The sequence below is a fragment of the Nocardiopsis sp. iso_40 genome, from assembly GCF_056173285.1.
Genome location: NZ_CM149666.1, coordinates 5,837,038 through 6,007,045 on the forward strand (window position 1 = coordinate 5,837,038; position 170,008 = coordinate 6,007,045).

Sequence of the window (170,008 nt, forward strand, 5' to 3'; positions counted from 1 at the left end):
CCCGAGTACTGACCAGTACCCCCGCACATCCCCGTCACCCCGTGGCCATGACCCGTGCGGCCCCCCGCCCGGAAAGGTCTCCCGTGGAAATGCTCACCAACGACGCCGCGCTCATCGTGCTCGGCGCCGCCATCAGCCTCGTCACCAGCGTGGTCGTGACCGCTCTGCACGCCCGGCAGATCCGCCGCTCCGAGCTGCGCACCGCCACCCGCACCTCCGCGCGCAACCTCACCAGCGCCTTCATCGCGGAGCGCGACGGCACCGCCGAGGGCGCCGACTTCCTGAGTGAAGCGGAGCTCACGGTCATGTCGATGACCGACCGCAAGGCCCGCGAGCGGCTCAGCCGCGTCGTCCGCCTGCTGCGCGAACACGAACTGCCCGAGGTCGAGCAGTTGAGCGGCGTCAGCTCCGCCGCCGCCAAGCGGGTCCTGTGCGACCACGCCCTGGACGTCCTCGGCGCCCACCTGCGCGCGGACCGCCTGCCCGAGGTACCCGACGTGATGCGCAGGATGCTGAAGGTGGAGGAGGAGGCCCTGAGCATCCACTCCGGCGAGGCGCCCAAGCCCAGCGCACCGATCGAGAAGAGCCCGGTCACCCCCCGGCCGCGACACACCGGCACCGCCAAGGCCGCTGGCGGCACCGGCAGTACCGGCGGCACCGCGCGCAAGACCGCCAAGACCACCAAGACCGCCGCCAAACCGAGCGGGAAGAGCGGCGGGCGCACCACCGCGACCGCCACCGAGGAGGAGCCCAAGAAGGAGAGCGCCTTCTGGGACGACTGATCCGGACAGAGGACGACAACGCATGATCTTTGCGTCGAACACCGCTTCACCGGAGGGAAACCGTGTTTCACCGGCGGGTCAGAGGTGATTCGCGCGGGTGCGGATGAGACAGTCGGACCGGAAGGCCTCAGACGACTGCCCTCGGCGAAGGAATTGTGCGGCGCAATTGTGGTCAGGAACCGCGCGCGTGGACAACCCGAGCGCGCACTCATCGGGAACTTCACCTAGGATCACTGCCACGCGCGGGTTCCGGTATTCTCAGCGCCCTCTGGCCGCTGCCGCTCCAGCTTTCCTCACGGATTCGCCATCCCCCCTCGGTGACTTTTCGGCCAGGATTCCGGTCTGCCCGCGCGCATCCCCCGCGCGACCTCCGCCCCTCTCGGACACGGACACGTGACCCGCCAGGGTCGGTGTCCGGCCGTTGGCGCACCCAGCCGTCCGAACTCACCGAGATTGTCACTATGCCCGCTGACGAGAACCCCGCCGGTCCCGGCGCGGACCACACACCAGACCAGCCCCCCGAGCACCCTCCCCGGACCGAGAGCGCCGGGGAGGAGGCCGCCGAGCCCGGCACCGGACGGGCCGCCGACGAGCGGGAGGGCTCCGAGGCCGAGACCACCGAAGAGGATGCGGCTCGGTCCTCCGACGAGGGTCCCGACCGGGACGCACCCACCGCGGACGGGGAGGACTCCCCGGAGCCCGTGGTCATCGACACCGGGGTGGCGGTCGAGACCACCGCGGACGCCGCGGGCACCGAGAGCCCCGCGGACACCGGGACCGGGGCGGAGCCCGACGGGGACGCGGAGCCCGCCGCCGAACCCGCTGCGGACACCGCGGTCGGAACGGGTGCCGCTGCCGGGACGGGCCCGGCCGGGGCGGGCGCCGGGACCGGCACGGTCGAGGACGGCACCGCGGGAGACGGCGCCGGAGCCGCCGGGAAGAAGCGCAGACGGGGCCGTCTGCGCAGGATCGCCCTGTGGACCTCCGCGACCCTGGCCCTGGTCATGTGCGCCGGCGTGGCCACCGCCTACGGTTACTACCACTACCTGCGCTCCGACATGGTGCAGCACGACATCGGTGCGCTGCTCAACGAGGAGGAGCGTCCGGACAAGCTCAACGACGCGGTCAACATCCTCTTCATCGGCTCGGACGGGTACGAGGAGGACAGCCCCGCCTACTCCACGGAGTTCGAGGGCGAGCGGTCCGACTCCCTGATGCTGGCGCACATCTCCCCGGACAACCGGGCCTCGGTGATCAGCTTCCCGCGCGACTCCCTCGTCCAGCTCCCGGAGTGCGACGCCTACGGCGAGGCCCAGGGGACCTACGGTTACTTCGGCATGATCAACGCCGCGATGTACCACGGCGGCCCTCCCTGCGTCGTGCGGACCATCGAAACCCTCACGGACATCCGGGTCGACCACTTCGTCCACCTGAGCTTCGCGAGCTTCCGGGACGTGGTGAACGCCATCGGCGGTGTGGACATGTGCATCCCCGAACCGATGCAGGACCGCCGCGCCAAGCTGGACCTCGAAGCCGGCGAGCAGACCCTGGACGGGAACGAGGCGCTGTCCTTCGTCCGTGCCCGGTACGACATCGGTGACGGCGGCGACATGGGGCGCATCGACCGGCAGCAGATGTTCCTCGCCGCGCTCGCGGACCAGGTGACCAGCAGTGACGTACTCACGAGCCCGAGCAAGCTCAACGGCATCCTCCAGGCGGTGGTGCGGCACAGCGCCACCGACCGGGAACTGACCCTGGACCGGATGCTGTCCGTGGCGGTCACGATGGCCGACGTGGACCTGGCCGACATCGAGTTCCACACCGTGCCCTGGTACCAGGCGCCCTACGACCCCAACCGGGTCATGTGGAACGAGGCGGAGGCCGCCGAGCTGTTCTCCGCGGTGCGCGAGGACCGCAGCCTGCCCGAACTGCTCGCCGCCGACGACGCGTCCGCCCCGCAGGAGCCGCCGACGGCCGAGCCGACCCCGGCGGACGCGGAGGCTGCCGCCGGAGAGGGCGATACCGTGCCGGACACGCCCGCCCGACCGGGCGTGGGCCGGGACGCCACGTCCGATCCCTGCCAGGACGGTCTCGGTTTCGGCACCGGCGAGAACGACTGGTAGCCGGACGCGACCGACGGCACGGGGCCCCCACCGCATTCGCGCGGCGGGGGCCCCGTGCTGTCCGCTGGGACGCGGGGCCCGCGCTCCCGGGACCGGGGGTGTCGTCACGGTCCCGGGAGGGGGCGGATGCCTCGGGCGGCGGGGTCTGCGCCCTCCCGTCGGTACGCGCCGGGAACCCCCACAGTCCCCTGGCGCCCCAGTCGACGGGGGTGGTCCCGCGCACCGCCCGAGGCGGTGTGCGCCCGCCATGACCGGCGAGCGCACGTTCTGGGAGCTAGGACAGCTCCGGCAGGTCCTCGCCCAGCAGGTCACCGGTGGGCAGCTCCTCGGCGAGGGGCAGCAGGTCACCGGTGGGCAGGCCGTCGGTGGGCAGTTCCCCGGCCAGGGGCAGCTGCTCGGTACCGACCTCGGGGGCGCCCAGCTCCGGCAGGCCCTGGACGTCGACCAGGTCGCCGCCGGGGGTCTGCGGCAGCAGGCCGCCCTCCAGCCCCGTCTCGGCCCCGCTCATCGGCAGGGTGTCGTTGACGTCGCTGGGCAGCAGGGTGGTGAGCCCGCCGGTCAGGTCGGCGTTCTCGCCCGCGTCGAGCCCGACCGGGTCGCTCATCGGAACGGTCTCGCCGACCTGGGCGAGGTCGATGTCGTCCAGACCCACCAGCTCGGGGTCGGCCTCGTGGAGGCCGCTGCCGACACGGTCGCCCAGCTCGGTGGCGGTGTCGTTGACGACGTCCGTGCTCTGCTCCAGGGGGAGCGGCGATTCGGGGTGGCTCAACGGCAGGGTCTGGCCGCCACCGTTCAGGCCCAGGCCGTCGAGCAGGCCCGTCCCGCCCAGCAGGGTGGAGACCGGGTCGACCGACCCGCTGCTGAGCGGCAGGGTCTCGGTGGCGCTGTCCAGCTCCAGCGGGCCGACGCCGGTGGAGTTGTCCTCACCGGTCTGGAGCGGGGCGTCCGCGGAGACGCTGTCGCTGGAGACGGTGTCGCCGACCACGTGGCCGAGGGGGCCGCCGTCCTGGCCGGACTGGTGCTGCAGGTCGGGCTGGGCGGAGAGCTCGCCGGGCTGGACCTTGACCAGGTCGCCGACGGGCGAGGTGACGCCATCGGTCAGGGTGGACGGAACCTGGCTGCCCAGGTCGCCCAGGGGGAGGCCCTCCGTGGCACCGCCGAGCGCGTCGGCCCCTGCGACACCGGCGCCGAGGGCGACGAATCCGGCGGCGCCGGCGGCCACCAGCAGGGTCCGGGCGGAGGTACGGGCGGTGTGGAACATGGAATGTCCTTCCGGAGTGTGTGTTCGGTTCGGGGGCGCGACGGAGCGGGTGTCGTGCCCCGGTGGTCCGGTTCCCTGGCCAGGGGTTCCGGGCCTGATGGTCGTACGGGTGAGCTCTCCGGCCGGTGAACCCCGCCGCCCCTGGCGGGAGCGGGTCGGGTTCGGGCCGGATCCAGTCGGTCGGTCTGGCGGACCACCGGCTGACGTGAACCTCGCGAACGAGGTGCGGGGCTCACGTCAACCCCCAGGTGTCACTGGGTACGGGTGTCGCTGGGAGGGCGCCGCTCGAAGGGGCGCGCGGGAGGCGGACGCGTGCGGCGCACGGGGCTCGGGGCCTGCGGTGCGGGACGCGTGTCCGGTGGTGCGCTAGTCCGGGGAGAAGGTCGGCTCGTCCGCGGAGTCGGCGGGGGCCGAGCGCAGGACGTGCCGGGCGGCCTCGAACAGGCCGGGGGCGGGAGCCGGGGATCCGGCGGTCTGCAGATAGCCGGCGACCGCGGGGGCGGGGGCGGTGCCGCCGCCGACCGCAGAGGTGCCGTTGGCCACGGTGGTGACCGCCTCGGCCCCGCGGGGTCCGGAGTCAACGGTCCCGCCGTGTTCGCGGGTACCGGTCTCCTCGGCGGAGGGGCCGGTCTGCGGACGCGCAGTGACGGGGGCTCCGTCCTCGAGCCGCTCGCCCGCCGCCGGCTTCTCGGCCTGCGCGGCGGACCGCTGCTCCCGGCGGGGCTCGGCGGGGGCGTCCTCGCCGTCGCCGACCGGAGCGGGTGCGGTGACCTGCTCGGGGTCGGGGATGACGGCCTCGGGCAGGTGCTCGGGACGCGGCAGGGAGGTCTCCCGGACCGTTTCACGGACCTGCTGGACGGGTTCGGCCGCTTCGGTCTCGACCGCCCGGGCGGTCTCGGCTGCTCCGTCCAGCGCCCTGTCGGCCTGCCTCGCTGCCCGGTCCCCCACCGCGGTGACCGCTCCGCTGATCGAACCGCCGAGGGTCTCGGCGCTTTCAACGACGGTCTCGCCGGGTAGGGCGTTCCCGGTGACGGGTACTTCTTCGGCGTGCGCAGGGATCGCGGCTGCGAACCACACGGTGAACAGGATCCCGGCAACCAGACCGGCGAGCAGCAGGGCCCGGCGGAGTGCTTCCGGCCACACGGCGGGGCGGGCGCCGGTGGCGCCGACCGTACCGTGGTATCCAGACACCGGGAGGTTTCCTTCCGCTGTGGGAGCGAGTCCGCCCCGGCGAAGTGCCGAGGAGCGACAACATCAGGGGTGCGTGCGAATAGCACCGGAAAACAGGGGTTACATGCGCTGGACGCGAGGTCAGAGAGGCCTTCGTGCGCCGACTGACCGTGACGTTAGCATGAATTACCGAGCCGCCGCCCCCGATTCCCGGGGAATTTCCGGGCTCTCGGACAGGCTTCCTAGCAGCCAGATGTGGCAAACCGGGAAAAAACCAACGACAATTCAACTATTAGCCCTCAACCCCTCAACGGCTCTGCGGAGGTTGACCCACACATGACCGAGATCCCCCAGAGCCACCGGTTGTCCCCCAGGCCCCTGGAGGAGCTCCTCTCCGAGGTGCACTCCCAGACGAACCCGGGGCTTTCCGCCCAGGGGAGGGTGCACTCCCTGCTCCAGGCGGTCCTGGCCATCGGTGGTGATCTGGATCTGGCGACCGTACTGCGCCGGCTCACGGAGGCCGCCGCGCACCTGGCGGAGGCCAGGTTCGCCGGTCTGGGTGTGATCGGTGAGGACGGGAGCTTCACCGAGTTCATCCCGGTCGGGCTCTCCCGGGCGCAGGCCGAGCGGATCGGCCGTTTCCCGCACGGCAAGGGGGTGTTGGGCGCGCCCCTGTACGAACGGACCGCGCTGCGCCTGTCCGACCTGCGCGAGCACCCGGACTTCGGCGGGTTCCCCGAGGGGCATCCCGCGATGTCGAGTTTCCTGGGCGTGCCGATCCAGGTGCGCGGCGAGATATTCGGCAACCTCTACCTGACGGAGAAGGAGAACGGCGGGGAGTTCGACGAGGAGGACGAAACCATCGTCACCGCGTTGGCCACCGCCGCGGGCGTGGCGATCGAGAACGCCCGCCTGTACGAGGAGACCCGGCTGCGCGAGCGGTGGCTGGGCGCCTCCACCGAGATCACCACCCGGCTGCTGTCAGGGGCCGACACCGACGAGGTGCTGGCCTTCATGGCGGCCCAGGCCAGGGAGATCGGCGGTGCGGACACGGCGGTGGTGATGCTGCCGGACCCGCACGCGCGGGGGCACCTGTTCGCGGAGTTCGCGGACGGTCCCATCGCCCAGGAGATCCTGGGGACCCCGGTGGAGATCCACGACTCCGTCTGCGGGCTGGTGTACGAGACGGGCGAGGCCACCGCCCTCCCCGACCTGCAGCTGGCCAACTGCCCGATGCTCACCCACCGGGGTTACGGTCCCGGTCTGCTGGTGCCCCTGGGAACGCCCGGGAACACCCGGGGGGTCCTGCTGCTCGGCAAACTCGCCGAGCGGGCCCCGTTCGACGAGAACGTCCGGCGCATGCTGCACGCCTTCTCCGTGCAGGCGGGGGTGGCCCTGGAGCTGGCCGAGGCACGGCGGGACAGCGAGCGGATCGTGGTGCTGGAGGAGCGGGACCGGATCGCCAAGGACCTGCACGACGTGGTGATCCAGCGGTTGTTCGCCTCCGCGATGACCCTGATGAGCACGGTCCGGCTGATCGGCTCCCCGGAGGCCGGGGAGCGGGTCCAGAGCACCATCGACGAGCTGGACGGCACGATCCGGGAGATCCGGTCGACCATCTTCGACCTGCAGAACCCGCCGAGCAGACGGGACACGTCGCTGCGCGGAAGGATCCTGCGGCTGGCGGAGAGCACCGCGCACAGCCTGGGGTGCCACCCGGGGGTGAGCCTGGACGGACCGATCGACGCGTCGGTCCCGGACGAGGTGGGCGAACAGCTGCTGGCGGTCCTGGGCGAGGGCCTGACCAACGTCGCCCGGCACGCCCGGGCCACGGAGGTGCACGTCTCGGTGACGGTGGAGGAGAGGTCCGCGACCGGGCGGCCCACCACCCTGGCGCTCACCGTCACCGACAACGGGGTGGGGCTTCCCGAGGAGGGACGCCGGAGCGGCCTGCGCAACCTGGACCAGCGCGCCAGGGCCCTGGGCGGCGTGTTCAGCGCCGTCAGGGGCTCCGGCGGCGGCACCGTGCTCGTGTGGAAGGTCCCGGTCGAGGACCCCGCGAGCTGAGGAGGGCCCCGGGGGACCGATCAGACCGAAGCCTTCCGAGCCCTTCCGGCCACGAAGGCCGTGGCCAGGGAGAGCACCGCGACACCCCACCAGACCCCCTGGTAGGCCAGGAGGGCGGGTTCGGCGGTCCCGGCCGTCAGGAAGTAGCCGAGGACACCGGCGGAGACCGCACCGCCGACGCTCCCGCCGAGCGTCTTGAGGTTGTTGAACACCGCGGAGGCGCTCCCCGCCCGGTCCGCCGCGCTGGCCTCGACCACCAGGGTCGGCAGCGCGCCCAGCGCCATCCCGCAGCCCAGGCCGACCAGCGTGAACAGGCCCAGGAACAGCGGGAGCAGCTGCCACGCGAAAGCCATTCCGGTGAGTCCTCCGGCGATCAGCGAGAACGCGACGAAGACCGTGCGCCGGTAGCCGATCCGGCCCGCGACGGCCGCGATGGTGCTGGCCCCGGCGAAGGCCGTCGCCGACGGCAGGATCACCGCCAGGGCGAGGGCCATCACCCCGAGGCCGAACCCGTACCCGACCTCCTCCGGCGAGGCCGACAGGTAGAGCACGATGCCGCTCTGGCCGCCGAGCAGCACCACGCCCAGGACCGCCCCGGCGAAGTAGTGGGGTGCGACGGCGGCGGAGACCACGCCCGCCACGTCCACGAGGGGGTGTTCCGTGCGCAGCTCCAGCAGCACCCACACCGCGAACAGCACCGCCGCCGCCACGAGCCCGCCGAGGAACAGCGGCGAGGTCCAGCCCCAGGTGTTGCCCTGGGAGATCGAGCCCAGCAGCGCTACCAGGGCGAGGCCGAGGAGGACCCCGCCGCGCCAGTCCATACCGCCCTCGGCCCTGTTCCGGGACTCGGGGATCCGGAAGTACGACAGGGCCAGGCAGGCGACAGCGAGCGCCGCGAGGAGGGCCAGGGTCGCCCGGACGTCGCCGACCAGACCCTGCACCATCCCCGCGACCAGGGCTCCCAGGAGGGATCCGAGGGTGAGCGAACCCACCAGCATGCCGATGGCCCGGCGGCTCTGTTCGGGTGAGAGGCGGTCCCGTACCAGGCCGATCTCCAGGGGGAGGAGTGCGGCGAGCGGGCCGAGCAGGGCCCGGCCGACCAGCAGCACCGTCAGGTCGGGCGCGAGGGCCACGACCACGCTGCCGACGGTGATGGACAGCAGTGCCACCCGCAGCATCCGCCGGTACCCGTACAGGTCGCCCAACCGCCCGAAGATCGGGACGCTCACGGCCGCCGCCAGGTACTGGACGGCGTGCACCCAGTGGAGTTGGGAACTGGGGACGCCCAGTTCCGACTGGATGGCGGGGAGCAGGGGGTTGGTGGCGCCCTGGAGCAGCCCGCTGGTCAGTTCGAAGAAGACCAGCAGGCCGACCACGGCGACCACTCCCGTCGCCGTGTGCTCGGCGGTCCCGGGACTGCGCTCACTCAATGCTCGCGCCCTTCTGTGCGTGGGGGATCGGGGGTTCAGACGGTGCGGGCCAGGCGGCGTACCGCGAGTTCGGCCAGGAGGGCGGCCTGCCGGGGCAGGACGGCGTCGTCGTAGTGGGCGTCCGGTGAGTGGTTGGCCGGTGCCGTGACCGGATCGACCCACTCCGGGGCGGCGCCGAGCATGAGCATCGCCCCCGGCACCTCGCGCAGCACGAACGAGAAGTCCTCGGAGCCGGAGGCGGGCACCGGCGAGACGAACCCGCTCTGCGCACCGAACAGGTCGTGCACGGTCTCCATGGCGAAGACGGCTTCGGTGTCGTCGTTGACGGTGGGCGGGTACTGGACGTCGTAGTCGACCTCCGCGGTCAGCCCGTGCGCCTGCGCGATGCCCTTGACCAGGGCGGGGAGGCGTTCCTGGAGCACCGCGTGGTTGGTCTCGGAGAAGCTGCGGACCGTCGCGTCGAACTCGGCGCTGGCAGCGAGGATGTTGTTCTGCGAACCCGCGCTGAGCCTGCCGACGGTGACGACGACGGGATCGAAGACGTCGTAGGTGCGGGTGACGTGGTTCTGGAGGGCGGTGACCATCTCGCAGGTGGCGGGGACCGGGTCCTTGCCGTGGTGCGGGGACGAGCCGTGCCCGCCGACCCCGTGCACGGTCACCCCCATGGCGTCCGAGGCGCTCATGACCACGCCCGACTTGGTGGCGAGCACACCGTGCGGGACCAGGTTCGAGGCGACGTGGATGGCGTAGGCGGCGTCCAGGGGCTTGCCCGCCGCGTCCAGGACGCCCTCCTCGATCATCCTGGGGGCGCCGCTGAACCCCTCCTCGCCGGGCTGGAACATGAACACGACGTCGCCGTGCAGTTCCTCGCGCATCTCGCAGAGGATCCTGGCGGCGCCGACCAGGCCGGCGACGTGCATGTCGTGCCCGCAGGCGTGCATGCGGCCGTCGATGGTGGAGGCGTAGTCGACCTCGGCGGTCTCCTGGAGCGGAAGGGCGTCCATGTCGCCTCGGAGCAGGACCGCGCCGCCGGGCCTGCCGCCCCGGAGGACGGCGGTCACCGAGGTGAGTCCCCGTCCGACCGTGAGTTCCAGCGGCAGGCCGTCGAGGGCCGCGAGGATCCGGTCCTGGGTGAGGGGCAGGTCCAGTCCGAGTTCGGGTTCGCGGTGCAGGGCCCGGCGCAGCTCCACCATCTCCTCGCGGAACTTCTCCGCCCGATCGACCATCAGCATCCTGACCTGCCCTTCTCTCGTGTGCTTCGCAGGACAGAATGGGGTGGAGAACCAGGAAGTGGACGAAAAAAGCAGGAAATTCGCAAAACTGGAGCACCAGGTGCAGACAAACCGCATGCTTGACGACGTGGACCAGCAGCTCGTCCACGCCCTGCAGATCTCGCCCCGGGCCGATTGGTCGCTGGTCGGTGACGTGCTCGGCATCGACGCGGTGACCGCCGCCCGGCGCTGGCAGCGGATGTCGGAGTCGGGTTCGGCCTGGGTGAGCGTGGCACCCGGTACGGGGTTGAGCGGGCAGGGGAAGGGCTGTCTGGCGTTCGTCGAGGTGGACTGCGTGAGCGGGGCCCTGCTCGACGTCGCCCGGGCCTTCACCTCGCTCCCCTACGTGGTCACGGTCGAACACGTCACCGGTGACCGGGACCTGCTGCTGACGGTGATGATGGAGGACGTGGGGACGCTGTCCCGATGGGTCGTGGGATACCTGGACACGATGGAGGGCATCCGTTCCAGCCGCACCCACGTGGCAGGGGCGGTGTTCACCGAGGGCAGCCGGTGGCGGCTGCGCGCTCTGGACCCCAAGCAGGTGGACCGGATCGCGCAGGACGTCCCCGCACTCGAGCCGGCAGGCGAACCGGACGCCCTGGACCGGCGGTTGATGGTGGCGCTCTCCGTCGACGGACGCGCGTCCTACACGGAGCTGGCCCGGACCTGTGGCAGTTCACCGGACACCGTGCGCCGCAGGGTCCGCCGCATGTTCGCCTCCCGTGTCGTGCAGGCCCGCTGCGAGGTCTCCCGGCCGCTGTCGGAGTGGCCGGTCGCGGTGATCGTGTGGGCGCAGCTGCCGCCGGACGGGATCACCGCGGCGGCCCAGCGGATCAGCAGTATGCGCGAGGTCCGGTCGTGCGCGGGGGTGACCGGCCGCCACAACCTGATGGTGGCGGCGTGGAGCCGTTCGGTGGAGGACGCCCAGCGGTTCGAGGCCGAGCTCGTGCGCACCGCGCCGCAGCTCGTGGTGGGCGACCGGTCGATCGCGCTGTGGCCGATGAAGCTCAGCGGGCACCTGCTCGACCAGCACGGCTTCCGGACCGGCATGGTTCCCGTCGACCCGTGGGAGGTGGACACCGGACACGGATCACGAGACGCAACGCAGCCGTGACGAAACTACGCAACGAAAGCAGCCCCGCTCGGATCGGCGTTCCCGGCGGTGCGGGGTGAAACGTTTGCCGCCGGACCGGGTTCGCCGCCCACAGGCTGTGGATGCCCCACGGGCCACCGCCGGGCACGGTCAGTCGCGGGGGCCGGACCCCGGCGCGCGCGGGGCGGGCCGCACGGCGTCCTCGGAGGGGACGGTCAGCAGGCGGATCCCGTGCGCCGCGGCGAACGCGCACACCAGGGCGACCACGCCGCCCAGCCAGCCGCCCGCATAGGACTCGCCCATGAACGCAACCCCCACGATCGCCGCCGCGACCGGGTTGGCCAGCGTCGTGACGCCCAGCGGAGCCCCCAGGTCGACCCCCTGGTAGGCGGCTTGGGCGAGGAAGAGCCCGAGGACCGCGATCACCGGGGCGGCCAGCGTCGAGGGATGCGCCATCCCGGCCGGCACCCCGTCCCCGAAGGCCCACACGGCGGTCTTGACCGCCGCCGAGGAGACCCCGAAGGCCACCCCGGCGGACGCCGCCAGCAGGTAGCTGCGCCAGGCCGGTGACGGGACCCGGCCCGCTCCCCAGGCGACGGCGGCGAGCAGGGCGACGGTCCCGGCCCCCACGAGCACCGATTCCTCGGCGGACAGCACCCCGCCACGGCCTCCGGTGACCGTGACCGCGAGCAGGACCCCGAGCGCCACCGCCGTGTAGGCGGTGCCGCGCCACTCCGCCCGGGTCACCCGACGGTGCGCGAGCCTGGCCGACCAGGGAACGCCGAAGATCAGTACCAGGACGCCGAGGGGCTGCACCACGGTCAGCGGCGCGAAGCTCACCGCGGCCACCTGGAAGCCGGCGCGGCCCGCGTTGAACACCAGGGACACCCACCAGAGCGGGTGCCGGAGCAGCGGCCCCAGTTGACCGCGTCCGGTCAGTGGCCCGGTGATACGGACGGCGAGCCTGCGCTGGGTCACGGCTGCGGCCGTGTAGGCGGCGCAGGACAGAACACCGAAGGTGATTCCGAGCCACACCCCGTAGGACGAAGCGGTCATATCGACCATCCTCCCGGCATCTTCCCGCTCGGGACAACGGGGGCCGGGGCTCCGGTGGCGCCCCTGGTCAGGGGCGGCACGAAGGCGGTACGGATCCGGCCGGCGCGCGGCACACCCGGACGGCGCGGGCCCGGCCGGTGCACGTTACGCGAGAGCGGCGCGGGAGAGGGGAGCTCCGCTGTGCCGGAGGTCCCGGGCGGCCACCGCGCCCCGGACCCCGCGGAAGTACCGGTTGGCTCCGGGCAGGAAGGCCGACACCGTCGCCACCACCACGGCCCCGGCGTAGACGAGCGTGTGCGCGACCCGGACGAGGAGGACGGCCCCGTGGCCCTCGTAGCCCAGTCCGACGAACACCCCGAACCCGGACAAAACCCCGAGCCCCATGGAGACCAGCACACTCACGAGCCCCACCCCGGTCATGAGCACCACCAGGGTGATCCGCGCCCACCCGTGTCCCCGGGAGAACCAGGCGGCCAGGAGCGCGGAGAAGGTGTAGAGCAGCCCGCGCGTGACCAGGGCGAGCCACGGCACGGCGCCGCCGTCGGCCAGGCCGGGGGCGACGGCGAGGGAGGTCTCGGTGATCCCGGCCGCGATCGCCACCGACCACAGGATCGTGGCCCAACGCACCGGGTTCGGGAGGGTTCTGTCCATACGACCCAGGTTCGCGCGCGGGGGCGGCCTTTTCCATGGTGGTGATACCACCACCCCCCGGGGTGCGCGCTCCCCCGTCCCGCCCGGCCCGGGACGGGGTCACGGCGCCCGACCCCCTCGGTACAGGGCGGACACCACCCCCTCGATGTCGGGTTCGCGCAGGGTCAGGTCGGCCACCCCGTGTTCCCGGGTGACCGCCGCGATCACCCGGGCCGGGTTGTCCGCCAGCTCCAGCCACTGGCGCGGGCCGTCCACCCGTACCGCGGTGGCGCCCGCCACCTCGATGGCGGGCGCCGGGGCCACCAGGTCGACCACCAGCACCCGCGGGGTCGGGACGGTGGCGCGCAGCTCGGGCAGGCCCCCGTCGAAGGCCAGACGGCCGTGGTCGATCACCATCACCCGGTCGCACAGCCGTTCCACGTCGCCGAGGTCGTGCGTGGTGATGAGGATGGTGGTGCCCCGCTCCCGGTTGACCCTCAGCAGGAACTCGCGGATGGTCGACTTGCTGACCACGTCCAGCCCGATGGTCGGCTCGTCCAGCACCAGCAGGCGCGGGGCGTGCAGCAGTGCGGCGGTGAGGTCCCCGCGCATCCGCTGGCCCAGGCTGAGCTGGCGTACCGGGGTGCCCAGGAACGGCCCGAGTTCCAGGAGTTCGGTGAGTTCGGCCAGACGCTCGGCGTGCACGGCGGCGGGTACCCGGTACAGGTGCCGGGTGAGGGTGAGGCTGTCGCGCAGCGGCAGGTCCCACCACAGGGTGGTGCGCTGACCGAACACGACGCCGATCTCCCGGGCCAGGCGGGTGCGCTGCCGGGACGGTTCCATCCCGGCGACCCGCACGCTGCCCGAGGTCGGGGTGAGGATGCCGGTGAGCATCTTCATGGTGCTGGACTTCCCGGCGCCGTTGGGGCCCAGGTAGCCGACGATCTCCCCGGGCCGGACGGTGAAGGTCACGTCCCGGACGGCGCTGACCGTGTGCCTGGTCCGGCGGAGGAACCGGCCCTCGGAGCGGACGAAGTCGCGGCCGAGCCCGACCGCCTCGATGATCGGTCCGCTGTCCCCGTCTGCGGCGGCCTCGCCCGCTGTGCTCTCGCGGGTGGCGGTCTGGTCCGCTGTGCTCTCGTGGGTGGGCATCGGTCAGCTCCCGGTGGATCGGTAGTGGCGCAGGCCGAGCCGCCAGACCAGGGCGGCCGCCAGGGCGAGGACGACGGCGACGAGGGGGCCGAGGAAACGCAGGGCCCCGGGGAGGCCGGTGGGGTCGGGCCGGTCCAGGAGGTAGAGCGCGGGCTGCCAGCTCACGAAGGCCAGCGGGACCACGAAGGTCACCGCCCGGACCAGGCTCCGGCCGTAGATGGCGACGGGGTACTCGGTGAGCGCCTGCCCGCCGTAGGTGAGCGAGTTCGCGGCCTGGCGGGCGTCGAGCACGAAGAACTGGAGGCAGCCGCCGAGCAGCCACACCGAACAGCAGATGACGACCCCGGACACCACCAGGACGGGGAGCATCAGCACCCGCCCCGCGGTCCAGTCGACATCGCACACGGCCAGCGCGAACACCAGCACGGCCAGCGCGGGGACGGCCTTGCCGAGCCGGCGCGGGGAGAACTGGTCGGTGGCCAGCTGGACGAGCGGCGGGACGGGGCGGACCAGCATCGTGTCGAAGCCGCCCGAGCGGATGTGCTCGCCCAGCCGCTCCACCGACCCCATCAGGAAGTCGGCGGTACCGAAGGCCGTGGCGGCCAGCGCGTAGACGAGCAGGCCCTCATGCACCGAGAACCCGGCCAGGGTCCCGGCGTGGCCGAACACCACCGCGACGGCACCCATCTCCGCCAGCGAGCTGAGCGCCACACCGAAGGTGAACAGGGACAGCGCCATCGGGTACTGGACGACCGCGCGGCACCAGGTCCAGGCGAGCAGGACGTAGGCGCGCAGGGCCGGGCGCACCTGGCGGAGGAGGCCGTCGCGCGGGACGGGACGGGGCCGACGCGGGGGGCAGGGCGCCCCCGGGGCGTTCGCGGGGAGGGGGTCAGCCACCCTGGACCACCACCTTGCGCATGGCCAGGGTTGTGAGCCGGGCGGCGAGGGCGAGCAGCACGGCCGCCCACCCCGCCTGCAACAGCAGCCCGCCGTACACGCTCCCGCCCGGCAGGGTGTCCTTGCCGAGGAGGACCTCCGCGGGGATCTGCACCATCGACGCCCACGGCAGCAGTCGCAGGACCTCGGCGGCGGGGGCGGGGAAGAGGGTGAGCGGGAGCAGCATCCCGGCCGCGACCGGCCCGGCCGGGCCCATGACCGCCCACACGCCCCGGGTGTCCATCAGCCAGAAGCCCACCACCGAGTACAGGTAGCGCAGCGCGAAACCCACCACCGTGGCCAGCGCGAACGACAGCAGGGTGAGCGCCCAGCGCAGGGCGTCGCCGGGCAGGGCGAGCGTGAACAGGAGCGCGCCGACCGCGAAGGTGGGCACGCTGCGGAAGAGGAGGTCGAAGGTGGCGCGGCCCAGGTCCTGCGCCAGCCACCAGCCGAGCAGGGAGACGGGGCGGAGCAGGTCGGTGCCGACGGCGCCGGTGCGGATGCGTTCGCTGAGTTCGAGGGCCGGTCCCATGATGGCGAGGGGTGCGATGAGGGCCTGGGCGACGTACACCTGGGTGACGGCGTCGGCGGCGTCGTAGCCGTTGATCTCCGGGCGGGCCGCGAACAGGGCGAGCAGCACCATGGCGTTGATGACGCCGAAGACCGAGTTGGTGAGGATTCCGGCGACGGCGGCCGCACGGTAGGTCGAGTAGCGGCGCAGCCCGCGGGCGTACACCGCGCAGTGGACACGCACGGGCGTGGCTCCCTGGCAGGTGGAGAACGTGCAGAAGGGTCCGGTCTCCGCCGCGAGGGGCCCGGGAGGGCTTCGGGGGGACACGGGTCCGGCACGTCCCTGGGCCACGGGGCCAGGTCCGGGTCGCCGCGAGGAAGCGACGTTAGCACAGGGCGCGGGCGGGCGGGGTCGGGTTGGGTGCGGGCAGCACGAGGCGGGCGGGACGCGGACTCCCCCGTATCGACGGTAGGCCGCCGGAGGACTCCGGGGCCAGGCCGGTATGTCGACCTGTGGACAACTCGGCCCGGCTGACGCGCCCCGGCAGGATCGACCCGCCCGGGACCGCTCAGCCGCGCCCGGCGAAGGGCATCTCCCGGGCCATCACGGTGACGGTCGGGACGTTCACGTCCGTGGGCAGGGAGACGATGTGCGCGATGGTGTCGGCGACGTGGACGGCGTCGATGGTGGGTTCCGGGCGCACCGAGCCGTCGGCCTGCCGGGCGTTGGCCCCGAACCCGGCGGTCATCGCGGTGGCGGCGTTGCCCACGTCGATCTGGGTGCAGGCGATCCCGTACCCGCGCAGGTCCAGGTTCATGGAGGCGGTGAGCCCGCTGACGGCGTGCTTGCTCACCGTGTACGCCACGCTCGACGGCCGGGGCGCGTGCGCGGAGACGGAGCCGTTGTTGATGATCCGGCCGCCCCGGGGGTCCTGCTCCTTCATCATCCGCGCGGCCTCACGGGCGCAGTTCAGCGAACCGGTGACGTTGGTGTCCAGGACCTCGCGCCAGTCCTGGTCCCCGACCTCGTCCACCGAGGCCGCGGGCCCGAACACCCCGGCGTTGTTGAAGAGCACGTCCACCCGGCCGAAGCGTTCGCGGACCAGCCCGAACAGGGCCCGGACCGACTCGGCGGAGGTCACGTCCGCCTCCGCCACCGTGGCCCCGGGGCTCCCGTCCGCGGTCTCCACCAGGCTCTCCCGGCGGCGCCCGGCCAGGACCACCGAGTGGCCGTCCCCGAGCAGTCGCCGCGCGGTCACCCGCCCGATCCCGGCGCCCGCCCCGGTGATCACGATGACCCTGTGGTCGTTCGCGGTGTTCACGGCAGTGTCCACGGTCGGCTCCCTCGTTCGTCCCAGCCTTCGGCCCGGCAGGGAGGAGACTACCGATGGCGGTTGCCGAGCCGTCCACCGGACCGCGGGCGGCGGGACGGCCCCTCCCGCTCACCGCGGCGGGCCGGAGCCGTCCGGCCGGTCCCTCAGACCCCCTCCGCCGCCTCGAAGAACCACGCCACCGAGACCGCTCCGGGGTCGAGTACCTCCTGTACCCGCTCCCCCAGGTAGCTGGCACGGCCGCGGTGGGCGATCATGCCGCTGGTCGAGTCGGCCCCGGCCCGTGCGGCGCGGGCCGCCCCGCGCACGGCCTCCCGCCAGGAGCGCGTCTCGGCCGAGGTGAGCGCCTCGGTGGCCGGGGCCATCGCGTCCACCATGGTCTTGTGCCCCACCTCGGCCCTGCCGAGCCTGCGCACCGCCCCGGTGGCCGTTTCGAAGGCCTTCCCCAGGTCGGCCACGCTCCACGGCGCCGACGGCCCGGCACCCAGCCGCCCGAACCACAGTCCGAACAGCGGGCCGCTCGTCCCGCCGGAGGCCAGGAAGGCGTCCGAAACGGCCTGGAAGACCTCCGCCGGATCCTGCGCGCCGTTCCCCTCCAGGCCCGTGCGGGCACGTTTGAGCGCCGAGCTGATGTTCCAGCCGAAGTCGCCGTCACCGGCCTGTCTGTCGAGTTCGGTGAGCTCGTCCGCGTCCGCGACCACCCGGTCGGCGAAGGCCAGCAGCCAGGCCCTGGCCTGCGCTCCGGTGAGTTCCGTCCCGTTGCTTGCCGACATCTGCACTCCTTCGCTCACCAGACCAGTGCGGGGGTCCGCACCGGTGCGTCCCAGAACTTCACGAGGTCGTCGGTCAACACGGTGAGCGTGATCGACAGCCCCTTCATGTCCAGCGAGGTGACGTACGGGCCGACCAGTGTCCGGGCGACGCTCACCCCCAGCCCGTCGAGGACCCGGCGGGTCTCTCGGGCCGCCACCCCGAGCTCCAGACCGTGGGTGGCGCCGAGCCCGTTGACGATCGCGAGCACGGAGTCCCCGCGTTTGGCCCCCACCGACTCCACCAGCGGGCCGACCAGGCTCTCCACCAGGTCCGCGGCCTCCGTGACCGGGCGGGTCTCGATACCGCGTTCACCGTGGATGCCCACGCCGAACTCCATCCGGCCGGGCTCCAGCTCGAAGGAGCGCCTCCCCGTCATCGGGTTGGTGCAGGCCTCGAAGGCCACGCTGAGCGTCGCCGACCGCGCCACCACGTCCTGGCCGAGCGCCCGCACCTCGGCGACGGGTGCCCCGGCCTCCGCGGCCGCCCCGCACACCTTCTCCACCGCGACCACAGCGGCGGTCCCCCGGCGTCCGGGACCGCCCTCGTCCTGGCTCTGGGTGGCGAGGTCGTCGTCCACCAGCACCTGTTCGACCCGGTGCGTCTCGGCGAGGAGTTCGGCGGCGATGGAGAAGTTGAGGACGTCGCCGGTGTAGTTCTTGACGATCATGACCGTGCCCTCTCCGGTGTCGGCGGCCCGGATCGCCGCGCGCACCTGGAGGGCGGTGGGGCTGGCGAACACGTCTCCGGGCACCGCGGCGTCGAGCATGCCGGGCCCGACGAAACCGGTGTGCAGCGGTTCGTGCCCCGAGCCGCCGCCGGACAGCAGGGCGGTCTTGCCCGCGGCGGGCACCCGCCGGGTGACGAACAAGGGGTCGGTGTGCACGTCGACCAGGCCGCCGTGGGCTTCGACGAGCCCCTCCAGCGCCTGTTCGACCAGGGTCTCGCGTTCGTTCATGAAGAACCGGCTCATACCGCCTCCTGGGGTCGGATCCCTCGGCCGGGCACCGCGCGACGGACAGGGCGCCGTGTCCCATCCCCCTGCCTACCCAGTTCCGACCGCTCGACCGGCCGGAGCGGCACCTGTGTACGGCGGCCGCGGAGCGCACCGCCCGGTCGCGAGGGGCCGCCCGGTCGCGAGACTGCCCGGGTGAGGGGCAGTGGCGGGGCCGGGGGTGTGTACGGACGGGGGCGGGGGCCTTCCGGGCCCTCCCCGACGGCCCGGGGCCCGCACCGCCCCCGTCGCTCGACCCGAACCCGCGCGGGTGTGCCGCGGGTTCAGGCGAGTCTGCGACCGGACGGCTGCCCGGAGACCGAGATGCGCAGCACCGTCGGCAGCCGGTCCAGGTCCAGGGAGAAGCGCAGCCGGGCGAGCGCGTCGTCCCGGCAGCGCTGCCACACGGCGACGGGGTCGGCGTCCTCGGTGAGGACGAGGTCCACCAGCAGACAGGGCTCGCGCGGGGACTCGGTCAGTTGGGCCCGCCCCCTGTGCACCCCCGGGTATGTGGCGACCTCACTGGTCAGGGCTTTGCAGGCGGCGCGGGCGAGGACGTCGGTGCGGCCCCGGCGCCCCTCGTCGAGGCGGAGCGCGGGCACCCGGGCGGAGCGCCCCTGCACGAGCAGCCAGCGCAGGGCCAGCAGCACCGCCCCCACGGACAGCGCCGCGGCGGCGTACGGGGCCCAGGGCGCGGCCAGCAGCGGGGCGATCCGTTCCCCCGCGGTCCCGGACGCCTGCCCCGTGCTCCCCGCAGCGAGGAGGTGGGAGGGGCCGTGCACCAGCAGGGGCACGGCCGAGCCGACTGCCAGCAGCAGTACGCCGACCAGGGCCAGCCCCTGCCGGTTGCCCCGGGCCGTCCGGCGGGCGGCACGGTGCGGGTAGCGCCTCACCGGAGGCCCCCCTTCACCTGGCGGACCCGCACGCGCACCCGCACCGGGCGGGCGGGACCGAGTTCGAGGAGGCGTTCCCGGACCCTGTCCTCCACTCGCGCCCGCAGCCCGGCGTCGGCGGGCTCGGAGGCGCGGGCCGTGATCCTGACGGTGCGGGTCCGCGCCCGGGCGCGGACCCCGGTGACGCCGTCCACCTCGTGGGCGGCGCTTTCGGCCATCCGGCGCAGCCCTCGCCGGGACAGGCCGACGACCAGGTCCCGGTCGTCGGTGCGCAGCACCATGTGGCTGCCCCTGCCCGGGATGAGCGCGGTGAACAGCAGGTACAGGCCGACGACCGCGGTCGCCGCGGAGGCGATGACCATCTCGGGTCCGCCCCAGCGGGCGCCGATGGAAGGTTCGGATACCCGTTCCAGCGGGAGGCCGCGCAGCGGGGCCCCGACCAGCGCGGCGATCACCCCGGCGGCGGCCACCCCGGCGACCAGCACGGTGACGGTGCTGACCAGGACGGCGGTGGTCGACCGCCGGGGGCGGAAGGTGCGGACCGCGACGCGGTGGGCGGCGCGCGCCTCGGGACCGGAGACGGTCGGCCCCGGCGTTGCCGGGCCGGGCGCCATCGGACTGGGGGCTGCCGTGCTCACCATCGCGCGCCCCCGTCCTGACGGGCGAAGAGGGTGGCCAGGTCCGTCTCCCCGGCGTAGGCGCGGCCCGCCAGGAACCCGGCTGCGCCGAGGACCAGGACGAGGAGGAAGGCGCCGAACCCGCCGAAGTAGGCCACCAGGCCGAGGAGGGACCCGTAGGCCAGGCCGGTGATCGACCACATCGTTCGTACTCCTAACTGCTGTGGGGGAGGGGCGCGTCAGCGGACGCGGGGCTCGGCCGGTGCCTCCTGGGACTCGTCGTCCGGGAGGTGGATGTCGTCGACGGTCACGTTGACCTCGGTGACCTCCAGACCGGTCATCCGCTCCACGCCGGCGGTGACGTTGCGGCGGACCACCGCGGCGAGGTCGGGGATGGAGACGCCGTACTCGACGACCAGGTTGATGTTGACGGCGGTCTGGGTCCGTCCGACCTCCACGGAGACGCCGCGGGCGGCGGCGTTGGTGGAGGTGGAGCCGGGGATGCGCTCGCGGACGGCGTCGAGGGCGCGTCCCGCTCCCCCGCCCATCCGGTGGACGCCGCGGACCTCGCGGGCGGCCATTCCGGAGATCTTGGCGACGACGTGGTCGGCGATGTCGGTGCGGCCGCTGTCCTCGGACCGGGCGGGGCTCCGGTCGGTTCGGGCGAGGTCGGTGCGGTTGGAGGGCGCATCGCCGCGGGCGGACGGGGCCTGGTGGATGTCGGTGTGCGCGCTCTCGGTGTTCCTGGCTGCCATGGGTTGCTCCTGTACTCCGTGCGGACTGGTCTGCGCGGACCCGGATTCGGTCCGTCGTGTGGAGGACACGCGGGAGGGGGGTCGGCTCACGCAGGAATCCATGTGACCTGGAACACGTTTACCGTTCGTGAGTCTGCTACGTAATGTAGTTAACTACTCACGACAGGTAGTTACCCCGGCTTCGGGAAAGCTGAATCCCGCAGATGCACACGGACACCGCACTACCGGAGAGCGTGCTCGTGGAACGAGCGCAGGACGGCGACGACCAGGCGTTCGAGAGCCTCGTCCGTCGCCACCAGGACGTTGTCTACCGCATCGCCCTCCGCACCCTCGGCAACGCCGCCGAGGCCAGGGACACCGCCCAGGAGGCCCTCATCACGGCCTGGCGCAGACTGCCCGGCCTCCGGGACCCGCACACCTTCCCGGCCTGGCTCCACCGCATCGTCAGCCGCCTCGCGCTGAACGCCCTGCGCGCCCGCCGCCCCGAGGACCCCGCCGGGGCGGAGGGCTCCGGGCTCAGGGAACGGAGTGCGGGGCCCGACGACCGGGCCCTGGCCACCGGCCTGCACGAGGCGCTGCACGAGGCCCTGGCCGGGCTGCCGCCCCCGCAGCGGATCTGCTGGGTTCTCCGGGAACTGGAAGGATTGGGCTATGAGGAGATAGCGGAGATCGTCGACACGACCCCGACCGCCGTACGCGGCCGCATCCACCGCGCGCGTACCCATCTCGTGGAGGCGCTCGAACCATGGCGGTAGACCCGTCCGACGACCACGACCAGCTCCCCTGCGGCACCTCCGCCGACACGCTCCTGGACCACCTCCGGACGGGCGCCACCACCGGACACGAGCGGACCTGCCCGCACTGCCGGGCCGCCGCGGAGGAGTTCCGGCCCCTGCTGTCGGCTCTGGGCCGCGAGGACGAGATCACCGCGCCGCCCGGGCTCCTCGACGACGTGATGCGCACCGTGCGCGCCGAGGGGCGCTCCAGGCAGACCCTCCGGCTGCCCGGCGGCGGCCCCGGTGACACCCGCGTCCGCCACTCCGCGGTCTCCGCGATGCTGCGCGCCTGCGTGGACCCTGCCGAAGGGCTGATCGTCGGCCGCTGCCGCATCGAACAGACCACTGACGGCCTGGCCGTCACCGCCACCGCCCGGGTGCTGAGCGGCACCGTCATCCCCGAGGCCACCGCCGCGGCACGGCGGGCCATGGGCGCCTTCGTCCAGAACCGCCTGGGACTGCGGGCCGGGCGGATCGACATCGACGTCACCGACGTCATCGAACGCCCCGGGCGCTCCTGACCCGGGCACGGAGCCGGACGACCGCGGGCGCGGACGCAGGCCCGGGAAGCCCCGCTCACGGCGCCTCCCGCGTCCGGGCCCGGGAGGCGCCGTGAGCGGGGTCACCCTCCGCGTTACCGCGACGACACAGAACGACGAACGGACGCAACCTCGGTCTGACACCGTCGGCGGCATGGACGCTTCGAACGGCAGTCATCGAACCGACGACCGTCACGGATTCTTCGGCCGCGAGGTGCTGGAGCTGGGGACCCTGCTGTTCGCCGCGGGGGCGGCCCACCTCCTGGTGGTCTCCCTGGGACACAGCGACAGCGGGGTGCGAACCCTGATCGGCCTGGGGGTCCTCCTCCTCGCGTGCTCCGCACTGCACCGCTGGCACCGGCACCGCCGCTCCCACGACCGGGCCGCGCCCCCGGCCGGGACGACCGGCCCGGCGACCGGACGGACCCGGTCCGCGGCCCCGGCCGAGGACCGGCTCTGGGGCGTGCGGGTCACCGTCGCCGACGTGCCCGGCGGACTGGCCGCCCTGACCGGGCGGTTCGCGGCCCTGGGGGTCGACATCCGACTGATGCAGGTCCACCCCGACGGCACCGACGCCGTCGACGAGTTCTTCGTGAGCGCGCCCGCATGCGTGGGCGAGTCCGAGCTCCACCGGTCCGTAAGGGACGCGGGCGGTCGTGACGCCGTGGTCCGCACCGCCGACGTCCACGAACTCAGTGACACCACCAGCCGTACCCTCACCATGGTGGACGCCCTGGTCACCGGAACGACCACGCTCGAACGCTGCCTGCTCGCGCTCGCCGCCGCCCAGGACGTCCGGTACACCCGGGCGCCCGACCGGCAGGACCCCGCACGGGAGCTGTCCGGCACAGCGATGACCCTGCCCGCCCCCGGCGGCGGCACCCTGACCGTCCACCGCGCCGACGTCCCGTTCACCCCGGTGGAGTTCGCCCGCTGCCGTGCCCTGGCCCAGGTGGCCTGCTCCCTGCACGAGCGTGCGTACCACCGCTGACCGGGCCGCCGGACGACCGGTCCGCACCCGGCCGCCCCGAATCCGGGACAGCGCCGGGCCTGTGGGTAAATGGGACGTATGGTTTCCCCCCGATCACCCTTCGCAAGGAACCCCCTCCGAACGAGCACCCTCGCCTTCGGCGCGGCCTGCGCCCTGGCGGCGGGACCGGCGCTGACGGCCGCACCGGCCCACGCCTCCCCCTCTTCCGCCTCCGCTCCCGCGGTCTCCTCTCCGGCCGCCGCCCCGAGCGCCCCGGCTGTGACCGCGAACCTGCGCAAGGGCGACTCCGGCGCCCAGGTGAGCGCGCTCCAGGGGCGGCTGGACGAGCTCGGCTACTGGATCGACGGCGTCGACGGCCAGTTCGGGATGCACACCGAGCACGCCGTGCTGGCGCTCCAGAAGGCCGCCGGAATCGCCAGGGACGGCCTGGTCGGACCCGACACCAGGGCCGCGCTCGCCGAGGGCGCGGTCCCGTCCGCCAGCACGGAGTCCGGTTCGGTGGTGGAGATCGACCTCGAACGGCAGCTGCTGCTGGTCGTCGCCGACGGATCGGTGGAGAGCGTCATCCACACCTCCACCGGTTCCGGCCGGCCCTACGAGGGCTCCGACGGCTCCGAGCGGATCGCGACCACGCCCACCGGCGAGTACACGGTCTTCCGCGACGTCGACTCCTGGGACCCCGGGCCGTACGGGGCGCTGTACCGGCCCAAGTACTTCAACGGCGGGATCGCCGTGCACGGCTACCCCAGCGTTCCGGCCCAGCCCGCGTCCAAGGGCTGCGCCCGGGTGAGCCTGGCCGCCATGGACTGGCTGTGGCAGCAGGGCCACCTGGACCTGTACGCCACCGTGGTGGTGCGCTGACCCGGCTACCGACAGGCCCCGCGCGACCCGGATCCCGGGCGTGCGGGGCCTTCGGTGTGCCGGGAGCCACCCGTGTGCCGTGGCCCCTCACGGGTAGGAGGGGTCCGTGCCCTTCCTGCTCGCCACCGAACCCGGACGCCCCGACCACCCGAACGAGGACTTCGCCGCGGTGACCGCCACGGCCGCGGTTCTGCTCGACGGGGCCAGCGCCCCCGCCGACGTCGACAACGGCTGTTCGCACGGGGTCGCCTGGTACACGCGCCGGCTGGGCGCCCTGCTGCTGGCCGGGGCGGACGCGGGGGCGGACCTGCGCGAGGCGCTGGCGGAGGCGATCAGGTCGGCGTCGGCGGCGCACGGCGGGACCTGCGACCTGGGGAACCAGGAGACGCCCTCGGCCACGGTCGTGGCGGTCCGGCTCAGCGGGGACCGGCTGGAGTACCTGGTGCTGTCGGACTCGGTACTGCTGGCCGAGGGGGGCGGGGACCTCCGGACGATCGCGGACACGAGGCTGGACGACCTGCGGCCCGGGGTGGGCCCGGGGACCGCCGTCCGCGCCTGGCGCAACGTCCCGGGCGGGTTCTGGACCGCGGGCGCCGACCCCCGGGCGGCCGAGGAGGCCCTGGTCGGGACGGCGCCCAGGGGGCCGTTCCTGGCGATGACCGACGGCGCGACCAGGGCGGTGGAGGTGTTCGGGGACCTGTCCTGGGAGGGCGCGTTCGCCCTGGTGCGCCGCCGGGGGCCCGGAGCCCTGCTGGAGCGGGTCCGAGAGCTGGAGGCCGCGGATCCCGACAGACGAAGGCATCCGCGGGCGAAGGTGCGGGACGACGCCACGGCCCTGTGGTGGTCTCCGTAGTTACGGACAACCTCAACCCATAATTTAAGACAGGACATTTCCCGTGGGCGAAAGATCGTTTTTCGACCATACAGCAGTGAACAGGGAAAAGAATGTTCCTGTCATTACAGACGTTTCTCCTGGCGCCCGAGATCACCTTTGATCAGGTTTCCCAGAAAAGTCCCCAACGGGACACCCCGTGGCGAAGCGACCGTGTCGGAAAGAGACGCACGCCTCCCGCAAACCCGGACACCAGGCGCTTTCGCACACCGTCTTCATCCGGTAGATTTCCCTGTAACCGATCGGTCGGTGTTCCCGCCACAACGCCCGCAGCCGATGGTCGGTGTTCTGAGAAGCCTCTGCCCACGCCCCCCGCACGGGAGCTGGAGCACCCTTTCGCAACCTTGGCCGTCGTGACGACCGCCGATAAGGAGACCCAGTGAGTGTTCCGGGCGTCCTCGAACCGACCGGTCCCAACCGCTCACTCCCCCGGACCGGTTGGCTGGACCTCGTCCCCTCCGAAGCCATGAACACCCCCGCCGAGACCACACACCCGGAGCCGGAGCAGCGCCCCGACCCCGCGGAGGCGAACACCCCCGCGGAGTTCCTGCTGACCATGCGCCGCTATCTCGCGTGGGCGGGCGACTGGTCGTACCTGGAACTGGAGTACAAGTGCGGCGGCGTGGTCAGCGCCACCAAGTTCCAGCGCGCCCTGGAGGGCACCGAACTCCCCGGCTACGTCTTCCTGATGGCCTTCGTGACCGCGTGCGTCGGCACGGACGAGGACGAACGCCTCCGCTGGGCCACCTCCTGGCACCGCCTGCGCCGCGCCGCGCGCGCCGAGGAGGACGCCCGCCTGCGCCGCGCCGAGGAGGAGTCCCGCCTGCGCGCGCAGCGCCAGGACGGCTGACCCGGCCCGCCCCCGGAACTCGGGGCAGCAGGGCAGCAGGGCGACGAAACAGCGAGACGACGGAGCAGGGTGGCGGCGGAACGGCCGACCTGACACCCCCCCGTTCGGGGGAGAGCCCGGTCCGCGGGTGAACAGCGCGCGGCGACCGGTGCGCGGTGATCGGCCTCACGGCCCCCGGATCCCCCACTGACAGGGGATTCCAGCCTGTGGTTCGGATCACCGGGGATCCCGGGTCAAGCGGGGATTGCCACCCCATGGCCACCCGTTGCACGCGGAGTGTCCCCGCGTGGGACCCGTCCCGCAGGTGCCCCACCCGAAGGTGGCTCACGGCGCCGCAGATCACCCCAGGTCGACCCCGACCTTCCACAGCCCTGCTTTGGAGAGCTCGTGAGCCTTACCCTCGTGCGCCCGGACAAGCGCCGCAGCAGCCTCCCGGAGACGGCGCCCCCGGCACCGCGCCGCCCCGTCACCCCGACGCCCCGCCGTCCCGTCACCCTGCTCGTCCTCGTCCTCGGTGTGCTGTCCGCCATCGGGCCGCTGGCCACCGACCTCTACCTGCCCGCGCTCCCCGAGATCGCCGCCGACCTCGGCGCCAGCGAGTCCCGGGTCAAACTGACCCTGACCGCCGTGATGGCGGGCCTGGCCCTGGGCCAACTGGTCGCCGGGCCGCTGAGCGACCGCTGGGGCCGCCGCGCGCCCCTGCTCGTGGGCACCGCCGTGTTCACCGCGAGCACCTTCGCGATCGTCTTCGCCTCCTCGGCCGAGGCGTTCATGGCGCTCCGCTTCCTCCAGGGGCTGTCCGCCGCGACCGGGCTCGTGGTCTCCCGGGCGGTGGTCCGGGACGTCTTCCACGGCGAGACCGCCGCCACCTTCTTCTCCCGGCTCGTGCTGCTGACCGGGCTGGCGCCGATGCTCGGCCCGCTCCTGGGCGGGCAACTGCTCCTGCTCGGGCCTTGGCAGCTGATCTTCGGAGCGCTGGGGCTGATCGGCGCGGTGACGTTCGCCCTCGTCCTGTTCGCCCTGCCGGAGAGCCTGCCGCGGGAACAGCGGCGCCGACAGGACCCGCGCGTCCTCGCCCGCACCTTCGCCCGGCTGCTGCGCGACCCGGGGTTCATCGCCCCGACGGCGGTCCTGGCGCTGAGCTTCGGGATGAGCTTCACCTACATCTCGGCGTTCTCGTTCGTGTCGCAGTCCCAGTTCGGGGCGAGCGCCCAGCAGTTCAGCCTGGTCTTCGGGGTGACCACGCTCGGCATGATCCTCGGCAACCAGGTCAACGTGGTGCTGATCCGGCGGATGGAACTGCGCCGACGCCTGGGCCTGGGGCTGGTGGGCGCGGTCGCCGCCGTGCTCGCCATGGCGCTGCTGTCCCTGACCGGCGGGGCCGACCTGGTGACGGTCACCGCGGCGCTGTTCGTGATGATGGTCTTCACCGGCCTCATCTCGCCCAACGCGACCGCGATGGCGCTGTCCGGGCAGCCCTCGGAGATCGCCGGAACCAGCTCGGCGCTCCTGGGGACCCTCCAGTTCGGCGCGGGCTCGGCGCTGGCCGCCACCGCCGGGCTGACCGGTTCCACCACGATGGCGAGCATGACCGCGGTGATGCTGGCGACGGCGGTGGGCGCCGCCCTGGTCTTCCTGTTCGCCGCCGTGCGCGGCGGCACCCCCGCCCCGGCGGTCTGAACCACCGGAGCGACCACCCGCAACGAGGGTCCCGACCACTGGAGTCCGTCCGGACCGGCACGGGTCGGGGCCCCGGTTCGCCGCAGCTATACACTAAGCGTATACACCGCATGTATAGTCGTTGGCATGTCACTCGGACCAACCTTCCTGGGGCTGCTGGAAACCCGCCCCCAGCACGGATACGACCTCAAACAGGCCTACGACGAACAGTTCGCGACCAAGCGGCCGCTCGCCTACGGCCAGGTGTACGCCACCCTCTCCCGGCTGCTCAAGAACGGCCTGGTGGAGGTGGAGGCGGTCGAGCCCGGCGCGGGCCCCGAACGCAAGCGCTACACCGTCACCGAGGCCGGGGTCACCGACGTCGAACGGTGGCTCGCCGCCCCCGAGAGCCCCGAGCCCTACCTGCAGAGCACCCTGTACACCAAGGTCGTGCTCGCCCTGCTCACCGGCCGCCCGGCCGACCAGGTCCTGGACGTCCAGCGGGCGGAGCACCTCAAGCAGATGCGCGTGCTCACCCGCCGCAAGGCCGACGGCGACCTCGCCGAACAACTCATCTGCGACCACGCGCTCTTCCACCTCGAAGCCGACCTGCGCTGGCTGGAACTGACCGCCGCACGGATCGACGACCTGGCCGGGGAGGTACGCGGCCGATGACACACACCGCCCCCCAGAACTCCCCCGCCCCGGAGCACGCCACGGAACCCCTGCTCACCGCATCCGGACTGAGCCGCTCCTTCGGTCCCACGACCGCCCTGGTGGACGCCTCCCTCACCCTGTACCCGGGGGAGATCGTGGCCGTCATGGGTCCCTCCGGCTCCGGCAAGTCCACGCTGCTGCACTGCCTGGCCGGGATCGTGCGGCCCGACGGCGGCCGTGTCGACTACGACGACACCAACCTCGCCGAGGCCTCCGACTCCCGGCTCAGCGACCTGCGCCGAACCGACTTCGGCTTCCTCTTCCAGTTCGGCCAGCTCGTCCCCGAACTCTCCTGCGTCGAGAACGTCGCTCTGCCCCTGCGGCTGGGCGGGGAGCCCCGGCGCCGGGCCGAACGCACCGCCCTCGACTGGCTGGAACGGCTGGACGTGGCCGAGGTCGCCGGGAAGACCCCCGGTGAATGCTCGGGCGGCCAGGGCCAGCGGGTAGCGGTGGCCCGAGCCCTGATCACCCGCCCCCGGGTGGTGTTCGCGGACGAACCCACCGGTGCCCTCGACTCCCTCAACGGGGAGCGGGTGATCCGGATGCTCACCGAAGCCGCCCGGGACAGCGGGGCGGCCGTGGTCCTGGTGACGCACGAGCCCCGGGTCGCCGCCTACGCCGACCGCGAGGTCGTGGTCCGGGACGGCCGCACCCGGGACCTCGGAGGTCTCGGATGAGTCTGCGCGAACGCGCCCCCGAGGTCCGACAGGAGCAGGTCCGCCGGTCCTTCCCCAAGGACCTCTGGCTGGGCGCGCAGCTCTCCCTGCGCGGCGGCAGGGAGGTCGTACTGCGGACCGCGCTGACGGCGCTCGGAGTGGGCGTGGCCACCGCCGCCCTGCTTCTGGCCGCCGCCCTGCCGACCGTCATGGCCCACCTGGACGAGCGGCACGCGGACCGCTTCGACTACCAGGTGGCGGAGTACCCGCCGCCCCCCGCGGGCGAGGACACCCTGCTGTTCAGCATCGCCGACACCGACTACGAGGGCAGGAAGATCTTCGGCCGGGTCGTCCGTGCGGAAGGGTCCGGCCCTCCTCTCCCGCCGGGGGTGGCCGAAATCCCCGGCCCCGGGGAGATCGTGCTCTCCCCCGCCCTGGCCGAACTCCTCGAGGACCCGGAGAACGAGGTACTCCAGCGCAGGTTCGACCACACCGTGATCGGGGAGATCGGGCCCGAGGGCCTCATGGGGCCGCACGAGCTGGCCTTCTACCTCGGCGACGAGGACCTGACCCTGGACAGCGCCGGGAACCGGATCACCAGCTACGGCGGGGAGCCGAGTCCCAGCGGGGACGAACCCGTCATCCTGCTGCTCGGCGCGGTGGGCGTCGTCGTCATGCTCACCCCCGTGGTGGTGTTCCTCGGCGCGGCGGTGCGCTTCGGCGGCGAGCAGCGCGACCGGCGCCTGTCGGCGCTGCGGCTGATGGGCGCCGACCGCGGGGCCACCCGGCGCATCGCGGCCGGGGAGACCCTCCCCGGGGTCGCGCTCGGCCTGGCGCTCGGAGTGGGGTTCTTTCTCGCCGGACGCCCGATCGTGGAGTCGGTGCCGATCTCGTCCGGGTTGTACACCGCCGACGTGACACCGCACCCGGTGCTCGGCCCCCTGGTGTTCGTCGCGGTACCGCTGTTGGCCCTGTGGGTGGTGCTCGGCTCCCTGCGCAGTGTGGTGGTCGACCCGTTGGGCACCGTACGCCGCGCCGAGCGGCCCCGCCCCAGGCTGTGGTGGCGACTGCTCCTGTTCGTGCTGGGCATCTCCCTCATCGTTGCGAGCACGCGTCTCAGCCCCTCCGGAGGCCAGTGGGTCCCGATGGTGTCGGTCGGGCTCCTGGCCGCCCTGTTCGGCACGACGGCCGTGCTGCCCTGGTTGGTCGACCGGCTCTTCGGCCGCGCCTCGGGCGGCCCCCTCTCCCTCCAGCTGGCCCTGCGCCGCCTGGGCGCGGCGGGCGGCGGGCCCACCCGAGCGGTCAACGGGATCGTGGTCACCGTCGCGGGCGCCATCGCGTTGCAGAGCCTGTTCGCGAACGCCTGGGACGATTCCACGGTGGAGCTCGCGGAGACCGTCGAGGAGGTGTACGCGGCTCAGGAGTTCGGTGTGTCCGGGTTCCAGCTCCAGACCGAACTGCGGTCGGTCCCGGTAGGGAGCGACCCGGCCGGTGCCGTGGCTCAGGTGCGGGGGGTGGAGGAGGTCCTGGCCTACAGCAGCGTGGGCGGCGTCACCGACGACGGCTCCCAGGTCCGCGTCCTCGTCGCCGACTGCCCTTACCTGCGGGAGATGGCCGACCTGCCCGAGTGCTCCCCCGGGGACGCCTTCAGCGGAGTACCGGGGCTGGAACCCGGTGGGACGCTCATGGTCGGAGGCGGCGACGAGGTGGACGCGGCCCCGTGGACGGTGCCCGAGTTCACCGAGTTCGACGGGCCGCTGGCCGAGCACCCCTGGTACTCGATGGGGTACACGGCGCAGAACGCGATCCTGGCCACTGAGGAGGCGGCCGCACTGCCCGAGGGGATCGCGGTACCGGGCTCGCTCTGGATCCGGGTCGACCCGTCCGCCGCCGGAATGGAGGAGGAGCTCAAGGCCGCCGTCGCGGCCCTGGACCCGACGGCCCGAGTACAGGTCCCGACCGCCAGCGCGACCGTCCCCGCCATGGTCAGGATGCGTGACGCGCTCATGGCCGGAGCGCTCGCCTGCCTGACGGTGATCGCCGCCGGTCTGGTCGTGGGCACGGTCGAGCAGATCCGCGAACGCAGGAGGGTGCACGCGGTACTGACCGCCTTCGGCGCCCGGCGACGCACCCTGGTGGCCTCGGTGCTGTGGCAGACCGTGCTCCCCGTGCTCCTCGGCATCGCCCTGGCAGCGGTGGCCGGGACCGCTTTGGGGGCCCTGATCCAGCGGTTGGCCGGGCTACCGGTGACCTTCGCCCCAGCCGACATCCTGACCATCGTCGGCGCGGGCGCAGGGGTGGCGGTCCTGACCACCCTGCTCGCGATGCCCGCGCTGCTGCGGACCATGCGCCCGGAGGGTCTGCGCTGGGAGTGAACCGCAGACGGCAGACGTGCCGGGGCGTTGGCCCGTAAGCGGAGAGGCCGGGTCGGCGTGTTCCGCCGACCCGGCCGGTACGACAACCAGCGCGGTCGGTCCGAGGCGCCCCCAGGTTCGCGGACAGCTCCGCCCGCTCGGATGAGGGCAGCGGTTCGCCGCCCGACGGGGCTCACCACGCGGTGCGCAGCAGGTGGTTGACGAGCAGGGCGGTCACCGCCTGGAGGGCGAGCCACACGCGGTGGTCGCGACACGGCAGCAGCGCCGCCGCCGGGACCAGCCACAGGACGAAGGGAAGCCAGATGCGCTCGGTCTCGCCCTTGCTCATTCCCGACAGGTCGGCGACGGCGATCGCGCAGAACGCGGCCGCGACGAGCAGGACCACGGGGCCGCCGCCGGGGCCCGCCGATGACAGGGGCCGGGAGCGCACCGCCGCCGGAAGCAGGGCGAGCGCCCGTCGCAGCCCCGCGGCGGAGGCGACCCCGGCCGCGACCACGGCACAGGCCGCGTTCGCCCAGACCCAGTAGCCGTAGGGCCGGACCGCCGCCACACCCTGGTAGTAGCGCTCCACCAGCAGTCGGTACCCCTCCCACCACCAGAATCCCGCCAGCGTGAACGCCGCGGCGACGGCCGCGGCCCCCGCCAGTGCGTAGGGCAGCGGGCGTGCGGTGCGCGCACACACCAGGACAACCACCGCCGGGATCGCGATCAGGAGCAGCCCGTAGGACAGGTACACCGTCCATCCCAGCAGCAGGCCGGCGGCGAGCGCCGTGGAGCGGGGCGCCCTGGCCCCCGGAGCCGCGGCCACCGCGAGCAGAGCCAGTCCCCACGCCGCCACCGCCGCGAAGTAGCCGTCCGCCGACGCGCCGACCCAGACCGCGCCGGGGAACAGCACCAGGAACGGGCCCGAGGCGCGGGCCGCGCGTTCGGCTCCGAGCGCGCGAAGCGCGACGAGGACGGCGGCCGCGGCCGAACTCCCGACCACGACGCACCAGGCACCGGCCCAGGGACCGCCGCCGAGACCGATCCGGTCCAGGGCGACGAACGTCAGGACCGCTCCGGGAGGGTGCCCGGCGACGTGTGTGGGCCAGTTGTCGGGCTGACCGACCAGGATGTGCCCGGTGAACCCGCGCAGGGCCGCGCCCGCGTCCGCGAAGCGGTCGACCGACGCCAGGTACTCGTAGGGGGACTCCAGCGGTTCGGCGAACCCCCGCCATCCGTCGACGAGCGCGAGCGAGAAAGTCCACAGCGCTGACGCCGCCCAGGTGGTCAGCACCAGTGGGCGCCAGGAAAGGGACCGCGCCAGGGAGGGCCCGCAGACGACCGCCACGGCGCTCAGCACGATGGCGGGAACGGTACCGGGCCCGGTGTGCGGGAGCCAGGAGGCGGCCAGCGGTGGCCAGTCCACGTGCAGACTGCCGTCGGCCCGCTCGATGGAGGTTCCGACGACCGCGGCCAGCACCACGAGGAGCACGGCGCCGAGCGCGGTGAGCGCGTCGAGCCGACGTCCGGCGGGCCCGTCACCGACCGCTTCACGAACGTGGTGGTGGATACCGCGCGGCGTCACGCCGCCACCCTAGGTTCGACGTCCAGGCACGGCCACGACACCCGCCGGTGTGTCGGGGAAGCGGTGACAGTGCCTGCTCGGGAGGCGTTTCGATCCTCGGGGTCGCGGCCCGCCCGGCCTAGCATGATCGCGTGCGCGGGCTGGCGCAGCATGTGAGATGACCAGGTGAAAGACCACCCCGGCATGATCGCGTGCGCGGGGCTGGCGCCACGGGCGGTGGAGGAGAGCACGCATGGGCGAGGGCAGGGAAGAAGACGTCGGCCGGACGGGGGCACGAGGGGTCGCGGGCGACACGTCGGCCCGGTGGCGGGCGCTGCTGCGGGACGGGCCCGCACTCGGACCGACGCGCCCCGGCTTCTGGCGCAGCCCCGCCCGCGGGCCGTGGACCACGTCGGTGCTGGGCGCCGTCCTGCTCGTCGGCCTCGCCGTCGTGACCGTCACCGGGCTGCTGTCGTACGCCGCGTACAACCCCGACCTGACCCCGGTCAACGACAAGACGCCGGACAAGGGGCTGCTCGGCCTCTACCTCTTCCCCTGGCCGACCGACCCGCACTGGCTCTACAGGCTGACCCAGGGCCTCCATGTGACCTTGGGGATCGTACTGGTCCCGGTCCTGCTGGCGAAGCTCTGGTCGGTCCTGCCCCTCTTCTTCACCTGGCCGCCGGTCCGCTCCGCGGCACACGCCCTGGAACGCCTGTCCCTGGTCTTCCTCGTGGGCGGAGCGCTGTTCGTCTTCGCAACCGGGTTGCTGAACGTCCAGCTCGAGTACGTCTTCCCGGGTTCCTTCTACGTCCTGCACTTCTACGGTTCGTGGGTGTTCCTCGCAGGTCTGGCCGTCCACCTCGCCACCAAGGTGCCCGTCATGGTCCGGACCCTGCGCGGTCGGCCCGCCCCGCCCGGCCGACCGGGCGGGGCGGGCCGCGCCGGCGGCGCGTCGGCCGACGGGTCCGGGCTCAGTACGCCGGACCCGGCACCCGCGACCATTTCACGCGGCGGGGTCCTGGGCCTGGTCGGCCTGGGATCGCTGACCCTGTTCGCGGTCACGGCGGGACAGAGCCTCGGGGGGCCGTTCCGGGCGACCGCCCTGCTGGCCCCGCGCGGCAGACCGTCGGGAGAGGGGGCCAACGACTTCCCCGTCAACACCACCGCCTCCCGCGCCGGGGTCGGGGAGGCGGAGACCGGGCAGGACTGGCGGCTGACCGTCCGCGGCGGCAGCGGCGAGGCCATCCTCACCAGGCAGGAACTGCTCGCGCTCCCCCAGTCCCGGGCCTCCCTGCCGATCGCCTGCGTGGAGGGGTGGTCGACGCGGGACCAGGAGTGGTCCGGGGTCCGCCTGTCCGACCTGGCCGCCCTGGTCGGGGAGGCGGAACCGACATGGGTGCTCGTGGAGTCGGTGCAGCGCGCAGGGAGCTTCACCAGCGCCGGTCTGCGCGCCAACCAGGTCGCCGACCCCCGTTCGCTGCTGGCCCTGCGCGTCAACGGCGCCGACCTCTCCCTCGACCACGGGTATCCGGCCCGCGTCATCGTTCCGGCCGCACCCGGAGTGCACAACACCAAGTGGGTCGGACGGCTCACCTTCGGGGAGGCCTGATGGGCGCCCTACGGCGGTGGTACGGGGCCTCTGCGGCCCACCTCCTGGTCATGGCCGGGTCGTTCGCCCTGGTCGGATACGCGGGGGTGCGGTTGCTCGCCGGCGACGCCATCGGTGTCGCGGTGTGGTTCGTCGGGGCCGCCCTCCTCCACGACCTGGTGTTCGTACCCGGCTACACCCTGATCGACCGCGGTTGGCAGGCCGCCGCCAAACGCCTGGCGCGGGACGGGCGCGGCGCGGGGGACACCGGCTCCGGGCGGGTCCGGCTCATCAACCACGTACGCGTGCCCGCCGTCGTCTCCGCTCTGCTGTTCCTGGTCTACTTCCCACTGATCCTCGGCCCCTCGGACTCCTACCTGTCCAAGAGCGGGCTGACCGGAAACCCGTTCGCCGGTCGGTGGCTGCTGCTCTGTGCGCTGCTGTTCGCGGCCTCGGCGGCGGTCGGAGCGGTGCGCTACCTGCGCGGTCCGCAGGCCTACCGCCCGGCCTGAGGGGGCTCCGAGCCCCTCGGGCCGCAGATGGTGGCGCGCAGCGCCACGAACAGGCGTTCCTGGACCTGCCAAGTGTCGGCGTGGGCCCAACGCGCCCGCTCCGCCAGCCGCAGCAGAGCGGGAAGCCCGACCCTGGCCCACGGGAAGGGCGTGCCGAGAAGACCCCTTCCGTCGGTGATCCGCACGGTCACGCGCTCGCAGACGTCCTCTGGAACGGCCTCGACGATCAGCAGGCCGCTGGGCCGGACCAGGTCCAGGACACGGGCGAGCAACCTCTCGGGCGCCCCGTCGATGCCGATGTTGCCGTCCAACAGCAGTGCGGTCTGCCAGCCGCCCTCCCCGGGCAGCGGATCGAACACCGACCGGCACAGCGCCCGGGCGCCCGAGGCGTTGGCGCGCTCCACGGCCAGCGGGTTCAGGTCCACGCCGAGGCTCGGCCGGTGGCGTTCGGCCAACGCGGCGACCAGACGGCCGGGACCGCATCCCACGTCCAGGGTGCTGCCCTCGCAGCGGTCCAGGACGGTGGCGTCGACCGCGTCGACCTCTCCGCACCAGCGGCCTACCTCCAGCGGCAGCAGGGAACCGTCGGGCCATCGCAGGTACAGCGGTCCGCTCCCCCGGGCCAATGCCTCGGTGTACGGGTCGCACAGCCAGGCCGTGCCGTCTTCCGGGGCGGCGTCGGCCTCGGCGGCGCTCACAGCACCGTTCCGTCCGCCCGGCTCCTGACGGCCCGCGCGAAGCGGCCTCGCGGGGCCCGGCCCGCGACGCGTTCGACGTCGGCCGCGGTGTCCACGTCCACCAGGAGCGGCAGGTCACCGACCCGCAGGCCGGCGTCGGTCAGGCGTCGGCGCTGGACCCGGCCGGTCCGGTCCGTCGACATCGGCACGCCCAGCAGCAGGGCGGGGTCGGGATCCGCGAGGCCGAGTGCCCAGAAGCCCCCGTCCTCACAGGGGCCGAACCAGGCGTCCGCCCGCGACCAGGCGTCGGCGGCCAGCACGGGGGCCAGGTCCTCCCCCGTGACCTGTGGCGTGTCCATGCCCAGCAGCAGGGTGGGCCCCGAGCATCCGGCGAACGCGTCGGCCAGGCGCTCGTCCAGACCACCGCCCGCCTGGCGGACGACGTCGAACCCGCCCTCCGGCAACCACGGCCCCGCCCGCCCCTCCAGCACCAGCACCCTCCGGCGCGCGGGAAGCGACAGCACCGTGCGCAGTGTGTCCGCCAGCGCGGCCTCCGCCAGGCACGCAGCCTCCTCCGGGGTGTACTCGGGCGTCAGCCGGGTCTTGACCCGGCCGGGCACGGGTTCCTTGGCGATCACCAGGAACGTCGTGGCTCCGCGGGGCCCGGGATCTCGCGCGGCGGCGTTCACCGGCCGCCTCCGGTGGGCCGCGTCCGCGCCCGCGGGGCGGGCTCGCGCAGGACCGCCGCCATGTCCCGAACCGCCGTCCACGACCCCCGCCACGTACCGGTCACCTTGGAGGTACCGGTCCTCGGGTGGTACGGGACGTCCACCTCCTCGATCCGCCATCCCGCGTCCGCCGCGCGCACGACCATCTCCAGGGGGTAGCCGGAGCGCCGGTCGGTCAGGCCGAGTGCGAGCAGATCCGCGCGGCGCGCACCGCGCATCGGTCCGATGTCGCGGATGCGCACTCCGGTGCGTCTGCGCAGCATGCCCGCGACCACGGCGTTGCCCAACCGGGCGTGGGCGGGCCAGGCCCCGCGGCCGGTGGGGCGTCGGCGGCCCACGGCGAGGTCCGTTCGGCCCTCGCGGACCCCGTCCACCACGTACGGGAGCAGTGCCGGGTCCAGGGAGGCGTCGCAGTCGCAGAAGCAGACGACCTCGGCGACGGAGGCGGTGAGCCCGGCGTGGCAGGCGGCACCGAACCCCCGCCTGGGTTCGGTGACGACAAGGGCGCCCGCCTCCTCGGCGATACGCGCGGAACCGTCCGTGGAACCGTTGTCGACCACGATCGGACGCCATCCGGCCGGCACGCGCCCGAGGACCCATGGCAGGGCGGCCGCCTCGTCCAGGCACGGCAGGATCACCTCCACCGGTGGCGGCCGTTGCCCTCGTGGCGGGCCCTGGGGACCGGACTGGTTCGGGTCTGCGGCGGAGTCACCGCTCCCACGTCGCTCATCGATCACGAAGATCACGCTACGAAGCAGAGCGGCTCCGATGGGGGAGGAGTACCCTGCGACACGCGGACGCCTCGTGTCACCGCGTGGGACCCCCGGACCGGGCACGCGGCTCCGCTCGCGCGAACTCCTCGACGCCCTCGGTGAAGCCGACGCGCGGGCGCCAGCCGAACACCTCGGTGAGGCGGGCGGAGGAGGCCGTGATGTGCCGGACGTCGCCCAGGCGGTACTCGCCGGTGACGGTCGGGCGGGGACCGCCGTGCGCCTGTGCCAGGGCCCGTGCCATGTCGCCCACCGTGTGCGGTGTACCGCTGCCGACGTTGAACGCGGACAGGGTGCCCTGCGGCTGTTCGGAGAGGGCCGCAAGCACCGCCGCGTTGGCGTCGGCCACGTCGCGAACGTGCACGAAGTCGCGCCGCTGCCGACCGTCCTCGAACACGCGCGGGGCGAGCCCCCGGGCGAGGGCAGAGCGGAAGAAGGACGCCACGCCCGCGTAGGGCGTGTCGCGCGGCATACCGGGGCCGTACACGTTGTGGTAGCGCAACGAGACCGCGCGTCCGCCGACGGCCCGCGCCCAAGCCGCGCAGAGGTGTTCCTGCGCCAGCTTGGTGGCGGCGTAGACGTTGCGCGGGTCGGTCGGGGCGTCCTCCTCGACCAGTCCGGGTTCCAGCCCTGCGCCGCAGCGGGGGCACCGGGGATCGAAACGGCCGACCGCCAGGTCGGCCTCCCGCCGCGGCCCGGCCCTGACCGGGCCGTGCGCGGCGCAGGTGTAGGCCCCTTCGCCGTAGACCACCATCGATCCGGCCAGCACGATGTCGCGCACCCCCGTGCGGGCCATCGCGGCCAGGAGCGTCGCGGTTCCCAGGTCGTTGCAACCGACGTACTCGGGCGCGTCGTGAAAGTCCGACCCCAGCCCTACCATCGCCGCCTGGTGGCACACGGCGTCCACCCCTCGCAGTGCCCGTTCCACGGCGTCTGCGTCACGGACGTCGCACACCAGGTCGACGCCCGCGTCCCCCGGCGGGCGCCCCGCGTGCGCCTGTGGCAGCAGGGCGTCGAGCGTCACCACCGTGTGCCCGGCGCCGCGGAGGGCCTCCGCCGCGTGTGAACCAATGAACCCGGCCCCACCAGTGACGAGTACGCGCATTGTCTGCCAGGGGCGCGGTACCCGTCTCCGGGCCCGTTTCCCTGTTCCCCCCTCGATCCTTGTGTGGTTTCCCGGACAGGGCTTACCGATGCTCCTCCCGACCGGGCCGCGCGGCACTCGGACGGCGGACGGTGCCGCGAAACCCTTGAACCGCCCCTCGGTCCGGGCCCGGCCCGAACGGCCCCGGGATCTCGCTCCCGTTACGGAAGCAGGCGCCCGGAGCTCGCACGGACGGAACTCGCACGCGCTGGCACGACACGGCCTTCGGGGCGCGCCATGGGTCCACGTTAGGCCGCTGGGGCCGCGTAATCAGCGTGACGCACCGTCGGGTCGGCGCCGCGTCCCTCGGACCGGAACGCGAACACCCGGGGCCACCGCCCCGTGTCTCCCAGACGTCCCGGTCCGAACACTGCACAATGGTGGGAGAGCCCCCTGACCGGGTATGAAGTGACCCTCAAGCCGAGACACGGGTGGTCGACATGGCCGTCAACGACGAGCTGGTCGAGATGTTCGCCGGGCTGCTGGAGGACTCGCACCTGACGACGATCGAGCAGCTCCCCGCGACAGTGCGCGGACGCGCCGAGAGTGCGGGGCTCCGCCACGTGGCGATCTACGTGGTGGACCTCCAGCAGGACGTGCTCCGACTGCTGCTCCACGACAAGGACCGGGGGGACCCCGAGTACGGAGAGACCGAGCTTCCGATCAACGGCACCCTGGCCGGACGGTCCTTCGAGACCCTCACACCGCTGAGCGAGACCCGTCCGGGGCTCGACCGGTGGTGGATCCCCCTCCAGGACGGGGCCGAGCGGCTCGGGGTGCTGCGCGTGGACGCCGAGGAGTCCGGTGACTCCACCGTGCGGGCCATGCGGGCACTGGCGGTCATGGTCGCGATGCTGGTCGTGGTCAAACGCGAGTACAGCGACTCCTTCGCCCGGCTCTGCCGCACCCGGCCGATGAGCGTGGCGGCCGAACTCCAGTGGAACCTGATGCCGCCGAGCGAGTTCGCCAACCACCAGGTGACGATCAGCGCCGTACTGGAGCCCGCCTACGAGGTCGGCGGCGACGCCTTCGACTACGGGATCGACGGCGACGTGGCGCACATGGCGGTGTTCGACGCGATGGGCCACGACGTGACCGCGGGCCTGGCGGCCAACCTCGCGGTCGCCGCCTACCGCAAGGGCAGGCGGGAGGGCGCCACCCTGCTGGAGACGGGAGCGGCGATCGAGGCGACCCTGGTGGAGCACCTGGGCACCGTCCGCTACGTGACCGCCCTGATGGCCGACCTGAACATGAGGACCGGTCAGCTGACCTGGGTCAGCCACGGACACCACCCGCCGGTACGCATCCGGGACGGACGCATGGTCGACCTCCCCGACTGCCTCCCGGGCTCCCCGCTCGGCATCGACCTGGGGTTGGGCGCGGTCCTGTGCGAGGATCAGCTCCGCCCGGGGGACCGCCTGGTGCTGTTCACCGACGGGATCACCGAGACGCACGACCCGGGCGGCGACGAGTTCGGGCTGGACAGGTTCGTGAACTTCATCGTCCGCCACAACGCGGAGGGCCTGCCCGTCCCGGAGACCCTGCGGCGGCTGATCCACAACATCCTCAACCACCACGGCGACACCCTCCAGGACGACGCGACGGTCCTGTTCATGGAGTGGCTCGGCCCCTGAACCGGGAGGGCACCAGAGGCGCCGCGACACCCGGAACGGGAAGGACGCACACCCCGGAAAAAGGTTCACGGCAATCAATCGACAATCCGATTGATTCGACGGAGAACAGGGGCGGAAAATCCCGGTGGGAGTTATCCGATCGTCATTACCCGGTGTCCTCCGCCTTTCTTTCGGACCACTATGGTCGTCGACCGGTGAGTGTCCGTGCTGTTCAGGACGCCCTCACCGACCTCCGACCCGCGCGGGCCCCGTGAGGACACGGTCCGGTGCCGCGGCATCCCCTTCCCCGCCGACGAACCGAACACGGTCGGGGCACACCGAATGAGAGTTCCTTGACTTCCTGTTCCCGCAGCCACACCCGTCGCGCCCTCCAGAGCGGCCTGGCCTTCGTCGCCTTCGGGGCGCTCGGCGTCGCGGCCGCGGTCCCCGCCCACGCCGACACCGCGGAGGTCGGTTACGCGCGCGCGACCGTCGCCGGCGAGGCCGACATCTCCTCGTTCCACCACCGGGGCGCCGACTTCCACGGCACCAACCGGTACCTCGACGCCTTCGACGGCGAGATCTTCGCCGCCTCCCGGACCTTCGCCCTGACGGACGTGGTGGAGGACGAGCTGAAAGCGGAGGTGAGGTTCGAGGAACTGCGCGTCGAGCTCACCGAGGGGGATGTCGAGGCCATGCGCGGGGCCGTCGTGGACGGTGTCTCCCAGCCCGGGTTGGAGAACCCCGAGGACGGCTCCGAGGAACTGGTCCTCCAGGCCTCCTTCACCGACATCCTCGTCAGTACCGCCCAGAACTGGGCCGGTGAGCAGGAGTTCGTGCACGAGGGGGGCGAGCGGTCCGTCGCGGTGGACGAGGTCGGCGCCGAGTTCTCCTTCGTCACCGAGACCTCGCCCTGGGAGGAGACCTATCAGAGGCAGCCGCTGTGGGGCGCCCACCAGGCACTCGACCTGGTCGTGGAGTTCCCCGAGGAGGAGTTCAGCGTCACCTACCGGATCGGTGAGACCTGGGTCGGCGCTGACCTCCCGCCCGCGACCGACGGCGACGGCGACGGCGACGAGGGGGACGGCGGGGACACCGGCGGCGACGGGGATGCCGGGGACGGGGAGGACGACGGAGACGACGGTGACACCGGCACCGGCGATGACGGGGACGCCGGCGAGGGCGACCAGGGTTCCGGGGACACCGGCGGTGAGAGCGGCGATGACGGCTCCGACACCGGCGAGGACGAGGGCGGCGAGGCTCCGGCCGACGAGAAGGGCGGTAGGGGCGATGACGAGGACCTGGCCCGGACCGGCGCGCCGGTCGTCGGTCTGATCGCCGCCGGCGCGGCCGTGGCCGCGGGTGGTGGCGCCGCCGCCTACCTGGCCCGCCGCAGGGGGAACACGGTCACCGAGGAGAACGACGGGAGCTGACCTGCGTTCCCTGTCCCCTGCCGGGGCGGTGTCCGGGCCTGTCCGGACACCGCCCCGAACCGCCACCCGCCGCGCTCCCGGGCGGAGGACGGCTCCGTCCGTCCCTCAGCCCCGGGGGAAGAGCGCGTCGGTGAAGGGGTTGCGGAACTTCCCGTCCGGGTCGAAGCGCTCCAGCAGGCCCGCGAAGTCCGCGGCGCGTTCGTAGCCGCCGACGACCTCCGACGGCGGCAGCGTGGTGAGTTTGCCCCAGTGCGGTCGGGCGCCCAGCGGGGCGAGTCCCGCCTCCACCGCCCGCAGTACGGGCGTCACCCTCTCCGGGTCCCGGACCCAGGTGAAGTGGAAGGTCACCGAGTCCCGCCCGTGGGCGGGGCTGAGCCACAGGTCGTCGGCGCGGACCGTGCGCACCTCGGCGGTGTACAGCACCGGGGCGATCAGGTGCCCGATCCCCCGCAACGCGGCGAAGGCCTCCGGGGCCGCCGCGCGCGGCAGGTAGAGCTCGGACTGCAACTCCTCCCCCGCGCTCGGGGGCAGTTCGGGTCGGAAGTGCGGAAGCCGCTCGAACCAGGGGCCGACGGATCCCAACTGCTCCGTGGCGGCCCCGGTCGGCATCCCCGGCACCGGGTGTTGGGGGTCGGCCGCCGGGCGTCCCCCGCCCCAGGCGCCCTCCGGTGAACCCTCCCGGTGCTTGAGCCAGACCCGGCCGGTGTCCGCGTTCCAGTCGGTGAACAGGCTGACGCTGTGGGCGGAGCCGAACACCTCGTCGAACCCGGCTCCCACCTCGTCCAGGGGTACGTCCAGCCGGACCCGCTGGGACATCTCGAAGGCCGGTTCGATCTCCAGGGTGAGCCGGGTGACGACACCGAGAGCCCCGAGCGCCACCACCGTTCCGGGGAAGGTCCCGGGGTCGTCGTCCCGGCTCAGCCGCACGGTGCCGCCGTCCGGTCCGACCAGTTCCAGGCCGCGCACGGCGGCGGACAGGCAGCGCTGCCGGTCCCCGGAGCCGTGGGTTCCGGTGGCGCAGGACCCGGCCACCGAGATGTGCGGCAGCGAGGCCAGGTTGCCCAGGGCCCAGCCCTTCCGGTGCAGGGCGGCGGAGAGCTCGGCGTACCGGACCCCGGCCGGGACGGTCACGGTGGACGCGGACGGGTCGATCCCGATCTCCTCGGGGAGGGCGTCCAACCGGAGCAGGTCGTGCCCGGAGTCCGCGACCCCGTTGAAGGAGTGCCCGCTGCCGAGCGCACGGATCCGCGGACTGTCGCGGACCAGGGCGGAGAGTTCACCGAGGCTGGTGGGGCGGTGGATCCGGGGGCTGGCGTAGGTGAGGTTCCCGGCCCAGTTACGGACCGGCGCCGACGAGGAGGACATGGCGCGCTCCGGAGGTAGGGGTGGCTGTACCAGACCCTACCTGGGAGCGGTTCCAGCGCTCTGGCAGCACATGCCGCCAAGCCCCTCGCCAAGAGGTGCGGGCGCCCGCGGGGTCTCCACTCCCCGCCGGCGCCCGTGAGGCCCACAGGGGCGCATCTCGCACGGATGAGCGTGTGCCCTGTTCTGGCTGACCGCAATCCACCAATTCGGCACACGAACTTCAAGCCGCAGCAGATTTCTTTCCCCTGCCGCCCTCCCCAAACACCGTTGGACGAATATGGACGAAGAAAGACGGATATCGCGGAACCCCGAACGCCATGGCCGGATCCAACGCCTTTCCGCTTCCACCCACCCAACTCACAAAGCACCACATACCGCCCAACCAGCGCCCCGATCCCGGAACCCCTGCGGTTGGGCACTTTGACGCCGCCGGAGCATCGGGTAGCTTGCTTCCACCGAAAGGTCGGGGTTCTCCACACAAAGCACCATCTCCGCCTTTCGGCATACCCGGAGACGTCATTTCCGATGTTCCGGAATCCGACCATCTCGCACCGATGAAAGGAACCCGACGATGGCCCCCTTAACCGGTGGACCCCCTGCCTGGCGAGTACTCGTACTCGTCCTGATCCTGGTTCTCGCCCTGGCCCTCAGCACGGGCGGGCACGACCTGCTGACCGCCCTGCTGCTGAGCACCTCGGTGATCGGCCTCTGCGTGGACGTGGTGGGTCGGAGGCTCCCCGACCAGAAGGAGGCGGCGTGACCGCAGCGGAGTTCGCCGAACACCCCACCGGCCCCAACCCCTCCTTCCGCCCCTCACGGGACGCCACCCCGCTACGCACTCGCCGGGCCTCCGACGGCCACGTGTACGGGTGGGTGCGTCTGGAACCGGCCGAGGCCGAAACCGGGCACCCGAGCCGCACGGCGGAGACCGAACGCATCCTCTCGACACCACCGCGCCCCCTCTCCCAGCGGCCGCGGCTCGTCCGCGACATGGCGGGGTACGAGCAGCGCCCCAACCCCATGGGCGCGAAGACCCCCGGGGCGTTCATGCGCACCATGCGCCGGTACCACCTGTGGTCCGGGGAGTCGTCCTACCGCCAGCTGGAGAAGTACTGCGGAGGCGCGGTCAAACGGTCGACCTTCCAGGTGACCCTGAACGGTTCCCAACTGCCCAGCTACGTGTTCCTCACCGCGTTCGTCACCGCCTGCGCCGGTGAGGACCCGGAGGAGATGAGCAGGTGGGTCACGGCCTGGCGCCGGATCCGCCTCGCCGCCGAGGAGAGCGCCGAAGGGTGACGCCCGCCCGGGGCGCGGACAGGGAGCGGCCGCGCCCCGGGCCCACCGCGGTCACGGCCCGCTGCCGGGCTCACGGGCCCTCGCCGTGCACGGAGCCGGGGGTGCCGTTCCCGTCGGTCAGCTGCGGCTCAGCCCCGCTGGGGGCGGGCCCCGTCGGACTCGGTCCGCAGGTTCGCCCCCTCGATGTCGACGTCCGGCAGGACACGGCCCAACCACCGGGGAAGCCACCAGGCCGCCTTGCCGAAGAGCGCCATCAAGGCCGGGACGAGCGTCATCCTGACCAGGAACGCGTCCACCAGGACCCCGACGGCCAACGCGAAGGCGACCGGCTGGATGGTGGTGTTGTCGCTGAAGACGAACGACGCGAACACCGCGAACATGATGACGGCCGCACAGACCACCACCCGGGCGCTGGCGCGGAAACCGCTCACGACGGCGTGCCGGGCGTCCCCCTCGTGGACGAAGTCCTCCCGCATCCGGCTGACCAGGAAGACCTCGTAGTCCATGGCCAGACCGAACAGGGTACCGATGAGCACGATCGGCAGGAACGACAGCAGTGTCTCGGTCGGTGTGACCCCCAGCAGGGAGCTGCCGTAACCCCACTGGAACACGGCGACCGTCGCACCGAGCGCCGCACCCATGCTCAGGACGAACCCCAGCGCGGCCTTGACCGGTACCAGGATGGAACGGAAGACGAGCATCAGCAGCACCAGGGCCAGACCCACCACGACCGCGAGGAAGAGCGGCATCGCCTCTGCGATGCGCTCGGAGGTGTCGATGCTGGTCGCGGTCGCGCCGGTGACGGAGATGGTGGCCCCGGTGTCGGACTCCCAGCCCGAGCGCGCGTCCCGGATGTCGTGCAGCAGTTCCTCGGTCCGCACCGAGGAGGGACCGTCCTCCGGTACCGCCACGACCATCGCGGTGTCCCCTGCGTCGTTGCGGACCGGCGACTGCACGCTTTCGACCGCGTCGAAGGACTCCAGTTCCTCGCGGACCCGTTCGGCGTCACCGGTGTCCTCGGACTCCACCGTCACCAGCAGGGAGGCGTTGAAACCCTCGCCGAACTCCTCGGTGATGATGTCGTAGGCCCGGTGCTGGGTGCTGTCGGGGGCGCTGGACTCGTCCGTGGGCAGGCCCAGCCTCATGCTCTGGATCGGCAACAGAGCCGCCCCGAGGACGAGGAGAACCGCGACCACGGCCAGGAGCGGGTGCCGGGTCACGGTGCGGGCCCACCGGGAGCCGAGCGTGGATTCGGCGGTCAGGGCCCTCTCCGCACGCGCGCCCAGTCCGGGCAGCCGCCCCGCGCGTACCCGCCCGCCGAGCAGGCCCAGAACCGCGGGCAGCAGGGTGACGGCGACCAGAACCGAGAAGCTCACGGTGACGGCCGCGGAGACACCCATGACCGTCAGGAACGGGATCCGGACGACGGACAGGCCCAGCAGGGCGATGACCACGGTCACACCGGCGAAGACGACCGCGCTTCCGGCCGTGCCGATGGCCCGGCCCGTGGACTCCTGCGGATCCATGCCCTCCAGGATCTGCTGGCGGTGCCGGGCGAGCACGAAGAGGCTGTAGTCGATGCCCACGGCCAGCCCGAGCATCAGCGCCAGCAGGGGGGCTGTGCTGGTCAGCTCCAGGATCCGGGAGAGCGCGTAGACCAGGGCCATGCCCGCGCCCGCACCTGTCAGGGCCATGAGGATCGGGAGCCCCGCCGCCACGACGGCTCCGAAGTTCAGGACGAGGACGCCCAGCGCGACGAGCAGGCCCACGCCCTCGCCGCCGTGGATACCGGCGACCTGGGCGGCGGTGATCGACTGGCCGCTGAACTCGACGGTCAACCCGGCCCGCTCGGCCTCGTCACCGCTGTCGAGCAGTTCGTCCACGGCCCGGGAGGGAACACTGCCGTCGGGTTCGACGAACTGCACCTGGAGCAGTGCCGTGGTCCCGTCGTCGGAGAAGAGCGGGATCTGTTCCCTCAGTTCCTCGTCGATCCGCTCGGTGGCCTCCTCGGGGAGGTCGTCCTCCTCGATACGGCGGTCGACCTCCTGCTCGACCTGGGACCGGGCCTGCTCCTCGTCGAAGGCGGGCGCCTGGGAGCGGACCTGCTCGCGTGCCTGTTCCTCGGCCTGTTCCAACGCCTGCTCACGGCCCGGCGCGCCCTCGGGGAACTGTTCCTCCACAGAGGAACGCGCCTGTTCGACGGCCTCCTCCTCGGCATCGGCCAACTCGGAGTCGTACTCCGCACGCGCCTGTTCCATGCCCTCCTCCACCATGGAGGAACGCACCTCGTCACTGTTCAGGGCCTGTTCGTAGCCCTCTTCGTACAGCTCGAAGGGGTCGGTGACCGACTCGACGCCGTCGATGTCCCCGACCTCGTCGGCGGTGTCCCGGACGGCCTCCTCGTACTCACCGGAAGCGATGTCCTCGCCCTCGGGGGTTTCGAGGACCACGGTGGCGCGGCCGCCGCTGCGTTCGGGGAACCGCTCCTGAAGCATGTCCACGGTGTCCTGGGACTCGGTCCCGGGGATCGAGAAGGAGTCGTTGACCGGGACCCGGAACACGGCGGCGGCCGTGGCCAACGCGGCCACCAGGGCGATCCACGCGATGATGACCGACCACCGGTGTCGGTAGGTGAACTTTCCCAGCCGGTACAGGAGCGTTGCCATCGTTTCATCTCTGTGGTCGTCGGGTATTCGGCACCGTCAGGCCGGACAGCCCGCTTACCGGGCGCTCCTCCGCCTCTGACGGCTCACAACGAGTCCGCGCGTCGCACGGCGAGGACCCTCGCGTGCGCTTGTGCACTCACTCACCCTGGGTCATCTTCGGTGCCGGACCGGGGTGCGTTCACTCCTCGGCGTGTCCGGGAGGCGGGCGTTCGCCACGGCCCGGACCGGCCTGGCCGGATGTGGTCAAGGAAGTGCCCCGCCGCGGAGAAAAGGCGGTCCGTGTCCGGTGCCGTCGACGTACGCGTCGGTCCGCCCACTCGACCCCGCGGCATCGGGCATTGTGAAAACGGAACGGCTGAACACCGGTTTGCGCAGGTTGACGCACTGACTTTCTCGTGGGACCCCTTCCCGGCGGCCGTAGGCCAGAAGGGCGTCAGGGCGGAGCGGAGGATGATTCCTCCTCGCCGAAGACCAGTTCCGTGAATTCCGACGACCCGCGGGGACAGGCCACAGGCGGAGAGTCGGCATGCGCGGAACACGGGGGCGAGGCTTCGATCTTCCCGTCGATCACGAACCGCTGACCAGGGAACTTGCGGATGGCTTGCATGTTTTCACCGGACGGTCGCTGACCTGGCAGACCCAGGGGATAATTCATTCCCGCTTTGTGTAAACCTTCGCTCACACAAGGCGTCCTTTTGGCCTTTGCGCCGTTTCCGTAGCACCCTGTTCGACAGCGGCATATACACCACATGGATCATGGGTTAACCTCTGGCGTATCTTTTTCCGCCTTGTCCGGATTCAGCGGTCACCCCTGGACGAGGCGTATACCGAACCCCCGACCTCCCGTTCCCCGTTGCCCGTTCTCTCGGGAGCAGTGGTACACACCGTGGTCCCGTCGTGTGCCAGAAGTGTGTGTTCCACCGAGCTTTTGGAGTCACCAGTGGTAGCGCTCAGCGCCATCGTTCCGATCTACAACGTCGAGAGGTACATCGACGAGTGCCTGCGGTCCCTCCAGGTGCAGACCTGGACGGATCTGGAGGTCGTGATGGTGGACGACGGCTCTCCGGACGGAAGCGCGTCGATCGCGGCACGGTACGCCGAGGAGGACCCCCGGTTCAGACTCGTCCAGCAGGAGAACGGCGGTTTGGGCGCGGCCCGCAACACGGGGCTGCGGCACGCCCAGGGCGAGTTCATCACCTTCGTGGACAGTGACGACGTGATCCCGTCCTACGCCTTCGGCTACCACGTGGAGAGTCTGAGGCGCAGCGGGTCGGACTTCTCCTCGGGCAACGTGCACCGCCTCAGCGAGCTGGGCACGCGCCAGTCGCCCATGCACCGCAGGATCTTCCGTACCGCGAGGACCCGCACGCACATCACGCGCGAGGACACGCTCCTGGTGGACCGGCTGGCCACCAACAAGGTCTGGCGGCGGTCCTTCTGGGACAGGCACGGCATGACCTTCCCGGTCGGAGTACTGCACGAGGACATCCCGGTGGCCATCCCCCTGCACTTCCTCGCCGGGGCCGTCGACGTGCTCTCCGCGCCCGTCTACCTCTGGCGCGAACGCCCCAGCGACGACAGGTCCATCACCCAGGACCGGCTGCGCCCCCAGGCCCTGGAGGACAGGGTCAGCGCGGTCACCTCGGTCAGCGAATTCCTGAGGGAGAACCAGCCCCCTCTCCAGAAGCGCCGGTGGGACGCGGTCGCGCTCAGCAGTGACCTGCGCCTCTTCCTCCAGGTGCTGGACCGGGCCGACGCCGACTTCACCGAAAGGCTCGTCACACTCGGCAACGCCTACCTGGACACGGTGGAGGAGAAGGTGCTGCGCGAGCTTCCCGCCATCGAGCGGCTGAAGTGGTACCTGGTCGGGAAGAAGAAGATCGACCAGCTCCGCGAGGTCGTCGTCTTCAACAAGAGCGCCGAGCACAGGAAGGCCAAGATCGTCCGGCACGGGATCCGCTACTACGCGGACTATCCCTTCAAGGACGACCCGAAGCAGGACGTCCCCCGCTCGGTCTACCGGGTGCGGTCCGAGCTCAGGCTCCGTCAGAAGACGGAGGAGCTCGCCTGGGTCGACGGCAAGCTGGTCGTCAGCGGCCGGATCTGCCTGAAGTACCTGCGCCCCAACAAGCGCCTCCAACAGCAGGTGCGGGCCTGGGCGGTCAACGACGGAAACGGCAGGCGCGTGCGTCTGAACACGACCACGCACCAGGCCAACGAGTTCCGTCTCTCCCCGAAGACGACCACGTCCCGTACGGACTGGGGCGGCTACCGGATCGTCATCGACCCCTCCGCGCTGGTGGACGACGGTGACTGGTACGTGGAACTGGGAGTGGTCAACCGGGGTTTCCGCCGAGTGGACCGCCTGAGGAACCCGGCCGCGGCCGACGTGCGGTTGGTCGGCTCCGAGCAGATCCGGCCGGGAGTCTGGGCGCGTCCGCACTGGGTGGACGACCACGAACTGCGCCTGACCGTCGAGCGTCCGGCACTCGTCCTCGACGGGTCCCGTGCCGAGGGGACCTCCCTGGTCCTCCACGGGCGGATGACAGAGGGCCCGGTGAAGGACCTGGACGCCTACGTCCGGCGTCTCCCGGGCGGGAGCGAGGTCCCGGTGCGGACGGAGACGGACGGCTCGACCGTGCGCCTGCTGGCCGACCTCGCCGACCTCACGGACGGCCACCAGGACAGGACCGCGGTCCCCGGAAGCGACCCCCACGAGGAGTGGTCGGTCCACGTCAGGGACGACTCCGGGCACTCCCGGTGGGTCCCGTTCGCCGACGGCGGCCCTGAGGGCCGCCACCCCCACGCCGGCCTGAACGTGCGGGTGGTCCCGGACTTCGCCGGACGGACCAGACTCAGGGTGGAGCGGCCCCAGCCCCTGCTCACCGACGTCGTCTGGGACGGTTACACCCTCAACCTCCACGGCGACTTCCCCGAGGCCCGCTCGAACGACCTCTCCCTGGTGGTCAAGGCCATCGGCCGGATGGAGGAACACCTCTTCCCGCTGGAGACCGGCGACGGGCACTTCTCGGCCTCCGTCCAGCCCACCGCGGTCCCCAACTTCGGCGCGAGCCTCCCCCTCAGCCCCGGCGACTACCGCTTCCTGCTGCGGATCGGCCGCGGTGACGACGAGTGGGACGACCGCGGGGTCGGCTTCTCCCAGGAGCTGCGCACGTCCGCGTTCCCAGCTCCGCAGGAGGGCGGCTTCGATCTGGAGGTCAAACCGGACAGCAGGGGCTGGCCGGTCCTGCGGTTCGGCTCGGTGCTGCGCCCGGAGGAACAGGGGTCCTACGCGCAGCAGATCCTGCGCGAGCAGACCTACCCGAGGCTGCGCGAGAAGCCGGTGCGGCCCGGCATCGTCTTCGACAGTTACACCGGTAAACAGTTCTCCGACAGCCCGCGGGACATGTACGAGGAACTCGGCCGCCGCGGCGTGGACGCGCCGATGTCGTGGATGGTGCGCAACCGGCAACTGTCCCTGCCCCCGGGACTGACGGAGGTCCGGCACACGAGCCGGGAGTACTTCGAGGCTCTGGCGCGTTCGGAGTACATCGTCTCCAACGCCCACCTGCCCATGTGGTTCGAGAAGCAGCCGGGCCAGAAGGTGGTGCAGACCTGGCACGGGTCGATGCTCAAGCGCATCGGCTTCGACATCGAGCACGTCCAGTTCGCCAGCCGCAACTACTACGACAGGCTCCGGCACGAGACCAACCAGTGGGACTACCTGATCTCCCCGAGCCCCTGGGCGACCCCCATCCTGCGCCGCGCCTTCGGCTTCGAGAACGAGATCCTGGAGACCGGATACCCGCGCAACGACATCTTCCACCGCCCCGAGCGCGAAGCGGTGGCGGAGAGGGTCCGCCAGCGGCTGCGGCTGCCGGAGGGCAAGAAGGTCATCCTGTACGCACCGACCTGGCGGGACGACAAGTTCTACTCGGCCGGCAAGTACAAGCTGGACCTGCACCTGGACCTCAAGCGGTTGTACGACGCCCTGGGCGACGACCACGTGCTGCTGTTCCGCAGGCATCCCAACATCGTCGACCGGGTGCCGAACGTGGGCACGGACTTCGTCTTCGACGTGTCCGCCTACCCCGAGATCCAGGAGCTTTTCCTGGTCACGGACGTCCTCGTCACCGACTACTCGTCGCTGATGTTCGACTTCGCCAACACCGGCCGTCCCATGCTGTTCTTCACCTACGACCTGGAGGAGTACCGGGACAGCCTGCGCGGGTTCTACTTCGACTTCGAGCGGACCGCCCCCGGCCCGCTGCTGCGCACCTCGGACGAGGTCATCGAAGCGGTCCGGGACGTCGACCGCGTGCGGAAGGCGCACGAGGACCGGTACGAGGCCTTCGTGGACCAGTTCTGCCCCCTGGACGACGGCAAGGCGGCCTCCCGGGTCGTGGAACAGGTCTTCGGCCCGCTCCTGTGAGGGTGGGGGAGGCAGAGTGGAACGACGGGGCGGGCACCACGGCGGTGCCGCCCCACGGGTGCGGGAAGGACCGGGATCGTGCGGATTCTACTGACCGGAGGGGCCGGGTACATCGGTTCGCACACGGCGGTCGAGCTGTTGGAACGGGGCCATGAGGTGGTCGTGCTCGACAACCTCGTCAACAGCAGCGAGGAGGCCGTCCGCCGGGTCGGGAGGATCACGGGTCGGCAGGTCCCGTTCGTCGTGGGGGACTGCACGGACCACCGCGTCGTCGAGGAGGTCTTCGACGGGTACGCCATCGACGCCGTCGTGCACTTCGCGGGCCTCAAGGCCGTCGGAGAGTCGGTGGCCCAGCCGCTGCGGTACTACCGCAACAACCTGGACGCGCTGCTCACCCTCACCGAGGTGATGCACGGGGCCGGGGTGCGCGACCTGGTGTTCAGCTCCTCCGCGACCGTCTACGGCGACCCGGAGAGCGTGCCGATCGCCGAGCCCAGCGCCTTGCGGGTGACCAATCCCTACGGCGCGACCAAGCTCTTCGGTGAACGCGTCCTGGAGGACCTGGCGGCCGCGTCCCCGGACTGGCGGATCACCCTGCTGCGCTACTTCAACCCGGTCGGGGCCCATCCCAGCGGGCTGATCGGCGAGGACCCCAACGACATCCCCAACAACCTGTTCCCCTACATCTCCAAGGTCGCGGCGGGGCGGCTGGCCGAGCTCACGGTGCACGGGGACGACTACGACACCCCGGACGGCACAGGGGTGCGGGACTACCTGCACGTGGTGGACCTCGCCCGGGGACACGTGGCGGCGATCGACCACCTGGGTACCCGGGAGGGCCTGAAGGTCTACAACCTGGGCACCGGCAGGGGCACCTCCGTGCTGGATGCGGTCCGCGCCTTCGAGCGGGCCTGCGGTACCCCCGTCCCCTTCCGGGTGGGTCCGCGCCGGGACGGGGACATCGCCACCTGCTTCGCGGACCCGAGCAGGGCCAACCACGAGCTGGGCTGGCGTGCCGAGCGCGACGTCTCCCAGGCGTGCGAGGACGCCTGGCGCTGGCAGTCGCGCAACCCCGACGGTTACCACTGACCCGGTCCGCCGCGGCTCAGGGGCGCACGTTGCCGACGGCTGGTTCCGCGTACGCGGGGCCAGCCGTCCTTCTCCCCCGGCCTGCGAGGACGCGTGCGGGGAGAAAGGGGTCCCCGCAGGGGGGCTCACGGGTCACCCGTCGACCTGTCGACAAGCCGACAGGTCCGCCTGTCTCCACGCACCGGCCACCGCCCTCCACGGGCGCGGAGACCCGCGTGGAGTTCGGTCCGCTCCTGCGTGCCCGGTCGCTCAGTGCCTGCCGGGGCGCCATGTCGCGGCTGCCCGGGCCGAGGCCGTCCCCGCCGCCAGCCCGGCGGCGAGCGCCAGGACGACCGCGCCCAGGGTGATGGCGGCCAGGGTGTCGGGCGGAGCGACCGGGACCTGGCGGTTCTGCTGGATGACCGTGCCCAGCGGCAGGCTCAGCGCCGCGGACAGGACCGCCGCGAGCGCCATGGGAGCGGTGAGAAAGCCCAGGGCGATACCGAGATGCCAGCGGCGTCGGCCGACGAGCACGCTCAACGGGGCCGTGGAGCGCACCGCCTCCGCGATGTGACCGCCCGCGCTGATCAGACCGGCGGTGGCCAACAGGGCCAGCCCGTAGCTACCCAGGAGAACTCCCCACTGCGACAGGCGCGCGTTGGCCGGGGTCATCTCCAGTGAGGCCAGCCGGTCGACCCCGGCCGTGGGCCCCAGGACGGGCTGGAGGGTGTCGCGGACCTCGGTGAGGGTGAGGGGGTCCTCCATCGGGGAGAGCACCGCCAGTTGCTCCACGCTTCCCTCCGCGGGCGGAGCTGGTGCCGCCTGGATCCGCATGTCGCTGTTGATCTGCCAGTTGGCGAGTGTGGTGAGGCGGATGTCGCCGGTTCCCGGATCCACCGGGGTGGGCTGTTCGGGGCAGTCCAACCGCAGGGAACGCAGGGTCGGGCAGGGTGCCCGCAGCACGGTGGGCCCTTCTCCCTCCTCGGCGGTGTCGATGGCCATCAGGCGTGCCCGCTCGGGCAGGGCTCGGGCCGCCTCGGTGACGCGCTCGGCGGTGAGGTCGTGTGCCGATACCTGCAGGGCGCTGTCGGCGAGGGTTTCGTTGGCCTGGCGGGCCTGCACCGAGGTCAGGGTCTCCGAGGCGAGGAAGTAGTGCATGTTGACCAGGGTGACCACCCCGATGACCACCGGGGCCACCAGGCGGGCCAGGACCCCGGGGCGGTGCTGGCACCAGCGCCCGGCCACGATCCAGGCGGGGCGGCCGGTGCGCAGGCCCCGGTGGGCCACCGCGGCGCCGCCCCAGGCCAGCAGGGCCGCCAGCGCCGAGGGCGCGAAGGCCAGAGCCCCGATGAGCCCGACGGCGTAGACGGGTATCGTCCAGGGGCTGCCCGGGGGCATGAGCGCAGCCGCCGAAGCAACGGTGGTGAACAGCGCGAACAGGGCGATCTTCCAGGTCGCGATGCGATCGGTGGCCGGGCGCGGCCGGGTGGTGCCGCGTCGGGCCCGGAGGGCGTGCAGGGCGGCGTAGCCCAACGCGGCCGAGGCGGCCGCGACGGCCACGGCGACCAACAGGATCCACCACATGTGCCGGACGTCGGCGGTGCGCACGGTGTAGTCGATGCCGGGCACCGTCATGTCGGCCGCCAGCGCGGGGACGACCGCCAGGGTGCCGAGGGCGGTTCCGGTCAGGATCGCCGGCAGGCAGGAGGAGAGGCCGACGAGGAACTGGTGGCGGGTGCGTGCGCCCAGTGCGGTCAGCAGGGCGGCGCGGCGGTCGCGGCCTGCCGCGGCGAACCGTGCGGACACCACGAACAACCCGGCCGCGGGCAGGACCACGAATGCCAGGTAGACGCCGATCATGAGGTCCTGGGCCGCGGGGGTGAGCGTCATCTTCTCACCGAAGAGGTAGTGGCCCGGCGGGCCGAACCCGGTGATCGGAAACATCCAGTCGTCGGGGACCGCGGCGTCCTCGGCCAGGCCCACATAGGCCAGGCGCTCGGTGGGGGAGATGAGCCCCCGGGGGCCGATGGTCCCGGCGTAGACGCCGTAACGGTCCCGCACACCGGGGCCGGCGTCCGCCAGTGCGGGAGACAGGTAGACCTGTCCCGGTTTGGGCCAGGAGTCCAGACCCGGCGGAGGGGCCGCGGCGGGATCGACGGGGTCGAGGTAGACCACCGAGTGCTGCCACCGTCCGACGGTGTCGGGGCTCTCCCGCCACCAGGCCGTGGCCTGCTCGGGCGAGGCGGTGATGACGGGTTGGCGCACGGCGTCGCGCAGGTCGCGTCCGTCGAAGGTCGCCGCGATCACGGCCAGGCCCAGCAGCACGGCCGTGAGGGCGGCCGTGGCGGTGGCGAGCACGACCTGGCGGGTGCTCTGGGACACCCCGCCGGTGCGGGTCCGCCCCAGTTTCAGCAGCTGTCCGGTCAGACCCGGGGCGCTGCGGGGGCTCATCGGCCCACCTCGCTCAGGCGCCCTTCCCGCAGGTGGAACACGTGGTCGCTGCGCTCGGACAGGTCCCGGTCGTGGGTGACCACCACCAGAGCGCAGCCGCGCTGGGCGGGCAGGGCGAACAGCAGGTCGGCGACCTTGTCGCGGTTGTCGGGGTCCAGCGCTCCGGTGGGCTCGTCCGCCAACAGCAGCGGGGGATCGGTGATCAGGGCCCGGGCCACGGCGGTGCGCTGGTGCTCGCCTCCCGAGAGTTCGCCGGTGGTCTCGGCCGCGGTGGTGACGTCCAGGTCGGCGAGCAGGGCGCGGGCCCGCTGCACGGCCTCCTGGGCGCCGAGTCCGGCGAGCAGTCCGGCCAGGGCGACGTTGTCCACGGGGGTGAGCTCGGGCAGCAGCTCACCGTCCTGGAACACCATGCCGATGTCACGACTGCGCACCGCGGCCAGTTCCCTGCGGCGCATCCGGGTGATCTCGCGTCCGGCGACGCGGATGCTGCCCGAGGTGGGCGCCGACAGGCCCATGACGCAGGCCAGCAGGGTGCTCTTGCCGCTACCGCTGGGTCCGGTGACCACGGTCGAGGTGCCGCGACGGGCACTCAGTTCCGCTTCGTCCAGCAGCAGGCGGCCCGCGACCGTGTAGCTGACCCCGCTGAGTCGGAGCGGTAGCGCCTCCGCAGAGGTGCGGCGCGGGGGCGGGGCGTCGGTGCCGTGCGGCATGTGTTCTTCTCCGGCAGGGTCTTTTCACGAAACGCGGACGGAACGCGGGGACAGCGCGCTCCGAAATGGTTGCAGGCGGCTTCGCGTGCGGCGTTTACTCAATGGCTTGGTCGCACGCGAAGCCGCTGACCGGATCGGTCAGGCCTTCCAGTCGCTGCAGGCGTCGGGCCAGGCGCCGATGCTTTCACAGACCCGGAGCTTGATGATGTCGGAGCCGCTTCCGCTGATCGCGGTCGTTCCGTAGCCGCTCTTGTTGTACAGGCCCCGCTCAGTGCCCGGCGACGCCTGGCGGTAGTACTTCCCGTAGACGACCCGGCCGTCGTCCTCGCCGTCGTAGACGGCGATCTTGGAACCACCGGAGGTGGTGTAGGCCTTGTCGTCGCCCTGGTAGGCCGTGATGGCCATCGCGCTGCCACCGAGCAGCGGCAGCGCGGCCAGAGCCGCGAGCGCCGATCCAGCGATGAACTTCCGAGCGTTCACAACAACCCTCTTATCTGTGATCGAACTACTACTAAGAGCACCCGGCCAGGTCCAGGCAGACCCTTGCACAAGAAACCAGAGATGAACAAATGGTGCACACCTCGAAAGGCGCTTAAAAGATCTGTTAATGCACGTAAAGGAGGTGTGGCCGGATCCGGCCACTGGACCAGTGGTGGCACCAGAGGACCCTCGGTGGCCCTGCTCGAACACGCGGTGGCCTCCATGCGGGAGCGGGCCGAACGCCACGCGGGCAAACAGCGCTCGCGCATCCCCACCAAAACTGAGCCGTTCCCTCGACAAGATCGCCCTTGGGTTGGACGAGGCACCCCAGGTGGACATGGTTCTCGGCGAAGAGGCGCGGAACCGTGGGGCGAACGCTTATCTGATCGACGAAGGGCCTCCCGGGACGGGGTTCGTGCGCGTGGAGGGCTCCCCGGCCCCGGTCCGTATTCAGAGGGCCTACGTCTCGGACGCCGACATCACCGCGATGGTCGAGGCCTACGGGGCGGAACCCTCCTCTTCGGACGGCGGGGCGGGCTGATGCTACTTCTTCTCACGGCGGTGTTCGACCCAGGCGGCACAGATGAACACAACCAGGACGTAGACAACCAGGAACGCCATGGTTCCGACGAAGCCCACGTAGTCACCCATGGTTATCTCGGCGAAGGAAGGCACGGACGCGATGGCGAAGACGAGGAGTCGGCGTTTTCTCTCTGCGGTCCTGGGAGCGCGGGCCGTGCGCCGGAGTCTCAGGGCCTTGCGTCGCAGCTTCTTTGCTTCGGGGTCGTGAAGGGCGCGGTGCCGACCGGCCACGTGGGGGTTCCTTTCCGAGCCCTGCGGGTGCGGTGTTCCTGGGGTACGGAGCGGTTCGGGGCGGTTGGCTGATGCCGACTGCTCCTCTTCCGTGCGCGGTACCTGACTGTTTCCGAAGCAATCCATATAACGGCGACCGTGGAGAAGACCACCGCGTTGAAGACTTGGGCATGCCTGACCAGGCCATCACCCTCGTAGGGCTCAAAGACCGCGATCGGTACCCATACGAAGGCCATCACCAGGTTCGCGATTCCGGCGATTCGTATGGGGGCTCCTTCCGCATCACCATGGGGCGGGCTGCTCCCGACGCCTAACGGTAAGCCCGCCCGGGCCGAACGGCTCACGCGACCGCTGGCCGCGAGGTGGCCGCGGACGGCCGGGACCACGGCCACGGAGGGCCCCGGCCCGTACGTGCGTCATCGGTCCCCGTCCGCGGTTCCTCGCACGCTCCTAGGCTTCGCGGCGGCTCAGGCCGTACAGCGCCAACGCGGTGACCAGGCCGTAGACGACGTGGCCCACCAGACTCATCAGCGCCGTCTGGTTCATCGGGAACAGGGGCATGCCGAGCGCGACTGGCATCAGGACGAGGCCGCCCAGCACCCACCACACGAGTCCGTAGGCCAGACCCGCCGCGAGTAGCAGCCCCGCACGGTCGGCGAAGGCCCCGGTCAGGACCCCGAAGCCGAGCCCGAGGACGGCCGAGATCGCCAGGTGGACCACCGCTCCGGCGACGGCGCTCTCAGCTCCGACCAGCATGGCCACCATGGGAAGCATCCCGGTCATGGTCATGAGGATGCCGAAGACGACACCTCCCACGAGCCCTGCGGCGATGCCCCGCCAGGCATGGGTGAGTGCATGGGATCGGGCGTGTGCGATCGTGGACATGCCGTTCCACCTCCAGCAGCGGGCGTCGGCTCCGCACCGGCATCGGTCCGTCAGGTGTGAGCCGGGCCCCGAGGATGTCCTCGGTCCGACCCAAGCACGGTGGCGGTTGCGACGGCACCCGCGTGTCAGCCACGTGACACTCTTCCCCCGGCTGTCTCGCGGCGCACCGGACCGTCCCGGGACCACCTGTGATCGCCGATCACCGCGGTGGGTTAACGGACAGAGGAAGCCCCGGGCACCGCGCCGGTGTTCTCCGCGGCCGGAGGGACCGCGTGACCGTTCCCGCCGACGAGCGGCCCTCAGGCGCGCGAGGACAGGGCCGAGCGGTCGAGCAGGTCGATCGCGGCATAGCGGACCTTGATGAGTCCGGACCTCTCGAACTCCTTCAGCACCTTGTTCAGCGAGGGGCGGCGCACGCCCAGCATGGCCGCCAGGGTTCGCTGCGGAAGGGCGACGACGCCGGAGTCGGACTCGTCCAGCAACAACTGCGCCGTCTGCTGCGTCAAGGACCTGCCGAGCAGGCCGAGAATACGCATGTGACTGGTGCTGAGCCTTTCCGCCACGCTCGACAGCCAGCGCCGGGCGATGGCCGGATGGGACGCCAGCAGTCGCTCGAACTCCTCCGGTCCCAGTTCCAGCAGCTCGACGTCGTCCAGGGCGTGGCCGGTGTAGGGCATGGGCATACCCAGCAGCAAAGGGATGTCACCATCGACATCTCCGGGTTTGAGGATCTGCACGACCACACGTGACGGGCCGGATCCGGCCGACAGTTCGACCTGTCCGGCCCGAACGATCCACACCCCCGACCCGTCGTTTCCCGCACCGAACACCAGGCCCGACCGGGGCACGGTTCGTCTGCGCAGCGTGGAGGCCAGAGCGGAGACGTCACGGCTGGTGAGCGGTGCCGCGTTGCCGCGCCCCACGCAACGGGCGACCCAGGCGGCCTGTTGGAGTCGCGGATCCTCGTGTGGGCCGCCGAGCAGCCCCAACGCGCGGTCCATCGCCGATGACCGGTCGGAAAACATGAGGATCGTCCCTTGCCGTTCCAGTTCCGACAACCCACCGATCACGGGTACGCAACCGGCGCTACTCCGACGCTACTGCATCCGGCCACGTCACAGCCGCTTCCGGGCTGTGGCCGCCGACCGTCGGAGGACTCCGCTCGATACCGGGCACGCCCCTGAACGGCCGCCGTTCAGGGGCGTGCCCGGCAGGAGCCGGTCACTCCTCCGGGACGTGTACGGCGGAGCGGCCACCCCGGAAGGCGGACCTGCGGCGCAGCAGAACCGTCACCGCCGCTCCCGTGATCAACAGGGCCAGGGCGAGCGCGACCCACCCCGCCCCCGCCTGCTGGAGCAGGCGGGCGAGCTCGGCCTGCCAGCGCACCGCGGTGCCCACCACGGGGTCGGTGTCGGCCGCGCCGGCCAGCACCCGCAGCTCGAACCACCCGTAGTAGGCCACGTAGGCCCCTGCCAGCACGAGCAGCGCGCCACCCGCCCTGGTCACGTAGGGCAGGGCCAGGCGCAGCCGGGCAGCCACCGACTCCCGGGCCAGGGCGACGGCCACGGTCAGGGTGCCCACCACCAGACCCATTCCCGCGGCGTAGGCCGCGAACACCCCGAGCATCCCCAGGGCGCTGGTGGAGCGCAGGGCGCTGGTTGTCAAGGCCAGGAACGGGCCGATGGTGCAGGACAGGGAGGCGATGGCGTAGGTGACGCCGTAGGCCGCGGCCCAGCGCAGGGAGCGTACGGGGCGGCCGGGCGAGCGCTGGGGCAGGAGGAAGCCGATCTTGCGCCCGGCCAGCAGCCATGCGCCCATACCGAGCAGGGCGAGCCCGATCACCACCGTCGCCCAGGGCAGATGGCGCTCCAACGACAGGGCCAGCGGGACGGCCACCAGCCCGAATACGGCGAACACGGCGGTGAACCCGCCCGTCATGGCGAGCGTGGTGGCCAGGGCGCGCCCCAACGGACGCCCCCGCCCACCGCCGCCCGTGTCATCGTCGTCGGCGACCAACAGCGCCAGGTAGCCGGGAAGCATGGCGAACCCGCACGGGTTGAGGGCGGCCAGCATGCCCGCCACCAGCGCGATCGCGTACGGCAGCTGGCTCATGGGGCCAGCAGACCGTCGCGCACGTAGGCGTCGAGGTCCTCGTCGGTCAGGGTGCCGGACACGGTCTCGAAGGTGCCGTCCGCGTTGACGAACGCGAAGGCGGGTTGGCCCACGACGCCGAAGTCGGACCAGATGCCGCCGTCCTCGTCGACGACGTGGGTCATGTGGTCGGTACCGGTGTCGGTGGTGAAGGCGCGCATGTCCTCGACCTCGCCCAGACCGGCCACACCGACGAAGTCCACCCGGCCCTCGTAGCGTTCGGCCGCCTCGGAGACACCTCCCGCCTCACCCCGGCACACCGTGCACCAGGGGGCCCAGAACCAGAGCACCGCGGGTTCGCCGGCCAGCGCCGAGGAGGACAGGCCCTCCCCGTCCAGGGTCTGGGCATCGAACCGGGGCAGCGCCGAATCCACCGCCCCGGTCTCGGGCTGTGCCTGCCCGGCGGTGCTCGCAGCGGGTTCGGGCGACGGTTCGGGCTCGGGGGAGGAACATGCCACCAGGCCCAGGGCCAGGGCGGCCATGACGGCGCCTGCACGGTGTGTGGTTCTCATCATCACTTCAAGCTCTCCGTGTCGGGGGGTGAAGGCCACCCAAACGAACCAGAACGTGTTCACATGCTCGATCGGGGTCAATTCTCTACTCGACGGTCCACCGTCCACGGCCCGCCCTGAAATATCCCAGCGAACCCCTGCTCCGTTGGTCGGTGAAGGAGTCGCCGTCCGGCCCGAAGGCGGGCTCGCGGTCGTCCAGGACCGGGCGGAGGACGCCGGTGGAAGCCGTCCCGCAGCCCCGAGCGATCACCGGTTCGCCCAGCACGGAGGAGGCCCCGGGCCGGGCCCGTGTGGTCCGAGTCTGTGCCGACCGCGGGGGTCGGCGCCGCGATATGTCAGCGGGCCGACACTCTCACCCGGTCACGGGGCCGGACAGGGTGCACTACGGGGCGTGACGGGCATGGACCCCACGGGGACGTGGCGACCGCCGCGTGTCCCCCGGTGCGTCGATGGCCGGGCAGTTCACCCAGAGGAGAGGAACGACCAACGTGACCCATTCCCGGGACCGGGACGAGATCTTCGTCGAGTTCACCAAGAGCATCTGCCCGGTGTGCAAGGTGGTGGTCGACGCACAGGTCAACATCCGCGACAACAAGGTCTACCTGCGCAAACGCTGCAAGGAGCACGGATGGTTCGAGGCCCTGGTCTACGGCGACGCCCAGCTCTACACCGATTCGACCAGGTTCAACAAGCCGGGCACCCTGCCGCTGGCCTTCCAGACCGAGGTCAGGGACGGCTGTCCCTCCGACTGCGGGCTGTGCCCCGAGCACAAGCAGCACGCCTGCCTGGGCATCATCGAGGTCAACACCGGCTGCAACCTGGACTGCCCCATCTGCTTCGCCGACTCCGGGCATCACGGGAACGGGACCGCGCCGGCCGTGTTCCACCGCCTGGACGAGCTCCGGTCGGGGGACCTGGTCCGAGTGGAGCTCGCCGACGAGAGCACGGTGGCGTTCACCGTGTACGCGGTCGAGCAGTACCCCAAGGACGGCTTTCCGACCGAACGGGTCTACGGACCCACCGGGGGCGGCGCCGAACTGCGGCTGATCACGTGCGGTGGCCGGTTCGACGAGGACACGCGCAGCTACCGGAACAACACCGTGGTCTACGCGGAACTGGCCGCGCAGTCCTGAACTCCCAACCCAGGGCGTCCCACCTGTTCTGGGTGCTCCTGCCGGGCGCGGTGGCCCCCACGCATGCCGTGACGAACTTCGGGCCCCGGTGTCATCGTCTGGGCGCCGTGGTGAAACCAGCGATGACGATGCCGCCGACCAGGACGTGCTGCAGGCCCAGGACGACCTGGGCGGCCGTGCCCTGCGCGCCCAGGACCGGGACCAGGGACACCAGCACCACCACGACGGCGATCACCGTCCACACCGTCCGGCCGCGCGGCACGAAGCGCTCCAGCAGGGCCAACAGGCCCCACCCGGCCAGGGCCGAACCGAGCGTGACCACGAGAGTGGGCACGGCGCCGACCTCCATGGGCGGCCGTCCCGGGGCGCCCTCGGCGATCAGGGACAGGCCCAGGAGGGGGTCGGCCATGACCCACAGGGTCAATGCGGCGATGGCGGCCGCGAGTACCGTCAGTGCGCGGTACAGGAACGGGGAGGAGCCGATAGTAGGGGCGGCGGTCATGGTTTCTTCCTCGCTTCGGGGATCAGGCTGCCGTACAGCACGATGGAGACCAACTCTTCCGTCGACAGGTCCGTGGCTGCGGCCGGGCCGAAGGATCGCTCGAACAGCAACCCGATCAGGAGCACGGCGACCTGTTCGGGCGGGTGGGTCATCCGGGCACGTTCGGGCTCCATCAGGCGGGCCAATGCGTCGCGGGCGGCGGAGAAGGCCTCGTCCCGGTCGGTCCCCGGGCCGGTGGGAACGCGTCCCCCCAGGGCGGCGGCGATGGTCCCGGCCCGCGTGATGTGGTCCTGCATGACGTTCGCCGCCCGGATGAGGCGTTCGCTTGGGGTGCCCGAGAGGTCGATCGCCGCCACCCGTGCGGTGGCCTCGCGCATGCGCATGGCCTCCAGCAGGCACTCCCGGAGCAGTTCGTCCTTGTCGGAGAAGACCCGGAAGATCGTCCCCTCTCCGATGCCCGCGGCTTCGGCGATCTCGCGGGTGCTGACCTGGCGGCGGTGGTGAGCGAGCAGGTCCATGGTGTGGGTCACGATCAGCACCCGGCGCGTGTCCCGGTCCATCCGCGGGGAGCGGGATCGAGAGGTTGACGGTTTCATGACCACATCCTATCCGGAGTGAGCACTCACTCCGACTATGGTGGAAGCATGATCGTTCTGACGGGCCCCACGGGAAACGTGGGCGCCGAACTCGTGCGCCTGCTGCAGTCCGACGACGCCCCGCCGCACCGGGTCGCCGCACACGACCCCGACCGGGTGCGGGCACTGCTGGGAGAGCGGGTGCCCGCGGTGGCCTTCGACTACGACGACCCCTCCACCTGGCCGGCCGTCCTCGGTGGGGCCACGGTGCTGTACCTGTTGTTCCCGCTGCCGAGCCCGCGCACCGTGCGGACCCGGATGGTGCCCTTCATCGACACGGCCGTCGCCGCGGGCGTGCGGCACATCGTCTACGTCTCCGTGCCCGGGGCCGAGGCCGGACCGATCGTGCCGCACAACCGGGTCGAGGCCCACATCCGGGCCAGCGGTGTCGACTACACGATCCTGCGCTGCGGGTTCTTCATGCAGAACCTGTGCCGCAGCGTGTCCACGCACGGCGTGGACATCGTCGAGCGCGATGAGCTGTTCATCCCGGCCGGCGGGGGCCGCACCACCTTCCTCGACGCGCGGGACGCGGCGGCCGTGGCCAAGCTCGTGCTGGCCGACCCCGCACCGCACCGGGGGCGCACCTACACCCTCACCGGGCCCGAGACCCTGGACATGGACCAGGTCGCGGCCGTCCTGTCGCGAGCCCTGGACCGGCCGGTGCGCTACACGCGCCCCGGCCTGGCCCGCTTCGCCTCGCGCCTCCTCCGTCGGGGCGTGTCCTGGGACACGGTCGGCTTCATGTGCCTCGTGTACACGCTCAGCCGGATGGGCCGCAACGACACCATGACCGCGACCCTGCCCGAACTGCTCGGCCGTCCGGCCACGACCATGGCGGAATGGGCGCGCGCCTACCGGCCGGTCTTCGACGAGCGCGCCTGGACCTGAACCACCGCGCCGCCGCTCGGCCAGCCAGCCGGCCGAGCGGCGGCGCGCGGGACCACGGCACTCCGTGCACCACACGGCTCCGTCGGTTTCCGGAGACCGTGCAACGGGGCCAGGCCGCCGTGAGTGGACGGCGACCGGGCCCGTGACCGCCCCGCGCGGCGCGTACTGGCGGCCCGCATGAGCGCTACGAGCGGCCGATGTCCATCCGCAGGTCCGTGAACGACACGCCGCCCTCCGCGCCCCGGTAGGCGGCCGTACCCTCGTCGACACCCAGGTCGACGCGCAGGCGCGGCGAGCGCTCGTAGGAGAGGCCGTAGACGTCGTCCTGACCGGAGGTGGCGACGAGGTCACGGGCGAGCCGCAGCATCTGGCCGGATTCCCCGGGACGGGCGTAGGGCGAGGAGAAGACGTCGGTGCCCCGGCGCACCGTGCCGGATGACGGCACCAGTTCCGTCTTGTCCGCCGCCGGAACGGCCGTCCAGGTGTCGGCCCGGTAGGTGTCTCCGTGGGTCAGGGAGGTCCAGCGTGCCCCGGTTGCCGTCCACTGGCCCCGGTCGGAGCCGACGTCGGTACCGCGCAGGTCCAGCACGTGGGCCGCACCGGAGCCGACCACCCGCAGCCCGCCGTCGGGCGAGGCGACCAGGGCCGTGTCCTCGTCGACGCCGAACACCCGGTCCTGGCCGTTGTCCAGGGCGAGCCTGGTCATCCGTCCCTGTCGGCCGCGCTCGGCGAAGTGGGTGTCCACCAGGCCGTGGGTGAAGAACCCGAAGCCGCCCTCGGGCACGTACCCGAGCACGCTCGGGTCCTCGAAGTACCCCGGCGCGGAGCCGTCGACGAGGCCGGGGTGGCTGTCCCCGCCCGTGACCATCGGACCCGCCTGCTGGATGACGGCGCCCGCGCTCGTGCCCGCCACGACGGCGCCCTGTGCGTGCCGGTCGCGGATCGCCGCGAGGACGGCGCTGTCCTCATGGCGATCCGCGCGCAGCAGGGTGGTGACGTAGCGGTACTGGTCGCCGCCGCCGAAGAAGAAGCCGGTCATCTCCGCGGTGCGGGCCGCGACCTGGGACGACTCCGCGTTCTCGGGGTGGTCCAGGTCCACGGGGATCCACTCGGCCTGCCCGGCGCCGTGGGCCTCCAGGAGGTCGGCGTAGTACTGGCCGTTGCACCGGCTGTTGTTGCAGTCGGGGGTCCCGGCGTCGGGGTCCTCGGACTCGGGGATGGACGAGGCGGTGACGACGCCTATGCGGGCGTTCGCACCTCCCGCGAGTCGGACGATCTCCTCGTAGATCCGGTCGTCGGACAGGGAGCCGCCGACCAGGACCACGGGACCCGCGGTGGAGGCGGTGGACCCACTGGTCGGGGGTTGCGCCGAGGCGGCGGCCGCCGGGGCGGCGGACCAGAGCAGGACGGCCCCCAGGGCCGCGAGCAATGCCGCGGCGGCCCGGTGCGGCCGGGTGTGGTGTCTCTTCGGTGACATGAACGTCCTTTCGGACCGGGGGCCGCCGTGATCAGCGGGCGGCCCGGATCGCTGCCCCCGTGGCACCCCGTGCCGGGGCACGGGGAGTACACGGCCCCGGGCACCAGGCCCGGGGCCCGAGTCAGCCCTCGACGGCCGAGGGGATGCGGGCCTCGTCCCCGGTCGGGGACGGTTGCCCGGTGGAGCGCAGCAGCAACTCCGCGAGCAGGGCCGTTCTGGGAGCCACGGACTCCAGGTCGAGCCACTCGTCCGGGCCGTGGTCGCCGCCGCCCACGGGGCCGAGCCCGTCGAGCACGGGGATGCCCCGTTCGGCGATGAGGTTGGCGTCGGCGCTTCCCCCGGTCGACACCGCGCTCAGGGCGATCCCCGCCTGACGGGCCAGCTCCAGATACGTGTCGCGCAGGCGCGCGTCCCGTGGCCCGGCGCTCCAGGGCGGTGCCGGCGCCACGACCTCCGTGCGCACCTCCACCCCCGGGACCAGGTCCGTCGCGGTGATGTCGCCGATCGCCGCCAGCACGGCCTCGAAGGTGGACGGGCGTTCGGAGCGCACGTCCAGCACGAGGGTCGCCTCGTCCGGCACCACGTTGGGACGGTGGCCGGAGCGCATGACGCCGATGTTGACCCCGGCGTCCGGCCAGCGGCCGTTGAGCCGCTCGATCCGCACCGCCGCCCGCGCGCAGGCCAGGGCGGCGTTGGCCCCGGCGGCGCGTTCGATGCCCGCGTGGGCGGCCCGTCCCCGGAAAGCGATCTCCACGTCGGCGACGCCCTTGCGGCCGGTGACGACGCTGCCGTCCTCACGGGCGCACTCCAGGCACAGGGCCAGATCGGCCTCGTCGGCGAGCTCGGCCAGCAGGGACCGGCTGCCGAGCGATCCGATCTCCTCGTCCGGCCCGCAGTAGAGGACGAGTTCCCCGCGCCGCCAGTGGGGCGCGACGAGTTCCAGGGCCGCGACACCGGCGAGGAGGCCCCCCTTGTCGTCGCACACGCCCGGGCCCCTGGCCCATCTGCCGGCCTCGACGGAGAACGGGCGCCGGGCGGCGGTGCCCTTCTCGAACACGGTGTCCATGTGCCCGGCCATCAGCACGAGCGGCCCGGGGGACGAACCGCGCAGACGGCCCACGATGGCGTGCCCGAGCGGACTGCCGTCGGGGTGCCGGACGGGGTGGCGCTCCACCCGCGCGCCGACGGCGGACAGCAGGCCCGCCACCCGGTCGCCGACCCCGTCGACGCCTGCGGCGTCCAGGGAACCGCTGTCCACGCCGACCAGGTCACGCAGGCGCTCGACGTACTCCGGGAGCATCTCCAGCGCTTCCCCGAACCGTGGTGTCACCGGATCCATCAGAGCACCTTGGAAAGGAACGCCTGGGTGCGCTCGTGTCGCGGGGAGTCGAGGAGGGTGTCGGGTGCGCCTTCCTCGACCACCACCCCACCGTCCATGAACACCACGCGGTCGGCGACCTCGCGGGCGAAGCCGATCTCGTGCGTCACCACGATCATCGTCATGCCGTCCCGGGCCAGGTCCCGCATGACATCGAGGACCTCGCCAACCAGTTCCGGGTCCAGGGCCGAGGTGGGTTCGTCGAAGAGCATCAGCTGGGGGCGCATCGCCAGGGAGCGGGCGATCGCGACCCGCTGCTGCTGACCGCCCGAGAGCTCGCCGGGATAGGCGCGGGCCCGGTCGGCCAGGCCCACGCGGTCGAGCAGTTCGAGGCCGTGGCGGCGGGCTGCCTCGGGCGGTTCGCGCTTGACCTGGACGGGTCCCTCGGTGACGTTCTCCAGAGCGGTCATGTGGGGAAAGAGGTTGAACCGCTGGAAGACCATGCCGATCTCGCGCCGCTGGGCCGCGATCTCACGCTCTCGCATCTCGTACAGTCGGCCGCCCCGATGGCGGTAGCCCACCAGGCTCCCGTTCACCCACAGCCGCCCGCCGTTGATCTTCTCCAGGTGGTTGACGCACCGCAGGAAGGTCGACTTGCCCGAGCCGGAGGGCCCAAGCACACAGCAGACCTCGCCCGAGCGGACCCGCAGGTCGATCCCGCTGAGCACCTCGGTCCTGCCGAAGCTCTTGCGGACGCCTTCGGCGGCCACCATCGTGTCCTGGTCCATTCAGATCCCTTCCCTGCGGCCGAGGAGGCGGGAGAGCGTGCCGGTCGAGCGGGTCGAGCCCGAGCCGAACCCGCGCCCGAAGCGCTTCTCCAGGTAGTGCTGGCCGAGCGAGAGCACGCTGGTCAGCATCAGGTACCAGAAGACCGCCACGGTGAGCAGCGGGATGACCTGGAAGTTCTGCGAGTACACGTTCTGGACGGCGGTCAGCAGGTCGCTGCCGCCGATGACCGACACCAGCGCGGTCATCTTGAGCATGTTGATCGTGTCGTTGCCCATCGGCGGGATGATGATCCGCATGGCCTGCGGCAGGACGATGCGGCGCAGGATCTTGACCGGGCCCATACCCAGGGCCTGGGCGGCCTCGGTCTGTCCGCGGTCCACCGAGAGCATGCCGCCCCGGATGATCTCCGCGGCGTAGGCCACCTCGTTCAGGGCCAGCCCGAGGATGGCGGCGACGAAGGGCGTGACGACCGCGCTCGTGGGCTCGTTGACCAGCGCGATGTCGGTGAAGGGGATGCCGAGGAAGAGCCGGGGGTAGAGGGCGCCGAGGAAGCCCCAGAAGATGATCTGCACCAGGAGCGGCGTGCCGCGGAAGAACCACAGGAACACCCAGGCCACGGTGCTCAGCACGGGGTTGTCCGACATGCGCATCGCCGCGACGACGATGCCGCCCGCCACACCGATCACCATGGCGACCACGGTGAGTACGACGGTGATGCCGATCCCCCGGAACACGAAGTCACGCACCAGGTAGCTCAGGACCAGCCGGATGTCCAGGTTGGGGTTGGTCAACAGCGACCAGAGCAGGGCGCCCGCGCACAGGCTGACGACCAGAGCCGCGAACCAGCGCCCGTAGTGGCGCACCGGGACCACGACGAGGTCGGTGGCCGCGGGAGGGGACTCCGTCGCTGGTGTCATCGGTGCGGGTGGGGCGGGCATCGTGGGTCCTTCCGTGGTGTGTGCGGGTGCGCGGACGCGGCGGTCAGTCGATCGCCTGGTTGACGGTGGCCTCGTCCAGGGCGATCGGCTCCTGCCCCCACTTGGCGAGGACGTCGGTGTAGGTCCCGTCGTCCATTAGGGACTGGACCGAGGAGCGGTAGGCCTCGACCAGCTCCTCCTCGCCCTTGAGGAAGCCGAACCCGTTGGGGCTGGCCAGGTAGCCGTTCGGGTTGTCGGGGTCGATGACCAGTTCGGCCTCGCCCTCCAGTGAGTCGGCGATCTCCACGAGGTTGACCTGGGTGGCACCGACGGCGTCGACACTGCTGGCGCTGAGGGCGGTCACCGCCTGGGGGTTCTCGGGGTAGCTGGTGATCTCGATCGGCTCGTCGCAGTCCTGCTCGGCGTACTCCTCCAGAATCTCCTGCTGGCGCGAGGCCTTCTGGACGCCCACGCGCAGGCCGCACAGGTCGGCGATCGACCCGATACCGAGCGGGTTGCCGTCCTCGACGAGGATGCCGGTACCCGAAGCGGTGTAGTCGACGAAGGACGCCACGTCCTGGCGCTCGCGGTTGTCGGTGATCCCGCCGACGATCACGTCGTAGCGGCCCGCCTGCAGTCCGGGGACGAGACCGTCGAAGGGCTGCTGCTGGAAGTCGGCGGCCAGGCCCAGACGGGCCGACGCCGCGACCATGAGGTCGTGGTCGAGGCCGGTGAAGGACTCCTGGTTTCCCTCCTCGACGAAGGCGATGAACGGCTCGTAGGGGGCGTTCGTCGCCACCGAGACCTGCCCGGCGTCACGGATGTGGTCCGGAACCGTTTCGGCGAGCGCGGAGTCGGGCTCGACGGTGCCGACGCCGTCGATGGAGACGGAGACGGCCTCGGAGGCCTCGCCGTTCTCCGCACCGCCGGATCCTGCGCAGGCCGTGGCGGTCAGAACCAGCAGGGCTGCGGCGCCGGCGCCGCTGATGCGTGTCGTCATCATCTGTTCCTCCTAGGGAGAGGGGCGTGGCCCCGGGGGATGGAACAGATGTTACGTAATTAGAATTTGAAGAGCAACATGTAATGAATAAAACGTTACTCGGTCGAGACGGCCCGCCCTGGAACACCGATGCGGCGCCTCAGAGCAGGTCGAAGCCCCGACTGGCCTGCTCAAAGCGGCGCATGCGCTCCTCGGCGCGGCCCCCCAGGGACCGCATCACCCCGGCCACCAGCGCTTCGCAGACCGCCATCGCCGGCACCTGGGAGTCGTAGGCCGAGACCGAGTCGACGTGCACGGGCAGCACGACGTCGGCGACGGCGGAGATCGGCGACAGCCAGCGGTCCGTCATCAGGACCACCCGGGCCTCCCGCCGCGCGGCCTCGCGCGCCGCGTGCAGCGACCACGCCTCGTACCGGCGGAAGTCGAAGACCACGAAGACGTCCCCGCGACCCGCGTCCGCCAGCAGGTCGGCCCGCTCCACGGGCGCGTCCGGCAGGGTGACGGCGTTCCCCCGGACCTGCATCAGGTGCAGGACGAGGTACTGGGAGAGCAGGCGCGAGAAGCGCCCGCCCCAGGAGACGACCCGGTGCTCGGGCTCGCCCAGGAGCCGGACCGCCTCGTTCAACTCGAAGGCGGGCAGGTCCTCCAAGGTCTTGCGCACGGCGGCACCGAGGGTGCGAGCGACCGAGGCCCCGAGGTCGACGCGGTCGGCGTCGGACGGCTCGCCCTCCCGGGAGGAGGCGTAGGCGTCCAGCGGCGACTGTTCGCGTTCCCCCAGCTCACCGAGCAACCGCTGCTGGAGCGCGGGATAGTTGTCGAATCCGAGCCTGGCCACGAACCGCAGCACCGTGGGCGCGCTCACCCCGGCCCGCCCGGCCAGCAGCCGGACGGTCCCCAGACCGGCCGCGGGATAGTCCGCGAGCAGGGCCCGCGCGACCCTGCGCTCACTGGAGCTCAGCCCGCCCTCGTGGGTCCGGATCATGTCCGCGATGCTCACCAATGTCCCACTCCCCTCGCTACGTAACAGACGTTACATGCCTGTTCCACCCCCAGGCACCGTCGCTCGCACGTGGCCGTTCAACACAACCGAACTCCCGCGGCGTGGAACATCCATGTCGTCGCTCGTCATTACTTACGAGTAAGTAACAAAGCATACATCCCTTCTTGTGACGTTGGACACGTCGGCCTACGTTCGCCTGGATGCGGGACCGCCGCCAGCGGCCCAAGCGCGCTCCACCCCCTGTCGCCTCCCCACGCACGCCCGCCGTGCGACGAAAGGCCCCCGCTGATGATCCGACGCTTGTGTTCGTCCGTGTTCCTCTCCCTGCTCCTGGTCGTGTCCTCGTCCGTCGCCGTCAGCGCGGCGGCGTCCGTCGACTACGTCGCCCTCGGCGACTCCTACTCCTCCGGCGTGGGAGCGGGCTCCTACGACCTCTCCTCCTCCTGCCAGCGCTCGTCCAAGGCCTATCCGGCGCTCTGGGCCGCCCAGAAGGGTGCCGCCTCCTTCAGCTTCAAGGCCTGTGGCGGCGCGACCTCAGCGGACGTGCGCCGGGAACAGCTCGGTTCGCTGTCCTCCCACACCGACCTGGTCAGCGTGACCAGCGGGGGCAACGACGCCGGTTTCGTCGACGTGGTCAGCTCCTGCCGCACCGGTTCCGACAGCGACTGCTTCGGCGCGCTGGACAGCGCCGAGTCCTACATCGCGAACACCCTGCCCGGTCAGCTCAACCTCCTCTACTCGGACATCCGGGCGAAGGCGCCGGGGGCCCGCGTCATCGTCCTGGGCTACCCACGCCTCTACGAGACCACGAGCTGCTTCGGCGCCATCCCCGTCGCACGCCGCGAGCGCATCAACGCCGCCGCCGACACGATGAACAACGCCCTGCGCGCCCGTGCGCAAGCCCACGGCTACGCGTTCGCCAACCCGAGCCCCGCCTTCGAGGGCCACCGGCTCTGCGCCTCGTCGAGCTGGATCCACGGGCCCACACTGCCGATCGGCAAGTCCTACCACCCCAACGGGAGCGGACACCGCTACGGCTACCTGCCCGTCATGTCCTCCGCCGCTGGATAGGCGGTAACGACGACCGGCACGGAGTGGTCGCCACCCCACATCGTCGGATGGCGACCCTCCGTGTCCGGTGTCGTGCCCGAGTGACCCGTCGGGTCGCGGCCCGTGGGCGAACCAACGCCGTCAGCGGCAGCGCTGCCCACCTCGATCGCGTGGGGCCAGGGCAAGGCCCCACGGGGCTGACCTGGACACCACCCAGGAAACAACTGATTGTTACTATCTTGCCACCCAAAGCATTCACCCTGGCCATGGCTCGCGCTGCCCCGTCGCCGCCCACCGGGAAGAGGGCGAACACGCCTTGAGTCGGGACGTGCGCCACCACGCAGCAGACGACAGCGAAGAGGACATGTGTTCAACAAGGCATTCATCAGGAAGGCGATCGATCGAAGCGCCGAGAACGGTGTGGACCGCCGCCGCCTCTTCCGGGCGGCGGGCGCGGCGGGCCTGGGGGACGGCGCCGCCGGACTCCTGGACAGCATGCCCGCCTCCGCTGACGAGGCCGGTCCCGGTGACCCCAGCGACGCCGCCATCCTGAACATCGCCCTCAACCCCTTGGATCGACTATGGACCAACACATCGGGTGAGGAGAGTGTGGATACCGGAATCGTCATCCGGCGAAATGCGGCCAATCTTCTGAAATGATTGGCTTCCACGCGACCCTATGGGCAAAACCGCAGTTCAGAGCAGGTCCACTCTGGAGCCCACTTGGCTCCCACGCTGGGGGCATGGGAGCGCCAGGCCCACACACAAATCGGCCCCGAGCTGCGTTTGACGCTGCTCAGAGCCGATCTGTCACTGTCTCAAGGTAGTGCGCTCGGGACCAACCTTCTGATGTACCAGGGGCCTCCCGCCACCAGTTCACCGAGTACAGAACCTGCCGCCGACCTGGCCTGACACTCCGACGTCTTCCCATGGTTCCCGGCCGTTTCCCGACGCGGTGTGCATTGAATGTGCATCGCCCCTGACCTCCGCCACAGCACGTCACCCCAGGTGAGCTGATGCCTCGCGCACACCTGCGCCAAGCTCCCTCAGCCCCAGTCTTCCGCAACCATCGTGTCGGTCCGGGATTCCCGATGGCGCCGGATCGAGCAACCCGAGACAGACGCAGTCCGCTATCGGGTGCCTCGGGATCCGAACACGCCAGCAACCACGGCGGGTTACCCGGGGCTGGAACTGCTCCTGTCGGTCCAGCCTTGGCGCTGCTCCTCCGCCTCGCTCGGTGCCCGTCTCGGGCTGCGGGTTGCCGACCGGTCCCGAGCCGGGCACCGAGCTGCGCGACGGCGCTCGCGCCGGCGCCTTAATGAGGTCGCCTAAGCCATGGACGCCGCCCGGTCTCGGGTGCTCGCCGCGTGAGCCGGGCGCCCACCAACTCCGGCCATGTGCATCGGGATATCAGGACCCTGAACGGGCCTCTCCGAAGGACAGCAAAAAAGAAGCCGCCCGAGCTGTTTTCACAGTTCGGGCGGCTTCTCCACTGTCTCAAGGTGGTGCACTCGGGAGGACTCGAACCCCCAACCTTCTGATCCGTAGTGGTCCTACCATCCCATGTATAAGTCCAGGTCAACGGTGCTATGTCGACCACGCCCGGACCCCTCTTCGCCACGTATTCGCCGCGCCGCCAGAACCCGTCTCCCGGTCGCCCCCTGAGAGCTCTGCGCATCCTCCGCCGCCCATGCCGTGGGAGTCGGGTCGAGTCCCATGACCGACGTCAGACGGCGGGCGAGGGTCGCTCTTGCGCCGCTGTGCAGGCCGTGCCGCACGAAACCCACAGAATCGCTTCGGTGGGGCGAGCCGGTGATTCGTGTGGACGTGCCCGCCATGTTCATCGGCTACCTGAAGATGTCCACCGCCCATCAGTTCTGCTGTCCTCGTTCGAGGCCATTCTTGCAATGTCCTCGAACGAGGACGTCGAACGAGGACGTCGAACATGCGATGCCTGAAGAGGTCGCCCTGATCGTGGAGGAGCCCCGCCGCGGCCAGGACGACGCAGTCTGGCGCAGGACGTCGCATCGATCGGCGACAGTGTTGATGCGGCAGTAGGGCTGCTCGAACAGGACGGCCAAGAACTGTGCGTCCCGCCCGCCCGAAGTGGCAGCGCGAGCTCGCTCGGCAATGTCCTCCTGACACGTGCGGATGGCTTTGATCTTTTGCGTCGTCGACTCTGCAGACTCGCGAACAGCGTCGAGCAAGTAGAGGACCCATTCGATCCAGGCGCCGTCAGCTGTCACGGCTCGCAGGAGTCGGTATCCGCACCACGTGTTAAGAATTTTGGCTAGAACTAACATGTTCCCGGGACGTGTCAGGTGTTTCGACAGGTCCTCATCACGCGTCGACCCGCATCCGGGAGGTGTGTCGGCGGGAATCCGGGCTATCTGAGTCCCGGCATACCTGCAGGCCGCGAGCATGACCCCCATGCCGCGACGCCCGACCTACCCCTCTGACCTGACCGATGACCAGTGGGCCCCGATCGGCCCCCTGCTCCTACCGGCCAAGGCCGGAGGCTGTCCCGAGAAGCACCCCGCCGCGATTGCGTGAGCTGGCCGGATATCGGGGTCCTGGTTCACCCCTGGTGCACGGCGGAACGCTCCTGAGCCAGGATGGTCCGCCTTGGCACCGCGATGGTACGCGGGACTTGTGCTGTCCTCGTTCGAGGACAAACGCGAATTGTCCTCGTTCGAGGACATGCTTACAATGTCCTCGAACGAGGACGGAGAACATGCGATGCCGGAAGAGTTCACGCTGACAGGGTGGTCCAAACTCGGCGCTCTGGTCCGCGACACCCGGCTCTCCCAGGGCCTCAGCCAAACGGCCCTGGCAGCCCGGGCCGGCGTCGCCCGCTCCTGGCTGGCCCGCGTCGAGGCCGGACACCGCGGTGCCGAACTGGAGCCCTTGCTGCGCCTCCTCGCCGCCCTGGACCTCACCCTCACCCTGCGATCAAACGGCGACGCGCCACAGGCGCAGCAGAGCCCCGATCGGACCCGTGCCGCACTCGCGCAGAAGACGGGCACCCAGCAGGACGAACCGGACGGCGTCGGCGCCGATCTCAGGGCGGCCTCGCGAGCGCGCCGGGCCTCCTGGGGCCTGCCGACCGCTGACACCAGGAGCACCGACGATGACTGAGCGTTTGGCCGTCCTGCTGTCAGGTGAGGTCGTGGGACACCTGGAACGCGCAGCCTCCGATGACGACCCCACGTTCTCCTATACGGCCGAGTACGTGCGTGACGGCGATGTGGCGCTCTCCGCGCGTCTGCCCCTCCAACGAGAACCCCACCCGGCGAAGAGAGTCAAGCCGTACCTGTTCGGGCTGCTTCCCGAGAACGAGGACGCGCGCGCCGCGTGGTCCGACCAGCTCGGGGTCTCGGTCGACGATGCCTTCGGCATTCTCGCGGCGATGGGCTGGGACTGCCCGGGGGCCGTCCAGTTCTGTCGGGAGGAGGCTCTGGAGGAGCTTCGGGCCCGTGACGGTGAGCACCACCCGATCAGCGACACCGGGATCGCGGATCGGATCCGCGCACTCGCCGGCGGGGAGCCGTCCTGGACGATGCCGGGCGAGCACTGGTCACTGGGAGGCCAGCAGGAGAAGTTCGCACTCGCGAAACTCGACGGGCATTGGCACACGGCTCATGGCAGCGCGGCCACCACGCACATCGTCAAACCGGGGATCAGACAGCTCCACCATCAGGCCCTGGTCGAGCACATCACCATGGAGGCGGCCTCCGCAGTGGGCGTGGTCGTCGCCAAGAGCACCTTCGCGCGGTTCGAAGACCAGTGGGCCATCGTGATCGACCGCTTCGACCGGTCCCTGTCCGGCGGTCGTGTCCTGCGCACGCACCAGGAGGACTTCGCGCAGGCGTGCGGGCGAATGCCCGCGCACAAGTACGAGTCCCGCAACGGTCCAGGGCTGGCGGACATGACGCGGGTCGTCACCCGAGATTCGACCGGCCTGTTCGACGACCGGCTCGCCCTCGCGGACTTCCTGATCGTCAACCTGGTGGCCGGCGCCCCCGACGGGCACGCGAAGAACATCTCCCTCCTGCGCGCACCGGGGGTGACGCGTGTGGCTCCGCTGTACGACCTCGCGACGGGGCTGGCCTACGACGCCCGGAAGGTCGAACGGTCGGTGGCCCTGTCCATCGGCGGCGAGCGCATCGCTTCACGCATCAGGCGCCACCAGGTGAGCAAAGCCGCCCAGATTCTCGGTCTCGATCCGGAGCTCCTGATCGGACGCCTGGCGACGCTGGCCGAAGCGTTCCCGAAGGCGTTCGAGCAATCCCTGGAAGGGCTGACCGATGTGGCCCCGGGCGCCGATGAAGTGGCCGAGAGGGCCCTTCCCGCATTGCGGTCCCACACCCGGCACGTCCTGGAGCGCCTCGACGATCGCTGAGTAAGAACCACATGGCCCTGCCCACGGCCTGCGGAGAGCCCCCTTGGAAGCTTCGCCCTGTGCGGGAACAGTGGGTAGTGGGCTGGCCGGATCTCAGGGTCCTGGTTCACCCCTGGTACACGGTGGAACGCTCCTGAACCAGGATGGTCCACCTTGGTACAGCGATGGGACGCGGGACCGGGGATGTGGATCCGACAGGGTTTCGACGTCCGCGCCGCTCTTGGCCTGAAGGGGTGGTGGCCGGGCGTGGATGCCGAAATAGCTACCCGGCGAGAAGTGGCCGACCTTCTGAAACGGTTGGCTCCCATGGGGCCCTGCAGGAAAAACAGCAGTTCAGAGCAGGTGCGGCCTGGAGCCCACTCGGCTCCCACACTGGATCCGCGTGTACAGCCAGGCTTTACACAAATCGGCCCCGAGCTGCGCTTGACGCTGCTCAGGGCCGATCTGCCACTGTCTCATGGTGGTGCACTCGGGAGGACTCGAACCCCCAACCTTCTGATCCGTAGTCAGATGCTCTATCCATTGAGCTACGAGTGCAGGTCTTCAGTTGTGTGTCGCCCGGTTGAGCTGCGCTCTCCCTTGCGACGTCTCCGACTCTATCACGGCATGGGAGTGCCTTCGCGCCATATTCCGGTGTGACGCGGGCCATCCGGACGCCGCCGGGACCCCGACGGCGTCCGGGCTGGTCAGGTGGCTTCTTCGACCGAAGCCGCCCACAGTTCCAGAGCGGTGTCGACCTGGTCGGCGTTGACGACGAGCGCCGGGATGAAGCGCACGACGTTTCCGGCGGGTCCGCAGGTCAGGAGCAGGAGCCCGTTCTGGGCGGCGGCCTGCTGGGCGCGCGCGGCGGCGGCGCCGTCGGGGCTGCCGTCGGGTGTCACGAACTCGTTGGCCCGCATCAGTCCGCGGCCCCGGACGTCACCGATGGCGGGGTGGGCCTCGGCGATCTTGGCCAGGCCCTGCTGGAGGCGTTCGCCCTGGCGGGCGGCGTTCTCCACCAGGCCCTCCTCCTGGATCACGTCCAGGGTGGCCAGGGCCGCGGCGCAGGACACGGCGTTGCCGCCGTAGGTGCCGCCCTGGGAACCCGGCCAGGCCTTCTCCATGACCGAGGCGGGCGCGGCGATGGCGGAGAGCGGGAAGCCGCTGGCCAGGCCCTTGGCGGTGATGACGATGTCGGGGCGCACGCCCGAGGGCTCGTGCCCCCAGAAGGTGCCGGTGCGGCCGAAGCCGGTCTGCACCTCGTCCATGACCAGCAGGAACCCGTGCTGGTCGGCCCGCTCGCGCAGACCCTGGAGGAAGGCGTCGGGAACGGGCACGTAACCGCCCTCCCCGAGGACGGGTTCGATGAACACGGCGGCGGTGTCCTTGGGGGAGGTCACCGTGGCGAACTGGTAGTCGAGCTCGCGCAGCGCGTAGTCGACGGCCTCGTCCTCGGTCATGCCGAGCCGGTAGGCGTAGGGGAAGGGCGAGACCACGACCCCGGGGACGAGCGGGCCGATCCCGGCGCGGATCTTGACCCCGGAGGTGGTCAGCGAGGCGGCGCCCATGGTGCGCCCGTGGAAGGAGCCCTGGAAGACCACGGCGTTCTGGCGGCCGGTGGCCTGGCGGGCCAGGCGGAGCGCTGCCTCCACGGCCTCACTGCCGGAGTTCACGTAGAACAGCCGGTCGAGCCCCTCGGGCAGGACCTCGCCGAGCCGCTCGGTGAGTCGGAGCAGGGGGCGGTGCATCACGGTGGTGTACTGGCCGTGGATGAGCGTCGCGACCTGTTCCTGGGCGGCGGCGACCACCTTCGGGTGGCAGTGTCCGGTACTGGTGACACCGATCCCTGCGGTGAAGTCCAGGAAGCGACGGCCGTCCTCGTCGTAGATGTGGACACCCTCGCCTCGTGCTGCGACGACCGGGGTCGCCTGCTTGAGGGCCGGGGAGAGCTCCGCCATGCGATGGCCTCAATTCCGTGTATCAGGTTCCGTAGGATTGTTGACAATCGACGCTGCTATGGAAACATCCGGGGCGTGGCGGTGTCCAGCGGGCGCACGTCGGGCAGTTCTGACCACAGGCCGCCCATACCGGGGCGGCCCGTCGACGGAGGAGACAACATGTCGGATCGCGAAGCACGGGTCGTCGAGCAGGTGGAGAAGAGGCTCTTCCTGGCCGGGAAGTGGCAGGACTCCTCCTCCGGCGCCACCTTCGGGGTCGAGGACCCCTCGAACCGGAAGGTGCTGTGCGAGATCGCGGACGCGGGCAGGGAGGACGGCCTGAACGCCCTGGACGCGGCCGCGCGGGCCCAGCCGGAGTGGGCCAAGGCCGCGCCCCGCGAGCGCAGCGAGATCCTGTACAGGAGCTACCAGCTGCTCATGGAGCGCCAGGAGGACCTGGCGGTCCTGATGACCCTGGAGATGGGCAAGCCCCTCGCCGAGGCGCGCGGCGAGATCGCCTACGCCGCCGAGTTCTTCCGCTGGTTCGCCGAGGAGGCCGTGCGGATCGAGGGCGGGTTCGCCACCTCACCGGACGGCAGGTCGCGCTTCCTCATCATGCGCCAGCCGGTCGGCCCCTGCATGCTGATCACCCCCTGGAACTTCCCCATGGCGATGGGCACCCGCAAGATCGGCCCCGCCATCGCCGCCGGGTGCACGATGATCCTCAAGCCCGCCCAGCAGACCCCCCTGTCCGCGCTGGCCCTGGCCGGCATCCTCAGTGAGGCGGGCCTCCCCGAGGGCGTGCTGAGCGTCCTGCCCACCACCGACCCCGGCGGGATCACCGAGCCCCTCCTCACCGACGGCCGGATCCGCAAGGTCTCCTTCACCGGGTCCACCGCCGTGGGCAGGAAGCTGCTGGAGCAGAGCGCGGGCCAGGTCCTGCGCACCTCGATGGAACTGGGCGGGAACGCGCCGTTCCTGGTGTTCGACGACGCCGACCTGGACGCCGCGGTGGACGGGGCGATGCTCGCCAAGATGCGCAACATCGGTGAGGCCTGCACGGCGGCCAACCGGATCTACGCGCAGTCCGGGATCGCCGAGGAGTTCTCCCGCCGGCTCAGCGAGCGCATGGGCGCGCTGCGCCTGGGCCGGGGCCTGGAGGACGGCACGGACGTGGGCCCGCTCATCGACGAGAAGGCCAGGGACAAGGTCCAGGGCCTGGTGGACGACGCCGTCGAGCGGGGCGCGCGCGTGCTCGTCGGCGGCGGTCCCGGCGAGGGCCCGGGACACTTCTACCAGCCGACGGTGCTGGCCGACGTGCCGTTCGCCGCGGAGCTGTCCACCACCGAGATCTTCGGCCCGGTGGCGCCGGTGCTCTCCTTCGACACCGAGGAGGAGGCGGTCCGGGCCGCCAACGACACCGAGTTCGGCCTGGTCAGCTACCTGTACACCCAGGACCTGAACCGGGCGATGCGGGTCAGCGAGGCCCTGGAGACCGGCATGGTCGGCCTGAACCAGGGGGTGGTGTCCAACCCGGCGGCCCCGTTCGGCGGGGTCAAGCACTCCGGGCTGGGCCGTGAGGGCGGACGCGTGGGCATCGACGAGTTCCTGGACACCAAGTACGTGGGTATCGGCGGGCTCTGATCCACCGCTGCGGTCCGGCCACCGCGGCGGGCCGGTGTCAGGCCCCGGCTTCGGTCTCCGGAGCCGGGGTCCCGTCGTCGGCCGGGAGCTCGTCGTCGGCCGGGGCGTCGGCGTTGATGCGGGCGACGGTGTCGAACATGTGCGACTCGATCAGCGTCAGGAGGCGGCCCTCGGCCCCGTCGACGATCGCGTCCAGGATGCGGCGGTGCTCCTCCAGCAGTTCCTCGGGTTCGGGGTAGACGTCCTGCATCACCGTCAGGCACATGCGGGTCTCCACCAGCAGTGTCTGCGCCATCCGCTCCAGTCGCGAGTTGCCCGCGCAGCTGACCAGGGTCTGGTGGAACTCCTGGTCGGCGTCGCTCATCGCGGTCCGGTCCCCGCTGGCCGCGGCCTCGGCCAGCCGGTCCACCGCGGGGGTGAGGCGGGCCAGGGCCTCGCCCCGGTTGCCCCGCATGATCAGCTCGCAGGCGGTCCGTTCCACCGCGAGGCGGGCCACGTAGACGTCCCGGACGTCGTCGGGGGTGAGCTCGCACACGAACAGGCCCCGGTGCCGTTCGCTGCGGAGCAGCCCCTCCTGGACCAGGCGCTGCATGGCCTCGCGGAGCGGACCCCGGCTGACACCCAGCCGGCCCGCCAGCTCGGCCTCGCCGAGCTGGTCCCCGGGCGCGAGGGAGCCGTACATGATCGCGGATCTCAGCTGGTCGGCGATCAGCTCGGCGGTGGACCGTCTGGGGACGGGTCTGAGCTGGCCAGGGGCTGACATGGGGTTCCCTTCGGATGGGGACGTACACGGACGGATCGGCAGGCCCCGAGGTTAGGGCATGCACGGCGGGCACACGCTCTACCCCCCGTCGAAGGCGTTCCCGACCACGGAGGCGCCGGAGCGGAACAGGGTGCCGGGGCCGGGTCTGGCCGCGCCCCGGCCCGCGAGCCGCAGGCCCTCCCAGACGCTCACCTGGTTGGCGGTGAGGACGGTCTTGCCCAGGAGGGCCTCCATCGGTTCGATCAGGTCCGCACTGTGCAGGGCGGTGTCCGGGACGAGGACGGCCTCGGCCCGGGGGTGGTCGTTGGAGATGGCGAAGTCGAGTGCGTCGTCGGGGTCGAGGTGGCCCACCTCGGCGGCGGTGGCGATGCCGTGGCTGGCCATGGACAGCACGGTGACGCCAGCCGCGGCGAGGAACTCCGCGAAGTGCTGGGCGAGGTCGTCCGGGTAGGTGGCGGCGACCGCGACCCGGGACAGGCGCAGTTGTCGCAGCGCGTGCACGAAGGCGAAGGACGTGCTGGAGGCCGGGGCGCCCGCGGCCTCGCGCACCCCCCGGACCTGCTCGCGGGCGCCCTCCCAGCCGTACACGAAGCTTCCGCTCGTGCAGGCCCAGACCGCGGAGTCGGCCTCCAGCGCGGCGAGCTCCCGGGCGCCCTCGGCGAGCACGCCCGCACTGCCGACGTCCAGCAGGGCGTCCACCCGGTGGGCGTCCTCGCGCATCAGTGTGTGCACCACGGGGAGTTCGACGTCCCCGCCGAGTACCGAGGCGAAGGTCTTGTAGTCGTCTTCGGCGCTGTGGCCTGGGTACAGGATTCCGACACGGGTCATGGTTCTCCTCCGGGCGCGGACGCCCTCCCTGGCGGCGGTCAGGCGGCGCTGGGCGCGGCCACCTCGAGCAGTCGCTGTCCGTGGGCCACGGCCCGACGGTCGGCGGCCCGCAGCAGGTCCCACATGGTGACCTGGTTGGCCGCTATCACCGGTTTACCCAGTTCCCGTTCCAGGGGCGCGATGATGTCGTAGGTGAGGACGTTGGTGCAGCTGATGTACACGGCCTGCGCGTCCGGGCGGTCCACCTCGTGCACCGCCCGGGCGACCTCGGCGTAGGTGACCCGCCAGATGTGGCTGAGCAGGCCGAGTCCGACGCTGGAGGTGACACCCACGCCGTGTTCGGCGAGGTAGCCGAGGAGGCGTTCGGTCACGCTGTCCACGTAGGGGGTGACCACGGCGATCCGGTCCGCCTCCAGGGTTCTCAGGGCCCGGATGAGCGCCCCCGAGGTGGTGACCGCGGCCGGGGCGCCCGCGGCCAGCATGGTCCGGTGGAGTTCCCGTTCGCCCGCCGCGCCGTGCACGAAGCTGCCCGAGGCGCAGGCGTAGCCGACCGCCAGGGGTTCGGGGGCCAGGAGTGCCCTGACCGCCCTGGTCACGCCCTTGCCCCTGCTGAGGGCGGCGGCCTGGTCGACCGTCACCGGGACGTGCACGTACGGCAGGCGGGTGAGGTGCAGCGAGACGTCGTCGGGTGCCCACCGCCACAGTTCGCGGTCGAGCGCGAAGTCGTAGGGCGCGATCACGCCGATCCCCGCCTGCCAGGGGGTCAGCATCGTCCCGGACAGTTCGACGGCTCCGCGCGGGACGGGCTGCTCGGGTACGGGTGCGGTCACCTGCAGGGGCGCTTGTTCGGCGCCGTGCTCCGGTCGGTTTCCCTCGGTCCGCATCGGTCACTCACCTCCCAGGGGGTGCTCTCTCGGGGTGTCGGGTGGGGCTGTCGTCCGGTGGGGCCGGTCAGCGGTCGAGCCGTTCGTACAGGAGCCGTTCGCCGACGCTGCCGGAGCGCCAGACGTCGTTGCACGCCTCGGCCATGGCGGGGAGGTTCTCGACGACGGTGCCGAACACGTTGCCGGGCACCCAGCCCACGTCCCCGTTGAGCAGGAGGTTGTTGCGGCCGTAGAAGAGGGCGAGGTCGATGACCCCGGGCAGGTGGTCGATGCCCTTGTCCTCCTTAAAGCTGCGGTCGAGCATGCCTCCGTCGAAGGAGAAGTAGACGAGGTCGCCGGGGATCGGGGTGACGGTGGGGTTCTCCTGGCCCGGTTCGGGGTCGGCGAACCTCGGCACCATCGTGTAGACCTCGTTGCGCGCGTACTTGGCGTGCTGGACGGCGCCGCCCTGCGGGAGGGCGTTCCACACCGCGTCGCAGGTGCGGGGCGCGTCCTTGTCGAGCAGTTCCGCCACGCAGGAGACCCCGCGTTCGGCGAGTGTGACGGTCATGTACCTGGGCACGTGGAGTCCCTTCGACGGGTGGGTGGGGATCCTGGTCGGCCACTTGAGTCACGAGAACGTTGATTGTCGACAATCTTATGATCAACATGCCGAAGGCGGCAATAGACCCCCGGGTGCACGGGTATCCCCCGGGCGTCGGGCGGGCATGTCGCGCCCTTTGATACGGAAACAGCCCTTTTGTGGATTGTTGACAATCCTATGACGGCTCCCTAGCGTTTCCCGTGCAGGGCGGACCCTCACCTCCCGACGGCAAGGCAGTCAACCGTCGCAACCGGAAAGCGCGCGCCCGTGAACAGTTCCAGCACCACCCCTTCCGCCCCCGAACGCCCGCGCCTCCTCGTCCTCCGGGGGGACGACCTGCCGCCCGGGCACGAACGCATCGACGACCACCCCGGCCTCGGCGAGGTCGTCTACACCACCGCCGACGAACTGTCCGCCAGGCTCCCCGGCGCCGACGCCCTGCTCGTGTGGGACCTGTTCACCGAGGCGCTGTCCGCCGCCTGGCCCAAGGCCGACTCCCTGGGGTGGGTGCACGCCGCCACCACCGGCGTGGACAACCTGATGTTCCCCGGTCTGGTGGAGAGCGGCGTCGTCGTCACCAACTCGCGCGGGGTGTTCGACGAGCACATCGCCGAGTACGTCCTCGGGCAGGTCGTCTCCTTCGCCAAGGACTTCCACCGCAGCTGGGACTACCAGCGGGAACGGCTGTGGAAGCACCGTGAGACCGAGCGGGTGGCGGGTGCGCGCGCCCTGGTGGTCGGCACCGGGCCCATCGGCCGCGCCATCGCCCGCAAGCTCCGTGCCGTCGGCATGGACGTCCGCGGCTCGGGAAGCCACGCCCGGGACGGCGACCCCGACTTCGGCCACGTCGCCGAGTCCAGCCTGGCCGAGCGGGCCGACAACGGCGGGCGCACCCTGCGCGGCGAGCTCCCCGAGGCCGACTACGTGGTGATCGCCGCTCCGCTGACCCAGGCCACCCAGGGCCTGGTCGACCAGGGCTTCCTCGACCTGATGAAGCCGACCGCGCGGCTGGTCAACGTGGCCCGCGGCCCCATCGTCGTCCAGTCCGACCTGGTCAACGCCCTGGACCGGGGCTCGATCGCCGGAGCGGCACTGGACGTCTTCGAACGGGAACCGCTCAAGGCCATCAGCCCGCTGTGGGGCCTGCCCGGATCCGTCGTCTCGCCGCACATGTCCGGTGACGTGGTCGGTTGGCGCGACGACCTGGTGGAGCTGTTCCTGGACAACCTCGCCCGCTACCTGGACGGGCGGGAACTGTGCAACGTCGTGGACAAGAGCCGGGGCTACGTACCCGGCTGACCCCTCGCGTGACTTGGGAGGCTGAAGTGACGATCCGTTCCGACCGGGCCGGGACCGACAACGCTGGTGCGGCCGTCGGTGCGGCCGAAGGATCCGCCGGAGCCGAGACTGGGGCCGCACGCGGCGTCCCGCCGGCGCGCTCCGGAGATCCCGTGACACCGGCCGACCTGTCCGCCGAACAACTCCTGCACGCCTACTCCACCGGGGAGCTGTCCCCGGTGGAGGCGGTGGAGGCGGTGCTCGAACGCATCGAGCAGGACAACCCGGCTCTGAACGCCTTCTGCCTGGTGCGCCCGGAGGAGGCCCGGGAGGCTGCCCGCGCCTCCGCCGAGCGGTGGCGGCGCGGCGAGCCCTCCGGGAGGCTCGACGGGGTGCCCGCCTCCGTCAAGGACATCCACCTGACGAAGGGCTGGCCCACCCTCAAGGGCTCGGTGACCTCCTCGCAGGAGGGCCCCTGGGAGGAGGACTCACCGGTGGTGGCCCGGATGCGCGAGCAGGGGGCGGTCTTCGTCGGCAAGACCACCACCCCGGAGCTGGCATGGAAGGGCGTCACCGACAACCCGCTCACCGGGATCACCCGCAACCCTTGGGACCTGTCCACCACCCCCGGCGGCTCCAGCGGGGGCGCGACGGCCGCGGTGGCGGCCGGGATGGGGCCGCTGGCCACCGGGACCGACGGGGGCGGTTCCATCCGCATACCGGCCAGCTTCAGCGGGGTCTGCGGGATCAAACCCACCTGGGGCCTGGTCCCGCACTACCCGGCGAGCCCGTTCGGGTCGCTGGCGCACACCGGGCCGATCACGCGGACCGTGGGCGACATGGCGCTGATGCTGGACGTGGTCTCGGGCTTCGACTCCCGGGACTGGATGGCGATGCCGGCGCCGGGGCCCGGTCTGGCCGAGGCCGGACGCGGTACCGACCCCGGGGAACTGGTCCGGGGGCTGCGGATCGCCTACAGCCCCACCCTGGGCGGCCTGGACGTGGACCCGGAGGTGGCCCGTGCGGTCGCCGAGGCGGTACGGGTGTTCGAGTCGCTGGGCGCCGACGTGGAGGAGGCGGACCCGGGCCTGCCGGAGTCCGTGGACGAGTTCCACGTGCTCTGGTACTCGGGTGCGGCCAAGGCCACGGAGAAGCTCACCGAGCGGGAGCGCGAACTCCAGGACCCCGGTCTGCGGGAGATCGTCGAGGAGGGCCTCACCTACTCGGCGCAGGACTACCTGACCGCGATGGCCCTGCGCATGGCCATGGGCGCCCGGATGGGCCGCTTCCACGAGACCTACGACCTGCTGCTGACGCCGACCATGCCGATCGTGGCCTTCGAGGCCGGGCTGGAGTCGCCGCCGGAGCTCGCCGGACGGCGGTGGACGTCCTGGGCCGGGTTCAGCTACCCGTTCAACATGACCCAGCAGCCCGCCGCGAGCGTGCCCTGCGGGTTCAGCGGTTCGGGGCTGCCCATCGGCCTCCAGGTGGTGGGACCCCGCCACTCCGACGCACGCGTGCTGCGGGCCTGCCGCGCCTACGAACTCGCCCGTCCCTGGGCCGCACGGCGGCCGTGAGACGCAGTGGACGGTGACGAGATGGTGACGATGAGGCGACGGTAGTCACACCCGCACCGGCCGTGATCAGGCACGTTGCTCCCCGGGCAGGATTTTTGTCCGATTCCAGGACCTTTGCCCGGGGAGTTCGGTGCCCTAAGGCCCCCGCTGGACCCCCCGCAGGCGTTAACGTCTTCCTCGAAGGGGTGTCACGTGCGCGCGAACGCGGGATGAGGAGAGAGATGACTGGCGGTGGGGCCGAGGGTGCTCGGAAGCAGATCAGGGTCTTCCTCGTCGACGACCACGAGGTCGTCCGGCGCGGTGTGGCCGCGCTGCTGGAGACCGAGGACGACATGACCGTGGTGGGTGAGGCCGGGACCGCCGAGCAGGCACTGGCACGGATCCCCGTCGTCCTGCCCGACGTCGCCGTGCTCGACGTGCGGCTGCCCGGGGGCTCCGGCGTCCAGGTGTGCCGGGAGATCCGCTCCGACCACCCCCAGATCGCCTGTCTGATGCTCACGTCCTTCGCCGACGAGGACGCCCTCTACGACGCCGTCATGGCCGGTGCCGCCGGCTACGTGCTCAAGCAGATCCACGGCGCCGACCTGGTCGGCGCGGTGCGCACGGTCGCCGCGGGCGGCTCCCTGCTGGACTCGGGCAGCACCGGGGCGATGCTGGAGCGGCTGCGCGGCGCCCAGGCCGAACCGGACCCGCTGGCTGAGCTGACCCCGCAGGAGCGGCAGATCCTCGACCTGATCGGCGAGGGCATGACCAACCGGCAGATCGGCGAGCGGCTGTACCTGGCCGAGAAGACCGTCAAGAACTACGTGTCCGCGCTGCTGGCCAAGCTGGACCTGAAGCGCCGCACCCAGGCCGCGGTCCTGGTCGCCGAACTCCGCGGCCGCCGCTACTAGGACGTCCCCTACCAGGGCGCCCCTTCCCGGGCCTGCGCCCCGCGCTGGGCCCCGTACCGCCGCGTGCGGTGTGCCCCGGCGACCTGCGACCTGCGACCTGCGACCTGCGAGAATGAGGATTCCCTCATGTCCGCTTCATCCGGGCGCCGTCTTCCTCGGGGATGCTCGACAGGTATGAGACCACCTCTGGTACCGCTGGCCGTCGGGGCGCTGACAGTCGTCGCCGCCGCGACCGCCGCCCTGCTCTGGGTGTTGTTCCTGCGCACCCCCGACCCGGCGCCCGCCGCCGAGGTGGTGGTCGGGGAGTCGCCCGGGGCCTCCGAATCCGAACCCGAGGACGACGGGGTGGTCGCCCCCCTGCCTCCCGTCACCGACTGGGGCGGTGAGGGATCCGCCGAGAGCCCCGGCCCCGAGCCCTCCCCCGCTCCGCCGACGGGCTTCCCGTTCGACTGCCTCGACGAGGGCACGGACCACGAGGCCTGGGGAGAGGACGAGTGGGACGACTGGTGGGAATCCTGCCTGGACGCGCGGTACGAGGACGGGGACGACGATGACGGCTGACCACGGGGGTTCCCCCGACGCCACCGCCTCCCCTCCTCCCCCGGGCTCCTCCAGCCCGGGACCGGACGGCACCGCGGTCCTGCCCACCCTCGTCATGCGCGGACCCCAGCCCGAGGTCCCCCAGCGCCGCCGGGTGCCCGCACGGCTCCGCATCATGGTGTGGGTCGTCCTGCTGATGGCCGCCGTCCTCGTGCTGGTCAACGTCCTCACCTGGAGTGCGCTGACCGCCCGGACCGACGAACGGGTGGACACGGCCCTCAGCCAGGAGATCGCCGAGTTCCAGGAGTTCGCGGCGATCGGGGTCGACCCCGGAACGGGGGAGGCCTTCACCGACGTCGCCTCACTCATCAGGGTCCACCTGGAGCGCCAGTACCCCGAGGACTCCGAGATCCTCTTCGGCTGGGTCGACGTCCCCGAGGGCTCGGGCGGGTCGGCGGAGCCCGGAGGCCGGGGCTCCGACGGCACCGGGACGGGGCGCATCCGGCAGGGGCAGGAACCGCCGCACGACCTGTCCGGGGACCCCGCCGCGGTGGCGGAGATCCTGGACTCCCCCGACGCCCGCGGCGTCCTGGACACCCCCGCGGGCCCGGTCGAGTGGGAGAAGATCCGGGTACTCGCGCCGGAGGGCGGGGACGGCGCGGCGGGGTGGTTCGTGATCGGCTACTTCACCGCCCGGGACCACGGCACCGACGCCGGGGCCATGGGCACTCTCGCCGTGGTGAGCGCGCTCGGCCTGGCCGCCGCGGCCACCGCCTCCTGGTGGGTGGCCGGACGTATCCTCGCCCCGGTCCGGCTGGTCCGGCAGACCGCCGCGGAGATCTCCGAGGAGGACCTCACCCAGCGCATCGAGGTGTCCGGGCGGGACGACATCGCGGCCCTGGCCGAACAGTTCAACAGCATGCTGGACCGGTTGGAGGGGGCGTTCACCGCCCAGCGCCGGTTCGTCGACGACGCCGGCCACGAGCTCCGCACCCCCATCACGATCGTGCGCGGCCACCTGGAGCTCATGGGCGACGGCCCCGAGGAGCGCCGGGAGGTGGTCCGGCTGGTCACCGACGAGCTGGACCGGATGGGCCGCATCGTCGAGGACCTGCTGCTGCTGGCCAAGGCCCAACAGCCCGACTTCGTGCGCCCCCGGCCGGTCTCCCTGGCCGAGCTCACCAGCGACATCGACGCCAAGGTGCGGCAGCTCGGCGACCGGGACTGGCGGCTGGAGTCCCTGGCGGAGGAGGACGTGCGCCTGGACCCCCAGCGCGTCACCCAGGCGATGGTCCAGCTCGCCGCCAACGCCGTGCGGCACACCGGCCAGGGGTCCACCGTGCGGATCGGTTCGGCGGTCGACGGCTCCCGGGTCCGGCTCTGGGTGGCCGACCGGGGGCCGGGCATCCCCGCCGAGGAGCACGGCCGGATCTTCGAACGCTTCTCACGGGGCGGCGGCGCCGCGCGCGGGGACCGCGGCGCCGGCCTGGGCCTGGCCATCGTCCGCGCCATCGCCGAGGCCCACCACGGGCGGGTCGACCTGCGTTCCGCGCCCGGCGCCGGGTCCGTGTTCACCCTCGACCTGCCCCTCGTCCCCCTCGACAGCCGCGTTGGAAGGGAACACCCGTGAGCCGGGTACTCATCGTCGAGGACGAGGAACGGATCGCCTCGTTCGTCCGCAAGGGCCTGACCGCCAGCGGCTTCACCGCGACCGTCGTCGGTACCGGCGGGGAGGCCGTCGACTACGCGGTCACCGGGGGCTTCGACCTCATGCTGCTGGACCTGGGGCTGCCCGACACCGACGGCTTCGACGTCCTGCGGCGCATCCGTGCGATGGGCGTGGACACCCCCGTGGTGATCCTCACCGCACGCGACGGGGTGCGCGACACGGTGACGGGGCTGGAGATCGGCGCGGACGACTACGTGACCAAACCGTTCCGGTTCGAGGAACTGCTGGCGCGGGTACGGCTGCGGATGCGGGCCGAGCGGACCGGCGCCCTGACGGTACTGGTCGCGGGCGGACTGTCCCTGGACCTGCGCACCCGGCGGGTGGCGGTGGAGGGGACCGCGACGGACCTGACGGCGCGCGAGTTCGCCCTGCTGGAGCTGCTCATGCGGCATCCGGGCCAGGTGCTCACCCGACAGCAGATGCTCTCCCACGTGTGGGGTTACGACTACGACCCGGGTTCCAACGTGGTGGACGTGTTCGTGCGCGCGCTGCGCCGCAAGGTGGGTTCGGAACGCATCGTGACGGTGCGGGGCATGGGGTACCGGCTCGACGGCTGAGCGGTCGACGGCCCCCGCCTGCTGGCCCGTGACCGCCCGGGCCGCGCGCCTGCCGACACCGGTGCTCCGGGGTCCGCCCAGAGGAGGGGTCGTTGCCCTAAGCTCCGGTCATGGTCATCCTCGGTCTGGTGTTCGCGCTCGTGGGCGCACTCGTCCACGTGTACGTCTTCGTCCTGGAGTCTCTCCTGTGGACGTCCCCGCGGGGCCGGGCGGTGTTCGGCACGACCGAGGAGGGGGCCCGGGCGACCCGGGAGCTCGCGTTCAACCAGGGGTTCTACAACCTCTTCCTGGCGGTGTCCGTGGTCGTGGGCGCGGTGCTCGTGGGCACCGGGGCCACGGGCGCCGGGGCCACGGGCGCCGGGGCCGCCCTGGTGTACGCGGGCGCGGGTTCGATGGTGCTGGCCGGAACGGTGCTCGCCGTCTCCTCGCCGGGCAAGCTCCGTCCCGCGCTGATCCAGCTGGCACCGCCCCTGGCGGGCGTGGTCCTGCTGACCCTCGGGCTCCTGGGGTGAGGACCGCCGGAGCCGCCGAGGTGTGAGCGGGGCGGCCTCGGGTCCGGCCGCCGTCCGCGTCCCCTCCTGGGAACGAGGTCCCCGCAAAGATGAGGGTTCCCTCATCCGGCGCTCACCGGCACCTCACCGGGGCCGGACACCGTGGTCACATGTTCTGGTTCGCTCTGGCGGTCGATGTGGCCGCGATCACGGTGTTGTCCTACGTCCTCTACTTCCGCAGGCACGGCCGGCGGGACCTGCTGCTCGCCTACGCGGCGCTCAACGTCGGCATTTTCGCCGTGGTGTCGATGCTGACCCAGCAGGAGGTGGGCCTGGCGGTCGGCTTCGGCCTGTTCGGGGTGCTGTCGATCCTGCGGCTGCGTTCGGACCTGATCAGCCAGGGGGAGATCGGCTACTACTTCGTGGCGATCGCCCTCGGTCTGGTGAACGCGGTCGCCGACCCCGCCCCGGGGCTCCTGTTGGGGCTGAACGCGCTCCTGCTGGCCGTCCTCTACGTGGCGGGGCACCCGAGGCTCTTGGCCCGCACCCGGCGGCGGATCATGACCCTGGACGTGGTGCACGAGGACCCGGTCGCGCTCCGGCAGGACCTGGAGGGTCGGCTGCGCGGCCGGGTGAGGCACGTGGACGTGACCGAGGTGGACTACGTGCGCGACCTCATGGTGGTGGACGTGCGCTTCCAGGAGCCGAGGCTGGACGCGGTCCCCGGTCCGGCCGCCGGGCGCCGGGCACCGATGGCCGCCTGGCGGGGTGACCGTTGATCCCGCGCACCACCGGAACGACGGCCCCCGTCCCAGGCCCGCCCGAGCTGGCCGGGCTGCGGCCCGTGTCCCTGGCCGAGCTCAACGAGCGCGCCGCCCTGGTCACCCGTACCTGCCGCAAGTACCTGCTCCCCGCCGAACTGCTGTCCGGACTGTTCACCGGGGCCGAGCGGCGGTTCGGGGTGTTGGAGATCGGCGGCCGGACCTCCTTCCTGTACTCGTCCACCTACCTGGACACCCCGGAGCTGCGGACCTTCCACGACCACCGGCAGGGGCGGCGGCTGCGCTACAAGGTGCGCACCCGTACGTACGTGGACACGCGGACCCGGATGTTCGAGGTGAAGCTGAAGGGCGCGCGCGGGACCACCGAGAAGGTGCGGACCGAACTCCCCGCGGACGCCCCGGTGGACCGGCTGACCTGGCGGACCCGGGAGTTCCTCGACCGCTCCCTGGACCGGTGCCGGCTGGACCCGCCGGACGTGCTGCTGCCCGCCGCGGCGACCGACTACCGGCGGACCACGGTGGCGGCGTTGGACGGCCGGGAGCGGGTGACCGTCGACCGCGACCTGGTCGGGTATCGGAACGGCTGGGCGGTGCGGATGCGACCGGACGTGGTACTGCTGGAGGTCAAGACCCGGGGCGGGTTGACCGACACCGAACGGCGCCTTCACGGGCTCGGGGTGCGCGAGGTGCGGTTCAGCAAGTACGCGGCGTCGCTGGCCGCCCTCGAACCCTCGTTGCGCGGCAACCGCTGGCACCGGGCGATGGGCCACTGCATGGGCCATCCCGAACCGGCCGGGGGCAACGGACCCTCCCCGGGAGGGATTTACGAACACGCAGGTGAGATCGGTGAACGTTTCACGTGAAACGTCCAACCCCACCCGCGCGGGGGCCGGGGGCGGGCGACCGCCGCCTCGTAACCGGTCGAGGCGGCGGTCTGATCCGTGAGCCCTCTCCCGCTACAAGAGGGGGACCACGGCTCCTCAGATGCTGCCAGGCGCGGTGCCGGAAGTCACGCCGGTGTTCCGCGTCCCCGCGCGGCGGGCGGGGACGCGGAACACCGGCACCGGGGCCCGGTCAGTCTCCGGGGCGCAGGTCCAGCCCGCGCAGGAGCTGGGCGTTGAGCGCGACGATGATGGTCGACAGGCTCATCAGCACCGCGCCCACGGCGGGGGCGAGCACGAACCCGACGGGCGCCAGGACACCGGCGGCCAGCGGTACTGCCGCGATGTTGTAGCCCGCCGCCCACACGAGGTTCTGGATCATCTTCCGGTAGCCCGCCCGGGACAGTCGGCGCACCGACACCACCCCGCGCGGGTCGTCCGAGGCCAGCACCACCCCGGCGGACTCGATGGCCACGTCGGTCCCGGCCCCGATCGCGATGCCCACGTCGGCGCGCGCCAGCGCCGGGGCGTCGTTGACCCCGTCACCGACCATGGCGACCCGGCGCCCGCGTTCCTGGAGGTCGCGGACGACCGCGTCCTTCTGGTCCGGGAGGACCTGGGCGAACACCTCGTCCAGCCCCAGCTTCGCGGCGACGGCGTCGGCGACGTTGCGGGCGTCACCGGTCACCATGGCCACGCGCACCCCCTGTTCCTGCAGGCGCAGGACGGCGGCGGCAGATTCGGGGCGGACCTCGTCGGCCAGGGCCAGGGCGCCGGCCACGGCCCCGTCCACGACGACGTGCAGGACGGTCGAACCCTGTTCCCGCCAGGGACGGGTGCGTTCGGCGAGGGTGTCGGGCTCGGTGAGGTCCAGGTGCTCCAGGAGCGCGGGGCCGCCGACGTACACCTCGGTCCCGTCGACGGTGGCCTGGACGCCCCGTCCGGTCAGGGAGCGGAAGTCCGAGGCCGCGGGCACCGGCCCGGCCTCCCCGGCGGCGCGGACGACGGCCCTGGCGAGCGGGTGCTCGGAGTCGGCCTCCACCGCCCCGGCCAGGGCCAGCACGCGCTCGGCGGACTGTTCCCCGGTGGCCGCGGTGTCGCTGACCGCGGGCGCGCCCTTGGTCAGGGTGCCGGTCTTGTCGAAGAGCACCGTGTCCACCAGGCGGGTGCGTTCCAGCGCCAACCGGTCCTTGACCAGGATCCCGTTGCGGGCGGACAGGGCCGTGGAGATCGCGATGACCAGCGGGATGGCCAGCCCCAGGGCGTGCGGGCAGGCGATGACCAGCACGGTGACGGTCCGTTCGACCGCCTGGCCGCCGTCGCCGAGCAGCAGGCCCCAGACCACGGCGGTGATGACCGCGGCGGTGAGGGCGAACCAGAACAGCAGGGCGGCGGCCCGGTCCGCCAGGGCCTGTGAGCGCGACTTCGACTCCTGGGCCTCGGTGACCAGGCGCTGGATCCCGGCGAGCGCGGTGTCCTCGCCGACCGCGTCCACCCTGACCCGGACGGAGGAGTCGGTGGCGACGGTTCCGGCGACCACCCGGTCGCCCTCGGAGCGGGTGACGGTGCGGGACTCCCCGGTGATCATCGACTCGTCCACGGCCGCGCGGCCCCGGACGACGGTGCCGTCGGCGGGGACCCGGCCGCCGGAGCGGACCAGGACGGTGTCCTCGGCGCGCAGGTCCGCGATGGCGACCTCCTCGACCCCACCGTCCGAGCCGACCCGTTCCGCCTTGTCGGGCAGGAGCGCGGCGAGGGCCTCCAGTGCCCCGGAGGCCTGGCCGAGGGCGCGCATCTCCAGCCAGTGCCCGAGGAGCATCACCACGACCAGCAGGACGAGCTCCCACCAGAAGTCGAGTCCCGAGCCCACCACGCCGAGGGTGGCGAGCATGCTCGACCCGAAGGCCACGGTGATCGCCATCGCGACCAGGGTCATCATCCCGGGGCTGCGTTCGCGCAGCTCCCCCGGGACCCCGGCGAGGAAGGGCCATCCGCCGTAGAGGTAGACGACCGTACCCAGGACGGGAGGCACCCAGGTGAGGGCGTCGGGGACGTGGTAGCCGAGCCATCCGGAGATCATGTGGCTGGTGAACACCACGGGGAGGCTCAGGAGCAGGCTCCACCAGAATCTGGTGCGGAACATCGCGGCGTGGTCGCCGTGGCCCCCGTGGCCGTGCCCGCCGTGGCCTCCGTCGTGGTCCCCGCCGTGTTCACCGCGGGCCCCGGGGTCTCCGCGGCCCTGCCGGCTTCCGTGGTCCTGTCGGTGTTCGGTGTGTTCGGAGCCGCGCCGTCCTGTACTCATCTGATTCCCTCCCTGTCCGAAAATACCTCTGAGGGGTATCTGAGCCGGGGACGCCCGCGCGATCCGCGCGCCCCTACCGCAGGTATACCCCCTAGGGGTATTTCAGGCAAGACCCAGTGACCGCGGCCCCGGACGCGGACGGGCCCGGACACACGGGAACGCCCGCCGGACGACGACGGGCGTTCCTGTACGTGTTCCCGGCCGGGAGCTAGGACCCGGTCTCGGCTCCCCTGCCGTACCAGGGCCACCACTGGACGGTGTGCCCGTGCGGGATCATCCGGTCCAGGCGGATCGTGAGCCTCAGCGCGAACCCGCCCGCGATCATCCCGGCCACCAGGTCCGTGAACCAGTGGAAGTGCAGGTAGATCGAGACGGTCGACTGGAGGATCGCGATGCCCACGATGCAGTAGGCCAACCGCTTGATGATGTGCGGCCGGGCCGCCCCGAACCTGATGATGAGGAACAGCACCAGCCCGTAGATGAGGATCGCGTTGGCCCCGTGCCCGGACGGGAAGGCGACGTTGCCCGCCCCGGCGAAGAAGTCGGGGTCGTAGTTCTTGGCATGGCCCCGGCTGAACAGCAGCTTCATCACGGAGACCATCGACATCATGCCGAAGACGCCGCCCGCCCCCAGGATGATCGGTCGCCAACTCCGGTGCCAGTAGGCCAGCTGGAGCGTGGTCACGCCCAGGACCGGCAGGGCGACGTAACGGGAGGCGACGTTGTCGGGCCAGAAGATCAGGGGCTCGCGCAGGGCGTCCCAGTAGGGCCGGTGGAACTCGTTCAGGAAGTTGTCCACCGGGTGGAGCGGTCCCGCGGCCAGCATCGTCATGACGATCAGCGCGACGAAGAGCATGATCGCGATCCGGTCCGAGGCGAGCCCCCACGCGATCTCGCTCACACTCGGCCACTTGACGGCGCGCACGACGGGTGGCCCCGGCGCGTGCTCCTTGGCTCGCACCACGGGAATGGGGCCGCTGTACGGGCCGGGGTCGGGCTTGCGCTGCTCCGGCTCGTGCGGCGTTGACTGTCTGGACCGCGCGTGCCGGGTCCGCGAAGGTTGCGTCATGTGCTCAGTGCTGTCTCACACGTCGTGGGCTTGCCTGTGGCACTGCTGAGGCGTGGGGGACGGGCTAGCCGAGGTTGTTGGGACTGGTCCTGACGTTCCCGGGGCCGACACGGGGTGTTGGTAACGTACCGGGGGGCTCGCCCCCCGCACCCTCGTTCGACGGTCGGACCTTCGGACTGGTTCACGGCGTTCGTGACCGGCCCTGCGCAGGCTCGACTTCCGGGGAACGGAACTGGTCGACAGTGGCGCCCTCGTTGGCGCCCGTCACCGCTTCGGTTCGGTCGGTCAGCGCGGGTCAGTGCGCTCTCGTGAGCCCGTCGCCGTGAGGCGGGTAACGTCCCGCACGGCTTCGGGGTGGATGTTGCCAACATGCGAGCCTACCCGGACACTTCCCCTCATTGGTGGTTCCGCGGGTCAAGTGTGACCCTTCCACCTCGGACTTTGCCCTGAGACCACCCCCGGTACCGGCGCACTTCACTCGGGAGCGACCGGTTCGTGAGGCTTCCGTTAGCTGTTCGAGGCCGACCGTCCGGTCGACCCGCACAGGTGTGGCACTCTTCAAGGAGCCTGTCAGACGCTGGAGTGTGCGGGCCCGTGTACTGGTCGTACGCGGGCCGGAAAACGGAAGGGCCCTGGATGGTCGACCTCCCACAGTTGCCGGACGACCCCTCGAAACTGGCTCGTGAGCCGTTGCGGGAGCAGATCCGGCAGGTACTGGTCGAGGGTCTGCTGTCCGGACGGTGGCAGCCCGGCGAACGCATCGTGGAACGCAGGGTCGCGACGGAGCTCAGGGTCAGCCAGGCACCGGTCCGTGAGGCCCTCCGCGAGCTGGAGACGCTGCGGCTCATCGAAACCGTGCCGAACAAGGGGGCCAGGGTCAGGGCCTTCGGTGTCCAGGACATGGCTGAGATCTACCCGGTCCGCGCCGGTCTAGAGCTCGTGGCGGCACAGTTGGCCGCCCCGCGCCTGGCCGCGGACCCCTCCTGCCTCGAACGCGAGGTGGAGGCCCTGCAGCGGGCGACCGCCCACGGGGACGTCACCGAACAGATCCGGCACAGCGTGGAGTTCCACCGCGAGGTCGTGCGGGCCGCCGACAACAGCGTGCTCCTGCACACCTGGGAGTCCCTGGGCGTGGAGGTGTGGACGGCCCTGTCGGTGCGCTGGCTCAACATGGAGCTGCACGCCAAGGCGGCCGACCACGCGCAGATCACGCGGGCTTTCCGCGAGGGGGATCCGGCCGTGGGCCAGATGCTCAGCGACCACGTCCTGAACTACGTCGAGGCGGCGCTCAAGACCCACGAGGGCAGTCACTGACGCCCGCCTGAGGACCGCCCGGCCGCCCTGGCCCGTCGGCCCGGCCGACCGCTGGCCGGGCCCCTCCTGCGCCCCGCACGCTGGAGTTCCGCCATCACCTGGTGCTTTGCGCCAAACTTCGGGTATCTGCCGTAATGTTGTATTGATCGATCATCGATCAGACCGTAGAGTGTGCGCGACGCACGTCACAGCTCCGCACGCGCGTATCCCTGGTGGTACGGGGTCGTTCATCCGGCCGGTGAACGAACTCGGACGGCCTCCCGGCGGATGCTTACGGCACTCCAGACCGGGAAGCAATGCCGTCAAGGGTTACCTGCGCGACAACTGCACACGCGACCCGCATCGCTTCGCGTCCGGCAACCGGGCCCAGCCACGGCCCGGACCCGGACGCGCCCCGCAACAGCCACAGTGCCGCCGCCGATGAGCCCGGCGGCGGCACACGCCAGGACCACGCCCGACAGCGGGTCCCTGGCGGGTCACGCCACCCGGCCCACAGGCCGGGGCGGCGAGGCCTCACGCGCACGTAGAAAGGCACACCATGGCTGACACGGCCAAGCCGAAGGGCGGCACCGCCCGGGGCTCCGCGTCCCGGCGCCGGGGCCGCAAGGACACCGGTCTCGGCAACGAGAAACCGGAGACCCTCCTCGACTACTACCGCCAGATGCTCTTCGTCCGGCGCTTCGAGGAGCGCACCGGGCAGGCCTACACCCAGGCCCGCATCGGCGGTTACTGCCACCTCAACCTCGGCGAGGAAGCCACCGTCGTCGGCCTGATGACCGCACTCCAGGAGCGCGACTACCTGTTCACGAACTACCGTGACCACGGGTACGCGATCGGCAAGGGCATGGACCCCAAGCGGGTCATGGCCGAGCTCTACGGACGCGCCGACGGCGTCTCCAAGGGCTGGGGCGGCTCCATGCACATGTACGACACCGAGACCCGCATGCTCGGCGGCTACGGCATCGTCGGCGGCCAGCTCCCCCTGGCCACCGGTGCGGCGCTCGCCGTCACCTACCGCGGCGGCGACGAGGTCGTCATGTGCCAGATGGGCGACGGCACCACCAACATCGGCGCCTGGCACGAGTCCCTCAACATCGCCAAGCTGTGGAACCTGCCGATCGTCTTCGTGGTGGTCAACAACTTCACCGGCATGGGCACCACCGTGGACATGTCCTCCGCCGAGCCCGAGCTGTACAAGCGCGGCGCCGCCTTCCGCATCGAGGGCGAGCGCGTCGACGGCCGCGACGTCCTGGCCGTCCGCGACACCGCGACCCGGCTGGTCGAGCGCGCACGCGAGGAGCAGACGCCGTTCCTGCTGGAGGCGTGGAGCTACCGGCAGAAGGGCCACTCCGTGGTGGACCCGGCCAAGTACCGCACCGACGAGCAGCGCGACGAGGCCCGTTCCGAGGAGAACGACCCGGTCGCGATCTTCGACGAGCGGCTGACCAAGGCCGGGATCCTCACCGACGACCTGCGCGAGGAGATCGCCGCCTCGGTCAAGGCCGAGGTCACCGAGGCCGCCGACTTCGCGGAGAACAGCCCGAAGCCGGACGTGTCCACGCTCTTCGACTACACCTACGCCACTCCGGTGCCGAACGAGTCGCGGCGCATGCCCGCCGACCCGGTGTTCGCGGAATAGGGAAGGAACCACTCACATGTCCGTGATCACCTACCGCCAGGCCCTGCGGGACACCCTGCGGGCCGAGATGGTGCGCGACGAGAACGTCCTCGTGATCGGCGAGGAGATCGGCGTCTTCGAGGGCTCCTACAAGATCACCGAGGGGCTCCTCAAGGAGTTCGGCCCCCGGCGGGTCAAGGACACCCCGATCGCCGAGGAGGGCTTCGTCGGTGCCGCCGTCGGCGCCGCCATGCTGGGTCTGCGCCCGGTCGTGGAACTGATGACGATCAACTTCTCCCTGATCGCCATCGACCAGATCATCAACCACGCCGCCAAGATCTACGGGATGTTCGGCGGCCAGACCAGCGTCCCCATGGTCATCCGCACCCCCGGAGGCGGCGGCCAGCAGCTCGGCGCGACGCACTCGCAGAACATCGAGCTGTTCTACTCCTTCATCCCCGGCCTCAAGGTGATGGCTCCCAGCACCCCGGCCGAGGCCTCCTCGATGCTGCGTGCGGCCATCCGCGACGACGACCCGGTCCTGTTCCTGGAGAACCTGGGCCTGTACAACTCCAAGGGCGAGGTCCCCGAGGACTACGCCGAGGCCTCCTGCGACGAGGTCGCGACCATCGGTCGCGCCGGTGTTTCCCGCGAGGGCAGCGACATCACCCTGATCGGCTACTCCCGGATGGCCACGGTCGCGAACCAGGTCGCCGAGAAGCTGGCCGAGGAGGACATCAGCGTCGAGGTCGTGGACCTGCGCAGCCTGCGCCCCCTCGACCGGCAGACCTTCGTGGACTCGGTCAAGAAGACCGGTGCCGCGGTGATCTGCGAGGACGACTGGCTCACCTACGGGATCGGCGCGGAGATCGCCGCGTCGATCCAGGAGGGGGCCTTCGACTACCTGGACGCCCCGGTACGCCGGGTGGCCATGGCCGAGGTGCCCATGCCCTACGCCAAGCCGTTGGAGACCGCCGCTCTGCCGTCGGTCGAGTCGATCAGCACCGCGATCAAGGAGACCCTGAGCGCCGTCGGCAAACGGGTCGGGTAGAGGGAGTAGTCAATGAGCGAGATCCACATGCCGCGCCTCTCCGACACCATGGAGGAAGGCGTCATCTCCACCTGGGTCAAGAAGGTGGGGGACAAGGTCGCCTCCGGTGACGTGCTGGTCGAGATCGAGACCGACAAGGCCGTCATGGAGTACGAGGCCTACGAGGACGGCTACCTCGTCAAGCAGAACGCCTCCGAGGGCGACACCGTCCCGATCGGCGAGGTCATCGGCTTCATCGCCGACTCCCCGGACGCGGTACCCGAGGACTCCGGCACGCCCTCCGCTCCGGCTTCGGAGAAGAAGGAGGACGAGGCCGACAAGGCGGAGCAGGAGACCGCGGAGGTGGCCCCCGAGGGCGAGGAGAAGCCCGCCGAGTCCGCCGCTCCGTCGGCCCCCGCCGACGGCGACGCCCCCGCGGACCGCCCCCGCACCTCCCCGCTGGCCCGCCGGCTGGCCAAGGAGTACGGCCTGGACATCACGAAGATCAAGGGGTCCGGGCCCAAGGGCCGGATCGTGCGCGCCGACATCGAGGCCGCCGCCAAGGAGGGTCCGGCCGCCGAGTCGGCTCCGGCCGCCCAGGAGAAGGAGGACAGGCCCGCCGCCGCCAAGGCGCAGACGGCTCCGTCCTTCGACGACGGGCGCGACTCGGAGCAGGTCAAGACCAGCAACGTGCGCAAGGTGATCGCGCGCCGCCTGACCGAGAGCAAGCAGACGGTCCCGCACTTCTACCTGCGCCGGGCGATCGACGCCGAGCCGCTCAAGGCCTTCCGCGGCCAGATCAACGAGCAGCTCTCCAGCACGGGTGTGAAGGTCAGCTTCAACGACCTGATCGTGAAGGCCTGCGCCACCGCGCTCAAGCTGCACCCCGCGGTCAACACCTCCTGGGTGGACGACAACCTGGTCCAGCACAACCGGATCAACGTCGGTGTGGCGGTCGCCGTGGACGCCGGTCTGGTCGTGCCGGTGCTGCACGACACGGACAAGGCGACCCTGTCGGAGATCTCCACGAACACGCGTGAGCTGGCGGGCAAGGCCCGGGACAACAAGCTCAAGCCGCAGGAGATGAGCGGTGGCACGTTCAGCGTGTCCAACCTGGGCATGTTCGGCGTGGACAGCTTCTCGGCGGTGATCAACCCGCCGGAGGCCGCCATCCTGGCCGTGGGCGCCATGCGCCAGGAGCCGGTGGTGGTGGACGGCGAGGTGCAGGTGCGCAACCGCATCGCGCTGGAGCTCTCGGTGGACCACCGCGCGGTCGACGGTGCCGTGGGCGCCGCCTTCCTGAAGGAACTCGCGGAGATCCTGGAAGAGCCCATGCGGATCATCCTGTAGCGACTCCGTACGCGACGCCCCGGCCGGGTCCCTTCCGGCCGGGGCGTCCTGCGTAGGCGCGGACCGCCGCAGGTTGTCCACAGCCTGTGGACAGAGGAGCGGCTAAAGGATCAGCCTGACGAACTGGCCGATCATCATCCCCGCGACCAGCACCGCCCCGTAGCTCGAAGCGGCCCAGCCGCGCCGGCGGCGCGGGGTGCGGCGATGACGACCGCGCCGGAGCGGAGCGGGTTCGGGCTCGGGTTCGGTCACACCCGCTCCCCCAGCCTCCCGATCCTCCGATCCCCCGTGTTCCTTCGCCACGCGCATCCACCCGGGCAGGACGCCGTGCTCCAACCGGTGGGCGACCTTCGGGTTGCCCGCCATCTGCCGCAGGAGTAGCTGTTCGCGGGTCTGCCTGGTCTCCCGCACCGGTGCGGGGGTCCGGGAGAACCGGCGTCCCCGGGGAGCGTCCAGGACCGATCGCACCCTCGTCTCGACCGTGGTCACCGGTCACCACCGCCCAGCGCGAACTCGGCCCACACGGCCGTGCCCAGGTCCGAGCAGAACGGGAAGGGCACGATCGGGTAGGTGCCCCACCTGGCGGCGAGCACGTCCACCAGCAACAGGCCCCGGCCGCGTTCGGCGCTCAGCCAGTCCCCCACCGAGCGGTCCGGGATCTCCGGCGAGGACTCGCGGGCTCCGTCGTCAACGACCACCAGGCGCAGTACACCCGGCTGCGGAGCGAAGAGCGCCCGCAGCACCCGGCCGTCCGGGGCTCCCGACCGGCTGTGCTCGATCGCGTTGGCCACGATCTCGCTCCCGCACAGGACGGCGGCCTCCGCCAGGTCCTCCCCGAACCCGGCCAGGTCGGCGCGCAGGTCCGCACGGACGGTGCTCATCTGGGAGAGATCACCCGGATAGATCCGCGCCTGCCAGCGGGCAGGGCTCACGTGGGGCACAATGAACATGTCGACAACTCGCTTTCTTGATGGATGGTCTTGTCGGCCTGCTCTGGGGGTGTTGGCTCACCCGCCAGAGCTTTTCTCTTGGTTGCCCCGGTTACGGGGCAGCGGTGGTCCCGGGTGCGGGGGTCAGCGCGTGGCCGTGATGGTGTGCCCGCAGTGGCGGCAGGTGGCGGTGGCCGTGTTGCCGTGTCTGACCGGTGGTTGGTCCGGGACGTAGTCGTGCCCTGCGGTACCGGGGCACGTGGTCTGGTTGTCCACACCGCCTCACGGGGGCTGCGGGCGGAGCGGGCCCCGCGGGCTCACCTCTGTTCTTCCAGGTGGTTCCAGGGGTTGTCGGTGAGGTCGTAGGCCAGGGTGAACCAGACCTTGCGGGTGATGGGGACGCCGTTGTCGCCCCACTCGGAGGCCAGGGCGTCGATCATGGCCAGACCGCGACCGGCCTCGGCGTCGGGGTCCAGCCCGCGCGGGTCGGCGCTCAGGTGCCGGGGGTGGTCGGCGTCGAAGGACCCGACGGTCTGGGTGCCCTGGTCCTGGCAGGTCAGCCGGAGCCCGTGCCGCAGGCGTTCACAGGTCAGGGAGTAGTGGCCGAACCGCTCCCCCGAGCGCGTGTGCCGGATCGCGTTACTCGCGAGTTCGCTGCCCAGCAGGGTGAAGAGGTACTGGTAGTCGGGGTTCTGGCGCTCGGCGCAGGTGTGCAGGAAGGCACGGACCAGCGGCATCTGGAGGGGTCCGGCCCCGAACTCGTAGCGGCGGTGACGGAAGGGGGCCCGGCCGGAGTCCGGGTCGAAGTAGTGCCGGTGCTTGGACTGGACGGTCGCGAGCAGCGGCAGCGTCACCTCTGGGAGTTCCAGCGTCCGCGCGTTCACGCGACCACCCCCATGTCAGCAGAGACAGCCGCACTGGCCCCGCACTGGAGCACGAAGCGACGGACCCGAGAAGCCCGGCGCCCAACCTCTTCCGAAGATCCCAAAGACTGTTTCGTGAACTGTCGCATTTTGCACTGCCCTCCAGAGGAAGTCATCGCTGAAGCATGCTGCTCACGATGAACGCTCTGACTACCCCCTCGCAAGGCAGAACGTGATTATGGGCAGCAAAGAACGACTCCGTGAAATCTCGAATGATTTTGAATACAAGACACGTCCGACCATGTTCTAATGGGAACATGACGACCCCTCAAGCAAAGAAGCGATTCGGGCGTGAGCTGGCAAGGATACGCAAACGTGCAGGAATGACCCAGGCGAGGATGGGTACCCTGGCCGGAGTCAGCACTTCCCATATGTCCAATTTGGAAGGCGGATACCGGAGCCCAGCCCTGTCGTTGCTCCCCTGCCTGGACGAAGTTCTGGGGACCGGGACTCGCCTTCAGGACCTGTGGGACGATCTCACCGGCACCGGTCGTCCAGCATGGCTGGACGAAATCGCCAACGCCATTCAGAACGCTCTGGCCGTGTACGAATACCAGGTACTAGCGTTCCCGGCACACCTCCAAACGGAGACGTACACGCGGGCCCTCGTGCGTTATGGAGCCCCGTGGCTTTCAGCAGACGAAGTGGATGTGCTCGTCGCGGAGCGCATGACGCGGGCAGAGGACATGGCAGATGCCACAACGCCTAAGCTGTGGCTGGTGGTGGACGAGTCGCTTTTGTCCCGTCGATACGGCGGGATTGAGGTGACACGGGCACAACTGGAACACATCGCGGGACTTGCGGAACAGGAGCGCTTGACCCTGCAGGTGGTCCCCGTGGATTCCCCCAAGCATCCCGGGAACTCCGGAGCGTTCAGCGTGATCGTGACGCAGGACAGCCCGGACTCCGTGTACGTGGAGAACGCCCGTGAAGGACAGTCCGTCACGGAGGCCGACGAGGTGGCACATCGCAGGATGCTGTTCGCCGCGCTCCAAGCCGTGGCGCTGACCCCGGACAGCTCCCTGGAACGCGTCCGAGAAGAGATCAAGAGGTTGGACAAGGCATGAATCAGCAGTGGCACAAGTCGTCGTACAGCGGGGCCACCAACAACTGCATCGAGGCCCGTGAGAGTTCCGCCTACGTGGACATGCGGGACACTCAGAACAGGGACCTGGGACACCTCACTTTCCCCACGAGGGAGTGGGCCGCATTGCTCAACGCAGCCCACACCACCCAGGTATAAGCCCTCCCTGCATCGCGCTTACCAGGAACGGAGCACCCCCGTGACACCTGAGTTCCGAAAGAGCAGCTACAGCGGCACCGGGAACAACTGCGTCGAGGTCGCCGACCTGCCCGGTAAGCACCTGGTCCGGGACACCCAGAACAGGGACGCCGGTCACCTCGGCTTCGCCGGATCGGAGTGGACCGCCGCCCTCGGCGCCATCCGCGCCGACCAGGTCTGAGCCACCCCAACCAACTCCGCCCCGGCCGGATCCCTTCCGGCCGGGGCGTCGCCTACGTCTGCCCCGACCGCCGCAGGTTGTCCCCAGGCTGTGAACCGATCAGCCCGGAGCGACGCGCCGGGGAGGGCGCTCCGCGAACCGAGTCGCTACCGTCTCCCCCATGGCCCACATCCTGCACCTGACCGAACTCTCCCGCTGGCGGTCCGGCGGGGACGTCGAAGCCGAATCCCTCCGCACCCAGGGTTTCCTGCACGCCTCACCCGACGACGCCACCCTGCTCGCGGTGGCGAACGCCTTCTACGCCGAACCCGCCGAACCCCTGGTGGTCCTGGTCGTGGACGCCGACCTGGTCGACGCCGAGGTCAGGTGGGAGGCCGCCGACCCCGCTCCCCCGCCCGGGGCTCCCGAAGGGGTGCTCTTCCCCCACGTCTACGGGCCGGTCCCGCGCCGCGCGGTGGTGGGAGTACGCCACCCGCGCCAGGACCCCGGGGGCCGGTACACCGCCTTCGAGGAGCGGCCCGGGACCGCGGAGGAGCTGGATCTGCTGCCCCACCCCGAGGGCGGCTGGTACCGGCGGACCTGGCGCGCCGGAACGGAGGTCCGTGCCGCGGGCTATCCCGGCCCCCGCCCCACCGCCACCGGCATCCATTTCCTGCTCGGGCCCGGCGAGGTGTCGCGCTGGCACCGGTTGCGCTCGGACGAGATGTGGGTCTTCAACCGGGGCCGACCGCTGCGGCTGGAGTTCGGCGGCACGGGCAAGGCCCCCGAACCCGCCGACGGCTTCGTTCTGGGGCCGGGCACCGGGGACGGCGAACACCTCCAGGTCCTGGTCCCGGCAGGCACCTGGCAGAGCGCCCGTCCGCTGGGCGGGGAGTCCCTGGTGAGCTGCTTCGTCTCACCCGGGTTCGACTTCGCCGACTTCGAGACCGCCCCGGACTAACGGCCACCAGCGCAGGCACTCAGCCCGCCCTCGCCCCGACCCGGTTAGCGAGGTCGCCGTCGCGGGCGACCCGGGTCAGGCCCGCGGCGAGTGCGGCCATGTCCTCGCCGTCCACGAGCCTGCCGAGCTTCTCCTCGTCCGCGGGCAGCCCCACCCGCTCGGCCCCGCTACGGGCGAGCTTGTCGGTGTAGGGGCGGAGCCAGGGCCACACCGCCTGGGCCTCGCGGCAGAACATCGCGGCACCGGTGGGGCCGATCCCCGGAAAGGCGCGCAGCCCGGACTCCAGGCGGCTCCGGTCCCGCTCCGCGCTCTCAGCGAGTCGGCGCAGGTCACCCCGGTACTCGTCGCGCACACGGTCGGCGCACTCACCCAGCCGGGTGGCGGTGCTCTCGTCATAGCGGACGTAGTGTCCGCGCCCCAGCGCGTCGACGCGGCCCCGCCACCCCAGCGAGGCCGTCCCGTCCGGGGTCGTGGCGCCCGCCTCGTTGAGCTCGCGCGCGGCCGCGACCGCGATCCGCGCCGAGATCCGGGTGGACAGCAGGTTCACCAGCACCAGCAACTGCCACAAGGGGGCCGGTTGGTCCGCCATCCGGATCCCGGCCTCGGAGGCGAGGGTCCTCCCCGCCTCGTCGACGACGGCGCGGGCGATCTCCGTCTGCTTAGCCATCCCGCTTCTCCTTCCACCACGGTGAGAGGACTCCGGTGGGGGCTACTACCCGGCCCGACCAGGGGCAGCCCGGTTCCGGGTCGAATTGCCAAGACTTGTCCACAGCCTGTGGATAACATTTCCCACCCCCCACACCCCGATCGGAGACGCACCCCGGCCGCACCCGGACACGCGGGAGCCCCGGGCCGCGGAGGAACACCTCCACGCCCCGGGGCCCCGGCGGTCCCGCTCGGGTACGGCCGCCTCAGGCGTGGCCGAGGCCGGTCTGGTCGGGTGCGACGTCGCTGTGCTGCCCGACGCTGCTCGGGACCGCGTGGCGGGCGCGACCCTTGTCGATCCCGAGGAACCGGTTGAGGTGGCCCTTCTTGCCCACCACGAACCAGGCCACCGCCCCGAACACCGGGAACCAGAGGATGAACAGCACCCACAGGAGTTTGCCGCCCCCCGTGGTGTCGCCGTCGGCCAGCGTGGAGACCAGCGCCGCGATCACCAGGACGAGCACGGCGAGGAGCACGATCAGGAGCAGAACGCCGGTGATTCCGCCCATCCAGGCGACGGCGGGGCTGGTGTTGTCCGCCAACTCCGGCAGCCTCGTCCGGTCCGCCAGCTCCGACAGGTTGGTGATCATGTCTCCCCCAAGCAAAACGTAGTTGCCTCGATACACAGAGTAATAATCCTGGATGTTCAGGCACACACATTCCGACGCTTTCGGGCGATTCCTCGCATCAGCCTCCCCGGTTCCGATTCCGCGACCATGCACAGACAGGGCCGACTACTTTCGGGTAGAGCCCCCCACCAGGCTTTTCCGCTGCTTTACTGGAACCATGGGCGAGCTTCGGCGATCTGGCAGGTCCACCCCCTCCCTCCGGCCCGGCACCAGCACCGGAAACGGTGTCGGCGCGGGCACCCGTGACCACCGACCCGCGCACCCGGCCAGAACGCCCCCGCCGACCGGGGGCGCCACCGCAGAGGCCGGGTGAGCGGTGCCCCGCAAACCCCGCTACCTCTGGCTGGCCGAACAACTACGCGAACCGATCCTCAGCGGCGAGATGCCCCCCGGCACCCGGCTGCCCTCCCGCACCAGCCTGGCGCGCACCCACCGGGTCAGCGAACAGATATCCCGCACCGCGCTACGGCTCCTGGTCACCGAAGGGCTCGTCGAGGCACGGCCCGGCTCCGGGTACTTCGTCCGCCCCGTCCCCGAGGTCTTCCGGCTGTCCCGGACCGACGCCACCTCCGGATCCGGGCTGGGACGGCTCAGCCGCGAACGGGTCGGCACCGAGCAGGAACGCTGCACGGCGCCGCTGAGCTCCAGGCTCCGGCTCCGCGCCGGCGAGCCCGTGTACCGCACCACCTCGCGGGGGCTGGCCTGCGACCGGCCGGTCACCCTGCACCGGTCCTGGGAACCCGCGGTCCTCACCGCCGGAACACTGCGCACCCCCTTCGACGCCGCCGGTACCGGCCCCCTGGAACGCCTCGGCGCCGCCGGGTTCCCCGTGGACCGGGTCGTGGAGGAGGTCGGGGTCCGCGCCCTGCGCGACTCCGAGGCGGCGCTTCTGGGATCCGCCCCCGGGATGCCCGTGCTCGTCGTCGAACGCACCCACTACTGCGGCGACCGCCCCGTCGAGACCTCCGACCTCATCGGATCGGCCGAACAGTGCCGTCTCCTCTACAAACTGAGCCTCGCCCGGCCCAGCAGCCACGGGTAGGCACGGCGAAGGGCGGTGGCCCACCCCCTCCGTGGAGGGGACGAACCACCGCCCTCAGTCACCGCCCTAGACAGGGGGCGCTTGCGTTCGGGCGCCGGCAGGGTTTTGGAGGTGCCGGAGGTGGGATTGCGAGGAACGAGCCATCACACCGTAGGTGCCGAAAGTTCCTGCCCTCATTGGCGCCCGAACACGGGCCGAAGCGCAGCGGAGGCCCAAGGCAAACACAACCTAGCCCTGGGTGAACTCCTTGGCGACGACCTCGGCGATCTGCGCGGTGTTCAGCGCGGCGCCCTTGCGCAGGTTGTCCCCGCACAGGAAGAGGTCGAGCGACTTCGGGTCGTCGATGGACTGGCGGATACGGCCGACCCAGGTCGGGTCGGTGCCCACCACGTCGTTCGGGGTCGGGAACTCGCCCTTGGCGGGGTCGTCCAGGACCTGGACGCCCTCGGCGGCACCGAGCAGCTTGCGGGCGTCGTCGGCGGCGACCTCGCTGTCGAAGGTCGCGTGCACGACCAGCGAGTGCGTGGTGATGACCGGGACGCGCACGCACGTCGCGGAGACGCGCAGGTCCGACAGGCCCAGGATCTTGCGGGACTCGTTGCGGACCTTCAGCTCCTCCGAGGACCAGCCGTCGTCCTTGAGCGAACCCGCCCACGGCACGACGTTGTAGGCCAGCGGCGCCGGGAACGGGCCGAGCTCGTCGACGGCCGAGCGCATGTCGCCCTGCTGGTCACCGAGGGTGCGGTCACCGCCCGCCTTGGCCATCTGGTCGCGCAGGACGTCGATGCCCTCCTGGCCGGCGCCGGAGGCCGCCTGGTAGGAGGAGACCACGAGCTCCCTGACGCCGTAGGCCCGGTGCAGGGCACCGATGGCCACGATCATCGACAGGGTCGTGCAGTTCGGGTTCGAGATGATGCCGCGCGGACGGTTGCGCACCTGGTCCGCGTTGACCTCGGGAACCACCAGCGGGACGTCGGGGTCCAGGCGGAACGCGCCGGAGTTGTCGACGGCGACCGCGCCGCGGGCGGCGGCGATCGGCGCCCACTCCTTGGACACCTCGTCCGGTACGTCGAACATGGCGACGTCGACGCCGTCGAAGACCTCGGGGGCCAGCGCCTGCACGACGACGTCCTCACCGCGCACGCTCAGGACCTTGCCCGCGCTGCGCGGGGAGGCGACCAGACGGATCTCGCCCCACACGTTCTCACGCTGGGTGAGGATGTCGAGCATGACGGTACCGACGGCGCCGGTCGCGCCGACGATGGCCAGGGTGGGAAGACGGTTGCTCATCGGCCGGTACCTCCGTAGACGACAGCCTCGACCTGGTCGGCGTCGAGCTGGAACTCACTGTGCGCGGCCTGCACGGCCGCGTCGACCTGGTCCTCCTCGACGATGACCGAGATGCGGATCTCCGAGGTGGAGATCATCTCGACGTTGGTGCCGGAGGAGGCGATCGAGTCGAAGAAACGCGCGGTGACGCCCGGGTACGAGCGCATGCCCGCACCGATCAGCGAGACCTTGCCGATCTTGTCGTCGTAGCGGAGGGAGTCGTAGCCGACCTTCTCCTGGACCTTCTTCAGGGCGGCGACCGCCTCCTTGCCGAAGTCCTTGGGGACGGTGAACGAGATGTCCGTGCGGGAGGTGGAGACCGCCGACACGTTCTGCACGATCATGTCGATGTTGATCTCGGCGTCCGCGAGCGCCTTGAAGATCGTCGCGGCCTCACCGACCTTGTCAGGGACGCCGACGACGGTGATCTTGGCTTCGCTCCGGTCGTGGGATACCCCGGAGATGATCGGCTGTTCCATGCCTTCGCTTTCCTCGACTTCCGAAACGATCCACGTTCCGGGCTTCTGGCTGAACGACGAGCGGACGTGCAGGGGGATGTTGTACTGGCGCGCGTACTCGACGCAGCGCAGGTGCAGGATCTTCGTGCCGCTGGCGGCCATCTCCAGCATCTCCTCGTAGGAGATCTGGGGGATCCGCTGAGCGGTGGGCACGACGCGCGGGTCGGCGGTGAACACGCCGTCGACATCGCTGTAGATCTCGCAGGCGTCCGCGCTGAGCGCGCCGGCGAGAGCGACGGCGGTGGTGTCGGAACCGCCACGACCCAGGGACGTGATGTCCTTCGTGTCCTGGGAGACGCCCTGGAACCCGGCGACGATACAGATCGCGCCCTCGCCCACGGCCTCCTGGATACGTCCGGGCGTCACGTCGATGATCTTGGCGTTGCCGTGCAACGACGTGGTGATGACGCCGGCCTGGGAACCGGTGAAGGAGCGGGCCTCGTAACCGAGGTTCTCGATGGCCATCGCCACGAGGGCCATCGACATGCGCTCACCAGCGGTGACGAGCATGTCGAGCTCGCGCGCCGGCGGCATCGGAGAGACCTGTTCGGCCAGGTCCAGCAGTTCGTCGGTCGTGTCGCCCATGGCCGAGACCACGACCACGACGTCATGTCCCGCCTTTTTCTGAGCCACGATCCTTTGGGCTACTCGCTTGATGGCTTCCGCGTCAGCCACGGAAGACCCACCGTACTTCTGCACGATTAGGGCCACGATCGATGCTCCTGAGGAGTTGGGATCAAGACAATTACCTATGGAGTGTAGCCAGCGACGCTCATCGCACCCCTTCCGACCTGCGGAGGGAGGGCGTGGCGTCTTGACACACCAGCGCTCGGGCCTACCCGTTCGAACGGAGGTTACTCATATTTCGTCCAGATTACGGACAAGTGTGAGCTAGAACTCCAGACTCCGGCGGCCCTCGAAGGCGCGCCCGAGGGTGACCTCGTCGGCGTACTCCAGGTCGCCGCCGACGGGCAGTCCGCTGGCCAGACGGGTGACTTTCAGGCCCATGGGTTTGACCAGCCGCGCCAGATAGGTCGCGGTGGCCTCCCCTTCCAGGTTCGGGTCGGTCGCCAGGATCAGCTCGCTCACCTGGCCGTCGGCCAGGCGGGTCATGAGCTCCTTGACCCGCAGGTCGTCGGGGCCCACACCCTCGATGGGGCTGATGGCGCCCCCGAGCACGTGGTAGCGCCCCCGGAACTCGCGGGTGCGCTCGATGGCGACGACGTCCTTGGACTCCTCGACGACGCAGATGACGGCGACGTCGCGGCGGGCGTCACGGCAGATACGGCACTCGGTCTCTTCGGCGACGTTGCCGCAGATCGAACAGAAGCGAACCCGCTCCTTGACCTCGACGAGTGCGTTGACCAGGCGTTTGACATCCGCGTGTTCCGCGGACAGCAGGTGGAAGGCGATGCGTTGCGCGCTTTTCGGACCGACGCCGGGCAGCCGCCCGAGCTCGTCGATCAGATTCTGTACCGCGCCTTCGTACATGCCTACCCACTCGGTCGGAACCGGGCCTGGACCCGGCGGGGCCACTCCTGCCCCGGACCCCACCGTATCGGGGGGCGGCGACCTCTTGGGACCGCGCCCGGCCGGCCCCCGGCGCCGCTCCGGTGCCACGGGGGCGCCGGAGCGGCCGCAGGGGCCGGGCGGGGCGGGACATCCGGGGCCGGAGTCGGGCCCGGAGAATCCTAGAAGCCGGGGATGCCGGGGATGCCTCCGCCGGGCATCCCACCGCCGAGCCCCTCGGCCAGCGGACCCATCTTCTCCTGCTGCAGGCGCTCGACCTGGGCCTCGGCGTCGCGGATGGCCGCCAGGACCAGGTCGGCGACGGTCTGGGCGGTCTCCCCCGCGTCGGCGGGGTCGACGGCCTTGGGGTCGACGGTGATGTCCTCGACCTGACCGCGCCCGCTCAGCTTGACCTTGACCAGGCCGCCGCCGGAGCTGCCCTCGACCTCGGCCTCCTCCAGGGCCTGCTGGGCGTCGGCCAACTGCTGCTGCATCTGCTGGGCCTGCTGGAGCAGGGCCTGCATGTCCATTCCGCCAGGGTTCACGGCCGTCTCCTCGCCGCACACGTGGTGCTTCTGATCGCTGCGTGTCACTTGTCTGTGAGGGTAACCGGTCCGGCCGGGCAGGCTCGGCCGCGCGCACGGCCCGCTGCGGAGGCGTTCACCGGGTGTTCGCGATGACCTGGTCGGACGGCTGGCGGCCCGGGTGCCCGGGCGGCGATCCGGGAGAAGGACTCCCACCACACGCCCGGGCCGCGCGGCTATGCGGACTATCCGGGCCACAACGGTGCCAAAGGGAACTTTGTTGCACCGTTGACCTGATTTCACCAGCGAAAAGAGCGAGGAGTAGCGCGAATGTCACGTTCGGTTGGAAGAATGTCCCGTGGGCCCGTTGGCCCCTGAGGTGCCCTCGGGCACCGTCCTTGAACAGCGAGAGCAACAGGGGGCTGAGGACGTGTTGACCGCCAGAGAGCGCAACTCGGCTCTGATCGAGGCGATAATCGCGGACGGCCTGCTGAGCGACGCGGCACTCGTCGACGCCTTCCGGTCCGTGCCCCGCCATCTGTTCATCCCGGAGTCCGGCGCCCTGACCGCGAACGGCGGTTTCCTGAGCGCCACGGGCAACCCCGACCGCTGGCTGACCGCCGTCTACACGGACAACGCGATCGTCACCCGGGTGGAGGAGACGGAGGTGCCGCGGCAGCGCGGAGCCGACCGGTCCGCCGCCACCTCGTACAGCTCCGCGCCGACCGTGCTCGCCCGGATGCTGGAACTGGCCGACCTCGCGAACGGGCAGCGGGTTCTGGAGGTCGGCACCGGGACGGGATGGAACACCGCGCTGCTCGCCCACCGCCTCGGCGACGCGGGCGTCACCTCCGTGGAGATCGACGAGAGGCTTCTGGGCGCGGCCCGGCGGGCGCTGCGCGAGGCGGGCCTGTCCCCCGGGACCCACCTGGCCGACGGGTACGAGGGGTTCGAGGAGGCGGGGCCCTTCGACCGGGTCATCAGTGCGTGCGGAGTGAGCAGGGTGCCCGGGGCCTGGCTCGACCAACTCGCCGAGGGCGGACTCGTGGTGTGCCCGTGGGGGCTGCTGGAGAACGCGGGGGTGCTCATGCGGCTCGAACGGCAGGCGGGGGGCGCGGCCCTGGGGACGTTCCACGGCGGTGTGGGGTTCGTCCCGTTGCGTACGACCGGACCGGTCCCGCCGCCCGTCCGGGACTCCGGGCAGCAGCCGGACGAGTACCGGCTCACCCAGACCGACCCCGTCGCACCGATGCTGGCCTTCGCCTCGGCCTTCGCGGTGTCGGTGATGGTCCCGAACTGGCGGATGCGGCGACGGTGGATCGGCACGGGTTCGGGGATGTGGCTGTGCGACCGGGGCGGGAGCTCGTGGGTGCGGATCTATCCCTACGGGACCTCGTGGATGATCGAGCAGGGCGGCCCCAGAAGCATCTGGGACGAGGTCGAGGAGGCCCTAGCCGAATGGTCCCGCCTGGAGGAGCCGGGGCCGGACCGGTTCGGCCTGGCGGTGGGACCCGACGGGGGGCAGCGGGTGTGGCTGGACTCACCGGACGGCTACTCGTGGCCGGTCGGCCCGCCGGACTGAACCGGCCGCCCCCGGAGCCCTCTGCGAGGGTTCCGGGGCGGTTGCGGGAGCTTTGGTCCGCGAGGACTCGGCGACCCCTCGAATCCGACCTGCCGACGGGGCCGCCGGGCGTTCACGACTGCGCTTCGGCTCCCTCGGCCACCTGCGCGGACTGCCTCTCCCGGAGCTTGCTCAGGAGTTCCTGCCTGCGCTCACGGGCCTCTTCGCTGGGACCGCCCCCGGCCCCGCCCTTGCCGCCGCGCAGCGCGGAGCGGGAGACGGTGGCGCGCTGGCCGCCCATCCCGAGAAGGTTGTCGCTGTTCTTGGCCATGTGTTTGGCCTCCTGTCAGAGATCGACGGGACGGGGAGCCCCGTTCCGTCTCGTGTCCCTGATCCTACCGGATGCAAGACGATACGTCTCGTCTTTTCCGTCGGATACGGATACCGTGGGGCCATGGCCGACAACACCGCTGAACAGACGCGACGGTCCCCGGACCCCCGACGTCGCAGCCAACGCGCGCGCAACGCCATCCTCGACGCCGCCGCCGAGCTGCTGGGTGAGGTCGGGTACTCCAAGCTGACCATGGAGGCCATCGCCGCCCGGGCCAGGGTCGGGAAACAGACCATCTACCGCTGGTGGCCCTCCAAGGCCGCCGTGGTCTTCGACGTGTTCACCCGGCTGACCGGCGCCGCCGCCGGGGCTCCCCTGCCCGACACCGGGGACCTGGCCGCCGACCTCAAGGCCGTTTTCCGCGCCACCGCCGACGAGTTCGCCGACCCGGAGACGGACCGGACCACCCGGGCCTTCACCGCGGAGATCCAGCACGACGAGGAACTCGCCAGGGCCGTCACCGAGCGGCTCGTCGAACCCAACAACCGGGCGGTCCGGGACCGGCTGAGCTCCGGCCGGGCGGCCGGTCAGATCGCCCCGGACGCCGATCTCGAACTCGCCGCGGAGATGCTCAACGGCCCGATCAACCACCGGTGGCTGCTGCGCACCGGACCGCTGACCCACGAGTACGTGGACCGGCTCGTGGACACGGTGCTGCGCGGCCTGCGCCCCTGAGGCAGCCTGCCCCCGAGCTAGGCCCCGGGGGCGGCGCCGTGCTCGATCTCCTCCAGCAGCTTCCCACCGAGCTCCGTCTCGATGAGTGACGCGCCACCAGCGGAACCCCCGCCGGAGCCGGCCTTCGAGGCACCGGAGGCCGGACCGTCGGACGCGGGAGCGCCGCCCCGGTCGCCCGCCTCAGGCTCCTTCGGGGCGTGCGTCTGCCGTTCCGGGGCGTTGCGCGCCGGAGCCCCGGGCTGCCCGCGCTGGTCGGGGCGGCCGAAACCGCCCTCGTCCGGCGGCGGGGCCGAGGCGCCGTCCTCGTACGGGTCGGGAGGCGGTTCCTGGAGACCGGTCACGATGCGGTCCGGCGGCGGCCCGGCGGGCTGAGCGGACGCCTGGGCGGTCCCGGGGGCGGCCCCGGGGCCCGCCTGCGGGGCGGAGGCGGGCGCGTCCCAACCCGCGGGCTCGGCCGCGGGCGGGGCGGCGGGGCGCGGAGCGGGTTCCGCGCGACGCGGAGGCGCGGGCGTGCTGCCTCCGGCGGGGGCGACGCGGACCTCGGCACCGAGAACCTGCTGGATCGCCCCGGCGACGACCTGGTCACTGCCGCTGTTGGTGAACCCCTTGGCCTCGTTGGGCTTGTTGAAGCCGAGCAGCACGCTGTTGCCCTCGACCCCGACCGGCCGGACGTCGCTGCCGGACAGCACCATCCAGGTGAACCGGCGGCGGCCCTTGACCGCCTCCAGGATCTGGGACCAGGCCCCCTGGATACGGCCCAGGTCGAGTGCTCCGCCGACAGCGGGCGCGGTCGCGCCCTGGGCCGGTTCGGGCCGGTTCCGCTGCGGGGCGTCCCAGCCGCCGGGTTCGCCGGCGGGCGCCTGCCGGGACTGGCGCGGTGCGGGTTCGGGGGCGCTGGGGCGGGCCGGAGCCGCGGGCTGCGGAGCAGGGGCCGCGGACGCCGCGGGCCCGTCGGCGGGAGCGGCCGGGGCGGCGGCAGGCGTCGGAGGTGCCGGTGGAGCGGAGGCTGGGGCCGCGGGAGCCTGGGCGGCGGGAGCGACGGCACCGGAGGCCAGCTGGCGCTCCATCTGCTCCAGTCGGGCCAGAAGCGCGGTGCCCTGGGCGCCGTCGGTGGCGGGCAGCAGGATCCGCGAGCACACGAGTTCCAGGAGCAGGCGGGGCGCGGTCGCACCGCGCATCTCGGTCAGACCCCGGTTGAGGATGTCCGCGGCACGGGACAGCTCGGCCGGGCCCATCCGGGCGGCCTGGTCCTTCATCTGCTCCACGGACTCCGGGGAGACGTTCACCAGCCCCTTGTCCAGGGCGTCCGGAACGGCGGCGAGCACCACGAGGTCCCGGAAGCGCTCCAGCAGGTCCGTGGTGAAACGGCGCGGGTCGTGCCCTCCCTCGACGATCCGGTCGACCAGGCCGAACGCCGCGGCGCCGTCGCGTGCGCCGAGGGCGTCGACCATCTCGCCGAGCAGGCTGGAGTCGGTGTAGCCGAGCAGGGAGACGGCGCCCTCACGGGTGATACCGCCCTCGTCCGAACCGGCGATGAGCTGGTCCAGGACGGAGAGGGTGTCCCGGGCCGAACCGGCCCCGGCCCGCACGACCAGGGGCAGCGCGGCGGGGTCGTAGGACAGGCCCTCCTCCTTGAGGAGGTCCTCCATGAGCTCCTTGAGGGTGCTCGGCGGGATGAGCCGGAAGGGGTAGTGGTGGGTCCGCGAACGGATCGTGCCGATGACCTTCTCGGGCTCGGTGGTGGCGAACACGAACTTCAGGTGCGGCGGGGGTTCCTCCACCAGCTTGAGGAGCGCGTTGAAACCCTCGCGGGTCACCATGTGCGCCTCGTCGATGATGTAGATCTTGTAGCGCGAGTTGACCGGCGAGAAGAACGCGCGCTCCCGCAGGTCGCGGGCGTCGTCGACACCGCCGTGGGAGGCGGCGTCGATCTCGATCACGTCGATGCTGCCGCCGCCGTCGGGGGCGAGCGACACACAGGAGTCACAGGTCCCGCACGGGTCCGGGGTGGGGCCCTCCGCACAGTTCAGGGAGCGCGCGAGGATGCGCGCGCTGGTCGTCTTGCCGCAGCCGCGCGGCCCGCTGAAGAGGTAGGCGTGGTTGATACGTCCGCTGCGCAGCGCCTGGCGCAGCGGGTCGGTCACGTGTTCCTGACCGCGCACCTCACCGAACGTCGCGGGACGGTACTTGCGGTACAGCGCGATGCTCACGGTGTGATCACTCCCCTGGTCCCTGCCACGGTCCCATTCAACCCGTTGGCGGTGACAACTCGCGCCGGGTTCGGGAAACCGGGAGGGGGCGGCTCCGGGGCGAGGTCCCCCAGAAACAAGAAAGGACCCCCCGCGCACCCGCCAGAGCCCACTTATCCTTGCTGCCTTCCGGCCCTGGGGAGGTTCGTAGGGTGACGCCGCACGAGGGGTCTGCCCCGAGTGTATCCGAACCGGGCACCCCCGCAACCCGGGACGGGCCGCCGTCCGGCCGCCGTCGGGACACGTTCCGAGCACCCCCGGAAAGCCTGTAGAGTTGTCCACGGAGGATTCGCCTAGTGGCCTAGGGCGCACGCTTGGAAAGCGTGTTGGTGGCAACGCCTCAGGGGTTCGAATCCCCTATCCTCCGCGGGTGAAGCCCCGAGCTGCGATTACGTGGCTCGGGGCTTCTTTCATGTCACCGCTCGGCTGGTGTGGGACGTGTCGCGTTACAGGGCGGGAGGACAAGGGCGTGCCGGGTTCCTCGGCCGACCGCCGGTCCGAGCGGATGTGCTCCTGTGGCACCGCGGCCCACAGCAGGGGAGCCGGATCTTCGAAACGTGCGTCAGACCTCCGACGGGACCAGACCCCGGGACCGGCACGGTCCCGGCGCGGCGGTGAAGGAGAAGCATGCGGCGCGAGACGGCCACGACGTTCACGGTGGGCCCCGAGTCCAGGACCTACTGGGCGGAGACGAGGCGCCCCGGCAAGATCGTGCTCCTGGTCCTCGCGCTCACAGGTCTGGCGGTCGAGTTCGCCGCCGGCTGGTACTCCTTCGAGCAGGACACCCCCGGATCCGGTGTCGTGTTCGTGGCGAGCATCGGCGCCGTCACCGTCGTGACCTGTGTCATGGTCCTCGTCTTCAACACCCTGTTCTTCCGCAACAGTCGTCTGGAGCTCACGCCGAGCGAGCTCGTCCACCGGAACTGGCGGGGGCGTACACGGAGGCTGCCTCGGAACAGGATCGCCGAGGTCACCAAAGTGCTCTACCTGGTGGACAGGAGCGGGGTGAAGAACCAGAACGTCCTGACCGTCATCGCCGACACGGACGGTCGCACGATCAGCTTCGGCACCGGATTCTGGCCGGAGGAGGACCTGGCGGAGCTGTGGCGGCGGCTCGACGCACCCTGTGAGCCATGGCTGCACCCGGTCGTTCCGACGATGAAGGAGTTCCGCCGACACCACCCCCGGGTGCGGCTGCCCCTGTATCACGCGCACTTCACGGGATTCACGATGGTGGTGGGTACCGCGATCGCGATCCTGCTGATCGTGGTGATGGTGATCGCGGTCGTCGCAGTCGGCTCGGCGACCGCCTGACACCCCGCCCCGAGGCAGGTCCCGGGGAATCCCACGGTCTCGCGACCCGGCCGCTGCTCCTGAGGGCGGTCGGTCCGCTGACGGCTTTTGAGGTGAGCTCTCGACCAGATCCTCGGAAAGCGTGTCGGTGGCAACGCCTCAGGGGGTTCGAACCCCCTGATCCTCCGCCAGTAGGAGCGAGGGCCCCGACCGCACAGCGCTCGGGGCCTTCGTCGTTGCTGGTCTCAGTTCTGGTCTCAGTCGACCGATTCGGGGCCAGCGGCAAGGCGATCCGGCCCCTCGTCCTCGATCTCGGAGGCACGGGGACGAGCGGACACAGCGACAAGTGGACGTGTCGACCCGAAGACACGGCGACATGTCGACCCGGGGACTACGGCCTGGGGATGTTGCGCAGGTTGGAGCGGGCGAGGTCGATCATCGACCCCACACCGCCCCGGAGCACGGTGCGTCCGGCCGACAGGGCGAACCCGGTGACCTGGTCCGCGGTGATCCGGGAGGGCATCGACAGCGCGTTGGGGTCGGTGACCACGTCCACCAGCACGGGCGCGTCCGCGTGCAGCGCCTGGTGCAGGGCCTCCCGCACGTCCTGCGGTTCCTCCACCCGGATCGCCCGCATCCCCAGGGCCTCCGCGACCGCCGCGTAGTCCACCGGGGCGTGGTCGGTCTCGAAGGCGGGCATGCCGTCCACCATCATCTCCAGCCGGACCATGCCGAGCGAGGAGTTGTTGAACACCACCGTGGTGATGGGCAGGTCGTGCTGCCGGACGGTGATGAGCTCGCCGAGGAGCATGCTCAGGCCGCCGTCACCGGACATGGACACGATCTTGCGGTCCGGCGCGGCGTAGGCCGCCCCGATCGCGTGCGGCAGGGCGTTGGCCATGGTGCCGTGGGTGAAGGAGCCGATCACGCGGCGGCGGCCGTTCGGGGTGAGGTAGCGGGCGGCCCACACGTTGTTCATCCCGGTGTCGACGGTGAACACCGTGTCGTCCGGGGCCAGGGAGTCGAGGACGCTCGCCACGTACTCGGGGTGGATCGGGGCGTGGTGCTGGATGTTCTTCGTGTAGGCGTCGACGACCCTGGTCAGTGCGCGTTCGTGGCGGCGGAGCATGTCGCGGAGGAAGGAGTCGTCGGTCTTCCTGCGCACCAGCGGCCGCAGGGCGCGCAGGGTCGCCGCGACGTCCCCCTGGACGCCGAGCCGGAGCGGGACGCGGCGGCCGAGGCGGCGCGGGTCGCGGTCCACCTGGACGACGTTCCTTCTCGGCAGGAAGTCGTCGTAGGGGAAGTCGCAGCCGAGCAGGACCGTGAGGTCGGCGTCCTGGAGCGCCTCGTAGCAGGCGCCGTAACCGAGCAGCCCGATCATGCCGACGTCGTGGGGGTTGTCGTACTGGATCCACTCCTTGCCGCGCAGGGTGTGCCCGACCGGTGCTTTGACCTGGTCCGCGAGGGTGAGGACCTCCTCGTGCGCTCCGCGGACCCCGGCACCGCAGAACAGGGAGACCGTGTCGGCCTCGTTGATCCGGCGCGCGAGCTCGCGGACGTCGTCCTCGCTCGGCCAGGCGGTGGCCCGGCCCGCCGTCACGGGTGTGGTGTCGGCGGGACCGCTGGCCGCGCGCCCGGCGACGTCCCCGGGTAGGACGAGCACGGCCACGCCGGGGGTGCCGAGGGCGTGCTGGACGGCGATCCGGGCCAGCCGGGGCATCTGGTCGGGGTGGGAGATCAGCTCGCGGAACTCGGTGACGTCACCGAAGAGCCGTTCGGGGTGGGTCTCCTGGAAGAAACCGGTCCCGATCTGGTGCGAGGGGATGTGCGAGGCCAGCGCGAGCACCGGGGCGCCGCTGCGCTGGGCGTCGTAGAGCCCCTGGACGAGGTGGGTGTTGCCGGGGCCGCAGGACCCGGCGCAGACGGCGAGACCCCCGTCGACCTGGGCCTGCGCGGAGGCGGCGAAGGCGGCGGCCTCCTCGTTGCGGACGTGGACCCACTCGATGCCGTCGGTGGAGCGGACGGCGTCCACCACCGGGTTGAGGCTGTCCCCCACGACCCCGTAGACACGGGTGACGCCCGCGGCGAGCAGTGTTCGTACGAGTTGTTCGGCGACGGTGTTCCTGGTCAAGACGGACCCTCCCGGGGCGCGGCGCGGCCGGGGGCCGGGTTCCCGCCCCCGGACAACGCTAGGAGCGTCCCGAGCGGATGTGCCGGACCGCCACGCTCCGGTCTTCCGACGCCGGGACGAGGGTTGGCCCGAACCCGGGCGGCGCACAGGGTCGATAGTCGTCTTTTTGATTATTGTTCGGTGGTAACCAGGAAAGGGGCGGGACATGAGGTTGGACGGGGACCTGCGCTACGTCGCGCTCGGGGACAGCCAGACCGAGGGGATCGGGGACGGCGACGAGGAGTCCGGCTACCGGGGGTGGGCGGACCGGTTCGCGGAGCGGCTGGCCGCCACCGGGGCACGGGTCGACTACGCCAACCTCGCGGTGCGCGGCCGCCTGGCCGGGCAGGTCCGCGCGGAGCAGCTCGAGGACGCCCTGGAGCTGCGCCCGGACGTGGCGACGGTCTTCGCCGGGGTCAACGACCTCATCCGCCCCGGGTACGACGCCGACGCGGTCGTCGGCCACCTGGAGGCGATGTTCGCCGAACTCACCGGGGTCGGCGCGCGGGTGGCCACGCTGACCTTCCCCGACATCGCGCGGATCGCCCCGCTGGCCAGGCCCCTGGTTCCGCGGGTACTGGACTTCAACGCGCGTGTGCGCGGGGCGGCGGAGCGGCACGGGGTGGCGGTGGCCGACACCGCCCTGCACGAGGTCGCCACGGACCGCCGCCTGTGGCGGCGCGACCGGCTGCACTGCTCCCCCGAGGGACACGAACGGATCGCCGGGGCGGTGGCGCACGCGCTCGGCATCCCCGGCAGCGACGACTCCTGGACGAACCCGCTGCCACCGCTGCCCGCGCCCGGGGCCTGGCGGACCGTCGCGGCGGAGGTCCGATGGCTGGGGTCGTTCCTCGGCCCCTGGGTGGTGCGCCGGGTCCGGGGCCGTTCCTCCGGTGACGGCCGGACCGCGAAGCGTCCCGTACCCCTCCCGGTGGCCCCCTGCGGTGGAGCTCCCTGAACCCCTCCTGACCGTTTCCCGCCCCCTCCGGGGCTCCGAGGCGGCCCCGGGGCCCGCCCGCGCGGGGCTTACCGGAACCCCGGTGCGCTTCATTGTGCAACTTGTTGCATAATGAAGGCGGTCGGCAGGACACCGGCCGCGAGGCACCCCGCGAGGAGACGTCATGAGCGAGTACCCCCACCTTCTGGAACCCCTGGACCTGGGCTTCACCACCCTCAGCAACCGCGTGATCATGGGCTCCATGCACGTCGGCCTCGAAGAGGCGCCCAACGGGTTCGAGAGGATGGCCGCCTTCTACGCCGAGCGCGCCCGCGGCGGCGTCGGCCTCATCGTCACCGGCGGCATCGCCCCCAACCCCGAGGGCGCCACCCACGGCGGCAGCGCCAAGCTCACCAGCGAGGAGGAGGCCGCCGAGCACCGGATCGTCACCGACGCCGTGCACCGCGAGGGCGGCAGGATCGCCATGCAGATCCTGCACACCGGCCGCTACGCCTTCAGCGAGGAGTCCGTCTCCGCCAGCGCCCTCCAGGCGCCGATCAGCCCCTTCGTGCCGCACGCGCTCACCGAGGAGGAGATCGAGCGCACCATCGAGGACTTCGCCCGCTGCGCCGAACTCGCCCGTAGCGCCGGGTACGACGGCGTCGAGATCATGGGCTCCGAGGGCTACCTCATCAACCAGTTCATCGCGCCCGCCACCAACCGGCGCGAGGACCGCTGGGGCGGCTCCTTCGACAACCGCGTCCGCCTCCCCCTGGAGATCATCCGCCGTGTCCGCGAGCGCGTCGGCGAGGACTTCATCCTCATCTACCGGCTCTCCATGCTCGACCTGGTGCCCGACGGCTCCACCTACGACGAGGTCGTCGAACTCGGCAAGCGGGTCGAGACGGCCGGAGCCGACATCATCAACACCGGTATCGGCTGGCACGAGGCCCGCGTCCCCACCATCGCCACCTCCGTGCCGCGCGGCGCCTACACCTGGATCACCCAGCGCCTCAAGAAGGAGCTGACGGTCCCCCTGGTCGCGGTCAACCGCATCAACACCCCCGAGATCGCCGAACAGATCATCGCCGAGGGCAGAGCCGACATGGTCTCCCTCGCCCGCCCGATGCTCGCCGACGCCGAGTTCGTCGCCAAGGCCGCGCAGGGGCGGTCGGAGGAGATCAACACCTGCATCGGCTGCAACCAGGCCTGCCTGGACCACACGTTCAGCCTCAAGATCACCTCCTGCCTGGTCAACCCGCGCGCCTGCCACGAGACCGAACTGGTGCTGTCCCCCACCCGGACCCGCCGGAACGTGGCCGTGGTCGGCGCCGGCCCCGCCGGGCTCGCCTTCTCCGTCTCGGCGGCCCAGGTCGGCCACAGCGTCACCCTCTTCGACTCCGCCGACGCGATCGGCGGCCAGCTCAACATGGCCCGCCGGGTGCCCGGCAAGGAGGAGTTCAACGAGACCCTCCGCTACTACCGGGTCCAGCTCGCCAAGCACGGTGTCGACGTCCGCCTGAACACCACGGTCTCCGCGGCCGACCTCGACGGCTACGACGAGGTCGTCATCGCCACCGGTGTCACCCCGCGCACCCCCGACATCCCGGGCGTCGACCACCCCAGTGTGGTCAGCTACGTGGACGTGCTGCGCGGCGGCGCCGAGGTCGGCGAGAAGGTCGCGGTCATCGGCGCGGGCGGCATCGGCTTCGACGTGGCCGAGTTCCTCACCGACGGCGGCGAGGACGCCAGCCAGGACCCCGAAGAGTTCTTCCGGCAGTGGGGCGTGGACACCGACTACAGGGAGCGCGGCGGCCTCGGCGCCCCCGAGCGCTCCGCGCCGCCCCGCTCGGTCCACCTGCTCCAGCGCAAGACCAGCAAGGTCGGCAAGGGCCTGGGCAAGACCACCGGCTGGATCCACCGGCTGGAGCTGCGCCACCGCGGCGTGGAGATGGTCGCGGGCGCCGACTACCGCCGGATCGACGACGAGGGCCTGCACCTGACCGTGGACGGCGAGGAGCGCGTGCTCGACGTCGACACCGTGGTGGTCTGCGCCGGCCAGGACCCGCGCCGCGAGCTGGCCGACGAGCTCACCGCCGCCGGCCGCACCGTGCACCTGATCGGCGGCGCCGACGTGGCCGCGGAGCTGGACGCCAAGCGCGCCATCAAGCAGGGCACCGAACTCGCGGCCGCCCTGTGACCACCCCGCCTAGAATGCGCTCATGTCCCTGCCCCACGCGATCCTGACCGCCCTGCTGGAGAAGCCCTCCTCCGGACTGGAACTGACCAGGCGGTTCGACCGCTCCATCGGTTACTTCTGGTCCGCCACCCACCAGCAGATCTATCGTGAGCTGGGCAAGTTGGAGAAGGCCGGGCTCATCCGGGCCCTGCCCGCCGACTCGCCCACCCGGGGCCAGCGCAAGGAGTACGAGGTGCTGCCCTCGGGGCGGTCGGAGCTGGAGCGCTGGGTCAAGGGGCGGGACGAGCCGCGCGACCCCCGCGACCCCCTGTTGCTGCGCCTGCGCGCGACCGGGGTCGTGGGGGTCGGTGACGGCCTGGTCTGCGAACTGCGCCGCCACCGTGAACTGCACGCCGCCCGCCTGGCGGAGTACCGGGAGTTCCAGCAGCGCGACGCGGCCCGCGGGCACGGGACGGAGCAGGACCGCGTCCACGGCCTGGTGCTCCAGGGCGGTATCGACCTCGAACTCTTCTGGGTGAACTGGCTCGACAAGGCCATCGACGGCCTCGCCCGCCCCGAACCGGCCGAGCAGGCCTGCGGGCCCACCCCCTAGGTCCGGCCCGGCACAGGCCTTCCGGCCCGGTGCGCCGCCCGCGGCAGGGCACCGGCGCACGAAAAAGCCGCCCCCGGCGACTGCCGGGGGCGGCTGATGCGGTGGATGAGGGATTTGAACCCTCGAAGGGTTGCCCCTTACCCGCTTTCGAGGCGGGCGCCATCGGCCACTAGGCGAATCCACCGAGAGAAACTCTACCGGATACGGCGCCGTGCGAAAAACCGGATCAGCAGATCCGAGCACCTCGCGGCGACGTCCTCGCTGATCAGATCGGGTGGAACGACTTCGGGACGGTGGTTCTGCCGGGGGTCCCGGACCAGGTCCCACATCGAACCCACCGCTCCGGCCTTGGCGTCGCGAGCCCCGTACACCAGGCGGTCGACCCGGGAGAGCACCACGGCCCCCGCACACATCACACAGGGCTCCAGGGTGACCACCAGGGTGCAACCGGACAGGCGCCACTGTCCGCGCTCCCCCGCGGCCGCGCGCAGCGCCAGCACCTCGGCGTGTCCGGTCGGGTCCCCGGTCGCCTCGCGTTCGTTGCGGCCGCGGCCCAGGAGCGCCCCGTCGGGGCCCAGCACCACGGCGCCGACCGGCACGTCGCCGGTCCCGGGGGCGAGCTCGGCCTCGGCCAGGGCGGCGAGCATCGCGTCGTCGAGCGCGTCCCGGTCGAGCTCGGGCAGGCCTCCCACCCGTTCACAGCCTCATCGAGTCGAGGAGGTCGGCGAACCCCGAGCGTTCGGCGACCACCGCGAGGACGTCGCTGGGCAGTACACCGCCGCCCACGGACAGGGAGGCGAGTTCGTCCTCGGTCACCCCGAGGTCGGTGAGCAGGTCCCCGTCCCCGTCCGGCCTGGGATCGGGCCGGGCGCCCGCGCTCTCCGCGGGCTGCGGGGCACCGAGCCCCCCTGCCTCGGAGAGCACCTCGGCCAACGGGTGGTCGTGCACGACCCGGCCGTCGGAGAGGTAGACCTTCGGGTCGGTGCCCGACTCGTCCACCCGGACGACGGCGAACCACTCGTCGTCCGCCTCGACGAGCAGAAGGGTCAGATCGGTGGCCCATTCCGTGGCGAAGTCCAGCATGAGATCGGTGACGTCGTCGATGGCCTCCACGTCACCGAGATCGACCTCACCTCCCCGCCAGGTCTTCCCGTTCGGAGCGAAGACGGCTGCGAAGGTCGACACCGCGTGCCCTCCTGTCTCTCCAGGTCGTTTTCCAGGCGATCCCTACCCCATCACGTCCAGGACACGCTGGAAGGACTGGGCGAATCCCAACCGCTCCGCCACGCTGGCCAGCACCTCGTCCGGGTACAGGTCCAGGTCGCCGGCGAGCGCGCCCAGCTCCATCTCGTCCAGACCCAGGTCCGCGACCACGGACAGGTCCCCCGCGGGCAGGACCTGGTCGAGGTCGTCATCGTCGGGAAGGTCGATGTCCAGGTAGTCCAGGACGTCCCTGGCGACCTGCCAGTCGACCGACGCGGTCACGTCGGACAGGAAGAGGGAGACCTCGCCGCCGTACACCCGGACGATGATGAAGAAGTCGTCGCCGACCGACACCAGGCCGAGGGAACCGCTGATGCTCGGCTGTTGGCGCAGGGCGTGGATGAGCCCTTTGAGGTCGTGCGTCAGTGCGACGGGGAGGAGATCGACATCCCAGTACTCCTCTTCCCTGTACGCGACGGCCGCGAAGTCACCCGAGTCGTCGTCACCATGATCGAGCACTGTCATCGTCACCCCAACCCGGACGGTGTTTCGGTGCGGACGAGAGGAGCCCGGCTCGTCCGTGCGAGTGTCATGGTAACGATCACTCCCGCCTCGCCGTAGCCTCTCGTCCACCGTGGAACGGACCCAACGTTCTCACGACAGGCGCCTCCCCCGCGCCCCCGTGGCCGATCCCGTTCCCCGCGGCCCCCGGCCGAGGGCGCCCGGCGCGGTACGAGCGGGGGCGGCGGGGCCCCTCGGCGCCCTGGTCCGGGTGATACGCGCGGTTAGACTCGGGCAGGCCCCTCACCCCCTCAACCGCCATGTTGCCCCAGCTCACCCGGAGAACGTTTTGGAAACCCTGGTCGTCGACCACCCCTTGGTCGCGCACAAACTGACCACCCTGCGCGACGTGCGGACCGACTCACCCACCTTCCGGCGGTTGACCGACGAGCTGGTCACCCTGCTCGCCTACGAGGCGACGCGGGACGTCCGCGTGACGGAGGTCACCATCGAGACTCCGCTCGTGGAGACCACCGGCACCCAGCTGAGGCGCCCCACCCCGCTCGTCGTCCCGATCCTGCGCGCCGGCCTGGGCATGCTCGACGGCATGACCCGCCTGCTGCCCACCGCGGAGGTCGGCTTCCTCGGCATGGCGCGCGACGAGGAGACGCTCCAGCCCGCCACCTACGCCGACCGCCTCCCGCAGGACCTGTCCGGACGCCAGTGCTACGTGCTGGACCCGATGCTGGCCACCGGCGGCACCCTGGCCGCGGCGCTGAAGCTCCTCGTCGAGCGCGGCGCCGACCACATCACCGCGATCTGTCTGCTGGTGGCACCCGAGGGCCTGGACGCCGTGGAGCAGAAGCTGGCCGAAAACCTACCCGAGAACCACGGGGCCACGCTGCGCGTCGTGACCGCCGCGGTGGACGAGCGCCTGAACGAGAACGGCTTCATCCTCCCGGGCCTGGGCGACGCGGGCGACCGGCTGTACGGCTGCGCCTGACCCCGATCCCCGCGACAGCGAGCGTCCGCGCCCAACCAGATCACCGGTTGGGCGCTTTTTCGGCTCTTTTCGGCTTGGGATGAATGAACGCCCGAAAATCGGGCACTGGTCCCAGCGTGCCCCGGTGTCCCCCCAGGTCGAGCCCGCTCGCCCGGCTTCGGGCGACACGTTATTGCATTAGCCGAATTCATTTCGAGATTGGAACGTAACAGATTAGAGTGATCATGGTTCCTGACCACCCGTAACCGGGTGCACCCGCTAGACCGAAACCACCCCACAAGGGGCTCAGCCCACTGATACCCGAACGTCGCCGCCCGTTTCCGGCGCGGCGCTCCGGCAACCCTCCAGTGGCTACATAAAGCCCCCGAGCGCACACGCGCCGTGCTGTTCCGTCCTCGCAGCCCTAAGGAGTGAGATGCCCGAGAACCCCTCCCCCTCGACAACCCAGGCCAACCGCGACCCCCACTTCAGCCCAGTCATCAGTCGCCTGTCCTCGGAGTTCTCCGGCGTGCACAACTCCTCCACCGTCTCCCGATGCGTGGACGCGGCCAGACACGGCGCCCAGGACGTGACCGGCCGGGCCACCCCAGACCTCGTGGAGCGGATCGCCCGCCAGCACCTCCAGGTCCTGGCCCTGGCCTTCGCCGAACAGCACTGAGGGCCCGCCCCCGTTCCGGGCGGGTTTCGGGCCTGCATTTCCTTCCGCTTCGGAACGCGAAGAACTTGCTCCCCCACTGTCTCCCGCCCCGAATCGGCGGTCCTTCCACCGGCACCCGGCGGCCGCCTCCAGTACGGCGACACGGAACCAGAGCGCTCCCCGTCCTTCCTTCCACCCCTCTGACCTGCACCTGAAAGGAACCCCTTTTCCGGACCACCATTCACGTGGTCACCAACACCACCGGAACCGGACACAGCCCGCAAGAGCCGAACGTCCGACATACCGCCACGCCGAGGGTGCGCCCCAGGCTTTACGGGCATGATGGTCGATGGAACAATCACTGCTGGGTTGGTGGGTCAGGTGGATTCCAAGGGGAGTCAGTCGTGGCGAAGTTGAAGAAATGGGGCGGTTACGCGCTCATAGGTTTCGTGGCTTTTTATCTGCTCACGCAACCAGAAAGCGCGGCCGGAGTGATCCAGAGCGGACTGGATCTCCTGGTGGGCGGCGCTGAGTCGATGTCCCGGTTCGTCAACACGCTGCTGTCGTAGCCGGATGGATCGGGTGTCATGAAGCTCGTCGCCTCGAGCAATGCGGCTCCAGCGTCAGTCAACCGCTATCTCCTGCCCCATGAGCAGGACGTCGTGACCATCCGTCGGCACCCCGCGGTCCTGATCGGCCCGGTGGGCGCGGTCCTGGCGGCCCTGGTGCTCGCGGCGATCCTGAGCAGGACGATGGGCGCCGACAGCACCGCGACCCTGGCCGTCATCTGGTGGCTCTGGCTGCTCGTGCTGGTGTGGTTCGTGTGGCGGGTCGCCGAGTGGTCGGTCGACTACTTCGTCATCACGTCGGCACGACTACTGCTCACCACGGGGCTGATCACCCGACAGGTGAACATGATGCCGCTGGGCAAGGTCACCGACATGCGGTTCGAGCGAACCCTGGTCGGCCGTTTCCTGGGCTACGGAACCTTCGTGATGGAGTCCGCCGGTCAGGACCAGGCACTCAGCCGGATCTCCTTCATCCCCTACCCCGAGCAGCTATATCTCGAGGTCGTGGGACTGATCTTCAAGGAGTAGCCGGGCCTCCGGCCCCGAGCACTCAGGGAGCACCCGTCCAGGTGGCGGGTGCTTCTCCGCGTTCCGGGCAGCAGTGGTTCCCATCCCGTTCACCTTCCGTTCACCTTTGGGGCCACAGGGCCCACAAGTCCCAGCCCAGCCGCACCGGCCAACAGGAGCGGATTGACTTAAAGGTGAACATAGGGTTAACTTAGCCCATCTGATAAGGAAACGAGGAGGGCTTCATGGCACGCAGCACCGAACCCGGGCCGCACCTCACTCGCTCCGTGACCACCCCTCGGCGCACCCGGTCCGATGCCACGAGCCGCCGACTGGCCGGCCTGGCCCCGGAACCCGCGCTGGTCCCGAAGCCGCGCGAGGACGCCGACACGACCACTTCGGAGCACCCGATCATGCACTGGGTCCTGGTCACCGACGACAACGGACGCACCCGGCCCGAGGCGCGCTGGCTCTAGCCCCAGCCCCCGCCGGACGAGACACGGAGGGTCGCCCGCAACACGCGGGCGGCCCTTCGCCATGCCCGGCGAAGGGCTCTCGTGGTCACTTCCCGAAGCCGCCTCATCGCTATGTCGACAAATCGGCAAGGCAATAAATGCTGTTTCGGATGCCCTTATAAGGGCCAGACAGCGGGAACTCCGAGTGACACCCGTCTCACTCAGGTGCTGTTGACGCCTAATAAAACGAGACGTATCGTCTCATCCATGAGGCTCTACTTCTTCCTGTGACCCCGCGCCGGACGCCCGCGTTCCGAGCAGCCCCACCGCGACCGCGGTTCCGGGGCGGCTCCGTCGGCGTCAGCGCACCGCGGTCGTGTACGGACAGCCTCGTACCCCCCCTGTTTCGGTCCTTGCCACAGCTGTGTTCGCACATCCGAAACCCCAGGGCTCTCCCGGTCGATCCGCGGCACCGAAAAGAACCGGCACCCACGGACCAGGAGAACCGCATGCTCGGTACACGACTCCGACACCGATCCCAACTCGCCCTCAGCGAGATCAGCAAAAGGTACGGGGACCACACGGTCCTCGACCGCGTCAGCCTCACCGTCAGCCCGGGCGAACGCGTCGGTGTGATCGGGGACAACGGGTCCGGCAAGAGCACCCTCCTGCGCCTGCTCGCGGGCGAGGAGGAAGCCGACAACGGAGAGCTCACCGTCCGGACCGCCGGCGGTGTCGGCTATCTGCCGCAGACCCTGGAGGGGGTCTGCGGCGGGGTGCCGCACGGAACCGTCGGCGACGCGATCGACGCCGCGCTCCGGGACCTGCGCGGGCTGGAGTCCCGGATCCACGCGGCCGAGGTCCGCCTCGGCGCCGCCTCACCGGAGGAGCTGGACGCCTACGGCGACCTCCTCGCCGAGTTCGAGGCGCACGGCGGCTACGGCGTCGACGCGCGCGTGGACGCCGGACTGCACGGCCTGGGCCTGCCGGGCCTGGGCCGGGACCGGCCGCTGCGCACCCTGTCCGGCGGGGAGCGTTCGAGGCTGGCCCTGGCCGCGATGCTGGCCGCGTCGCCCGAACTCCTGTTGCTGGACGAGCCCACCAACGACCTGGACGACCGGGCGGTCGCCTGGCTGGAGGACCGGCTCCGGCGGCACCGGGGCACCGTCGTCGCCGTCACCCACGACCGGGCCTTCCTGGCCGGGGTGACCGACACCGTGCTGGAGGTGGACGCGGACACGCGCCGGATCACGCGCCACGGCAACGGGTACGACGGATTCCTCACCGCCAGGGCCGCGGCGCGGGCCCGCTGGATTCGTGAGTACGGGGAGTGGAGACACGAACTGGCCAGGCAGCGGAGGCTGGCCGACAACCACGTCGCCGCGCTGCGCGCGATCCCGCGCAAGATGGAGAAGGCCGCCTTCGGGCACGGCGCGTTCAAGATGCGCGGTGCCGCGCACGGCGCCATGGGCCGGATCCGCAACGCCAAGGAGAGGATGGAACGACTCACCGAGAACCCGGTGGCGCCGCCGCCGATACCGCTCCGGATGGCCGCCGAGTTCACCGGCCCCCGTGCTGAGGGGAAGGCCCCGGAGGGGTCCGCCCCGATCGCCGAGCTGGAACGGGTCCGCGTAGACCACAGGCTGGACATCGGTGCCCTGTCCCTGGCCCCCGGCGAACGGGTACTGGTCACCGGACCGAACGGGGCCGGGAAGACCACCCTGGTCCGGGTCCTGTCCGGGGAGCTGGCACCGGACACCGGCCGGGTCGCCCTACCGGGCCGGATCGGCCTCCTGCGCCAGGAGGACGCCCGGGTGGCACCGGGCCGGACCGTGCTCGGTGCCTACGCGGCGGGGAGACCGGGGAACGCGGAGGAGTACCGGGACGAACTGGCCTCGCTCGGCCTGTTCCGGCCCGCGGAACTCGACCAGGAGGTGGTCTCGTCGTCCGTGGGCCAGCGCCGCCGGATCGAGGTGGCCCGGCTGACCTCGGGCGCACACGACCTGCTGCTGTTGGACGAACCGACCAACCACCTCTCCCCCGGGCTGGTGGAGGAACTGGAGGAGGCGCTGTCCGGGTACACGGGCGCCCTGGTCCTGGTGACGCACGACCGGATGATGCGTGAGCGCTTCCGCGGCCGCCACCTCGAACTGCACGGGGGCGCCCTGATCGGCGACTCCGAGCGCGCGTGAAGTCGACGTATCGCTTTGTCGACATTTTGGTTCGCACATAAGTCGACTTATGGATTGACCGATACAACGGGGCGTGACCGTGCTGGTCACGCCCCGTACCCGTGGGCCGCCGTTCACCGGATCCCGTTCACCGGGGCGCCCCACTGGACCGGCCCGGGCTCGCGGCGGTGCGCCCCAGGGCGAGCGCGACAACCCCTGCCAGCAGCGAGACCACGGCCAGAACCCAAAATCCGGCATGGGTACCGGCCGCCGCGGCCGCCGGCGCGGAATCACCGTTATCCAGGCCGGCCGCCGCTGCGGCGGCCGAGACCGGGGCGACGACCGCCAGCCCGACCCCGGCTCCGGACTCGTTGAAGGTGTTGAGCAGCCCCGAACCGACCCCGGCGTGCGCGGCCGGAATCGGGGCCGAACCGAAGGTGTACAGCGGCACGAACATCGTCGGCAGACCGAGCCCGAACACCGCCAGCGCCGCGATCACCACGGCAGCCCCACCGGTTCCCGGAGCGGTCCCGACGAGGATCACCGCGATCGAGGCCGCCTGAACGAGGACCCCGGCCAGGTGGACCCGGGCCATCCCGATCCGAGCCGCGAGGCCGGGGACCGCGAACGCCGAGATGAGAGACCCCAGACAGAGCGGCAACAGTGCGAACCCGGTCTCCAGCGGGGACATCCGGTGGACCGTCTGGAGGTGGTTGCTGGACAGGTACAGCGCTCCCAGCATGAGCGTCGCGGCCAGCAGCAGACCGAACCCGGCCCAGGCGTAGGCCGGGGTGCGCAGGAGGAACACCGGCAGCAGCGGGTCCGCGCTGCGGTCCTGGTGTCGGAGCAGCAAGGTGAGGAGCACGGCGGAGGAGACGAGCGCGACCCACGGCCACGGTCGGCTCAGGCCCTCCTGGAGTTCGATGAGTCCGAAGCACAGCATCCCGATCCCGAGTGTGGCGGCGACCGCCACGGGCAGGCGCAGCCTGGTCCCCGCCGCCCCGGGCATCGGAGCAAGCCAGGCGAACGAGGCGGCGACCACCGCGAGGACCACGGGGATGTTGACCAGGAACGCCCACCGCCAGGACAGGTACTCGACAACGACCCCGCCCAGGACCACACCGAGCACCGCGCCGATGACGCCCAGACCGCTCCACACCGCCAGGGCCGTGTTGAGCTGGGCCGGTACACGGCCGTAGACGGACACGATGACGGAGAGCGCCGAGGCCGAGAGCACCGCGGCCCCAGCTCCCTGGCAGAGGCGGGCCGCGACGAGAACGGATTCCGTGGCGGCGACTCCACAGACAAGCGAGGCCGCACCGAACAGGACGAGTCCGACGAGCAGTGCCCTGCGGCGCCCGAGAGCATCGGCCAGACGACCGCCGAACAACAACAGCGCGCCGTAGGTGAGGACGTAACCGCTGATCGTCCACTGCAGCGCGGTGGCCCCGGCCCGGAGGTCGCGACCGATCGACGGGAGCGCGACGTTGACGATCGTCGAGTCGAGCATGACAAGCATCTGCGCGATGCCGACGATCGCCAGTGCTGACCATGGGGCTCTGGCCGTCACCGGGTCAGGCGGGAGAGATGCGGTTTTCGAGGAGGTTCTGTCGGTCATCGTGCGGACCTTTCCCGGCGGGGGCGAAGCGCGGCTTATATGCTCGCGCATATTGTTTCGACCGACAGGGTACATGCCCGGGCATACAATAGAGGCGGGAGAGAGGAGAACCAGTGACGGCACCCCGTGAAACAGAGGCGGCGGCCCACCGCGCCCTCGGAACCTGGCTCGGCATCGCCCGCCCCGTCGAGGCGGTCAGCACCCGTATCGAGGCCGAACTCGGCGAACAGCACTCCCTCTGCCTGAGCGCCTACGAGATCATGGCCCACCTGATCGGGCACCCCGGCTGGACACCTCTGGCAGAGGTGTGTCGGGCGGTCGGCCGCTCACAGCCCCGCATCTCCCGCCTGGTCACCCAGATGCAGGACCAGGGGCTGGTCGACCGCGAACGCGTGGCCGGCGACGGTCGCGCCTTCCAGCTCAGGCTCACCGACGAAGGACACCGCGTCCACTCCGAGGCCTCTGCCACCCTCGTCCGGACCCTGGAGGAGGCGACCCGCGAACACCCATCGCTCGCCGAGCTCCTCCCCCGCCCCGCGACCGGATCCGGCGCCGTGTCGACGAACTAACCCGGCGCCATGTCGACGAATCGGCTGTAGTGCCCCTGGAAGGCGACGGTCACGTCGGCGGTCGGACCGTTACGGTGCTTGGCCACGATGATGTCGGCCTCGCCCGCGCGCGGGGACTCCTTGTCGTGCACGTCCTCGCGGTAGAGCAGGATGACCATGTCCGCGTCCTGCTCGATCGAGTTGTGGACGCTGATGCCGTTCGCGACGAAGTTGTGCGTACCACCGACCGTCGCGTCGAACACCTCGCGTTCACCCAAGGGCTCCACTTCGGCCACGGTGTCCCAGAAGACATCGTTAGTGGCGAGCAGGTCCATCTCCGCGTCCCCCAGGACCGAGGCCACCCGGGACAGCCGTGTCCGGCTGGGCGAGCGCTTCCACATCGCACTCCCGCAGAACTTCGTTTTCATCTCCGTGGCGAACTGGCGATGGGTCATCCCCCGATCCGCGATCCTCTCGCGCACCTGCCCCCAGACCTCGGCCGGAACCGTGTCCAGGTTGGTGTTCGAGGCACGATCGGCGAGGCCGGTGACGCATTCGGCGAGCCGCTCGGACCGGGCGCCATGACACCCGACCACCTCGGCGAAACGCCTCTGTTCGTCCGCGCCGTAAACGTCGAGGGTGTAGGCGACCCGGTACTCGCCCTTACGCACCTTCTTGATCCGGCTCATGATGTCCAACCGGGCGAGCAGACGTGCCACGTCATCCACGAGCCGACGGCTGGTGGTCGCGTAGTAGATCCGTGCCTGACCGCTCTTCTTGTTCCAATAGGCGGATCCGTCGGTTGCCCAAAGGTGCCTGAGGAAGAGCGCTATCTGTTCGTTCGAGAGGGTGAAGACCTCCTCGGGCACGAACTTCTCGTGACTGCGCAGACCGAAGAGGCCCAAGCCGTCAAGCCACTTCGCGATGGGGTTGCGCTTTCCGTGAGTAAGACGGAAAGGGGCAGGAAGTCTGAGCGTGGTCGTCCGAGCTGCGGCGTACTCATCTCGCACCGCGGCGACACCGAAGTGCTGCGCGGCCTCGGCCACCACAGCGAGGTTGTCCTCATCGGTGTTCGCGTAGCGAAGGGGCTGGCGTCGCACGAACGAACCATCGCCGATGAGGTGGGCCAACATGATGACCTCGGCTTCAGGCCACGCCCTCAGCGCCTCCGGCTTCGGGACACTTCTGGGCACAGCGACCCGATCACCGACGGACAGCTTCTCCAATGCCTCCCAGCCATCGAACGCAAGGAAGGGGTGGTTTCCCGAGGCGATCACCTCCCGACCAGAGGTCAACCTGAGCCGGAAGACCTCTTTCACCCCGCTCGAAAAGACGTGGGACATGGTGCGGGGCACCATGCGGAGCCGTTCGTCGAGCGACCAGACAGGAATTTCCCGCTCTCCGCTCTCGTAAAGCTCCCCCAACGTCGTCTCGGCGCCCGTGTCAGCTCGGAGGATCCGGGTCTGTGCCACCAAGCAGCCCGACTCGCGAAGATCCGACACCTGCGGGCGTTTGTCGGTGCGCTGCTCGGGACCACGGTTGAGCTGGGACAGCGCCACCACGGGCACCTCCAGCTCCTTGGCCAACAGCTTCAGCGAACGCGACATCTCCGAGACCTCCTGCTGACGGCTCTCCACCCGGCCGGGCGAGCTCATCAGCTGGAGGTAGTCGACGATCACGAGCTTGAGGTCATGCTGCTGCTTGAGGCGGCGGCACTTGGCCCGGATCTCCATCATCGACATGTTCGGGGAGTCGTCGATGAACAGGGGCGCACTGGCCACCTCGCCCATCCGTCTGGCCAGCCGCGCCCAGTCCTCGTCGGTCATCAGGCCCGAACGCATGGTGTGCAGGGGCACCCGCGCCTCCGCCGAGAGCAGGCGCATGACGATCTCGTTGCGCCCCATCTCCAGGCTGAAGAAAACGGACGTCATCTCGTTCTTGATGGACGCGGCACGCGCGAAATCCAGGGCCAACGTGGAGTTGTGGGTGGGCACCATCGACCGTGTGGCGAGGAAGAGGTGATCCGGGTGATCGACCTGGACACACCGCACGGGAACACTGTCGACCGGGCGCACGTCGGTGATGAACCTCGACCCGGTTCGCGAGTAGGAACGCCCCTCGGATCGTTCACGGTGTACGGCCTTCTTGCGTTCGGTCCCGAAGACCTCCCGCTCGGATCCGAAGGTCATCGTGTAACAGGTGGAGCTCTCCTCGGTCCGCCCCTCGACCCTCTTGGTCGACAGGCCGGTGCGATACCCCAGGCTGTGTGCGAGCTCCCGGAAATCCGTCGCCAGGCGCTTGTTGGTGACGGCGAACTGCACGGACCCGCTCGTGTTGACGGTTCCGTCGCTGTCCAGAAGACCGGCGAGAAGTGCTCGCCGCTGAGCGACCGAGGATCGCAGATAGTCGGTGGGGATGTGTTTGTTTCCCAGGACACCCAGGGTCCGCAGCAACGCCTGGACGCTCCCGTGATCAGCGATGCACTGACGGCACCGGGACCTGGAGAAACAGGGTCGGCCGCAGTCGGGGCAGCTGGTGTGCGGAACCGGCTCGGACACGAAACGGGCCCTGCCTCCGCAGGACTGCCCGCAAGTACGTACATGCGGCAGTTTCGGAGTGAAACCGGCCCCGCAGACGACGCAGGTCCTCTCTGCGGTCTCGATCTCCTCGGTCGGGAGGAAGACCCCGTAGACCCCCTCCGTCCGGCCAACCGGTTTGGTCACCAGCCCTTCTGCCTCGATGTTTCCGAGGACCTCCAGGTCGTTGGTGGTGATCCGTGCTGCTTGAGAGGCGCCGTCGCCCAGCCACATACCCAGGAAATAGGGCGGCAGCAGCAGTTCCCGTTCAGGCAGGTCCAGAGGTCCGGTGTTGTTCACCGAGTGGTTCAGCCTACGGTCAGCGGTCTCCAGGCGCACTGTGCGAGCGATCTCCGCCGTGGTGCGGACACCTGGCAGAACCTTGGGGGCGGTCCCCCTGGCCCGTGCCTCCTGCGCCGCTCGACGTGTGGCCCGCGTGTCGGTCAGCCACTGGTGTTGGGCGTCCGCGACCACCACGGTGCCGTCGTCGAACGTGACCTCGTAGCAGGGCCGGTCCCGCATCACGTCCGTCGCAGCGACAACACGGGTGGGGCTGCCGTCGGCTGCGATGAGTTCGTCGCCGGCCCGGACTTCACCCATCGTGGTCCACCCGCCCGGGGTCGGCAGAGGCGTGTCCAGGGCCAGGGCCTTTCCCACGGCCGGCCTCGCGGCGATGATGACCATCTGCCCGGGGTGCAGGCCGTTGGTGAGGGCGTCGAAGTCGGCGAAGCCGGTGGGGACACCGGTCATGCTGCCGTCGTTGGCTCCGATGGCCTCGATCTCGTCCAGGGCGCCCGGCATGATGTCGCCGAGGACCACGTAGTCCTCGCCGGTGCGCTTCTCCGCGACCCGGTAGATCTCGGCCTGGGCGTGGTCGACGAGGTCGTCGACCTCTCCGTCCCCCGCGTAGCCGATCTGCGCGATCCGGGTGCCGACCTCGACCAGGCGGCGCAGGACGGCGCGGTCCGAGACGATCTTGGCGTAGTAGCCCGCGTTGGCCGCGGTGGGGATCGCCTCGGTGAGGGTGTGCAGGTACGGCGCCCCGCCGACCCGGGTGGCCTCGCCGCGCTTGGTCAGCTCCGCGTTGACGGAGATGGCGTCGACGGGTTCGCCCCGGGAGAAGAGGTCGACCACGCTGTCGTAGATGATCTGGTGCGCGGGCCGGTAGAAGTCCGCCGAGCGGATGATCTCGACGACCTGGGTGATGGCGTCCTTGGACAGCAGCATGCCGCCGAGGACGCTCTGCTCGGCCTGGATGTCGTGGGGTGGGGTGCGCTCGTATCCGCCTTCTTCAGGTGGTTGTCCAGCGACGCTCACGAACTTCTCCCCACACCGGCCGCGTGCGTCGGCCCGGGTCGGACCGACCCTTCCAGGATGCCCCATCCCGGACGCCGGGGGCGCCGCCCGGCACGCCTGTGGACAGGCCTCTACCACCACATCCGGAGCCATGTGCGGCATTGCGCGCACAGGTTATGCACATCACCTGTGGATAACTTTGCCGCGAACCGTCAACAGCCCACCTGAACTGCGAAAACATGGGCCATGGGCGGGACGTGCAAGATGTCTCACAGGGTGGCTTTCCACAGGTTATCCACAGGCTTCGGCGACCCTGTGGAAAAACCCACAGGGAAGGTCGAACGCCTGTCCGGTACTGTGGCTCCGTCATGGCCACACTCCTCTCGGCTGCCCCCTTCCGGCACCGCCACGACCGCGAGATCTTCGCCCTCGCCGTCCCCACGTTCTTCGCGCTCATCGCCGAACCGCTCTTCCTGCTCACCGACGCCGCGATCGTCGGCAGCCTGGGCACCCGGGCGCTGGGCGGGCTCGGGGTCGCCGGCCAGGTCCTGCTGACCCTGGCCGCGGTGTGCATCTTCCTCGCCTACGGGACCACCGCAGCGGTGGCCCGCAAGTTCGGTGCGGGCGACATCCCCGGCGGCATCCGGGACGGGGTGCACGGCCTCTGGCTCGCGGTCCTGCTGGGAATCGCCGCGATCGGGATCGGCTGGCCGCTGGGCCCGTGGATGGTCGATCTCCTGGGCGCCTCCCCCGAGGTCGCGCCGTACGCCCTCACCTATCTCCGGATCAGCCTGCTGAGCACCCCGTTCCTCCTGGTCGTGATGGCCGGGACCGGGGTGCTGCGCGGCCTCCAGGACGCACGGACCCCGCTGGTGGTCGCGGTGGCCTCCTACGCCGGGAACGCGGCGCTGTGCGCGGTCCTCGTGTTCGTGTTCGACTGGGGCATCGCCGGTTCGGCGTGGTCGACGGTGGTCGCGCAGGGAGCCGGCGCGTTCTGGTACACGGCCGCCATCGCCCGGTCGGCGCGGAGCAGGGGCGTCTCCCTCCTGCCGACCGTGTCGGGCCTGCGCACCTCCGCTTCGGCGGGTTTCGCGCTGTTCCTGCGCAGCGTGTCCATGCGTGTGGTGGCGCTGGTGACGACCGCCGTCGCCGCCCGGCTCGGCGACGAGTCGATCGCCGCGCACCAGGTCAGTTACAACATCTGGGCCCTGCTGGTCTTCGCGATGGACGCCATCGCCATCGCCGGGCAGTCGATCGTGGGGCGCTACCTCGGCGCCGGAGACGTCCGGGGGACCAGGGACTCCACCCGGCGCATGGTCGAGTGGGGCGTGATGTCGGGCCTGGTCTTCACCGTCCTGGTGTTCCTGGTGCTGCCCTGGGCCCACGTCCCCTTCACCTCGGACCCGCAGGTGGCCACGCTGATCACGGCCTCCCTCGTGGTGGTGGCGCTGATGCAGCCGCTCAGCGGGGTGACCATGGTGCTGGACGGCGTCCTCATGGGCGCCGGAGACCAGCGCTACCTGGCCTGGGCCTCCCTGTGGACGATGCTCGCCTTCCTGCCGTTCGCCCTGGTCCTCCCCCGGCTCGCCGTCTCCGACGTGTGGGGGCTGGTGGGGCTGTGGACCGCGTTCTCCGTGTGGATCCTCGCCCGCGCCGTCACCCTCGGCCTGCGTGCCAGGGGCGAGGCCTGGCTGGTCACCGGAGCGACCAGGCCCTGAAGACACGGAACCGCCCCTGCGGCGGAGAGCAGGGACGGTTCCGGGGGCTCCTCGGTCAGGTGGTCGTGTCGAGCTCCCCGATGGCGGGGCCGTGGTAGAAGGTCGCGACCCGTTCGGACCGCGGAACGGTCGGGTAGCTCGGCAGCTCTTCCAGGGTCAGTTCCTGCCCCACGTGCCTGCTGAGGTGTCGGAGCTGTTCGCGCAGCCTGCTCCGCACGTCGTCGCGCAGCTCGGGCAGCATCGAGTAGAGCTTGTCGCCCGGGCAGCTGGTGGCGTTGTAGTCGCGGTGTCCCACGATGGCCTCCTGCGGGTCGAGGCGGTACACGAGGCACAGCCACGCGCAGGTGTCGACCAGGGAGGACATGAGCGCTCCGGGCGGGCTCGCCGAGGTGTAGGTCCCCTCGTTCTCGATCCCGATCGTGTGCGAGTTGTGGTTCGCGGTGTGCGCCCCGAGGACGTGGCCGCCGTCCCGGACCGCCTGGAGCGTCCTGTCCCGCCCCTCCATGATGTGGCCGCCGCGGCTGATCGTCAGTTGCTGCCCGGTGTCGTTCCACCCGTTGTGGTCCATGTGGTAGCGCTGGATGGACCGGGACAGTGCGGCGGCGTGGCTGGTGGAGGTGTCCGACACGTTCCCGGTCGCGGTGTGGTGGACGACGATGTGGGTCGGCCCCTGGCCCAGTACCTGAACCGCCCTCCTGGGCGCACGCGCCCCCCAGTCCGCCCGGGTGTAGACCTTCGGTATCGCGGCGGCGGTGGCCGGTGCTGCCGGCGACACCCCCAGTGCGCCGCCGAGGAGCACTCCTCCGGCGGCCAGAGCGGTTCCTCGCAGCATCGTCCTGCGGTCGACCGCCCCGGGGCGGTCGGTCTCGGGTCGTCTCTCAACGGCCATCGGTATGCTGTCCTCTCCGTGCGGAGCGCCGCGGGACGCGACGCGACACAGAGAACACGTTAAGTTACAAAGAGTAACCAAAGGGTTGTTTTCACAGCCCGGGCGTGTTCCACAGACGCAGCAGGCCCCGCCCCTCCAGAGGAGGGACGGGGCCTGGAACCGGGACGGTCGACGCCTGCTAGGCGCCGACGATCTCCAGCTTGATCGTCGCGGAGACCTCGGGGTGCAGGCGGACCTGGACCTTGTAGTCACCGACGGACTTGATCGGGTTCTTGATCTCGATCCGGCGCTTGTCCAGCTCGGGACCGCCGGCGGCCTTGACGGCCTCGACGACGTCCGCGGGCGTGACCGAACCGAACAGACGACCACCCTGGCCCGCGCGCTGCTTGAGGCGCACGTTCAGGGCACCGACCCGGCCGGCGACCTGCTGGGCCTCGTCCAGGGTGCGGATGTCACGCGCCTTGCGGGCGCGCTGGATCAGGTCGATCTGCTTCTGACCGCCACGGGTCCACCGAATGGCGAACCCGCGGGGCAGCAGGTAGTTGCGACCGTAACCGTTCTTCACCTCGACGACATCGCCGGGGGCTCCGAGACCGTTGACCTCGTGGGTCAAAATCAGCTTCACGACAAAAACCTCCCTCGGATATCGCCGCTAGCGAGCGGTGCTGGTGTAGGGCAGCAGGGCCACCTCGCGCGCGTTCTTGATCGCGGTCGCGACGTCGCGCTGGTGCTGGGTGCAGTTGCCGGTCACCCGACGGGCACGGATCTTGCCGCGCTCGGAGATGAACTTACGGAGAAGCGTGGTGTCCTTGTAGTCGATGTAGGACTGCTTCTCCTGGCAGAAGAGGCAAACCTTCTTCTTGGGCTTGCGCGCTGCCGGCTTAGCCATCGTGGTGCTCCTTCGCAAGAGCCCCGGGGTCCTCCCGGGGATGGGCTGGGACAAGGGATAAGGTGGCTCGGCCCCGAGGGGCCGGGCCGGGTGTTACGCGGGGTGGGCGCCGTCTAGAACGGGGGCTCGTCGGAGAAACCTCCGCCGCCGCCACCGAAGCCGCCGCCACCGCCGTTGGTCGCCCACGGGTCGTCGGCCGGGGCACCGCCGCGGCCGCCCTGCGGGCCGCCGAAGCCGCCGCCCTGGTTCCCGTAGCCGCCGCCCTGGGGCTGTCCGCCCTGGGGCTGGCCGCCACCGAAACCGCCCTGCTGACCGCCGAACCCGCCACCCTGGCGCTGCGTCTTCGTCACCTTGGCGGTGGCGCTGCGCAGAGCCGGGCCGACCTCGTCGACGTCGATCTCGAAGACGGTCCGCTTCTCACCCTCGCGGGTCTCGAAGGACCGCTGCTTCAGACGGCCCTGCACGATGACGCGCATGCCGCGCTGAAGGCTCTCGGCCACGTTCTCCGCGTACTGCCGCCAAACGGTGCAGGTGAGGAACATGGACTCGCCGTCCTTCCACTCCCCTGCCTGCTTGTCGAAGGTACGGGGCGTCGAGGCCACACGGAAGTTGGCGACCGCGGCTCCACTGGGCGTGAAGCGCAGTTCAGGGTCGTCGACGAGGTTGCCGACGAGCGTGATCTGGGTTTCGCCTGCCATGGATCGGCTCCGGTTCGAGATAGTTCGGATCAGGCGGTTTCGCCTGTGCCCCGTATCATCCACGTCCCTGGGGACAGAATCGGATGCGCGGGGTCAGGGGGTCGGGGCAGCGGGCTGCCTAGTGAACCTCGGGACGCAGAACCTTGGTGCGGAGCACGGCCTCGGCGATGCCGAACTGGCGGTCGAGCTCCTTGACCGTCTCGGGCTTGGCGGTCAGGTCGATGACCGCGTAGATGCCCTCGGAGTTCTTGTCGATGTCGTAGGCGAGACGACGCTTGCCCCAGATCTCCGTCTTCTCGACCGAGCCGCCGTCGTTGCGGACGACGCCCAGGAAGTTCTCCAGCGACGGAGCGACGGTGCGCTCGTCGAGGTTCGGGTCGAGGATGACCATGATTTCGTAACGACGCATAGGCGTACGTTCCTCCTCTGGACTGTTGCGGCCATGGAATCTCCATGGCAGGAGGGCAGGAGCCCGGGACCACGCCGCCCCGGTCGGGCCGGGGCGTGCCACTCGGGCTCTGAGCCATACGGGAGCCAAGGCTACCAGCAGCGGCGCACCACCGGTGCTGGACCGTGGATGCGGCCGGACACAGGCCGGGGGCCGGAGTGCGACGGGTCTGCCCGCCGCGCACCGGCCCCCGGAGGAACCTTCCCTGATCAGTCCCTGGGCCTGATCAGGCTGTTCTCATTGGTTCCGCCCTGCTGTTCACCCCCGGGCTGGCCGGGGCGCTCGGTCTCCCCGTCACCCTCGTCCTCGCAGTAGGCGGGCGGGAAGAGGACGTCGCACTCGTCCGGCGGATCGGAGCTCCCGTCGTCATCGCAGGTCGGGTCCATGGGGTTGCACTCGTCCGGCGGCAGCTCCTGGTCGCACTCCTGCTCCCTGGGGTCGCAGTCCGGTTCGGTGGGCTCCTCGGTCTCCTCGTCGACCGGCTCCTCCGACTCCTCCGGCTCGGGCGACTCGCTCGGGGTGGGGGTCGGCAGGAAGCGCTGGTCCTCGCCCACCCACTGGGCCGCCGGGAACTGCTGCTGCTCCTTGCCCTCCATGGCGACCTCCATGAAGGCCTTCCAGACCTTCGCGGAGGTGGTACCGCCGTAGACGTCGCCGATCTCGGGGCCGAAGTCCAGCGGATCGCCCCCGAACCGGCTCAGCCCCACCGCGGTGGAGAGCTGCGGTGTGTAGCCCACGAACCAGGCCGAGACCGCGTCGGAGGAGGTACCGGTCTTGCCCGCCACCGGGCGCCCGTCGCTCAGGGCCGCCCTGCTGCCGCCGCCGTTGCGGACCACCTCCTGCATGGCGTGGGTGGCGTCGGCCGCCACGGCCTGGGTGAGGACCTCGTCGCCCTTCTCCAGGTCTTCCTTGTCGTCCGGTTCGATCACCGTGCCGTCGGCCGTCGCGACCTCGGTGACCATGTGGGCCGGGAAGTGCCGCCCCTCGGCGGCGAAGGTCGCGTAGCCGCTGGCCATGTCGAGCGCGTTCACCTGGTGCGTGCCCAGGGCGATGAGCGGACCGACGGTGGAGGTCGTCTGGCGGGCCGGGTCCACCCCCATCTGGACCGCGAGTTCGTCGACCCTGGCCTCACCGACCCGGATCGCCAGGTCGACGAAACTGGTGTTCACCGAGTCCCTGGTGGAGTCGATCAGGTCGACCTCGCCGTGGTCGACGTAGCCGGAGTTGTTCACCTCGCTGGCCAGGCCGGGGAACTCCCGTCCGGTGTCGCCGTCGAGCTTGGTGCGCAGACCGATGTCGTCCATCAGTGCGCGGGCCAGCACGTAGGGCTTGTAGGACGAACCCGCCTGGGCCTGGTGGACCAGGGAGTTGTTGATCACCGTGGAGACGTCGGGGCCCCCGTTGAAGGCGACGATCCGGCCCGTGTCCGGTTCCACCGCGGTCAGGCCGTGCATGGTGTCGTCGGCCGCGGTGTCGGGCAGTACGTCGAAGGCCTCCTCGGCCGCGGTCATCAGCTCCGGGTCCAGCGAGGTCTTGATCGTCAGGCCCTCGGTGGCGATGGCGGCACCGTCGATGCCCGACCCCTCGTAGCGGCGCTCGACCTCGTTGATCACGGCCTGGCGGACGTACCCCAGTTTGGGGTCGTCGGCCGCCGCCGCGGGGTTGTAGTCGATGAGTTCGGGGATCTCCAGCTTCTCGGCCTCCGCCCGGGGCAGGCCGCGCTCGCCGTCGGTCTCCTCGTACATCACGGCCAGTTGGTCCTGGACGTAGGGCCAGCGCTCGTCGTTGAGGTAGGTCTCCGTCCAGGAGCCCTTCTCGGGGTTCTCGAAGTTGCTGGGCATCTGGATGATGATGCCCAGGAACGCGCCCTCGGCCTCGTCGAGTTCAGTCACGCTCTTGCCGAAGTACTCCTGGGCGGCCATCTCGATACCGGAGGCGCCGCGGCCGAAGTAGATCGTGTTGAGGTAGGTCGTGAGGATCTCGTCGTGGGACAGCTGCTGGTTCAGCTTGATCGCGATGAAGATCTCGCGGATCTTGCGGGTCAGCGGCTCCTCGCCCTGGAGGTCGCTGTAGTAGTTGCGTGCCATCTGCTGGGTGATGGTCGAACCGCCGCCGGCGTCACCGCCGGAGAGCACCGCGCGGCCGATACCCATGAGGTTGATACCGGGGTCCTCGTAGAAGGTGCGCTGCTCGGCGGCGAGCACACCGTTGACGACCTCCTCCGGGATCTCGTCGCGGGTGACCTCGATCCGCTTGACCTCGCCGGTGGTGAGGGCGACCTCCTCCTCGCCCTCCTCCCCCGCCCAGTAGATCTGGGTGGCGGAGACGGTCTTCTCCGCGTCCTCGTTCAGGTCGCGCTCGTCCGGGGCCATGGCGTAGAGCACCGCGAAGGCGGCCACGCCGCCGATGATCATCAGGCCGCAGAAGGCCAGCGCGGGTTTCCACGCCTTGGACAGGAAGCGCCTGAACCACGGACGGTCGTCCGGCTCGTCCTGGCGGGGGCGTCGGCGACCGCCGCCACCGCCGCCACGGCCTCCGGCGCCCGCGGCGGCACGGGAGCCCCGGCCGCCGGGACGGCGCCCCTCGGAACGGGAGCCGTGTTCGCGGTCGCGGGGGTCGCGGGGACCGGCAGCACGACGGCGGCCGCCCGCACGCGGGTCATCGGGGCGGCGCCGGGGGCGGTCACCGTCCTCGGGCCGCCGGGGCCGCTGGCCGTCCGGGCGGCGGCGCGGCCGTTCCCCGTCCTCGGGGCGCCGGGGCCGCTGGCCGTCCGGGCGGCGCGGGCGCTCGCCCTCGGCGCGGCGCCGACCGCCCTCCGGACGGGGCCGTCCCTCGGAACGGGCCTCGGCGCCCGGGGGGCGGGGCCTGCGGGAACGCGGAGCGGGCTGGTCTCCTCCCCGGAGACCTTCCTCGGAACCGGGTCGGCGTCGGCCGCCCGCACGCTCTTCCCGAGGAGGGCCCTCGGCCCTGCGCCTTCCGCCGTTGCCGCGCGGACCGTCGTCCGGGCCCTCGGCCCGGCGACGGCCGCCGTCGGCACTACGTCGTCGTTCGGTACTCACGTGGTCCTCGATTGCCTCTCACGGCCGGTCGGCCTGACGATTCCTTGGTGGAAACGGGGGACGGTCCCCCTGGGGGATCGGTGATTCGCGACCTGTGGTGGTGTACCAGCACGGCTCAGGGGCCGGTGGACCTGTTCCCACCTCTGTTGCCTGTCGTTCAAGGCTTGATAAAGAGACGCCCAGTTGCGGGCGAAGGTTTTCAACAGGCCGCGAAGACGTTGGCCGCTACTTCCTCCTGATCGTTGGCCTGCGGGAGCGCTACCCCTGGCCCGTCGGTGCTCTGGGCCGACGTGGACGTCGCCGCGGCTGTGGCTTCGTCCGGGGTCCCTACCGGCTGCGCGCGCAAATCAAGGGTCACGTTAGAGCGATCGAACCGTATAGCACAACCCACGCGCGAGGGTATCGCGCGCTTTGGAATGCCTGATCACCCTCTGCCGGGAAACGCCCGTCCTCGCAGTTCAGCTCCGTGGCGGCCGATGGGGCCAATCATGTGAGCGCGATCACCGACAAAGCCGAAGCGCCGCGTCCTCCCAGTTCGGTGACGTGTGTGTGACATTGAGCGCGCAGGTGTCACCCGTCCCTCGCTCACCGCCGTCACTCCCGGTCGCACGCCCCCCGGCGGCACTGACCGCATACGTGCTCACCATGAAGCGAAGATAGAGTCATAGCAGAACAAACCAGCCAGACATGCATAGTTCTCCCCCGTAGTCGACGGCCGTGAGGGGGAACAGAACCACGGTGCGCGCTGCTGACCACATACGGAATACGAACGCAGGATGACGAGCCCCGGACCGCCGTCGGCGCGGGCCCGTCGCCGTGCGCTGTGGCATCCATGTTCGCGGAGAAGAAGGAGCAAGGACCAATGGGTTCGGTACGTGTAGCCGTCGTGGGCGTCGGCAACTGTGCGGCGTCGCTCGTCCAGGGTGTGCACTACTACAAGGACGCCAACCCGGAGTCCCGGGTGCCCGGCCTGATGCATGTCCAGTTCGGCCCGTACCACGTGAGCGACGTCGAGTTCGTCGCCGCCTTCGACGTGGACGACAAGAAGGTCGGGCACGACCTGGCCGACGCCATCGTCGCGAGCGAGAACAACACCATCAAGATCTGCGACGTCCCGCCGACCGGCGTGACCGTCATGCGCGGCCCGACCTACGACGGCCTGGGCAAGTACTACCGCGAGACGATCCAGGAGTCCCCCGAGGACGCCGTGGACGTGGTCGCGGCGCTGAAGGCCAGCAAGGCCGACGTGCTCGTCTCCTACCTCCCGGTGGGCTCCGAGGAAGCGGACAAGTTCTACGCGCAGTGCGCCATCGACGCCGGGGTGGCCTTCGTCAACGCGCTCCCGGTGTTCATCGCCTCCGACCCCGAGTGGGCCGAGAAGTTCACCAGGGCGGGCGTGCCGATCATCGGTGACGACATCAAGTCCCAGATCGGCGCCACCATCACCCACCGGGTGCTGTCCAAGCTGTTCGAGGACCGGGGCGTGGTCGTGGACCGCACCTACCAGCTGAACTTCGGCGGCAACATGGACTTCAAGAACATGTTGGAGCGCGAGCGCCTGGAGTCCAAGAAGGTCTCCAAGACCCAGTCGGTCACCTCCCAGATCCCGCACGAGCTCAACGCCGGCGCGGTGCACATCGGCCCGTCGGACCACGTGCCGTGGCTCGACGACCGCAAGTGGGCGTACATCCGCCTGGAGGGCCGCGCCTTCGGTGACGTCCCGCTGAACCTGGAGTACAAGCTGGAGGTCTGGGACTCCCCGAACTCCGCGGGCATCATCATCGACGCGGTCCGAGCCGCGAAGATCGCCAAGGACCGCGGGATCGGCGGCCCGATCCTGGAGCCCTCCTCCTACTTCATGAAGTCGCCGCCCGTGCAGTACAGCGACGCCGAGGCGCACGAGAAGGTCGAGCAGTTCATCTCGTCCGCGCACGACGCCCGGGACTGACCCCCACCGGGACACCGGCCGAGCGCCCGGGGCCGCCACGGCCCCGGGCACGCCCTACCCTGAAACCGTGTCCTTCTTCGGCGATCTGCGCACGGTCCTCCAGGGGTCCCGGTTCCGTCGGCTGTTCGGTACCCGGTTGGTCTCGCAGTTCTCCGACGGGGTCTACCAGGCCGGGCTGGCAGGCTTCGTCTTCTTCAACCCCGAGCAGCACACCGGGGCCGCGGAGGTGGCCGCGGCCTTCGCCGTTCTGCTCCTGCCCTTCTCCGCGGTCGCCCCGTTCGCCGGCGTGCTCATCGACCGCTGGCCCCGCCGCCAGGTCCTCCTGCTGTCCTCACTGGCCAAGGCCGTCCTGGCGACGGTGACGGCGTTCCTCGTCGCCAACGGGGAGGGGCCCGCCTTCTTCGTCGCCGCCCTCCTCGTCCTGAGCGTCAACCGCTTCTTCCTGTCCGGGCTGTCCGCGGGCCTGCCCTACGTGGTGCCCCGGGACAAGCTGATGATGGCCAACGCGGTCACACCGACCTGCGGAACAGTCGCGAGCTCCCTGGGCACCGGAGCGGGCCTGGCGATCGGCGTGCTCGGCGGTGCGCAGGCCCTGGGCACCGGGATGATCCTGTTCACGGCCGCGCTGGGGTTCGCGGGCGCCGCCCTGGTCTCGCTCACCCTGCGGTACCGGGAACTGGGCCCGCACCTGGAGGAGGAGCCCGAGGAGGTCCGGGCCGCGCTGCACCACGCCGTCCGGGGCATGGCCACCGGTGTCCGGCACATCTGGGAGCGGGTGCCCGCACGCGACGGGCTGCTGACCATCGGCGGCCACCGCGTGCTCTTCGGCATCTCCACGCTCCTCACCATGCTGCTGTACAACAACACGTTCACCGGCGGCGGCGTCGCCGGTGTCGCCGGGTTCTCGGTAGCGGCAGGCCTGCTCGCCCTCGGGTTCTTCCTGGGCGCGGTGGCCACGCCGTGGGCGACCGCGAGGATCAGTGAGAGCGCCTGGATCGCGGCGCTGCTGGTCGGAGCGGCCGTCGCCCTGCTGCTGTTCGGCCTGCCCTTCTCCGCGGCCCTGTTCCCGGTCGCCGCCTTCGTCCTGGGGTTCGTGTCCCAGGCGGTGAAGGTCACCGTCGACACGTTGGTTCAGCGACATGTCGACGACGCCTACCGCGGCCGCGTGTTCTCGGTCTACGACGTGCTCTTCAACGCCACGTTCGTGCTGGGCGCCGCACTGACCGCCGGGCTGGTCCCGCAGTCCGGGGTGAGTGTCCCGGTGGTCGGCGCGATGGTCCTCTCCTACCTCCTGATGGGCGCGGCCTGGACGGTGCGCGCCCGGCGCCCGGGCAGCCGGAGGGTTCCGGGTCCCGGAACGCCGGAGGCCGGAACGTCCGGCCCCGGGGCACCGGAGCCCGAGGCGGTCTAGTCCGCGGCGCGCGGTGGTGCGCACGGCCACTTCCGTGCACGCCGCACCGCGGGCCCTCCGCCCGGGTCGACGTGTCCGCCTGTCACCTCGGCGACATGTCGACCTGTCCACCAGTCGCCCGGTCCGCGACCGCCTCGCGGTAGAGGCGGAGTCCGCGCGCCCGGTAGTTGGCGAGGGCGTGCTCCCCGTCCAGGGAACAGGTGTGCAGCCACACCCTCCGGGTGGCCTCCCGCCCCGGCCAGCGTCCGGCGAGGTCCCAGGCCCGGCGGAGGGTCTCGGTGAGCATGTGGCCGCCCAGGCCCCGGCCGAGGAAGCCGGGCATGAGACCGAAGTAGACGATCTCGACCGCGCCGCCGTCCTGGGCCTCCAACTCCGCGTAGCCGGCGGGCGTGCCCCGGTCGTACAGCACCCAGGTCTCGACCCCGGGGCGCTCAACCCGGTCGCGCCACTCCCGGTCGGTCCAGGGGCTCCGGTCGAGCCACTGGTAGTCGCGACCGACCGTCTCGTAGAGGAACCGGGAGAGCTCGGGACTGGGCACCTGCGCGCGGGTGAAGCACACCGGTCCCTCCGGCTCACGCCCGGGCCTCAGTTCGGCGGGATCGGTGGTCTCCAGGTACCAGGTGGTTTCGCTCATCGCGTCATCCTCGCACCGTCCGCCCGGCACCCACCGCCCAGGGGTGCTGCCCGGTGCCCCGGAAGTCTACGGGTCGACATGTTGCCACAGCTATAAGTAACTAAAGAGTCACTTAATGTAGTCTCCCTGCAGGGATTCGTCACGGCAGGGGATGGTGGCCATGGACTTCGGTTGCGGACTCGGCGACCCCTCGGGCTCCTCCGGGGTCCAGGGGGTCGCCAGGCGGGTCGAGGCGGTGTGCCGACAGCTGCCCGCCCGCGGCGACCGCCTGCTCGACCTGGGATGCGGGGACGGCGCCCACACCGTGGCACTCGCCCCGGGTTACGTGCGAGTGGACGCGGTCGACGTCGAACCCGAGCGGCTCGACGCGCTCACCGAGCGCGTCGCCGGCACCGCTCTGGAGGACCGTGTCGGCGTGCACAAGATGTCCGCGGAGGCGCTGGCCTTCGACTCCAACACCTTCGACCGGGTCACCGCCTTCGACCTGGCCGAACACCTCGACGACCTGGAAGGCGCGCTCACCGAGGCCCACCGGGTGCTCAAACCCGGCGGGGCCCTCTCCCTGACCACGTCCAACCGGTGGTCCCCGCTCGACAGGCACGGGGTGCGGTGGGGCGGCCGGGGCCGCTCCGCGCTGACCGCCCCGTTCCTGCCCTGGGTGCGCCCGCTGCACGAACGGATGGCGAACGCGCGCTCCTTCACCAGCCAGGAGCTGGGGCGCCTGCTGCGCGGCCGCGGACTACGGGTGCGCGCGATCGACTACCTCATGCCGCCCCTCGGAGACCGCCCCCGGGCCCCGCGGGGCGTACCGGAGGCGCTGGAGCGCACACCGCTGCGCGTGTTCGGGACGACGATGGCCGTCACCGCGGTCAAGCCGGGCCGGTGAACCGGCTCCGGCAGCGCGGCCCCTACTGCGCCTGGCGGCCTTCCTGCTCCAGGTGCTCGGCCGCCCAGGAGCGCAGCTCCGCGGCGACCGCGTCCTTGTCCATCGGCCCGTTCTCCAGCCGCAGCTCCAACAGGAACCGGTAGGCCTTGCCGACCAGGGGACCGGGCCTGACACCCAGGATCTCCTGGATCTCGTTGCCGTCCAGGTCCGGACGGATCCGGTCCAGCTCCTCCTGCTCGGCGAGCTTGGCGATACGGCGCTCGATGTCGTCGTAGGAGCGGGAGAGCGCCGCGGCCTTGCGCCGGTTGCGGGTGGTGCAGTCGGCCCGGGTGAGGATGTGCAGCCGCTCCAACTGGTCCCCGGCGTCACGGGCGTACCTGCGCACCGCCGAGTCCGTCCACTCGCCCTTGCCGTAACCGTGGAAACGAAGGTGCAGCGCGACCAGGGTGCTGACCTGGCCGACCACGTCCTTGGAGAAGCGCAGCGCGGTCAGCCGCTTACGGCTCATGGAGGCGCCCACGACCTCGTGGTGGTGGAAGGTCACCCGGTTGCCGCCCTCGAAGGCGCGGGTCTTGGGCTTGCCGATGTCGTGCAGCAGCGCCGCCAGGCGCAACACCAGGTCGGGCCCGTGGCCGCGTTCGCGCTCCAGGTCCATGGCCTGGTCCAGCACGGTGAGCGAGTGCTCGTAGACGTCCTTGTGCCGGTGGTGCTCGTCGATCTCCAGCTGCATCTTGGGGATCTCGGGCAGCACGTACTCGGCGATCCCCAGCTCCACCATCAGCTCGACGCCCCTGCGCGGGTCCGGGCTGAGCATGAGCTTGGTCAGCTCGTCACGCACGCGCTCGGCCGAGACGATGGTGAGCCGGTCCGCCATGTTCCGCGCGGCCTCGACCACCTCGGGGGCCAGGGTGAAGCCGAGCTGTGCGGCGAAGCGGACCGCGCGCATGATCCGCAGCGGGTCGTCGCTGAAGGAGTCCTCCGGGCGCCCCGGGGTCCGCAGCACCTTGTCCCTGAGGTCGGCGAGCCCGCCGAAGGGGTCCACGAACTCGTGCCCGGGCAGGTGCACCGCCATGGCGTTGACGGTGAAGTCGCGGCGCAGCAGGTCGTCCTGGATGTCGGTGCCGTAGGACACCTCGGGCTTGCGGGACTCGGGCGAGTAGGCCTCGCTGCGGTAGGTGGTGATCTCCAGCTGGAGTCCGCGCTTGCGCAGGCCCACGGTGCCGAACTCGATCCCGACGGTCCACACCGCGTCCGCCCAGCCGTCGACCAGTTCGAGGATGCGCTGGGGCACCGCGTCGGTGGTGAGGTCCACGTCGTTGGAGGCGCGCCCCAGGAGCGCGTCGCGGACCGGACCGCCCACGACGGCGAGCTGCTGGCCGTGCGAGGAGAAGAGGTCGCCGAGCTCCTCGGAGACCGGTTCGATCGAGTCGACCAACTCGGTGATCGCCGCACGCTGCTCACCGGTCAGGGTGCCCGCACGCGGGTTCACCTCGGCGGACCGGTTCTGGACGGCGTCGTTCTCACTCGAAAACTCTGTGTTCGGCACACCTGGCAGGTTAGGCGGCCGCACGGGGTAACCGCGAATCGCCGCTGCCGACGCGGCGGGCCGACACGGGATCTGGCGCGTGACCCCCGGCGGATGAAAGGCTGGGCCGACCACACGCCCGAACAACGGTCCGCACCAGAACCGGGGTTCGGGGAACGCGGTATCTTCGGGTGCAGTGGTGGCATGTCACGGCCAGTCCGAGGCCACCAGCCCCGCTTCCGCTGAGCGCGCCGCGCGGGCGCCCGACCGATCCCGCCCCACCTTCCGTATCCCTGGCGGGACGGACACCCGGACCCGAATCAGGAAACCAAGCGTTGCGTCGAACTGCTTCCGCAGCCGCGGTCATGGCCATGGCCGCCGCTCTGCTTCCGATACCGGCCACCCTTTCCTCCGCGTCCGCGGAACCCGATGACGAGGGTTCCGCGGCGCCGGTCGTCGTGGACCGGATCACACCGGACGCCGTCGACGAGGACAGCACCCTGCGGGTCGCGGGCGAGGTGACCAACACCACCGAGGACCCCGTCGAGGACGTCACCGTCCGCATCCGGTACTCCAGGCACCCCTTCACCTCGCGGGACGAGCTCGACGAGTTCGCCTCCGGTGAGGGATGGCAGCCCAACGCCTCCGGCCCGGAGGAGGAGTTCGAGGGCGAACTGGCGCCCGAGGACACCCTGGAGTACTCGCTGAGCACCCCGGTCGAGGACCTCGGACTGAGCTCCTACGGCGTCTACCCCCTGATCGTCGAGGCGCTCGACGGTGACGGTGACTCCCTCGGAGCGCAGTACTCCTTCCTCCCCTACACCGCCGACGGCGACGACGTCCCCTCCCTGAACCTGGCCTGGGTGTGGCCGCTGATGGAGGACCCGCAGCGCGCCGACGACGACACCTTCCTCAGTGAGGAGCTCCACGGCTCCGTCGGCGCCGAGGGGCGTCTGGGACGGCTCCTGCAGTCCGGGGCGCAGGTCCCCCTCTCCTTCGAGGCGGGCGACGGGGACCTCGCCGAGGAGCTGGGCCTGGGCGATGAGGAGGAACCGACCGGTGGTCCCCCCACCCCCGGCGAGGAGGCCACCGCGGAGGATGACGCCGACTCCCTCACCCCCGAACCGTCCGAGGAGGGCTCGGACGAGGGCGAGGGCGAGGACGAGGGCTCCGGGAACGACGAGGAGGACGAGGAAGAGGAGGACTCCCCGGAGCGGACCGAGGGCGTCCCGGTGGCCTGGGCCGTCGACCCCGGAACGCTCGACGACATCCTCCGGATGGCGAGGGACGAGCACGAGGTCGTGGAGGACCTCCTCGCGGTCCCCGCCGAGGCCGAACCGGCCCGGCACGACCAGGCCGCCAACGAGGCGGCCCAGGTGTGGCTGCGCGAGGCCCGCGAGGTCCTGGCCGCCGACACCGTCGTCTCCTCCCCCTACGCCAACGCCGATCTGGCCGCGCTGCTCCGCAACGACATGGACACCGAAGCCGAGGCCTCGCTGCGGCTCGCCCAGGAGGCGATGTCGCGCTCGCTCGGTCTGGAGGCCGACGACAGCTTCGCGCTCCCCGCAGGGGGGCTGATGGAGGAGAACGTCCAGGAGCTGTTCGCCGAGAACGGCGCGCACCGCTTCCTGCTGGCAGAGGAGGCGGTCCCGCCCGCCCCGCGGATCTCCACCACGCCCACGGCCCAGGCACCGCTGCCCGCGAACAGCGGGGAGGGGGACGAGGAGCCCTACGCGCTGGTCGCCGACTCCGGGCTGACCGACGTCCTGTCGATGCCCTCCCGGGAACCCGGCGAATCCGCCCTGGCCCTCCAGCGCTTCGCCGCGGAGACCGCGATGATCGCCGGTGAGAACGCCGGCGAGGACCGGGTGGTCATCGCCGCGCCCGAGCCCGGCTGGGACCCCGGCCCCGAGTTCGCCGACGGGGTGCTGGAGGCCACCGACAGCCTCCCCTGGCTCTCGCCCCGGCGTCTGGACGAGGTGGAGCTCCCCGACCCAGAGGAGCGGGAGGACACCCGGCAGGGGCTGACCTACCCGGAGCGGGCCTACGAGGAGGAGCTCAGTTCCACCTACCTCGGCCAGGTCAACGACGTCGGCCGGGACGTCCGTCTGTTCAACAGCATCCTGGTCGGCGACAACGATCCCTTCCGCCCCGCCCTGGTGCGCCTGGAATCGGTGTACTGGCGGGACCGCGAGGCCCTGGCCGGCGCCACCCGCTCCGTGGTCGAGCAGTCCGTGCAGAGCCGCATGGAGGACGTGCGGGTGATCCCCGGGGAACCGGTCACCCTGGCCAGCAGCACCGGCACCACGGGGGTGCTCGTCGCCAACGACCTGGAGGACGAGGCGGTCTACGTCCACCTGTCCATCTACTCGGAGAACTCCGAACGCCTGAGCGTCGGCGAGTACACGACCCACTTCGAGATCGCCCCCGGCGCCAAGACCACGGTCTACGTCCCGCTGTCCGCCCGGATCAACGGCACCACCACCGTGCACGTCAGCCTCCAGAACGCCGACGGCGAGCCGATCAGCCCCCAGGACACCCTGATCCAGGTGAACGCCACGGGCCTGGGCACCCAGGCCCTGATGATCAGCGGGATCGGCCTGCTGATCCTCATCGCGGCGCTGGCTCCCCGGGCCGTGCGCAAGTGGGCACGCAAGCAGTCGGCCAGGGCCAACGAGGCCGCGGCCCCCGACGGAGCGGACGCGACGCCCGGCACCGGGGGTGCCTCGGCCGGGGACACCGGCGGTGCGGCGGCCGGAAGCACCGCGGCCGGGGACGCCGAGAACGCCGGTGGCGGCACGGACGGCGCCCCCTCCGGACCAGGGGCGTCCCCTGCCTGGCCGGAAGAGTCCCCCGCCGCGGCCGAGGAGCCGACCGCCGGACCGGACACCCCCGCCGGTGCGGAGACGGACCCCGAGGGCCGGTCGGACGGCGGCCCCGAGAAGTGACCGCCACCGCTTGATCCGCGGCACCACGGCACGGTGCCGCGGCACGAACCTCCCAGTCGGACGAAAGGAACCCTGATCCACGGTGGTCACCGACTCCCCGCACGGCGACGAGCAGGACTCTCGTCACACACCCAAACACCGAAAACTGCCCGCGGAGGGCCCCATGCCCGGAGAGAGCACGGTCCGCCCCGCAGGCGGACCGACCCCGTCGTTCGAGGAGGGTGAGATCCCCGAAACCGAGACCCCCGCCCCGAAGCAGGACTCGGGTTCCGGCGGCATGATGCGGTCCAGCATGATCATGGCCGTCGGCACCATGGCCTCCCGCCTGTCCGGCTTCGCCCGCACCATCGTGCTGGCCGCCGCCATCGGTACCCACCTGCTCGGTGACGCCTACCACACGGCGCACACGATCCCCTTCATCCTGAACGACCTGCTCATCGGCGGCCTGATGGCCTCCGTGGTCATCCCCTTCCTCGTCAAGCGGCGCAAGCGCGACGCGGACGGCGGCAAGGCCACCGAGGACCGGCTGTTCACCTCGATGGTGCTGGCGCTGCTGCTCGTGACGGCGACCGCCATCGCCGCGGCCGAGGCCCTCATCTGGCTGTACGGTTCCCGGTTCACCCCGGTGCAGTTCGACACCTCGGTCTACCTGGCACGCTTCCTGCTCTCGCAGATCTTCTTCGTGGGGCTGAGCGGTCTGCTGAGCGCGATGCTCAACACCCGGGGCAAGTTCGGCGCGGCGGTCTGGGCCCCGGTGCTCAACAACTTCGTCATCATGGGTGTGGCCGGGATGTTCCTGGTGGTGGCGGGCCCGGGCCGCACCCCGGAGTCGGTCTCCACCTCCGAGCTCACCCTGCTGGGCGCGGGCACGGCCGCGGGCATGGCCCTCCAGGCGCTCGTGCTGTTCGTCGCCCTGACCCGGACCGGCTACCGCTGGCGCCCCCGGCTGGACCTGCGCGGATCCGGCCTCGGTGAGGCCCTGCGCACCGCCGGGTGGATGATGCTCTACACCCTGCTGACCCAGGCGGGCCTGTGGATCACCACCAACATCGCCAACGCGGCGAACGTGGCCAGCATCGAACAGGGCCTGGACGTCGGTGCCGGTATCAGCGCCTACAACCTGGCGTACCAGCTCTTCCAGCTCCCCTACGCGATCATCGCGGTCTCCCTGATCACCGTGCTGCTCCCGAGGATGAGCGCGCACGCCGACGACCGCGACTGGGACGCGGTCCGCTCGGACTTCTCCCGCACCCTGCGGATCTCCGCCTTCGTGCTGGTCCCGACCGCCTTCGCGGTCGCGATGTTCGCCGAGCCGCTGTCGGTGCTGGCGTTCGCCCGCGGTTCGGTCTCCGTCGCCGACGCGACCGCCATCGGGCAGATCCTCGCGGTGATGTCGCTCGGGCTGCTGCCGTTCACCGTGTTCCAGCTGATGCTGCGCGTGTTCTTCGCGATGGGCGACACCAGGACCCCCGCCCTGATCGGAGGGGCCAACCTCGCTGTCCACAGCGCTCTGGCCCTGGTCGCCTACCTGGTCCTGCCGCCGAACCTGGTCGTCGTCGGCGTCGCCGCGGGCTTCATGGTGTCGTTCCTGTCCGGTCTGACCATCGCCGGACAGGTCCTCAGCCGACGTGTCGGGGGTCTTGACGGAAGGCACATCCTTGGCACATTGTTGCGGCTGCACCTGGCCGTCGTGCCCAGTGTCGCGGTCGGCTTCGGCGTACTCTGGTTCTTCGACACCCGGGTCGGTCCCGGTCTGGTCACCTACGTGGGCGCCCCGGTGGTCGGATGCGCCGTCGGCGCGCTGCTCTTCCTGGTGTCCGCCCGTGTTCTGCGCGTGCCCGAGCTGAGCGCCGCCGTGCAGCTGATCCGCACCCGCCTGGGTCGTTAGACGCCGTACCCCCTCGGCCCGGACCCGCCGGAACCCCGTAGCCGCCCCCGCCAGAAAAGGACCGCCCGACGGTGTCCAGCGACCAACTCCGCCAGCACTCCGAGGAACCGGAACGAGGACCGGGGGAGCACCGAGGCCCCTTGTCCCGCCACCACATGGTGATGCCGGGTGACGTGCTCGACGCCTACGAGCGCTCCGAGCCCGACACCGAGCCCGAGACCGGGCTGAAGGCGGTCCGCGACCCCAGCGAGATCGGTGACGTGGGCACCGCGGACCGCGCCGGCCTGGAGGACGGCGACGAGATCGGCGGCACGGCGCACACGGCGCCGGGCAACCTGGCGAGGTCGACCGCGATCATGGCGGTCGGCACGATCGCCTCCCGGGTGACGGGCTTCGTCCGCACCATCGTGCTGGCCGCGGCGATCGGTACCCAGCTGCTGGGGGACGCCTACCAGACCGCCGGCATGGTGCCGTACATGATCTACGACCTGCTCATCGGCGGGTTGTTGGCCAGTGTTTTCGTGCCGTTCCTGGTCAAGCGGCGCAAGCTGGACTCCGACGGCGGGAACGGGACCGAGCAGCGCCTGGTCACCCTGATGCTGCTGGCGCTGTTCGCGCTCACTCTGGTGTCCGTACTGATCGCGGAGTGGTTCATCCGGATCTACGCCGGCGGGTTCAGCGGAGCGCAGTACGAGGTCTCGGTGGTCCTGGCCCGCTACCTGGTGCTGCAGATCTTCTTCATCGGCGCGAGCGGCCTGTCCAGCGCCATGCTGAACGCGCGCAACAGGTTCGGCGCCCCCATGTGGGCCCCGGTGCTGAACAACCTCGTCATCATCGGCGTCTGCCTGTGGTTCCTGTCCGTCGCAGGTCCGGGCCGCACCCCGGACACCGTGACCCAGGGGGAGATCGCGCTGCTCGGCCTGGGCACCGCGCTCGGCCAGGTGGTCCAGGCCGCCGTTCTGGTCTGGGCCCTCGCCGCCGCGGGTTTCCGCTGGCGCCCCCGGCTGGACCTGCGCGGGTCCGGTCTGGGGGAGGCCGCCGGTGCCGCCTCGTGGATGATGCTCTACATCGTGGTCGCCCAGGTGGGGGCGCTCGTGTCCACCAACGTCGCCACCCGGGCCGGAGCGATGGCCGCCGAGCTCGGCCACGAGACGGGTTCGGGCATCGCGGCGTACAAGTTCGCCTCGATGCTGTTCCAGCTGCCGTACGCGGTCATCGCGGTCTCGGTGATCACCGCCCTGCTCCCCCGGATGAGCGAACACGTCGCGGCCGGGCGCAGGGACCAGGTCCGGAGCGACTTCTCCCGGGGGCTGCGGCTCTCCTCCGTGCTGATCGTCCCCATCTCGGTGGCGATGATCGTCTTCGCCGTCCCCTTCTGCGTGATGATCTACGCGCAGGGCAGCACCAGCGCGGAGGACGCGGCCGCGATCGGCCGGATCCTGATGGCCTTCTGCGTGATGTTGATCCCGTTCACGCTGTTCCAGCTCCAGATGCGCGTGTTCTACGCGCTGGGTGACACCCGCACCCCGGCGCTGGTGTCGATCCCCTCCGAGGTCGCCCACGCGGTCACCGCGATCGGCCTGCTGTACTTCATGGCGGAGAGCCCGCAGCACATCGTGGTGTGGCTGCCGGTCCCCTACGGGCTCTACTACATCGTGGGTTCGGCCATCATGTGGTTCCTGCTGAACCGCAGGCTGAACGGCCTGGACGGGCGCAGGACGGCCGCCACCCTGTTCAAGCTGCACGTGGCCACGGTCCCGGCCGCACTGTTCGGTGTGCTGATGACCTACGTCTTCCGGGGCCTGCCGGGTGATCTCTGGCCCGCTCTCGCGTCCATGGTGGCCGGAGGGCTGGTCGGTGCCGTACTGTTCGTGGTTGCCGCCAAGTTCCTTAAGGTGACAGAAGTCACATCATTCCTTGATTTGGTCAGAACCCGACTGCGACGCCGCTGATCACCTGGAATGGATGACGTTGGGTAGTCACGTCCTGGTACTTCCCAGAAGGTGAACGAGCACCCGGTGTCCTCCAAAGAGGCTGTTCACGCGTCCTAGCATGGACAGACACCGCTTTACCGCCAGAGCATCGATGATCCGAGCTGCCCGAAGGGAGGCTGGGGACAGCAGACAGGGCCGACCCCCTCGCGTGCGCCCGCAGCGGCACCACGCGACCCAGCGGCACTGGCGCCCGTCACTCCCATCATGAGCACCTTCCTGATCGAACCCGGGGCGAAGCTGGCCAACCGCTACCGACTCGACCACGTGGTGAGCGAGACCGGTGGTGCGACCCGGTGGAAGGCCACCGACGAGACGCTCGCGCGTCCGGTCGCGGTATGGACCTTCGCGGACGGATTCCCGCGCACGTCAGAGGTCGTGCACGCGGCCCGTGCCACGAGCCGCATCCCGGACGCCCGCGTCACCCAGGTCTTCGACGCCGACGACACCTCGGCCGTCCCCTACGTCGTCGAGGAATGGGTGATCGGTTCCTCCCTCTCCGAGCTCCTGGCGCAGGGGCCGATGGAACCCGAGCGCGCCGCCGGCCTGGTCGCCGAGGCCGCCGAGGCCATCGCCGCGGCGCACGCCAGCGGCCTGCACCACCTGGGCCTGACCCCCGGAAAGCTCATGTGGAGCAGCGGTGGCGCGGTCAAGGTCACCGGTATCGGCGTGGACGCCGCACTACTCGGCAACAACGTCCCCTACCCCGGCGCGGTCGACGCCCAGGGGCTGGGCAGCCTGCTCTACGCGGCCATCACCGGATACTGGCCGGGCGGCCCGCAGAGCGGACTCCCCGGCGCTCCGCAGGGCCCCATGGGCCCCTACCCGCCCGGGCAGCTGCGCCAGGGCGTGAGCGAGCCCCTGGCCAGCATCACCACCCGGGCGGCCCTGCCGCAGTTGGCGGGTCAACTGGTTCCCGGACCGCCCATCACCAGCCCCGCCGACTTCTGCGCGGCGCTGGCCGAGGTACCGCGGCTCATCCCGCTGCCGGTCTCCCCCACGGAGGCCGTTCCGCAGCCCGAGCAGGGGACCTCGCGGCGCACCGGTGAGTTCGGCGCCACCAACGGCCAGCGGCGCGGCTCCCGGGAGGACGCGGCCCGGTCCGCCCCCGCCTCCCGCGCGGAGCAGCGAGCCGCCCGCCAGGAGGGCGGCTCGGTCCGCAAACTCCTGGTCGGCGTGGTGGCGGTGGTGCTGCTCGCCGCGGTCGTCACCGGCGCGTGGGTGGTCGGCACGATGGTCCGCGGCGGGGGCGACACCGCCGACCCGGGCGCCAGCGCCTCCGAGGAGGCCACGGACAACGTGGAACTGGAACCCCTCGCCATCGACTCGGCCCGGGGCTTCAACCCGATGGCCGAGGGCGACGAGCACTCCCAGAACGCGCCCCTCGCCTTCGACCAGAAGCCCGACACCGGCTGGAGCACCCAGGGCTACTGGGACCCGCTGGAGATGCAGAAGGAGGGCGTCGGCCTGCTGCTGGACCTGGAGTCCGGCCAGGAGGTCCACGAGGTGGACCTGATGCTCTCCGGTGGAGCACACGCGGTGGAGATCCGGGTCGGGGACAGCGACGAGGTCGGCGACCAGGCCAGCCTGGACGCCAACCTCCCGGCAGCCTGGTCGGGCAGTGTCGACGGCGAACAGACCGTCACCCTCGACGAGGGTGTGACCGGGCGGTACGTCCTGGTCTGGTTCACCGAGCTGCCGAAGGTCGACGGCGAATGGCGTGGGACCATTAACGAGGTCGAGGTACGCGGGACCTAGGTTCTAGTTGTGGGGTATGTGATCAGCGCTGATGGACGCGGCCCAGGAGCTTCCTGACAAGGAGCTGTTGTCGAGGCACGCTCAGGGTGACGAACAGGCGTTCGCGGTACTGGTACGCCGACACCGTGAGCGCCTTTGGGCTGTCGCCATCCGGATGACCGGTGATCCCGAGGAGGCCTCGGACGCGCTGCAGGACGCCTTCCTGTCCGCGTTCCGGGCCGCCGGGCGCTTCCGCGGCGAGTCCCAGGTCAGCACCTGGCTGCACCGCATCCTGGTGAACGCCTGCCACGACCGCCTCAGACGCCGCAAGGTGCGTCCGGCCACCCCGACCGAGGACGAGACCCTCGACGTCATCTCCAACGAGCGCCTGAGCCGTTCTGGCGGCGGCACCGACCACGCCTCGCGGACCGAGGCCCGCCTGGACGTGCACGCCGCCCTGGACCTCCTCCCGTTGGACCAGCGCATGGCGCTGACCCTGGTGGACATGCTCGGTTACCGGGTGGACGAGGCGGCCGAGATCCTCCAGGTGGCCTCGGGCACCGTCAAGAGCCGGTGTGCGCGAGGTCGCGCCAAACTTCTTCCCTCCCTGGCCCATCTAAGGAACCCTCAGCCTCCCCGAGACGTCACATCTGGGAGAGGAGGTGCCAACCCATCGTGACGTCCCACCCAGACACGGAGGCGCTCGCCTTCTTCGCCGAGGGTCTCACCGACCCCGACGAGGAGAACCCGGTCGCCGTCCACATCGAGACCTGCGCGGAGTGCGCTGCCACCCTGGAGGAGCTCTCGGGGGTCGCCCGCGTCCTCAGCGAGGCACCGGTACCCGCACTGCCGCAGGACGTCGCGGACCTCCTCGACAGCCGCATCGCCGAGGCCGTCCGCGAACGCTCCCCGTCCGCGGCGGGCACCGGAGCCGCCGCGCACCCCGAACCCGCCGTCCCGTCGGCCGGGGGCCCGGCGCAGCCCGTCCCGGACGCGCCCGCACCGGTCGTCCCCATCACCTCCCGACGCCGCGGTTTCGGCCTGCCCAAGCTGATGGCGGCCGCCGCCGCGGCCGTCTTCGTGGTCGGCGGCGGTGCCGCGATCGTCAACGGGCTGATGGTCGGCGACACGGAGACCGACGCCGCGGCCCCCATGGTCCAGGAGGACTCCCGACCGGAGTCCGCCCCCGACATCGCCCAGTCCTACTCCGCCGAGTCCACGGCGAGCGGCACGGTCTACACCGAGGACCAGCTCGGCGCGCAGGCGGCCGAGGTGCTGGCCGAGTCGGAGGACACCGCGGAGGGCATGGGAGCCCAGGCGCAGAAACCGGTGACCGCACCCGTGCAGGGGTGCGTCGACCGGTTCGAGGAGGCCAACGACGTCCGGGGCACCCTGGTCGACGAGGCCCTCTTCGACTCCGGTGACGGCGCCGAGCGCGCATGGGTCCTCTTCACCCAGGACACCGGGGGCAACGGCGTGGTCGTGCTCGACCCGGGCTGCGCGCAGGGCGGCGACATCGACACCAGCGTCCTCGCCGAAGCGGACCTGTGACCGGCCGGGGGCCTCAGCCGCCTCCGGGCCGGACCAGGCCGCTCTCGTAGGCCAGCACCACCAGGCCCGCCCGTCGCCCTCCACCGCCCTCAACGGTCGCCCACGGCGCAGCACTTCCCGGGTCCCGCACACCGAGCTTGGCGACCGCCCGGACCCACGTGGGTCCGGGCGGTCGCCGGACTCAGATGCAGCTCGGCGCCGACCTCCTGGTTGGACATGCCCCGCCCGACGAGCGCGAGAACCTCGCGTTCGCGACCGGTGAGCCGGTCCAGAGCGGCGGCGGCCTCCGGAGAGGGTTCCGTGGCGGCGAGGCGTTCGATGACCCGCCGGGTCACCCCCGGCGACAGCAGCGCCTCCCCCTCCGCGACCGTCCGGACCGCCGCCCGCAGTTCGCGCGGACCCGCGTCCTTGAGCAGGAACCCGGCCGCGCCCAGGCGCAGCGCGGAGAACACGTTCGCGTCCTCGCCGAAGGTGGTGAGGACCACGACCCGGGTGTCGACATGTCGGCGCCCCGACGTGTCGACACGTCGACGTTCCAGCTCCCGCAGCGCCCCGAGCCCGTCCATCACGGGCATCTGCAGGTCCAGCAGGACCACCTCCGGACGGAAGCGGTCGATCTCCACCAGCGCCTGCCGACCGTCGGTCGCCTCCGCCACCACCTCGATGTCGCCGTCCCTCTCCAACAGCGACCGCACCCCCGTACGCACGAGCGGCTGGTCGTCCACGAGCAGGACCCTGATCATGCGCCACCCCCGACCGGGATCCGCGCGCACACCCGGAACCCGCCGCCCCGCCCCGGACCGACCTCCAACGTGCCCTCCACCATCCGCACCCTCTCCCGCATACCGGAGAGCCCACCACCGCCCCCGGCGGGCACCCGCGGTGCGACGCCCCGGTCCGGCGTCGGGGCATCCGGGCCGCCACCGGCAGCACCGTCATCGGTGACCGTCACGGCGAGCACCCCCTCGGTGCGTTCGAGCACCACGGCGGCACGCCCGGCCCGGGCATGGCGGAGGGTGTTGGTGAGGGCCTCCTGGACCAACCGGTAGGCGGTCGCGTCCACCATCCGGGGCAGGCCCTCCCCACCGTCCCCCATCACCTGGACCTCCAGCCCGGCCGCGCGGACCGAGGCGACCAACTCCTCCAGGTGGTCGAGACCGGCGACCCGCTCGACCTCGGCTCCGGATTCACGCAGCGCCCGCACCGTGGAGCGCAGATCGCGCAGCCCTCCTCCGGCGGCCCGGGTGACGTGGTCCAGCTCGGCGCGGGCCGTCGGTAGATCCACCGCACCCTCCTCCAGAGCCTCAGAGGCCACCGCGGCGTGCAGGGAGACCACCGACAGATGGTGGCCGACCGCGTCGTGCAGGTCCCGGGCGATCCGGGCGCGTTCGCGCGCCATCCGCTCGGCGGACTCTGCCTCCCTCGCCTGGGCGTCCAGCACCGCGATCCGCTCGCGCTGGCGGGCGCTCCGTCTGCGCTGCCGCGCCCCGTCGCCGAGGGCGATCGCCGCCCCCATGACCGCCACGGTGGACGGTAGTTCGTACCCGATCAGCAGAGCCACGTCCTGCCCCTCGGCGATCCGCGCGGGGGTGGAGACCACCACCAGCGCGACCGCGACCCCCACCGCCCACCGTGTCCGGTCGAACGCGGCCGCGGAGTACAGCGCGGCCGCGACCGGAACCGCCATCCCGATCACCGGGAGGTCGACCACGTAGTAGGCGATGAGGAGCACCCCGGTGGCCAGGAGGACCACCACCGGCCACCGGCGCCGCACGAGCATGAGCAGACCGAACAGGGCGGCGAACCCGTAGGCCACCGCCGAAGGGAGGTCTCCCCCGCCGATGCCCGCGCCGACGGAGATGGCGACCACCGCGAAGACCGCGAACCCCGCAAGGGCGTCGACGACGACGTCTTGTCTGGTTGAGTGACCGGGCATGCGGCGATTCTACGGATCCCCCTCCCCGGGGCCACCTCCTCCCGAACGCGTCCGACTACGCGTTCGGACGTACCGGGGCGGGACCGCGGGCCGATGTCACGGGGCCGACGGCTCCCTACCGTGCGAAGGGCCGGCACAGCCGCCCCACAACCCACGGAGAGATCATGAGCCACCATCCGCACATCCCGCAGGGGGACTCCGGCCGGACCGCCGAACACCCGCACGACATCCCCTGGTCACTCGTGCTCGGTCTCGGTGCGCTCGCCCTGGTCCGCCCCCTGATGAGCGCCACCGGGGTCTCGGAGGCGATCGGTTCGCCGCTGGCACAGATCGCCTCGACCCTGCTCGTCACCGCGGCCTGGATCGTGGCGGTGGTCGTGGCACGTGTCCCCCGCCCCTTCCTCACGCTCGTGTACACAGGCCTGGCCTACGGGGTCCTCGCGATCGTGCTGAGCGCGGCGCTGTCCCCGTTCCTCACGGGAGAGCTCCGGGGGCCGATCACCAACCCCTTCGGCCTGGTAACGGTCCTGGCCACGAACGCCCTGTGGGGGACCGCCGCGGGGGCGGTCGCCCTGGCCGTCCGCCGAGGGACCGACCGTGCCGGACGTCGTCGCTGAGACCCATCTCCCGCCCGCCGCGCGCTGGGCGGACACCCGAGGGGGAATGCCCTGCGCCTACCATCGGTTGTGCTAAGCATCTTTCCCTCCGGTCACGCCCCCGTGGCCAGGAACAGCGACTGTGTGAAGGGCCTACGAGCGTGAGTGACGTCCGCAATGTCATCATCATCGGTTCCGGACCGGCGGGTTACACCGCCGCCGTGTACGCCGCGCGCGCGGAACTGCGCCCTCTGGTGTTCGAGGGGTCCATCACCGCCGGCGGTGCGCTCATGAACACCACCGACGTGGAGAACTTCCCCGGTTTCCCCGACGGGATCATGGGCCCGGACCTCATGGACAACCTGCGCAAGCAGGCCGAACGCTTCGGTGCCGAACTGGTCCCCGAGGACGTCACCGACGTGGACCTGACCAAGCCGGTCAAGGAGGTCACCGTCGGCAGCGAGACCTTCCTCGCGCACACCGTCATCCTGGCCACCGGCTCCGGCTACCGCGAGCTGGGCGTCCCCGGCGAGAAGGCGCTGTCCGGCCGGGGAACCTCCTGGTGCGCCACCTGCGACGGCTTCTTCTTCCGTGACCAGGACATCGCCGTGGCCGGCGGCGGCGACACCGCGATGGAGGAGGCGCTCTTCCTCACCCGCTTCGCCAAGTCCGTGACGGTCATCCACCGACGCGACGAGCTGCGCGCCAGCAAGATCATGGCCGAGCGGGCCTTCGCCAACGACAAGATCTCCTTCCTCTGGGACACCGAGATCACCGAGGTTCTCGGGGAGGACCGCGTCAGCGGGCTCCGGCTGATCAACAACAGGACCCACGAGATCAGCACCCTGGACGTGACCGGCCTGTTCGTCGCCATCGGCCACGACCCGCGCGTGGAGCTCTTCCAGAAGCAGGTCGAGCTCGACGAGGAGGGTTACGTGAAGGTGGACGCGCCGTCCACCCGGACCAACCTCGACGGTGTCTTCGCCGCGGGCGACGTGGTCGACCACCAGTACCGCCAGGCGATCACCGCCGCGGGGACCGGCTGCGCCGCGGCCCTGGACGCCGAGCGCCACCTCGCCGAGATGGGCAACTGACCCCTCCCCCGGCCTCTTTCCCACCGGTTTCGTCGAACCAAGGAGAACCAAGCAGTGTCCACAGTCAAGACCGCCACCGACGCCTCCTTCAAGGAGACCGTCCTCGCCAGCGACAAGCCCGTCCTGGTGGACTTCTGGGCCGACTGGTGCGGCCCCTGCAAGCAGATGGCCCCGGTCCTGGACAAGCTGGCCGAGGAGTACGCCGACAAGATCGATGTCGTCAAGCTCAACACCGACCAGAACCCCGAGACCCCGCGCGCCTACAACGTCATGTCGCTGCCGACCATGAACGTCTACAAGGACGGCGAGGTCGTCAAGCAGATCATCGGGGCCAAGCCGAAGCGCCTCCTGGAGAAGGAACTGGCCGAGTTCCTGTAACCCGGAACCGCACCGAACCCGCGAGAGGCCCCCAGGTCACCCCTGGGGGCCTCTCGTCTTCCTCCGCGACCGGCCTTCGGCCCGCGTGCTCCACGCCGCTCCACGGCCCCTGTGCCGCCCCGCCGCGGGGCACCCCCGGCAAGCAGGGGACGCCGGGGAGGCTCGGACGGCCGAGACCCTTCACGCGCGCGGTCTGTTTCACGTGAAACAGACCGGAGGCACAGAAGGTCCACATACGGCGTTGGCGGTGTTTCACGTGAAACACCGCCAACGCCCGGGTGGATGGTCAGCCCTACCGGTCCATCTGACTGATGATCCGCTCCAGGTCCTCCATCGTCGCGAACTCCACGACGATCTTGCCCTTCTTCCGACCGATGTCCACCTTCACCGTGGTGTCGAGCCGGTCGCCCAGGCGGGTCGCCCACTCCTCGACCTGAGGGGGGTTGCTGATCCTGCCCGCGGAGGAACGGCGGGGCTTCTCCCCCTCGGTACCCTCGTCCCCGGAGATCTCCCGAAGGGCGACGATCTCCTCCAGGGCCCGGACCGACAGGTTCTCGTTGTTGACCCGCTGAGCCAGCCGCTCCTGCGCTTCCGGATCATCGATCGAGAGCAGCGCGCGGGCGTGGCCGGCGCTGAGCACCCCGGCCGCCACCCGGTTCTGCACCCTCCCCGGAAGGTTGAGCAGGCGCAGCGTGTTGCTGACGTGCGAGCGGGACTTGCCCACCCTCTGGGCCAGCTCCTCCTGGGTGGTGTCGAAGTCGTCCAGCATCTGCTGGTACGCGGCCGCCTCCTCCAGCGGGTTGAGCTGCTGCCGGTGCAGGTTCTCCAGGAGTGCCTCCCGGAGCAGCTCGTCATCGTCCGTCTTGCGGACGATGGCGGGGATGCGGTCCAGGTCCGCGAGCTTGCTCGCCCGGAACCTGCGCTCCCCCATGATCAGCTCGTATCGGTCCTCGCCGCGGCCCTCGAGCTTGCGAACCACGATGGGCTGAAGCAGACCGACCTCGACGATCGAGTCCCGCAGCTCCTCCAGGGCCTCCTCGTCGAAGTGTGTCCTGGGCTGACGGGGGTTGGGGGTGATCGAGGCGAGCTCGACATCCTCCAGGTAGGTCCCGTCCGGCAACTCCGCCGGCCCCTGGACCTCGGGGGGTTCAGGGGCGGACAGCTCCACCTCGGGGACGCTCTCCACCGGCGCGGGGGCCGTCGGCCCCTGCGGGATGAGCGCCCCCAGCCCCTTACCCAGTCCGCGCCGCTGCTGGCTCACCGGCAACTCCCTCCACACTCCTTGCGTGCTGTTCCGCCCGACCGCAGCACGGCCGGGCGGAGTGTTTCACGTGAAACAACCGGCGTCAGCCGGAGATCCCCTCGGCCCGGTAGGCGATCTCACGGGACGCCTCCAGGTAGGCCACCGCACCGGTGGACGCGGGATCGTAGGTCATGACCGACTGCGCGTAGCTCGGCGCCTCGGAGACACGGACGCTCCTCGGCACCAGGGTCTCCAGGACGAGTTCACCGAAGTGCGAACGCACCTCGTCCGCGACCTGCTGGGCGAGCCTGGTCCGGCCGTCGTACATCGTCAGCAGGATCGTGCTGATGGACAGGCCCGTGTTCAGGTGCGACTTGACCAACTCCACGTTGCGCAGAAGCTGACCGAGCCCTTCGAGTGCGTAGTACTCACACTGGATCGGGATCATGACCTCGTCGCACGCCACCATCGCGTTGACCGTCAACAGGCCGAGCGAGGGCGGACAGTCGATGAGGATGTAGTCGAGGTCCGACGTGTCGTAGGCGGCGAAGGCCCGCTTGAGCCGAGCCTCCCGGGCGACCAGGGAGACCAGTTCGATCTCGGCCCCGGCGAGGTCGATGGTGGCCGGAGCGCACCACAGGTTCGGAATGTCCGGGACCGGCTGGGCCAGTTTCCGGATCTCCTCGTCCTCGACCAGGCAGTGGTAGATCGACCGGGTCTGGGTGTCGCGCTCCATGCCGAGCGCGGTGGACGCGTTCCCCTGCGGGTCGAGGTCGACCACGAGAACACGCTGTCCGTGCATGGCCAGGGCGGCGGCGATGTTCACCGTCGTGGTGGTCTTGCCCACCCCGCCCTTCTGGTTGGCGACACTGATCACCCGGCAGGCCTTGGGACGGGGCCAGTGGTCCTCGTGCCCGCGAACCGCCATCGCGGCGTGGGCCGCGCGGGCAAGAGGAGTGTCGGGGACGCCGTCGGAGGCCGTGTCACCACTCTGTGTTTCACGTGAAACAGAGGGCTGGCCCGCCGTGGAGTCCGCTGCTGTTTCACGTGAAACATCGAGCAGGTCTCCATAGGCGCCCGCCGGTGTTTCACGTGAAACACCGGCGTTGTCGGCTGGGTTCTGGGGCACGAATGAGTTCACCTCTTCCGTCCGCGCTTTTTTTTGCCGCTCCGCGCCTTCTTCTGGGATCCTCCGGGCGCGGGCGGACCACCGTCGGATGTCACCGTGACGCGAACGACCGTGGTAGCGGGATCGACTTTACCCCGACCCACCCTGATCACATCGCAGACGCCAGGACGCAGTTTCGAAACGTCTTTCTCCGCCTCGGCCAGTTCGGCCTCCGCCTGCTCCCCCTTCAGGGCCAACAGGCTCCCGCCCTTGCGGAGCAGCGGCAGCGACCAACCGGCGAGACGGCCCAGTGGAGCGACCGCGCGGGCGGTGACGAAGTCGGTGTACAGCTCACCGTGCACCTCCTCGGCGCGCCCCCGCCGAACCTCCACGTTGGCCAGGCCGAGGGTCTCGACAGCCTCGTCGAGGAAGACCGTCCGTCGCAGCAGGGGCTCCAGAAGGGTCACCCTGACATCCGGGCGCAGCAGACCGAGCACCAGACCGGGCAGTCCGGCACCCGACCCGATGTCCACCACCTCCGCGCCCTCGGGGATCAACTCCTCGACGACAGCACAGTTGATGAGGTGTCGCTCCCAGAGGCGGGGCACCTCGCGGGGGCCGATCAACCCCCGGCGCACCCCGTCGTCCGCGAGGAGTCCAGCGTAGCGCGCAGCCGTGGGCAGGGTGTCGCCGAAGACCGCCTCGGCCTGCGGGGGCGGGGCGGGGAGCGTAGCGCCGGGCTCCTCAGTGCCCGAGGTCATCGGTCACCACCTGTCGGAACTCGTCCATCATCACTTCCATGAACCGTCGGGTCGCCATGTCGACCTGTCCATTCGGAGCATTGTCGACCGGCGTGGGAAACGCGCGGCGGATCACGGTCGCCCGCACGCACGGGGTTACCCCCTCCCTCCGCACGGGCCGCGCGGCTCGCGGATCCACTCGCGGCGTCGTCGCTCAGTGCCGGGGCGGAACGGCTCGTGGGCGGGAAGGCCCCGGAGACGATCCTATGTGTGGGACGCACCCGGGTTTCACGTGAAACACCCCCGGGGCTCCTCGCGGGCACAGCTCCCGCGGCCCGTGGCCACTGTCCCCGCCACCCGGGCGAGAGCCGGCCCCGCACGCCGAAGGGGCGGTGTTTCACGTGAAACACCGCCCCTGACATCCGCGACCGGAAAAGCTAGTCGGCCGGATGCACCACCACGTAGCGGTTGGGCTCCTCGCCCTCGGACTCACTGCGCAGGCCGGCCGCGGCGACCGCGTCGTGCACGACCTTGCGCTCGAAGGGGGTCATCGGCTCCAGCGGGTGGATCTCCCCGCTCTCCTTCACCTTGTTCGCGGCCTCGGTGCCGATCTGGAAGAGCACCTTGCGGCGGCCCTCGCGGTAGCCGCCGATGTCCAGCATGAGGCGACTGCGCTCCCCGGTCGCGCGGTGCACGGCCAGACGGGTCAGCTCCTGGAGGGCCTCCAGGACCTCACCGTCGTCACCGATCAGTTCGTCCAGGGTCGCACCGACGACGGAGACCATCGCGCGGTCCCCTTCGACGTCCATGTCGATGTCGCCGTCGAAGTCCGCGATGTCGAGGAGACCCTCGATGTAGTCCGCGGCGATGTCACCCTCGTTCTCCAGGGCTTCGATGTCGATTCCGGCCTCAGGTGCCTCAGCCACCGCTACGCCACCGCTCTCTTCCTCGCTACTTCCCACAGCGATCCCGTCTCCTCAATCCGTCAGTCCCTGGCCGTCGTACGCCTCAGGGGCATTGTCGCCTGCGTACTGGAAAGTCGTCGCCGCCGACACGAAACAGGAGGGTCCTCAGTTGGACCCGCCGCTGCGCTTGGAGCGCGGCTGCTTCTTCGGCTGCTTACGTTCGATCTTAGGCTCTTCCTTGGGCTCCGGAGCGGTTTCCGGGGCCTTCTTCCGGCCGAGCATGCCCTTGGCCGAGCCCTTGGCGGTGCTGCCCTTACCCGACTGGTCCCCGTCACCGGGGAGGGGCTGGTTCCGGTAGAGGTAGTGCTGCTGCACCATGGTCCAGACGTTGGACGTGACCCAGTAGACGAGCACACCGACCGGCATCGCGAGACCGAAGAGCCCGAACGCGGGCGCCAGGTACATCATGATCTTCTGGGTCTGCATCATCGGGTTGTCGGGCTGCTGCGCCATGCTGCGCTTGATGCTCTGCCGCATGGTCAGGAACGTCGTGGTGCCCATGACCACACAGGCGATCGCGATGACGACCTTCGCCATGACGGGGTCGGTCGCGCCGAGCTGGCGCAGTTCCTCCGGGGTGGTGTTGAACTGCGCGGCGATCGGGGCGTGGAAGATCAGCGCCTCACGGGCGCTGTTGGCGAGTTCCTCGGTGAAGCCGTACCGGACGTTGCCCTCGGCAACGCTGCGCAGCACGCTGAACAGTGCGAAGAACACCGGCATCTGCAGGAGGAGGGGAAGACAACCCATGATGGGGTTGGTCCCGCTCTCCTGGTAGAGCTTCATCGACTCCTTCTGGAGCCGCTCCTTGTCGTGCTTGTAGCGCTCCCGAAGCTTCATGATCTTCGGTTGGACTTCCTGCATCTTGCGCTGCGTGTTCATCTGCTTGACGAACAGCGGCACGAGCAGGAGCCGCATGACGACGGTGAGCAGCACGATGGACAGGCCCCACGCCCACCCGCTGTCGGGGTTCAGGCCGACGAAGGACAGACCCGCGTGGATCTGGACCAACGTCCAGCCGACGATGTTGTAAAGCCAGTCCAGCACCGGCCAACTCCTAGTTCAGTGAAACTACTGGTCCCCGGAAGCGGCGCCGGTGTTCCCGGTTCCGCCCGCAGACTCCTCGGACTCCTCGTTTCCGCGACCCCTGGGCGGCGGAACCGGATCAAGACCCCCCGGGTTGAAGGGATGGCAGCGGGCGATACGCCTGACAGCCAGCCACAACCCGCGCAGGGCTCCGTGCACGCGGAGCGCCTCGACGGCGTACGCGCTGCACGAAGGGTAGAAACGACAGACCGGGGGGAAGAGCGGACTGATGAAGCGCTGGTAACCACGGATGGGCAGGATCAGCAGCCGTGCGAACGACGTCGGTCTGTGCTCGGTCATTGCTTCGCCCACCGTTCTCCGCCCCTGGGTGGGCGACGGTCACCGTCTGCCTCGCTCCTCGCCGACTCGGCCGGGTCGGGGCGCGGGCCCCCACGGCCCCGTCGACGCTTGGCGGCCCCCCGGGGCCGCTGCGCCGCGGCGATCGCGCTGTCGAGTTGTACTGCCAGATCCTGCTGCCGCATGCTCGCGGCAGAGGGCTTGGCCCGCACTACCAGCAGGCTACCTTTTGGCAGAACAGCCAACCGAGCCCGCATCAGGTGACGCAGCCTCCGCTGTACGCGTTTGCGCACCACCGCTCCCCCGACCGCCTTACTCACGACGAAACCGACGCGCGGCGGCGCCGCGGCGTCGGTGCCGGTGTCGGACGGCTGTCGGGGGGCGAGGTAGATGACGCCCAGGGCCTCACGCGATGCGCGCCGGCCCGAGCGCATGACCGTTCCGAACTCGGCGCTGTGACGCATCCGGTTCTCCGGCGACAACATCGGCGTTCCTCCGGGAGAGGGGGCACGGCCCTCGACTACCGGATCCGTACCCCACGACAAAGGGACCGACCGGCAAGAAGGCCGGACCGGTCCCAGTGAAGACTTGAGGCTTGCGTGGCCCTAGTGGCTCACGGTCAGCGCGGCGCGTCCCTTACGACGACGCGAGGCGATGATGGCGCGACCGGCGCGCGTACGCATGCGCAGCCGGAAGCCGTGGACCTTCGCGCGACGCCGGTTGTTCGGCTGAAACGTACGCTTGCTCACTACTGGCTCCAGGGGCGTGTCAGGAAAGTACTACGACAGACCCCCAGGATATGCGGGGCCTTGCTGTGCATGTGTCGATGCCGCGCTCCCATGTCGGACATGAGCGCGGACAGAATCATCGGCATAAGCATAAAGAAGATACGACCTGGTCGGGCCGTGGTCAAATCAGACCGCCCGCACGACCGGGTCCCGGGTCCGCCTGGCGCGGCCCGGCCGGTGGCGGACACCACTGCGCACAGCCTGCCCCTGCCCCTGTGGACAACGAGTTGTCCACAGGGTGCACAACTCCCACGGTGGGGCGTGTCCTGTGGATAACCTCAACCTGTGGATAACTCTCTCCTCGCCTCGCCTCCAGCCCCCCGAAAGCTGTGGACGAGCATTTTACACACCTTCTGACCTGCAAATTGTGGATAACCCCACAGAGTGCACAGCCAGCTGTCATCCTGTGGATAAACCTGTGCACAACCTGTGGACAACCCTCTGATCCTGTGGATACCCAGAGGTAGTCAAATCCTTGGCCGCTGCTGGCAGATCCCGCTGTCCACAGGCATCGCGCGGCCAGGGGGACCCACCACACCCCCTGACTCCCTGCCCCGGCACCCCCCGGAGGGGAGGACAATGGGAGGGGCGGGCCCGCAGGGGCTCGACCGTGCCCGTGACAGGCCGTACCAACCTCCCCCGTCCCCTCACCGCTACCAATCCGCACCGAACAGATCCGCACCGAAGGGACAGCAACCATGGCAGGTCACC

General features: G+C 71.0%; 154 protein-coding genes, 3 tRNA genes, 1 other RNA gene and 2 pseudogenes. 75 read left to right on the plus strand and 85 right to left on the minus strand.

Features of this window, described 5'->3' with window-relative positions; genetic code table 11:
- The first annotated feature begins 89 nt into the window (after window positions 1–89).
- Together AC0VYD_RS25540 and AC0VYD_RS25545 are read left to right on the plus strand one after the other, a co-directional pair.
- The gene (locus AC0VYD_RS25540; protein WP_475477851.1) at window positions 90–782 is read left to right on the plus strand and encodes a hypothetical protein; all 693 of its coding nucleotides are present in this window, start codon (window positions 90–92) and stop codon (window positions 780–782) included.
- Between the two features lie 461 nt (window positions 783–1,243).
- Window positions 1,244–2,905: an LCP family protein gene (locus tag AC0VYD_RS25545; RefSeq protein ID WP_475477852.1), complete on the plus strand. Its 1,662-nt coding sequence runs from the start codon at window positions 1,244–1,246 to the stop codon at window positions 2,903–2,905.
- 274 nt (window positions 2,906–3,179) lie between these two features.
- On the opposite strand, the gene AC0VYD_RS25550 is transcribed toward AC0VYD_RS25545, so the two are convergent.
- Complete coding sequence (locus tag AC0VYD_RS25550; protein ID WP_475477853.1) at window positions 3,180–4,166, minus strand: hypothetical protein; 987 nt, start codon at window positions 4,164–4,166, stop codon at window positions 3,180–3,182.
- Window positions 4,167–4,532: 366 nt separating this feature from the next.
- A complete protein-coding gene (locus tag AC0VYD_RS25555; protein WP_475477854.1) occupies window positions 4,533–5,357 on the minus strand; it encodes a prolipoprotein diacylglyceryl transferase in 825 nt (274 codons plus the stop codon).
- Between the two features lie 315 nt (window positions 5,358–5,672).
- Here AC0VYD_RS25555 and AC0VYD_RS25560 point away from each other — a divergent pair, with 315 nt between their 5' ends.
- Window positions 5,673–7,403 (plus strand): GAF domain-containing sensor histidine kinase, encoded by a 1,731-nt coding sequence (locus tag AC0VYD_RS25560; protein WP_475477855.1) that lies wholly within the window; start codon window positions 5,673–5,675, stop codon window positions 7,401–7,403.
- A gap of 20 nt (window positions 7,404–7,423) precedes the next feature.
- Here AC0VYD_RS25560 and AC0VYD_RS25565 read toward each other — a convergent pair whose 3' ends face one another.
- Window positions 7,424–8,833, minus strand: coding sequence for an MFS transporter (locus AC0VYD_RS25565; RefSeq protein ID WP_475477856.1), 1,410 nt, complete (start codon window positions 8,831–8,833; stop codon window positions 7,424–7,426).
- Between the two features lie 35 nt (window positions 8,834–8,868).
- Window positions 8,869–10,065 (minus strand): M20 metallopeptidase family protein, encoded by a 1,197-nt coding sequence (locus AC0VYD_RS25570; protein WP_475477857.1) that lies wholly within the window; start codon window positions 10,063–10,065, stop codon window positions 8,869–8,871.
- A gap of 115 nt (window positions 10,066–10,180) precedes the next feature.
- Here AC0VYD_RS25570 and AC0VYD_RS25575 point away from each other — a divergent pair, with 115 nt between their 5' ends.
- A complete protein-coding gene (locus AC0VYD_RS25575; RefSeq protein WP_475477858.1) occupies window positions 10,181–11,221 on the plus strand; it encodes an Lrp/AsnC family transcriptional regulator in 1,041 nt (346 codons plus the stop codon).
- Between the two features lie 129 nt (window positions 11,222–11,350).
- On the opposite strand, the gene AC0VYD_RS25580 is transcribed toward AC0VYD_RS25575, so the two are convergent.
- From AC0VYD_RS25580 to AC0VYD_RS25635, 12 genes are all read right to left on the minus strand, one after another.
- Window positions 11,351–12,256 (minus strand): DMT family transporter, encoded by a 906-nt coding sequence (locus AC0VYD_RS25580; RefSeq protein WP_475477860.1) that lies wholly within the window; start codon window positions 12,254–12,256, stop codon window positions 11,351–11,353.
- A 144-nt stretch (window positions 12,257–12,400) separates the two neighbouring features.
- Window positions 12,401–12,907, minus strand: a complete 507-nt coding sequence (locus tag AC0VYD_RS25585; protein WP_475477861.1) for a hypothetical protein — start codon at window positions 12,905–12,907, stop codon at window positions 12,401–12,403.
- Between the two features lie 99 nt (window positions 12,908–13,006).
- Window positions 13,007–14,038, minus strand: coding sequence for an ABC transporter ATP-binding protein (locus AC0VYD_RS25590; RefSeq protein WP_475477862.1), 1,032 nt, complete (start codon window positions 14,036–14,038; stop codon window positions 13,007–13,009).
- 3 nt (window positions 14,039–14,041) lie between these two features.
- Window positions 14,042–14,935, minus strand: a complete 894-nt coding sequence (locus AC0VYD_RS25595) for an ABC transporter permease (RefSeq protein WP_475477863.1) — start codon at window positions 14,933–14,935, stop codon at window positions 14,042–14,044.
- Window positions 14,928–15,728 carry an ABC transporter permease gene (locus tag AC0VYD_RS25600; RefSeq protein ID WP_475477864.1) on the minus strand — a complete coding sequence of 267 codons (801 nt, stop codon included), beginning with the start codon at window positions 15,726–15,728 and terminating at the stop codon, window positions 14,928–14,930. The genes AC0VYD_RS25595 and AC0VYD_RS25600 overlap by 8 nt, the downstream gene beginning before the upstream one ends.
- Window positions 15,729–16,053: 325 nt before the next feature.
- The gene (locus AC0VYD_RS25605) at window positions 16,054–16,818 is read right to left on the minus strand and encodes an SDR family oxidoreductase (RefSeq protein ID WP_475477865.1); all 765 of its coding nucleotides are present in this window, start codon (window positions 16,816–16,818) and stop codon (window positions 16,054–16,056) included.
- Window positions 16,819–16,961: 143 nt separating this feature from the next.
- On the minus strand, window positions 16,962–17,588 hold the full coding sequence (gene dhaL / locus AC0VYD_RS25610; protein ID WP_475477866.1) for a dihydroxyacetone kinase subunit DhaL: 627 nt from the start codon (window positions 17,586–17,588) through the stop codon (window positions 16,962–16,964).
- 14 nt (window positions 17,589–17,602) lie between these two features.
- Window positions 17,603–18,598, minus strand: a complete 996-nt coding sequence (locus AC0VYD_RS25615; RefSeq protein ID WP_475477867.1) for a dihydroxyacetone kinase subunit DhaK — start codon at window positions 18,596–18,598, stop codon at window positions 17,603–17,605.
- A gap of 305 nt (window positions 18,599–18,903) precedes the next feature.
- Window positions 18,904–19,512 (minus strand): hypothetical protein, encoded by a 609-nt coding sequence (locus AC0VYD_RS25620; RefSeq protein WP_475477868.1) that lies wholly within the window; start codon window positions 19,510–19,512, stop codon window positions 18,904–18,906.
- Window positions 19,509–20,153 (minus strand): DUF6286 domain-containing protein, encoded by a 645-nt coding sequence (locus AC0VYD_RS25625; protein WP_475477869.1) that lies wholly within the window; start codon window positions 20,151–20,153, stop codon window positions 19,509–19,511. Before AC0VYD_RS25625 ends, AC0VYD_RS25620 begins: the two co-directional genes overlap by 4 nt.
- On the minus strand, window positions 20,147–20,332 hold the full coding sequence (locus tag AC0VYD_RS25630; RefSeq protein ID WP_191267862.1) for a hypothetical protein: 186 nt from the start codon (window positions 20,330–20,332) through the stop codon (window positions 20,147–20,149). Before AC0VYD_RS25630 ends, AC0VYD_RS25625 begins: the two co-directional genes overlap by 7 nt.
- Before the next feature lie 36 nt (window positions 20,333–20,368).
- Window positions 20,369–20,884 carry an Asp23/Gls24 family envelope stress response protein gene (locus tag AC0VYD_RS25635; RefSeq protein WP_475477870.1) on the minus strand — a complete coding sequence of 172 codons (516 nt, stop codon included), beginning with the start codon at window positions 20,882–20,884 and terminating at the stop codon, window positions 20,369–20,371.
- Window positions 20,885–21,087: 203 nt separating this feature from the next.
- On the opposite strand from AC0VYD_RS25635, the gene AC0VYD_RS25640 reads away from it, so the two are divergent.
- The 10 genes from AC0VYD_RS25640 to AC0VYD_RS25685 all read left to right on the plus strand — a co-directional run bounded on the left by AC0VYD_RS25640 (window position 21,088) and on the right by AC0VYD_RS25685 (window position 31,200).
- Window positions 21,088–21,639 (plus strand): RNA polymerase sigma factor, encoded by a 552-nt coding sequence (locus tag AC0VYD_RS25640; protein ID WP_475477871.1) that lies wholly within the window; start codon window positions 21,088–21,090, stop codon window positions 21,637–21,639.
- Window positions 21,630–22,181 carry a hypothetical protein gene (locus tag AC0VYD_RS25645; protein WP_475477872.1) on the plus strand — a complete coding sequence of 184 codons (552 nt, stop codon included), beginning with the start codon at window positions 21,630–21,632 and terminating at the stop codon, window positions 22,179–22,181. Before AC0VYD_RS25640 ends, AC0VYD_RS25645 begins: the two co-directional genes overlap by 10 nt.
- Before the next feature lie 172 nt (window positions 22,182–22,353).
- Window positions 22,354–23,190: an ACT domain-containing protein gene (locus AC0VYD_RS25650; RefSeq protein WP_475477873.1), complete on the plus strand. Its 837-nt coding sequence runs from the start codon at window positions 22,354–22,356 to the stop codon at window positions 23,188–23,190.
- Window positions 23,191–23,268: 78 nt separating this feature from the next.
- Window positions 23,269–24,051, plus strand: coding sequence for a L,D-transpeptidase family protein (locus AC0VYD_RS25655; RefSeq protein WP_475477874.1), 783 nt, complete (start codon window positions 23,269–23,271; stop codon window positions 24,049–24,051).
- A 106-nt stretch (window positions 24,052–24,157) separates the two neighbouring features.
- Window positions 24,158–24,904, plus strand: coding sequence for a protein phosphatase 2C domain-containing protein (locus AC0VYD_RS25660; RefSeq protein WP_475477875.1), 747 nt, complete (start codon window positions 24,158–24,160; stop codon window positions 24,902–24,904).
- Between the two features lie 418 nt (window positions 24,905–25,322).
- On the plus strand, window positions 25,323–25,793 hold the full coding sequence (locus AC0VYD_RS25665; protein ID WP_475477876.1) for a hypothetical protein: 471 nt from the start codon (window positions 25,323–25,325) through the stop codon (window positions 25,791–25,793).
- A 387-nt stretch (window positions 25,794–26,180) separates the two neighbouring features.
- Entirely contained in the window at window positions 26,181–27,473 is a 1,293-nt protein-coding gene (locus AC0VYD_RS25670) for a multidrug effflux MFS transporter (RefSeq protein ID WP_475477877.1), read from the plus strand.
- A gap of 126 nt (window positions 27,474–27,599) precedes the next feature.
- On the plus strand, window positions 27,600–28,127 hold the full coding sequence (locus AC0VYD_RS25675) for a PadR family transcriptional regulator (protein WP_475477878.1): 528 nt from the start codon (window positions 27,600–27,602) through the stop codon (window positions 28,125–28,127).
- Complete coding sequence (locus AC0VYD_RS25680; RefSeq protein ID WP_475477879.1) at window positions 28,124–28,846, plus strand: ABC transporter ATP-binding protein; 723 nt, start codon at window positions 28,124–28,126, stop codon at window positions 28,844–28,846. Before AC0VYD_RS25675 ends, AC0VYD_RS25680 begins: the two co-directional genes overlap by 4 nt.
- Window positions 28,843–31,200, plus strand: a complete 2,358-nt coding sequence (locus tag AC0VYD_RS25685) for an FtsX-like permease family protein (protein ID WP_475477880.1) — start codon at window positions 28,843–28,845, stop codon at window positions 31,198–31,200. Before AC0VYD_RS25680 ends, AC0VYD_RS25685 begins: the two co-directional genes overlap by 4 nt.
- 172 nt (window positions 31,201–31,372) lie before the next feature.
- Here the strand turns inward: AC0VYD_RS25685 and AC0VYD_RS25690 are convergent, their stop codons facing one another.
- Complete coding sequence (locus AC0VYD_RS25690) at window positions 31,373–32,767, minus strand: hypothetical protein (RefSeq protein WP_475477881.1); 1,395 nt, start codon at window positions 32,765–32,767, stop codon at window positions 31,373–31,375.
- 232 nt (window positions 32,768–32,999) lie between these two features.
- Here AC0VYD_RS25690 and AC0VYD_RS25695 point away from each other — a divergent pair, with 232 nt between their 5' ends.
- Both AC0VYD_RS25695 and AC0VYD_RS25700 read left to right on the plus strand, forming a co-directional pair.
- Complete coding sequence (locus AC0VYD_RS25695; RefSeq protein ID WP_475477882.1) at window positions 33,000–34,358, plus strand: molybdopterin-dependent oxidoreductase; 1,359 nt, start codon at window positions 33,000–33,002, stop codon at window positions 34,356–34,358.
- Entirely contained in the window at window positions 34,358–34,849 is a 492-nt protein-coding gene (locus AC0VYD_RS25700; protein ID WP_475477883.1) for a hypothetical protein, read from the plus strand. The genes AC0VYD_RS25695 and AC0VYD_RS25700 overlap by 1 nt, the downstream gene beginning before the upstream one ends.
- On the opposite strand, the gene AC0VYD_RS25705 is transcribed toward AC0VYD_RS25700, so the two are convergent.
- The 4 genes from AC0VYD_RS25705 to AC0VYD_RS25720 all read right to left on the minus strand — a co-directional run bounded on the left by AC0VYD_RS25705 (window position 34,834) and on the right by AC0VYD_RS25720 (window position 38,129).
- Window positions 34,834–35,547: a methyltransferase domain-containing protein gene (locus AC0VYD_RS25705; RefSeq protein WP_475477884.1), complete on the minus strand. Its 714-nt coding sequence runs from the start codon at window positions 35,545–35,547 to the stop codon at window positions 34,834–34,836. The genes AC0VYD_RS25700 and AC0VYD_RS25705 overlap by 16 nt on opposite strands.
- Window positions 35,544–36,215, minus strand: a complete 672-nt coding sequence (locus AC0VYD_RS25710) for a TIGR04282 family arsenosugar biosynthesis glycosyltransferase (protein ID WP_475477885.1) — start codon at window positions 36,213–36,215, stop codon at window positions 35,544–35,546. Before AC0VYD_RS25710 ends, AC0VYD_RS25705 begins: the two co-directional genes overlap by 4 nt.
- Window positions 36,212–36,991, minus strand: coding sequence for a glycosyltransferase family 2 protein (locus AC0VYD_RS25715; RefSeq protein WP_475477886.1), 780 nt, complete (start codon window positions 36,989–36,991; stop codon window positions 36,212–36,214). Before AC0VYD_RS25715 ends, AC0VYD_RS25710 begins: the two co-directional genes overlap by 4 nt.
- Window positions 36,992–37,061: 70 nt before the next feature.
- Entirely contained in the window at window positions 37,062–38,129 is a 1,068-nt protein-coding gene (locus AC0VYD_RS25720; protein WP_475477887.1) for an NAD-dependent epimerase/dehydratase family protein, read from the minus strand.
- Between the two features lie 479 nt (window positions 38,130–38,608).
- Between AC0VYD_RS25720 and AC0VYD_RS25725 the strand changes: the two genes are divergently transcribed.
- Together AC0VYD_RS25725 and AC0VYD_RS25730 are read left to right on the plus strand one after the other, a co-directional pair.
- Window positions 38,609–39,802 (plus strand): PP2C family protein-serine/threonine phosphatase, encoded by a 1,194-nt coding sequence (locus AC0VYD_RS25725; RefSeq protein ID WP_475477888.1) that lies wholly within the window; start codon window positions 38,609–38,611, stop codon window positions 39,800–39,802.
- A 332-nt stretch (window positions 39,803–40,134) separates the two neighbouring features.
- Window positions 40,135–41,214: a hypothetical protein gene (locus AC0VYD_RS25730; protein WP_475477889.1), complete on the plus strand. Its 1,080-nt coding sequence runs from the start codon at window positions 40,135–40,137 to the stop codon at window positions 41,212–41,214.
- A gap of 105 nt (window positions 41,215–41,319) precedes the next feature.
- On the opposite strand, the gene AC0VYD_RS25735 is transcribed toward AC0VYD_RS25730, so the two are convergent.
- A complete protein-coding gene (locus AC0VYD_RS25735) occupies window positions 41,320–42,579 on the minus strand; it encodes an FAD-binding protein (protein ID WP_475477890.1) in 1,260 nt (419 codons plus the stop codon).
- A gap of 571 nt (window positions 42,580–43,150) precedes the next feature.
- Here AC0VYD_RS25735 and AC0VYD_RS25740 point away from each other — a divergent pair.
- Both AC0VYD_RS25740 and AC0VYD_RS25745 read left to right on the plus strand, forming a co-directional pair.
- On the plus strand, window positions 43,151–43,339 hold the full coding sequence (locus tag AC0VYD_RS25740) for a hypothetical protein (protein WP_475477891.1): 189 nt from the start codon (window positions 43,151–43,153) through the stop codon (window positions 43,337–43,339).
- Window positions 43,336–43,875: a hypothetical protein gene (locus tag AC0VYD_RS25745; protein WP_475477892.1), complete on the plus strand. Its 540-nt coding sequence runs from the start codon at window positions 43,336–43,338 to the stop codon at window positions 43,873–43,875. Before AC0VYD_RS25740 ends, AC0VYD_RS25745 begins: the two co-directional genes overlap by 4 nt.
- 128 nt (window positions 43,876–44,003) lie before the next feature.
- Here the strand turns inward: AC0VYD_RS25745 and AC0VYD_RS25750 are convergent, their stop codons facing one another.
- Complete coding sequence (locus tag AC0VYD_RS25750) at window positions 44,004–46,541, minus strand: MMPL family transporter (protein ID WP_475477893.1); 2,538 nt, start codon at window positions 46,539–46,541, stop codon at window positions 44,004–44,006.
- A gap of 940 nt (window positions 46,542–47,481) precedes the next feature.
- Here AC0VYD_RS25750 and AC0VYD_RS25755 point away from each other — a divergent pair.
- Both AC0VYD_RS25755 and galE read left to right on the plus strand, forming a co-directional pair.
- The gene (locus tag AC0VYD_RS25755; RefSeq protein ID WP_475477894.1) at window positions 47,482–50,973 is read left to right on the plus strand and encodes a bifunctional glycosyltransferase/CDP-glycerol:glycerophosphate glycerophosphotransferase; all 3,492 of its coding nucleotides are present in this window, start codon (window positions 47,482–47,484) and stop codon (window positions 50,971–50,973) included.
- 78 nt (window positions 50,974–51,051) lie between these two features.
- A complete protein-coding gene (gene galE / locus AC0VYD_RS25760; protein WP_475477895.1) occupies window positions 51,052–52,062 on the plus strand; it encodes a UDP-glucose 4-epimerase GalE in 1,011 nt (336 codons plus the stop codon).
- A 249-nt stretch (window positions 52,063–52,311) separates the two neighbouring features.
- On the opposite strand, the gene AC0VYD_RS25765 is transcribed toward galE, so the two are convergent.
- From AC0VYD_RS25765 to AC0VYD_RS25775, 3 genes are all read right to left on the minus strand, one after another.
- Window positions 52,312–54,492 (minus strand): hypothetical protein, encoded by a 2,181-nt coding sequence (locus AC0VYD_RS25765; protein ID WP_475477896.1) that lies wholly within the window; start codon window positions 54,490–54,492, stop codon window positions 52,312–52,314.
- Window positions 54,489–55,202, minus strand: coding sequence for an ABC transporter ATP-binding protein (locus AC0VYD_RS25770; RefSeq protein WP_475477897.1), 714 nt, complete (start codon window positions 55,200–55,202; stop codon window positions 54,489–54,491). Before AC0VYD_RS25770 ends, AC0VYD_RS25765 begins: the two co-directional genes overlap by 4 nt.
- A 138-nt stretch (window positions 55,203–55,340) precedes the next feature.
- On the minus strand, window positions 55,341–55,682 hold the full coding sequence (locus AC0VYD_RS25775; protein WP_475477898.1) for a hypothetical protein: 342 nt from the start codon (window positions 55,680–55,682) through the stop codon (window positions 55,341–55,343).
- A gap of 189 nt (window positions 55,683–55,871) precedes the next feature.
- Between AC0VYD_RS25775 and AC0VYD_RS25780 the strand changes: the two are divergent.
- A pseudogene (locus AC0VYD_RS25780) lies at window positions 55,872–56,223 on the plus strand (hypothetical protein); the annotation flags it as partial.
- A 2-nt stretch (window positions 56,224–56,225) separates the two neighbouring features.
- Here AC0VYD_RS25780 and AC0VYD_RS25785 read toward each other — a convergent pair.
- The 5 genes from AC0VYD_RS25785 to AC0VYD_RS25805 all read right to left on the minus strand — a co-directional run bounded on the left by AC0VYD_RS25785 (window position 56,226) and on the right by AC0VYD_RS25805 (window position 60,043).
- Window positions 56,226–56,495, minus strand: coding sequence for a hypothetical protein (locus tag AC0VYD_RS25785; protein ID WP_475477899.1), 270 nt, complete (start codon window positions 56,493–56,495; stop codon window positions 56,226–56,228).
- A gap of 450 nt (window positions 56,496–56,945) precedes the next feature.
- Window positions 56,946–57,380: a hypothetical protein gene (locus AC0VYD_RS25790; RefSeq protein ID WP_475477900.1), complete on the minus strand. Its 435-nt coding sequence runs from the start codon at window positions 57,378–57,380 to the stop codon at window positions 56,946–56,948.
- Window positions 57,381–57,679: 299 nt separating this feature from the next.
- Complete coding sequence (locus tag AC0VYD_RS25795; RefSeq protein WP_475477901.1) at window positions 57,680–58,381, minus strand: Crp/Fnr family transcriptional regulator; 702 nt, start codon at window positions 58,379–58,381, stop codon at window positions 57,680–57,682.
- Window positions 58,382–58,601: 220 nt separating this feature from the next.
- Entirely contained in the window at window positions 58,602–59,492 is an 891-nt protein-coding gene (locus AC0VYD_RS25800; protein ID WP_475477902.1) for a cytochrome c biogenesis CcdA family protein, read from the minus strand.
- Window positions 59,489–60,043 carry a TlpA family protein disulfide reductase gene (locus AC0VYD_RS25805; protein WP_475477903.1) on the minus strand — a complete coding sequence of 185 codons (555 nt, stop codon included), beginning with the start codon at window positions 60,041–60,043 and terminating at the stop codon, window positions 59,489–59,491. Before AC0VYD_RS25805 ends, AC0VYD_RS25800 begins: the two co-directional genes overlap by 4 nt.
- Window positions 60,044–60,531: 488 nt before the next feature.
- Here AC0VYD_RS25805 and AC0VYD_RS25810 point away from each other — a divergent pair, with 488 nt between their 5' ends.
- Window positions 60,532–61,176, plus strand: coding sequence for a sortase domain-containing protein (locus tag AC0VYD_RS25810; protein WP_475477904.1), 645 nt, complete (start codon window positions 60,532–60,534; stop codon window positions 61,174–61,176).
- A gap of 91 nt (window positions 61,177–61,267) precedes the next feature.
- On the opposite strand, the gene AC0VYD_RS25815 is transcribed toward AC0VYD_RS25810, so the two are convergent.
- Window positions 61,268–61,678, minus strand: coding sequence for a DUF6069 family protein (locus AC0VYD_RS25815; protein ID WP_475477905.1), 411 nt, complete (start codon window positions 61,676–61,678; stop codon window positions 61,268–61,270).
- On the minus strand, window positions 61,675–62,274 hold the full coding sequence (locus AC0VYD_RS25820) for a TetR/AcrR family transcriptional regulator (RefSeq protein ID WP_475477906.1): 600 nt from the start codon (window positions 62,272–62,274) through the stop codon (window positions 61,675–61,677). Before AC0VYD_RS25820 ends, AC0VYD_RS25815 begins: the two co-directional genes overlap by 4 nt.
- A gap of 48 nt (window positions 62,275–62,322) precedes the next feature.
- Between AC0VYD_RS25820 and AC0VYD_RS25825 the strand changes: the two genes are divergently transcribed.
- Window positions 62,323–63,204, plus strand: a complete 882-nt coding sequence (locus tag AC0VYD_RS25825) for an NmrA family NAD(P)-binding protein (RefSeq protein WP_475477907.1) — start codon at window positions 62,323–62,325, stop codon at window positions 63,202–63,204.
- Window positions 63,205–63,388: 184 nt separating this feature from the next.
- Here AC0VYD_RS25825 and AC0VYD_RS25830 read toward each other — a convergent pair whose 3' ends face one another.
- The 6 genes from AC0VYD_RS25830 to AC0VYD_RS25855 form a co-directional block, all read right to left on the minus strand.
- Window positions 63,389–64,681, minus strand: a complete 1,293-nt coding sequence (locus AC0VYD_RS25830; protein ID WP_475477908.1) for a cyanophycinase — start codon at window positions 64,679–64,681, stop codon at window positions 63,389–63,391.
- A gap of 121 nt (window positions 64,682–64,802) precedes the next feature.
- Window positions 64,803–66,020, minus strand: coding sequence for a M20/M25/M40 family metallo-hydrolase (locus AC0VYD_RS25835; protein WP_475477909.1), 1,218 nt, complete (start codon window positions 66,018–66,020; stop codon window positions 64,803–64,805).
- The gene (locus AC0VYD_RS25840) at window positions 66,020–66,787 is read right to left on the minus strand and encodes an amino acid ABC transporter ATP-binding protein (RefSeq protein WP_475477910.1); all 768 of its coding nucleotides are present in this window, start codon (window positions 66,785–66,787) and stop codon (window positions 66,020–66,022) included. The genes AC0VYD_RS25835 and AC0VYD_RS25840 overlap by 1 nt, the downstream gene beginning before the upstream one ends.
- Window positions 66,788–67,726 (minus strand): amino acid ABC transporter permease, encoded by a 939-nt coding sequence (locus tag AC0VYD_RS25845; RefSeq protein ID WP_475477911.1) that lies wholly within the window; start codon window positions 67,724–67,726, stop codon window positions 66,788–66,790.
- A gap of 43 nt (window positions 67,727–67,769) precedes the next feature.
- Window positions 67,770–68,708: a transporter substrate-binding domain-containing protein gene (locus AC0VYD_RS25850; RefSeq protein WP_475477912.1), complete on the minus strand. Its 939-nt coding sequence runs from the start codon at window positions 68,706–68,708 to the stop codon at window positions 67,770–67,772.
- A 136-nt stretch (window positions 68,709–68,844) separates the two neighbouring features.
- Window positions 68,845–69,702, minus strand: a complete 858-nt coding sequence (locus AC0VYD_RS25855) for a MurR/RpiR family transcriptional regulator (protein ID WP_475477913.1) — start codon at window positions 69,700–69,702, stop codon at window positions 68,845–68,847.
- Between the two features lie 291 nt (window positions 69,703–69,993).
- On the opposite strand from AC0VYD_RS25855, the gene AC0VYD_RS25860 reads away from it, so the two are divergent.
- Complete coding sequence (locus AC0VYD_RS25860; RefSeq protein ID WP_475477914.1) at window positions 69,994–70,776, plus strand: SGNH/GDSL hydrolase family protein; 783 nt, start codon at window positions 69,994–69,996, stop codon at window positions 70,774–70,776.
- Window positions 70,777–71,121: 345 nt separating this feature from the next.
- Complete coding sequence (locus AC0VYD_RS25865; protein WP_475477915.1) at window positions 71,122–71,415, plus strand: hypothetical protein; 294 nt, start codon at window positions 71,122–71,124, stop codon at window positions 71,413–71,415.
- Window positions 71,416–72,626: 1,211 nt separating this feature from the next.
- On the opposite strand, the gene AC0VYD_RS25870 is transcribed toward AC0VYD_RS25865, so the two are convergent.
- Entirely contained in the window at window positions 72,627–73,187 is a 561-nt protein-coding gene (locus AC0VYD_RS25870) for a hypothetical protein (RefSeq protein ID WP_475477916.1), read from the minus strand.
- Between the two features lie 307 nt (window positions 73,188–73,494).
- Here AC0VYD_RS25870 and AC0VYD_RS25875 point away from each other — a divergent pair, with 307 nt between their 5' ends.
- Complete coding sequence (locus tag AC0VYD_RS25875; RefSeq protein WP_475477917.1) at window positions 73,495–73,893, plus strand: helix-turn-helix domain-containing protein; 399 nt, start codon at window positions 73,495–73,497, stop codon at window positions 73,891–73,893.
- Window positions 73,886–75,157, plus strand: a complete 1,272-nt coding sequence (locus tag AC0VYD_RS25880) for a HipA domain-containing protein (protein ID WP_475477918.1) — start codon at window positions 73,886–73,888, stop codon at window positions 75,155–75,157. Before AC0VYD_RS25875 ends, AC0VYD_RS25880 begins: the two co-directional genes overlap by 8 nt.
- A gap of 461 nt (window positions 75,158–75,618) precedes the next feature.
- On the opposite strand, the gene AC0VYD_RS25885 is transcribed toward AC0VYD_RS25880, so the two are convergent.
- Both AC0VYD_RS25885 and AC0VYD_RS25890 read right to left on the minus strand, forming a co-directional pair.
- A tRNA-Arg gene (locus AC0VYD_RS25885) sits at window positions 75,619–75,694 on the minus strand.
- A gap of 149 nt (window positions 75,695–75,843) precedes the next feature.
- Window positions 75,844–77,094 (minus strand): aspartate aminotransferase family protein, encoded by a 1,251-nt coding sequence (locus AC0VYD_RS25890; protein ID WP_452543111.1) that lies wholly within the window; start codon window positions 77,092–77,094, stop codon window positions 75,844–75,846.
- Window positions 77,095–77,253: 159 nt separating this feature from the next.
- Here AC0VYD_RS25890 and AC0VYD_RS25895 point away from each other — a divergent pair, with 159 nt between their 5' ends.
- Entirely contained in the window at window positions 77,254–78,717 is a 1,464-nt protein-coding gene (locus AC0VYD_RS25895) for an NAD-dependent succinate-semialdehyde dehydrogenase (RefSeq protein WP_475477919.1), read from the plus strand.
- 37 nt (window positions 78,718–78,754) lie between these two features.
- On the opposite strand, the gene AC0VYD_RS25900 is transcribed toward AC0VYD_RS25895, so the two are convergent.
- The 4 genes from AC0VYD_RS25900 to AC0VYD_RS25915 all read right to left on the minus strand — a co-directional run bounded on the left by AC0VYD_RS25900 (window position 78,755) and on the right by AC0VYD_RS25915 (window position 81,742).
- The gene (locus AC0VYD_RS25900) at window positions 78,755–79,480 is read right to left on the minus strand and encodes a GntR family transcriptional regulator (RefSeq protein ID WP_475477920.1); all 726 of its coding nucleotides are present in this window, start codon (window positions 79,478–79,480) and stop codon (window positions 78,755–78,757) included.
- A gap of 78 nt (window positions 79,481–79,558) precedes the next feature.
- Window positions 79,559–80,308 (minus strand): maleate cis-trans isomerase family protein, encoded by a 750-nt coding sequence (locus AC0VYD_RS25905; protein WP_475477921.1) that lies wholly within the window; start codon window positions 80,306–80,308, stop codon window positions 79,559–79,561.
- Between the two features lie 38 nt (window positions 80,309–80,346).
- Window positions 80,347–81,192 carry a maleate cis-trans isomerase family protein gene (locus tag AC0VYD_RS25910; RefSeq protein WP_475477922.1) on the minus strand — a complete coding sequence of 282 codons (846 nt, stop codon included), beginning with the start codon at window positions 81,190–81,192 and terminating at the stop codon, window positions 80,347–80,349.
- A gap of 67 nt (window positions 81,193–81,259) precedes the next feature.
- Window positions 81,260–81,742: a DUF3830 family protein gene (locus AC0VYD_RS25915; RefSeq protein WP_191268072.1), complete on the minus strand. Its 483-nt coding sequence runs from the start codon at window positions 81,740–81,742 to the stop codon at window positions 81,260–81,262.
- A gap of 300 nt (window positions 81,743–82,042) precedes the next feature.
- Between AC0VYD_RS25915 and AC0VYD_RS25920 the strand changes: the two genes are divergently transcribed.
- From AC0VYD_RS25920 to AC0VYD_RS25960, 9 genes are all read left to right on the plus strand, one after another.
- Window positions 82,043–83,074, plus strand: a complete 1,032-nt coding sequence (locus tag AC0VYD_RS25920; RefSeq protein ID WP_475477923.1) for a D-2-hydroxyacid dehydrogenase — start codon at window positions 82,043–82,045, stop codon at window positions 83,072–83,074.
- A gap of 26 nt (window positions 83,075–83,100) precedes the next feature.
- A complete protein-coding gene (locus AC0VYD_RS25925; RefSeq protein WP_475477924.1) occupies window positions 83,101–84,630 on the plus strand; it encodes an amidase in 1,530 nt (509 codons plus the stop codon).
- Between the two features lie 221 nt (window positions 84,631–84,851).
- Entirely contained in the window at window positions 84,852–85,523 is a 672-nt protein-coding gene (locus AC0VYD_RS25930) for a response regulator (RefSeq protein ID WP_473037431.1), read from the plus strand.
- A gap of 174 nt (window positions 85,524–85,697) precedes the next feature.
- Window positions 85,698–86,084 carry a hypothetical protein gene (locus tag AC0VYD_RS25935; RefSeq protein WP_475477925.1) on the plus strand — a complete coding sequence of 129 codons (387 nt, stop codon included), beginning with the start codon at window positions 85,698–85,700 and terminating at the stop codon, window positions 86,082–86,084.
- Window positions 86,074–87,693: a sensor histidine kinase gene (locus AC0VYD_RS25940; RefSeq protein ID WP_475477926.1), complete on the plus strand. Its 1,620-nt coding sequence runs from the start codon at window positions 86,074–86,076 to the stop codon at window positions 87,691–87,693. Before AC0VYD_RS25935 ends, AC0VYD_RS25940 begins: the two co-directional genes overlap by 11 nt.
- Window positions 87,690–88,349, plus strand: coding sequence for a response regulator transcription factor (locus AC0VYD_RS25945; RefSeq protein ID WP_475477927.1), 660 nt, complete (start codon window positions 87,690–87,692; stop codon window positions 88,347–88,349). The genes AC0VYD_RS25940 and AC0VYD_RS25945 overlap by 4 nt, the downstream gene beginning before the upstream one ends.
- 110 nt (window positions 88,350–88,459) lie before the next feature.
- A complete protein-coding gene (locus tag AC0VYD_RS25950; RefSeq protein WP_475477928.1) occupies window positions 88,460–88,861 on the plus strand; it encodes a DUF1304 domain-containing protein in 402 nt (133 codons plus the stop codon).
- A 149-nt stretch (window positions 88,862–89,010) separates the two neighbouring features.
- Window positions 89,011–89,619 carry a DUF4956 domain-containing protein gene (locus AC0VYD_RS25955; RefSeq protein ID WP_475477929.1) on the plus strand — a complete coding sequence of 203 codons (609 nt, stop codon included), beginning with the start codon at window positions 89,011–89,013 and terminating at the stop codon, window positions 89,617–89,619.
- Window positions 89,616–90,485, plus strand: coding sequence for a polyphosphate polymerase domain-containing protein (locus tag AC0VYD_RS25960; protein WP_475477930.1), 870 nt, complete (start codon window positions 89,616–89,618; stop codon window positions 90,483–90,485). The genes AC0VYD_RS25955 and AC0VYD_RS25960 overlap by 4 nt, the downstream gene beginning before the upstream one ends.
- A gap of 211 nt (window positions 90,486–90,696) precedes the next feature.
- On the opposite strand, the gene AC0VYD_RS25965 is transcribed toward AC0VYD_RS25960, so the two are convergent.
- Together AC0VYD_RS25965 and AC0VYD_RS25970 are read right to left on the minus strand one after the other, a co-directional pair.
- Entirely contained in the window at window positions 90,697–92,646 is a 1,950-nt protein-coding gene (locus tag AC0VYD_RS25965; protein WP_475480373.1) for a heavy metal translocating P-type ATPase, read from the minus strand.
- 367 nt (window positions 92,647–93,013) lie between these two features.
- Window positions 93,014–93,730, minus strand: a complete 717-nt coding sequence (locus tag AC0VYD_RS25970; protein WP_475480374.1) for a phosphatase PAP2 family protein — start codon at window positions 93,728–93,730, stop codon at window positions 93,014–93,016.
- Window positions 93,731–94,510: 780 nt separating this feature from the next.
- Here AC0VYD_RS25970 and AC0VYD_RS25975 point away from each other — a divergent pair.
- The 4 genes from AC0VYD_RS25975 (at window position 94,511) to AC0VYD_RS25990 (ending at window position 99,186) form a co-directional block, all read left to right on the plus strand.
- Window positions 94,511–95,188 carry a GntR family transcriptional regulator gene (locus tag AC0VYD_RS25975; protein ID WP_475477931.1) on the plus strand — a complete coding sequence of 226 codons (678 nt, stop codon included), beginning with the start codon at window positions 94,511–94,513 and terminating at the stop codon, window positions 95,186–95,188.
- A gap of 538 nt (window positions 95,189–95,726) precedes the next feature.
- Window positions 95,727–96,827, plus strand: a complete 1,101-nt coding sequence (pdhA, locus tag AC0VYD_RS25980; RefSeq protein WP_475477932.1) for a pyruvate dehydrogenase (acetyl-transferring) E1 component subunit alpha — start codon at window positions 95,727–95,729, stop codon at window positions 96,825–96,827.
- Between the two features lie 16 nt (window positions 96,828–96,843).
- Window positions 96,844–97,857: an alpha-ketoacid dehydrogenase subunit beta gene (locus tag AC0VYD_RS25985; RefSeq protein WP_475477933.1), complete on the plus strand. Its 1,014-nt coding sequence runs from the start codon at window positions 96,844–96,846 to the stop codon at window positions 97,855–97,857.
- A 12-nt stretch (window positions 97,858–97,869) separates the two neighbouring features.
- On the plus strand, window positions 97,870–99,186 hold the full coding sequence (locus AC0VYD_RS25990; RefSeq protein ID WP_475477934.1) for a dihydrolipoamide acetyltransferase family protein: 1,317 nt from the start codon (window positions 97,870–97,872) through the stop codon (window positions 99,184–99,186).
- A 102-nt stretch (window positions 99,187–99,288) separates the two neighbouring features.
- Here AC0VYD_RS25990 and AC0VYD_RS25995 read toward each other — a convergent pair whose 3' ends face one another.
- The 3 genes from AC0VYD_RS25995 to AC0VYD_RS26005 form a co-directional block, all read right to left on the minus strand.
- Window positions 99,289–99,675, minus strand: a complete 387-nt coding sequence (locus AC0VYD_RS25995; RefSeq protein WP_475477935.1) for a hypothetical protein — start codon at window positions 99,673–99,675, stop codon at window positions 99,289–99,291.
- On the minus strand, window positions 99,672–100,136 hold the full coding sequence (locus AC0VYD_RS26000) for an ATP-binding protein (protein WP_475477936.1): 465 nt from the start codon (window positions 100,134–100,136) through the stop codon (window positions 99,672–99,674). Before AC0VYD_RS26000 ends, AC0VYD_RS25995 begins: the two co-directional genes overlap by 4 nt.
- Before the next feature lie 296 nt (window positions 100,137–100,432).
- Complete coding sequence (locus AC0VYD_RS26005) at window positions 100,433–100,999, minus strand: ATP-binding protein (RefSeq protein ID WP_475477937.1); 567 nt, start codon at window positions 100,997–100,999, stop codon at window positions 100,433–100,435.
- Between the two features lie 296 nt (window positions 101,000–101,295).
- Here AC0VYD_RS26005 and AC0VYD_RS26010 point away from each other — a divergent pair, with 296 nt between their 5' ends.
- The 4 genes from AC0VYD_RS26010 (at window position 101,296) to AC0VYD_RS26025 (ending at window position 103,441) form a co-directional block, all read left to right on the plus strand.
- Window positions 101,296–102,105, plus strand: a complete 810-nt coding sequence (locus AC0VYD_RS26010) for a helix-turn-helix domain-containing protein (RefSeq protein WP_475477938.1) — start codon at window positions 101,296–101,298, stop codon at window positions 102,103–102,105.
- Window positions 102,102–102,281: a DUF397 domain-containing protein gene (locus AC0VYD_RS26015; protein WP_473037419.1), complete on the plus strand. Its 180-nt coding sequence runs from the start codon at window positions 102,102–102,104 to the stop codon at window positions 102,279–102,281. The genes AC0VYD_RS26010 and AC0VYD_RS26015 overlap by 4 nt, the downstream gene beginning before the upstream one ends.
- A gap of 40 nt (window positions 102,282–102,321) precedes the next feature.
- Complete coding sequence (locus AC0VYD_RS26020) at window positions 102,322–102,501, plus strand: DUF397 domain-containing protein (protein WP_475477939.1); 180 nt, start codon at window positions 102,322–102,324, stop codon at window positions 102,499–102,501.
- 160 nt (window positions 102,502–102,661) lie between these two features.
- A complete protein-coding gene (locus AC0VYD_RS26025) occupies window positions 102,662–103,441 on the plus strand; it encodes a cupin domain-containing protein (RefSeq protein WP_475477940.1) in 780 nt (259 codons plus the stop codon).
- A 19-nt stretch (window positions 103,442–103,460) separates the two neighbouring features.
- On the opposite strand, the gene AC0VYD_RS26030 is transcribed toward AC0VYD_RS26025, so the two are convergent.
- The gene (locus AC0VYD_RS26030; protein WP_475477941.1) at window positions 103,461–104,108 is read right to left on the minus strand and encodes an endonuclease; all 648 of its coding nucleotides are present in this window, start codon (window positions 104,106–104,108) and stop codon (window positions 103,461–103,463) included.
- Between the two features lie 244 nt (window positions 104,109–104,352).
- Window positions 104,353–104,736 (minus strand): PLD nuclease N-terminal domain-containing protein, encoded by a 384-nt coding sequence (locus AC0VYD_RS26035; protein WP_475477942.1) that lies wholly within the window; start codon window positions 104,734–104,736, stop codon window positions 104,353–104,355.
- A 355-nt stretch (window positions 104,737–105,091) separates the two neighbouring features.
- Between AC0VYD_RS26035 and AC0VYD_RS26040 the strand changes: the two genes are divergently transcribed.
- Complete coding sequence (locus AC0VYD_RS26040; protein WP_475477943.1) at window positions 105,092–105,817, plus strand: GntR family transcriptional regulator; 726 nt, start codon at window positions 105,092–105,094, stop codon at window positions 105,815–105,817.
- Between the two features lie 228 nt (window positions 105,818–106,045).
- On the opposite strand, the gene AC0VYD_RS26045 is transcribed toward AC0VYD_RS26040, so the two are convergent.
- The 4 genes from AC0VYD_RS26045 to AC0VYD_RS26060 all read right to left on the minus strand — a co-directional run bounded on the left by AC0VYD_RS26045 (window position 106,046) and on the right by AC0VYD_RS26060 (window position 109,703).
- Window positions 106,046–107,107: an aspartate-semialdehyde dehydrogenase gene (locus AC0VYD_RS26045; protein WP_475477944.1), complete on the minus strand. Its 1,062-nt coding sequence runs from the start codon at window positions 107,105–107,107 to the stop codon at window positions 106,046–106,048.
- On the minus strand, window positions 107,104–108,375 hold the full coding sequence (locus tag AC0VYD_RS26050) for an aspartate kinase (protein WP_475477945.1): 1,272 nt from the start codon (window positions 108,373–108,375) through the stop codon (window positions 107,104–107,106). The genes AC0VYD_RS26045 and AC0VYD_RS26050 overlap by 4 nt, the downstream gene beginning before the upstream one ends.
- Window positions 108,376–108,555: 180 nt before the next feature.
- A complete protein-coding gene (gene recR, locus AC0VYD_RS26055; protein WP_473037411.1) occupies window positions 108,556–109,155 on the minus strand; it encodes a recombination mediator RecR in 600 nt (199 codons plus the stop codon).
- Window positions 109,156–109,355: 200 nt separating this feature from the next.
- The gene (locus AC0VYD_RS26060; protein WP_475480375.1) at window positions 109,356–109,703 is read right to left on the minus strand and encodes a YbaB/EbfC family nucleoid-associated protein; all 348 of its coding nucleotides are present in this window, start codon (window positions 109,701–109,703) and stop codon (window positions 109,356–109,358) included.
- A 427-nt stretch (window positions 109,704–110,130) separates the two neighbouring features.
- Here AC0VYD_RS26060 and AC0VYD_RS26065 point away from each other — a divergent pair, with 427 nt between their 5' ends.
- Window positions 110,131–111,279 (plus strand): methyltransferase domain-containing protein, encoded by a 1,149-nt coding sequence (locus AC0VYD_RS26065; RefSeq protein WP_475480376.1) that lies wholly within the window; start codon window positions 110,131–110,133, stop codon window positions 111,277–111,279.
- A gap of 112 nt (window positions 111,280–111,391) precedes the next feature.
- Here AC0VYD_RS26065 and AC0VYD_RS26070 read toward each other — a convergent pair whose 3' ends face one another.
- Entirely contained in the window at window positions 111,392–111,589 is a 198-nt protein-coding gene (locus AC0VYD_RS26070; protein ID WP_191267935.1) for a DUF6243 family protein, read from the minus strand.
- A 123-nt stretch (window positions 111,590–111,712) separates the two neighbouring features.
- On the opposite strand from AC0VYD_RS26070, the gene AC0VYD_RS26075 reads away from it, so the two are divergent.
- Window positions 111,713–112,324 carry a TetR/AcrR family transcriptional regulator gene (locus AC0VYD_RS26075; protein WP_475477946.1) on the plus strand — a complete coding sequence of 204 codons (612 nt, stop codon included), beginning with the start codon at window positions 111,713–111,715 and terminating at the stop codon, window positions 112,322–112,324.
- Between the two features lie 17 nt (window positions 112,325–112,341).
- Here AC0VYD_RS26075 and AC0VYD_RS26080 read toward each other — a convergent pair whose 3' ends face one another.
- Both AC0VYD_RS26080 and ffs read right to left on the minus strand, forming a co-directional pair.
- A complete protein-coding gene (locus AC0VYD_RS26080) occupies window positions 112,342–114,534 on the minus strand; it encodes a DNA polymerase III subunit gamma and tau (RefSeq protein ID WP_475477947.1) in 2,193 nt (730 codons plus the stop codon).
- A 118-nt stretch (window positions 114,535–114,652) separates the two neighbouring features.
- Window positions 114,653–114,748: signal recognition particle sRNA small type (ffs, locus tag AC0VYD_RS26085), an RNA gene on the minus strand.
- Window positions 114,749–114,855: 107 nt separating this feature from the next.
- Here ffs and AC0VYD_RS26090 point away from each other — a divergent pair.
- Both AC0VYD_RS26090 and AC0VYD_RS26095 read left to right on the plus strand, forming a co-directional pair.
- Window positions 114,856–114,940, plus strand: a tRNA-Ser gene (locus AC0VYD_RS26090).
- Window positions 114,941–115,200: 260 nt separating this feature from the next.
- On the plus strand, window positions 115,201–115,887 hold the full coding sequence (locus AC0VYD_RS26095) for a hypothetical protein (protein WP_475477948.1): 687 nt from the start codon (window positions 115,201–115,203) through the stop codon (window positions 115,885–115,887).
- A 370-nt stretch (window positions 115,888–116,257) separates the two neighbouring features.
- On the opposite strand, the gene AC0VYD_RS26100 is transcribed toward AC0VYD_RS26095, so the two are convergent.
- On the minus strand, window positions 116,258–117,997 hold the full coding sequence (locus AC0VYD_RS26100) for a pyruvate dehydrogenase (protein WP_475477949.1): 1,740 nt from the start codon (window positions 117,995–117,997) through the stop codon (window positions 116,258–116,260).
- A 205-nt stretch (window positions 117,998–118,202) separates the two neighbouring features.
- Between AC0VYD_RS26100 and AC0VYD_RS26105 the strand changes: the two genes are divergently transcribed.
- From AC0VYD_RS26105 to AC0VYD_RS26115, 3 genes are all read left to right on the plus strand, one after another.
- On the plus strand, window positions 118,203–118,994 hold the full coding sequence (locus AC0VYD_RS26105; RefSeq protein ID WP_475477950.1) for an SGNH/GDSL hydrolase family protein: 792 nt from the start codon (window positions 118,203–118,205) through the stop codon (window positions 118,992–118,994).
- 163 nt (window positions 118,995–119,157) lie between these two features.
- Window positions 119,158–121,173, plus strand: coding sequence for an oxidoreductase (locus AC0VYD_RS26110; RefSeq protein ID WP_475477951.1), 2,016 nt, complete (start codon window positions 119,158–119,160; stop codon window positions 121,171–121,173).
- 22 nt (window positions 121,174–121,195) lie between these two features.
- Window positions 121,196–121,765 carry a PadR family transcriptional regulator gene (locus AC0VYD_RS26115; protein WP_475477952.1) on the plus strand — a complete coding sequence of 190 codons (570 nt, stop codon included), beginning with the start codon at window positions 121,196–121,198 and terminating at the stop codon, window positions 121,763–121,765.
- Window positions 121,766–121,864: 99 nt separating this feature from the next.
- Here AC0VYD_RS26115 and AC0VYD_RS26120 read toward each other — a convergent pair.
- The 4 genes from AC0VYD_RS26120 to AC0VYD_RS26135 form a co-directional block, all read right to left on the minus strand.
- Window positions 121,865–121,949, minus strand: a tRNA-Ser gene (locus AC0VYD_RS26120).
- Window positions 121,950–121,959: 10 nt separating this feature from the next.
- Window positions 121,960–122,412, minus strand: a complete 453-nt coding sequence (locus AC0VYD_RS26125; RefSeq protein ID WP_475480377.1) for a nucleoside deaminase — start codon at window positions 122,410–122,412, stop codon at window positions 121,960–121,962.
- A 49-nt stretch (window positions 122,413–122,461) separates the two neighbouring features.
- Entirely contained in the window at window positions 122,462–122,950 is a 489-nt protein-coding gene (locus AC0VYD_RS26130; RefSeq protein WP_475477953.1) for a tRNA adenosine deaminase-associated protein, read from the minus strand.
- 42 nt (window positions 122,951–122,992) lie between these two features.
- Window positions 122,993–123,493, minus strand: a complete 501-nt coding sequence (locus tag AC0VYD_RS26135) for a tRNA adenosine deaminase-associated protein (RefSeq protein WP_191267943.1) — start codon at window positions 123,491–123,493, stop codon at window positions 122,993–122,995.
- 325 nt (window positions 123,494–123,818) lie between these two features.
- Here AC0VYD_RS26135 and upp point away from each other — a divergent pair, with 325 nt between their 5' ends.
- From upp to abc-f, 6 genes are all read left to right on the plus strand, one after another.
- A complete protein-coding gene (gene upp, locus AC0VYD_RS26140; protein ID WP_475477954.1) occupies window positions 123,819–124,472 on the plus strand; it encodes a uracil phosphoribosyltransferase in 654 nt (217 codons plus the stop codon).
- Between the two features lie 415 nt (window positions 124,473–124,887).
- Window positions 124,888–125,130, plus strand: coding sequence for a hypothetical protein (locus AC0VYD_RS26145; protein ID WP_473037397.1), 243 nt, complete (start codon window positions 124,888–124,890; stop codon window positions 125,128–125,130).
- 383 nt (window positions 125,131–125,513) lie between these two features.
- Window positions 125,514–125,678 (plus strand): hypothetical protein, encoded by a 165-nt coding sequence (locus AC0VYD_RS26150; RefSeq protein ID WP_017545737.1) that lies wholly within the window; start codon window positions 125,514–125,516, stop codon window positions 125,676–125,678.
- Between the two features lie 18 nt (window positions 125,679–125,696).
- Window positions 125,697–126,206: a PH domain-containing protein gene (locus AC0VYD_RS26155; RefSeq protein ID WP_475477955.1), complete on the plus strand. Its 510-nt coding sequence runs from the start codon at window positions 125,697–125,699 to the stop codon at window positions 126,204–126,206.
- A 224-nt stretch (window positions 126,207–126,430) separates the two neighbouring features.
- Entirely contained in the window at window positions 126,431–126,661 is a 231-nt protein-coding gene (locus AC0VYD_RS26160; RefSeq protein ID WP_475477956.1) for a hypothetical protein, read from the plus strand.
- Between the two features lie 488 nt (window positions 126,662–127,149).
- Window positions 127,150–128,832 (plus strand): ribosomal protection-like ABC-F family protein, encoded by a 1,683-nt coding sequence (gene abc-f, locus AC0VYD_RS26165; protein WP_475477957.1) that lies wholly within the window; start codon window positions 127,150–127,152, stop codon window positions 128,830–128,832.
- Between the two features lie 127 nt (window positions 128,833–128,959).
- Here abc-f and AC0VYD_RS26170 read toward each other — a convergent pair whose 3' ends face one another.
- On the minus strand, window positions 128,960–130,504 hold the full coding sequence (locus AC0VYD_RS26170; protein WP_475477958.1) for an MFS transporter: 1,545 nt from the start codon (window positions 130,502–130,504) through the stop codon (window positions 128,960–128,962).
- 38 nt (window positions 130,505–130,542) lie between these two features.
- Between AC0VYD_RS26170 and AC0VYD_RS26175 the strand changes: the two genes are divergently transcribed.
- Window positions 130,543–130,998 carry a MarR family winged helix-turn-helix transcriptional regulator gene (locus AC0VYD_RS26175; protein ID WP_475477959.1) on the plus strand — a complete coding sequence of 152 codons (456 nt, stop codon included), beginning with the start codon at window positions 130,543–130,545 and terminating at the stop codon, window positions 130,996–130,998.
- On the opposite strand, the gene AC0VYD_RS26180 is transcribed toward AC0VYD_RS26175, so the two are convergent.
- A complete protein-coding gene (locus tag AC0VYD_RS26180) occupies window positions 130,995–134,870 on the minus strand; it encodes a replicative DNA helicase (protein WP_475477960.1) in 3,876 nt (1,291 codons plus the stop codon). The genes AC0VYD_RS26175 and AC0VYD_RS26180 overlap by 4 nt on opposite strands.
- Window positions 134,871–135,217: 347 nt before the next feature.
- Between AC0VYD_RS26180 and AC0VYD_RS26185 the strand changes: the two genes are divergently transcribed.
- The gene (locus AC0VYD_RS26185; RefSeq protein ID WP_475477961.1) at window positions 135,218–136,567 is read left to right on the plus strand and encodes an MATE family efflux transporter; all 1,350 of its coding nucleotides are present in this window, start codon (window positions 135,218–135,220) and stop codon (window positions 136,565–136,567) included.
- A 55-nt stretch (window positions 136,568–136,622) separates the two neighbouring features.
- Here AC0VYD_RS26185 and AC0VYD_RS26190 read toward each other — a convergent pair whose 3' ends face one another.
- The 6 genes from AC0VYD_RS26190 to AC0VYD_RS26215 form a co-directional block, all read right to left on the minus strand.
- Window positions 136,623–137,456: a peptidoglycan recognition protein family protein gene (locus AC0VYD_RS26190; RefSeq protein ID WP_475477962.1), complete on the minus strand. Its 834-nt coding sequence runs from the start codon at window positions 137,454–137,456 to the stop codon at window positions 136,623–136,625.
- A gap of 178 nt (window positions 137,457–137,634) precedes the next feature.
- Window positions 137,635–138,081, minus strand: coding sequence for a 50S ribosomal protein L9 (gene rplI / locus AC0VYD_RS26195; RefSeq protein ID WP_452543029.1), 447 nt, complete (start codon window positions 138,079–138,081; stop codon window positions 137,635–137,637).
- Between the two features lie 27 nt (window positions 138,082–138,108).
- On the minus strand, window positions 138,109–138,345 hold the full coding sequence (rpsR, locus tag AC0VYD_RS26200) for a 30S ribosomal protein S18 (RefSeq protein WP_013155832.1): 237 nt from the start codon (window positions 138,343–138,345) through the stop codon (window positions 138,109–138,111).
- A 113-nt stretch (window positions 138,346–138,458) separates the two neighbouring features.
- Window positions 138,459–139,043, minus strand: coding sequence for a single-stranded DNA-binding protein (locus tag AC0VYD_RS26205; protein ID WP_191267955.1), 585 nt, complete (start codon window positions 139,041–139,043; stop codon window positions 138,459–138,461).
- Window positions 139,044–139,161: 118 nt separating this feature from the next.
- Window positions 139,162–139,452 (minus strand): 30S ribosomal protein S6, encoded by a 291-nt coding sequence (rpsF, locus tag AC0VYD_RS26210; protein ID WP_475477963.1) that lies wholly within the window; start codon window positions 139,450–139,452, stop codon window positions 139,162–139,164.
- Window positions 139,453–139,700: 248 nt separating this feature from the next.
- The gene (locus AC0VYD_RS26215; RefSeq protein ID WP_475477964.1) at window positions 139,701–142,550 is read right to left on the minus strand and encodes a transglycosylase domain-containing protein; all 2,850 of its coding nucleotides are present in this window, start codon (window positions 142,548–142,550) and stop codon (window positions 139,701–139,703) included.
- A gap of 862 nt (window positions 142,551–143,412) precedes the next feature.
- Between AC0VYD_RS26215 and AC0VYD_RS26220 the strand changes: the two genes are divergently transcribed.
- Together AC0VYD_RS26220 and AC0VYD_RS26225 are read left to right on the plus strand one after the other, a co-directional pair.
- Window positions 143,413–144,498: an inositol-3-phosphate synthase gene (locus AC0VYD_RS26220; RefSeq protein ID WP_475477965.1), complete on the plus strand. Its 1,086-nt coding sequence runs from the start codon at window positions 143,413–143,415 to the stop codon at window positions 144,496–144,498.
- 67 nt (window positions 144,499–144,565) lie between these two features.
- Entirely contained in the window at window positions 144,566–145,909 is a 1,344-nt protein-coding gene (locus tag AC0VYD_RS26225) for an MFS transporter (RefSeq protein ID WP_475477966.1), read from the plus strand.
- An 82-nt stretch (window positions 145,910–145,991) separates the two neighbouring features.
- On the opposite strand, the gene AC0VYD_RS26230 is transcribed toward AC0VYD_RS26225, so the two are convergent.
- Entirely contained in the window at window positions 145,992–146,543 is a 552-nt protein-coding gene (locus AC0VYD_RS26230) for a GNAT family N-acetyltransferase (RefSeq protein WP_475477967.1), read from the minus strand.
- A 160-nt stretch (window positions 146,544–146,703) separates the two neighbouring features.
- Here AC0VYD_RS26230 and AC0VYD_RS26235 point away from each other — a divergent pair, with 160 nt between their 5' ends.
- Complete coding sequence (locus AC0VYD_RS26235; RefSeq protein WP_475477968.1) at window positions 146,704–147,429, plus strand: class I SAM-dependent methyltransferase; 726 nt, start codon at window positions 146,704–146,706, stop codon at window positions 147,427–147,429.
- Between the two features lie 22 nt (window positions 147,430–147,451).
- On the opposite strand, the gene AC0VYD_RS26240 is transcribed toward AC0VYD_RS26235, so the two are convergent.
- Window positions 147,452–148,975, minus strand: a complete 1,524-nt coding sequence (locus tag AC0VYD_RS26240; RefSeq protein WP_475477969.1) for a CCA tRNA nucleotidyltransferase — start codon at window positions 148,973–148,975, stop codon at window positions 147,452–147,454.
- A 344-nt stretch (window positions 148,976–149,319) separates the two neighbouring features.
- Here AC0VYD_RS26240 and AC0VYD_RS26245 point away from each other — a divergent pair, with 344 nt between their 5' ends.
- The 6 genes from AC0VYD_RS26245 (at window position 149,320) to AC0VYD_RS26270 (ending at window position 159,069) form a co-directional block, all read left to right on the plus strand.
- Window positions 149,320–151,902: a DUF6049 family protein gene (locus AC0VYD_RS26245; RefSeq protein WP_475480378.1), complete on the plus strand. Its 2,583-nt coding sequence runs from the start codon at window positions 149,320–149,322 to the stop codon at window positions 151,900–151,902.
- A gap of 82 nt (window positions 151,903–151,984) precedes the next feature.
- Window positions 151,985–153,790: a murein biosynthesis integral membrane protein MurJ gene (murJ, locus tag AC0VYD_RS26250; protein ID WP_475477970.1), complete on the plus strand. Its 1,806-nt coding sequence runs from the start codon at window positions 151,985–151,987 to the stop codon at window positions 153,788–153,790.
- Window positions 153,791–153,945: 155 nt separating this feature from the next.
- Complete coding sequence (murJ, locus tag AC0VYD_RS26255; RefSeq protein WP_475480379.1) at window positions 153,946–155,742, plus strand: murein biosynthesis integral membrane protein MurJ; 1,797 nt, start codon at window positions 153,946–153,948, stop codon at window positions 155,740–155,742.
- Between the two features lie 246 nt (window positions 155,743–155,988).
- Window positions 155,989–157,539: a protein kinase family protein gene (locus AC0VYD_RS26260; RefSeq protein WP_475477971.1), complete on the plus strand. Its 1,551-nt coding sequence runs from the start codon at window positions 155,989–155,991 to the stop codon at window positions 157,537–157,539.
- Window positions 157,540–157,570: 31 nt separating this feature from the next.
- Window positions 157,571–158,197: an RNA polymerase sigma factor SigM gene (gene sigM / locus AC0VYD_RS26265; protein ID WP_475477972.1), complete on the plus strand. Its 627-nt coding sequence runs from the start codon at window positions 157,571–157,573 to the stop codon at window positions 158,195–158,197.
- The gene (locus AC0VYD_RS26270) at window positions 158,194–159,069 is read left to right on the plus strand and encodes an anti-sigma factor family protein (protein WP_475477973.1); all 876 of its coding nucleotides are present in this window, start codon (window positions 158,194–158,196) and stop codon (window positions 159,067–159,069) included. Before sigM ends, AC0VYD_RS26270 begins: the two co-directional genes overlap by 4 nt.
- A 13-nt stretch (window positions 159,070–159,082) precedes the next feature.
- Here AC0VYD_RS26270 and AC0VYD_RS26275 read toward each other — a convergent pair.
- Together AC0VYD_RS26275 and AC0VYD_RS26280 are read right to left on the minus strand one after the other, a co-directional pair.
- Window positions 159,083–159,812: pseudogene (locus tag AC0VYD_RS26275) on the minus strand (response regulator).
- Window positions 159,809–161,005 (minus strand): sensor histidine kinase, encoded by a 1,197-nt coding sequence (locus AC0VYD_RS26280; RefSeq protein WP_475477974.1) that lies wholly within the window; start codon window positions 161,003–161,005, stop codon window positions 159,809–159,811. Before AC0VYD_RS26280 ends, AC0VYD_RS26275 begins: the two are co-directional and overlap by 4 nt.
- A gap of 164 nt (window positions 161,006–161,169) precedes the next feature.
- On the opposite strand from AC0VYD_RS26280, the gene AC0VYD_RS26285 reads away from it, so the two are divergent.
- From AC0VYD_RS26285 to trxA, 3 genes are all read left to right on the plus strand, one after another.
- Window positions 161,170–161,622, plus strand: a complete 453-nt coding sequence (locus tag AC0VYD_RS26285; RefSeq protein WP_475477975.1) for a hypothetical protein — start codon at window positions 161,170–161,172, stop codon at window positions 161,620–161,622.
- A 140-nt stretch (window positions 161,623–161,762) separates the two neighbouring features.
- A complete protein-coding gene (gene trxB, locus AC0VYD_RS26290) occupies window positions 161,763–162,695 on the plus strand; it encodes a thioredoxin-disulfide reductase (protein WP_475477976.1) in 933 nt (310 codons plus the stop codon).
- Between the two features lie 54 nt (window positions 162,696–162,749).
- On the plus strand, window positions 162,750–163,073 hold the full coding sequence (trxA, locus tag AC0VYD_RS26295) for a thioredoxin (protein ID WP_191267971.1): 324 nt from the start codon (window positions 162,750–162,752) through the stop codon (window positions 163,071–163,073).
- Window positions 163,074–163,365: 292 nt separating this feature from the next.
- On the opposite strand, the gene AC0VYD_RS26300 is transcribed toward trxA, so the two are convergent.
- The 8 genes from AC0VYD_RS26300 to rpmH form a co-directional block, all read right to left on the minus strand.
- The gene (locus AC0VYD_RS26300; RefSeq protein WP_475477977.1) at window positions 163,366–164,334 is read right to left on the minus strand and encodes a ParB/RepB/Spo0J family partition protein; all 969 of its coding nucleotides are present in this window, start codon (window positions 164,332–164,334) and stop codon (window positions 163,366–163,368) included.
- Between the two features lie 85 nt (window positions 164,335–164,419).
- Window positions 164,420–165,379, minus strand: a complete 960-nt coding sequence (locus AC0VYD_RS26305) for a ParA family protein (RefSeq protein ID WP_475480380.1) — start codon at window positions 165,377–165,379, stop codon at window positions 164,420–164,422.
- Between the two features lie 74 nt (window positions 165,380–165,453).
- On the minus strand, window positions 165,454–166,185 hold the full coding sequence (rsmG, locus tag AC0VYD_RS26310) for a 16S rRNA (guanine(527)-N(7))-methyltransferase RsmG (RefSeq protein ID WP_475477978.1): 732 nt from the start codon (window positions 166,183–166,185) through the stop codon (window positions 165,454–165,456).
- A gap of 416 nt (window positions 166,186–166,601) precedes the next feature.
- Entirely contained in the window at window positions 166,602–167,090 is a 489-nt protein-coding gene (locus tag AC0VYD_RS26315; protein ID WP_191267975.1) for a Jag family protein, read from the minus strand.
- 144 nt (window positions 167,091–167,234) lie between these two features.
- Window positions 167,235–168,173: a membrane protein insertase YidC gene (gene yidC / locus AC0VYD_RS26320; protein ID WP_475477979.1), complete on the minus strand. Its 939-nt coding sequence runs from the start codon at window positions 168,171–168,173 to the stop codon at window positions 167,235–167,237.
- Between the two features lie 24 nt (window positions 168,174–168,197).
- Window positions 168,198–168,512, minus strand: a complete 315-nt coding sequence (yidD, locus tag AC0VYD_RS26325) for a membrane protein insertion efficiency factor YidD (RefSeq protein WP_191267977.1) — start codon at window positions 168,510–168,512, stop codon at window positions 168,198–168,200.
- Window positions 168,509–168,994 carry a ribonuclease P protein component gene (rnpA, locus tag AC0VYD_RS26330; protein WP_475477980.1) on the minus strand — a complete coding sequence of 162 codons (486 nt, stop codon included), beginning with the start codon at window positions 168,992–168,994 and terminating at the stop codon, window positions 168,509–168,511. The genes yidD and rnpA overlap by 4 nt, the downstream gene beginning before the upstream one ends.
- A gap of 120 nt (window positions 168,995–169,114) precedes the next feature.
- The gene (gene rpmH / locus AC0VYD_RS26335) at window positions 169,115–169,258 is read right to left on the minus strand and encodes a 50S ribosomal protein L34 (RefSeq protein ID WP_014909187.1); all 144 of its coding nucleotides are present in this window, start codon (window positions 169,256–169,258) and stop codon (window positions 169,115–169,117) included.
- Window positions 169,259–170,008: the final 750 nt, after the last annotated feature.

Bases quoted from the DNA above. Each gene is read 5' to 3' on its own strand.
- AC0VYD_RS25540 (WP_475477851.1), top strand. From the start codon at position 90: ATGCTCACCAACGACGCCGCGCTCATCGTGCTCGGCGCCGCCATCAGC.
- AC0VYD_RS25545 (WP_475477852.1), top strand. From the start codon at position 1,244: ATGCCCGCTGACGAGAACCCCGCCGGTCCCGGCGCGGACCACACACCA.
- AC0VYD_RS25550 (WP_475477853.1), bottom strand. From the start codon at position 4,166: ATGTTCCACACCGCCCGTACCTCCGCCCGGACCCTGCTGGTGGCCGCC.
- AC0VYD_RS25560 (WP_475477855.1), top strand. From the start codon at position 5,673: ATGACCGAGATCCCCCAGAGCCACCGGTTGTCCCCCAGGCCCCTGGAG.
- AC0VYD_RS25570 (WP_475477857.1), bottom strand. From the start codon at position 10,065: ATGCTGATGGTCGATCGGGCGGAGAAGTTCCGCGAGGAGATGGTGGAG.
- AC0VYD_RS25575 (WP_475477858.1), top strand. From the start codon at position 10,181: ATGCTTGACGACGTGGACCAGCAGCTCGTCCACGCCCTGCAGATCTCG.
- AC0VYD_RS25580 (WP_475477860.1), bottom strand. From the start codon at position 12,256: ATGACCGCTTCGTCCTACGGGGTGTGGCTCGGAATCACCTTCGGTGTT.
- AC0VYD_RS25585 (WP_475477861.1), bottom strand. From the start codon at position 12,907: ATGGACAGAACCCTCCCGAACCCGGTGCGTTGGGCCACGATCCTGTGG.
- AC0VYD_RS25590 (WP_475477862.1), bottom strand. From the start codon at position 14,038: ATGCCCACCCACGAGAGCACAGCGGACCAGACCGCCACCCGCGAGAGC.
- dhaL (WP_475477866.1), bottom strand. From the start codon at position 17,588: ATGTCGGCAAGCAACGGGACGGAACTCACCGGAGCGCAGGCCAGGGCC.
- AC0VYD_RS25615 (WP_475477867.1), bottom strand. From the start codon at position 18,598: ATGAGCCGGTTCTTCATGAACGAACGCGAGACCCTGGTCGAACAGGCG.
- AC0VYD_RS25625 (WP_475477869.1), bottom strand. From the start codon at position 20,153: ATGGTGAGCACGGCAGCCCCCAGTCCGATGGCGCCCGGCCCGGCAACG.
- AC0VYD_RS25630 (WP_191267862.1), bottom strand. From the start codon at position 20,332: ATGTGGTCGATCACCGGCCTGGCCTACGGGTCCCTCCTCGGCCTGGTG.
- AC0VYD_RS25635 (WP_475477870.1), bottom strand. From the start codon at position 20,884: ATGGCAGCCAGGAACACCGAGAGCGCGCACACCGACATCCACCAGGCC.
- AC0VYD_RS25640 (WP_475477871.1), top strand. From the start codon at position 21,088: ATGCACACGGACACCGCACTACCGGAGAGCGTGCTCGTGGAACGAGCG.
- AC0VYD_RS25645 (WP_475477872.1), top strand. From the start codon at position 21,630: ATGGCGGTAGACCCGTCCGACGACCACGACCAGCTCCCCTGCGGCACC.
- AC0VYD_RS25650 (WP_475477873.1), top strand. From the start codon at position 22,354: ATGGACGCTTCGAACGGCAGTCATCGAACCGACGACCGTCACGGATTC.
- AC0VYD_RS25655 (WP_475477874.1), top strand. From the start codon at position 23,269: ATGGTTTCCCCCCGATCACCCTTCGCAAGGAACCCCCTCCGAACGAGC.
- AC0VYD_RS25675 (WP_475477878.1), top strand. From the start codon at position 27,600: ATGTCACTCGGACCAACCTTCCTGGGGCTGCTGGAAACCCGCCCCCAG.
- AC0VYD_RS25680 (WP_475477879.1), top strand. From the start codon at position 28,124: ATGACACACACCGCCCCCCAGAACTCCCCCGCCCCGGAGCACGCCACG.
- AC0VYD_RS25685 (WP_475477880.1), top strand. From the start codon at position 28,843: ATGAGTCTGCGCGAACGCGCCCCCGAGGTCCGACAGGAGCAGGTCCGC.
- AC0VYD_RS25695 (WP_475477882.1), top strand. From the start codon at position 33,000: ATGGGCGAGGGCAGGGAAGAAGACGTCGGCCGGACGGGGGCACGAGGG.
- AC0VYD_RS25700 (WP_475477883.1), top strand. From the start codon at position 34,358: ATGGGCGCCCTACGGCGGTGGTACGGGGCCTCTGCGGCCCACCTCCTG.
- AC0VYD_RS25720 (WP_475477887.1), bottom strand. From the start codon at position 38,129: ATGCGCGTACTCGTCACTGGTGGGGCCGGGTTCATTGGTTCACACGCG.
- AC0VYD_RS25725 (WP_475477888.1), top strand. From the start codon at position 38,609: ATGGCCGTCAACGACGAGCTGGTCGAGATGTTCGCCGGGCTGCTGGAG.
- AC0VYD_RS25735 (WP_475477890.1), bottom strand. From the start codon at position 42,579: ATGTCCTCCTCGTCGGCGCCGGTCCGTAACTGGGCCGGGAACCTCACC.
- AC0VYD_RS25740 (WP_475477891.1), top strand. From the start codon at position 43,151: ATGGCCCCCTTAACCGGTGGACCCCCTGCCTGGCGAGTACTCGTACTC.
- AC0VYD_RS25750 (WP_475477893.1), bottom strand. From the start codon at position 46,541: ATGGCAACGCTCCTGTACCGGCTGGGAAAGTTCACCTACCGACACCGG.
- AC0VYD_RS25765 (WP_475477896.1), bottom strand. From the start codon at position 54,492: ATGAGCCCCCGCAGCGCCCCGGGTCTGACCGGACAGCTGCTGAAACTG.
- AC0VYD_RS25770 (WP_475477897.1), bottom strand. From the start codon at position 55,202: ATGCCGCACGGCACCGACGCCCCGCCCCCGCGCCGCACCTCTGCGGAG.
- AC0VYD_RS25790 (WP_475477900.1), bottom strand. From the start codon at position 57,380: ATGTCCACGATCGCACACGCCCGATCCCATGCACTCACCCATGCCTGG.
- AC0VYD_RS25795 (WP_475477901.1), bottom strand. From the start codon at position 58,381: ATGGACCGCGCGTTGGGGCTGCTCGGCGGCCCACACGAGGATCCGCGA.
- AC0VYD_RS25800 (WP_475477902.1), bottom strand. From the start codon at position 59,492: ATGAGCCAGCTGCCGTACGCGATCGCGCTGGTGGCGGGCATGCTGGCC.
- AC0VYD_RS25805 (WP_475477903.1), bottom strand. From the start codon at position 60,043: ATGAGAACCACACACCGTGCAGGCGCCGTCATGGCCGCCCTGGCCCTG.
- AC0VYD_RS25815 (WP_475477905.1), bottom strand. From the start codon at position 61,678: ATGACCGCCGCCCCTACTATCGGCTCCTCCCCGTTCCTGTACCGCGCA.
- AC0VYD_RS25820 (WP_475477906.1), bottom strand. From the start codon at position 62,274: ATGAAACCGTCAACCTCTCGATCCCGCTCCCCGCGGATGGACCGGGAC.
- AC0VYD_RS25825 (WP_475477907.1), top strand. From the start codon at position 62,323: ATGATCGTTCTGACGGGCCCCACGGGAAACGTGGGCGCCGAACTCGTG.
- AC0VYD_RS25830 (WP_475477908.1), bottom strand. From the start codon at position 64,681: ATGTCACCGAAGAGACACCACACCCGGCCGCACCGGGCCGCCGCGGCA.
- AC0VYD_RS25835 (WP_475477909.1), bottom strand. From the start codon at position 66,020: ATGGATCCGGTGACACCACGGTTCGGGGAAGCGCTGGAGATGCTCCCG.
- AC0VYD_RS25840 (WP_475477910.1), bottom strand. From the start codon at position 66,787: ATGGACCAGGACACGATGGTGGCCGCCGAAGGCGTCCGCAAGAGCTTC.
- AC0VYD_RS25845 (WP_475477911.1), bottom strand. From the start codon at position 67,726: ATGCCCGCCCCACCCGCACCGATGACACCAGCGACGGAGTCCCCTCCC.
- AC0VYD_RS25850 (WP_475477912.1), bottom strand. From the start codon at position 68,708: ATGATGACGACACGCATCAGCGGCGCCGGCGCCGCAGCCCTGCTGGTT.
- AC0VYD_RS25860 (WP_475477914.1), top strand. From the start codon at position 69,994: ATGATCCGACGCTTGTGTTCGTCCGTGTTCCTCTCCCTGCTCCTGGTC.
- AC0VYD_RS25870 (WP_475477916.1), bottom strand. From the start codon at position 73,187: ATGGGGGTCATGCTCGCGGCCTGCAGGTATGCCGGGACTCAGATAGCC.
- AC0VYD_RS25875 (WP_475477917.1), top strand. From the start codon at position 73,495: ATGCCGGAAGAGTTCACGCTGACAGGGTGGTCCAAACTCGGCGCTCTG.
- AC0VYD_RS25880 (WP_475477918.1), top strand. From the start codon at position 73,886: ATGACTGAGCGTTTGGCCGTCCTGCTGTCAGGTGAGGTCGTGGGACAC.
- AC0VYD_RS25890 (WP_452543111.1), bottom strand. From the start codon at position 77,094: ATGGCGGAGCTCTCCCCGGCCCTCAAGCAGGCGACCCCGGTCGTCGCA.
- AC0VYD_RS25895 (WP_475477919.1), top strand. From the start codon at position 77,254: ATGTCGGATCGCGAAGCACGGGTCGTCGAGCAGGTGGAGAAGAGGCTC.
- AC0VYD_RS25900 (WP_475477920.1), bottom strand. From the start codon at position 79,480: ATGTCAGCCCCTGGCCAGCTCAGACCCGTCCCCAGACGGTCCACCGCC.
- AC0VYD_RS25905 (WP_475477921.1), bottom strand. From the start codon at position 80,308: ATGACCCGTGTCGGAATCCTGTACCCAGGCCACAGCGCCGAAGACGAC.
- AC0VYD_RS25910 (WP_475477922.1), bottom strand. From the start codon at position 81,192: ATGCGGACCGAGGGAAACCGACCGGAGCACGGCGCCGAACAAGCGCCC.
- AC0VYD_RS25915 (WP_191268072.1), bottom strand. From the start codon at position 81,742: ATGACCGTCACACTCGCCGAACGCGGGGTCTCCTGCGTGGCGGAACTG.
- AC0VYD_RS25930 (WP_473037431.1), top strand. From the start codon at position 84,852: ATGACTGGCGGTGGGGCCGAGGGTGCTCGGAAGCAGATCAGGGTCTTC.
- AC0VYD_RS25935 (WP_475477925.1), top strand. From the start codon at position 85,698: ATGAGACCACCTCTGGTACCGCTGGCCGTCGGGGCGCTGACAGTCGTC.
- AC0VYD_RS25940 (WP_475477926.1), top strand. From the start codon at position 86,074: ATGACGGCTGACCACGGGGGTTCCCCCGACGCCACCGCCTCCCCTCCT.
- AC0VYD_RS25950 (WP_475477928.1), top strand. From the start codon at position 88,460: ATGGTCATCCTCGGTCTGGTGTTCGCGCTCGTGGGCGCACTCGTCCAC.
- AC0VYD_RS25955 (WP_475477929.1), top strand. From the start codon at position 89,011: ATGTTCTGGTTCGCTCTGGCGGTCGATGTGGCCGCGATCACGGTGTTG.
- AC0VYD_RS25965 (WP_475480373.1), bottom strand. From the start codon at position 92,646: ATGTTCCGCACCAGATTCTGGTGGAGCCTGCTCCTGAGCCTCCCCGTG.
- AC0VYD_RS25975 (WP_475477931.1), top strand. From the start codon at position 94,511: ATGGTCGACCTCCCACAGTTGCCGGACGACCCCTCGAAACTGGCTCGT.
- pdhA (WP_475477932.1), top strand. From the start codon at position 95,727: ATGGCTGACACGGCCAAGCCGAAGGGCGGCACCGCCCGGGGCTCCGCG.
- AC0VYD_RS25985 (WP_475477933.1), top strand. From the start codon at position 96,844: ATGTCCGTGATCACCTACCGCCAGGCCCTGCGGGACACCCTGCGGGCC.
- AC0VYD_RS25990 (WP_475477934.1), top strand. From the start codon at position 97,870: ATGAGCGAGATCCACATGCCGCGCCTCTCCGACACCATGGAGGAAGGC.
- AC0VYD_RS26000 (WP_475477936.1), bottom strand. From the start codon at position 100,136: ATGTTCATTGTGCCCCACGTGAGCCCTGCCCGCTGGCAGGCGCGGATC.
- AC0VYD_RS26010 (WP_475477938.1), top strand. From the start codon at position 101,296: ATGACGACCCCTCAAGCAAAGAAGCGATTCGGGCGTGAGCTGGCAAGG.
- AC0VYD_RS26015 (WP_473037419.1), top strand. From the start codon at position 102,102: ATGAATCAGCAGTGGCACAAGTCGTCGTACAGCGGGGCCACCAACAAC.
- AC0VYD_RS26025 (WP_475477940.1), top strand. From the start codon at position 102,662: ATGGCCCACATCCTGCACCTGACCGAACTCTCCCGCTGGCGGTCCGGC.
- AC0VYD_RS26030 (WP_475477941.1), bottom strand. From the start codon at position 104,108: ATGGCTAAGCAGACGGAGATCGCCCGCGCCGTCGTCGACGAGGCGGGG.
- AC0VYD_RS26035 (WP_475477942.1), bottom strand. From the start codon at position 104,736: ATGATCACCAACCTGTCGGAGCTGGCGGACCGGACGAGGCTGCCGGAG.
- AC0VYD_RS26045 (WP_475477944.1), bottom strand. From the start codon at position 107,107: ATGAGCAACCGTCTTCCCACCCTGGCCATCGTCGGCGCGACCGGCGCC.
- recR (WP_473037411.1), bottom strand. From the start codon at position 109,155: ATGTACGAAGGCGCGGTACAGAATCTGATCGACGAGCTCGGGCGGCTG.
- AC0VYD_RS26060 (WP_475480375.1), bottom strand. From the start codon at position 109,703: ATGGACATGCAGGCCCTGCTCCAGCAGGCCCAGCAGATGCAGCAGCAG.
- AC0VYD_RS26070 (WP_191267935.1), bottom strand. From the start codon at position 111,589: ATGGCCAAGAACAGCGACAACCTTCTCGGGATGGGCGGCCAGCGCGCC.
- AC0VYD_RS26075 (WP_475477946.1), top strand. From the start codon at position 111,713: ATGGCCGACAACACCGCTGAACAGACGCGACGGTCCCCGGACCCCCGA.
- AC0VYD_RS26095 (WP_475477948.1), top strand. From the start codon at position 115,201: ATGCGGCGCGAGACGGCCACGACGTTCACGGTGGGCCCCGAGTCCAGG.
- AC0VYD_RS26105 (WP_475477950.1), top strand. From the start codon at position 118,203: ATGAGGTTGGACGGGGACCTGCGCTACGTCGCGCTCGGGGACAGCCAG.
- AC0VYD_RS26110 (WP_475477951.1), top strand. From the start codon at position 119,158: ATGAGCGAGTACCCCCACCTTCTGGAACCCCTGGACCTGGGCTTCACC.
- AC0VYD_RS26115 (WP_475477952.1), top strand. From the start codon at position 121,196: ATGTCCCTGCCCCACGCGATCCTGACCGCCCTGCTGGAGAAGCCCTCC.
- AC0VYD_RS26125 (WP_475480377.1), bottom strand. From the start codon at position 122,412: ATGCTCGCCGCCCTGGCCGAGGCCGAGCTCGCCCCCGGGACCGGCGAC.
- AC0VYD_RS26135 (WP_191267943.1), bottom strand. From the start codon at position 123,493: ATGACAGTGCTCGATCATGGTGACGACGACTCGGGTGACTTCGCGGCC.
- AC0VYD_RS26145 (WP_473037397.1), top strand. From the start codon at position 124,888: ATGCCCGAGAACCCCTCCCCCTCGACAACCCAGGCCAACCGCGACCCC.
- AC0VYD_RS26155 (WP_475477955.1), top strand. From the start codon at position 125,697: ATGAAGCTCGTCGCCTCGAGCAATGCGGCTCCAGCGTCAGTCAACCGC.
- AC0VYD_RS26160 (WP_475477956.1), top strand. From the start codon at position 126,431: ATGGCACGCAGCACCGAACCCGGGCCGCACCTCACTCGCTCCGTGACC.
- abc-f (WP_475477957.1), top strand. From the start codon at position 127,150: ATGCTCGGTACACGACTCCGACACCGATCCCAACTCGCCCTCAGCGAG.
- AC0VYD_RS26170 (WP_475477958.1), bottom strand. From the start codon at position 130,504: ATGTACCCTGTCGGTCGAAACAATATGCGCGAGCATATAAGCCGCGCT.
- AC0VYD_RS26185 (WP_475477961.1), top strand. From the start codon at position 135,218: ATGGCCACACTCCTCTCGGCTGCCCCCTTCCGGCACCGCCACGACCGC.
- AC0VYD_RS26190 (WP_475477962.1), bottom strand. From the start codon at position 137,456: ATGGCCGTTGAGAGACGACCCGAGACCGACCGCCCCGGGGCGGTCGAC.
- rpsR (WP_013155832.1), bottom strand. From the start codon at position 138,345: ATGGCTAAGCCGGCAGCGCGCAAGCCCAAGAAGAAGGTTTGCCTCTTC.
- AC0VYD_RS26205 (WP_191267955.1), bottom strand. From the start codon at position 139,043: ATGGCAGGCGAAACCCAGATCACGCTCGTCGGCAACCTCGTCGACGAC.
- rpsF (WP_475477963.1), bottom strand. From the start codon at position 139,452: ATGCGTCGTTACGAAATCATGGTCATCCTCGACCCGAACCTCGACGAG.
- AC0VYD_RS26220 (WP_475477965.1), top strand. From the start codon at position 143,413: ATGGGTTCGGTACGTGTAGCCGTCGTGGGCGTCGGCAACTGTGCGGCG.
- AC0VYD_RS26230 (WP_475477967.1), bottom strand. From the start codon at position 146,543: ATGAGCGAAACCACCTGGTACCTGGAGACCACCGATCCCGCCGAACTG.
- AC0VYD_RS26235 (WP_475477968.1), top strand. From the start codon at position 146,704: ATGGACTTCGGTTGCGGACTCGGCGACCCCTCGGGCTCCTCCGGGGTC.
- AC0VYD_RS26245 (WP_475480378.1), top strand. From the start codon at position 149,320: ATGGCCATGGCCGCCGCTCTGCTTCCGATACCGGCCACCCTTTCCTCC.
- murJ (WP_475480379.1), top strand. From the start codon at position 153,946: ATGGTGATGCCGGGTGACGTGCTCGACGCCTACGAGCGCTCCGAGCCC.
- AC0VYD_RS26260 (WP_475477971.1), top strand. From the start codon at position 155,989: ATGAGCACCTTCCTGATCGAACCCGGGGCGAAGCTGGCCAACCGCTAC.
- sigM (WP_475477972.1), top strand. From the start codon at position 157,571: ATGGACGCGGCCCAGGAGCTTCCTGACAAGGAGCTGTTGTCGAGGCAC.
- AC0VYD_RS26280 (WP_475477974.1), bottom strand. From the start codon at position 161,005: ATGCCCGGTCACTCAACCAGACAAGACGTCGTCGTCGACGCCCTTGCG.
- AC0VYD_RS26285 (WP_475477975.1), top strand. From the start codon at position 161,170: ATGAGCCACCATCCGCACATCCCGCAGGGGGACTCCGGCCGGACCGCC.
- rsmG (WP_475477978.1), bottom strand. From the start codon at position 166,185: ATGACCTCGGGCACTGAGGAGCCCGGCGCTACGCTCCCCGCCCCGCCC.
- yidD (WP_191267977.1), bottom strand. From the start codon at position 168,512: ATGACCGAGCACAGACCGACGTCGTTCGCACGGCTGCTGATCCTGCCC.
- rnpA (WP_475477980.1), bottom strand. From the start codon at position 168,994: ATGTTGTCGCCGGAGAACCGGATGCGTCACAGCGCCGAGTTCGGAACG.